The sequence below is a fragment of the Pantoea sp. X-Soil-MYKO-1785 genome (assembly GCF_059730675.1).
Map to the genome: position 1 here is coordinate 57,312 of NZ_AP036000.1, position 230,686 is coordinate 287,997.

Consider the following 230,686-nt stretch of genomic DNA (forward strand, 5'->3'; position numbering starts at 1 on the left):
ACCCGCACGTCGTTCATCGCGGCGATAAGCTTCGGATCGTGATTATGCTTTAACGACCATTGCAGAACGTCGCTGTCGAGGAAGTTCCAGTGCTGATGTGGGGTGATGAAGGCGCCCCGATAACGCTTAATTTCAATCAGGCGTTTCGCGGTCAGCGAGCGATAAACTTCGCGGATGATATTACGCGAGGTGGCGAACCGTTCGCACAGGTCCACCTCGGCGGGTAACGGCTGGCCCGCCGCAAACTGGCCAGAGACAATCTCTTCGCCCAGCGTCAAAAGAATCCGATCGGTTTTGCTGACGTCCTGCTTTTCCACTGTCTGTGTTCCTGTGTCCGGCCAATGCCTGAGCAAAAATTGTAGTACCACCTGGTAAAGTGGCACTACAATGCCGATCACAAAACAGACAATCTGTTACGCTGCAGCCTGCCAGCAGGAAAACAGACGGTTACAGCACCAGCTCTTCAATCGCGTGCGCCACGCCATCTTCCATATTGGTTTTGGTCACGAACTGGGCGATTTTCTTAACAGAATCAATGGCATTACCCATCGCTACCCCGGTGCCGGCATACTCAATCATCGCCAGATCGTTTTCCTGATCGCCAATCGCCATCACTTCTTCCTGCTTCAGGCCGAGCTTCTCAGCCAGCATTTTGACGCCCTGGCCCTTATTGACCCGACGATCGAGAATTTCGAGATAGTAAGGCGCACTCTTCAGAATGGTGTAACGCTGGTGCGCCTGTTCGGGCAGACGGGCAATCGCCGCGTCCAGCAGGGCAGGCCGGTCGATCATCATCAGTTTCGGAAAGCGGGTGGCACGATCCATCTCGTCAACGGCGCGGTAGCGTACCGGAATCCCGGTCAGGCTGGCTTCATGAATGGTGTATTCACTGATGTCTTTATTCGGTGTATAGAGATGGGACTTGTCGAACGCCTGGAAATGCACGCCCAGCTCACGCGCCAGCTGCTCAATGTAGAGGTAGTCGTCAAAGGTCAGCGTCACTTCCGCTACGCATTCGCCATCTTCAGCCTGATGGACCAGCGCACCGTTGTTGCTGATCGCGTACTGACCGGGCGTCTGCATATCCAGCTCCATCAGGTAGCGCTGGATACCGACAAACGGCCGGCCGGTGGTCAGCACAATCGAGACCCCTTGCTGGCGGGCGCGATCCAGGGCGGATTTCACGCCCGGCGTGATTTCATGTTGCGGATTAAGCAGGGTGCCATCCATATCGATAGCGATCAATTTAATAGCCATAGGGTCCTCGTTGCGTCTGGGTTTTGTTCAATGCTAGCGCGATTCAGCTCACATTGACCAGTTTAGCGGCAAGCGATGACAAATAGCTGATGCCCGGACCTCAGCCGGTAAACAGATCGCGGTGGATTTTAATCACGGCTTTTCGAATCAGCGCCGGTTCGGCGGGCGCACAGCAGGGACGATGAACGTCATGCGGGAAGAACAGCGCAAACATGCCGGGCGTCAGGGTGATCATCGACTCGTTTATCGTCTGCTGATAAAAAACCACGTCGCGTTGCTGGATAAAATCTTCGGTCACCACATGCTCCGGGTGCGAGCGGGCCACGCCAATATTCTCTACGCCAGCCAGCAGGTACTGGATGTCGATGTAGCTGACGTGGGATTCGGCCCGACGGACGCTGGCCGGTTCGGTCATCATCTCCTGCACCAGACAGAACATTTTGTCGTCCGCGAGGATCGGGTATTTCCCGCTTTCAAGCTGGCTGAAATCTGTCTCAGCAATCCAGCTTATCGCCTGGTCGATTATCGGATGAAAGGCGTGACGTTCTGTGGCCCAGTCGAGACGATCGCAAATAATCATGGTGTAACTCCCTGTCTGAACAGCATAGTGCGCCGCAAAGGCGCGAAGAGAGGCAAGAGTAAGGGAGGGCCAGCCGCTAAAAAGTGATCGCGATCGCAGCCTGCAGGCAACGTGGTGCAGTCGATGGACGATTTCAGGTTGCCCAGGGCAAAAAAAAGGCCATCACTTGCGTGATGGCCTGTGACGTCAGCAGCCGATTAGATATCGATATTGGCCGCTTTCAGCGCATTCTCTTCGATGAAGGCACGGCGCGGTTCAACCGCATCGCCCATCAGGGTAGTAAATAGCTGGTCAGCGCCAATCGCATCTTTAATGGTAACGCGCAGCATACGACGGCTATCCGGATCCATGGTGGTTTCCCACAGCTGTTCCGGGTTCATCTCGCCCAGACCTTTGTAGCGCTGTACCGAGAGGCCGCGACGCGACTCTTTCACCAGCCACTCAATCGCCTGCTCGAAGCTGGCCACCGGTTGACGACGCTCGCCACGTTCAATGTAAGCATCCTCTTCCAGCAGGCCACGCAGCTTGTCGCCGAGGCCGCAGATTTTGCGGTACTCAGGACCCTGAATGAAATCGGCTTCCAGCGGATAATCAGTATCGACACCGTGGGTACGGACGCGCAGCACCGGTTCGAACAGGTTCAGCTCGCGGTTTTCACGCACCTGCGCCAGGTAGGTGCTACCGTGCGCTTCGCGCTCGGTGAGATAGCTCACCAGGCTGTTCAGCCAGCGGGTCACTTCTGCTTCATTGCTCAGATCGCTCAGCGTGTCGTGATAAATCAGCGCGCGCAGCAGGGCAACCGGATAACGGCGCTCCATACGCTTGATCATCTTCTGAGTGCTGTTGAAGTCAGAGACCAGCGTCTCCAGCGGCTCACCGGCCAGGGCCGGGGCGCTGGCATTGGTGTGCAGGGTGGCACCATCAAGTGCGATAGCGATCTGGTATTGATCCATCGCGTCGTCATCCTTGATGTACTGCTCCTGCTTGCCTTTCTTCACTTTATACAGCGGCGGCTGCGCGATATAGACGTGGCCGCGCTCAATAATTTCCGGCATCTGACGATAGAAGAAGGTCAGCAGCAGCGTACGGATGTGCGAACCATCAACGTCGGCATCGGTCATGATGATGATGCTGTGATAGCGCAGCTTGTCCGGGTTGTACTCGTCGCGACCAATGCCGCAGCCGAGCGCGGTGATCAGCGTGGCCACTTCCTGCGAAGCGAGCATTTTGTCGAAGCGCGCTTTCTCAACGTTAAGGATCTTACCTTTCAGCGGCAGAATCGCCTGATTCTTACGGTTACGGCCCTGTTTGGCCGAACCGCCAGCGGAGTCACCCTCCACCAGGTAGATTTCAGACAGCGCCGGGTCGCGCTCCTGGCAATCCGCCAGTTTGCCTGGCAGACCCGCCAGGTCCAGCGCGCCTTTACGACGGGTCATTTCACGGGCACGACGTGCGGCTTCACGGGCGCGCGCTGCGTCGATGATTTTGCCGACCACGATTTTTGCGTCGCCCGGATTTTCCAGCAGGTATTCCGCCAGCAGTTCGTTCATCTGCTGCTCAACCGCCGACTTCACTTCAGACGAAACCAGTTTGTCTTTGGTCTGTGAAGAGAATTTTGGATCCGGCACTTTCACCGAAACCACTGCGATCAGACCTTCACGCGCATCGTCACCGGTGGCGCTGACTTTGGCTTTCTTGCTGTAACCCTCTTTATCCATGTAGGCATTCAGGGTACGGGTCATCGCCGCACGGAAACCTGCAAGGTGGGTACCGCCGTCACGCTGTGGGATGTTGTTGGTGAAGCAGTAGATGTTTTCCTGGAAGCCATCGTTCCACTGCAGCGCCACTTCCACACCGATGCCATCTTTCTCGGTAGAGAAATAGAACACGGTTGGGTGAATCGGGGTTTTGTTTTTGTTGAGATACTCAACGAATGCCCGGATGCCGCCTTCGTAGTGGAAGTGATCAGACTTGCCGTCACGCTTATCTTCCAGACGAATCGATACGCCTGAGTTGAGGAACGACAGTTCACGCAGGCGTTTCGCCAGAATGTCATACTCAAAATCGCGCACGTTGGTAAAGGTTTCGTGGCTTGGCCAGAAGCGCACGCGAGTACCGGTCAAATCGGTCTCGCCGGTCACCGACAGCGGTGCCTGTGGCACGCCATGGACGTAGACCTGCTGGTGCACTTTGCCTTCGCGACGAATGGTCAGCTCCAGCTTCTGTGACAGGGCGTTAACCACCGAGACACCAACGCCATGCAGACCGCCGGAGACTTTATACGAGTTATCGTCGAACTTACCGCCGGCATGCAGCACGGTCATGATCACTTCAGCAGCGGAAACGCCCTCTTCTTCGTGAATGCCGGTTGGAATGCCGCGCCCATCATCCTGCACCGAAACGGAGTTATCCGCATGAATGGTGACCACGATGTCACTACAGTGACCAGCGAGCGCTTCGTCGATTGCGTTATCCACGACCTCGAATACCATGTGATGCAGACCGGTACCGTCATCGGTATCGCCGATATACATGCCCGGGCGTTTGCGTACCGCATCAAGTCCCTTCAGGACTTTGATACTTGAGGAGTCATAAGAATTCGACATCAACGTTTCTCGCTCATTTTAATCTTCAGGTTGAACCGCTATTTTACCCTGTTCCACGCGGAACATCTTGCCCTTTTCGTCGGTCATGTCGATTACATGCTCGGCAGAAATCGCGCTGACAAACACCTGTGCCTGGGTGGCTTTTAACCGCTCCGCCAGCAGGCGTCGACGGCTGTCATCCAGTTCAGAAGCGAAGTCATCAATCAGGTAAACACAGCGGCGTCCGCTCTGGCTTGTCAGGAACTCGCCCTGCGCCAGACGCAATGCACACATCAGCAGTTTTAACTGCCCGCGTGAGAGTAAATCTTCCACCGGCGTCCCTTCAGCCCGAATTCGAAAATCGGCTTTATGCGGACCGCTGGCGGTGTAGGTCAGGGCGCGATCGCGTTCGAAATTGCGTTCCAGCAGTTCGCCGTAATCGCTTTCTTTGTCCCAGCCGCGCTGAAATGAAAAGCGCAGATCAAACTCGGGCAGGAACTGGCTGCAGGTCGCGGTAATCTCCGCTGAAATCGCCGCGCTGTATTCGGCGCGCCACTGGCTAATCTGTTCAGCCAGCGGCACCAGTTCCTGATCCCAGGGACGAATCTGGCTGTAGCGTGACACCTGGCGCAGGGCGGCGTTGCGCTGTTTTAACAGGCGACGCAGGTTGCTCCAGGCGTTGAAAAAACCGGGTGTATTATGAAAGCAGCCCCAGTCGACATAGGCTCTACGGTATTTGGGGCCACCATTGAGCAAAGTAAACCCTTCCGGCGTGATTAACTGCATCGGTAACAGCTGCGCCAGCTCAGCCACTTTGTGGCCGTCACTGCCGTCAATGCGTACTTTGCTGTCACCGGCGCGGTTTTTGGTCAGCCCGACAGAAATCTCCCGCTCTTTGCCTTCCAGCCGGCCATGCAGCACAAAGGCTGCCTCGTCGTGACGGATCACGCGGCCCGCCTGCAGGCTGCGAAATGCCCGACCGTGGCCCAGGGTGTAAATTGCCTCTAATACGCTGGTTTTACCGCTGCCATTAGCGCCGACCAGGAAATTAAAGCCGGGTGCCAGCTGCAGGTCAGCCTGCTCAATATTACGAAAATCTTTGATAAGGAGGCGGGTTAAAGCCATGAATCAATCCAGCGTGAAGGGCAATAAAATTTTGGGCCTGGCGATCCAGGGCGTCAACGGCAAAGCAGGTTTGCCCGATACCTCAGTCACCAGGCCGTCGGCGTCGCAGCTACGTTGCGCCCCGCCAGCGCACAGCCACCGGAGCGTACTGAAGTACGTGAGGATGGCGAGCACTGCCGGGGCACAACGTAGCAAGTAAACCAGGCCGATATATTCTACAAGAAGCGCGCAGGCCCTGGCAGCATACTGAAGTATGTGACCAGGGGCGAGCACTGCCCGGAATCAGAATGGCAAGTAAGCCAGGCCGATATATTCTACAAGCGCATAGGCATCACGACGTAGGCTGCTGCCGGACTCGCCACATCTTCAATCTGTACGCTCGACACCGAGTCGGTCAGCAGCAGACGGACATTTTCACACTTCAGCGCGTTCAGCACATCCAGCACGTAACTGACGTTAAAGCCGATCTCCAGTTCGGTGCCGTTGTAGCTGACATCCAGCATCTCTTCCGCTTCTTCCTGTTCAGGGTTATTGGCGGTGATTTTCAGCTGATTTTCGGTGATATAGAGGCGAACGCCGCGAAACTTTTCATTCGAGAGGATCGCTGCGCGGGCAAAGGCCTGCTTTAACAGATCGCAGCCGGCTTCCAGCGCTTTATCAGGGTTCTTCGGCAATACGCGACGATAGTCAGGGAAACGACCATCAACCAGCTTCGACGTAAAGATAAAGTCGCCGACGTGCGCGCGGATATTACTGCCGCCGATTTGCACCTGCAGCGGGTTATCGCCGCCATCCAGCAGCCGCAGCAGCTCAATTACCCCTTTACGCGGCACAATCACCGAATGGCTCGGCAGCGCCTGACCGATCGGCATTGAACAGACCGCCAGACGGTGACCGTCGGTCGCCACGGTGCGTAACTCTTCCCCTTCGGTTTCAAACATCATCCCGTTGAGGTAGTAGCGAACATCCTGATGCGCCATTGAGAACTGGGTCGCTTCGATCAGCCGTTTCAGCGTCGCCTGCGGCAGGGTGAATTCAACCTCACTCTGCCAGTCATCGAGATTCGGGAAGTCGCTGGCGGGCAGGGTCGACAGCGAGAAGCGGCTGCGGCCTGAACGCACTAACATGCGATCGCTTTCCAGTGACAGCGTGATCTCCGCGCCTTCCGGCAATCCGCGACAGATATCGAGGAATTTCCGCGCCGGCACGGTGGTTGCGCCAGGCTCATGAGCCTGGGTCAGGGCAACGCGCGCCACCATTTCCATTTCTAAATCGGTACCGGTCAGCAACAGCGTACCTTCTGTCACCTGCAACAGCAGGTTTCCAAGAATCGGCAGCGTCGGGCGACCCCCTAGCGGGCCGCTCACCTGTTGCAGCGGCTTCAGTAACTGCTCACGTTCAACAATAAATTTCATAGCGTCAGGAAGATAATGTTCTGATGAGATTAGAGAAATCTTCTTTGATATCGTGGCTCTCTTCACGCAGCTGCTCAATCTTGCGGCAGGCGTGAAGCACCGTCGTGTGGTCGCGTCCGCCAAAGGCATCGCCGATTTCTGGCAAGCTATGGTTAGTCAGCTCTTTTGCCATCGCCATCGCCATCTGGCGCGGACGGGCTACCGAACGCGAACGGCGTTTGGACAGCAGATCCGCGACCTTAATTTTGTAGTACTCAGCCACGGTCTTCTGAATATTATCAATGGTGACCAGCTTTTCCTGCAGCGCCAGCAGATCGCGCAGCGCTTCGCGCACGAAGTCGATGGTGATCGCCCGGCCGGTAAAATTGGCGTTGGCGATCACGCGATTCAGCGCGCCTTCCAGCTCACGGACGTTAGAGCGTAAACGCTTGGCAATAAAGAAGGCGACTTCACCCGGCAGACGAATATCATTCTCGTCGGCCTTTTTCATCAGGATCGCCACGCGCGTTTCCAGTTCAGGCGGCTCGATCGCTACCGTTAATCCCCAGCCAAAACGCGACTTCAGACGATCTTCCACCCCGTTGATCTCTTTTGGATAACGATCCGAGGTCAGGATGATCTGCTGATTGCCTTCTAATAAGGCGTTAAAGGTGTGGAAGAACTCTTCCTGCGAACGCTCTTTATTGGCGAAGAACTGAATATCATCGATCAACAGCGCATCGACCGAACGGTAGTAGCGCTTAAATTCTTCGATCGCATTGTTCTGCAACGCCTTAACCATGTCCTGGACGAAGCGCTCGGAGTGCATGTAAACCACTTTAGCATTGGGTTTACGCGCAATAATGCCGTTGCCTACCGCGTGCAGCAGGTGGGTTTTCCCCAGGCCGGTGCCACCATACAGAAACAGCGGGTTGTAGGCGCCGCCCGGATTATCTGCCACCTGGCGTGCCGCCGCGCGCGCCAGCTGGTTAGATTTACCTTCGACGAAGTTATCGAAGTTATGGCGGTTATTCACATTCGAACGGTAGGTCACGTCAGCCGGTGCCGGCACGTTATCCCAGCTTGGACGCATGATCTGCGTCGGGGCCGGACGGATGTGGCTCTGTACCGGGATAGCAGGCGCGCTGACGCTGGCCATCACCGGCTGGCTGACGGCGGCTGCTTGCTGAACCGGGCGTGTACCCACTTCAAAACGCAATAACGGTACGTTCGGACCGCAGAATTCATTCAGTAATGCGTTAATGCTATTGAGGTATTTGTCCCGAACCCAGTCGAGTACGAAGCGATTTGGAGCATACAAGGCAAGCGTATTGTCGTTTAACTCAGCCTGTAGTGGACGAATCCACATGCTGAATTCGGTGGCAGGAAGCTCATCCTGCAAACGGGCAAGACACTGTTGCCAAAGCGTAAGTGACACGGCGGACTCCACTCGTACAAATTCGATAAGAATAGTAGGCGTTACTCTAAGAAACGTTCATTTTTGACACAGACGTAAGAAAGCGCCTGCGACCGCTATCAGCGGTTTTCCGTCCTGCAATCACCGGAGGATCGTCAGCGGAAGGGCGGATCATAGCGCAAAGCGAGACAGAGATCTTCCCTTTCTACACAGTTTTGATCCTTTTTATCCACAGGCGAAAGGCGCGCAGAGAAGTTTACGCCAGTTGCGGGAAAAACCAGCAGGAATCTGGCTGAATGCGTCAGATTTTCGGGTGACTTCTCGTTTTATCCCCACGATCCGCTAATTTGATCGCAATAAGATCCGGCGCGATCCTTGCGCTTTAACCGGGAGCCCGTATAATTCGTCACCCGGCGTTGTCGCGTTAAGCCCAATGCCCGGACTCAGCGGGCTGTATCCGTGTTTCCAGGTACTGCGACACGCGAAGTAAATTGACTCGGGACTGTACAATTATTACAATCCCGCCTCTTTATTAAAGACACATTGAGGCGTCGGTCGATTTATTGGCCCGAAACGCGTCACCCAGTGAAAATTTTCAAGTTTAGGTAGAAACCGCCATGAAACGCACTTTTCAACCGTCCGTACTGAAGCGCAACCGTTCACACGGTTTCCGTGCTCGTATGGCTACAAAAAATGGTCGTCAGGTTCTGGCACGTCGTCGTGCTAAAGGCCGTTCTCGTCTGACCGTTTCTAAGTAATAAAGCTAGCCCTGATGGGTAAGCTCGCATTTCCCAGGGAGTTACGCTTGTTAACTCCCACTCATTTCACTTTCGTCTTCCAGCAGCCACAACGGGCTGGCACGCCGCAAATTACTATTCTCGGCCGCCTTAACGCGCTGGGGCATCCCCGCATCGGTCTCACCGTCGCTAAAAAACATGTGAAACGCGCCCACGAACGTAACCGGATCAAGCGATTGACCCGCGAAAGCTTTCGTCTGCGTCAACATGAACTGCCGCCGATGGACTTCGTGGTGGTGGCGAAGAAAGGGGTTGCCGATCTGGATAACCGTATGCTGGCGGAAGCGTTGGAGAAATTATGGCGTCGTCACTGTCGCCTGGCGCGCGGCTCCTGATCGTCCTGATACGCGTCTATCAACGCGGCATCAGTCCATTACTGGGCCCACACTGTCGGTTTCATCCGACCTGCTCTCAATACGGAATTGAGGCGTTACGCAGGTTTGGGGTGATAAAAGGCAGTTGGTTGACGTTAAAACGCGTATTAAAATGCCACCCTTTGAACCCGGGTGGTGACGATCCTGTGCCGCCAAAAACCTTTGATACCAGAGAACATTAACGATGGATTCGCAACGCAATCTCTTTCTCATCGCTTTTCTGTTCGTGTCTTTTATGATCTGGCAAGCCTGGCAGACGGACCACGCTCCGCAGCCACAGCAGACGCAGACCACACAAAACACTAACAGCGTAGCGGGTGATGCCGCCAGTCAGGGTGTACCGGCCAGCGGTCAGGGCCAGACGATCACCGTTAAGACTGATGTCCTGTCATTAAATATCAACACCCGCGGCGGTGATGTTGAACAAGCACAGCTGCTGACTTTCCCGGACAAACTGGGTTCCGACCAGCCGTTCCAGCTGCTTGAAACGACGCCATCGTTCCTTTATCAGGCACAGAGTGGTTTGACCGGTCGTAATGGCCCGGACAACCCGAACAACGGCGCGCGTCCTTTGTTCACCACCACGCAGGATCACTTCGAAATGGCGGAAGGCCAGTCCGAGCTGCGTGTGCCGATGACCTATACCGCTGAAAACGGCGTGGTTTACACCAAAACCTTCGTCTTCAAGCGTGGCGAATATGCGGTTAACGTCGATTATCATGTCAACAACACCACTCAGCAGCCGCTGGAAGTGTCGCTGTTTGGCCAGCTGAAGCAGACCATTGATCTGCCGAAGCACCGTGATACCGGCAGCAACAACTTTGCACTGCATACCTTCCGTGGCGCGGCGTACTCCACCAGCGATTCGAAATATGAGAAGTACAAATTCGACACTATCGCGGATAACGAAAACCTGAGCACCACCACCAGCAACGGCTGGGTGGCGATGCTGCAGCAGTACTTCGCCACCGCATGGGTTCCGCGTACCGATGGCACCAACACCCTTTACACCAGCAACCTGGGTAATGGCGTGGCGGCGATTGGCTACAAATCTGCCCCGGTAACTATTGCCGCAGGCGCACAGCAGAACCTTGGTGCAACCCTGTGGGTCGGTCCGGAAATTCAGGACAAGATGGCAGCCATTGCGCCGCACCTTGATCTGACCGTCGATTACGGCTGGTTGTGGTTTATCTCTCAGCCGCTGTTCAAGCTGCTGAAATTTATCCACAGCTTCATCGGTAACTGGGGCTTCTCCATTATCGTGATCACCTTCATCGTGCGTGGCATCATGTACCCGCTGACTAAAGCGCAGTACACCTCGATGGCGAAGATGCGCATGCTGCAGCCGAAGATTCAGGCGATGCGTGAACGTCTGGGTGATGACAAGCAGAAGCAGAGCCAGGAAATGATGGCGCTGTATAAAGCAGAGAAGGTCAATCCGCTGGGTGGCTGTCTGCCGCTGGTGATCCAGATGCCTATCTTCCTGGCGCTGTATTACATGCTGTCAGGTTCTGTTGAACTGCGTCACGCGCCGTTTGTGCTGTGGATCCATGACCTGTCCGCGCAGGACCCGTACTACATCCTGCCGATTCTGATGGGCATCACCATGTTCTTCATTCAGAAGATGTCACCGACCACCGTGACCGATCCGATGCAGCAGAAGATCATGACCTACATGCCGGTGATTTTCACCGTGTTCTTCCTGTGGTTCCCGTCAGGTCTGGTGCTGTACTACATCGTCAGCAACCTGGTGACCATTCTCCAGCAGCAGCTGATTTATCGCGGCCTGGAAAAACGTGGTCTGCATAGCCGCGACAAGAAGAAAGCCTAAGCGATGTAAAGCGGGAGCGATCCCGCCCTAAACGGTCTATCCTCAGGCGGTCAAAGCGACCGCCTTTGTTTTTTGTAGCGAGAGAGAATTTATGAGCCACAGCGATACCATTGTTGCCCAGGCTACGCCGCCCGGACGCGGCGGCGTAGGTATTTTGCGCATCTCCGGTGCCCGTGCAGCCGAGGTGGCGCAGCAGCTGCTGGGCAAACTGCCTAAGCCGCGTTATGCCGACTATCTGCCGTTTACCGATGCTGACGGCAGCGTACTGGATCAGGGCATTGCGCTGTGGTTTCCGGGGCCTAACTCGTTTACCGGTGAAGATGTGCTGGAGCTGCAGGGCCACGGCGGTCCGGTGATCCTTGATCTGCTGCTGAAACGCATCGTGGCGCTGCCCGGCGTACGCATCGCCCAGCCGGGTGAGTTTTCAGAGCGCGCGTTTCTCAACGATAAGCTCGACCTGGCGCAGGCCGAGGCGATAGCCGATCTGATCGATGCCAGTTCAGAACAGGCGGCCCGTTCTGCGGTCAATTCGCTGCAGGGGGTATTCTCCACCCGCGTCAATCAACTGGTGGAAGCCCTGACTCATCTGCGCATCTACGTTGAAGCAGCCATCGACTTCCCGGATGAGGAGATCGACTTCCTCTCTGACGGCAAAATCGAAGCGCAGCTGAATGCGGTGATCGCCGATCTCGATGGCGTACGGGCGGAGGCGCGCCAGGGCAGCCTGCTGCGTGAAGGGATGAAGGTGGTGATTGCGGGTCGGCCTAACGCGGGCAAATCGAGCCTGCTGAATGCGCTGGCGGGTCGTGACGCGGCGATTGTCACCGACATTGCCGGCACCACGCGCGACGTATTGCGTGAACATATTCATATTGATGGCATGCCGCTGCATATCATCGATACCGCCGGTTTGCGTGAGGCCAGCGATGAAGTCGAGCGCATCGGTATTGAGCGCGCCTGGCAGGAGATCGAGCAGGCTGATCGGGTGCTGTTTATGGTCGATGGCACCACCACTGATGCGACCGAAGCCGCGGCCATCTGGCCCGACTTTGTCTCGCGGCTGCCGCCTGAACTGCCGATTACCGTGGTGCGCAATAAAGCCGACGTCACCGGTGAACAGCCCGGCCTGACCGAGGTCAATGGCCACGCAGTGATTCGGCTGTCGGCTCGCACCAGCACCGGGGTTGATGCACTGCGCGATCACCTGAAGCAGAGCATGGGGTTTGCCGGCAATATGGAAGGCGGATTCCTGGCGCGCCGTCGTCATCTGCAGGCGCTGGAGTTAGCGGCGACGCACCTGCTGCAGGGCAAAGCGCAGCTGCTGGGTGCCTGGGCCGGTGAATTACTGGCAGAAGAACTTCGCCTGGCTCAGCAGGCGCTGAGCGAGATTACCGGCGAGTTCACCTCGGACGATCTGCTGGGCCGCATCTTCTCCAGCTTCTGTATCGGTAAATAACCTCGCTTTTGCCGGTCCGATAGTTCGTCCTTGTCAGACCGGCTCCTCTTCCCGCTTTCATGCTTCCACTTTACGGCGCTCCTGCGCTGATTCTTGCTGATATGTTATTTTGCGGCGGGCCGGCATTGCAGTATAACGGTCAAAGCACCGACCTGATGATCGACGACGGATGGCGGCGATTTATTCGCTCTGATATACGCCATTATCTGCGCCGTCGCTGCATCGCGCCGGCAGCGAACCCCTATTCGTGGTCACCCTTAGGCGAAATTTTTCGCCTGAAACAGGAGAGTTGCATGAGTACACCGCTCGACACTGCCGCACTGAACACGCTGTTTACCGACGCCCGCACCCACAGTTACTGGCAGGCGAAGCCGGTCGACAGCGCTCTGCTGGAACAGCTGTATAGCTTAACCGCACTGGGTCCGACCTCGGCTAACTGCTCGCCGGCCCGCTTTGTTTTCGTCACCTCAGCGGAAGGTAAAGAGAAGCTGAAACCGGCGCTCTCTTCCGGCAATCTCGAAAAAACCATGAGTGCGCCCGTCACGGTGATCGTCGCCTGGGACCGCGAATTTTATGAGCAGCTGCCTGCGCTGTTCCCGCATGCCGATGCCCGCAGCTGGTTTACCGGCAGCCCGGAAGCGGCGAAAGAGACCGCTTTTCGTAACAGTAGCCTGCAGGCCGGGTACCTGATCCTGGCGGCCCGCTCGCTGGGACTGGATGCCGGCCCGATGTCCGGCTTCGATCCGGTGAAGGTGAATGAGGCGTTCTTTGCTGATGGTCAGTATCAGGTTAACCTGCTGATTAACCTCGGCTATGGCGAGGCGTCAAAACTGCATCCGCGTCTGCCGCGCCTCAGTTTTGAACAGGCGTGCCGGTTCGCCTGATGCCGCTCGCGTCGCGATATCCGTCGCGACGCATATTCTGACCCGGCTGAATGCTGACCGCCGCAAATCTATCCAGAACGCTCGTCCTATTCCTAATTTGGTTCATTCTGTGTTGTGCCGGGTGCATTAAGTTAAGAAAATTCTTACAATGCAGCTGATGATTATCTGACCATTTTCACGGAGCGACAGATGGCTGGTCATTTTGTACGCTGGACCGGTAACCCCGACTTCTCTGCACAAGATATGCGCATTCCCCAGCATATTATTGATACGGCACAGCTGTTTGCTGATAAGCGTCGTGGGCGTTTTCTTGCCGCGCGCACGCTGCTGGCCCAGCTGATGCTGCGGGTTTATGGCATTAATACGCTGCCGCGCCTGACCACCGATTGCCACGGACGTCCCGCTTTTGCTGACCACGATTTGCCTGATTTCAGCATCGCTTATGCTGGCAATACGGTCGGCGTACTGCTGGCCGAAGAGGGCGGCCGCGCCGGACTGGACATGGAGATCGTGCGGGCACGCAGTCGCCAGACTCAGGAGCAGTTGATGCAGGGATTAACCTCCGGGGAGATCGCCTGGATCAATGCTCAGCAGGATTTTATGGAAGCGGTGACGCAAATCTGGACGCTGCGCCAGAGCCTGCTCAAACTGACCGGTGAGCGCGAAGCGGGGCTCGATTCGCTGCGGCTGCTGCCGGGCGCAGGCCGTCTGCGCTCCTCGCTCTATCCCGATATCCAGGTGGTGTGCGACGCTGAACCGATGCTGGTCTGGTCCTGCGCGCTCTCGCCCGCAACCCAGCGGCTGCATCTGTGGGAGATGGATAACGCCCATCAGTGGTTCGCCTTACGTGAAGTAGAAATGAGTAAACCGAATATCGGTCCCCGCACCCTGCGGCTGACCAGCCTGCCCAATGAACGCAGCGTGCACCCCGAAATCTGACGGATAGCTGCCGTTGGCGATCGCCTGACTCTTCGTTCATAAGCGCATTGTTAAATCATTTGTTCAATCACGTCCGCTGCGTTGGCTCTGACTGGAAGCCCGATCGGAATCCTGTTGCGCCATCTCCCTTTTTGCACGCTGTGAGCCTGGCCGCAACTCTGACTGTCGATCCGGGTTATGCCTCTTTTTGTGACCGTCATCACTTCACTCTGGCGTGCTTTTCTCTATATCTTTGAACATAAGTTTAAGGAATGAACTTTTGTCAGATTCGGGATGAAAAGCGCTGAAGCTGGCGTTATAGCTAACGTCTTAAGGAGACGATGATGGAAAAAATGAAACTGGGTGTGAATAGCGCCATGTTCGATGGACATCCGCCGGAAGTCGCCTTCCAGACCGTGCGTGCGGCGGGGTTCGCTTACATTGAGCTGGCCTATAACCAGGGTTATGTTGGCCAGCTCGACCCGGCCCTGTTTGGTCAGGAGAATGCTGCCCGCATCAACGATCTTAAACAGCGGACCGGCCTGAAAATGCACGCGCTTGGCTGCACCATTAACCTGGCCGCGCCGGATGCGGTGGAACAATTCCGGCAGCGGGTGGGGTTCGCCCGGCTGATTGGTGCCCGTTATCTCAATGCCTGCACTGCCCGACGCGATAATCGCGCGGCGTTAATTGCAAACCTGCGGCAGATGGCGCCGATTGCCGAAGATGCTGGCTGCATTCTGTGTATCGAAAATGGAGGCGATCCGGATTATGACGCCTTTGCGGTGGCTGAGGATGGCTTCGCGCTGCTGGAAGCGGTCAGCCATCCGGCGGTGGCATTTAACCTTGATCCCGGCAACATGGTGTCGCTCTGTCCACAGCAGGATCCTATCGCTGAGGCACTGACAATGCTGCCTGGCGCCCGGCATTGCCACATTAAAGACGTGATGCGACAGAACGGGGAATATCATTTCCCGCCGATTGGAGAGGGTGAACTGAATTATGCGCCGCTGCTTCAGGCGCTGGCGGAAAATGAGATTCCGGCCAGCCTGGAGATCCCCCTGCGGATGCATCGCCAGCCCGATAGCTGGCCGCAGCGGGCTGACCAGCCGGTTGATCCGGCCATCAGCCTTGAGGTGTTAATTCGTTCGCGGCTGGCGCTGGAAAAAATGCTGGGCTACCGGCTGGCTGCAGACCACTAACGGATGGGCCCTCAGCCGGTACGCACGCGACGTACCGGCAGTGTCATGCCATCTCTCCGGTCCCGGCGAGTGCCTGCTGCAGAAATTCCCGGCACGCCTGCTCGATTTGCCAGCGATCGTCATCGGGCGTGGTGCGCATCTCCACCGCAATACTGCGTTCATCTAATCGCGGATCGTTCGGCAGCTGCCGGGCTGCTGCCACGATAGCCGTCGCCACAGCGGGCGTCAGGAAACCGGGCGCGCCAAAACGCATATGGTGATCGCCATAGCCCGGATCGTGCGGATCAAGGATGGCGTTAGCCAGATGCAGCTGTGACACCAGCGCTCCCCACAGACGCAGAGCCTCGACAGGATCTTCCTGATTGAGCGCCACATGCGCGCTGTCCCAGGCGAGATAGAGCCGTGGGCAGGTCCGACGCAGCTGCTGCATCCAGCGCAGGGTTTCGTCGGTGGGGCCGATGAGCTGGCATTTATGGGCGAAGCGGTCCAGCGGCTCCAGCTGCATGATCATCTGCGGGTATTGACTCATCACCTCGCCGATCTGTTCCAGCGTCTCGCCGAGCGCGCTTTTTGCCGCTTCACGCTGTGCCGCGCCGGGATCGCTGCCGCTGACAAAGGCAATCCGCGTTGCGCCACATTCGGCGGCGCGATGCACTAGTTCACAGGCCCGTTTCATGCTGCGTTTACGCTGAATCCGGTCAGGACTGCTGAGGTTCAGCCCCTGCTGATTCAGCACAAAGGTCATCCACTGTGTCAGCTTCACCTGTTTCGTTTCGCTGATATCCCGCAGTCGCCGGGCCTGCGCCGGTTGCAGCACCATGCCGGTTTCAATGAAACGATAAAATGGCTGCTGACTGAGGTGATCAGCAATGTCGACGACTCTGCTTTCATCCTGCATATCCGGAAAGAACAGCTCAGCAATATGAGCTGAAGGCACCAGCATGGTCTGTTTCATCCTGCCTCCTGATTCATTCATAAGTTACTAAGTAAAACATATGTTCATAGGGGGAAGTGCAGTGATGCTGTTAAAAATGCGCTTAACTTCACACTTCAGACATCGAGCCAACTTTCCAGGCACCGTTAATTAGTCACTGTTATTAATCATTGGCAGCCATTATTCAATTTATTGCGTTGCTATAGCCCATTTTCGCTGCATTTACTGAAGTGTGAGCTGCCGCAAATCTTTTCTCACAGGATCCGCTTTAATGTCTAAACATAAGATATGTTAATGAACATATGTTCAGTGTCCGGGATTTACCCGGCATCGCCACTGACAAGCGGGAGAAAGTTATGCAAGCGTTACACCCTGATTCCGATGCCGCGTCCCAGCCTACCCGGGTTCGCTGGCGCATTTTCGCCGTGCTGTTTTTCCTGCTGGCGGTCAACCTGATGGACCGTATCACGCTCTCAATCGGTATTCCGTTCATCAAGGATGAGTTCCATCTGTCGCCTGCCATGCAGGGGCTGATTCTCAGCAGTTTTTTCTGGTCCTATGCGCTGTTACAGGTGCCAGGCGGCTGGGCGCTGGATCGCTTTGGCCCGCGTAAGGTGCTGACCTTCTCCAGCATACTGTGGGGCCTCAGCCAGATTGGACTGGCGCTGGCAACCGGTGGACTGTCGCTAATCTTTGCCCGCATCGCGCTGGGCGTGGCGGAAACGCCGATTTCGCCCTCTGGCGGCAAAATGAATGCCAGCTGGATGCCCAAATCGGAACGTGGACGCGGCGCGGCCATCATGGATTGCGGCAGCCCGCTGGGTGTGGCGTTTGGCGGACTGATCATCGCCTACCTGATCGACATGCTCGACTCGTGGCGGCTGGCGTTTATCCTCGCCGGTCTGTTCAGCATGTCGCTGGCGCTACTGGCGTGGTACAAGCTGCGCGATCGCCCGGAAGAGGACCCTCGGGTTAACGCCGCCGAAATGGCGCTGATACGGCAGGGCCGTGACGACGGTGTGGCGCCGGATGCGCCGCCGCCCGCCGGTCCGGGCGTTGACTGGCGGTCGCTGTGTGGCCTGATGTTTGGCCGGGCCACCTGGGCGATGATCTACTTTGGCCTGATGACATGGGGACCCAGCTATCTGGCGCAGGCACGCGGCTTCGATTTGCGCTCCATCGGTAATGCCACCTTTGTGATTTTTATGCTGGGTGCTGCCGGATCACTGGGGGCCGGATTCGCCGTCGATGCGCTGGTGAAGCGCGGCTATCAGCACGGCACGGTGGTGAAAAGCCTGATTGCGCTGTCGGGCGGCGTTACGCTGCTGATCTTCTTTGCGTTGCCGGACGTGGCGAATCCGATTACCGCCGTGGCGATGCTGTCAGTTGCCTCCTTCTTCCTGACCGGCGGCGGCAGTATCTACTGGAGTATCCCGGCGCTGATCGCCCATCCGGCGCGCGCTGGGCTGGTCGGCGGCTTTATGAATATGGCCGGCAGCGTGGGCGGCATTCTGGTGCCGATTCTCGCCGGTCTGATCCTGCAACTCACCGGCGGATACGGCGGCGTACTGACCTTCTTTACCCTGTGCGCCGCGCTTTATGTAATTGGCACGCTGTTTATCCGTTTTGCGCCGCCGACCGCGCCGCTGCCGGCCGGCAGCACTCAAGTCAGCTAACCGCACTCGCCTGGCGGCGAGGCTGCCGGGCGACATCTTAACAGGAGAGAATATGCTTCGTTTCGCCGCTAATCTGACCATGCTCTATACCGAATATCCGTTTTATGAACGCTTCGACCGCGCCGCTGAGGCCGGATTTGAGGCGGTTGAATTTTTCTTCCCCTATGGGCTGGAGAGCGCCGATATCCAGCAGGCGCTGGATCGCAACCAGCAGCAGCTGGTGCTGTTTAACATGCCGCTGGGTGACTGGGATGCAGGTGACCGCGGATTCGCGGCGCAACCGGCGCGGCGTGACGAGTTCCGCCGGGCTATCGATCAGGCGGTGAGCTATGGTCAGCAGCTGAAACCGCCGCGCATTAACTGTCCGTCAGGACCGGCCGCCGGTCAGGGCGATCCGCTGCCAACCCTGCGCGAAAACTTTGCTCTGGCCGCCAGCGCGCTCAAGGCGCACGACATTCAGCTGGTGCTGGAGCCGATCAATCACGGCGACGTACCCGGCGCGGTGATCTCCGGGGTGGAGCAGGCAGTGCGGCTGTTTGACCAGATCGACAGCGACAACCTGGCGGTGCAGTACGATCTCTGGCATTCACTGCGTGCCGGTGAAGATCCCTATCAGGTGCTGCCCGCCTTTATTGACCGTATTGCACATATCCAGATTGCGGACGTGCCTGGCCGTCATCAGCCCGGCAGCGGCGAGGTCGATTTCGAGCGGCTGTTTACCCTGCTGGATAATCTCAACTATCCCGGCTGGGTCAGCCTTGAGTTTCATCCACAGGGCGCAACGGATGCCAGCTTTGCCCACCTGCGTCAGCTCGGGGTGTTGAAATAAAAAAGGCCGCTACCCTGACGGGAGCGGCCTGATGCGGTTATCGCAGCGTTTAGTGAGCGTCGATAAACACAATCTTCAGCACGAACATCAGCGCGACAATCACCACGCAAGGGCTGATTTCACGCCAGCGGCCGGTGCCGAACTTCATCACGCAGTAAGCGATAAAGCCCAGCGCAATGCCTTCAGTGATTGAGAAGCTGAACGGCATCATCGCGGCGGTGACAAAGGCGGGAACCGATTCGGTCAAATCATCCCAGCGCACGCGCGACAGGCTGGCGGTCATCAGTACGCCGACATAAATCAGCGCCCCGGCGGCGGCGTAGCCTGGCACCATCGCCGCCAGCGGTGACAGGAACATCACCAGCAAAAACAGCAGGCCGGTTACCACCGCCATCAGTCCGGTGCGGCCACCAATCGCCACGCCCGAGCTACTTTCAATGTAGGCGGTGACCGAGGAGGTGCCTGCCAGCGCGCCACTGACCGAACTGATGCTGTCAACGTACAGCGCCTGCTGCATGCGTGGGAAGGTGCCGGTTTCATCGGTCAGCCCGGCTTTATCGGTGACGCCGATCAGCGTGCCCGACGAGTCGAACAGATTGACCAGCATAAAGGAGAAGATCACACCCGCCATGCCGATGTTGAAGGCGCCTTTGATATCGACCTGGCCGACCACTGAACTGATGGCGGGCGGGGCGGAAAACAGGCCAACGAACTTCACGTCGCCCAGCATCCAGCCAATCGCCGTGGTCACCACCATCGAAATCAATACGGCGGCATGGATATTACGTGACGCCAGAATAGCGATGATAAAGAAGCCGAGCGCGCCCAGCAGTACGCTGTGCGAGGTCAGGTTGCCCACCGCCACCAGCGTATCGGGATTTGGCACGATGATGCCGGCATTTTTCAGCCCCATCATGGCGATAAACAGGCCAATTCCGGCGGTAATGCCGACGCGCAGGCTAAGCGGGATATTGGCAATCATCCAGTAACGCACCCGCAGCAGTGTCAGGATCAGCAGACCGACAGCGCCCCAGAAGATCGCCCCCATACCGACCTGCCACGAATAGCCCATTGCGCCGACCACCACAAAGGCGAAAAAGGCATTCAGCCCCATTGCCGGGGCCAGTGCGACCGGCAGATTGGCAAACAGTCCCATCAGAATACTGCCGAAGGCGGCAATCAGGCAGGTGGTGACAAACACCGCCTGGGTATCCATACCGGCCACGCCGAGGATCTGCGGGTTCACAAAGACGATGTAGACCATGGTGAGAAAGGTGGTCATACCCGCGATCACTTCGGTGCGCACCGTGGTGCCATGTTCCTGCAGCTTGAAGATGCGCTGCAAAAGGCCTTGCTTGCTCATGCCATCCATCCAGAAGAAAAAATCATCGGCGCGTATCCTGGCGATTTTACCAGGCCAATACAATGATTTTTCGCAACCGATTGCCACTCTCGCAATCTGCGCTCAGTACGGTAGAGTGAGGGACTCCCACAAAATCAAAGGATAGAGTCTGATGTCAGTAGAATGCGTCTTTTTCGATTGTGATGGCACGCTGGTGGACAGCGAACTGCTCTGCACCCAGGCCTACGTCAATACTTTCGCCCGCTATGGCATCGACCTGTCGTTGCAGCAGATGTTTGAGCAGTATAAAGGCGTCAAACTGTACGACATCATTCGCGACGTCGGTGAGGCGCATCAGCAATCGTTGCCGATGGAAGAGGTGGAAACCGCCTATCGTGCCGAGGTGGCGCAGTTATTTGATCAGCACCTGCAGCCGATCGACGGTGCCAAAGCGCTGGTTGAGCAGATAAAAGTGCCGATGTGCGTAGTATCGAACGGAACGGTGAAGAAGATGCAGCACTCGCTGGGCTTAACCGGCATGCTGCCGCTGTTTGCGGATCACCTCTACAGCGGTTATGACATTCTGCACTGGAAGCCCGATCCGGAGCTGATGTACCACGCTGCCGAGCAGATGCAGGTTGCGATTGAGCGCTGCATTCTGGTGGATGATTCTGAAGCGGGCGCGCGGGCCGGCATTGCCGCCGGTATTCCGGTGTTCTACTACTGCGCCGATGCGCATAATCCGGAACTGGATCATCCGCTGGTCACGCGGTTCGACAACATGGCGGACCTGCCCGCGCTGTGGCGCGCCCGCGGCTGGGATCTGGTGTAACCCAGGCCAGCCGATGAAACAGACCGTCTGGTTTTTAACCCTGCCCGGGGTGATGGCGCTCGATCTGACGGGCCCGGCGGAGGCGCTTAAGCTGGTGGGCGATCGCTTTGTGCTGCGCTACATCGGACCGCAACCGCAGGTGATCTGCTCCACCGGGATGACCATCGGCGGGATTGAGCCGTTACCGGCAGCGTTGCCGGCCGACAGCCTGCTGGTGGTGCCTGGTGTTTATGACTCGCAGATCTGTTATGCCATGCCCGAAGCGCAACAGGCGCGCCAGTGGCTGAAGCAGCAGCAGGCAGCGCTGCGTTCACAGGCCCTGATGCTGGTCTGCGTCTGTTCCGGTGCGCTGCTGGCCGCGCAGGCGGGGTTGCTGGATGGCGTTCGCTGCACCACCCATCACGAAGTCATCGATCGGCTGAAAGCGGCTGCGCCGCAGGCTCGGGTACAGGAAAATCGGGTGTTTGTCGGGCATGACAATATCTGGACCAGCGCCGGCATTACGGCGGGCATCGATCTGGCACTGCATCTGATTAATCAGCTGTGTGATACGCCGACCGCGCTGGCGGTAGCGCGTGAAATGGTGGTGTGGTTCCGCCGCGCCGGTGACGATCCGCAGCTTTCACCCTGGCTGCGTTACCGTAACCATCTGCATCCGGCGGTTCATCGGGCGCAGGATGCGATGATTGCCCATCCCGAACACAGCTGGTCGCTGACCGAGCTGGCGGCGCGGGCGCACGTCAGCAGTCGCCATCTGGCGCGGCTGTTCCGCCAGCATCTGGGCATCAGCGTGCGCGAATACCATGAACAGCTGCGGGTCAGCATTGCGCGCCAGCATCAGCAGCAGGGTAAATCAGCCGAGAAAGCGGCGCTGGCGGCCGGGTTCTCTTCGGCACGCCAGCTGCGTCGTGCCTGTCAGCGTGACGCCGATCAGCTGACGAAGTGACGTTTATCAACGCGTTTAAGCACTATCGCCAGCAGCAGGCTGCCGCCCAGCGTCACCCCGAATACCCACGGCAGATCGAACCACGGACGCGACATATCGTCGTAGTGATGGGTACGCAGATAGTGGATAAACAGCGCGTGAAAACCGTAGATCGGCAGAGAGTAGCGCGCAATCAGCGATAAACCCGGTAGCGCGCGCTGGTTAAGGGCATTTTTAAACACCAGCAGTAAGCTGATCGCCGCGATAAACACCAGCGGTCCGCAGTAGAGGTACCAGGTGTCGTTAAACGCGCCGTTGTCCCGTAACGCCTGTTTTGTCCCGAGCGCAATGCCAATCACACAGGCGATAAACACCCCGCTGGCAACGGGCGTCAGCCCGCGTTTTTCCGTCTCCATGGTGCCGATAGCCCGCCCTAACAGCGCATACAGCAGGTAATAAATGCTGTCGCCGCTGACATAGAGATTGACCGGCAGGAAGTGAAACGGCCCCAGCGACTGACTGACGGTGTTCGGATTGGCCAGCACCGCCAGCACCAGCACCAGCAGCGCCACATAGCGCGCCTGGACCGATTTCACCTGAATCAGCGGCGACATCAGATAGATACCGATCAGCGCGAAGAAAAACCATAGGTGATAAAACACCGGTTTTTGCAGCATTTTCAGGATCGATCGGCCTTCACTGATCGGCGTCAGCCAGGTGATATACGCCAGTGACACCGCGCTGTAGAACAGCAGACACAGCACCAGCCGGATCATATGACGCGGCTGGGCGCTGCGTTCGCCAAAAAACAGGTAGCCGGAGATCATGAAAAACAGCGGTACGCAAACCCGCGAGGCGGAGTTCAGCAGATTGGCGACATCCCATGAAGTGCCGGTGACCGCCATCGGCCCGGTGATATACCAGGTCGTGGTGTGGATCACGATCACCATCAGGCAGGCAACCGCGCGTAAATTATCGATCCAGTAAATCTTCTGCGGCATGGCGTCCTCTTGCGCATAACGTCCGTGCGGAGAAGGGTAGCCAGGCGCGGCGGTGGCAACAACCTTTGCCGGCAGGATTCGGAGCCCTCTGTATGGCGGCAAAAGGACGCGACAACCAAACCGCGCCGCAACCGTACAGGATTTCCGGCTGCACATCGCGCGGTCAAAGGGTATACTGTCGCACTCTTTTTTCATCTAGCCAATCGCGTGCAAATTCAACATGCAAAAGTTTGATACCAAGACCTTTCAGGGCCTGATCCTGACCTTGCAGGATTACTGGGCACGTCAGGGCTGCACCATTGTTCAACCGCTGGACATGGAAGTAGGCGCTGGCACTTCGCACCCAATGACCTGCCTGCGCGCACTCGGCCCGGAGCCGATCGCCGCAGCTTACGTGCAGCCGTCACGCCGTCCGACCGATGGTCGCTACGGTGAAAACCCGAACCGCTTACAGCACTATTACCAGTTTCAGGTGATCATCAAACCGTCACCGGACAACATTCAGGAGCTGTATCTCGGGTCGCTGAAAGAGCTGGGTATGGACCCGACGGTGCATGATATTCGCTTCGTGGAAGATAACTGGGAAAACCCAACGCTGGGTGCCTGGGGACTGGGCTGGGAAGTGTGGCTCAACGGCATGGAAGTGACGCAGTTCACTTACTTCCAGCAGGTGGGCGGCCTGGAGTGTAAACCGGTGACCGGTGAAATCACTTACGGTCTCGAACGTCTGGCGATGTATATCCAGGGCGTCGACAGCGTCTACGATCTGGTGTGGAGCGACGGTCCGCTGGGTAAAACCACCTACGGCGACGTGTTCCATCAGAACGAAGTGGAGCAATCCACCTATAACTTCGAATACGCCGACGTGGATTTCCTCTTTACCTGCTTCGAGCAGTACGAGAAAGAGGCGCAGCACCTGCTGGCGCTGGAAAAACCGCTGCCGTTGCCCGCCTATGAACGCATTCTGAAAGCCGCACACAGCTTCAACCTGCTGGATGCGCGTAAGGCGATCTCGGTCACCGAGCGTCAGCGCTATATTCTGCGTATCCGCACCCTGACGAAAGCCGTGGCTGAAGCTTACTACGCCTCTCGCGAGGCACTGGGCTTCCCGATGTGCAATAACAAAAAGTAAGAGGCAGCCATGACTGAGAAAACCTTCCTGGTGGAGATCGGCACCGAAGAGCTGCCACCAAAAGCCCTGCGCAGCCTGGCGGAAGCCTTTGCCGCGCAGGTCACTGCGGAACTTGATGCCGCCAATCTGAACCACGGCGACGTCAGCTGGTTTGCCGCACCGCGCCGTCTGGCGCTGAAAGTGGCGAACCTGAGCGCCTCACAACCCGATCGGGAAGTGGAAAAGCGCGGCCCGGCGGTCAGCGCAGCGTTTGACGCCGACGGTAACGCCACCAAAGCCGCAGAGGGCTGGGCACGGGGTAACGGCATCACCGTTGATCAGGCTGAACGTCTGAGCACCGACAAAGGCGAGTGGCTGGTCTATCGCGCTCAGGTTAAGGGCGAAGCGGCCCAGGCTTTGCTGCCGGCGATGATCGCCACCGCGCTGAGCAAACTGCCGGTGCCAAAACTGATGCGCTGGGGCGACAGCGACGTACAGTTCGTTCGTCCGGTTCACACCGTGACGCTGCTGCTGGGCGATGAGCTGATTCCCGCTACCATTCTGGGCGTGGACTCTGCGCGCACCATTCGTGGCCACCGCTTCATGGGCGAGCATGACATTACTCTCGACAACGCCGATCAGTACCCGGACGTGCTGGAAAAACGCGGCAAGGTGATCGCCGACTACCAGACCCGTAAAGCGATGATCAAGGCCGATGCTGAAGCCGCCGCCCGTCGTCTGGGCGGTAATGCCGATCTCAGCGACAGCCTGCTGGAAGAAGTGACCTCGCTGGTGGAGTGGCCGGTGGTACTGACCGCCACCTTTGAAGAGAAATTCCTTAAGGTGCCGGCTGAAGCGCTGGTCTACACCATGAAAGGCGATCAGAAATATTTCCCGGTATATGACGATAATGGCAACCTGCTGCCGAACTTCATTTTCGTCACCAATATCGAATCCAGCGATCCGCGCCAGATTATCTCGGGTAACGAGAAAGTGGTGCGTCCGCGTCTGGCCGATGCGGAATTCTTCTTCAATACCGACCGTAAAAAGCGTCTGGAAGATCATCTGCCGCGGCTGGAAACGGTGCTGTTCCAGAAAGAGCTGGGCACGCTGCGTGACAAAACCGATCGCATCCAGGCGCTGGCCGGCTGGATTGCCGGTCAGATTGGCGCTGATGTTAATCATGCGACCCGCGCGGGCCTGCTGTCGAAGTGTGACCTGATGACCAACATGGTGTTCGAGTTCACCGACACCCAGGGCGTGATGGGGATGCACTATGCCCGTCACGATGGCGAAGCCGAAGATGTGGCCGTTGCGCTGAATGAGCAGTATCAGCCGCGCTTTGCCGGTGACGATTTGCCTTCCAGCCCGGTTGCCTGTGCGCTGGCGATCGCCGACAAAATGGATACGCTGGCCGGCATTTTTGGCATTGGTCAGCATCCAAAAGGCGACAAAGATCCGTTTGCCCTGCGTCGTGCCGCACTCGGTGTATTGCGCATCATCGTCGAGAAAAATCTGCCGCTTGATCTGCAAACCCTGACCGAAGAAGCGGTGCGTCTGTATGGCAGCAAGCTGAGCAACGCCAGCGTAGTGGATGATGTGATCGACTTTATGCTGGGTCGCTTCCGCGCCTGGTATCAGGAAGAAGGTCACAGCATTGATACGCTGCAGGCGGTGCTGGCGCGTCGTCCGACCCGTCCGGCTGACTTCGATGCCCGCATGAAAGCGGTATCGCACTTCCGTACGCTGAATGAAGCCGCTGCGCTGGCCGCCGCCAACAAGCGCGTCTCTAACATTCTGGCAAAATCGACCGAAACGCTGAATGACAGCGTGCAGGCGTCACTGCTGAAAGAGAATGAAGAGATCCAGCTGGCGACGTTTGTTACCGCGCTGAGCAGCAAGCTGCAGCCGTACTTTGCGGAAGGACGCTACCAGGATGCGCTGATCGAACTGGCGCAACTGCGTGAAGCCGTGGATAACTTCTTCGATAAAGTAATGGTTAACGCTGACGATCCGGCGGTGCGGGTTAACCGCCTGACGCTGCTGGCGAAACTGCGTGAGCTGTTCCTGCAGGTGGCGGATATCTCGCTGCTGCAATAATGCTATTTGTTGTGCGGAAAAGGGACGAGCTATCGTCCCTTTTTTTATGGCCGTGGCGGCGCACCGCGCCGGCCTGTTACGCCGCAGGCGGCGTTGTCCGGGCAAAACTCTCACGCTGAAACAGCGTTTCCGCCAGTTTCACCAGTGCTGGCCGCTCCACGCACCAGTTCGGGACCACCCGCCGGAAATTGAGGTAGCCGATCATGCAGCCGGTGGCGATATCGGCCAGGTTGAGCTGGCCGTTATTGAGCCATTTCCCCTCGGTGGCGATGCTTTCCAGCATATCAAGACTGCGCTGGATTTTTTCCCGGTTACGCAGCAACACCTCTTCCGACTGCTGAGCGCCTGGCCGCATCTGCTCACGCACGATCACCAGCGCAGCGTCGCTGACGCCATCCGCCAGTTTCTCCAGCTGGCGAATCTGCAGAGACTGATGGGGATCGGCAGGCAGCAGGGCGGGCGCATCGCCGCGCAGCTCCAGAAACTCAGCAATGATGCTGGAATCGAACCAGATTTGCTGATCGTCAGCCACCAGCGCCGGGACTTTTCCCAGCGGATTGTAGTGCGGAACGTGACTGTCATCGCTGTAGGGCGATGCGTTAACGAACTCAAAGATAATGCCTTTTTCCAGCATGATGACCGAAATCTTACGCACAAACGGGCTGGTATAGCTGCCAATCAGTTTCATCGGGTTTCTCCAGGTTAGCTACGATTCGCCAGGAAACATAAACGGGTTAAGGCTGCTGCGGGCAAAGCCTTCCTGCTCCATCCGGGCATCCAGCACCAGCGACGCCAGATCGTCGGCGACCGGTTCGATAGCCGGGTCTTTTTCCTGATACAGCATCTTCAGATAGGTGCCGCAGTCGCCGCAGCTCTCCGCTTTCACCGCCGCGTGCTCACTGTCGAGCGACCAGTAGTGCAGATCGCGGGTCTGTTCGCACTGGGTGCATTTACTGCGCACCACGTACCACTCGCTCTCGCACAGGTTGCAATGCAGATAACGTGCGCCATCATGGCTACCCATATGCACCACACTGGCGACCGGCATACTGGCGCAGACCGGACAAAACTGACGCTGGTCGCCCATTTCGGCGCGCGCTTTGCCCGGGATCATCGCGGCCATCTGCGCCCAGTAAAGCGCCAGCGCCGCCCAGATAAACGGCGCCTTGTCGCTGCTGACCTGCGCATATTCGCCGGCAAACAGCGCGCTGGCCAGCGTTTCCAGCTCAGTCGCCGAGGCTTTCTCCAGGTTTTCCAGCACCGCCAGCGCCTGGCCGCTCATTTCGGGCTTCAGTTCGGCGATCAGCGAGTGCAGCAATCGGTGCCAGTGGGTATCGCGCGGCAGCGTATGGATATTCAGCGGCGGCTTGCCCTCACTGGCGCTCTGAACCAGCCGCGCCTGCAGATCCATATGCAGCGGATGATCATACAGCACGATTTCCTGCGCTTCGGCGATCACCGCGGCAAAACGCAGATAGTCGCCCAGTGGATTTTTAGCCGCCAGGTCGCGCAGTCGCGCAGCCCGACGGCTGTACAGGTTTTTCAGCCGTGGAAAAAGTAACGGCGGAATCATCTCCGCCGTCGTTTTTTCGCTCTTCTCCAGCTGATCTTGCGGGATAATGCGAATACTCATCAGGGGCGTTTTTCCTGTTTAAGAGGCTGATTACGCTGCTCACGGTACCAGCGCGGATGATGCTGTCTGGCCCAGTCGGAACTGACCCAGCCCTCTACCATCGCCGTCAGGGTGCCTTTGATCCACAGCGCGGCATAAACATGCACCATGATCATCAAAATCAGCGCCGTGGCGGAAACCGAATGCACCACCAGTGCCAGTCTAATCAGCGGAATAGTGAATGCACCGGCGAAGTAAGGACGCCAGATCACAATGCCACTGCCCAGCAGCACGACTAAGCAGATGATAGCAGCCCAGAACACACACTTCTGACCAAAGTTATATTTTCCGGTATCACCGACCTCTTCATTCAGCGCGATACGGTGAATATTTCTTGCCCAGTAGAGGTCGTCGCGATTGACCAGATTATGCCGCCAGTAGCGTAAAAACATCAGCATAAAGGCGGCAAACATCACCACACCCACAAACGGATGCAGAATGCGCGCCAGCTGTGGCGTGCCGAATATCAGCATCAGCCAGTTGAAGGAGGGGAAGAAAAAGCCTAACCCGCTCAGCGACACCAGCACAAAGCATACGGCGACAATCCAGTGATTAATGCGTTCTGCCGGGCGATAACGCACCAGGCGATCGGAAGTTTTCATGATTTGCGCTCCTGCGACTGATCGTCGTCGTCATCGTTGTGGTGTTCGGCGACCCGGTTCGGGCCAACGCCGACATAGTGGAACAGCGAGGCGGCGAAAGTGGCGGCAAAACCGACGGCGGCCACCGGTTTCCAGATGCCTTTCCAGAAGGTGACGGTCGGGCTGATGTGCGGATCGGCCGGTAAACCGTGGTAGCGCTGTGGCTGACTGGCGTCATGCAGGACATACATCACGTGGGTGCCGCCAACGCCAGCCGGGTTATACACCCCGGCCTGGGCGTAACCGCGTGTTTTAAGTTCAGCCACGCGTTCAGCGGCCAGCGTCAGCATGTCGCTTTTGCTGCCAAAATGAATGGCACCGGTCGGGCAGGTTTTAACGCACGCCGGCTCCTGGCCGACGCTGACGCGATCGACACACAGGGTGCATTTGTAGACGCGGTTATCCTCTTTATTCAGCCGGGGCACGTTGAACGGGCAGCCGGCGATACAGTAGCCGCAGCCGATACACTGCTCTGACTGGAAATCGACGATGCCGTTGGCGTACTGAATAATGGCACCCGCCGACGGACAGGCTTTCAGGCAGCCGGGATCGGCGCAGTGCATACAGCCATCTTTGCGAATCAGCCACGCCAGCTTGCCGTCCTCCTCCACTTCGGAGAAGCGCATCACCGTCCAGGCTTTAGCACTTAAATCGGTGGGGTTGTCATAAATCCCCACGTTATGCCCAACCTCAGCGCGGATGTCGTTCCACTCTGAGCAGGCCACCTGGCAGCCTTTACAGCCAATGCAGACGGTGACGTCGATTAATTTAGCGACCTGGCGCTGATGATCGCGCGCCTGCGGCGGCGGGGTGAATCCATTGGTCGCTGAGCGACGAATAATATCTTGTGATTGGTAAGCCATCGTCATCCACCGTTACGCTTTTTCCACGTTCACTAAAAATCCCTTGTATTCCGGGGTCTGTGAGTTGGCATCGCCAACTGAAGGGGTCAGCGTATTGGCGAGAAAGCCTTTGCGCGTGGTGCCTTCGAAGCCCCAGTGACAGGGAATGCCCACGGTATCGACCGGCTTGCCGTCGATCATCAGACGTGGCAGGCGGCGCGTTACCACCGCTTTGGCTTTGATATAGCCACGACGTGAGGTCACCCTGACGCTGTCGCCAGCGCGTATTCCTTTCTCTGCGGCCAGTTCGGTGCCGATCTCGACAAACTGCTCCGGCTGCGCAATGGCGTTCAGCAGGGCGTGTTTGGTCCAGTGGCGGAACAGTTCGGTAATCGAGTAGGTGGTCGCCACGCACGGGAAGTCAGCCGCTTCGCCCAGTCGGGCCGCATCGTTGCGGAACAATCGCACCACCGGACTGTGCCGCTGCTGCGGATGCAGTGGATTGTCCGCCAGCGGGCTTTCCATCGGTTCGTAGTGTTCCGGGAACGGGCCATCAGCCAGTTTGTCGAGCGCAAACAGATGGCCGAGACCATCGGGCTGCATGATAAACGGTCCGGCCTGCTGCTGTGGCGACAGGGTCAGCGGATAATCCGGTACATCAATGCCGTGCCAGCGTGCGCCATCCCATTCAATCAGGCGGCGATGCGGGTCCCAGGCTTTGCCGTCGGCATCGGCAGAGGCGCGGTTGTAGAGAATGCGCCGGTTAGCGGGCCAGGACCAGGCCCAGCCGGAGATGGCCCCCAGGCCGGAAGGATCGGCGTTATCGCGCCGCGCCATCTGGTTGCCCTGTGGGGTCCAGCTGCCCGCGTAGATCCAGCAGGCACTGGCGGTGGTACCGTCATTACGCAGTTCCGAGAAGCCGTTAAGCTGCTGGCCTTTCTTCAGCAGCAGCGTGCCGCTGTTATCATAAATGTCAGCCAGCGCCCGGCCATTGCTCTCCTGCGCCACCTCTTCCGGCGACGGGTTGGCAGGGTCGTGGTAATCCCAGCGCATGGCCATCAGCGGCTCGGGGGCGGTGCCGCCCTCCTGACGATAAAGATCGCGCAGACGCAAAAACAGATTGCCGAGAATTTTGCCGTCGTGCAGCGCTTCAGCCGGCGGCTCGGCGGCGGCCCAGTGCCACTGCAGCCAGCGCGAGGAGTTCGCGACTGAACCCGCTTCCTCAGCGAAACAGGAGGAGGGCAGGCGGAACACCTCGGTCTGAATATCAGCTGGATCGACGTCATTGAACTCATCATGATGCTGCCAGAAGCTGGCGGTTTCAGTGCTGAGCGGGTCGATCACCACCATATATTTCAGGCGCGACAGGGCGCGACAGGCTTTATTTTTATCCGGGAAGGCCGCCAGCAGGTTAAAGCCCTGAATCAGGCAGCCGTTCAGCTCGCCCTGCTCCATCATCTCCGCCTGCGCCATGCAGTCGTAGCTTTTGTCCCACTTCGGCAGCCAGTGGTAACCCCATTGATTCTCCGCGGTGGCGTTATCGCCATAAAAGCTCTTCATCAGGCTGACGAAAAATTTGTCACTGTTCTGCCAGTAATTAACCTGGCCCGGCAGCGGGGCCGCAGGCGTCGCCTGCTGCAGATAGCTCGCCAGGGTGGGCATTTTCTCTGACGGCAGCGGCAGATAGCCCGGCAGGCTTTGTGCCAGCAGGCCAAGATCGGTAAAGCCCTGCACGTTGGAGTGGCCGCGCAGCGCATTGATGCCGCCACCGGGCATACCAATATTGCCGAGCAGCAGCTGGATCATGGCGGCGGTGCGGATAATCTGCGAACCGTTGGTGTGATGGGTCCAGCCGAGCGCATACAGGATAGTGGCAGTGCGATTGGGCACGCTGGTGGCGGCCAGCTGCTGGCATATGCTGAGGAAGCTCTCCTGCGGCGTACCGCACAGGCGCGCCACCATTTCCGGCGTATAGCGGCTGGCGTGAGCCCTGAGCAGGTTGAGCACGCAGCGCGGATGGCTAAAGCTCTCATCGCGTTGCGCATGGCCGTTTTCGTCGAGCGCATAGCGCCAGCTCTGACGATCGTAATGGCGTGATGCGGTATCGTAGCCGCTGAACAGACCGTCGCTGAAGCTGTAGCCCTCATCAACAATCAGCGCGGCGTTGGTGAAGGCACGCACATACTGGTGCTGAATGTGGTCATGCTGCAGCAGATAGTTGATCACCCCCATCAGGAACACCACGTCGCTGCCGGCGCGTAGCGGGGCGTAGAGATCGGCGACCGCGGCAGAGCGGTTAAAGCGTGGGTCGACCACAATCACCTGGGCCTGGTTGTGAATTTTGGCTTCAATCACCCATTTAAACCCGACCGGATGCGCCTCGGCCGGATTGCCGCCCATGATCAGCACCACATTGGCGTTTTTGATGTCGTTCCAGTGATTGGTCATTGCGCCGCGCCCAAAGCTCGGTGCCAGTGCGGCCACGGTGGGGCCGTGACAGAGCCGCGCCTGATTCTCCAGCGCCACGATGCCGAGCGCGCGCGCAAATTTTTGGTCGAGCAGGCCGGTCTCGTTGCTGGCGGCGGATGAACAGAGCATCGCGGTGGTTGGCCAGCGGTTAACCGTCAGTCCGTCGGCGTTGCTGGTCTGGAAATGGGCGTCGCGATCCTGCTTCATCAGCCGGGCGATGCGCTCAAACGCCTCCTGCCAGCTGATGCGCTGCCATTTATCGCTGCCTGGCGCGCGGTATTCCGGGTATTTCAGCCGCTGCTCACTGTGGATAAAGTCGAGCACGCCGGCCCCTTTTGGACAGAGTGAGCCGCGACTGACCGGATGATCGGGATCGCCTTCGATATGGTAAATCGAGGCGCTGGCATTTTTCGCACCGTCACCCAGGCTGTAGATCAGCATGCCGCAGCCAACCGAACAGTAGGTGCAGTTATTGCGCGTTTCTCTGGCGCGAATCAGCTTATATTCTCTGACGCCTGCCAGGGCATTTACCGGGGCAAAGCCTAATAATGCTGCGCTGGTGCCAGCCAGACCGCCGGCACAAATTTTGAAAAAACTCCGTCTGCTTACTTGCATTGATTATTCTTCTTAATTAACTCCATTGCGAATCAATGCAAAATAGCAGCCCTCCCTGTATGTAAATTGACCCGGGTCAACAGGTTAGTCATTAGTAATCCATTTTTTACATAGTGTTAAAATTTCTCTGACAAAAAAGTCCTGTTACTCCCCCGTTATGGGTAGCAGACAACGACGATCGCAGCCGGAGGCTGACCGCGGTTAACGCGCGAGAAATAATCATTCTCATTCGACCGCCAGCGGGCGCAATCTGTGCAATCGGAACCGCATCAATTGCCCCGTGGTTTATTTGCGCTGCTCTCTGCCAGAGGGCAAAATTAGCCGCAGTGGTGCTGTTTTTGTGCAGCAGCGCGGTCAGTTCTCTTTCATATTTTTGTTAACAACAGGTCGTACTCTTTGAACGTTATTCCGCACACCTCCGACGAAGATTTAACAATTCAGCCCGGCCTCAGCGAGGCCCAGGTGTGGCAACGCGCTGACCTTGCGGTGGCGCAGCCTGACTGGCTGGCGGAAGAAGTCCCGGTGGCGCTGGTCTACAACGGTATTTCCCACGTGGTGATGATGACGACGCCAAAAGATCTGGAGGCGTTTGCGCTGGGTTTCTCGCTGTCGGAGGGGATTATCGACGCGCCGGAAGACATTTTCGGGATGGATGTGGTGCCGGGATGTAACGGCATTGAGGTGCAGATTGAACTCTCCAGCCGCCGTTTTATGGCGCTGAAAGCGCAGCGTCGGGCGATGGCCGGTCGCACTGGCTGCGGCGTCTGTGGCGTGGAACAGTTGGATCAGATTGGCAAACCGCTGTCGCCCTTACCGTTTACCCAGACCTTTGCTCTGGCACAGCTGGATCGGGCGCTGGGCCAGCTGAAAGATTACCAGCCGGTCGGGCAGAAAACCGGTTGTACCCACGCCGCTGCGTGGATCCAGCCGGATGGCCAGCTGGCGGGCGGCTGTGAAGATGTCGGCCGTCATGTGGCGCTGGATAAGCTGCTGGGCTACCGCAGGCAGTCAGGCTGGGGCGATGGCGCGGTACTGGTATCCAGCCGCGCCAGCTATGAAATGGTGCAGAAATCGGCGATGTGCGGCGTCGAAATCCTGTTTGCGGTTTCGGCGGCGACGCGGCTGGCGGTTGAGGTCGCTGAGCGATGCAACCTGACGCTGGTCGGCTTCAGCAAGCCGGGACGCGCGACCGTTTACAGCCATCCGCAGCGCCTGATTTAAACCACCATCACCTGCGGCAGCGCCTGCTGTAAGGCGGCCAGCGCCGAGGAAACCTCACCGCCGCCATCGGTAATCAGCGTGCTAATCGCCTGCGGTGGCGCGTACACCGTGCGGCTGACCACGCCCAGTTTGCTGTGATCAGCCAGTAAAACGGTGGTGGCGGACTGCTGCACCATCGCCCGGGCAATCGCCGCTTCGTGCGGATGAAAACTGGTGGCACCGCGACTGGCATCAATGCCGACCGGCGACAACAGCGCAACATCAGCGCGATAACGCACGATCTCTCCGACGGTAATTTCGCCGCGCGTCTGCTGCGCGCCGGCTGACAGAGTTCCGCCCAATAAAATAATCTCGTTACCCAGCACGTCATGCTCCTCGCCGGCGCTGAGTGCCAGCGCAGCCTGCAGACTGTTGGTGAGGATGGTCAGGCCGGAGAGCGCGCGCAGCTCCCCGGCTAACAGGGTGGTGGTGCTGCCTGCATCAATAAACAGCGTCTGTCCCGGCTGCAATAACTGGGCGGCTGCCCGGGCAATGGCGCGTTTTTCTCTGGCCTGCGCGGCACGGCGTACCGTCAGCGGCGGCTCCGGCGGCGACTCAATCGCTACCAGGCCTCCGTGGACGCGGCGTGCCTGCCCCAGCGCTTCCAGCTCAATAATGTCGCGGCGTGCGGTTTCACGTGACACCCCCAGCTCCCTGATGATGCGATCGGTGCTGACCTGATTTAAGGTGGTCAGCAGAGCACGAATGCGCTGAAGACGCGTTTCCTGCAGCATGGTCGGTTCCTTATAAGCGCAGTGCGAAAGACGGCTGAATCAGTGACTAAGCTTACCTTAGCGCCCGGATGCCGTCATGTGTATTTGGTTGTATTTGTGTATTTGGTTGCATTTTTAGCGCAGGCAGGCATGATGGGTTATCAGTCTCAACCACTTCACCTCGCAACGGGAGTTACCATGGCCACGCGTTCCACTATTATGGATACCAACAGTTTTCGGGCCGAACATGCGGATGCGCTGGATAGCGACACCCGTAAAATGACCGAAAAACGCAGCAAAGTGCTCGGCGAATCCTATCGCCTGTTCTATCGTAAGCCGGTGCATCTGGTGCGCGGTGAAGGGCAATATCTGTGGGACGCAGCCGGCGACAAGTATCTTGACGTCTATAACAACGTGGCGAGTATCGGTCATTGCCATCCGGCGGTGATTGAGGCGGTGACGCAGCAGATGAAAATGCTGAACACCCACACCCGTTATCTGCATGAAAATATCCTCGATTACAGCGAAGCGTTGCTGGCCACCACGCCCGCGGCAATCGATCGCGCTATGTACATGTGTACCGGCTCCGAGGCAAACGATCTGGCGATTCGCGTGGCGCGCGCCTTTAGCGGCGGCAGCGGCATTATCGTCAGTAAAGAGGCGTATCACGGCACCAGTGAGCTGACCTCCGGCGCTTCACCGGCGCTCGGTAGCGGGCAGCCGCTGGCCCCGACCACCCGGCTGGTGATGCCGCCCGATGCATATCGGGTTGATGCGCCCGATCTGGGCGAATGGTTCGCCGCTCAGATTCAGCAGCAGATTGATGATATGGCTGCGCACGGCATTAAATTTGCCGGTTTTCTGGCGGATTCGATTTTCTCATCCGACGGCGTACTGCCCGATCCGCGTGGTTTCCTGAAACGCGCCGTGGAGGTGGTGCATGCTAACGGCGGCATTTTCATCGCCGATGAAGTGCAGCCGGGCTTTGGCCGTACCGGCGACGCCTTCTGGGGTTTTGGTCGTCACGATGTGGTGCCGGATATCATCACCACCGGAAAACCGATGGGCAATGGCATTCCGGTTTCGGGCCTGCTGGCCAAAAGTGAGGTGCTGGCAGCCTTCAGCGACTCAATTCCTTACTTCAATACCTTTGGCGGTAACCCGGTAGCGATGGCGGCAGCGCAGGCGGTGCTGAACGTGATCACTGAAGAGGGTTTGCAGGAGCATAGCCGCGTGGTCGGGGCGAAGCTGCTGGCCGAACTGCGCAGCCTGATGGATCGCTACGACTGTGTGGGCGATGTGCGCGGAGCCGGGCTGTTTATTGGCTTTGAGCTGGTCACCGATCGTGACAGCAAAACGCCTGACAAAGCGCTGGCGCTGGACCTGATTGAGAAACTGCGTGAGCATCGGGTGCTGACATCGGTCGCCGGCCCGTATGGGAATGTGCTGAAACTGCGTCCGCCGTTGGCGTTTCAGCAGGGCGACATCGACTGGCTGGTTGGCGCGCTCGACAGCGCGCTGCGCGAGCTGGGTCGCTGATCCCCGCCAGCCAGAGAGGCGCTGAGGCTGCCGCCACCTCGCGCAGAAGCAAGTGCAAAGCCGCCTGAAAAGCGTCATGCTGGGCGGCAGTCTGTAAAAACAACGGGTTGCTTTTGCCGGATTGCTCAAATCCTTATGGTTAATAGGGCATTGATTACCCTTTTACGCTACATGAATTTAACTATAATGATTCGACTGCTTACGCGGCACGTCCCGAATTCGTCGTGCTGCTCAAATACTAAATGGAGAGGAAGAACATGAGTTATTCACTGCCATCCCTGCCTTACGCATACGACGCACTGGAACCGCATTTCGACAAGCAGACGATGGAAATCCATCACACTAAACATCACCAGACCTATGTCAACAACGCGAACGCGGCGCTGGAAGGCACTGAATTTGCCAATCTGCCGGTCGACGAGCTGATTACCAAACTGGATCAGCTGCCAGCAGACAAAAAAGGCCCACTGCGCAACAACGCTGGCGGTCACGCTAACCACAGCCTGTTCTGGAAAGGCCTGAAAACCGGCACCACCCTGCAGGGCGACCTGAAAGCCGCCATCGAAAAAGATTTCGGCAGCGTGGAAAAATTCCAGGAAGAGTTCGAGAAAGCCGCAGCAACCCGTTTCGGTTCTGGCTGGGCGTGGCTGGTTAAAAAAGGCGACAAACTGGCGGTCGTTTCTACCGCTAACCAGGATAACCCGCTGATGGGCGAAGCGATCGCCGGCGTTTCTGGCTACCCAATCCTCGGTCTGGATGTGTGGGAACACGCTTACTACCTGAAGTATCAGAACAAGCGTCCTGACTACATCAAAGCGTTCTGGAACGTGGTTAACTGGGACGAAGCTGCAGCGCGCTTTGCTGCTGCTCAGTAAGCCATCTTTGCGTTAACGTGATGATAATAAACCGGTGGACGCGTTCCGCCGGTTTTTTTTCGCCTTAATTCCCGCCAGGCTTAATTAAACCAAAAATAAACAAATTGCCGGTTTAAAGCGGGATGCTTTTTAAGCTTATGGCACATTAACCTGCCGTTGATAATGGTTGTTTTATCCTCAGTGACATTCCTGCTAACTGTGTGTCGCTAACTATGTCAATTATAACTACTCATCCGACCCGCACTGATTCATCTGCTTCGCTATTTTTTCAGTTAATCAGTGGTAAATATATCCCCAATAAGCTCTGGCTGAGTAAGCGTTTTCGGCTGAAATTTGTGTTAAGGAGCTTAATATCGCCGCTGACAACGCTGCGTTATTTACATCAGCTGTCGCATTTACCGCAAATCGGGCTGCTGATGAGCACCCAGGGGCTGCTACCCGCCAAGCTGCACCGGCCTTATCTGCGGGCTGGCATCAGCATTGCGGCGCGTGCACAGGCGATTCTGGATCACTATACCCTGATGAATAATCTGCCGAATCCGGCGTTACGCCAGCTGTTGCAAAGCAGCGGTGATAATTTACTGGCGTCGCTGAACGGTAAAAATGACGAGACGTTTTTACTTTCCTGCAGTTCGGGTTATTTCGATCGTGAGGGCGAAGTGACGCTGGTGCTGCGTTATAACGGCGAAATTATTGCCTCGCTCTCGTTCTCGATTATTAACGAGCATAAAAAACGCACTTTATTAATTGGCGGACTGCAGGGGCCGCGTAAACATATCAGCAATGAGATTATACGTGAGGCGACTAAAGCGGCACACGGTCTATTTCCGAAACGCCTGTTAATGGAGGTGGTGTTTATTGTGGCACGGCAGTGTGGAGTAGAAAATATTCTGGCGGTCGGCGATGAAACCCATGTTTTCCGTAGCTTGCGCTATCGTCACAGTAAAGGAGATAAGTTCTTTGCCAGCTATAGCGAATTCTGGCTGTCGCTGAACGGAGAGGCGCGCCGGGATGGGATGTTTACGCTGCCGTTAAGTCTGCCACGTAAAACCCTGGAAGAGATTGCCAGCAAAAAGCGTGCAGAGTATCGCCGCCGTTACCAACTGCTGGATGCGCTGGCGGAGCAGGTTGATGCTGCCGCCGGCGAGCACAGGATCGATCAGGCTGCCGCCTGATCGCCCACTCAGAACGCGGTTTTAGCGAAGCCGGTCATCGCCTGCAGACCCATTTCACGTCCCAGCGCGGTCATTGGATGCACCACCACCAGGCCGCGCACGCTTTTTTTCAGCGCGCCCAGGTTCGCCTGCTCTTTCTTAGTGATTTCGCGGCTGAAGCCCATCTTTTGCAGCTTCTGCGCTTCGGCACTCAGCTTCTCGACGCGCTGATTACGCAGGCGCTCAATCTCCGTGACCAGCGTCTCTTTTTCTTTCAGCAATGCGCCCAGTTTCTCGACATCACCCGATTCAAGTAACTGTGGCTCTTTGCGGTTAAGGGCGTCCAGCTGATCGCTGAGGCGTTTGATTTCGTTCTTTTCTTGCTCTTTCATGACAACAACTCGTTGAGGAAAACAGGCAAAGGATACACCAAATCGGGCGCATATTCCCGGTGAGGTTACAGCGATATCAGGTGCCGGTCGGGCACCTGATAGATTTAATTGGCGGACTTTTTGAAAGCCTGCTTCAGGCTGATGCGGGAGATCAGCTCGGTGAGCGACAGCACCATGGTGGAACGCACCATTTGCAGATAGCGCTGCTGTTGCATGCTACGCAGCTCTGCATCCTCGGTGTGAAACACCGGCGCTGGCGGCCAGGCGGTCACGCAGTGTAACTCGCCAAACGGCCCGAGGATCTCATCGTCGGTAAAGCGGTAATCACCGGTGTCATGATTCAGTTCCTCGCGCAGCGCCAGCAGCAGTTCACAATCTTCATATTCGTGCCGGCTGATGACGCCGAGTCCGTAAATCAGCTTGAGGCGCACCGACAGTTCGCCCAGCGGACCATTGCCCAGCAGCAGCGGTTCTACCGCGTATTTGACGGCGTAATCGTCTTTGCGGAACACCTGCAGCACCAGCAAATTGACCGCTTCAGCCAATAGCTCAACGGCGGCGATCAGAAAGCTTCTCACCGAGCGACCGGCGTTCAGGCGCTCAAGCACCCGGTTCTCAAAAGCTTGCTTCTGTTCCATTATTGCCTGCATAGGTTCAATACCGCCGTTGGGCGCAGGCAAACTGCGCCCGGCTTGCGTCACTAACACGCGCGCATTATGCCATAGCGTGCCAGGCGCTCACCACAGAAGCCACCACTTCGCTGTTGGCGTCCAGCCCGGAAATTTCAGCCAGCGTGGCCTGTGGGCCTTTCTCTGCCAGCAGCGCAGCCAGCTCCTGAGCCTGCGGGTCCTGATCGCTGTGATAGTGCATCGCGGCCGCAATGCCCTGTACCAGACAGGTGTGCGGCAGGCCATACTCCAGCGTACCCAGCGTCGGCTTGATCAGGCGATCGCCCGCGCTCAGCTTACGTAACGGCTGGCGGCCGACCCGCTCAACATCATCTTTCAGATAAGGATTTTCAAACCGGCCGAGGATTTTCTGGATATAAGCCGCGTGCTTTTCGGCGTCAAAATCGTAACGCTTAATCAGCACGGCTCCGCTCTCTTCCATCGCGCCTTTAACAATCGCCCGCACTTTTTCATCAAGGATCGCATCGCGGATAGTCTGGTGACCCGCCAGCTGACCAAGATAAGCGGTGATGGCATGACCGGTATTCAGGGTGAAAAGTTTACGCTCGACGAAGGCCATCAGGTTATCGGTCAGCTCCATGCCCGGAATGGCCGGCAGATCGCCTTTGAACTGGGTTTTATCGACAATCCATTCACTGAAGGTTTCTACCGTTACTTCCAGCGGATCGGTGCTGCCGGCTTCGGAAGGCGGCACGATGCGATCGACCGCGGAATCCACAAAACCGACATGCTGCTCCAGCCAGGCGTGATATTGCTGCGGCAGTGCCTTCAGCACATGTTGTTTCAGCTGGCTGGTACCGCGCACCATATTTTCACAGGCGATAATGTTTAACGGACGGAGATTACCGTTGTCGCTGCGCTTAGCCAGACCTTTGGCGACGCTGGCGGCGATGCGCTCCAGAATCTGCGGGCCAACCGCCGTGGTAACGAGATCAACCTCTGACACCAGCGTGATAATCTCATCGCTGGTGCTGTTCACTGCGCTGACGCCTTTTACCGTTTCCACTTTAGCCTGTTCGCCAACCACATGAACGGGATACTCATGACGCGCGTTGAGTGCATCCAGCACCACCTGATTCACATCAGCAAAAACCAGTTCGATACCTGCATCCGCCAGTAATTTACCGATGAAGCCGCGACCAATGTTTCCTGCTCCGAAATGTAACGCTTTCATAATTTTTGACCCATATCAAATGACGAAGGGGCGGGCACGCCCGCCCCAGGAATCGGGACGGGCCTGACCGCCCCAGGGAAGATAATCCGTTTAAATTATGCGGTAGCCGGTTTGCCTGACAGCAGATCCAGCACGTCCTGCACGCTGGTGGTGTTGGCCAGCTTTTCAATCACGCTGTCGTCGTCCAGCGCGTTGGTCAGGCTGGTGATCACCTGGATGTGCTCGTTATTGCGGGCAGCAATACCGATAACCAGCCGCGCCACATCTTCCGCATCATCACCGAACTGCACGCCTGCCGGATACTGGCAGAATACCACGCCGGTTTTCAGCACCCGGTCTTTCGCCTCAACCGTTCCGTGCGGTACGGCAATCGACTCACCGAGGTAGGTTGACGTCAGTTTTTCACGTGCCAGCATCGCGTCAATATACTCCGGCTCAACGTAACCGCCCTTCACCAGCTGTTCGCCGGCAAAACGAATCGCCTGCTCTTTATTGCTGGCGCTCAGGCCGAGGAACACGTTGTCCGCACCCAGTTTAAACAGGTGCGCGTTGCCTTCGTCGTAGCTGTCTGACAGTGCAGTCTTCACCGTTTCACGGTGGACTTCGCTGCGGTTAGCCGCCACCAGACGCTCGGTCAGGGTGCTGTAGAGCGCGCTGTCGAGGAAGTTATTCAGCGAGATATGTTGCGCATGAGGCGCCTGACGAATTGCACGCTCGGTCAGGTCACGGTGGGTAATCACCAGGTCGACATCACCCGGCAGGGCGTTAATCGCGGTGTTGGTTACCGACACGTTGCTTAACCCGGCATCCTGCACCTTCTTACGCAGTACGCCTGCGCCCATGGCGCTGGAACCCATGCCGGCATCACAGGCCACAATGATTTTACGCACGTGGTGCAGCTCAACGCTCATTGCATCGCTGGCAACCGCTGCGCCTGCGGTAGTCTGGCCTTTAGACTGCGCTTTCATGTCCTGCATGCGTTTTGTTGCGGCTTCGATATCGTCATCTTCTTTCACTTTGCTGGTTTTCAGCAGGATGGCAGAGACTACGAAGGAAACCGCGAATGCCGCGATGATCGCCGCGATATTGGCGAAGTAAGCGCCTTTTGGCGTCATCGCCAGCACGGCGAGGATAGAACCTGGTGAAGCAGGGGAGACCAGACCGCCATTCAGCAGCGTCAGGGTAAAGACGCCCGTCATCCCGCCGAGGATCACCGCCAGCAGCAGACGCGGCGCCATCAGTACATACGGGAAGTAGATCTCATGGATGCCGCCGAGGAAGTGGATAATCGCCGCGCCGCCCGCAGACTGTTTCGCACTGCCACGACCAAAGAACATGTACGCCATCAGCACGCCCATGCCGGGACCTGGGTTGGCTTCAATCAGGAAGAAAATTGATTTGCCCGCTTCGCTCGCCTGCTGGATGCCGAGTGGCGAGAAGATGCCGTGATTAATGGCGTTGTTCAGGAACAGGATTTTCGCCGGTTCGACGAAGATGGAGGTTAATGGCAGCAGGTTATTCTGCACCATCAGGTTTACGCCCGCCGCGAGGATGTGCGACAACCCTTCAACCAGCGGACCGATAGCCAGGAACGCCAGCAGCGCCAGCAGCATACCGATAATGCCGGCAGAGAAGTTGTTGACCAGCATCTCGAAGCCGCTTTTGATTTTGCCGTCGACGACCCGGTCAAACGATTTGATCGCCCAGCCGCCCAGTGGACCGGCAATCATTGAGCCGAGGAACATCGGCATATCGGCACCAACAATCACCCCCATGGTGGTGATAGCACCGACCACGCCGCCGCGATCGCCGCCAACCAGACGTCCACCGGTAAAGCCGATCAACAGCGGCAGCAGATAGGTGATCATCGGGCCAACCAGTTTGGCTAACGTTTCGTTAGGAATCCAGCCCGTTGGAATAAACAGTGCAGTGATGATACCCCAGGCGATAAACGCCCCGATATTTGGCATCACCATATTACTCAGAAAGCGACCAAAGCTCTGTACTTTGACCTTCACTGATGAGGACATAAACCCACCCCTTATTGAGACGCGCTGCAATAGGAGAGCGCGCTTGTTTTTGTTTAGCCACCCCGGCAGTCAGCCGATGGTATTACTGTATGCAGCCGGACTCTATCACGCGAATATGACGCTGCGTAGCGGCCGAAATAAGTGTGATTCAGATCACGTAATGCTGGTGGTAGCGGGGGTATTTTTAGTGATTAAGATCACAAAACAAACTAAGAACAGTCTTAAGGTGGCGGAATTTTAACCGCAAAACTGGCTTATCTGTGACGATTGTCACAATTGGAAAGCGGCAGTTTGTTATAACTATGTGACTTAGATCACAAACTATTTTTGGTCAAAAATGCGCCCGATCACACTTTAGACCGGCCAGCAGAAAGCAGGGGGAGAGTAAGGATCAAACGGAGAGAGAGAAGGGCAGGCGATCGACGCCTGCCGCTAAACGAGGTTACTGCAAACCACCCTGAACGGCACGTTGTGCCTGGGTCAGCGCCTGGGCATTGGCGGATAAGGTGCTCATCAGCGCGTTATATTGCGAAGCCTGCTCCTGGGTCGGGAACTGTACGCCGCCATCGTTAAAGCTGACGCGGGTGCCCTGGGTTTGCAGGAAATCACCGGTCTGCACCGCCGCCTGGCTCAGCGCCTGCAGCTGTGGCAACAGCGGAATAAGCTGATTCGCCGGCACGGTAACCACTTTGTTGTAGGCGGTATCGTAGACTTTTTTCAGATCATCAGACTGCTTCAGGGCCGCTTTGCTGCTGTCCGCCTGCATTTTGGCGCTTTCAATCTGTTGAGTGACAATCACCAGCGCACTGTTTGCCTGGCGCAGCGAATCGCGACGATTAAGGTAGTCCTGCGGCACGCGAATGGCAGAAAGCTCATCCACCACCGGACGCATACCCTGATCGACCGCTTTATTTGCCTGCTGCGAGAAGCCATACAGGATGGCGTAATCACCGGCAAAATTGCCAAAACTCTGTTTTTGGTTTTCGCTCAGGCTCGGCAGGTGCTCGCCACTGCGCATCACGGTATTCTGCAGAAAATCGATAAATGCTTTGCGCTGCTCGCCTTCTTTATCACCGCACGCGGTGAGTTGCAGCACGATCAGCGCGCCAGCGACTAAAAACGCGCCGCGCGCCCAGAGGCGTGTGAGTCCTAAAGCCATACGTTCAACTCCTGTCAGTGAAACTGGCTGATGTCCAGGTAAGAATGGCCTAAAGAATAGAACAAACCCGCGTCGCGGCACAATGTGAAACCATCACTGATATGCAGCCGATCGCGGTTGTCTGCTGCCGGGCAGGATGCGCGACACATTCGATGAGGTTGTGGTGGTCATCACGGCCGTTGTCCGCCCGCCTCCGCAACCGCAGACCAGCGGCAGCATAACGCGTTGCAGCCGCGCTAAGACGGCCTCAGAACACCACGGCCTGCCCATCTTTACGGCTTTCGGTGGCGGCGATATAGAAGCCCTGCGGATCGCGGACAATCGCCTGGGCACCGCCAAAGTTATAGTTGCTCAGCGGATCTTCCAGCAGCACCTGGTGGCCCATGCGGCGCAGAGTGCTGAGGGTATTGCGGTCAAGAGTCGATTCAAATACCACTTCACGGCCCTGTTCCACCCGCCAGCGCGGTGCATCAATCGCGGCCTGCGGGTTTTGCCGATGCAGCATAATCCGCAGCGCCAGCTGCAGGTGCCCCTGCGCCTGCATCGGTCCGCCCATCACACCAAACGACATCAGTGGCTGGCCCTGACCATCCAGCGCGAAAGCGGGAATAATGGTATGGAACGGTCGCTTGCCGCCCGCCACCACGTTGGGATGATGCGGATCGAGTGAAAATCCCGCGCCACGGTTTTGCAGGCTGATACCGGTATCCGGCACCACCACGCCCGATCCAAAACCCATATAGTTAGACTGAATAAACGACACCATCATGCCGCTGGCATCGGCGGTGGAGAGATAAACCGTGCCGCTTTGCTGCGGGGAACCAAACGCGTAGTCGCCCGCCTGCGACGGATCGATTAACGCGGCCCGCTGGCGAATATAGTCCGCGCTCAGCAGCCGATCCGCCGGGAATTCAAGGTGATCTTCATCGCTGACGTAGCGCGCCAGATCGACCAGCGCCAGCTTCATCGCCTCAATTGACAGATGCAGCCACTGCGGTGAATCGGGCGCATAACGGCCAATGTCCCACTCTTCGAGGATGCCGAGCGCGATTAAGGTGGCGATGCCCTGACCGTTAGGCGGCAGCTCCTGCACCGATCCGCCGGCAAACGGACGAGAAAGTAACTTCACCCAGTCAGCGCGATGCTGGCTGAGATCGTCCAGCGTCAGGGCGGCACCGTGCTCGCGGGCAAAAGCCACCATCTTCTGCGCCAGTTCACCGCGATAAAAGCTTTCCCCGTGGCTGTCAGCAATCTGCTGCAGGGTGCTGGCCTGGGCCGGGTTACGAAACAGTTCACCGATGCGTGGCGGACGGCCCTGCGGGGCAAAACAGTCGCTGAAGCCAGGCTGCTGCCGCAGCTTGTCATAACCGCGCTGCCACAGCTGACCAATCAGCGGTGAAACCGGGAAACCGTGACGCGCATAGTCAATCGCCGGCTGGGCTAAGGTGGTGAGCGGCAGCGTGCCGAAGCGTTGTGCCAGCGCCACCCACGCTGACACGGCGCCCGGCACCGTGACCGACTCCCAGCCGATCTCCGGCATCACCTGATGTCCGGCAAAGCGTTGCGGGCTCCAGGCGGCTGGCGCCCGCCCGGAGGCGTTCAGGCCGTGCAGTTGCTGGCCATCCCAGACAATGGCGAAGGCGTCACTGCCGATGCCGTTGCCGGTCGGCTCGACCACGGTCAGCGCGATAGCGGTGGCGATGGCGGCGTCCACCGCATTACCGCCCTGTTGCAGCATTCGAATGCCGGCCTGGGCCGCCAGCGGCTGTGAGGTGGCGACGGCATTACGCCCCATCATCGGCACCCGATGGGAGGCATAACTCACATTGAAATCGACTTCACTCATCGCTGTTCCTTTTGATTGATTGATCCCATCCGCAGAGCACTCCCTTTAATGCTGCCGTCCGTCAGCGCACCACGACAGCGCAACTGGCTCACGCAGAACGCTCGTACGCACCTGCATAAGGCACCCGCGCGCGAAAGCTGCATCTGCCGCTAAAAAGGTTACGGCAGGGTAAAAGAATTGTTAGCTCACGGATGTGAGCCACGCCGCGGCTGCGCGGTATATCAGCCCAGGACTATTCTTAATTTGATTAACATAGTGAATATAAATGTTTAAGAAGTGAGCCATTGGCGTATATTTTGCACTCGTTCAGCAGGGAGTGTATTTCCTCACAGAATCGAGAATATGCTGGCAGAAAGCATGACGGCATCCACATTACTACCAAACATAATTTGATTTTTTTGCCGCTTGCTGAGGCACAAAAGATATTAGCCTCAAACACTTAGTGGCGCTGGAACTTTTCCAGCTAAGAAAAGATAAAAAAATAATTATAAATTGCGCGGCAAATCGTCAGGTCTCTATCCATACTTAGCTTCCCGGCATTTGTTGCATTGACCTGACATGTTTACAAGCAGTGCACAGCAGGCTGTTTCCCGTAGTGGTTTTCTCATAACAAAAACAAACCCTTGCGGGATACAGCCTGACCAGGCCCGGTTTCAGAGTCTGACTTCAGACTCGTACCTCTCTACTTTCACGTGCTTCATAGTGAGTTTTTAAGGAGTTCTCTATGGAATTAAAAGACCCAATGTTTGAATTGCTCAGCAGCCTTGAGCAGATTGTATTGACACGTGACAACCGTCCCGCTGAGATCTCTATTCAACGCCAACCTGCCGTGCCAGAGCCACAGCGTCTGCGCGAAATGACCGGCATGCAGGTTGATGAATTTGCAAAAGTGATGGGCGTAAGCGTTTCTTCAGTAAAAAGTTGGGAAGCCCGACGTACCCGTCCTTCCGCGACAGCTCAGAAATTAATGAAGCTGTTGCATGCCAACCCCTATCTGGGTCGGCAGCTACTGGAATAATGAAGAAAAAATCCAAAGGAACCCGCCATGGCGGGTTTTTTTTTAGCCTGGCTCACGGTATCTGGCCGCCTGTTTCTCAAACCAGCTGTCCGGCACGTTATAAGGCGGCTGCCCCAACTGGGCAATGCCCGATTCGATAATGGTTAAGGCCTGCTGCCAGAGCTGCGCATTACCCTGCTTCAGCAGGTCAATCTGCACCTGTTTTTCCACCAGGTAGATGCGGGCGAAGTGGGGATCGAAGCGCACGATCGCTCGGGTGTTGTCGATGATGTCCGCCAGCTTGATGGTTTGCGCCTCCGGACTGGCGCTGGCGGTATGCCGGAAGTGCGCCAGCTTGCGCGCTGCCCGGTTCTTTGCGGACGCCGGTGCGCTGTCGGTCAGCATCTCGACCAGGCTGGCAACGCGGGCACCAAACAGCGTGTCGATATCTGCCAGCGTGGTCGGCGTATCTTCAACCGTATCATGAAGCCATGCCGCCGCCAGCAGAGCGTCGTCATCGCTGACGCTGCGGACCAGCTCCGCCACTGCCGCCGGGTGAACAATATACGGTTCATCGGTATATTTGCGGCGCTGGCCGGCATCGGCATGGGCCTGCGTAGCGTAGCGTCGCGCGCGTTCTTCCAGTGAATCCTGCATGCGTTTTCCCCTGTTCAAAAAGTTTGCTTGCAATTATCTAGCGCGCTATCTATATTTACCACCATGAACAGTGATCAAGATGACAAAAAAGTGAAAACGATGCCACTGTTGGTCGATCAGCAACTCTGCTTTGCACTTTATTCCGCTAATCTGGCGATGAATAAGGTCTATCGTCAGCTGCTGACCCAACTCGACATTACCTATCCGCAATATCTGGTGATGCTGGTGCTGTGGCAGAAGGACGATCTTACGGTTTCAGAGATTGGCGAGCAGCTTTTCCTGGATTCAGCCACGCTGACGCCGCTGTTGAAGCGACTGGAGAGTGCCGGACTGATTATGCGTCAGCGCACCCGCCAGGATGAGCGCCAGGTGGCGGTAACGCTGACCGAGGCTGGCCGGGCGTTGCGCAGCAAGGCGGAATCTATTCCGGAAGCGGTCAAATGCGCGACCGCCTGCGACGATGATGCGCTGCTGGCGCTGAAAGTGCAGCTGGATGGCTTACGCGACAATCTCAACCGATCACGATAAATCTTACTGACGGGCGTATCGTGCCCGTTGAACCTCACCGCCTCATTACCGCGTTACAAGTAGTGAGCGATTAAATAGCGTAACGGAGAAATGTCATGTCTTTAGAACAAGTGGTTTACCGCGCAAAAGCCAAAGCAACCGGTGGTCGTGATGGCCGTGCAACCTCTTCTGACGGTGTGCTGGACGTGAAGCTGGGCGTACCAAAAGAGATGGGCGGCGCAGGTGGTGAAGTGACTAACCCTGAGCAGCTGTTCGCTGCGGGCTATTCAGCCTGCTTCCTGGGCGCAATGAAATTTGTCGCTGGCCGTGACAAAATCGCGATGCCGAAAGAGGCGTGGATTGAAGGTGAAGTGGGTATCGGCCCAATCCCGAATGGCTTTGGTATCGAAGCGACCCTGAACATTCACCTGCCAGAGATGGATGAAGCCGAAGCGCAGAAGCTGGTTGATGCTGCACATATCGTTTGCCCTTACTCAAACGCAACCCGCAATAACATTGACGTGACGCTGAATATCATTCGCTAAGCGTACCGCGGGCCAGCTATGCTGGCCCGCTCTCTCTTCCGTCCGCCCGCCACGCCTTATCCCGCACTTCTGCCTTGTTTGCCTCAGTCGGGATCCGACCGGCAATACCGTTTGCACAAAAAATGTGCTAATCGGCTCGACAAAGATTATTTTCTGGTCTATCGGGTGTTGCCATGTTTTACTGGGCCACCTCGCGTTATAGCCTGAAATCCGTTCAGAATTCTCCTTCATCGGGTCCGGTCCGCTTATTCAGCGAACTCTGCCGCGTTTCGGTAGTCACATTAAAGATTTGGTAAAGCGCATCATTCCGGGGAAACTCCATTTTTCATGAATTATATTAAAACCTTAACGCAGCAAAAGTTGTCGCTACTGCTCGCGCTCTATCTCGGTATATTATTGAATTTACCGATTTTTTATCGCCGTTTTGACGGTTTCCTGACGAAATCGACGGTGACCAACTGGCTAACTGCCGTGACCGAAGTGGTGGCAATTGTGCTGCTGACTTTCTTCCTGATGCGGCTGTTGTCGCTGGGTGGAAAGTGGTTTTATCGGGTGCTCGCCACGCTTATCGTGCTGATTTCTGTTGCCGCTGCCTATTACATGGCATTTTTTAACGTCGTGATTGGCTACGGCATTGTGGCATCGGTGATGACCACCGATACCGACCTGTCGAAAGAGGTGATTGGCTATCACTTCGTGCTGTGGATGGTGCTGGTTAGCGCGCTGCCGCTGTTAATGATCTGGCGAAACAAACTGAGTATGACGCTGAATGAACAGCTGCGTACGCCGGGGCAACGCCTGAAGCCGACCCTGATTATGCTGGTCTGCGTGGCGCTGGTCTGGCTGCCAATTCGGTTTTTCGACAAGCTGCAGAAGAATAATGAAGAGATCACCAACATCGATCTGCCGAGCTACGGCGGTGTGGTGGCGCACTCTTATCTGCCATCTAACTGGCTGGCGGCGGTGGGGCTGTTTGCCTGGACCCGCATAGATGAGTCGCTGAATAGCGAGGAACTGCTCGATCCGGCGAAGAAATTTACCTACGTCGCGCCTGCCGGGCTGGATGATACCTATGTGGTGTTTGTGATTGGTGAAACCACCCGCTGGGATCACATGGGCATGCTCGGCTACGAACGTGATACCACGCCGAAGCTCTCTAAAGAGAAAAACCTGGTCGCGTTCCGCGGTGAATCCTGTGATACCGCCACCAAACTGTCGCTGCGCTGCATGTTCGTGCGCGAAGGCGGCACCATGGATAACCCCGGCCGTACGCTGAAAGAGCAAAACGTGTTTGCGGTGATGAAAGAGCTGGGCTTTACCTCTGAGCTGTTTGCGATGCAGAGTGAGGTGTGGTTTTACGACAACATCAACGCCAATAACTTTGCTTTCCGTGAGCAGATTGGTTCAGAGAAGCGTAACCAGGGTAAAGCGGTCGATGACATGCTGCTGGTGCCTGAGATGAAGGCGTCGCTGGATCGCTTCCCGAAAGGCAAGCATCTGGTCGTGCTGCACACTAAGGGGTCGCACTATCTCTATTCTCAGCGTTACCCGCGCAGTTTTGCGAAGTACCAGCCGGAATGTATGGGGGTTGATGAGACCTGCAGCAAAGCGCAGTTGATTAATGCCTATGACAACTCGGTGCTGTATGTCGATAGCATGCTCGACAGCGTGCTGGATCAGCTGCGTGATAAGAAGGCGATTGTCTTCTATGCTGCTGACCACGGTGAGTCGATTAGCGAAAATATGCACCTGCACGGTACTCCACGTGAGATGGCTCCGCCGGAGCAGTTCCGCGTTCCGATGATGGTGTGGGCGTCTGATAAGTATCTTGCCGACAGCCAGAACCGCAGCAACTTTGAGCGTTTGCAGGCGCAGCAGCGCGTCGGCAAAACCCATCGCCACGTAGAGTTGTTTGATACCATTCTTGGTTGTCTGGGTTACACCTCGCCAGATGGCGGGATTAATCCGGCCAATAACTGGTGTCAGGCTCCGGCGACCAGCCCGGCGAAACCGCTGTAATAACAACGCCGAATTGGTGGAAAGGGCGCGGGATTGTCAGTAACCGCGCGCTTTCCAGGCGATCGGCGGCAAAAGCGCAAAAAGCGGTTGACGCTGATCGGGGGTCGCAGTAACATGCGCCCCCATCGGCGAGTAGCGCAGCTTGGTAGCGCAACTGGTTTGGGACCAGTGGGTCGGAGGTTCGAATCCTCTCTCGCCGACCATATTTAAGAAACCTGTCTGAAAAGACAGGTTTTTTTTCGTCTGTAGCTAAAGAGGATGAGGACCTCCGAAGGAGGTTTGAGCCGAGCGCAGCGAGACAACGTTGCTTCAGCAACGGCCCGGAGGGCAGGCTCGCAGAGCCAGGTAATCCTCTCTCGCCGACCATATTTAAGAAACCTGTCTGAAAAGACAGGTTTTTTTTCGTCTGTAGCTAAAGAGGATGAGGACCTCCGAAGGAGGTTTGAGCCGAGCGCAGCGAGACAACGTTGCTTCAGCAACGGCCCGGAGGGCAGGCTCGCAGAGCCAGGTAATCCTCTCTCGCCGACCATATTTAAGAAACCTGTCTGAAAAGACAGGTTTTTTTTCGTCTGTAGCTAAAGAGGATGAGGACCTCCGAAGGAGGTTTGAGCCGAGCGCAGCGAGACAACGTTGCTTCAGCAACGGCCCGGAGGGCAGGCTCGCAGAGCCAGGTAATCCTCTCTCGCCGACCATATTTAAGAAACCTGTCTAAAAAGACAGGTTTTTTTTCGTCTGTAGCTAAAGAGGATGAGGACCTCCGAAGGAGGTTTGAGCCTGCTGATTGGCCCAGTCAGGGTGAATCTGGCCGCAACGAATAAGCTCAAGGCGCCGGGAACACGGGCAGAAGAGGAAAGCGGCCCGCGGCATGGACGGCGTGGGCCGAGCGGCCAGGGATTGGCTTTAGCGTCTTTCCGATCCGGCAGTGTTCCCTGAGCAGTCCCGGTTTCAACGCCAGTCAGGCTTCAGGGAGCATACGTCTTGCGCAAAGACGCCTTCCCTGACCGGCTCAGCGCGGGCCATCCCTGACCCGCTATGCTTAGCTACCGGCGTAGGCTCCCTTTGCTTTATGTCCGGAGCAGTACCAGGCGGCCAGGGATTGGCTTTAGCGTCTTTCCGATCCGGCAGTGTTCCCTGAGCAGTCCCGGTTTCAACGCCAGTCAGGCTTCAGGGAGCAGACGCCTTGCGCAAAGACGCAAAAGACGCCTTCCCTGGCAGGCTCAGCGCGGGCCATCCCTGACCCGCTATGCTTTGCTACCGGCGTAGGCTCCCTTCGCTTTACGTCCGGCAGGGCGATAGACGGCTGACGAACCCTAATCAGGGTAAGTCTGACCGTGTTTACTCTGCAGGCAGCAGCCTGTAACGAATCGGGCCACTCTCTTCTTCTTTACGCTTTCCCCGCTTTCCTTCGCTGGCTGTTCTTTTTTGCAATCTTCCAGAAAGTTCCAATAACAGGCTTCCGTAACGCTATCTGCTTTTCAGCCGGGATTAATCCGCTTTTCCGGTCGGCAGGCCTTGCTACATCTGCGACGCAGGGATAATTCGTGACACGTTCTTCTTATGACCGAAAGCGGCAAGTTGCTGATTTCTTATGCCTCAATGCCAGCATATTCCGCTGGCTGAACGTCATAACGCACGGTGAATCGTTCAGTTATTCAACATTTGCCGGTAAAAGTTTTAAGTTTTTTAGCGGTGAGAATCACTAGCGACAAACTGCCTATCCAGCAGAAAGTCCGGACGTTACGCCAGTGACACTGTGCTTTGTATGGCTTTTAGCCGAAAAGGGTTTTTTTTACCGTTGCTTGCTATCCCTCACACTCTGTGTAAATAACTAACCGTTGTATTGACGTTCATTGCAACTGTTGACAAATTGATGCGTCAATAAAGTGCAGTTACGGAATTTTCCGACCGCTTCTACGGCACCCGGAAAAACATAAAAAAACCTGACGCGCTTTAGCCACCCGTTCGGTGGTACGCCTGAACCGCATAAAAAAACCAGAGGTCGGGCAATGCACACAACATCACATCACAATGGAGCAAAAGCATGATCAACTCCCTGGCTAAATCCGGGATGCTGAAGGTCGGTCTGAGCCTGATTGCTATGACTGTCGCCGCCGGTGTTCAGGCAAAAACCCTGGTTTACTGTTCAGAAGGTTCTCCGGAAGGCTTTAACCCGCAGTTGTTCACCTCGGGTACCACTTACGACGCCAGCTCACGCCAGATTTATAACCGTCTGGTTGAGTTCACCATCGGCACCACTGAACTGCACCCGGCACTGGCCGAGAAGTGGGATGTCAGCGAAGACGGCAAAACCTACACCTTCCACCTGCGCAAAGGCGTGAAGTGGCAGACCACCAAAGATTTCAAACCGACGCGCGAATTTAACGCGGATGATGTGGTGTTCACCTTTGAACGCCAGCTGGATAAAAACAACGCCTACCATGGCGTCTCCGGCGGCAGCTACGAATATTTCGAAGGCATGGATATGCCGAAGCTGATCAGCAAAATTGAAAAAGTGGACGATCATACCGTGCGCTTTGTGCTGACCCGTCCTGAAGCACCGTTCCTTGCGGATCTCGGCATGGACTTCGCCTCTATTTTGTCGAAAGAGTACGCGGACAACATGCTGAAAGCTGGCTCACCGCAAAAAGTCGACCTGAATCCGGTCGGTACCGGCCCGTTCCAGCTGCTGCAGTACCAGAAAGATTCGCGCATTCTGTATAAAGCCAACCCGGACTACTGGGGCACCAAACCGAAAATCGATCGGTTAGTCTTCTCCATTACGCCGGATGCTTCTGTGCGTTACGCCAAACTGCAAAAGGGCGAATGTCAGGTCATGCCGTATCCAAACCCGGCTGACATTGCGCGCATGAAGCAGGATAAAAACATCAACCTGTATGAGCAGGCTGGCCTGAACGTCGGCTATCTGTCATATAACGTTGAGAAAAAACCGCTGGATAACCTGAAAGTACGTCAGGCCCTGACCATGGCGGTGAACAAGCAGGCAATCATTGATGCCGTTTATCAGGGTGCAGGCCAGACGGCTAAAAACCTGATCCCGCCAACGATGTGGGGTTACAACGACGCCGTTAAGGACTACACCTATGATCCTGAAAAAGCCAAAGCGCTGCTGAAAGAAGCAGGCATGGCTGACGGCTTCTCCATCGACCTGTGGGCGATGCCGGTACAGCGTCCTTACAACCCGAACGCGCGCCGTATGGCGGAGATGATTCAGTCCGACTGGGCGAAGATTGGTGTGAAAGCCAAGATTGTGACCTATGAGTGGGGCGAATATCTGAAGCGTGCCAAAGCCGGCGAACACCAGACCGTAATGATGGGCTGGACCGGTGATAATGGGGATCCGGATAACTTCCTCGCCACCCTGTTCAGCTGTTCAGCGGCCAAAGATGGCTCTAACTACTCGCGCTGGTGCGATAAATCCTTTGAGGATCAGATTCAGCCAGCACGCGCCACCGCCGACCAGGCCAGGCGCATCGAGTACTACAAGCAGGCACAGGTTGTAATGCATGACCAGGCACCGGCGCTGATGATCGCGCACTCAACGGTCTACGAACCGGTCAGCAAGAAAGTCTCCGGCTACAAAGTCGATCCGCTTGGCGGACACTACTTTGCCCAGGTAGACATTCAGGAATAATTGTTGCCTTTTCCGGAGCGGCTACGCGTCGCTCCGGCTTTATCTCCCTGTTTTACTGGAAACGGTAGAGGCGCAGCCTGGCTGCGTCGCGGTCGGGCCTACCCGATCGTCAGATGTAAGCAATAACTACCCTCGCGGCGACGGTCGCGCGGACAAGAGAGAACCCGGATTATGCTGCAGTTCATACTCCGACGTTTGGGCCTTGTCATCCCAACGTTTATCGGTATTACATTACTCACTTTCGCATTTGTTCACATGATCCCCGGCGATCCGGTGCTGATCATGGCGGGCGAACGCGGTATTTCCCCTGAACGTCACGCGCAGTTAATGGCGCTGTTAGGCCTGGATCAACCGCTGTGGAAACAGTACCTGAACTACATTAACGGCGTATTACATGGCGATCTCGGCATTTCACTCAAGAGCCGCATCCCGGTATGGGATGAATTTGTGCCGCGCTTTAAAGCCACGCTGGAACTGGGTGTCTGCGCGATGCTGTTTGCGGTCGCGGTCGGTATCCCGGTTGGGGTGATGGCGGCGGTTAAACGTGGCTCGATCTTCGATCACACCGCGGTCGGCATCTCACTGACCGGCTACTCGATGCCGATCTTCTGGTGGGGCATCATGCTGATCATGCTGGTCTCGGTGCAGTTCAACCTGACGCCGGTTTCCGGCCGCGTCGGCGACACCGTATTCCTTGATGACACCATGCCACTGACCGGCTTCATGCTGATCGACACCTTTTTCTGGGGCGAGGCGGGTGATTTCCACGATGCGGTGATGCACATGATTTTGCCCGCTATCGTGCTTGGCACCATCCCGCTGGCGGTGATTGTGCGTATGACGCGCTCGGCGATGCTGGAAGTGCTGGGTGAAGATTACATCCGTACGGCACGCGCCAAAGGCCTGACGCGGATGCGGGTTATCGTGGTGCATGCGTTGCGTAACGCCATGCTGCCGGTGGTGACCGTCATCGGTCTGCAGGTCGGAACCTTACTGGCCGGCGCGATCCTGACCGAAACCATCTTCTCGTGGCCGGGTCTGGGTCGCTGGCTGATCGAAGCGCTGCAACGCCGTGATTATCCGGTGGTGCAGGGCGGGGTGCTGCTGACGGCGGTACTGATTATCCTGGTCAACCTGCTGGTTGATCTGCTGTATGGCGTGGTTAACCCGCGCATACGTCATAAGAAATAAGGGGGCATCATGTCTGTTGTTGATCCCGCCAGCGTAACCGCTGCACCCAAGCCGATGACCCCGTTTCAGGAATTCTGGCACTATTTTAAACGCAATAAAGGCGCCGTGGTGGGCCTGGCGTACATCATTATTATGCTGCTGGTGGCGGTGTTCGCCGATCTGCTGGCGCCCCATGCGCCGGCGGAACAGTTCCGCGATGCGCTGCTGCATCCGCCGGTCTGGCAGGAAGGTGGAAGCTGGAGCTACATTCTCGGCACCGATGATGTTGGCCGTGATGTGCTGTCGCGTCTGATGTACGGCGCGCGACTGTCGCTGCTGGTCGGCTGTCTGGTGGTAGTGCTGTCGCTGATTTTCGGGGTGATCTTCGGTCTGCTGGCCGGTTACCTCGGCGGCGTGGTGGATGCCACCATTATGCGCCTGGTCGATATCATGCTGGCGCTGCCGAGCCTGCTGCTGGCGCTGGTGCTGGTGGCCATTTTCGGTCCCTCGATCGTTAACGCCTCTATCGCCCTGACGTTTGTCGCGCTGCCGCACTACATTCGACTGACCCGTGCCGCGGTACTGGTGGAGGTAAACCGCGACTACGTGACCGCCTCCAGCGTCGCCGGGGCCGGTATGCTGCGTCAGATGTTCGTTAATATTCTGCCTAACTGTCTTGCGCCGTTGATCGTGCAGGCGTCGTTAGGTTTCTCCAACGCCATTCTGGATATGGCGGCGTTGGGCTTTCTCGGTATGGGTGCGCAACCGCCAACCCCGGAGTGGGGCACCATGCTCTCCGACGTGTTGCAGTATGCGCAAAGTGCCTGGTGGGTGGTGACGTTCCCTGGATTAGTCATTCTGCTTACCGTGCTGGCATTTAACCTGATGGGCGATGGTTTGCGTGATGCACTCGACCCGAAACTCAAGCAGTAAAGAGGCACCGAGATGGCGTTATTAAATGTAGACAAACTGTCGGTGCATTTCGGCGACGAAAAGGCACCGTTCCGGGCGGTTGACCGCATCAGTTATCAGGTGGAGCAGGGCCAGGTGGTCGGCATTGTCGGCGAGTCCGGCTCCGGTAAATCGGTCAGCTCGCTGGCGATTATGGGACTGATCGATTTCCCGGGCAAAGTGATGGCGGAAAAGCTGGAGTTCAACCAGCGCGACCTGAAACGCATCTCCGAAAAAGAGCGCCGCCAGCTGGTGGGCGCGGAAGTGGCGATGATTTTTCAGGACCCAATGACCAGCCTCAACCCCTGTTACACCGTGGGCTTCCAGATCATGGAAGCGATCAAAGTGCATCAGGGCGGCAACAAGCGTACCCGGCGTCAGCGGGCAATCGACCTGCTGAATCAGGTGGGCATCCCCGATCCGGCGTCGCGACTGGATGTTTATCCGCACCAGCTGTCGGGCGGGATGAGCCAGCGTGTCATGATCGCCATGGCGATTGCCTGCCGTCCGAAGCTGCTGATTGCCGATGAGCCCACCACCGCGCTCGACGTGACTATTCAGGCGCAGATCATTGAACTGCTGCTGGAGTTACAGCAGCAGGAGAACATGGCGCTGATCCTGATCACCCACGATCTGGCGTTAGTGGCCGAAGCAGCGCACCACATTATTGTGATGTATGCCGGACAGGTGGTGGAGAGCGGCAAAGCGACTGATATCTTTAAGGCACCGCGCCATCCTTACACCCAGGCGCTGCTGCGTGCTCTGCCGGAGTTTGCTGCCGATAAAGCCCGTCTGGCCTCGCTGCCGGGCGTGGTACCGGGCAAATACGATCGCCCGGTTGGCTGCCTGCTCAACCCACGCTGTCCTTATGCCACTGATCATTGTCGTAAGGTAGAACCGGAACTGCGCACCATTCCAGGCCGCCAGTCCAAGTGTCACTATCCGCTGGACGATGCCGGGAGACCGACTTATGAGTCATGAAACAACTAAGCATGAGTATTTATTACAGGCGATCGATCTGAAAAAGCACTACCCGGTGAAGAAAGGGTTGTTTGGTCAGGAACGTCTGGTAAAAGCGCTGGATGGCGTCTCGTTTAATCTGGAGCGCGGCAAAACGCTGGCGGTAGTCGGTGAGTCAGGATGTGGAAAGTCCACCCTTGGCCGCCTGCTGACGATGATCGAAACCCCGACCGAAGGGCAGCTTTACTGGCATGGTCAGGATCTGCTGAAGCACGATCCGCAGGCACAGAAACTGCGTCGTCAGAAAATTCAGATCGTCTTTCAGAATCCCTATGGCTCACTGAATCCGCGCAAGAAAGTGAGTCAGATTCTGGAAGAGCCGCTGATCATCAATACCACGCTGACCAAAGCCGAGCGCCGCGAGAAGACGCTGGAGATGATGGCGAAAGTGGGCCTGAAGACCGAGCACTACGATCGCTATCCCCACATGTTCTCCGGGGGACAGCGCCAGCGTATTGCGATTGCCCGCGGGCTGATGCTTGATCCGGACGTGCTGATTGCCGATGAGCCGGTTTCAGCGCTCGACGTCTCGGTGCGTGCCCAGGTGCTGAACCTGATGATGGATCTGCAGCAGGATATGGGACTTTCCTACGTCTTTATCTCGCACGATTTGTCGGTGGTGGAGCACATTGCGGATGAAGTGATGGTGATGTACCTCGGGCGCTGCGTTGAAAAGGGCAGCAAAGAGGCAATTTTTGCTAATCCACGCCATCCGTACACCCAGGCTCTGCTGTCGGCCACGCCGCGTCTGAATCCGGATGACCGCCGTGAGCGGATTAAGCTGACCGGCGAACTGCCGAGTCCGCTCAGTCCGCCACCGGGCTGCGCCTTCAACGCGCGCTGCCGCCGGCGCTTTGGCACCTGCGTTCAGCTGCAACCGAAGCTGAAAAGCTACGGTGGCCAGCAGATCGCCTGCTTCGCCGTCGACCAGGATGAAAATCAGCCGGTCGGCGCGGCAGAAAAAGTCGGTTAAAGATAAGAAGGCTCCTGCAGGAGCCTTTTTTACTGACGCGTCCCGCTCAGCGCACATCCGGGTGTCGCTTACCTTCCTCCGCTGTCCTTTTTCATTATCCTGATTAATCAGTGACCCGGTCGCTGATCATTGCAGCAAAAACCGGTAAATATTCTCAACGTCTGACGGCCATTTCACGCTGACAGCTGCGGGTTAAGTCGCCGGGCAACCTTAGTCATTGACAGGGATTATTCTCATCTTGTCTCTGCTGGCTGTGCCAGCCGTTACACTCGCCTCCTTCGGTAGCTGAATGTTAAAATATTGCTAATCAATTTAACTTAAATCACACTTATTAATTTCAGGGCAAAAGCAGTCAACATCGCCCTTTTTCGGCTCTTATCGAATCTTTCTGATTAAACTATTTTATTGAATTCGCTGTTTTTGTAATCAGGTTTTTCTCACTGAGTTTAAGCGAATGTGCTATATTCCAGGAAAATTCCCCCCTTGTTGCAGGCCATGATCAATGAAGAATTACGACGATTTGCAGCGTTTTAAAGAGAAGACGCAAACGCTCGACATCGCCTTTAAAGATATGTCTGGCCAGACGCAGGAAGCGGCGGAACACAGTAAATGGTCATTGATTCGTCAGCTGGCGAGTGATGCCCAGCAGAATGCCCTTGGCGGCGGTCAGCGTATCGATTTGCCTCAGCCTCAGCCGCTACGCGGTGATGAATTCAGCGCCCCGGCTCCTGCCGCTCTGCCGCGTCAGTCGACCCTCAGTGCGCAACCGGCAACGGCAGCCCGCGGCTCGATTCTGGACAGTCTGGCGGGCAGTGCAGCCGCAACAAACGTGACCGCTGAAGCAGGTTCTTCATCGCTGTTCCCGCCGCCCTTGCTAAAACCGACAGAGCCGGTGGCAACGCTGCGTCCTGCTGCTGTTCAGCCCGCGGCGGTGGCAAACCCACCGACTGCGTTCACCTCGTCTGGGGCGGCAAACCCACCGACGGCGTTCGCCTCGTCTGAGGCGGCGAACCGCGCCGAACCGGGACGTTTTGGTGCCTTGTTCCGCTCACGCGGCGGCGAACCGGTTAATCTGCCAAAAGAGACCTTACTGAAACCGTTACTGGAGAAGATTGCGCTATGCCGTTAGTTTGTGTGTGCTCGCCGAAAGGGGGAGTAGGGAAAACCACGTTGGCGGCGAACCTGGCCTGGAGTCTGGCGCGTTCCGGTAGCAAAGTTCTGGCAATTGATTTTGATGTGCAGAATGCTCTGCGTCTGCATTTTGGCGTTCCGCTCCATGATGGGCGAGGATTTGTGGCCCGTTCGGAAGAGCAGGCGGACTGGAGCCAGTCGATTCTGACCACCGGTGGCAATATCTTCGTGCTGCCCTATGGCGACGTGACCGAGCCGCAGCGTGAGCGCTTTGAAGAACAGCTGATGAAAGATCCGCACTTTATTCAGCGCGGACTCGACACGGTGCTCAATTATCCTGGCCTGGTGATCGTGGCTGATTTTCCACCCGGTCCGGGTCCGGCCCTTAAAGCAATGACGGCGCTGGCCGATATGCATTTAGTGGTGATGTTAGCGGATACCGCCTCGGTCTCTTTATTACCGCAGATTGAGGAGAACCGGATGACCGGCAAACCTCTCAATAATAAACAGGGTCACTATTTCGTCCTGAACCAGTGCGATAACCGTCGCAATATTAATCGTGATGTGACGGCATTTATGCAACAGCGACTGGGCGATAATTTACTCGGCGTGGTTCACCGCGACGAAAGCGTGGGTGAGGCGAATGCTTCCCAGCAGTCTGTGTATGATTTTAGTCCCGCGTCTGCGGCGGCCTTTGATATTGAACTGATTGCCAAACGTGTCAGCAGCATTCTGAATATCACCGTCGGCAACGGCGAAGTTCAGGCTCCCATCCGTACTAACCCATATTAATCACCTGACGTGAACAGGTGATTGAATTAAAACAGCTCTTCTCAGGGTGAATCATGAGTAAAATCGGGTTTTACCTGCTGCTGCTGGTGCTTGCACCCGTTGCCGCGGTGATCATCATTACGCCAATGGACAGCCAGAAGCAGTATATTTTTGGCCTGATCAGCATCGGTTTGATGTTTTTATTGGGTTTCAGCAAAAGCCGCAAAATAACCGTGATGATGGTGATCCTGTCGGCGTTGATGTCTACCCGCTATATCTGGTGGCGCACCACAGAAACCCTGCATTTTAATTCCGAAGTCGAAGCGATATTAGGCATTGGCTTATATCTGGCTGAGCTTTATGTCTGGCTGATTTTAATTCTCGGCTTTCTGCAAACCACCTGGCCATTAAAGCGCACCATCGAACCGTTACCGGATGATACCGATCTGTGGCCGACGGTGGATATTTACGTGCCGTCTTATAATGAGAGCCTTGATGTAGTGCGCGACACCGTGCTGGCCGCGCAGTGTATCGACTATCCACGCGACAAACTGAAAGTCTATCTGCTGGATGACGGCAAGCGCAGTGAGTTCGCCCGCTTCGCCGCCGATGTGGGCGTAGGCTACATCACCCGTGACGACAACAATCACGCTAAAGCCGGCAACCTCAACCATGCAATGAAAATCACTAAAGGTGAGCTGATTTGCATTTTTGACTGCGACCACGTCGCGACGCGTACTTTCCTGCAGGCGACGGTAGGCCCGTTCCTGAAAGATCCGAAACTGGCGCTGTTGCAAACGCCACACTATTTCTACTCGCCCGATCCGTTTGAGCGTAATCTGCGCGCCGCGCGCAGCATCCCGAATGAAGGTTCACTGTTTTACGGCCCGGTTCAGCAGGGCAATGACAACTGGAATGCCACTTTCTTCTGCGGCTCCTGTGCGGTGATCCGCCGCGCAGCGCTGGAGCAGATTGGTGGTTTTGCGGTAGAAACCGTGACCGAAGATGCGCATACCGCGCTGAAAATGCAGCGCCTTGGCTGGGGATCGGCGTTTCTGTCCATTCCGCTGGCGGCCGGTCTGGCGACCGAGCGTCTCGGCCTGCACATTATTCAGCGTACCCGCTGGGCGCGCGGTATGACGCAGATTTTCCGGGTGGATAATCCGCTGTTTGGCCGCGGCCTGAAGTGGCAGCAGCGCCTCTGTTACCTCAACGCCATGCTGCACTTCCAGTTTGGTCTGCCGCGCGTAGCCTTTCTCACCGCGCCGCTGGCTTACCTGCTGTTTAATCTGAATATTATTCACTCCTCCGCGTCGCTGATCTTTGCGTACGTGCTGCCGCATTTGGTGATGTCGCTGTACGTCAACTCGCGGATGAATGGCCGTTTCCGCTACACCTTCTGGGGTGAAATTTACGAAACGGTGATGTGTTTCCATCTGGTGATCCCGACCATCCTGACGCTGCTGTCGCCGAAGCACGGCAAATTCAACGTGACCGATAAAGGCGGGGTGCTGGATCAGGGCTTCTTCGATTTCCACATCGTGCGTCCGCACGTCATTGTGGCGCTGCTGCTGGGCATCGGCATTGTGGCGGGCGTGGTACGGGCAGTGATGCATGACTATTTTGGCGTCGATCCTTACGTTATTGCGCTCAACGTCGGATGGGCCATCTTCAGCCTGATCATTCTGATGGCGGCGATCGCCGTGGCGCGCGAAACCAAACAGGTGCGTAAAACCATCCGTATTGAGGTGCAGATCCCAGCGATCATTCACTACGCCAGCGGTATTTCGTCACGCACCCTGACCAGCGATCTTTCCATGGGGGGCGCGCAGCTGGATGCGCCAGATAACCGCCATGAATACGATGAGATTGAAGAGATCGACCTGCTGCTTAAATCCGGCGCGATCACCATTCCGGTCAGCAAGATTTCTGGCGATGCGGAAACCATCCGTCTGCGCTTTGAGGCGATGCCTCTGGCGCGCCGCCGTGAGCTGGTACGGGTGGTGCTGGCGCGCGCCGATGCCTGGATTCAGCCGGAGTATAAGCAGGATAACCCGCTGATCTCGCTGGGAACTATTATCCGTACCGTGTTTGAGCTGTTCTGGCTGACCTGGAAAGGACGCCACGATAAACGTAAAAATGTCGACCCGGTTGCCGCGGCGGCCAAAGAGGATGGCGCAGTATGAAAACCCTGACCCAAACGCTGCTGGTCAGTTCACTGACCGCGGCGCTGTGGCTGACGCCAGCCTGGGCCGAAACGCCATCTGCTGATGACACCAGCAACCCCGCGCCGGTTAACAGCGCGGCACCGACCGTGCAGCCTACTGCGCAAGCGACGCCATCAGCCCAGCCTGCGTCTGGCGAGGCGTCATCTGGCGTTCAGTCTGAGTCTGCAGCGACACAGAATGCGCCGGCGGTGACTTCTGCCGCGCCCGCACCGGCTGGGGCTGCGGTGACGCAGGACAGCGGTGCGCTCTCTACCGTGCCGTTGCCGCAAGGGCTGAGCAATGGCGACCCGGCGCTGGAAGCGGCCGCCAGTGCGCTGCCCTACGCGCCGGGTCAGGCTGTAACGCCGGTGGCCGAAGCGCCAGTAGTGGAACCGCAGCCGGTGATCAGTACTGCCATTAACCAGCCGATCAGCAGTAGCATTTCTGTGGCGCAGATGGGCCAGCCGCGCGGCATCACCCTGACCGGCGGCCAGTTGCAGTCAGGTATTACCTTTACGCTGCCCTCGGATGAGGTGGTGACCAATGCGCGTCTCAACCTGACGCTGCGCGTCTCACCGGCGCTGGCGGCGCGCAATACTTCACTGCAGCTAATGCTGAACGGCCAGCCGCTTGGCACGCTGCCGCTCGGTGCCAGCGACAGTGATACCAGCGACTATCAGCTGGATATTCCGGCGGCGATGGTGGTCTCCAGCAATAACCTCAGCTTCAAAATTAATGATGCCGACCAGTTACTGTGCGAGCGCGAGAGCGCCGAGCAGTATCAGGTCACCATCATGCCGAAAACCACCCTGAGCCTTGAGGGCCAGCAGCTGAATATCGGCACCAGCCTGCGCAACTTCCCGCGGCCGTTCCTCGATCCGCAACGCATGACCGCCGCCACCGTTACCATTGGATTCGCCAGCAATGTCGCGCCGGATGCCGTGAGTGCGGCGGCGCTGGTGGCGTCCTGGCTCGGCATTCAGAGCGATTATCGCGGTATTCGCTTCCCGGTGATGCGGGATGAATTGCCGGAGCACAACGGCATTCTGTTTGGTCATCCCGGCGATCGCATCGGTACGCTGACCTTTCCGGCCAGCAAAGGGCCGATGCTGCAGGTGGTCGATAACCCGAACAACCCGGTGTATAAATTGCTGCTGGTGAGCGGTAACAACGACGCCGAACTGCGTCAGGCGGCCAACCGTCTGACCACGCAGCCGCTGACCACTGACGACAGCCAGCTGCCGGTAAAACCGCAAACGCTCGGCAATCGCAAACCCTATGACGCGCCGCGCTGGATCAATACCGATCGCCCGGTGCGTCTCAGTGAACTGCTGCGAAAAGATCAGACCCTGACCAGTAGCGGCATCTGGCACGATGCGCTGCGCGTCAATTTCCGTGCCGCGCCCGATCTGTTTCTGTGGGATGGCGATACCGTGCCGGTCAAGCTGCACTATCGTTTCCCGTCCGAAAGCTGGATCGATGAAGATAAGTCGTTTCTTAACGTGATGCTGAACGGGACCTTCCTGCGCAACCTGACCGTGAATAAGGTCGGGCTGCTGGAGAATGTCTGGCACCGTTTAGGGGGCGATGCGCGGCAGGAACAATATCAGCTCAATCTCGAACCCTACCTGATTTATGGCGATAACCAGCTGGCGCTCTACTTCAACATCAAGCCGCGGGCGGATGCGCCCTGTGGCGTGCTGCTGAACAACAACATCAAGAGCCGGATTGAAGAGGATTCGTGGATCGATCTGAGCCACACCCGCCACTTCAGCATGCTGCCGAACCTCTCTTATTTTGTCGGCGCCTCGTTCCCGTTCTCACGGCTGGCGGATTTCGGCCAGACCACGCTGCTGCTGCCGGAAAAACCCAGCAATGCCGAACTGTCGACGCTGCTGGATCTGGCGGCGCGTGCCGGTAACGCGACCGGCGTAGCCCTGACGCAGAATCAGGTGCTGTTTGGTCTGCCGCAGGGCGGCACCTATCTGGCACGGCTGCAGCAGAACGACCTGCTGGCGGTAAGTACCACCGGCAACAGTGATTTCAACCGGGCGTTACTGGCCTCTTCACCTTATGACGCCAGCAGCAGCACCTTTGGTGTGAAGGAGTCCGGTACGCTGGAGAAACTGCGCGGCTGGCTAAGCGGTGACTGGAGTCGTCAACAGCTGGATGCCGATCGGTACTTCTCCTCTAACGAAGCGTGGCGTGGCTTCCTGAGCTATCGCTCGCCGTGGAATCGCGATCGGCTGGTGGTGGTTACGGTGGCGACCAGTGACGATCAACTGCTGCGGCTCCACAACGATCTCAGTTCGGCACGTATCAATGCCGCGATTCGTGGCGATACCGCCATCATCACCGATGAGAATGGCATTCGCAGCTTCCGCGTTGGCGCGCAGTTCCCGGTCGGGGAAATGCCCTGGTACATGATGGTGGTGTGGTACGCCAACCAGCATTCGGTGTTCCTGGCGCTGGCGGCGCTGCTGCTTTCTGCGCTGGTGGGCAGTGCGGTCTGGGTGATGCTGAAACGTCATGCGTGGCGGCGACTGAATCCGAAGCAGAATAGTGATTCCGGCAAGAAGTAAGGATAACAACAATGAAAAAAAATCTGATAAGTGCCGGTGTTCATCATGCGTTACTGCTGGGCGGCTTGCTGGCGTTGTCACCGTCGCTGCTGGCGGCTGAAAGCACTAATCCGGCGTTGCAGGCGCTGTTCGATCAGGCGGCTTACTGGCACCAGAAAGCACATGACGATCTGGCGATATCCTCGCTGCAGAAGGTGTTGATGGTGGAACCCAACAACCCGCAGGCGCTCTATTTACTGGCGCTGTACGCCCAGCAGGGCGGTGACAATGCCGCCGCTGCGCAGTATCGCGAGCGTCTGAGCAAAGCGTCACCCAACGATCCGCACCTGAGCGAGCTGGATAATGCCCGTCAGCTACAGACGATTCCGCAGGCGCAGCTGTCGCTGGCGCGTCAGCAGGCGCGCAGCGGCAACATTGCTGCCGCCCTGCAGACCTGGCGTAATACCTTCAGCGGCAATGAGCCGCCAGCCAGCGTGGCCGCAGAATATTATCTGACGATGGCCGGTGACCGTAGCCTGCTGCCACAGGCGGTAGAGGCGTTGCGGCAGTTTGCCGCGCAGCATCCGCAGGACACCGGGGCGCAGCTGGCGCTGGGTAAAGCGCTGACCTATCAGGAGTCGACCCGTCGCGAAGGGATTGAGGTGCTGTCTGCGCTGGCGAGTGGGAACCAGGAGGCCGACCGTTCGCTGCGGCAGGCGCTGCTGTGGCTTGGTCCGCAGCCTACCGATGCCGCGTTGTATCAGACCTGGCAACAGCGTCATCCGCAGGATAGCGCGGTGATCGACTATTACCGTAAAAACGTCGGGGGTGCTGAGAAAGGCGCCGGTTTCAGTGCGCTCAACAGTGGTGACGTGGGCGGTGCGCAGAGCAGCTTCGAAAAAGTGCTGAGCGCCAATCCGCAGGATGCCGATGCGCTGGCGGGCATGGGCTATGTCGCCCAGCGTGCCGGCCGTTATCAGGAAGCGGCGGACTATCTGCAGCGCGCCGCGCAGCTGGGCGGCGTTCAGGGTTCAGCCCGTCAGCAGCAGGCCGATGATGCCCGTTTTTATGCGCAGCTGGCCAATGCGCAGCAGGCGCTGAAAAGCGGCAACAGCGCACAGGCGCTGGCATTAAGCGAACCGCTGGCGCAGGCCGAAGGCGAAAAAGGCATTGCCGCTCGCCTGTTCCTTGCTGACGTGCAGCGGCGCAGTAACCAGCTTGAGCAGGCCGAGCAGACCTACCGTTCTGTGCTGCAGAGCGATGCCAGTAACCGCAGCGCCAAAGAGGGGCTGTTCTACGTGCTGCGTCAGCAGAATCGCAGTGCCGAAGCCAATACCCTGCTGGGCTCGCTGCCAGCCAGCGTCCGTCAGAGCGTGACGCCGCAGGCAAACGGCGCCGATACGCTACGTCAGCAGGCGAAGCGTCAGCTGGCCGCCGGCAACAACGCCGCGGCCATCGCGACGCTGCAGCAGGGAGTCCAGCGTTATCCAACCGATGGCTGGCTGCGGCTTGATCTGGCCCGTCTCTACCGACAGCAGGGTGAACCTTTACAGGCCGCTAATGTAATGCAGCCGGTGATGCGCAGCGGTGCCAGCAGCAGTGAACTTTATGCTGGCGCACTCAACGCCAGCGAAAGCGGCGGCTGGCAGCAGGCCAGCGTGCTGCTGTCGCGCATTCCGGCTGCTGCCCAAACGCGTGAGATGCGCGCACTGGCGCAGCGGGTCAATTTTAACCTGCAAATGAGCACCGCAGATCAGTATCTGTCTCAGGGTGCCAATGCTGCCGCTGCCAACACCCTGAAAGCGTTAGCGGTGAATCCGCCCAGCAACCCGGCTGATGCCGGTAATCTGGCGCAGAAGCTGGCGCAGGCTGGCGATCTCACCACCGCGGTTTCGGTGGTACGCACCAATATGCAGCGCGGTGTACAGGGTAATGCCGGTGATTACGCCGCGCAGGTGACGGTGCTGAACCAGGCCGGGCTGAGCGCAGAAGCGCAGCGCTTCCTCAGCAGCCCGGAACTGCAGGCGCGCAGCACCCCGACGCAGCTGGCAGCGATGCGTAACGGTTATCTGATTAATGAAGTCGATCGCCTGCGGCAGCAGCGGCAGTATGCGGCGGCCTACGATAAGCTGATCGGTGCGTTACAGCAGGATCCGCAGAACCGCGATCTGATGTTCGCCATGGCGCGACTCTATCAGGACGGCAAGATGAACCGGGACGCGGGCGTGGTATATGACTACCTGATGACCCAGGATACGCCGACTCAGGATGCGCGCGTCGGGGCGATCAACGTCGCGCTGGCGCAGAATAATGTTCAGCGCGCCAACACGCTGACGCGCGGCCTGAACAGCGCTACCCAGACGCCGGATCGCCTGTTGCTATTGGCGCGGGTGGCCGAAGCGAATGGCGAGCATAGCGAGGCGATGCGCTATCTGCGCTCGGCACGCGGACAGCTGATTGGCCTGCAGGGTGCGCAGCCGGGCAGTATGCCGACCGTGGGCGGGCTGGTGCTGGCAGATAATCCGTTTATCGACCGCAATACCTCGCCGGTCGGGCGTTCCGCTTCCCGCTACGGCACCGTGCTGCCCTGGCAGGTCGCGCCCGTCACCACGTCGGCCAGCCCTGAGCAGGCAGAAGGCGATACGACGGTATCTAACGCGTCGCAGACCCTGCGTCAGATTGACACCATGATGGATTCGCTGCAGGAGAAAACGGCCAGCTGGAGTCAGGGAATGGTGCAGGTGCGCGGTCGTGATGGCGAATCGGGACTGAGCAAGCTGACCGAAGCCAAAGCGCCACTGACCTTCTCCACCGTGCCGTTTGGTGAGTCGCGCTTTGACTTCACCATGACGCCGGTGTCGCTGACGGCTGGTAGCGCCGCGGGCGATGCATGGCGACGTTTTGGCACCAACGCCTTAACCCAGGGCCGGGTAGTCGCCGCCGGTGGCGCAACCCTGAATGATGTGCCGAACGCCACGACCGATTCACAAACCGCCTCGGGCGTCGAGCTGAACCTGGCGCTGAAAGGCGACAGCTACAAGGTCGATCTCGGCAGTACGCCGCTGGGCCAGGATCTCAGTACGCTGGTGGGTGGGGTGCAGTGGTCGCCGAAGCTTACCGACTTCCTGACGCTGATTCTGACCGGCGAACGTCGCGCGATTACCGACAGTCTGCTGTCGTATGTCGGCGCAGAGGACAAGACCAGCGGCAAGCGGTGGGGCCGCGTCACCAAAAACGGCGGCAATGCCTTACTGAGTTATGACAATGGCGATGCCGGCTTCTACGCTGGCGCGGGGGCGTACAGCTACCTTGGCGAGAATGTCGCCAGTAACAACAATCTGCAGGCGACCGCCGGTGCTTATGTGCGTCCTTATCACGCCGACGACCGTGAGCTGAAGGTGGGCATGAGCCTGTCATGGATGGACTTCTCGAAAAACCTGAGCTATTTCAGTTATGGCCAGGGCGGCTACTTCAGTCCGCAAAACTACGCTTCCGTCTCATTCCCGGTCGACTTCTCTCGTCAGTATGACGATCTGAAAGTGAGGCTGGGCGGTTCGGTCGGCTATCAGTCCTACAGTCAGGATAAAAGCGCTTACTTCCCGGACGATGCCAGCCTGCAGTCACAGCTGGAAGGGCTGGCTGCCGACGGCAGCGTGAAAAGTGCGTACTACTCCGGCAGCAGTAAAAACGGGGTGGGTTATAACCTGCACGCCGGTGCCGATTACAAACTTAATAAAGAGGTGACGATAGGCGGCCAGCTGGGCTACGACACCTTTGGTGATTACAACGAAAGCAGTGCGCAGCTTTATGTCCGTTATCTGTTTGGAGATAAATAATGAATGAGCATTCTGGCGTGTCGCATCCGCATCCACCCGGCTGGTTTGATCTGGTCAGCGTACTGATTGAAGGCATGGTCGCCAACGGCGGCCAGCAACAGGCTGAAGCGTTCCTCTACAACATGGGTGAATCGCTGGCAGCCCGCTATCCGTTGCCTGAAGCACGCACGGTGCAGGATCTGGAACGGGAAATGAATCTGCAACTGGCGCGTTTTAACTGGGGTTTTGTGCAGCTCCAGCCGGAAGAGAAGGCGCTGTTGATCGGTCATCACGCCTTACCGGCGGGTGATAATATCCATACGCCTGCTGACTGGCAGGCGGCATTTGGCGCAGTCGCGGCGGGGCTGTTCTCAGGCTGGCTGCAGGCTCAGGGCGGCAGCAGTGCGGTGCCGGTAACGCCTGAACTGAATGATGGCAACGCGCTGTATTACCGTTATCAATAGGATAGATAAATGAACGTTAAGCCACAGTGGCTGGGTTGGATCTGCTGTATCTGGCTGTTACTCGGCAGTGCGCAAGCCGCTGCCAGCGGTTGGGACAGTTTTAAAAGCCGCTTTGTCACGTCAGAAGGGCGGGTCATCGACACCGCGAATAACAATGTCAGCCATACCGAAGGGCAGGGCTACGGCATGCTGCTGGCGGTGGCGAATGACGATCGCGCCACCTTTGATCGGCTGTGGCAGTGGACGCGCAGCCAGTTAGGGAATCCACAAACCGATCTGTTTTACTGGCGCTATACGCCGGGCACCGCCAACCCGGTTGCGGATAAAAATAACGCCTCTGATGGCGATGTTCTTCTGGCCTGGGCGTTGCAACGGGCCGCGCAGAAGTGGCAGGTAGAAAGTTATCAGCAGGCATCTGACCGTATTCAGCGGGCGATTATTAAGCTGGATGTGGTGACGTTTGGCGGCCATACCGTGCTGTTGCCCGGCGCGCAGGGCTTCAATAAAAGCAGCTATGTGGTGCTCAACCCCTCTTACTTCCTGTTTCAGGCGTGGCGGGAGTTTGGTGAACACAGTCATCTGCAGGTGTGGAATCAGCTGATTGAGAGCGGTCTTGATTTGCTCGCTAAGCTGCATTTCGGTAACAGTGGCCTGCCGCTGGATTGGGTGGCGCTGAATGCCGACGGCTCGGTCGCCCCGGCTATCGGCTATTCCAGCCGCTTTAGCTACGATGCGATTCGCGTGCCGCTGAATATCTGGTGGTACGATCCGCACAGCCTGGCGCTGGTGCCGTTTCAGCAGGTCTGGCAGGGCTATAGCCGGATGATGACGCCTGCCTGGTTTGATGTTCTGGCCAATACTCCCGCGCCTTACCATCTTGAAGGCGGACTGCTGGCGGTGCGCGATCTGACGCTGAATGAGACCGGCTATCTGAGCGATCGGCTGGCAGCGGATCAGAACTATTTTTCGGCCAGCCTGCAACTGCTGACCTGGACGGCGTTTCAGGAAAAGCGTTAATCCTGCTGGTATTGCCTGCCCGATAAGTGCGGAAAAAACCGCCTTTATCGGGTAGAGAATCCGAATCTCCCCGCTGCGGCGCTATTGCCAACAAAAAAAACCAACGTTGGGATATACTTGCCGGACATTTTCCTGTCTGATATCTGAGCTTTTTTATAGTCGGGAGAGAATTTTTGCGGGTAAGCCGGTCACTTACGATAAAGCAGATGGCGACGGTTTCGCTGGTTGCGGTTATCACCATCAGTATCTTTATCGTCATCCAACTGTTTCATTTTGTGCAGCAGCGCAGGATTGACTACGCCCAGCAGATGGAGAATATCGCCCATACCGTCCGGCAGCCGCTGTCAGAAGCGGTGCTGAGAGCGGACATTCCGCAGGCTGAACGCATTCTCCACTCGCTGAAACCCGCCGGGATTTTATCGCGCGCCGACGTGGTGCTGCCCAACGCGTTCCAGGCGCTGCATGCCGACTTCGAAAACGAGAAGCCGGTGCCGCGGCTGGTGGCACGCCTGTTTGAGCTACCGGTGCAGATTACCCTGCCGCTCTACTCGGTTGAAAACACCGGGCTGCCGAAACCGCTGGCCTATCTGGTGCTGCAGGCCAACTCGACGCGCGTCTACCAGTTTATCCTCAGTACGCTGTCGACCATGATCACCACCTATCTGCTGCTGGCGCTGATTCTGTCGGTGGCGATCAGCTGGTGCATTAACCGGCTGGTGGTCCATCCGCTGCGTAACATCTCACGTGAACTGCAGGAGCTGCCGCCGCAGTCGATTCTGACCCATAAACTGACGCTGCCGCCGAGCCACCGTGACGATGAAATTGGCATGCTGATCCGCAGTTACAATCGTAATCAGCAGGTTCTTGAGTCAGTGCATGATGAGATGAGCCGGCTGACCACCCATTTTGACGTCACCGATCTGCCCAACCGGGCGCTGTTCCTGGCGCTGGTCGAGCAGTACATGGGCAATCCTGATCAGCCACTCGGCCTGATGGTGATCCGCATTGAAACCCTGCAGGAAGCCAATGGTGTATTGAGTGATGAGCAGCGCGACACCCTGATGCTGACGCTGGTCGATAAAATCCGCAGCACGCTGGATGACCACACCCTGCTGGCGCAAACCGGTCCCAGCGACTTCGTCCTGCTGATGAAGCGCGCCAGTACTCCGTTCCGCGCGCTGCGGCTGGCGCGTAACCTGATGATTCGCCTTAACCAGCCGGTTAATCTGTATCAGCTGCAGCTGCGACCGAATGCCAGCATCGGCCTGGCGCTGCGCGACGATCGGCCGCTGAGCGCCAATGAACTGCTGGATCGCGCCACTTCCGCCATGATGTCAGCGCGCCATCAGGGTAAGAATCAGATCCTGTTCTTTGATGCCGCCTTAACCGAGCGGGCGCAAAAACGCCTGACTCAGGAACACGACATTTTGCAGGGGCTGCATGACGATCAGTTTGCGCTTTACCTGCAACCGCAGATTGATATGCGCACCGGCGAACTGGCCGGTGCAGAAGCGCTGTTGCGGATGCGTCAGCCGGACGGCAGTTTCGGTCTGACCGAGGAGTTTATCGCCAGTGCGGAAGAGATAGGCGTGATTACCGCGATTGGCCGCTGGGTGTTTGAAGAGGCGTGTCGCATTCTGGCCGGCTGGCAGCGGCAGGGCATTATGCTGCCGCTAAGCGTGAATATTTCAGCGGTTCAGCTGCGCGATACCGCAATGGTCGCCCATCTGCAGGCGCTGCTGAAGCGCCATCAGATTGCGCCGGGCACCTTCGTGCTGGAAGTGACGGAAACCGCTCATATCGGCGATACCGGCCAGGCGATCTCGCTGCTGCGGACCCTGCAGCAGACCGGGGTGGCGGTGGCGCTGGATGACTTCGGTATGGGCTACTCCAACCTTAACTCGCTGCATCAGCTCAAAGCGTTGCCGGTCAATAAGCTGAAGATGGATCGCAGCTTTGTCGCGGCGCTGCCGGATGATGACACCATGGTGCGCATCGTGGCGGCAATAGCCGAGATCATTCATCTGGATGTGATTGCGGAAGGCGTCGAAACCGCCGAGCAGCGCGACTGGCTGCTGGCGCGCGGCATTCATATCGGGCAGGGCTATCTATATGCTGAAGCCCTGCCGCTGGCGCGCTTCAATCAGGCGTGGGTCGAAAAACGCTCACGGCCGGAATAATTACCTGATTCATTGATTTTGCGAGAATTTTAGTTACAAAACCCGCTGCTGAAGCGTTTCAGTTCAGAATTACGTCTGTATCATTTCCCCGTGGTTTGTAAGCCTGTATTAATCACGTAAACAGAGTGTTATTTTCGGGTTACTGTCAGGCGCCGCCTGTGTTGCCCGTCAGTCACAATAACGAATCCGACAACATCACCTCACGGCGTTAGTGGACACCTGTTTATGAAAACCTCACTTTTTAAAAGCCTTTACTTCCAGGTGCTGATGGCGATTGGCATCGGCGTTTTGATAGGCCATTTTTATCCGGAATTAGGGACCCAGATGAAGCCGTTGGGAGATGGCTTCGTTAAGTTGATCAAGATGATTATTGCCCCGGTTATTTTCTGTACCGTGGTGACCGGCATAGCCGGTATGGAGAGTATGAAGGCGGTCGGCCGCACCGGTGCGGTGGCGCTGCTCTATTTTGAAATTGTCAGTACCATTGCGCTGATCATCGGTCTGGTGGTGGTCAATGTGGTGCAGCCGGGCGCGGGAATGAACGTCGATCCGGCCACGCTGGATGCCAAAGCGGTGGCGGTTTACGCCCAGCAGGCAGAGCAGCAGGGCGTGGTCGCGTTTCTGCTGGATGTGATCCCTAACAGCGTCATTGGCGCCTTTGCCAGCGGCAACATTCTGCAGGTACTGCTGTTTGCCATTCTGTTTGGTTTCGCGCTGCATCGCCTCGGTAATACCGGCACGCTGATTTTCAACGTGATTGAGAGCTTCTCGAACGTAATTTTCGGGATTATCAATATGATCATGCGTCTGGCTCCGATCGGCGCATTCGGCGCGATGGCGTTCACCATCGGTAAGTATGGCGTTGGCTCGCTGGTGCAGCTCGGCCAGCTGATTATCTGCTTCTATATCACCTGTATCCTGTTCGTGGTGGTGGTACTGGGGCTGATTGCGCGGCTGTTTGCCGGGTTCAGCATCTTCAAATTTATCGCTTACATTAAAGAAGAGCTGTTAATCGTGCTGGGGACCTCCTCTTCGGAGTCGGCGCTGCCGCGGATGCTGGATAAGATGGAGCGACTGGGCTGTAAGAAATCGGTGGTCGGCCTGGTGATACCGACCGGCTACTCCTTCAACCTTGATGGCACGTCGATCTACCTGACCATGGCGGCGGTGTTTATCGCCCAGGCCACCAACGCGCATATGGACATCTTCCATCAGATTACCCTGCTGGTGGTGCTGTTGCTCTCCTCGAAAGGCGCCGCCGGGGTCACCGGTAGCGGATTCATCGTGCTGGCGGCGACGCTTTCAGCGGTCGGCCATCTGCCGGTGGCCGGTCTGGCGCTGATTCTGGGTATCGACCGCTTTATGTCCGAAGCCCGTGCACTCACCAACCTGGTGGGTAACGGCGTGGCGACGGTGGTAGTGGCGAAGTGGGTCGACCAGCTGGATCAAAAACAGCTGAAAGAGACGCTGGCCGGTGGGAATAAGGCGAAAAAAGCAGCTGATTCTACACTTTAACCATTGATTTTCACTTAAATCCCGACAAATGCCCGCTGTCACTTGCCCTGACAGCGGGCATTTGGATAATAAACCCTGCTTGTTTTTTTTGACGTTTTTCACTTCGTTGCGCGACATCCTAAGCTTCCTGTGGTCAAACACTCTGTTATTGGATAACAGCGCAATTCGGCGTCAGTCGAATCGCTAATAACAGCGGCAAAACGTGCCAGCGATAACGATATTTGAATTATTTGAGTAGGGGTTCACATGCAGGGCACCAGAATTCGGCTTTTGGTTGGTGGATTAGTGCTGGCAGCGACCAGCTATGGTCTCCAGGCAGAAACGCTGCAACCGGATCCGGCCTGGCAGGAAGGCAAGCTGGATAACGGATTTAACTGGCAGTTACTGGCCACACCGCAACGTCCCAGTGACCGCATCGAGCTGCGCATGGTGGTGAATACCGGCTCGCTGGTTGAGAGTGCGCAACAGGCGGGTTTCAGCCATTTGCTGCCACGTCTGGCGATGGTGCATAACACCGCGCTCGACACCAACCAGCAGCGCGCGTTATGGCAACAGGCCATGGATCCCCAACACCCGCTGCCCCCCGTCATCGCCTCCTATGATTTCACCCAATACAATCTCAGCCTGCCGAACAATCGTCCTGAACTGCTGAAAGAAGCGCTGAGCTGGCTGGCGGCCACCGCCGGCAATATGGCGATTACCGAACAGGTAGTGAATACCGCGCTGAGCGCCTCCGATCCGGTCGCGACCTGGCCAAAAGATACCCAGGATGTCTGGTGGCGTTATCGCCTGAAAGGCTCGGCCCTGCTGGCGCACGATCCTGCAGCACAACCGCGTGCGCCGGTCGATTTAACCCAGCTGAATGATTTTTACCGCCAGTGGTATACGCCTGATGCGATGACGCTGTATGTGGTGGGGAATGTTGATAGCCGGAGCCTCTCTGAGCAGATCAACAAAGCGTTTTCGCCGTTAACCGGTAAACGTGAAACGCCTGCGCCGCTGCCGACCTTATCGCCGCTGCCGCATGAGCCGGTGAATCTGGTCAACGGCAAAATCACCCAGGATCGTCTGTCGCTGGTGTGGGATACGCCCTGGCAACCGATCCGTGACTCCCAGAACCTGCAGCGTTACTGGCAAGGCGATCTGGCGCGTGAAGCGCTGTTCTGGCATGTCCAGCGTGTGCTGAGTGACAGCAAAGCGCAGGGCGTGCAGGTTGGTTTTGACTGCCGCGTGCTTTATCAGCGTGCGCAGTGTTCCATCAACCTGGACGCGCGCAACGAATCGCTGGCGCAGAACATGACGCTGGTGGCGCGTGAACTGGCAACGGTGCGTGATAAAGGCTTACCGCAGGAGGAGTTTGATGCGCTGATGGCGCAAAAACTGCTGGAGCTCAACAAGCTGTTCACCACCTACGCCCGCACCGATACCGATGTGCTGATGAGCCAGCGTCTGCGTTCACAGCAGAACTCGGTGGTGGATATCGCCCCGGAACAGTATCAGAAACTGCGGCAGGCGTTTCTCGCCGGTCTGACCCGCGAGCAGCTGAATCAGGAACTGCGTCAGCTGCTTAGCCAGGAACTGATGATGGTGCTGATTCAGCCGGAAGGGGAAGCCGAAACCAACGTGAAAAGCCTGCAAAGCAGCTGGGAGAAGGTGATGGCGCCGCCTGCGGCACCGGCGGCTGGCAACGATGCCAGCCAGCCGGATAACAGCGTCAGCGACATTCAGCCGCCCGCCGCGTAATCCCTCAGGTTTTTGCCCTGAGCCACTCGGTCACCAGCATCGGCCAGCTGGCAAGGGGCAAATCTGCCACGCCGCGGATACCAAATCCGTGGCCGCCCTTCTGATAGAAATGCACCTCTGCCGGCACGTTGTGCTCCCGTAATGCACCGAAAAACGCCATGCTGTGGTTCACCGACACCGATTCGTCGTCGGCGGCGTGAATCAACAGGGTCGGCGGCACCAGCGGGTGAACCCGGGTTTCCAGTGAATAAGCCTCAATGGTTTTTTGGTCGGGCCACGCGCCGAGTAATCGGGTGCGCGAACCTTCATGAGCAATGCCGTCACGCATGCTGATCACCGGATAGACCAGCACCATCGCGTCGGGACGCGGCGAGAAGTTTTCTGCGCCATCCTGTACCGGATAGAGCTTTTCGGCGAAACGGGTACCCAGGCTGGCAGCAACGTGTCCGCCAGCTGAAAAGCCCATCATCACGATGTATTTGCCGTTAAGGCCGCGCTGCGCACGTTCACGTAACACCCGTACCGCCCGCTGCGCATCGGCCAGCGGCGCATCCGGTCCCTCATGATGCCCATCATAAGGTAGCCGATAGGTCATCACCGCCAGGGTGTAGCCCATTGAGGTAAAGAAGGTGGCGAGCGCGCTCCCTTCACGATCGATCATCACGCGATGATAGCCACCGCCCGGCGCGACCAGCAGGGTAATACCGTTCGACTCCACCGGATGCCAGATCGCCATTTCCGGGCAACGTACGCCGGTGGCGGCGCGATCGTAAGGCTCATACTGTTTGGCCATATCGATAATTTGCGGCTGCGCGCGCGAATCGCTGGCGCCTGGCGCATCACCGTGCGGCCAGATATTAATAATTTCTGTGTGCATAACATGTCCTGATGCGAGGGATGTTTTAATTGTTTTGTTCGCGGCCGGAGAGCACAGCGTCCTGCTGTTGTTGATTAAAAGATGGTCTTTTTTCAGCCGGACGTCCATCCGAAAACGGTAAAAATGACCAGATTCGGACTATGCCTGGTGGCGTTTTTTTGCCAGTAACCAACTAATTTTAAACAATAATTTATAAGTCGTTCTGGAGGCGTTAAGGCGGCAGGATAGGCGATTAATGACGATTTGTCCGCTTAAGAGAAATGTCCGGTATAGCCCGCTTTGTTAGCCGGAATTTACCGGATATTTCGCTGCGGGCTGTTAAGAGGCAATAATGGGTCGGGCAGGCTACGGGCGGTACTGATACGCCCTCGCCGGAGCCGTTTAGTCGGGCATCGCCTCAGCGGGAATAATTGCGCCACGATGCTGAATCACGGTGCTGGCGGTGAGATGGCCCCGCTGCGCAGCGGCTTCGGCGGAAGCGCCGGTCAGGCGGCGGGCCAGATAACCGGCACTGAACGAGTCGCCGGCGGCCGTGGTATCAATCACCTTCTCCTTCGCCAGACGCACCGCCGGGACATCCGTCAGGGGGGCATCACCCACGGCGACCAGGCACGATTCTGCGCCGCGTTTAATCACAATTTCACTGGCACCCGCCTGGCGAGTGCGGGCAATCACTGCCTCCAGCGGCTGTTCGCCCCACAGTAAATGCTCATCATCCAGCGTCAGAAAAGCGGTATCGGTGCGGTTAAGCATGGCGCGGTAAGCTGTCTGCGCGCTGGCCTGATCCGCCCATAAGCGCGGACGATAGTTGTTATCAAAAATGACCTTACCGCCATTAGCCCGACAGCGGTCCAGTAGCTGCATCAGCTTATCACGGCTGGCCGGGGCTAAAATCGCCAGGCTAATGCCGCTCAGGTAGAGATAGTCGTAGTGCGCCAGCTGCTGACAGATCGCCTCTGACTGAGGACTGTCGAGCCAGTAACGGGCTGCGGCATCGCTGCGCCAGTACCAGAAGGTGCGCTCGCCTTCAGCATCGGTTTCAATCACATACAGGCCGGGCATCTTGTTGTCGAGGCGCTGAATCAGGTCGGTATTGACCTTCTCCTGCTGCCAGGCGGCGATCATCTGATCGCTGAAGGAGTCGACGCCGAGTGCAGTAACGTAATCGACCCGAAGCTGGTCTTCATCTACCTGGCGGGCGAGGTAGACCGCGGTATTCAGCGTATCGCCGCCAAAGCCGCGTTTGATGTTCTCACCCTTTTCGGACAGCTCAATCATGCATTCACCAATAATGGCAATTTTTTTCTGCGTCATGGTTTTAGACCTGTAGTGAAATATCGCCTTAGTCTCGCGTCTGGTATGGCAGACGTCAATGGTTTTAAAACGGTGTTTTAATTTAACTTAAGGTGATGAATAGTGGCGATCGCGCTGATAAAGAGGGCTATTTTTGGCTTGTTTTGGCGATAGTGCCTGATTAAAGGTTGATAAACTCCCCGCTTTAATGTGGCCGGACATTTCATCAAGCGATCACAGGCATGGTCGATAATCGCCGCTGAGTCGCCAATTTTGAGCGCTCATTACCAACCAGGAAAATATCATGGTGATGGAGAGTATTAGTCAATGGCTACCTTCTTCAACTGACCTCATCTCCCAACCGGAAACACCGCATTTCTGGCACCAATGCCAACGATTTTATCGCTTTCAGCCGATTTATCAGGTGACGGGGCGGTTGCTGGCAATCGAGTTGCTGACGGCCATTACCCATCCGTCTGCACCGGAACACATCCTGTCGCCGGAAGCCTATTTTGCCGGGCTTGAGATTCCGCAGCGGCTGCATGTGGTACAGGAACAACTCGAACTGTTAACGCAGTGGGCTCCTTTCTTTGAGCAGAATGCGGTGGTTGCCTCGGTCAACATTGATGGGCCGTCACTGTTGTCTATTCAGCATCATCCGGCGATCCGCAGCCTGATTATTCGCCTGCCCTGGGTTCGCTTTGAGCTGACAGAACACCATGTCCTGCCGCAGGAAGAGATGATCGCCCGGATGCCGGAACTCGGGCCGCTGTGGCTGGATGATTTTGGCTCCGGTATGGCCAATTTCTCGGCGCTGACCGAACTGAGATATGACTACATCAAGCTGTCGCGTGAGCTGTTTATCCTGCTGCGCAACTCCGATGAAGGACGCAGCCTGTTTTCAATGCTGCTGGCGCTGATCAACCGCTACTGTAACGGGGTGATCGTTGAAGGAGTGGAAACTGAGGATGAGTGGCAGCAGGTCAGACGTTCACCCGCTATCGCCGCGCAGGGCTATTTCTTTTCGCGTCCGCTCCCATTTTCTGAGTTGAATCATCTCACTATCCAGCTTCCCTAACCCCGTTGCCCACGGTCTCGACTATCTTTAACGGAGACCGTGAAAGTGCAAGGAGAAAGCGCAATGTCGCGTACCGGGAAAATAGTCAGTTGGGTTGCAGGAATTCTGTTGTTGTTAATCGTGATCGTCATTGTGGTGATTGCCACCTTTGACTGGAACCGCCTGAAACCCACCATCAATAAGAAAGTCACCACCGAACTCAATCGTCCGTTTGCGATACGCGGCGATCTCGGCGTCGACTGGGCGCGCAATCCGCAGGAGCAGGGCTGGCGGCGCTGGGTGCCATGGCCGCAGGTGCATGCGGAAGATATCATGCTAGGCAATCCGCCCGATATTCCTGACCTGACTATGGTGCATCTGCAGCGGGTCGATGCCACGCTGGCTCCGCTGGCGTTACTGCATAAAGAGCTGTTCATCCCGTGGATTAAATTGCAGCGGCCCGATGCGCGGCTGGTTCAGACCGCGGATAAGAAAAATAACTGGACTTTTACTCTCGCCAACAGCGACAGCAACGATCAGCAGGCGGCACCTTCGGCCTGGTCATTCCGCCTCGATAACATCCTGTTCGATCAGGGCCAGATTCGCTATCGCGATGCGATTAACCATGCCGATGTGACGGTACAGGTTAATCCGTTGGGTAAACCGGTGCCGTATGGTCAGATCGCGGGCGGTGACGATAAGCAGCAGGGCGCAGGTGACTTTGTCTTCGGCTGGCAGGCGCGCGGAACCTATAACGACGAGCAGCTGAACGGCGAAGGCAAGATTGGCGGAATGCTGTCGCTGCGCAGCCAGACGACGCCGTTCCCGGTGCAGGCTGATATCCGCAACGGCACCACGCGCGTGCAGGTGACCGGCGGGGTGAAAGACCCGATGAACCTCGGCGGACTGGATGTGCGACTGCGCTTCTCCGGTGACACGCTGGCGAATCTGTATGGGCTGACCGGCGTGCTGTTGCCTGATACGCCGCCGTACGAAACCGATGGCCATCTGATCGCGAAATTCAACGACGATAAGGGCGCGGTCTATCACTATCAGAAATTTAACGGCCACATTGGCGACAGCGATATTCATGGTTCGCTGACCTACAGCCAGGGCAAACCGCGCCCCCGACTCAGCGGTGAGCTGACCTCTGACCAACTGCGGATGGCCGATCTGGGGCCGCTGATTGGGGTCGACTCCGGTAAAGGCAGCGACAAAACCGCGCAGGCAAAATCGCGGCGCGGTGAGAAATCGAACCAGCCGGCCGATCGGGTGTTGCCACACGATCGGTTCGACACTAAAAACTGGGACGTGATGGATGCCGACGTTAAGTTCAGTGGGAAACGCATTGAACACAGCAATTCACTGCCGCTGAGCGACCTTTACACCCATCTGCAGCTAAAAAATGGCGATCTGTTGCTCGATCCTCTGCGGTTTGGCATGGCGGGCGGCACGCTCAACAGTACGATCCGGCTGGAAGGCGATCGCTCGCCGATGCGCGGCCGGGCTGATATTCATGCGCGTAAGCTGCGCCTGCGTCAGCTATTCCCGGATGTTCAGGCGATGCAAAACAGTCTCGGCCAGCTAAACGGTGATGCCAGCTTCACCGGTACCGGTAACTCGGTGGCCGATCTGCTGGCGACCAGTAACGGCCAGCTGAAGCTGCTGATGAACGACGGCGTGATCAGCCGTAGCCTGATGGAGATTGCCGGACTGAACGTCGGTAACTACGTGGTAGGCAAGCTGTTTGGCGACGATCAGGTACGGATTAACTGCGCCGCTACCGATATCAAACTGCAAAACGGTCTGGCGACGCCAAACCTGTTTGTGTTTGATACCGAAAATGCGGTGATTAACGTCACCGGCAACGCCAACTTTGCCACCGAGCGGATGGATCTTTCGGTCAATCCGGAGAGTAAAGGGGTGCGCATCATCACCCTGCGTTCACCGCTCTATGTACGCGGCACCTTTAAAAATCCGGATGCTGGCGTGAAAGCCGGTCCGCTGCTGGCCCGTGGTGCAGCGGCAGTGGCGCTGGGCACCGTGGTCGGTCCGGCTGCGGCGTTGCTGGCACTGATCTCGCCGAGTGATAACGACGACAACCAGTGCAGCACCGTATTGCAGCAGATGAAGCAGCAGAAATAATCAGCTGCGGTAGAGCACTTTGATAATGTGATAACCAAAACCGGTCTTTACCGGCCCGTAAGGCGTTAACAGCGGGCAGGTAAAGACCGCTTTATCAAAGGCCGGCACCATCTGTCCCTGACGAAATTCCCCCAAATCACCGCCATTGCGGCCGGAAGGACAGGTTGAGTGCTTCTTTGCCAGCTGCTGAAAGTTGCCGCCCTTAGCCAGTTTCGCCAGAATCTCTTTTGCCAGCGCTTCCTCTTTTACCAGGATGTGTAAAGCCGCCGCGGTTTTCGCCATGTTGCTATCTCGGTTGTGTATAATTGCCGCCCAGTATAAACCCCTTTCTTTTGATTCAACTGAGCGATTTTTCCTATGCGTTTAAACCCCAGCCAACAACGCGCCGTCGAATTTGTTACCGGTCCCTGTCTGGTGCTGGCGGGCGCGGGATCGGGCAAAACCCGCGTAATCACCAATAAAATCGCCCATCTGATTCGCGAGTGTGGCTACCAGGCGCGCCATATCGCCGCGGTCACCTTCACCAATAAAGCGTCACGAGAGATGAAAGAGCGCGTGGCGCAGACGCTGGGCCGCAAAGAGGCGCGCGGCCTGATGATCTCGACCTTCCATACGCTGGGGCTGGAAATCATCAAGCGTGAAACCGCGGCGCTGGGCATGAAGTCCAACTTTTCGCTGTTTGACGATCAGGATCAGCTTGGCCTGCTGAAAGAGCTGACCAAAGAGTGGCTGGAAGAGGATAAGACCCTGCTGCAACAGCTGATCTCTACCGTTTCAAACTGGAAAAACGATCTGGTCGATCCGCCCCGGGCGGCCGCACTGGCGCAATCGGAGCGCGATAAAATCTTCGCCCACTGCTATGCGCTTTACGACCAGCATCTTAAAGCCTGTAACGTGCTGGATTTTGACGATTTGATCCTGCTGCCGACGCTGCTGCTGCAGCGTAATCAGGAGGTGCGTGAACGCTGGCAACAGCGCATCCGCTATCTGCTGGTGGATGAGTATCAGGACACCAACACCAGCCAGTATGAGCTGGTTAAGCTGCTGGTTGGCGCGCGGGCGCGCTTTACCGTGGTGGGCGATGACGATCAGTCGATCTACTCGTGGCGCGGGGCGCGACCCCAAAACCTGGTGCTGCTGAAAGAGGATTTCCCCGCGCTGGAAGTGGTGAAACTGGAGCAGAATTACCGCTCCTCCCAGCGCATCCTGAAAGCCGCGAATATCCTGATCGCCAATAATCCACACGTGTTTGAGAAGCGCTTATTCTCAGAACTGGGCCAGGGCAGCGAGTTGAAGGTGGTGACCGCCAACAGTGAAGAGCACGAAGCGGAGCGGGTGACCGGTGAACTGATCGCTCATCACTTTATCAACAAGACGCAGTACAAAGACTACGCGATTCTCTACCGCGGCAACCATCAGTCGCGGGTGTTTGAAAAGTTTCTGATGCAGAACCGTATTCCTTATCGCATCTCTGGCGGCACTTCGTTCTTTTCTCGCCCGGAGATCAAGGACCTGCTGGCTTATCTGCGCGTGCTGACCAATCCCGACGATGACAGCGCCTTTTTGCGCATCGTGAATACGCCGCGCCGCGAGATTGGCCCGGCGACGCTGCAAAAACTGGGCGAATGGGCCAACCTGCGCAATAAGAGTCTGTTTAACGCCAGCTTTGATGTCGGGCTGGGGCAGACGCTGAGCGGGCGCGGGCTGGAACATCTGCAACGCTTCACCCACTGGCTGCATGAGATTATCCAGCTGACCGAACGCGAGCCGGTCAATGCGGTACGCGACCTGATTCGCGGCATCGATTATGAAAGCTGGCTGTTTGAAACGTCGGGCAGTCCGAAAGCGGCAGAAATGCGGATGAAGAACGTCAATACGCTGTTTCAGTGGATGACGGAGATGCTGGAAGGCAGCGATCTGGATGAGCCGATGACCCTGGCGCAGGTGGTGACGCGCTTTACCCTGCGCGACATGATGGAACGCGGGGAAAGCGACGAAGAGCTTGATCAGGTGCAGCTGATGACGCTGCATGCCTCTAAAGGTCTGGAGTTTCCCTATGTGTTTCTGGTGGGGATGGAAGAGGGACTGTTGCCGCATCAGAGCAGTATTGATGAGAACAACATCGAAGAGGAGCGGCGTCTCGCTTACGTCGGCATCACCCGGGCGCAGAAGGAGCTGACCTTTACCTTATGTCGCGAACGTCGGCAATATGGCGAGTTAGTGCGGCCCGAACCGAGTCGTTTTCTGCTGGAGCTGCCGCAGGACGATCTGCAGTGGGAAACGGAGCGCAAAGTGGTCAGTGCTGAAGAGCGGATGAAAACCGGGCAGAGCCGCGTGGCGGGCCTGCGAGCGATGCTGGATAAGGCGAAGAAAGGCTAAGCCGGCGGGTAAAGCGCTGAGGCGACGGCGGTTCGCCTCATGCTGACTTCACGCCCGATCACGACAGGGTCAATAACCAGTGTACATAGGACTGATAATGGCTCTCCTGCTCCAGCAGCTCGGTGCGCAGCGGATGCGCCTCCAGCCAGCCAGCCGGCAAGGTCAGATGCAGCGCATCATCGTCGGCCTGCAGCCGGACCGCAGGCAGGGTATCGTCGCGACGGCGACTGGAGAAGATGATCGCCAGACGCAGCAGACGACACATCCGTTCCGCCAGCCGCGGCGGTAAGGCGTTTTGCTGCGTCAGCAGCGCCAGGTCGATACTGCCGCTCTGGTTTTGCAGCAGACAGGCCAGCAACTTCTTCTGCGCCGGGGTAAAGCCAGGCAGATCGAGGTGACGAACCAGGTAAGCCGCGTGCTGCGGCGCATGACGGAAGTCGACGCTCAGGCCAATTTCATGAATAGCGCAGGCGCTGAGCAGCAGGTCACGACAGCGCTGATCCAGCTTCCATAGCGTACAGACCTGACGGAAAAAGCTTTCTGCCAGCTGACGGACCCGATCGGCTTGCTCAACATCAATGCTAAAACGACGCTGCACGTTCTGGAGCGTGCGGGTGCGGATATCGCGATCGATCGGCAGGTGCAGCATGCCATAGACCAGCCCTTCACGCAGCGCGCCGCCCGCCAGCGTCATGCTATCAATACTCAGTTCCTGGAAGATGGCGATCAGAATCGACAGGCCGCTGGGAAACACCAGCGCCCGTTCCAGCGTCAGCCCTTCAATTTCCAGCTCTTCCAGCTTGCCGCACTGAATAGCACGTTGCTTTAGCTGCTGCAGTTTATTCAGGGTGATACGCTCATCCATGCCCTGCGCCACCATGATCTCCTGCAGCGCCTGTACTGTGCCCGAGGCGCCGACGCAGGCTTGCCAGCCCTGTTGCCGTAGTTGCGCGGCAATCGGATGGATCATTTCACGTGCCGCCTGTTCAGCCTGGTCAAAGTTTTCCTTTGCCAGATGCCGATCGCTGAAAAAGCGTTCCAGCCAGGTGACGCAGCCCATCGACAGGCTGAACAACACCGTGGCGTGCGAGCCATCACCGGTCGCCAGCTCAGTGCTGCCGCCGCCGATATCCACCACCAGACGCTGATCGGAACCGCCGGTGGTGTGCGCCACGCCCTGATAAATCAGGCGCGCCTCTTCTTCACCGCTGATCACGTTGATGGTACAGCCGAGAATCTGCTGCGCCGTGTCGAGAAATTCCTGCGCATTCGCTGCCAGACGCAGCGTGGCGGTCGCCACCACGCGGATCTGATCGAGAGGGATGTCCTGCAGTTGTTCAGAGAACAGTTTGAGGCATTGCCAGCCGCGCGTCATCGCCTCAGCTGACAAATGGTTGCTTTTATCCAGACCGGCCGCAAGGCGTACCTTGCGCTTAATTTTCGCGATGGTCTGAATACTGCCAGACACCTCGCGCACCACCAACATATGAAAGCTGTTAGAACCTAAATCAATCGCAGCATAAAGTGACGATGCGCTTAGCATGGTGAGCTTAACCCGAACGTTTACGGTTGTTGTTGCGTGGCGCACCGCGACGATTGGCGTTATTTCCTCCGCGACGCGGACCGTTACCGGTGCGGCTACGCGCCAGGCGTTTAGGCGGCGGCAGATCGGTCAGTAATGCATCACTGTTGTATTTGCTGACCGGAATGCTGTGACCAATGTACTCTTCAATCGCCGGCAGGTTCAGTGCGTACTCTTCACAGGCCAGGCTGATAGAATGTCCGCTGGCACCTGCGCGACCCGTACGACCGATACGGTGAACGTAATCTTCGCAATCGTCCGGCAGATCGTAGTTAAACACGTGGGTGACGGCAGGAATATGCAGACCACGGGCGGCAACGTCAGTCGCAACCAGAATATCCACATCCCCTTTGGTGAAGTCGTCAAGAATGCGCAGGCGCTTCTTCTGAGCGACATCGCCGGTCAGCAGGCCGACACGGTGACCATCCGCAGCCAGATGGCCCCAGATATCTTCGCAACGGTGCTTGGTGTTCGCGAACACAATGGCACGATCCGGCCACTCTTCTTCCAGCAGGGTTTGCAGCAGGCGCATTTTCTCTTCGTTAGACGGATAGAAAAGCTCTTCCTGAATGCGGTGGCCGGTTTTCTGTTCCGGTTCCACTTCAACATATTCAGCACTGTTCATGTGCTCAAACGCCAGTTCACGAACCCGATAAGAGAGGGTAGCGGAGAACAGCATGCTGAGGCGCTGAGTCGCCGCAGGCATCCGGCGGAACAGCCAGCGGATATCTTTAATAAAGCCGAGATCGAACATGCGGTCGGCTTCGTCCAGCACCATCACCTGAATGGCACCGAGGTTAACGTGGTTTTGCTTCGCGTAATCGATCAGACGACCGGTGGTTCCGACCAGAATGTCGACGCCTTGCTCCAGCACTTTCAGCTGTTTATCGTAGCCATCACCGCCGTAAGCGAGACCCAGCTTCAGGCCCGTTGAGGCGGTAAGCGGTTCTGCATCGGCATGAATTTGCACTGCAAGTTCACGCGTTGGCGCGAGAATTAACGCCCGCGGCTGGTTAACCTGACGACCTTCGGCCGCAGGATGAGAGAGAAGATGATGAAACGTTGACGTCAGAAACGCCATCGTTTTGCCGGTACCGGTTTGCGCCTGGCCTGCAACATCACGCCCGGAAAGCGTAAAGGGCAGGGCTAACGCCTGAATCGGCGTGCAGTATTGAAAGCCTTTACTATCAAGGGCTTCAACCACTTTTGGGTGCAGGGCGAAGTCGGAAAACTTCTGTTCAGTTAAGTGTGTTTTGCTCATAGTGTGGTAGAATATCAGCTTACTATCGCTTTACGAAAGCGTATCCGATGAAATAAAGTCAACCTACATTGGTTTATATTACGCCAATTCGCCAGGCATAATCTTGTGGAGTAAAACATGAGCAGCGATAAAATCGTTCATCTGACTGATGACAGTTTCGACACCGACGTGCTGAAAGCCGACGGCGTTACACTGGTAGATTTCTGGGCTGAATGGTGTGGTCCTTGCAAAATGATCGCCCCAATCCTTGATGAAGTTGCAGAAGAGTATGATGGCAAACTGACCATCGCTAAGCTGAATATTGATGATAACCCAGGCACGGCACCGAAATACGGCATTCGTGGTATCCCGACGCTGCTGCTGTTTAAAAATGGTGAAGTCGCCGCGACCAAAGTGGGCGCGCTGTCTAAAGGCCAGCTGAAAGAGTTCCTGAACGCCAACCTGGCGTAATTCAGGGCTGAACGTTCGGCAGTGGTGAATTTATCTCCTGCTGCTGGACGTTCGCTTTCAGGCGTGCTAAGTTACCAATACTGCATTACGAACTTACCTTGTAGTTAGCATCTAAAGTTTTCCCTTGTTAAACCCTGTCGCACTGTACCTTATAGAGATAGAACGGTTTAGCAATCTGACGGTTAGCTCCAACTCTGGCATCGCAATCGACCGTCTCCTCGCTTCCAGGTCGCCATCCCAGACGATGATCGTCGAGAAGAGTCGAAAAGAGCCATTAACGGCATGGATTAATTGCCATACCATTCACGACAAACATTTCGAGTATTACCCCGAGTTTAAGAACCCATCACTATGAATCTTACCGAATTAAAGAATACGCCGGTTGCTGAGCTGATTACTCTCGGCGAAAATATGGGGCTGGAAAATCAGGCTCGCATGCGCAAGCAGGACATTATCTTCTCCATCCTGAAGCAGCACGCGAAAAGCGGCGAAGACATCTTCGGTGATGGCGTGCTGGAGATACTGCAGGATGGATTTGGATTCCTCCGTTCCGGAGACAGCTCCTACCTCGCCGGTCCTGATGATATCTACGTTTCCCCCAGCCAAATCCGCCGCTTCAACCTCCGCACAGGTGACACCATCTCTGGCAAAATTCGTCCCCCAAAAGAGGGTGAACGTTATTTTGCGCTGCTGAAAGTTAATGAAGTTAACTACGACAAGCCGGAAAACGCGCGTAATAAGATTCTGTTCGAAAACCTCACGCCGCTGCACGCGAATAAACGTCTGCGTATGGAGCGGGGTAATGGCTCAACGGAAGATTTAACCGCACGTGTACTGGACCTGGCTTCACCGATTGGTCGTGGTCAGCGTGGCCTGATCGTGGCACCGCCGAAAGCCGGTAAAACCATGCTGCTGCAGAACATCGCGCAGAGCCTGGCGTACAACTACCCGGATTGCACCCTGATGGTGCTGCTGATCGACGAACGTCCGGAAGAAGTCACCGAGATGCAGCGTCTGGTCAAAGGTGAAGTTATCGCCTCTACCTTTGATGAGCCCGCTTCGCGCCACGTTCAGGTTGCTGAAATGGTGATTGAAAAGGCCAAGCGTCTGGTTGAACACAAGAAAGACGTGATCATCCTGCTTGACTCCATCACCCGTCTGGCACGTGCATACAACACCGTGGTTCCGGCATCAGGTAAAGTCCTGACCGGTGGTGTCGATGCCAACGCCCTGCACCGTCCGAAGCGTTTCTTCGGTGCGGCACGTAACGTGGAAGAGGGCGGTAGCCTGACCATCATCGCGACCGCGCTGGTAGACACCGGTTCGAAGATGGATGAGGTGATTTACGAAGAGTTTAAAGGTACCGGTAACATGGAACTGCATCTCTCACGTAAAATCGCAGAAAAACGCGTCTTCCCGGCGATTGATTACAATCGTTCTGGTACCCGTAAAGAAGAGCTGCTCACCTCTCAGGAAGAGCTGCAGAAGATGTGGATCCTGCGTAAGATTATTCACCCAATGGGCGAGATCGACGCGATGGAGTTCCTCATCAACAAGTTGGCGATGACCAAAACCAACGATGAATTCTTCGATATGATGAAGCGTTCCTAATCCGATACTGTAAAGCCGAACCACAGATTCGGCTTTTTTAGCTTAAATGCGCAGAAAATCGACCTTACGCCACGTCTCAACGTGGCGTTTTTCATTTGTGAGCTATAGGATTGAACACTGACAGGAGCATTTATAATGACTGTGGTAGTGGTGACGAATTAATGACCGTTCGTGCATCTCTTTATGCAGAATTCGGAATCCGACGCAGCGATGAACGCACTTTTTCGCGTATTGTTGCCCGGGATGTTAGCTGAGAGCGTTTAACGTGAATTTACTCACTATGAGTACTGAGCTTGGTTTAATTTTTCTCTTTTCCCTGGCTTTCCTCTTTTTTGCTCGAAAAGCAGCTAAAAAAATTGGTTTAGTTGATAAGCCTAACTCACGTAAACGTCATCATGGCGCGATTCCGTTGGTTGGCGGCATTTCTGTGTTCGCAGGTATCTGCTTCACCTTCGCGATAACCAATTATTATCTGCCGCATGCGCTGCTCTATCTGGGGTGCGCCGGGGTACTGGTGCTGGTTGGCGCGCTGGACGATCGTTTCGATATCAGCGTGAAAATCCGTGCCGTGGTGCAGGCGATGGTCGCGGTTGTGATGATGGTCGGTGCCAAACTTTATCTGCTTAGCCTCGGGTTTATCGTCGGCCCGTTTGAACTGATCGTTGGGCCGTTTGGCTACGTGCTGACGCTGTTTGCCGTCTGGGCGGCGATCAACGCCTTTAATATGGTCGACGGGATTGACGGCTTGCTGGGCGGACTTTCCTCGGTGACCTTCGCGGCTATGGGCATCATCCTCTACTTTGATGGCCAGACCAGCCTCGCCATGTGGTGTTTTGCGATGATCGCCGCCACGCTGCCCTACATCCTGCTTAACCTCGGCTTCCTCGGCCGTCGCTTCAAAGTCTTTATGGGCGATGCGGGCAGTACGATGATTGGCTTCACCATCATCTGGATCCTGCTGGAAACCACTCAGGGCCTGAGCCATCCGATTACGCCGGTGACCGCACTGTGGCTGATTGCCATTCCATTAATGGACATGGTGGCGATTATGTATCGCCGTCTGCGTAAAGGCATGAGCCCGTTCTCTGCTGACCGCCAGCATATTCACCATCTGATCATGCGCGCCGGTTTTAGCTCGCGTCAGGCCTTTGTCCTGATTACCGTTGCCGCCGCGATCCTCGCCGGTATCGGCGTTTTAGGCGAATACCTGGCGTTCATTCCCGAATGGGTGATGCTGCTGCTGTTCCTGGTGGCCTTTATGGTTTACGGCTACTGCCTGAAGCATGCGTGGCGCGTGGCGCGACGTGTCCGGCGGATCAAACGCCGTCTGAGCCATTACCGCGACGCCAAAAAAAACTTACCCCGCTAAGCGCTGACAAAGGATAACGCTGCCATGCCTGCTGAAATTGTGGACAACGAACTGGATATTCGCGGCTTATGTTGCCGTTTATGGCGTGGCAAGCGCTGGATTGTCGGACTGGCGCTGCTGTTTGCGCTGGTCGCCTGGCTGGCGACGCTGCTGATGAAACAAGTCTGGAGCACCACGGCGGTCACCGATCGTCCGACGGTGAACATGCTTGGATCTTACTATGCGCAGCAGCAGTTCCTCGCCAATCTGGATGTGCGTAACAACGCCCTGACGCTGACCGCTCCGTCGCCCACGGTGATGGATGAGGTCTATCAGGAATTCACCATGCAGCTAGCCTCGTGGGATACACGCCGCGAGTTCTGGCAGCAAACCGATTATTATAAAAGCCGAAAAACCGGTAATGCGCACAACGATGCTGCGCTGCTTGACGATATGATCAGCAATATTCTGTTCACGCCCGCCGATGCGGCGCACAACCTGCCGGATAACGTGCGGCTAAAAGCAGAAACCGCCGGCGATGCGAATAACCTGCTGCGCCAGTACATTGCCTACGCCAGTGAGCGTGCAGCCCGTCATCTGAACGAAGAGTTCAAAGGGGCCTGGCAGGCGCGGACGGCTCAGCTTCAGGCGCAGGTTAAGCGGCAGGAAGATGTGGCCAATGCGGTGTTTCAGCGTCAGCAGCATCGTCTGGAACAGGCACTGAAGATTGCCAGCCAGCAAGGCATTAATGAAAAACAGGCGCGCGAAGCGGGCGAAAACCTGGCGGACAGCGACCTGTTTCTGCTGGGCAAGCCGGTTTTACAAGGGCAGCTCGAGACCCTGCGCGCCACCGGCCCGAACTTCGATATAAGCTATGATCAGAACAGAGCCATGCTGACCACGCTGGTCGCCGGCCCGACGCTGAACAGTAAATTCCAGACTTACCGTTACCTGCGTACCCCCGAAGAGCCGGTGTCGCGTGATAGTCCACGCCGCCTGTTCATGATGATTATGTGGGGTGCCGTAGGGGCATTGGTTGGGGCTGGTGTGGCGCTGGCACGTCGTCCGCGTCTGATGTCAGACCAGCGTCATTGAGAGAAACAGTGTGAAAGTTCTGACAGTATTTGGTACCCGTCCCGAAGCCATTAAAATGGCGCCCCTGGTTCAGGCCCTGGCGCAGGATCCGGCGTTTGACTCGCGTCTGTGCGTCACGGCACAGCATCGTGAAATGCTCGATCAGGTACTGCGCCTGTTTCAGCTGCAGCCGGACTATGACCTGAATATTATGCGTCCTGAGCAGGGGCTGACCGAGATCACCTGCCGCATTTTAGAGGGCATGAAAACCGTGTTGCTCGACTTCAGACCAGACATCGTGCTGGTCCATGGCGACACCACCACCACCTTAGCGGCCAGCCTGGCGGCGTTTTATCAGCAAATCCCGGTCGGCCATGTTGAGGCCGGACTGCGCACCGGCGATCTGGCGTCACCGTGGCCGGAAGAGGGGAACCGCAAACTCACCGGCCATCTTGCCCGTCTCCATTTCACGCCAACCTCGCGTTCGCGCCAGAACCTGTTGCAGGAAAACCTGCCGGATGCGCGCATCGTGGTGACCGGCAACACGGTGATTGATGCACTGCTGTGGGTGCGCGATCGGGTGCTGGATGACTGCAATCTGAATGCCCAGCTGGCGGCGCGCTATCCGTTTCTCGACGCCAGCAAGAAGCTGGTGCTGGTGACCGGTCATCGGCGTGAAAGCTTCGGTGACGGTTTTGAGCGGATTTGTAGCGCACTGGCACAGATTGCGCGGCAGCATCCGGAGGCGCAAATCGTCTACCCGGTGCACCTCAATCCCAACGTCAGCGAGCCGGTTAACCGCATACTCAGCGGCATTGAAAATATCATTCTGATCGAGCCCCAGGAGTACCTGCCTTTTGTCTGGCTGATGAACCGCGCCTGGCTGATTCTCACCGATTCGGGCGGCATTCAGGAGGAAGCGCCCTCGCTGGGCAAACCAGTACTGGTCATGCGCGATACCACTGAACGGCCCGAAGCGATCGATGCGGGTACGGTAAAACTGGTGGGGACGGATATCGACAGAATCGTAGCCGAGGTCAGCACCTTGCTGACGGACGATAATGCCTGGCAGGCGATGAGCCATGCCCATAATCCGTATGGCGATGGCAAAGCCTGTGGCCGTATTTTGCAAGCCTTAAAAGATAACCGAGCCGACTTATGAGTTTTCAAACCATTTCCGTGATTGGACTGGGATACATTGGGCTGCCAACGGCAGCCGTTTTTGCCTCAAAGGGAAAAAAAGTAGTGGGGGTGGATATCAACGCCCGGGCGGTTGAAACCATCAATCGCGGTGCGATTCATATCGTAGAACCTGATTTAGACCAGGTGGTGCACGCCGCCGTCACGCGCGGCGATCTGCGGGCGACAACCCAGCCGGAAGCCGCCGATGCGTTTCTTATCGCCGTGCCGACGCCTTTTCAGGCAGACCATCAGCCCGATCTGCGCTTCGTGCAGGCTGCAGCGGAGTCGATCGCGCCGGTGCTGAAGCCGGGCGATTTAGTGATTCTTGAATCAACCTCGCCAGTTGGCACCACCGAGCAGATGGCTGACTGGCTGGCCGCTGCGCGTCCCGATCTGCGTTTCCCGCAGCACGGTGAAACGCCCGATATTTATATCGCCTACTGTCCGGAGCGGGTGCTGCCGGGTAAGGTGATGGTGGAACTGATTAATAACGATCGGGTGATTGGCGGCATGACGCCAGCCTGTTCGGCCCGCGCCAGTGAACTCTATCGGTTGTTTTTAAAAGGCGAATGTGTGGAAACCAACGCCCGCACCGCTGAGATGTGTAAGCTGACCGAAAACAGCTTCCGTGACGTTAATATCGCCTTTGCGAATGAGCTGTCGCTGATTTGCGCCGCTCAGGGGATTAACGTCTGGGAACTGATTGCGCTGGCGAATCGCCATCCGCGCGTCAACATTCTGCAGCCCGGACCGGGCGTCGGCGGTCACTGCATCGCCGTCGATCCGTGGTTTATTGTGGCGCAAAATCCTGAGCTGGCGCGCCTGATCCGCACGGCGCGTGAGGTCAATGACGCTAAGCCGCAATGGGTACTGGATCAGGTTAAAACGGCGCTGGCGGATAGCCTGACGCAAACCGGTAAGCGTGCCACTGAGTTGACCATTGCCTGCTTCGGTCTGGCCTTTAAGCCGGACATTGACGATCTGCGCGAAAGCCCGGCGATGGGTGTCGCCCGACTGATTGCTGACTGGCACAGCGGCAGCACCTGGGTGGTTGAACCGCACATCGACCAGATTCCGGCGTCCCTCAGGGATAAAGCCACGCTGGTCTCCAGTGAGCAGGCGCTGGCACAGGCCGATATCCTGGTAATGCTGGTGGATCATCGTGCTTTCCGCGCAGTGGATGCCGCCGGGGTGCGCCAGCAGTGGGTGGTCGATACCAAAGGCGTCTGGCGATGAAACGTTTTCTGATTACTGGCGGTGCCGGCTTTATCGGCTCGGCGCTGGTTCGTTTTCTGATTGCCGAAACGGACCACCAGGTGGTGGTGGTCGACAAACTCAGCTATGCCGGCAATCTTGCTTCGCTGAGCAGCGTCGCCGATTCGCCACGATTTATCTTTGAGCAGGCTGATATTTGCGACCGGCCGGCGCTCGATCAGATCTTCGCCCATCATCAACCCGACTGCGTGATGCATCTTGCCGCGGAAAGTCATGTGGATCGCTCTATTGACGGACCGATCGCCTTTATCGAAACCAACATTGTCGGGACTTACCAGCTGCTGGAAGCGGCGCGTTTTTACTGGCAGACGCTGGATGCCGCGCGCAAAGCCGCCTTTATCTTTCACCACATCTCTACCGATGAGGTGTTCGGCGACCTGCATGATAGTCAGGGATACTTTACCGAAACTACCCCTTACGCGCCGAGCAGCCCTTACTCTGCCAGTAAAGCCAGCAGCGACCATTTAGTCCGGGCCTGGCTGCGAACCTACGGTTTACCTACGCTGGTCACCAACTGTTCAAACAATTACGGTCCGTGCCACTTTCCGGAAAAACTGATCCCGCTGACCATCATCAACGCCATGGCGGGCAAAGCACTGCCGGTATACGGCAACGGACAACAGATCCGTGACTGGCTCTATGTCGAAGATCATGCCCGCGCGCTGTATCAGGTGGTCAGTCATGGCAAGCCTGGCGAGACCTACAATATTGGCGGCCATAATGAGCGACGCAATATTGAGGTGGTGGAAACCGTATGCAGCCTGCTGGAAGAGCTGGCTGCAGATCAAAAACCGCAGGGGCTGGCCCATTATCGCGACCTGATCACCTACGTAACCGACCGCCCCGGCCATGACCAGCGCTACGCCATTGATGCCAGCAAAATCGCGCGTGAACTGGGCTGGCTGCCGCAGGAAACCTTTGAAAGCGGCATGCGTAAAACGGTCGCCTGGTATCTGGCGAATCCCGACTGGTGGCAGGCCATTCTCGACGGGCGCTACCGTGGTGAGCGCCTCGGCTTATCGCAATAATCAGCGAAAGGAGCAGCGATGAAAGGCATCATTTTAGCCGGAGGATCGGGAACGCGGTTACATCCCATCACCCGTGCAGTTTCTAAGCAACTGCTGCCGGTCTATGACAAACCAATGATCTACTACCCGCTGTCAGTACTGATGCTGGCGGGTATCCGCGATATTCTGCTGATTACCACGCCGGAAGATCGGGCGCAATTTGAGCGCCTGCTGGGCGACGGAGCGGAATTTGGTCTGCGGCTCAGTTACGCGGTTCAGCCCCATCCGGACGGTCTGGCGCAGGCGTTTATCATCGGTGAATCGTTTATTGGCGATGATAACTGCTGCCTGGTACTGGGCGACAATCTTTACTTCGGCCAGGGATTCAGTCCGAAGCTAAGAAAAGTGGTAGAGCAGAACCGCGGCGCGACCGTGTTCGGTTATCAGGTGATGGATCCCGAACGCTTCGGCGTGGTGGAGTTTGATGATGATTTTAAAGCGATCTCTATTGAAGAGAAGCCAAAACAGCCGAAGTCTCGCTGGGCGGTCACCGGCCTCTATTTCTATGATAATCAGGTAGTCGACTTCGCCAGACAGGTTAAGCCTTCGCCACGCGGTGAACTGGAAATCACCGCCATTAATCAGATGTATCTTGAGCGCGGTGAGCTGACCGTCGAACTGCTGGGACGCGGGTTCGCGTGGCTGGATACCGGCACCCATGACAGCCTGGTGGAAGCGAGCATGTTTGTGCAGACGGTTGAAAAACGTCAGGGCTTCAAGATCGCCTGTCTGGAAGAGATCGCCTGGCGTAACAGCTGGCTGAGTGATGACCAGCTACGTGCGGCAGGCGAAGCGCTGACTAAAACCGGCTACGGCCAATACCTGCTGGATCTGTTACATGCCCGTCCACGTCAATATTAATCCCCTTCGCTGGGAGAGTCAGTTCTTCGGTGTTGAGACCGTACGGCTGGATCTTAACGGTGACACCGCTCTGGATGCAGCGCTGCAACATCCCTGCGCGCTGCTGCAGGTCAAAGTGCCCGCCAGCCAGACCGCGCTGATTGATACGCTGCAGCAGCACCGGTTCCAGCTGGTGGAAGGTGAAGCGGATCTGACGCTGCCGATTAACCAGACCGAACGACAGGTCGGCATTCGCATTGCACGCGAGGCGCAAATTCCGGCCCTGCGCGAGGCGGCCTCACAGCTGTTCAGTCAGAGTCGCTTTCGTGCGCCGTGGTATGCGCCCGACGCCAGCGGTCGTTTCTACGCCCAGTGGATTGAAAACGCGGTGCGTGGCACCTTTGATCATCAATGCCTGGTGGCTGCGGATGCGGCAGGCCAGCTACAGGGCTTCGTCTCGTTGCGTGAAGTGGACGGCGACGCTCGTATCGGTTTGCTGGCGGTGCTGCCTGACGCGCAGGGCCAGGGACTGGGCCAACGGCTGATGCTGGCGGCAGCGGACTGGGCGCGGGTGCGGCGACTGGCGCAGCTTCGGGTCGCCACTCAGCTCAGTAATCTCACGGCGATGCGCCTCTATTTACGCAGCGGTGCCCGTATCGACAGCACCGCCTACTGGTTCTACAGGAAAGGTCATGATTCCATTTAATGCACCCCCGGTTGTGGGCACGGAAATTGAGTACATGCAGTCGGCGATGAACAGCGGCAAGCTGTGCGGAGACGGCGGTTTTACCCGCCGCTGCCAGCAGTGGATGGAGCAGCGCTTTGGCAGTAAAAAAGTGCTGCTGACCCCCTCCTGTACCGCGTCACTGGAGATGGCCGCGCTGTTGATCGATCTGCAGCCGGGCGATGAAGTGATCATGCCGAGCTATACCTTCGTCTCTACCGCCAACGCTTTTGTGCTGCGCGGCGCCCGCATCGTGTTTGTCGATGTGCGTCCCGACACCATGAATATTGACGAGACGCTGATCGAAGCCGCCATCACCGAAAGAACCCGCGCGATTGTGCCGGTGCACTACGCCGGCGTCGCCTGTGAAATGGACACCATAATGGCGCTGGCGGCGAATCATAAGCTGTTTGTCATTGAAGATGCGGCGCAGGGCGTGATGTCACGCTACAAAGGCCGTGCGCTGGGCACCATAGGTCACATTGGTTGTTTCAGCTTCCATGAAACCAAGAACTATACCGCCGGTGGTGAAGGCGGGGCGACCTTAATTAATGACGCCAGCCTGGTCGAGCGTGCCGAAATCATTCGTGAAAAAGGCACTAACCGCAGCCAGTTTTTCCGCGGTCAGGTGGATAAATATACCTGGCGCGATATGGGATCGAGCTACCTGATGGCCGATTTGCAGGCGGCCTATCTGTGGGCGCAGCTGGAAGCGGCTGAACGTATCAACCAGCAGCGGTTGCGCATCTGGCAACGTTATCATGATGCGTTACAGCCGCTGGCAGAGCAGGGGCGAATCGCGCTGCCGGTAATCCCCGCCAGCTGCGAGCACAACGCGCATATGTTCTATATCAAACTGCGCGATCAGGACGATCGTCAGGCGCTGATTAACTGGATGAAAGAGGCCGAGATACTGACGGTATTCCACTACATTCCGCTACACAGTTCGCCGGCTGGCCAGCGTTTCTCGCAGTTTGTTGGCGACGACCGCTTCACCACCGTTGAGAGCGAACGCCTGCTGCGCCTGCCGCTGTTCTATAACCTGTCGGATAACAACCAGAGCACGGTTATCAGCTCGCTGCTGAGCTTCTTTTCCTGATGTCACTGGCCAAAGCTTCAGTGTGGACCGCGTCGTCCACGCTGGTAAAAATCGTTGCCGGACTGCTGGTGGTCAAACTGCTGGCGGTCAGCTTCGGGCCGGAGGGCGTCGGTCAGGCGGGTAACTTTCGTCAGCTGATCACCGTGCTGGGTGTGCTGGCGGGGGCCGGAATTTTCAACGGCGTCACCAGCTATGTGGCGCAATATCAGCAGCAGCCCGAGCGGTTACGAGCGCTGGTTGGCACCGCCTCAACCCTGGTGCTGGGCTTTTCCGGCGTGCTGGCGCTGCTGTTCCTGCTGGCGGCAGGCCCGATCAGCAATGCGCTTTTTGGTCACGATCGCTATCAGAACGTGATCCGCGTGGTGGCGTTTCTTCAGCTCGGTATCGCGTGGGCGAACTTTAGTCTGGCGCTGCTGAAAGGGTATCGTGATGCGCGCGGCAATGCGCTGGCGCTGATTCTCGGCAGCCTGATTGGCGTCGTGGGTTATCTGCTGTGCTGGTGGTTGGGTGGTTATCAGGGCGCACTGATCGGTCTGGCGCTGGTGCCGGCCCTGTTGCTGGTGCCGGCTGTGATCTTGCTGAAGCGCCGCGTACCCTTGCCGCTCAGCTGGCTGCGTCCGCAATGGCAGCCCGAGCTGGCGCGTAATCTGGCTAAATATACCCTGATGGCGTTGATTACCACCGTGACGCTACCGGTGGCCTGGGTAATGATGCGTAACCTGCTGGCGGCGCAGCAAGGCTGGGCGCAGGTCGGACTGTGGCAGGGCGTGACCAGTATCTCCGATGCCTATCTGCAATTTATTACCGCCACTTTCAGCGTCTGGCTGCTGCCGACGCTGGCGCGACTGGATAACAAACGCGATATTGCACAGGAAATTGGCCGGGCGCTGCGCTTTGTGCTGCCGGCGGTGGCGGTGGCCAGTTTCGCGGTCTGGATCCTGCGGGATGTTGCCATCAGCCTGCTGTTTTCCGACGCGTTCCGTGGCATGCGCGATCTGTTTGTCTGGCAACTGTGTGGCGATGTTTTTAAAGTGGGAGCCTATGTTTTCGGATATCTGGTGATCGCCAAAGCCTCGCTGCGCTTTTATGTTCTGACTGAGATCAGCCAGTTTGTATTGCTGACGCTGTTCTCGCGCTGGCTAATTCCGTTACAGGGCGCAACGGGGGCGGCGCAGGCTTACATGTTTACCTATATGGCTTACTTTGCCCTGTGTTGTGGCGCTTTTATGATTTATTGCCGGAAAAAATGACTTTAATTCACGTTTTGGGATCGGATATTCCCCACCACAACCTCACGGTGCTGCGCTTCTTCAACGATGTACTGAGCGTTGAACAGCCCACGGCTACGCCACGCCATTTTATGGTGGTAACGCCACAGCCTGAGATTTTTTCGCCGTTCAGCGCCTTACAGATTGAGTGCTTTGCCAGTAAAAAAGCGCTGGCGCAGGCGGTATTGCAGCGTGCCAGGCGGCGTCAGCAACGCTTCTTCTGCCACGGCCAGTTCAATCCCTGGCTCTGGCTGGCGTTACTCAGCGGCAAGCTGCATCGTTCCCAGCTGTTCTGGCACGTGTGGGGCGCAGATCTGTATGAAGATTCTCGCAGCCTGAAGTTTCGCCTGTTCTATTTTCTGCGCCGGATGGCGCAGGGGCGAGTGGCGCACGTTTTTGCCACGCGCGGCGATCTGCATCATTACCAGCAACGCCATCGCCGGGTACCCGGTTCGTTACTCTATTTCCCGACCCGCATGCCGGATGTGGCGGTCCATGCTGCGCCCGATCCGACGTTTACTCTGTTGCTGGGGAATTCAGGCGATCCGAGCAACCGCCATATCGACGGACTCAAGGCGATTCACGCGCAGTTTGGCGACCAGCTGCGTATTGAGGTACCGCTGGGTTATCCGCCGAACAATCAGGCCTATATCAGTCAGGTGAGGGCGGCGGCTGAGGCGCTGTTTCCGCAGGGACAGGTGAAGCTGATTGATGAGAAAATGGCGTTTGATGACTATTTAGCGCTGCTGGCGCGCTGCCACGTCGGCTATTTTATGTTTGAACGTCAGCAGGGGATCGGGACCTTGTGTCTGTTAATCCAGGCCAACGTGCCCTTTGTGCTGAGTCGTAAAAACCCATTCTGGCGTGATGTGGCGGAGCAGCAGTTGCCGGTGCTGTTCAGCGAAGATGCACTCACGCCTGCGGTGATTAGCGAGGCGCGTCGTCAGTTAGCGAGCTGCGACAAACAGGCGATAGCCTTTTTTGCGCCCGGCTATCTGGCCGGATGGCGCTCAGCATTACGCCTCAGCGAAGGGGAGTTGTCATGAGCCTGATGCAGTTTAGCGGTCTGCTGGCGGTCTACCTGCTGTCGCTGGGTTTTATTCTCACCCTGACCTGGCGGGAGTTTAAGCGCGTGCGTTTTAACTTCCATCTGTTCTTCACACTGCTGTTCTTACTGACTTTTTACTTCGGGTTTCCGCTGACCAGCGTGCTGGTGCTCCGCTTTAATGTTGAGGTGGTGCCGGTGGCGTCTCTGCTGCAGGCGCTGCTGTCGGCCACCGGATTTTATGCCCTCTATTACGTCAGCTATAAGGTCCGACTGCGGCCCGCTAACGCCCCGCCGGCTAAACCCTGGCTGCAGATGAATCGGGTCGAAACTCATCTGACCTGCGTGATCCTGGCGCTGGTGGCGCTGGGCACCGTGACGGTTTTTTTCATCCACAACGGCTTTCTGCTGTTCCGCCTGACCGCCTATAACCAGATCTTCTCCAGCGAAGTCTCTGGCGTGGCGCTCAAGCGCTTCTTCTACTTCTTTATTCCGGCGATGTTGATCCCCTATTTTTTGCGTCCGTCACGACGCAACTGGCTGCTGTTTCTGCTGGTGACCGTCGCTTTTGGTCTGCTGACCTACGCGCTGGTCGGCGGAACCCGTGCCAATATCATTATCGCGTTTGCCCTGTTTCTGTTTATCGGCATCACCCGCGGCTGGATTACCCTGTGGATGCTAGCAACCGCAGGTGTGATGGCGATTGCCGGCATGTTCTGGCTGGCGCTGCGCCGTTATAACCTCGACGTGATGGGCGATGAAGCCTTTTATACCTTTCTCTACCTGACGCGTGATACCTTCTCGCCTTGGGAGAACCTGGCATTACTGCTGGATAACTATGCCAAAATTGAGTTCCAGGGGCTGGCGCCGCTCTGGCGTGATTTTTATGTGTTTATTCCCAGCTGGCTGTGGCCGGATCGTCCGCTGGCGGTGCTGAACAGCGCTAACTACTTCACCTGGGAAGTGCTGAATAACCATTCGGGACTGGCGATTTCGCCGACGCTGATCGGTTCACTGGTGGTAATGGGCGGCGTCTGGGCGATTCCGATCGGCGCGGTGGCGGTGGGGATGATTATCAAAGTCTTCGATGCGCTCTATGCGCGTGGCTGCCAGGAAACCAATCGCTACAGCGGAGCTATTCTGCAAAGTTTCTGTTTTGGCGCGGTGTTCAACATGATCGTGCTGGCGCGTGAAGGGCTGGATGCGTTTGGCTCACGCGTGGTGTTTTTCGCTATTATTTTTGCCGCCTGTCTGGGCGTGGCTAAATTACTATTTTGGTTATTGGATCGCGCCGGTTTAATTCGCGATCGCAGCGAGCGGGTGCTGCATAGCCCCTCCTGATTAACCTCTGGGATTGACGGAAGATATGACAAAGTTACCTGACTCGCCGCAGTACCGGATTCGCGGCGTCGCACTGTATGGCTTCGACAGCATGCCGTCGGCGGTGGATTTTTTAATGCCGTCGCAGGGCGTGCGGAGCGGCATCTTAGTCGCCATCAATGCAGAAAAGATTCTGACTGCCGAACGGGATGAGGGATTACGTAACCTGTTAACCCAGGCCGAGTTCGCTTATCCGGACGGCATCAGTATCGTTCGTTCAATCCGTAAAAAATACCCCCACGCTTCGGTACAGCGCATTGCTGGCGCAGACTTATGGGAAGCGCTAATGGAGCGCGCCGGACGTGAGGGTACCCCGGTATTTCTGATTGGTGGGCGTCAGGCGGTGCTGGATGAAACCTGCGACAAGCTGCGGCGGCAGTGGAATGTGAACATTGTCGGGGCGCAGGATGGTTATTTTGCGCCAGCCGAGCAGGATGCGCTGTTTGCCCGCGTGGCCGCCAGCGGTGCGAAGCTGGTGACGGTTGCGCTGGGTTCACCCCGCCAGGAGCTGTTAATGCTGGCGTGCCGCGCCCACTGGCCTGGTGCGCTCTATATGGGCGTTGGCGGCACCTATGATGTTTTCACCGGCCATGTGAAGCGGGCACCTAAAATCTGGCAGCGGCTGGGACTGGAATGGCTCTATCGGCTGATCAGGCAGCCGAGCCGCTGGCGCAGGCAATTAAAACTGCTGAGATATTTGCGCTATCACTGGCGCGGCGATCTCTGATATTGCTGATTAATGCCGCATTTTTACCCGGCGAGTCGGGAGAAATGCACTATTTGTCGACGAAATGCACAAAGCGTAATCAAACGCGTTTTTTTATTCAAAAAGCACTAGACACGATGGGCGCTTATCTCTAGTATGCACATCCGCAACGGCGCTACGCGCCCGTAGCTCAGCTGGATAGAGCGCTGCCCTCCGGAGGCAGAGGTCTCAGGTTCGAATCCTGTCGGGCGCGCCATATCGTTTGTGCGCATGAGCTTCGGTGGTTTGATTTACCGCGTTAGTTGGCAGTAAAGATTTAAATGCTGCAGGTTTTAAACTTGTAACATTCGGTACAGTGGTGGCTATAGCTCAGTTGGTAGAGCCCTGGATTGTGATTCCAGTTGTCGTGGGTTCGAGTCCCATTAGCCACCCCAGATTTTGCTGGGATACGCGAAGGTGGCGGAATTGGTAGACGCGCTAGCTTCAGGTGTTAGTGTCTTAACGGACGTGAGGGTTCAAGTCCCTCTCTTCGCACCAGGCAAAACAGTTAAAAAAATCGGCGAGTAGCGCAGCTTGGTAGCGCAACTGGTTTGGGACCAGTGGGTCGGAGGTTCGAATCCTCTCTCGCCGACCATTTTAGAAACCTGTCTGAAAAGACAGGTTTTTTTTCGTTTGTAGCAAAAGAGGATGAGGACCTCCGAAGGAGGTTTGAGCCGAGCGCAGCGAGACAACGTTGCTTCAGCAACGGCCCGCAGGGCAGGCTCGCAGAGCCAGGTAATCCTCTCTCGCCGACCATTTTAGAAACCTGTCTGAAAAGACAGGTTTTTTTTCGTTTGTAGCAAAAGAGGATGAGGACCTCCGAAGGAGGTTTGAGCCGAGCGCAGCGAGACAACGTTGCTTCAGCAACGGCCCGCAGGGCAGGCTCGCAGAGCCAGGTAATCCTCTCTCGCCGACCATTTTTAGCAACCTGTCTGAAAAGACAGGTTTTTTCGCCTGTCGTTTAGCGAATGACCGGTTGCGTCGCTATTCTGCGACAGATAACCCGTTGATTTTATAACAATGCGAGGCGATTACGCACGGCTGTCTCCAGAGAGAGACAGCGAAGCGGGCCGGTGTCGCTGAATACCGACACTCGCGGCAGGCTGCCCACGCCACTTTATCCTGCATCATTATTAAATAGCTGATTTAAAAGCTTTTAAAAAATAAAATCTAAGCTGGCATGAATTATGCAATAATAAACCTGTAGATGCTCATTCCACCTCTTATGTTTGCTGATGCTACATAAACCTGGGAATGATGCAGAGCCAATTTTTAGGTACCTGTTGTCTGCCTGCCTGTATCGCGAAAGTCTTACAGGGTTAACAGACACCACGTTGAGTCAGGTACCTGCCGGTTGTCTTACCGACCTGATCTTACACCTGCCAATGGCAGGTGTTTTTTTATCTGCGGTTTACTGCCGGCGGGCGGTCAATGTCGGGCACAAAAAAGCCGGGCAAGCCCGGCTTTTTCGTTTTCTCCGGCCGATCAGGCGCCGGGATTGTTCTTCAGCGTCAGCAATAAGCCTTCACGACGCATCTTCGCCGCTTCTTCCGGGCGACGCAGACGATCGTATACATCCGCCAGCCAGGCATAGTCAAACGCATCAGGACGCTGTGCCAGCGCCTGCTGCAGCGCTTCGGCCGCCTGTTGCCATTCACCATGACGCATCAACAGTTGACCCAGCGTGCTGTGCAGCAGCGGCGTAGCACCATGCTGTTTAATCTGCTGACGTAGCGCTTTCTCCAGCGCCTCCGGGTTGCCGCTCTTAATGCGCGGCATCAGCAGCACCAGCCGATCGTCATAGTGGCGTTTCAGCCCCTCCAGCACGATTGACTGGGCGGTATCGTGATCGTCACACTCAATCAGGTGGTCAGCCATCGCGACCTGCAACGTGGTTTCCTGACGGGTTTTGCGGCTCAGATTGCCCCACCAGCGCTTCAGTCCGTCGCTACCCTGATCGGCCATCGCCTGACTCATCAGGCCCAGCCACGCCTGTTGCTGCAGGGCAGTGCGGTGATCCTCATCGCCAACCTGTGCTTTCTGCATCGCCGGCAGAATATCCAGCAGTGCGCTCCAGCCGCCGGTACGGATATAAGCCTGTTCGGCCAGGCGCAGCACTTCAGGATGGCGCGGTGCCACTTCCAGTAAACGATCGATGCTGTGACGCGCGGCGTGATCTTCGTTACGCGCCAGCTGAATACGCGCGCGGGCAATTTCCACCGGGATGGTGTTGCTGTCTGACAGTTCAGCCGCCCGCTCCAGATGCTGATTGGCGCGCACTTCATCACCGCGCTGTTGTGCTGCTTCCGCCGCCAGCAGGTAGTTGGCAACCGGCACATCAGCATGATCGGCATCTTTAGACAGCAGCTTTTCAACCTGACGATGGTCACCTTCCGCCAGCTTCATCAGCGCGGACTGAGTATGACGCTGGGCGCGACGACGTTTACGGCCGGTAAACCAGCCGCGGGTGCGGACACCGGTACGCAGCACGCGGCGCAGCAGCCATTCCACGGCCAGAATCACCAGCAGGCTGATGATCAAAATAATCACCAGGCCGGTAACGCTGGTTTCGATATTCCAGTTATCGGTCTGAATCAGCACGTAGCCCTGATGGCCGGCGATCATCGGTCCCAGCACCACGCCAGCAATCAGCAGGATAAAGAGGATAAATACCTTAAGCATGCTTAGCCTCCCTGCTGATTAGCAGCGGCAGAGGGTTGCGCTAACAGGTTCCGCACGCGGGTTTGCATCAGCTGCTCAAGTAACGGCTGGCTTTCGAGATTGTCCGGCAGATCCATATTGATGCTCTGCTGGCTCAGCTCATCCAGCTGCGCGAGAAAAGCTTTGGTGGCGGCATCGTTGGTATCGTACCAGGCGCGAACCCAGGCGGAGACGGTGTCGATCGACTGTTTGTAGATCTCATCCTGATGACGCGGAACCGCCTGAGCGGCAATCAGCAGACGGGAACGAATGTTCTCACGCAGATAAACATCCTGATTAGGTGCCAGCAGCGGTTGTGCGGTGTTATCACGGCGACGGATGGTAATGAAGTCATCCATAAAGTTGTGCCAGCTTTTCACCAGATTCTGCCGCCATTCGCGCACTGAACCTGACAGCTCACCGCCGTCGCTGTCCATCGGCGCATCATCGCTGTCGTTGTCGGCCAGACGCAGATTGTCGACATTGTTCGATAGCTGATTCAGCTTCAGGATCACGCCATCATAGTCGACCTGGCTGACCGACGAGAGGGTGCTGATATCCTGGGTTAACGCGCGACGGACATTCATCACGCTCGGGTCGTTCATGTCAGCCAGGCTGGCATCGGCGCTTTTCAGCAACGCGGCGGCGGTGGTGACATCCTGATCGCTCCACAGTTTGCGACCCGCCAGTTTCACCAGATAATCCGCCTGCGCCAGCAACCAGCTGCGCACGTCGTTGCCTGAAATCACCGCCACTTTCTCACGCAGCGTTTCCAGCTCTTTGGCGGAGGCGCCCTGTTGGGCTTCCGCCTTCTGCAGTGCGGTTTCGGTGCTGCTCAGCTGCTGCGTTAGCTGCTGTTTGTCGTTACTGGCCTGCTGCTGAAGCGCGCTAAGCTGTTCGCTCAGGCGCTGGTTGGTTTGTGCCTGTAAATCAGCCTGATGTTTCCCATTAAGGTATAAACCTGCACCAATCGCCAGCGCAATGACGATCGCAACCGCACCCAGCACCATGCCACCGTTTTTTGCTTTACGGGGTGGTGTGGCGTTGCTGGCAGCAGAGCGGTCGACCGCTGGGGTGGTTTCTTCAACCATGGCGGAGGAGTCTTTTTGTTCCGTCATATGTGGCACATCCCATTGTTAAAGTTCAGCGTAACGCGCGCAACAGCGCATCGTTATCGGCACCATCGGCTACCTGAATATCCTGCCAACCCAATCCTGCGGCCAGGGTAGCCAAACGTTCACTGACGACGATCAGTCGGCAGTTGAGCAGCCATTCCTCGCGATCGATCGCGGGGAACAGCGAAAAAAGCTGTTGTAACATTTCTCCACTGGTCACCACCAGCACCGAGACGCCGCGATCGCGCCATCGCCGGCCTTCTGTCGCACCGTTATAGTGTTTCTGACAGCGCTGGTAGCAGGCGGCAAACGACACCTCTGCGCCGCGTTGCGTTAAGGTCTCCGCCAGCAGCTCCCGGCCAGGGTTACCGCGCAAAATCAGCGCACGCTTATGGGCGACCTGCTGCAGCGTGTTTAACTGGATTAACTCTTCACTGGTTTCATGCGCATGTGGCCAGGTCACCTGCTGACCACTGACGGTATGGAACGCCAGCGCAGTAGATCGACCAATTGCATAATAGTCCAGCCCGGCGGGCCACGCTGTGACAGCGTGTTGAGCGTAGTGGATAACCTGCTGCGACAGGATAAAAACCAAATCGCCAGGTTGCAGTTCGGCTAACTTTTGCGGCAGATGAGGCAGATCGACGCCCGGCGCGAATTCAATCAGCGGCAGGCTCCAGGCCTGCTTACCCAGCGCATGCAGGCGTGATACCAGCTCTGCCGCGGCGGGTTCCGGACGCGTCACCAGAATGGTCATGCCGGCGGTTGCCCCTGGTAAACTTCACGCAGGATTTCACGCGCGCCGCCGTTCAGCAGCTCATCGGCAAGTGAAATGCCCATCTGTTCTGCCTGATCGCGCGGCCCACGGCGCTCGCCGCTGACCATCACGCTGCCATCCGGCGCACCGACCATGCCACGCAGCCAGAGCTCATCGCCTTCCAGCACCGCAAAGCTGCCGATCGGCACCTGACAACCGCCTTCTAAGCGGGTATTCATGGCGCGCTCTGCTTTGACGCAGACGGCGGTGTCATCGTGGTTTAACGCCTGCAACAGGCTGATTAAGTGGCTGTCGTTCAGACGGCATTCAATGCCGACCGCGCCCTGGCCGACCGCAGGCAGGGAGACATCCGCCGGCAGGGCCTGACGGATTCGGTCTTCGAGTCCGAGGCGTTTCAGCCCGGCGACGGCCAGAATAATGGCGTCATAATCGCCGGCATCGAGTTTGCCGAGTCGGGTACCGACATTACCGCGCAACGAACGGATCACCAGGTCCGGACGACGGGCGCTAATCTGACACTGACGGCGCAGGCTGGAGGTGCCGACGACCGCACCGTGCGGCAGGGCATCAATAGAGTCATAGTGATGAGAAACGAACGCATCGCGCGGATCATCGCGCTCACAAATGGTGACCAGACCCAGACCGGCAGGGAAATCGACCGGCACATCTTTCATTGAGTGCACCGCCATATCGGCCCGGCCATCCAGCATTGCCTGTTCGAGTTCTTTGACAAACAGCCCTTTGCCGCCCACTTTTGCCAGCGGCGTATCAAGGATAATGTCACCTTTAGTGACCATCGGCACCAGTTCAACCTGCAGGCCCGGATGAGCGCTCATCAGGCGTTGCTGTACATAATGTGCCTGCCATAATGCCAGCGGGCTTTGTCTTGTAGCAATTCTGAAAATTTTGTCTAACATGCTGTTAACCATTTTGATCGTTCACTGAATATCCTATCATCTATGGGGGAATGCTGTCAGTTTCAACGGATTGAAAACGGCCTGCTCGCGGATTAGGCCCGATTTATCAAGTCTCATTTGATACCGGTGCTGAAAAGGCGGGAAGCCAGTAAGAACGTGCTAAACTGTTAAGTAGCGCAACTTTCTTTACGGTCAATCTGCCGAGTGTTAGATTGATCACGTTTCCAGCAATAATCTGCCCACTTTTTCACTTTATAAGCGGCAGATGGTGGAAACAGGGTGCTTAAACACTGGGACAATCAGGCGAAACGTCTTGTACCTCTACATTGAGACACTGAAACAGAGACTGGATGCAATCAACCAGCTGCGCGTCGATCGTGCACTGGCTGCCATGGGACCCGCTTTTCAGCGCGTCTACAGTCTGCTGCCAACCTTATTACATTATCAACATCCGCAGATGCCGGGTTACCTTGAAGGTAGCGTTCCACATGGCATCAGCTTCTTCACGCCTGATGAAAATCAGCGTCAGCTACTGGCCGATTTGACCGGCGACAGCGACCTGCGCCTTGCCGATGCGCCAAAAGGCGAAATGCCGATCACCGCGATTTATTCGATGGGCAGCACTTCGTCGGTCGGTCAGAACAGCGTGTCGGATCTCGACATCTGGGTCTGTCATCAATCCTGGCTGGACAATGAAGAGCGCCTTAATCTGCAGCGTAAATGTACCATGCTGCAGAAATGGTGCGTCTCCATGGGCGTGGAAGTGAGCTTCTTCCTGATCGATGAGAACCGTTTCCGCCATAACGAAAGCGGTAATCTGGGCGGAGAAGATTGCGGCTCGACCCAACACATTCTGCTGCTTGATGAGTTTTACCGTACTGCGGTGCGCATGGCGGGTAAACGCATTCTGTGGAACATGGTGCCCGGCGAAGAAGAGCACCATTATGACGACTACGTGATGTCGCTCTACGCCAAAGGTGTGTTGACGCCGAATGAATGGCTCGATCTGGGCGGCCTTGGCACGCTGTCGGCGGAGGAGTACTTCGGTGCCAGCCTGTGGCAGCTGTATAAAAGTATCGACTCGCCGTATAAAGCGGTGCTGAAAACCCTGCTGCTGGAAGCTTACAGCTGGGAATATCCGAATACGCAACTGCTGGCGATGGACATCAAACAGCGCCTGCACGACGGCGAAATCATCTGCTTCGGGCTTGATCCCTACTGCATGATGCTGGAACGCGTCACGCATTATCTGACCAGCGTGGACGATCAGCCACGTCTCGATCTGGTGCGCCGCTGTTTCTATCTCAAAGTGTGCGAGAAACTCAGCACCGAAGAGCATCAGCATCGCACCGGCTGGCGGCGTGAAATTCTGTCGCAGCTGGTGAAAGAGTGGGGCTGGGATGACGAGAAAATTGCCATCCTGGATAACCGCGCAGAGTGGAAAATCGAGCGGGTGCGTGAAGCGCACAACGAACTGCTGGATGCGATGATGCAGAGTTATCGCAACCTGATCCGGTTTGCCCGCCGCAACAATTTAAGCGTCAGCGCGAGTCCGCAGGACATCGGCGTGTTGACCCGTAAACTGTACGCCGCGTTTGAAGCACTGCCGGGCAAGGTTACCCTGGTCAACCCACAGATTTCGCCCGATCTTTCTGAGCCGAACCTGACCTTTATTCATGTGCCGCCAGGCCGGGCCAACCGCGCGGGCTGGTACCTGTATAATCAGGCACCGGACATGGACTCGATCATCAGCCATCAGCCGCTGGAATATAACCGCTACCTGAATAAGCTGGTGGCGTGGGCGTGGTTCAACGGTCTGCTGACCCGCAAAACCCGGCTGCACATTAAAGGCAATGAGATCTGCGATCTGGCGCGTCTGCAGGAGCTGGTCAATGACGTCTCCAGTCATTTCCCGCTTCGCCTGCCGGCCCCGACGCCAAAAGCGCTCTACAGCCCGTGTGAAATTCGTCACCTCGCGATTATCGTCAACCTCGAGCACGATCCGACCTCGGCGTTCCGTAATCAGGTGGTGCACTTCGACTTCCGTAAGCTCGACGTGTTCAGCTTCGGCCAGCAGCAACAGTGCCTGATCGGCAGTATCGACCTGCTCTACCGTAACTCGTGGAATGAAGTGCGTACGCTGCACTTCAGCGGCGAACAGGCGATGATCGAAGGGCTGAAAACCATTCTTGGCAAGATGCATCAGGATGCCGCGCCGCCCGATACGGTTGAAGTGTTCTGCTACAGCCAGCATCTGCGCGGGCTGATCCGGACCCGCGTGCAGCAACTGGTGTCGGAATGCATTGAGCTGCGGCTCTCCAGTACGCGACAGGAGCCGGGCCGCTTCAAAGCGCTGCGCATGGCCGGCCAGACCTGGGGTCTGTTCTTTGAACGCATGAGCGTTTCGGTACAGAAGCTGGAAAACGCCGTCGAATTTTACGGCGCGATTTCCAATAACAAGCTGCACGGCCTGTCGATCAAGGTGGAAACCAACCAGACGCCGCTGCCGCCGGTGGTTAACGGCTATGCCAGCGAAGGCATCATCCAGTTTTTCTTTGAAAACACCACCGATGAGCGCGGTTTCAACATCTATATTCTTGATGAGACCAACCGGGTCGAGGTTTATCATCACTGCGAAGGCAGCAAAGAGGAGCTGGTGCGTGACGTTAGTCGTTTCTACTCGTCGTCGCACGATCGCTTTACCTACGGTTCCAGTTTTATCAACTTCAACCTGCCGCAGTTCTATCAGATCGTGAATACCGGTGAACGTTTCCAGGTGATTCCGTTCCGCAGCCAGACGCTGACGCAGCTGTGCGCCTCGCCACCTGACAACGACAACGGCGACTATCAACCGCGCTATCAGGTGCATTGAACCCGATCGGCCGCCTGCCTGTTCAGGCGGCCGTCATCTGCCCGGCCTGACACTCTGCTCACGCTATTTGCGGGGATTTCCTGTTGCTTTTCCAACTTCAACTGCGATGATAAGCATCCAGGTAAAGGACATGAAGAGCATAAAGAATGAAGAAAGTGATAAGCCTGTTGGCGATGGCGCTGGCCGTGACCAGCCTTGCCGGTTGTGGTCTGAAAGGGCCGCTTTATTTCCCGCCGAAGGACCAGCCGAAAAAGCAACAAGCCCCGACTGAACGCCAGAAAGCAGACGCCTCTAAAGCGGATGTGAACGGTCTGGTGACCGGCGATTCGAGCGCGCAAGCGAACTAATATCATGGCTTATCCGGCGGAGCTAAAAATGCAGTTCTCCAAAATGCACGGTCTCGGCAACGACTTTATGGTGGTCGATGCGGTGACGCAAAACGTCTTTTTCTCGCCGGAGTTGATCCGCCGGCTGGCCGATCGTCATTTGGGGATCGGTTTTGATCAATTGCTGATCGTTGAGCCGCCATACGATCCCGATCTCGATTTCCACTATCGCATTTTCAATGCCGATGGCAGTGAAGTCGCGCAGTGCGGCAACGGCGCGCGCTGCTTTGCCCGCTTCGTTCAGCTGAAAGGCCTGACCAACAAAAGCGACATTCGCGTCAGCACCCAAAATGGCCGGATGGTGCTAAGCGTCACGCCGGACGATCAGGTGCGCGTCAACATGGGCGAACCCAACTTTGAGCCGCAGCAGGTGCCGTTTCGCGCCAATAAAGCCGAGAATCTCTATCTGCTACGCGTGGCCGAGCAGACGGTAATGCTCGGGGCGGTTTCGATGGGCAATCCCCACTGCGTTATTCAGGTCGACAGCGTGAAAACCGCGCAGGTTGAACTGCTGGGGCCGATTCTGGAAAGCCATGAGCGCTTCCCGGATCGCGTTAACGTCGGTTTTATGGAAATCATCAATCCGGAACACATTCGTCTGCGCGTGTATGAACGCGGCGCAGGGGAAACGCAGGCGTGCGGCAGCGGAGCCTGTGCTGCCGTTGCGTGCGGCATTCAGCAGGGTATTCTGGCGCCGAAAGTGCGCGTTGATCTGCCCGGCGGAACGCTGCATATCGCCTGGAAGGGGGCGGGTCAGCCACTCTATATGACCGGTCCCGCCACACATGTCTACGATGGGTTTATTCATCTATGAAAAATATCGAAGAGCAGGCGGACAGTACGGTCCTGCTGGACGATCAGGCCGTCAGTGATTATCTGCGGCAAAATCCCGATTTCTTCATCCGCAATGCCCGCCAGATTGAACAGATGGCGGTGCCGCATCCGGTGCGCGGCAGCGTGTCACTGGTTGAGTGGCACATGGCGCGGCAGCGTAACCATATCCAGCAGCTGGAAGAAGAGATTACCCTGCTGATGGAACAGGCTACCGCCAATCACGAGCTGTTTGACCGCTTGCTGGCGCTGCAAAGCCATCTGGCGGCGGCCGATTCGCTGCAGGAGATGCTGAACCGTCTGCACCGCTGGGCGCGTGAACTCGGCCTGGCCGGAGCCAACGTGCGGCTGTTCAGCGATAAATGGCAGCTCGGTGCGCCTTCGGATTTCTTCCAGCTTAGCCTGTCGCGTCAGGCCTTTGAGCCGCTGCGCATCCAGCGCTTCGGTAATCAGCATCACTATCTGGGCAATATCAATGGCCCGGAATTATTGCTGCTGCTGCCGCAGGCGAAAGCGATCGGTTCGGTTGCGATGTCGCTGATGGGCGAAGCCGGCGATCTCGGCGTGCTGATCTTCAGCAGCCGCGACAGCCAGCATTATCAATCCGGCATGGGTACTTTGCTGCTGCAGCACCTGTCGCAGATGATGCCTGATTTGCTGACCCGCTGGATTGAACGCGCATGAGCAGCGCGCTGCAGGAGGCCGTCGACGGATTTCTGCGCTACCTCAAGGTGGAGCGCCAGCTTAGCCCGCTGACCCAGAGCAGCTATGCCCGCCAGCTGGCGGCGCTGGTTGCGATTGCCGATGAGATGAAGATCAGTGCCTGGACGCAGCTTGAACCGGCGCAGGTACGCAGCATGGCGGCACGCAGTCGTCGCGCCGGTCTGGCCGCCAGCAGTCTTGCATTACGCCTCTCCGCGCTGCGCAGCTTTCTCGACTGGCAGGTCAGCCAGGGTTTGCTCAGCGCGAACCCGGCGAAAGGGGTGATGACGCCGCGTAAGGCGCGCCATCTGCCGAAAAATATTGATGTTGATGATGTAAACCAGCTACTGGAGATCGATCCCAGCGATCCGCTGGCGGTGCGTGACCGCACCATGCTGGAAGTGATGTACGGCGGTGGTCTGCGTCTTTCTGAACTGGTGAATCTGGATTGTCGGCATGTCGATCTCGATTCCGGCGAAGTGTGGGTGGTGGGTAAGGGCAGCAAAGAGCGGCGTGTGCCGATTGGCCGCACCGCGGTCAGCTGGATCCAGCACTGGCTGCCGCTGCGCGCCAGCTTTGGCGGCCAGGATGACGCGCTGTTTCTCTCTACGCGCGGCAACCGGATTTCGGCGCGTAACGTGCAAAAGCGTTTCGCCGAATGGGGCATTAAGCAGGGCGTGACCAGCCATATTCATCCGCATAAACTGCGGCACTCGTTTGCGACCCATCTGCTGGAATCGAGCGGTGATTTGCGCGCGGTGCAGGAGCTGCTGGGCCATGCCAACCTCTCGACCACCCAGATTTATACCCATCTCGACTTTCAGCATCTGGCTTCGGTCTATGATGCTGCGCATCCCCGGGCCAAACGAGGAAAGAACGAATGAAGTTTTATCGTCCGCTGGCTGCCATCAAAGCCATCACCTTTGACCTTGATGACACGCTGTATGATAACCATCCGGTGATCCGCCGGACCACCGCTGAGTCGCATGCGGCGTTACAGGCCTTTCATCCGGCGCTGCGTGATTTTACGCCGCAGGCTTACCAGGCACTGCGCGATGAGTTGCTGCTGCGCGAACCGGAAATCTACCATGATGTGTCGGAGTGGCGTCGGCGTTCTGTTGAGCTGGCGATGCTGAACATCGGCTTGTCTGCTGCTGAGGCGACGGCCGGCGCGGAGCAGGTCATGGCGGTGTTTCATCAATGGCGTAGCCAGGTTGAGATGCCGGATGAGACCCATCAGACGCTGAAAATGCTGGCGGAGAAAGTTCCGCTGGTGGCGGTTACCAACGGCAATGCCTGCCCGGAAAAAATGGGCATTGCAGAATACTTTCGGTTCACGCTGCGGGCGGGGCCGGATGGGCGTGCGAAGCCGTGGCAGGATATGTATCAGCGGGCGGCACAGCGGCTTAACATTGCTCCTCAGCACATTCTGCACGTCGGCGACGATCTCACCACCGATGTGGCAGGCTCGTTGCGTTGCGGTATGCAGGCCTGCTGGATTAACCTGCGTCAGGGTAACCTGATGCATATCGCCGATGCGCGTCTGTTGCCGCATGTCGAAATTTCGCAGTTGGCATCACTCACCTCACTGCTATAATGGCTGTAAATTTATCCAGTCGTCTCCCTTACTTTCGCGCTGCGGCCGTGGCGGCAGCCGGGTGTTTTCCCGCCGCAGGCCGGACACTCACAGCCGTCGCCTGGCGTCAGGCGTAATAGATCGGGCGACGACCTTTTTTCTTTGGTAAACGGGGCTTATGGACGTTTCTGAACTGCTCGACGGTTTGAATGACAAACAGCGCGAGGCCGTTGCGGCACCGCGCAGTAACCTGCTGGTGCTGGCAGGCGCGGGCAGTGGAAAAACGCGGGTGCTGGTCCATCGCATCGCCTGGCTGCTGTCGGTCGAAAACTGTTCACCTTATTCAATTATGGCGGTGACCTTTACCAACAAAGCGGCGGCCGAGATGCGTCACCGTATCGAGCAGCTGATCGGCACCAGCCAGGGCGGCATGTGGATCGGTACCTTCCACGGCCTGGCGCACCGCTTGCTGCGAGCCCACCATCTGGATGCCAATCTGCCGCAGGACTTTCAGATCCTCGACAGTGAAGACCAGCTGCGCCTGCTTAAACGCCTGATCAAATCGATGAATCTTGATGAGAAGCAGTGGCCGGCGCGTCAGGGTATGTGGTACATCAACGGCAAAAAAGATGAAGGTCTGCGGCCAAAGCACATTGAAAGTTATGGCAATCCGGTCGAGCAGACCTGGCTGCGCATCTATCAGGCCTACCAGGAAGCCTGTGACCGGGCCGGTTTAGTCGACTTTGCTGAACTGCTGCTGCGCGCCCATGAGCTGTGGCTCAATAAGCCGCACATTCTGAATCACTACCGCGAACGCTTCACCAACGTGCTGGTGGACGAATTCCAGGATACCAACAACATTCAGTATGCGTGGATCCGCATGCTGGCGGGCGACAGCAGCCGGGTGATCATCGTCGGCGATGACGATCAGTCAATCTATGGCTGGCGCGGGGCGCAGGTCGAGAACATCCAGCGCTTCCTGCAGGATTTCCCCGGCGCGGAAACCATCCGTCTGGAGCAAAACTATCGCTCAACCAACAACATTCTGAAGTCCGCCAACGCCCTGATCGCTAACAATAACGGCCGTCTGGGTAAAGAGCTGTGGACCGACGGCAGCGACGGCGAGCCCATCTCGATCTACTGCGCCTTCAATGAGCTGGACGAAGCACGCTTTGTGGTAAACCGCATCAAGACGTGGATGGAAAACGGCAACGCCCTGAATGATTGCGCCATTCTCTATCGCAGCAACGCCCAGTCGCGTGTGCTGGAAGAGGCGCTGCTGCAAAGCAGTATGCCGTACCGTATTTATGGCGGTATGCGCTTCTTCGAACGTCAGGAGATCAAAGATGCGCTCTCTTATCTGCGTCTGATGGCCAACCGCAATGATGACGCGGCGTTTGAGCGCGTGGTCAACACCCCAACGCGTGGCGTGGGCGATCGTACGCTCGACGTGGTGCGCCAGACCGCGCGTGAACGGCAGATGACCCTGTGGCAGGCAACGCGCGAACTGCTGCAAACCCGCGCGCTGGCCGGCCGGGCCGCGTCGGCGCTGCAACGTTTCTGTGAACTGGTCGATTCGCTGGCGACGGAAACCGCAGAGCTGCCGCTGCACGTCCAGACCGACCGGGTGATCAAAGACTCCGGTTTGTGGCTGATGTACGAGCAGGAGAAAGGCGAAAAGGGTCAGGCGCGAATCGAAAACCTTGAGGAGCTGGTGACTGCCACGCGCCAGTTCAGCTATCAGGATGAAGATGAAGACTTAATGCCGTTGCAGGCCTTTTTATCGCACGCGGCGCTGGAGGCGGGCGAAGGCCAGGCTGATAAATGGCAGGATGCGGTGCAGCTGATGACGCTGCACTCGGCGAAAGGGCTGGAGTTCAGCCAGGTATTTATCGTCGGCATGGAAGAGGGCATGTTCCCAAGCCAGATGTCGCTGGATGAAGGCGGCCGGCTGGAAGAGGAGCGTCGACTGGCTTACGTTGGCGTGACCCGCGCGATGATCAAGCTGACGCTGACCTATGCCGAAACCCGCCGACTGTATGGTAAGGAAGTGTATCATCGCCCTTCGCGTTTTATCGGCGAGCTGCCGGAAGAGTGCATTGAAGAAGTGCGCTTACGCGCCAGCGTCAGCCGTCCGGTGAATCACCAGCGGATGGGCGCGCCGGTGAGCAAAAATGACAGCGGTTTCGCGCTCGGCCAGCGGGTTCATCACGCCAAATTTGGTGAAGGCACCATCATTAATCTGGAAGGTAGCGGCGAGCACAGCCGTCTGCAGGTGGCTTTCCAGGGGCAGGGAATCAAGTGGTTAGTGGCGGCTTACGCCAAACTGGAAACCCTGTAGCCTGCGGTTGACGACATTTTCGTCTCAGCGTAACATGCGCCCACTATTATCATGAGAGGACAATGCCTTGGACACGCCCAGTCGATGCTGGCTCACTAACCTGGATAACAGGAATAACATCTAAGGCTACCTCTCTACGCGGGTAGCCTTAGCGGTTATCAGCGACCTCCCTTTTCTAATCCCGTCGCACGAGTCAGCACTGATTTACCCTTGAAACTGTGTTTCCGTGTTCAGGTTGCCCGTTCCGCTTGGTGAACGGCGGACTGCCTTGTCCCATTTAGTCTGCAATGGGGAGTATTGCTATGCTGAGCGCATTTAAACTGGATCACAGCCGCCTGACGCGTCTGGAGCTGGAAGACGAAAACGACAAACTGACCACCTCCGTCTGGGTCGATCTGATCGAACCGGAAGAGGGCGAGCGTGACCGGGTGCAATCTGAACTCGGCCAGAGCCTGGCCACCCGGCCAGAGCTGGAAGATATCGAGGCCTCGGCGCGCTTCTTCGAAGATGAAGATGGCCTGCATATTCACTCCTTCTTCTTCTATGAAGATGCTGAAGATCACGCCGGTAACTCCACCGTGGCGTTCACCATCCGTGAAGGCCGTCTCTATACGCTGCGTGAACGCGAACTGCCGGCCTTCCGGCTCTATCGCATGCGAGCCCGTAATCAGACGCTGATCGACGGCAATGCGTTTGAGCTGCTGCTCGACCTGTTTGAAACCAAAATCGAACAGCTGGCGGATGAGATTGAGAACATCTATAGCGCGCTGGAAAAACTGAGCCGGGTGATCATGGAAGGTCAGCAGGGCGAAGAGTACGATCTGGCGCTGTCGCGTTTAGCCGAACTGGAAGATATCGGCTGGAAGGTGCGTTTGTGCCTGATGGATACCCAGCGCGCGCTCAACTTCCTGGTGCGTAAAGCGCGTTTGCCGGGCAATCAGCTGGAGCAGGCGCGTGAAATCCTGCGCGATATCGAGTCGCTGCTGCCGCATAACGAATCGCTGTTCCAGAAGGTGAACTTCCTGATGCAGGCGGCGATGGGCTTCATCAACATCGAGCAGAACCGCATTATCAAGATCTTCTCGGTGGTTTCGGTGGTGTTCCTGCCGCCGACGCTGGTCGCCTCAAGCTACGGAATGAACTTTGAGTTTATGCCAGAGCTGAAGTGGAGCTTTGGTTATCCCGCCGCGATTGGCCTGATGATTCTGGCCGGACTGGCGCCTTATCTCTACTTTAAACGTAAGAACTGGTTATAAAGCAGGCAGCGGGTCGTCTGAGACGGCCCGTTTTGCTGGTCCCCGTCTGCATTTCTGCGTAATCTTACCCCCTCTTTTTACAAATAATTAACTTCTTATGGATGCACTCTCGTTGCGCGCGCAGTGGACACTGCTGTTATTCAGCTCGGTGCTGTTGGGCGGCGTGCTGCAATTTTTTCATCTGCCCGCAGCGCTGTTGCTGGGACCGATGATTGTCGGTGTGGTGATGGGGCTGTCAGGCGCGACAATGCGCATTGATAAACGGCTGTTTCTGCTGGCGCAGGCGGTACTGGGCTGCATGATTGCACAGAGCCTGTCGCCCTCTATTCTGACTCCGCTGATTCAGGACTGGCCGGTGGTGCTGGCGGTGCTGCTGCTGACGCTGGCGGCCAGCGGCCTGTCAGGCTTTCTGCTGGTCCGCTTCAGTCATCTGCCCGGCCCGACCGGCGCATGGGGATCGTCACCGGGCGGCGCATCGGCAATGGTCGCGATGGCTGGCGATTTCGGTGCCGACGTGCGGCTGGTGGCATTCATGCAATATCTGCGGGTGCTGTTTGTCGCCACTGCGGCGGCGCTGGTGGCCCGGATCGGACTGGGCGATGCGGCCCATAGCGTTTCGCTGCTGTGGTTCCCGCCGCTGAATCGCGGTTTTGCGGTAACGCTGGCGGTGATGCTGACTGGAGCATGGCTCGGGACCCGGTTGCGCATTCCTTCCGGTGCCTTATTACTGCCTGCCCTGGCGGGTGCGGCGTTGAACACCAGCGGGATGGCAATTTTGCAGGTGCCGGAATGGCTGCTGGCACTGGCTTACGCGCTGATTGGCTGGAGCGTCGGCCTGCGCTTCACCCGGCCGGTATTTTTGCTGGCTCTGCGCACGCTGCCGCAGATGCTGGCGTCGATCTTTGGATTGATGCTGCTGTGTGGCGGACTGGCGTGGATGCTGACGCGCGTACTGCACATCGATCTGATGACGGCTTATCTCGCCACCAGCCCAGGCGGACTGGACACGGTGGCGATTATTGCTGCCGGAACCCAGGTCAATATGGCCTTTGTGATGGCATTACAGACGCTGCGGCTGTTTACTATCCTGCTGACCGGTCCGGCAATGGCGCGCTTTATCTCACGCTATGCGCGGCCGGCCACGGAATGAAAATGCCACCGCATCACAGACAAACACCAGCAGTGCCAGCCAGATAAAGCCAAAGGTCACCATTTTGTCTGGCGTGATGGTTTCGCCGTAGAACACCACCGCCAGCACGAACATCAGCGTCGGGCCAAGATACTGAAAGAAGCCGACGGTAGAGAGACGCAGGCGGCTACAGGCGGCAGCGAACAGCATCAGCGGAATGGTGGTGACAATACCTGCCGCCACCAGCTTCAGGTTCAGGCTCAGCGGGTTGGCCGATAGATGGCTGGTGGCGCTGTCGGCAAAAGCAAACAGGTAGATGGCCGCCAGCGGAAACAGCCACAGGGTTTCAATCAGCATTCCGCTCTGCGCATCCACCTGAATCTTTTTGCGTAACAGCCCATAAAAAGCAAAGCTCAGCGCCAGACCCAGCGCGATAATCGGCAGCGAACCGAACTGCCAGAGCTGCACCAGCACGCCGACGGTAGCCAGCAGCACCGCCAGCCACTGTAGACGGCGAAAACGCTCGCGCAAAAACAGCATGCCGAACACCACGTTAATCAGTGGGTTAATAAAGTAGCCGAGGCTGGCCTCCAGCATATGCTGGTTATTCACCGCCCAGATAAACAGCAGCCAGTTGCCGCCGATAGTGAGCGCGGTAAGCGCCAGCAGCAGCACTTTTTTCGGCTGGCGCAGGACGCTGTGAACGCCTGGCCAGCTGCGGGTCAGGGAGATCAGGATCAGCATAAACAGGGCTGACCAGATTACCCGGTGCGTCATGATTTCGGTTGCCGGAACATTTTTTACCAACTTGAAATAAGCCGGGGCGATGCCCCAGATAAAGTAAGCGCCCAGTGCAAAGCCAACGCCCTGGCGAGTTTGTTGCGTATCCATGTCTGTCCTGTTGTCAGGCGAAATTAGCCGATCAGATAAGTGGCGGTTGCGGTAGCGATATAATCACCCTGCTGGTTATGCAATTCGACGCGGGCCACCGCGACTTTGTTACCGGCGCGCAGCAGGCTGCTGGTGGCGGTGAAGCGTTCACCGCGTCCCGGACGCAAATAGTCAACGCGCATGTCGATGGTGCCCATGCGGGAGAGGCGCTGACGCAGCTCCTCTTCGCTGATGCTCTCCTGGCGCGTCAGGGCATTGCTGACGCACACCATGCCCGCCGCGACGTCCAGCACCGACGCGATCACCCCGCCATGCAGAATCTGCTGGGCAGTGTTGCCGACCAGCATGGTTTTATTGGCGAAACTGATTTCGGCATAGTCGGCATCCAGCCGCGTCAGCTCCAGACCTAACGCCTGATTAAATGGCATGTGATAAACGAAAATTTCGCCAACCAGACGGCGAGCGTCCTGCTGCGTCAGCACAAGTGATGACATGATGAAGTGTCCTGAAAAATTCGGGCCAGAGGGGCGCGTAATGTTAATGAGTTGTGTATTCTATGCCGCTCGCGAGGGGGTTTCCAGTTTAAGAAATCAGCTCTCATCTTCACTGCCATTTGCGTGTAGAATGGCCTGCTTTTTACGACACCCTTTCAGTAATTTTTACTACGCAGCGCTCACCGGAGAATTTTATGCGTAAGCATCGCGCCTTGCTGGCGGCTATGTTATTACTTCCTGCACTGGCGCAGGCGGACGAAGCTCAGGTTAAAGAAGTGCATGACGCGCCGCAGGTTCGTGGCAGCATCATCGCTAACCTGCTGGAGAAGCATGATAATCCGTTCGTCCTCTATCCTTATGAGAACAACTATCTTCTCTACACTTACACCAGCGATCTCAATAAAGAGGCGATCTCCTCCTACAACTGGGCAGAAAACGCCCGTAAGGATGAGGTAAAATTCCAGCTCAGTCTGGCATTCCCGCTGTGGCGCGGTATCCTGGGCGATAACTCGGTGCTGGCTGCCTCATATACGCAGCGCTCCTGGTGGCAGTTGTCGAATCGCGGTGAGTCATCACCGTTCCGCGAAACCAACTATGAGCCTCAGATTTTCCTCGGCTGGGCAACCGATTATTCTTTTGCTGGCTGGACGCTGCGTGACGTGGAAGTAGGCCTGAACCATGAATCCAATGGCCGAAGCGACCCGACCTCACGTAGCTGGAACCGCGTCTATACCCGCCTGATGGCGGAGAACGGGAATTTCCTGGCGGAAATCAAACCCTGGTACCGGATTCCGGAAGGTGAAAGCAGCGATGATAATCCCGATATCACCAAATATATGGGTTACTACCGCGCCAAAGTTGGCTATAAGCTCGGCGACAGCATCTTTAGCGTTGAAGGCAACTATAACTGGAACAGCGGTTATGGCGGCGCGACCATGGCCTGGAGCTATCCGATCTCGGAGCATGTTCGCTTCTATACCCAGGTGTTTAGCGGCTATGGCGAATCGCTGATCGATTACGACCATCGTCAGACCCGTCTGGGTGTAGGCGTAACGCTTAACGACTTGTTCTAATCAATTACGTAAGACAGGAATAGAGTGGCAACCTCGGCAGTCCTAAATCAGGAAGCGCTGGCGCAGCAGGTATTGCAGGATACCTTCGGCTACCAGCAGTTTCGTCCCGGTCAACAGACAATCATCAACCAGGCGCTGAGCGGGCGTGATTGTCTGGTGGTGATGCCGACCGGCGGCGGTAAATCACTGTGCTATCAGATCCCGGCGCTGGTGCGCGAGGGGCTGACGCTGGTGGTTTCGCCGCTGATCTCGCTGATGAAAGATCAGGTCGATCAACTGCTGGCCAACGGTGTTGCGGCGGCGTATCTCAATTCGACCATGACGCGTGAGCAACAGCAGACGGTAATGGCAGATTGCCGTACCGGCCGGGTTAAGCTGCTCTATATCGCGCCAGAACGCCTGATGATGGATAACTTCCTGGAGAATCTGGCGTACTGGCAGCCGGCCATGCTGGCGGTCGACGAAGCGCACTGTATTTCTCAATGGGGTCACGATTTCCGACCGGAATATGGCGCGCTGGGACAGATGCGTCAGCGTTTTCCGGATTTGCCGGTGATGGCGCTGACCGCCACCGCCGATGAAACCACCCGCAACGATATCGTCAACCTGCTGCACATGCAGGATCCGCTGATCCAGATCAGCAGCTTTGACCGTCCCAATATTCGCTATACGCTGGTCGAAAAATTTAAACCTACCGAGCAGCTGCTGCGTTACGTGCAGGATCAGCGCGGTAAGTGCGGCATCATCTACTGCAACAGCCGGGCGAAGGTCGAAGATACCGCCGCGCGGCTGCAAAGTCGGGGACTGAGCGTCGGGGCCTACCATGCCGGCATTGACAGCGAGCAGCGCGCCCGGGTGCAGGAAGCGTTCCAGCGTGACGATCTGCAAATCGTGGTCGCCACGGTGGCGTTCGGCATGGGCATTAATAAACCCAACGTCCGCTTCGTGGTGCACTTTGATATCCCGCGCAACATCGAATCCTACTATCAGGAAACCGGGCGAGCGGGGCGTGATGGCCTGCCTGCCGAGGCGATGATGCTCTACGATCCGGCGGATATGGCGTGGCTGCGCAAATGTCTCGAAGAGAAAGCGCCAGGCCCGCTGCAGGACATTGAGCGTCATAAGCTCAATGCGATGGGCGCCTTTGCGGAAGCGCAGACCTGTCGCCGCCTGGTGCTGCTTAACTATTTTGGTGAAGGCCGACAGCAGCCGTGCGGCAACTGCGATATCTGTCTCGATCCGCCCAAGCGTTATGACGGCCTGGTCGAGGCGCAGAAAGCGCTGTCGGGTATCTATCGCGTCGGCCAGCGTTTCGGCATGGGCTATATTGTCGAAGTGCTGCGCGGCGCCAATAACCAGCGGATCCGCGAGCACGGTCACGACAAACTGCCGATTTATGGGCTGGGCAAAGACCAGAGCCATGAGCACTGGGTCAGCGTGTTACGTCAGCTGATCCACCTCGGACTGGTGACGCAAAACATCGCGATGCATTCAGCGCTGCAGCTGACCGAAGCGGCACGGCCGGTGCTGCGTGGCGAAGTGCCGCTGATGCTGGCGGTGCCGCGCCTGATTACCGCGAAGCCGAAGAGCAACAGTTCGGCGAAGTTTTATGGCGGCAACTACGATCGCAAACTGTTTGCCAAGTTGCGCAAGCTGCGTAAAGCGATTGCGGATGAAGAGAATATTCCGCCTTACGTGGTGTTCAATGACGCCACGCTGATTGAGATGGCAGAACAGATGCCGGTCAGCGCGTCAGAGATGCTCAGCGTCAATGGCGTCGGTCACCGCAAACTGGAGCGCTTTGGCAAACCTTTCCTGGTGATGATCAAAGAGCATCTTGATGATGAAGAGTAAAGGATACTGATAATGCTGATGTTATTCGCCACCGTGGCACTGGTCCATCTGGTTGCCCTGATGAGCCCCGGTCCCGATTTCTTTTTCGTGTCGCAAACCGCCGCCAGCCGTTCACGCAAAGAGGCGATGATGGGCGTGCTGGGTATTACGCTCGGGATCGTGGTCTGGGCCGGGGTCGCGCTGATGGGTCTGCATCTGATTCTGGAGAAAATGGCCTGGCTGCATCAGATCATTATGGTGGGCGGCGGCCTTTATCTGCTGTGGATGGGCTGGCAACTGATGTGTTCAGCGCGTCAGCGTCATAAACAGCCGCAGCAGGACGAGCCGGTGGTTGAACTGCCGAAGCGTGGCATGAGTTTTCTCAAGGGGCTGCTGACCAACCTGTCGAACCCTAAAGCGATCATCTACTTCGGCAGCGTATTTTCTCTGTTTGTCGGCGATGACGTCGGTGCAGCCGAGCGCTGGGGACTGTTCTTACTGATTATTGGCGAGACGTTTGCCTGGTTTGCGCTGGTTGCCGCTATCTTCGCGATGCCGTGGATGCGCAGCAAGTATCAGCGCCTGGCGAAGTGGGTCGATGGGATGGCGGGCGTACTGTTTGCCGGCTTTGGTATTCATCTGATCATCTCCCGCTAGGGCGGAAAACGCGCGGCCGGTTCATCACCAGGCCGCGCCGCCATCGCCAGCAGGCAGGGCGATGGCGTCTTCCCCGCAGGCTGGCCGGTCACTCAGGCAATGCGCCGCGCGCTGGCCAGCAGCGCCCCCACCGCCATAAACAGCCCGCCAAAAATTCGGTTCATCAGCTTCATCTGCTTCGGCCCTTTAATCCAGCCCGCAATGCGCGTCGCTAACGTGGCGTAGCCAATCATTACGATAATATCGACCACCACGGTGGTCACGCCCAGCACCAGGTACTGCATCAATAGCGGCTGATGCGGCTGGATGAACTGCGGAAACAGCGCGGCAAGAAAAACGATGCTTTTCGGGTTGGTCAGGTTAACCAGCACGGCGCGTTTGAACAGACGACGACGCGGCATCGCTTTGGCAACCGCATCAAGATCGATGCCGCCAGCCGATCGCCACTGCTGAATGCCAAGCCATACCAGATAGGCAGCGCCGGCCCATTTGAGAATTTCAAACGCCAGCAGCGACTGGGAGAACAGCGCACCCAGACCGATCCCGACCAGCACAATGTGCACGGCCAGCCCGACCTGCAAACCGGAGATCGAGGCAACCGCGCCGCGATAACCATGGCTGATGCCGGTACTCATAGTATTGATGGCGCCGGAACCGGGCGACAGGCTAAGAATTGTGGTGGTAAGCAGGTAGGTCAGCCACCATTCAATGGTCATGGGTTGCGCTCTCTTTAGCGGCGGAAATGTGACACAATACGCCAGAAATAAGCGCGGCGCTATGGCCGACATACAGCGTTAAAGACTCTTTTTTCCGGTCATCAGGGGGGCGAATGAATCAACACAAAGCCAGTTGGCTGCGACGAGAAAAAGCCTTTGCTGCCTTTGCGACCGGGCCACTGCTCGATTTCTGGCACCGGCGGGAAGAGCGTGAGTTTACCGGCGTCGGTAATCTCACTCTGCGTTACGTGCGCTTCACCTCACCGCAGCATAAGCGGGTGGTGCTGATTGTGCCCGGCCGCATTGAGAGCTATATAAAATATCCTGAGCTGGCGTACGATCTGTTCCACTGCGGTTTTGACGTGGTGATCCTCGATCATCGTGGTCAGGGCCGCTCCGATCGTCTGCTGGAAGATTCACACCGCGGCCACGTGGCAGAATTCGCGCATTACGTCGACGATCTGGAAACGCTCTACCTGAAAGAAATTGTCAGCGGCCACTATCAGCAGCGCTATGCGCTGGCCCACTCAATGGGCGGGGCTATTTTAACGCTGTTTCTGGCGCGACAGCCGCAGGCGTTTCATGCTGTTGCGCTGGTGGCACCGATGTTTGGTATCGCGCTACCGTTGCCTTCATTTCTGGCGCACCGCATCCTCGACTGGGCTGAGAAACGTCCGTCGCTGCGCGACGGTTACGCGCTGGGTACCGGACGCTGGCGGGCGCATCCGTTTGGCATTAACCGGCTGACGCACAGCGCCGAGCGTTATCGGCGCAGCCTGCGTTTTTATGCGGACGATCCGGCGATTCGCGTCGGTGGCCCGACTTATCATTGGGTGCGCGAAGGCATTCATGCCGGGCGCAACATTATCAGTCAGGCCGATAAAATCACCACGCCGCTGCTGCTGCTGCAGGCCAGCGACGATCAGGTGGTGGATAATCGTTCGCAGGATCTTTTTTGTGCCGCCATGGCGGCGGCGGGTCATCCGTGCGAAGGCAACAAACCGCGGGTGATCAACGGTGCGCGTCATGAGATCCTGTTCGAAAAAGACGACATGCGCGCCGAAGCGCTTAATGCAGTGATCGACTTTTTTTCATCGCATCGCTGACGTTCATTATCCGACTGGCCACGGCCAGCAGAATCAGATACCCGAGGTTTTCATGTACCACATCGTTGCATCCGATCTGGATGGCACGCTGCTTTCTCCCGAACATCGCCTGACGCCTTTTGCGCGTGAAACGCTGCAACAGCTGGTGGCAAAAGATATTCACTTCGTTTTCGCCACCGGTCGCCATCATATTGATGTCGGACAGATGCGTGACAGCCTGGCTATCCCGGCGTATATGATCACCTCAAACGGCGCGCGGGTACATAACGCCCAGGGGGAGCTGGTGTTCAGCCATAATCTGGATGAAGACATCGCTAACGACCTGTTTGGTCTGCAGTATCATCACAGCGATATTCTGACCCACGTCTACCGTGATGATGAGTGGTTTGTCAGCCGTTCACGTCCCGCTGAGCAGGACTATTTCCGTGAATCGGTATTCAACTATCAGGTATATGAACCGGGTTTGTTGCCGACGGATAACATCAGTAAGGTCTTTTTTACCTGCGAAGATCCTGAGCATCTGATCCCGATGGAGCAGGCGATTGAAGCGCGCTGGGGCGATCGGGTCAACGTCAGTTTTTCACTGCCTACCTGCCTTGAAGTGATGGCGGGCGGCGTATCGAAGGGACATGCACTGGAAGCCGTGGCGAAGCAACTGGGCCATACGCTGCATAATTGCATCGCCTTTGGCGACGGCATGAATGATGTTGAGATGCTGAGCATGGCGGGTAAAGGGTTCATCATGGACAACGCCCACCAGCGGCTGAAAGACCGGTTGCCAGCGCTGGAAGTGATCGGTTCAAATGCCGACGATGCGGTGCCGCAGACGCTGCGTAATCTCTACCTTTCCTGATAATGCAGCGCGAAAAAAGGGCCGGTTAACCGGCCCTTTTTCATTGCCGTCAGAGCAGTTTTTGTTTGTGTTTGTGCTCGCTGACCATGGTGAGTAACAGCAGGATCACCGCCAGTACACAGCCAGCAATCATCACCAGGAAGCCGCCGTCCCAGCCAAAGTAGTCGACGGTATAGCCGACAATGGCGCTGGCCGCGACGGAACCGCCCAGATAACCAAACAGACCGGTAAAGCCCGCAGCGGTGCCGGCGGCCTTCTTCGGTGCCAGTTCCAGCGCGTGCAGACCAATCAGCATCACCGGGCCGTAAATCAGGAAGCCAATCACGATCATACAGGCCATATCAACGCCGGGATTGCCCGCCGGGTTCAGCCAGTAAATCACGGTGGCGATGGTGACCAGCGTCATAAAGAACACCCCGGTCGCGCCACGGTTACCCCGGAACACTTTGTCCGACATCCAGCCACACAACAGCGTTCCCGGAATGCCGGCATACTCATACAGGAAGTAGGCCCAGGAGGACTTATCCAGTGTGAAGTGCTTCACCTCTTTCAGGTAGGTCGGTGACCAGTCCAGAATGCCGTAGCGCAGCAGGTAGACAAACACGTTTGCCAGGGCGATGTACCACAGCAGTTTATTGGGCAGTACATATTTCATGAAGATCTGCTTAGCCGTCAGCTCTTCTTCATGGCTGGCATCGTAATCCGGCGGATAGTCGTTTTTGTATTCTTCAATCGGCGGCAGACCACAGGACTGCGGTGTGTCGCGCATCAGGGCAAAGGCGATGAACGCCACCAGGATGGCACCAAAGGCCGGCATGTAGAGCGCCGCTTTCCAGTCGTTGAACCACGCCATACCGAGCAGAAACAGCAGTGGCGGCAGGCCGCCGCCGACGTTATGGGCGCAGTTCCACACCGAGACAATGCTGCCGCGCTCCTTCTGTGACCACCAGTGCACCATGGTCCGTCCGCACGGTGGCCAGCCCATTCCCTGGAACCAGCCACAGATAAACAGCAGCACGAACATCACCATGATGCTGGAGGTGGCCCACGGCACAAATCCCATAAATAGCATCACCGCAGCGGCCAGGATCAGCCCGGCCGGTAAAAAGACGCGCGGATTCGAGCGATCGGAAACTGAGCCCATGATGAATTTTGAGAAGCCGTAGGCGATGGAAATGCCTGACAGGGCGAAGCCGAGGTCGCCACGTGAAAAGCCTTGCTCCACCAGATACGGCATGGCAAGCGCAAAGTTTTTTCTGACCAGATAGTAGGCGGCGTAGCCGAAAAAGATCCCGATGAAAATTTGCCAGCGCAGGCGACGGTAGAGCGGATCAACGCGATCCGCGGCCACCTGCGGCTGACGGGGTGCAGGTTTAAAAATACTCAGCATCAGTGAGGCCCTCCAGGGCACTTTATGGTTTTTACATTCCCAGTGGTTGGGTCAAAAAAAGACAAGAAGAAAATGGCGGCGTGATGTTCCATTTCGCGCAAAGAATAAAAGTAGTGACGCGACGTTACTGTGATGTGTGACACATTTGTTACACTTTTATTACAGTTAAGAGCGATAGTGATCATCATATGGTTTATTTCGCGCATTTTGCACGGCAGGCGGGCGTAAAAAGAGAAGGTGATGCTAACGGGCAATAATGAAGCTATCGCCGGATGAATTTGTTTGGCTGGTAAGTGACCAGATGTAAACCAGATAGTGCAGCCGCCCGGCAGCACATTGTTTACACTGTCGCTCTGTTAATTTCGGGGTCGTTACCGTGTTCTTATTGATCATTACCACTATTCTGTGGGCTTTTTCGTTTAGCCTGATTGGCGAATATCTTGCCGGTCAGGTGGACAGCTGGTTCTCCGTGCTGATGCGACTGGCGCTGGCCGCGCTGGTCTTTTTGCCGTTCCTGCGCTGGCGCGGCTATCGCCCCTCAACGCTGCTGCTCTATATGCTGGTAGGGATGTTGCAATTAGGGGTGATGTACCTGCTGAGTTTTGAAGCCTACCTCTACCTCAGCGTGTCTGAGTTCCTGCTGTTTACGGTGATGACGCCGCTTTATGTCACTCTGATTTATGATCTGATCAGTCGCCGTCCGCTGCGGGTCGGCTATATCTTCAGCGCCCTGCTGGCGGTGGCGGGTGCGGCCATCATTCGCTATGACAAAGTCAGCGATAACTTCTGGACTGGCCTGTTGCTGGTGCAGCTGGCAAACATCTGCTTTGCTGCCGGTATGGTGGGCTATAAGCGCCTGCAGGAGACCCGTCCGATGCCGCAGCACACCGCCTTCTCCTGGTTCTATCTGGGCGCGGTGGCGATCGCGGTAATCGCCTGGTTTGCCTGGGGCAATCCGCAGAAATTACCCACCACCTCGCTGCAGTGGGGCATTCTGGTGTGGCTGGGCGTGGCCGCTTCGGGCCTGGGCTACTTTATGTGGAACTATGGTGCGACCCAGGTCGATGCCGGCACGCTTGGCATCATGAACAACATGCACGTGCCTGCTGGCCTGCTGGTTAACCTGGCCATCTGGCAGGAGAAACCGCACTGGCCGAGCTTTATTGCGGGCGCGCTGGTGATCCTCGCCTCGCTGTGGGTGCATAAGCGCTGGGTGGTGGGGCGCGGTGACCGATCATAAACAGGGCTGTTGCATGGGGGCGGCCTCCCGGGCTGGCGCGTCCGATCGCGAAGGAATCTCACATCCCTGTGGATCGTCCGGGCCAGGGATGGCGAGGCCGTGCTGCATGGATGCAGGCTTTCTTTGCGATCAGGTGCGCCACTGCTGACCACGCAGGTACCCGAAGCGATCGGCAACAGAAGTTAAGCTGGCTTTCCACTCTTCGGACGCTGGATCATCGCCAGCCCTTTCAGGAAGTTGCGCAGAATCTGATCACCGCATTCGCGATAGTTCTTATGGTCAGGCTTGCGGAAAATTGCACCGATTTCCGCCTGCGAAACGGTAAAGTTCACGCGCTTCAGTACCTCAGGAATATCGGTGGTTTTCAGATCAAAGGCGATGCGCAACTTCTTCATAAAGATATTGTTATTCATCTTGCGCTCAATCGACGGGGCGGGCATCTCTTCGCTTTTACCGCGACGGTAGAAGATCAGGCCATTCAGGAAATAACCCATCAGCACATCGGGGCAGGGACGGAACGCCGCATCTTCATCTTTTTTCAGCCACGCCTGAATATCCGTCTGTGGGACTTCACACTGCGCCAGCGCAAAAATTTCCACCATTTTGGCATCGCTCAGATCGAGCATGTAGCGCACGCTGCGCAGAATATCGTTGTTAGTCATGGTGAGATCTTCTCATGGTCAGTCGACAGGCTGCGCATTATAGGGGATTTTGCCCACCGCCGCGCAGGTTTGTAGCCGCCGACTTAACGCTGCAATATCGCACCGGGCTGTAGCGCATCGCGGACAAAAGGCAGATGTTCACAGGCATGCTGACGGGCAAAGCGGATAAAGGCTTCCAGCACCGGCTGACGCTGCTCGCCATCGCGCACCGCGGCATAAAGACGGCTCCACAGCCCGTCACCCAGCGTTTTGGTCACCACCAGTCCCTGCTTCTCAAAACTCTCTACCACCCAGTGTGGCAGCGCGGCAATGCCCATACGAGCAGAGACCATCTGAATCATCAGCAGGGTGTTATCCACGTTTTTCAGCGCCGGGCTGACGCCGGCCGGTTGCAGAAAGTGACGCCAGATATCAAGGCGCTGACGCTGCACCGGATAGATCATCAGCACCTCATCGGCCAGATCCTCAGGGGCAATATGTTCAACCTGCGCCAGCGGGTGATCCGGTGCCAGCACCAGCCGAACTTCAAAATCAAACATCGGCGAATAGAACAGCCCGGAGCGTGCCAGGATGTCGGAGGTCAGCACCACATCCAGCTCGCCCTGCTGCAGCGCAGGCTGAGGATCAAAGGTGACGCCTGATTTGAAATCCATCACCACCTGCGGCCAGCTCTGACGGAAATTATCCAGCGCCGGCGTCAGCCACTGGATGCAGCTATGGCACTCAATCGCCACCCGCAGAGTGGTCTGCTGCGGCTCATGACAGGCCTGCAATGCTTGCTGAATCTGCGGCAGCACCTGTTCGGCCAGCTGCAGCAGGATGTCGCCCTGTGGCGTGAAGCGCAGCGGCTGACTTTTACGCACGAACAGGCGGAATCCCAGCCGCTGTTCCAGATCGCTGAACTGGTGGGACAACGCCGATTGCGTCTGATGAAGCTGGGATGCCGCCGCCGCCAGCGAACCCGTATTACGCAGAGCCTGAAGCGTCCGCAGGTGCTTGAGTTCGATCATGAGAGTCCTTCATATCGAAAATGAACATATTGCGCTTGAGGAACATACAGTACCCGCAGATTATAGCGGTGTAAACATCTGGACGGCTAAACATCTTTGGCTGTCAGCCAAAGTGAAAGATTATCTGGAGAACAGCGAATGACAATTCTCAACCATACCCTTGGTTTTCCGCGTATTGGCCTGCGCCGCGAACTGAAAAAAGCTCAGGAAAGCTACTGGGCTGGTCACTGCAGCCAGCAGGAATTACTGGCGGTGGGCCGTGAGCTGCGTGCGCGTCACTGGCAACAACAGAAAGAAGCGGGAGTCGATCTGCTGCCGGTGGGTGACTTTGCCTGGTACGATCACGTGCTGACCACCAGCCTGATGCTGGGCAACGTGCCGGCACGTCATCAGAACAAAGAGGGTTCGGTTGATCTGGATACGCTGTTCCGTCTGGGTCGAGGCCGCGCGCCAACCGGCGAACCCGCGGCGGCGGCGGAAATGACCAAGTGGTTTAACACCAACTATCACTACATAGTGCCTGAGTTTACGCTGGGCCAGACTTTCCGGCTGGCCTGGACCCAGTTGCTGGATGAAGTCGACGAGGCGCTGGCGCTGGGCCACAACATCAAGCCGGTGCTGCTGGGGCCGGTGACTTATCTGTGGCTGGGTAAGGTCAAAGGGGAATCATTTGACCGTCTGTCGCTGCTGAAAGCGATCCTGCCGGTTTACCAGCAGGTGCTGGCCGAGCTGGCAAAACGCGATATCGAATGGGTGCAGATTGATGAACCCGCGCTGGCGCTGGAGCTGCCGCAGGCGTGGCGTGAGGCGTTTAAGCCCGCCTACGATGCACTGCAGGGACAGAGCAAACTGCTGCTCACCAGCTATTTCGACAGTATCAGTCAGAACATAGAGGTAATTCGCCAGCTGCCGGTGCAGGGGCTGCATGTCGATCTGGTGCATGGCCGGGATGATATTCAGCAACTGAATGAGCAATTGCCGGCCAGCTGGCTGCTGTCGCTGGGGGTAATCAACGGGCGTAACGTCTGGCGCGCCGATCTGAGCCGCTGGTTTGAGCGCCTGCAGCCGCTGATCGCGCAGCGTGCGCAGCTGTGGATCGGCTCCTCCTGCTCGCTGCTGCACAGCCCTATCGATCTGAGCGTTGAGAGCCGGCTGGATGAGGAAGTGAAAAGCTGGTTCGCCTTCGCGCTGCAGAAATGTACCGAACTTTCGCTGCTGACCCAGGCGCTCAACCACAACGATGCCGCGTCACTGGAGGTCTGGAGCGCGCCGGTTCGCGCCCGCGCTCACTCCAGTCGCGTTCATAACGCCGCGGTCGCTCAGCGCCTGCAGGCCATCACGCCACAGGACAGCGAACGTCGCAGCCGCTACAGCGAGCGGGCTAAAGCACAGCGCCAGCGCTTTAATCTGCCCGCCTGGCCGACCACCACCATTGGCTCTTTCCCACAAACCCCGGAGATTCGTGGCCTGCGCCTCGATTTCAAACAGGGTCGTCTCGACAGCAATCACTACCGCACCGGCATCGCTGAACATATCAAACAGGCGATTACAGAGCAGGAGCGGCTGGGGCTGGATGTGCTGGTGCACGGCGAAGCGGAACGTAACGATATGGTTGAATACTTTGGCGAGCATCTGGATGGTTTTGTTTTCACTCAGAACGGCTGGGTACAGAGCTATGGCTCACGCTGCGTAAAACCGCCGGTGATTATTGGCGACGTCAGCCGGCCGGAAGCGATCACCGTTGAGTGGGCGAAGTATGCTCAGTCGCTGACGGACAAACCGGTGAAAGGGATGCTGACCGGTCCGGTGACCATTCTCTGCTGGTCATTCCCGCGTGAAGATGTGTCACGTGAAACCATCGCAAAACAGATTGCACTGGCGCTGCGTGATGAAGTGGCCGATCTGGAAAAAGCCGGCATTGGCATTATTCAGATTGATGAACCGGCGCTGCGCGAAGGGCTGCCGCTGCATCAGTCCGACTGGGCTGCCTATCTGAACTGGGCAGTCGAGGCATTCCGCCTGAATGCCGCTGTGGCGCAGGATGACACCCAGATCCACACCCATATGTGTTACTGCGAGTTTAACGACATCATGGATTCCATTGCTGCGCTGGATGCCGATGTGATTACCATTGAAACCTCGCGCTCTGACATGGAGCTGCTGGCGTCGTTTGAACACTTTGACTATCCGAATGAAATTGGCCCGGGCGTCTACGACATTCACTCGCCTAACGTACCGGAGGTCGAGTGGATTGAAGCGCTGTTACTGAAAGCGGCGAAGCGTATTGCGCCGCACCGGCTGTGGGTGAATCCGGACTGCGGGCTGAAAACGCGTGGCTGGACCGAAACGCGGCTGGCGCTGGCAAATATGGTCACTGCGGCAAAAAATCTGCGGGCTAAAACGGTGTAAACGGGCGACAGGCGGGGAAGGGGAAATAATCGGGGCGCGCAGGCGCCCCTTTTTCGCTTACTGTGAGGCTACGCCATACTGCCTGAACCAGGCCAGCATCCGCGCCCAGCCATCGCTGGCTGATTCAGCATGATAGCTCGGACGATAGTCAGCATTAAACGCATGCCCGGCGTCGGGATAGACGATGATTTCGGCGGTGGCATTGGCAGCGTGCAGTGCCTGACGCATCTGCTCAACGCTCTCCAGCGGAATGCCCTCATCCTGACCGCCGTATAAGCCTAATACCGGGGCGCTCAGATCGACGGCGACATCTATCGGGTGTTTCTGCTGCTTCATGGTCCGATCGCCGGTCAGTCGTCCATACCAGGCGACTGCGGCACGCAGCTGTGGATTGTGCGCTGCATAGAGCCAGCTGATGCGGCCGCCCCAGCAGAACCCGGTAATGCCCATCCGCCGGATATCCCCGCCGTTACGCGCCGCCCAGTTGGCGGCATGATCAAGATCGGACAGCACCTGGCTGTCGGGCACCTTACTCACCAGCTCGCTGAATAACGTTGGAATATCGTGGTAATCGTTGGGATCGCCTTCACGGAAGTAGAGTTCCGGAGCGATGGCCAGATAGCCTTCCAGCGCCAGCCGACGGCAGATATCACGAATGTGCTCATGCACCCCGAAAATTTCCTGAACCACCAGCACCACCGGCAGCGGACCCTCTGCCGATTTTGGTCGGGCAAAAAACGCGGGCATATTTTCGCCCTGGCTTGGCACTGAGGTCTCACCCGACTGAATCGCCGGACTGTCGGTAATAATGGTGGTGGAGGCGGTCGGCTGAACGGCAGGCGCAAAGGTTCCTGCCGCGGCTTTTTGTGTCATATTATCACTGGTTTTCATTATTCTCTCCGTGCAAGCAATTGCGCAATCACGTAACTATAGCCTGGCCGGAAACGGTGCGAGCCAGACGTCGGGTAACAGAGTCAGCAGCGGACAATATCACCCACCTCTTTAACACTGCGATGAACCCGACACAGCCCCGCCGACCGCAATGACGGCAAATCCGATGTGATAATGTGATGATCATCACATTGTTTTTAGTGAAAAATGTAACTTTCATTTTCTTAAGTGAATGTTGTCACATATTTATCGGGCGTGCTGACGTAGAGTGACGCGCTACCTTCCCTTAACAGGAGTCTGAAATGACACAGTCTGACGTTTTCCATCTTGGCCTGACTAAAGCCGATCTGCAGGGCGCCACCCTGGCGATTGTGCCCGGCGATCCGGAGCGCGTGAAGAAAATTGCCGGACTGATGGAGGATGCCACGCATCTGGCCTCACACCGTGAATTCACCAGCTGGCTGGCAAAACTCGACGGTAAGCCGGTGGTGGTCTGTTCAACCGGCATCGGCGGTCCTTCTACCTCGATTGCGGTTGAGGAACTGGCACAGCTTGGCGTGCGCACTTTCCTGCGCGTTGGCACCACCGGCGCTATCCAGCCACACATCAACGTTGGCGATGTGCTGGTAACTACCGGTTCCGTGCGTCTCGACGGTGCCAGCCTGCATTTCGCACCGATGGAGTTTCCGGCAGTGGCCGACTTTGCCTGTACCACGGCGTTGGTGGCGGCGGCAGAAGCCTGTGGCGCAAAAACCCATATCGGCATTACCGCCTCTTCTGACACCTTCTATCCGGGACAGGAACGCTACGACACCTTCTCTGGTCGGGTGGTGAATCGCTTCCAGGGATCGATGAAAGAGTGGCAGGCGATGGGCGTACTCAACTATGAGATGGAATCCGCTACACTGTTAACTATGTGCGCCAGCCAGGGCCTGCGCGCCGGCATGGTGGCTGGTGTGATCGTTAACCGCACCCAGAAAGAGATCCCGGATGCGGTGACGATGAAACAGACCGAGAGCGATGCGGTAAAAATTGTGGTTGAAGCGGCACGCCGCTTGTTATAACCCTCACAGCCAGGCAGCAGGTTAACGGGCCGCTATGAGGCCTGCCTGCTGCCGGATAACCCCGGCGCAGCCTTTCAACGGACTCTGAGAGTGCCCGATGCGCAAAACTATTCCCGTTCGTCGTCCCGCCGTTAACCCGAATTCCGCCGCGCTCAATGCCCGTATGGAGAGCAGTGCTGCTCAGTTCCGCGCCGCCATGCAGCAGGGCGATTATGCGCAGGCCGTCCGCTCTTGCGAAGAGGTGTTGCGTTATCAGCCTCACCAGATGCAGGTACTGAGCGACTACGCGCTCTGCCTGATGCGTCTTGGCCAGCATCACAAAGCGTACAAAACCTACCAGAAAATTTACCAGTCGCCGCCGGCCGTGCGCGCCACCGCGTCAGAAACCTGGCTGGATGGCCTGACCGAAGTGTGTGGCTGGCTGGATAAGCAGGATGAGGTGGCGCGTTACGGCCTGGAATCGCTGATGCAGTCAGACGCCCGCTTTCGTCAGGGGCCGCGGGTCGCCTTTCCTGCTGCGCAGCCTGAGCCAATCGATCTCAGCCAGCCGCGGCAGAACGTGATCGCGTTCAGTCTGTATGGCGACCAGCCGCGCTACTGTGAAACCCTGATTAAAAACGTTGAGGTGGCACCGCAGCTCTTTCCCGGCTGGATCTGCCGCATCTATCTGGATGACAGCGTGCCGCAGCATGTCTGGCAACGGCTCGATCAGCCCCACGTTGAGCGGGTTGATATGTCGCAGGAAAAAACGCTGTTCCCGACGCTGTGGCGCTTTCTGGTGATGGACGATCCCAGCGTTAAACGCTTTATTGTGCGTGATGCCGACTCGCTGCTCTCCGAGCGTGAAGCGGCGGCGGTCAACGCCTGGCTGGCATCGCCGTACTGGTTCCACCACATGCGCGACTATTTTTCTCACACCGAGTTACTGCTGGCCGGCATGTGGGGCGGCTGCCATGGCGTTTTCCAGCAGGTTGAACAAACGATGCGCGCGTTTATTGCACAGTATCGTGGCAGCGAACGCTTTACCGATCAGTACTTCCTCAAGACGGCGCTGTGGCCAACGGTGCGTGAAAGCATTCTCAATCATGATGAGCTGTTTTATTTCCATCAGGCTCAGCCGTGGCCGGCGCATCCGCCGGTACGCTGGCAGATGCCCCGCTTTCACGTTGGCAGCAACGTGGGCTTTGCCAGCCTGACCGGACAGTCCGCCGCCGCCGACGGCAGCCAGCAGATGGTGGACATTCGCGCGGGCGGCAAAAGCTGGCAATATCCGGTCCGGGTGAAACATGGCCAATGGCTGCTGCCGATGCCGTTCTTCCTGATTGAAGACTGGCAAGCCGGAAAGCTGACGGTGACCGTGAGGTAAGTGGTTGAGTGGCGGTAAATATATCTGGACATTCATACAGTGCGACTCTACCTTTTCCCTCAGCAGCTTGAGTCGCGGGGAAATCATGGATCAGCACATCATTATCAGCGTCTGCCTGGCGCTCGCCGGTGCAGGGATTGGCTGGATGCTGGCACAGTTACGTGTCGGTCATCAGGCCGCCAGTTTTTTAACCGAGCGCCGTCTGCTGGAAGAGGCACAACAGCGCCAGCAGCAGCAGATTGAACAGCTTCAGCAGCAGGCGCAGCAGCGTGAGCAGGAACTGCGTCAGCTTCATGGTGCGCTGAGTGGTGCCAATGAACGTCTGCAACAGCTCGATTACTGGCGCAACGAGAGCGAACAGCTTAACCGGGAACTGCGCAACCAGCTGGAAGTCAACAGCGCCCAGGAAGCGGAGCTGCGTGAGGTAACCATCCGTCTTGAAGAGACCCGCTTCGCCGCTGAAGAGAAGCAGCGTCTGCTGACCAACAGCGAGCAACGCCTCAGCGCCCAGTTTGAAAACCTCGCCAACCGTATTTTCGAAAATAGCGGCCGCCGCGTCGATGAACAGAATCGCCAGAGCCTCGACAGCCTGATCGGCCCGCTGCGTGAACAGCTGGATGGTTTCCGTCGTCAGGTGCATGAGAGCTTTGGCGCGGAAGCGCGTGAGCGGCACACCCTGACCCACGAAATCCGTCAGTTACAGCAGCTTAATGCGCAAATGGCGCAGGAAGCGCTCAACCTTACCAAAGCGCTGAAAGGCGACAATAAAATTCAGGGTAACTGGGGCGAAGTGGTGCTCAGCCGGGTGCTGGAAGCGTCCGGGCTGCGTGAAGGCTATGAGTATGAAACCCAGGTCAGCATTCAGTCGGAGCAGCAGGGCAGGATGCAGCCGGATGTGATTGTGCGTCTGCCGCAGGGCAAAGATGTGGTGGTGGACGCCAAAATGACGCTGGTCGCCTATGAGCGTTACTTCAATGCGGAAGATGAGGTTGAGCGTGAACAGGCGATTCAGGAACATGTCAGCGCGATGCGCAGCCACATTCGTCTGCTGGGGCGTAAAGATTATCAACAATTGCCCGGTTTACGCTCGCTTGATTATGTGTTGATGTTTATTCCGGTCGAACCGGCGTTTTTGCTGGCGATCGATCGCCAGCCAGAGCTGATTGGCGAGGCGCTGCAGCAGAATATCATGCTGGTCAGTCCCACCACGCTGCTGGTGGCGCTGCGTACCATCAATAACCTGTGGCGTTACGAGCACCAAAGCCGCAATGCGCAGCGTATCGCTGACCGCGCCACCCGGCTGTATGACAAAATGCGGCTGTTCGTCGATGACATGAGCGGGATTGGTCACAGCCTGGATAAGGCGCAAATCAGCTACCGCGAGGCGATGAAAAAACTGGCCGAAGGACGCGGCAACCTGATTGCGCAGACGGAAGGTTTCCGTGCGCTGGGGGTTGAAGTGAAACGGTCGATTAATCCTCAGCTGGTGGAGCGAGCGATGCCGGAAAATCCGGCGGATGAAGAGCCGGACGATGACGAGGATGCGGATGACAGAGCCATGCGTGTGAGACGCCTCCACGAATAGTATGGGCGCAGCGTGCCTGGCTTCCGTGACTCTGATACACTTCGGGAAGTATTGTTTGTGGAGCAGGTAAAACCGATGGCAGATGAATCACAGCAGGAAACCACCCATTTTGGCTTTCAGACGGTCGCCAAAAGCGAAAAAGCCGACAAAGTCGCGGATGTGTTTCACTCCGTAGCGGCAAAATATGACCTGATGAACGATTTGATGTCCTTTGGCGTCCATCGAGTCTGGAAGCGTTTTACAATTGACAGCAGCGGCGTACGTCGCGGTCAACGCGTGTTGGATCTGGCCGGCGGAACCGGCGATCTGACGGCTAAATTTTCTCGCCTGGTGGGCGAAACCGGTCAGGTAGTACTGGCCGATATCAACAGTTCGATGCTGAAGATGGGCCGTGAAAAGCTGCGCAATCTCGGCGTAGTCGGCAACGTGAGCTACGTGCAGGCCAACGCAGAAGCCCTGCCGTTCCCGGATAACTACTTCGACTGCATCACCATCTCCTTCGGCTTACGCAACGTAACGGAAAAAGAGAAGGCGCTGGCCTCCATGTTCCGTGTGCTGAAGCCGGGCGGGCGGTTACTGGTACTGGAATTCTCCAAACCGGTGATTGATCCGCTGAGCAAAGCTTATGACGCTTACTCGTTCCACATTCTGCCGCGTATCGGGCAGCTGGTAGCGCAGGACGCCGAGAGCTATCGCTATCTGGCCGAATCGATCCGCATGCATCCCGATCAGGAAACGTTGAAAGCGATGATGAACGACGTCGGTTTTGAAAATACCACTTACTCCAATATGACCGGCGGCATTGTGGCCTTACACCGTGGATTTAAGTTCTGAGTGAGATGGTGATGAACCTAACGCCCTTGATTACCGCGGGCCTGGAAACAGCGCTGAACCGCATGTTGTATCGCGATCGCGGCCTGAAGGCGGCACGGCAACGTCTGACCGGTAAGGTCCTGATGCTGCGTCTGAGCGAGTTTTCTCATCCGCTGGTACTGGTATTCAGTGAGCAGCAGCTGGATGTGGTGGCTGACTGGCAGGATACCAGCGACTGCACGGTGATTACTTCACTGAAAACTTTGCCGAAGCTGCGCGATCGCCAGCAACTGACGCCGCTGATTCGCAGTGGTGAGTTGCAGGTAGAAGGTGATTTGCAGGTAGTGCAGCAGTTTTCCGCGCTGATGGATCTGGCCGAGCTGGATCCGGCGGAATACCTGGCACCGTGGGTCGGCGATATTGCGGCACAGGGCATCAGTCAGGGCGCACAACGGGTCTTTCGCCAGCTAAAAGGCGAAGTCGGGCGTCGGCAGGATTACCTCGGTCAGGCACTGACCGAAGAGTGGCGTGTCGCGCCAGGCTCGCTCGAATTAGCCTGGTTTTCCGAGGAGGTCGACGCGATGGAACGTTCGCTTGAGGCGCTTAATGCGCGTCTGGCGCAGCTGGAGGCAAAATGAGTTTTGGAGAGATCCGCCGCTTATATTTGATCATGAAGGTGTTTTTGACCTACGGCCTTGATGAACTGATTCCCAACACGCGCCTTACTCTTCCGCTTCGCCTATGGCGTCGCTGTATTTTCTGGTTACCCAATCTGCATCAGAATGAACCGACCGGCGCTCGCATGCGGATGGCGATGGAGCAGCTGGGCCCGGTATGGATTAAGTTCGGTCAGATGCTGTCGACCCGCCGGGACCTGTTCCCGCCGCTGATCGCCGATCAGCTGGCCATTCTGCAGGACCGGGTTGCACCGTTTGATGGCGTTAAAGCCAAAGCGCAGATTGAAGCGTCAATGGGTGCACCGATTGAAACCTGGTTTGATGATTTTGATATCAAGCCGCTGGCATCCGCGTCGATTGCTCAGGTTCACACCGCAACGCTGAAGTCGACCGGCAAGAAAGTGGTGATCAAAGTCATTCGCCCGGATATTTTGCCGGTGATCAAAGCTGACATGAAGCTGATCTATCGCCTGGCGCGCTGGGTGCCGCGTTTACTGCCTGATGGTCGTCGTCTGCGGCCGGTTGAAGTGGTGCGCGACTACGAAAAGACCCTGCTTGATGAGCTGAATCTGTTACGCGAAGCCGCGAACGCTATTCAGCTACGCCGCAATTTTGAAGACAGCCGGATGCTGTATGTGCCGGAAGTCTATTCCGACTACTGCAGCGAAACCATGATGGTGATGGAACGTATTTACGGCATTCCGATTTCGGACGTCGCCACGCTGGAGCGGCACGGGGTTAACATGAAGCTGCTGGCAGAGCGGGGGGTGCAGGTGTTCTTCACCCAGGTGTTCCGCGACAGTTTCTTCCATGCTGACATGCATCCCGGCAATATTTTTGTCAGCTATGAGCATCCGGAAGATCCGCAATATATCGGCATCGACTGCGGGATTGTCGGGTCGCTCAACAAAGAAGATAAGCGCTATCTGGCTGAAAACTTTATTGCCTTCTTTAACCGCGACTATCGCAAGGTGGCGGAGCTGCACGTTGACTCTGGCTGGGTGCCACCCGATACCAACGTCGAAGATTTTGAATTTGCGATTCGCACCGTCTGTGAGCCGATTTTTGAAAAGCCGCTGGCTGAGATTTCCTTCGGTCACGTGCTGCTGAATCTGTTCAATACCGCGCGTCGGTTTAATATGGAAGTCCAGCCGCAGCTGGTGCTGCTGCAAAAGACTCTGCTGTATGTGGAAGGTATCGGCCGTCAGCTCTATCCACAGCTCGACCTGTGGAAGACCGCCAAGCCGTTCCTTGAAGAGTGGATTAAAGATCAGGTCGGTCTGCCCGCCATCATTCGCGCGGTTAAAGAGAAAGCGCCGTTCTGGGCCGAAAAGTTACCGGAGTTGCCGGAGCTGTTTTATGACAGCCTGCGCCAGCATAAACTTTTGCGGCACAGCGTTGACAAATTAGCGGGCGATCTTAATGCGCAGCGTACCCGGCACCACCAGGCACGCTACCTGTTTGGCGTAGGCGCAACCCTGCTGCTCAGCGGCACGGCAGTGCTGCTTTCGCGACCGGACTGGGACCTGTTTCCGGCGGTATTAATGGCAGCGGGCATCGTCTCATGGTTAATCGGCTGGCGTAAGACAAACTGATTGTCACTTCAGCCAAAAACACGGTAATGTCGCTGGCTCAGGCCCGGGTTGATAAGGGCGCTCTGTGGTGCATTACCCCATCGTTTTTCACAGAATATTAGAGGCTATCTCATGGGCGGTATCAGTATTTGGCAATTGGTAATTATTGCCGTGATTGTTGTACTTCTGTTCGGTACCAATAAATTACGCAATCTGGGTTCGGATTTGGGTTCCTCGATTCGTGGCTTCAAAAAAGCCATGGGCGATGAGGACGAAAAAAAGGAACAACCGAAAGAGCAGGACGCTGACTTCAGCGCCAAAACGCTGGCGGACAAACAGCAAACTTCGGCTACTAAAGAAGAAGTTAAGAACGACAAGCAGGTGTAAACCGTGTTCGACATTGGTTTTAGTGAACTGGTATTGGTGTTCGTTATCGGGCTGATTGTACTCGGCCCACAACGTTTACCGGTTGCGGTGAAAACCGTGGTCGGCTGGATCAGGGCGATTCGTTCGCTGGCAGCCAATGTGCAAAACGAACTGGCGCAGGAGTTGAAACTGCAGGAGCTGCAGGACAGCCTGAAAAAAGTGGAAGAAGCGGGCCGCGGGACACTGTCGCCGGAGCTGAAAGAGTCAATGGAAGAGCTGCGTAAGACTGCGGATTCAATGAAACGCTCGGTCAGCCAGAGCATCGACATTGAAAAAGAGGAAGACGAAGCCAACACCATTCACTCGCCACAGCACCGACCGGCGCCGCCTCTGGTGGACCAGCCGGAAGGACATCCGGCAGCGGCCGGCACTGCGTCGCCGTCAGGCACGCCTGCGGCGGCTGATCATCAGGCCAGCGCGCCAGCTCAGGCACCGTCGGTGAAAACGGCATCAGCCGGGCAGCCTGCCGCGGCTGTAGTTAGCGCGCCAGCTCAGGCACCGTCGGTGGAAACAGCATCAGCCGGGCAGCCGGCCGCGACTGTAGTTAGCGCACCAGCTCAGGCACCGGCCCGTGCTGACACGGCGTCAGCCAGCAAACCTGACGCCGCCACTACGCGCCCTTCCGCTTCCCCCTCTTCTGCAAGTGATGAACGATAATGGCCGTTGAAGATACCCAACCGCTCATCAGTCATCTGATTGAGCTGCGTAAGCGACTGCTGAACTGCATCATCGCCGTTTTAGTGATATTCCTGGCGCTGGTTTATTTTGCCAACGATATCTATCAACTGGTGGCGGCACCGCTCATCAGTCAGATGCCGATCGGCTCCAGCATGATCGCCACCGATGTGGCTTCGCCGTTTTTCACCCCGATTAAACTGACGATTATTGTGTCGGTATTTTTGGCGGTGCCGGTGATCCTCTATCAGGTCTGGGCGTTCATTGCGCCTGCGCTCTATCGCCATGAACGTAAACTGGTAATGCCGCTGCTGTTTTCCAGCACCTTTCTGTTCTATATCGGTGTGGCATTTGCCTACTTTGTCGTCTTCCCGCTGGCGTTTGGTTTCTTTACCAAAACCGCGCCGATTGGCGTCACCATGGCGACCGACATTACCAAATACCTCGATTTTGTCATGACGCTGTTTATGGCGTTTGGCGTGGCGTTTGAAGTGCCGGTAGCGATTGTACTGTTGTGCTGGACTGGTATCACCAGCCCGGACGATCTGAAAAAGAAACGTCCCTATATTCTGGTTGGGGCCTTCGTGGTCGGCATGTTACTGACGCCGCCGGACGTTTTTTCCCAAACTTTGCTCGCTATTCCGATGTACTGCCTGTTTGAAGTCGGCGTATTCTTTTCCCGATACTATGTGGGGAAAGGCCGCCGGGCACAGGATGAGGAACATAACACCGAATCCTGACGCGATCTTCAGCTCCCGCTCTGGCGGGCAGAGATCAATCCGAACCGCCCTCCGGGGCGGTTTTTGTTTAGTAAACTGTGGGAAAAATTATGTTTGATATCGGTGTAAACCTGACCAGCACGCAATTCGCCTCCGACCGGCCAAAGGTGGTAAAACGCGCGCGTGAAGCGGGCGTCACCGGCATGCTGATTACCGGCACCAATGCGCTGGAGAGCCAGCAGGCTCAGAAACTGGCTGAAGATCAGCCGGGCTTCTGCTGGTCTACTGCGGGCGTACATCCGCACCACGCCAGCGAATGGTCAACGGAGATCGCCAGCACGCTGCGTCGGCTGGCGGAGAAGCCGGAAGTGGTGGCTATCGGCGAGTGCGGGCTCGATTTTAACCGCAACCTGTCAGCCCATGAGCAGCAGGAGTATGCGTTTGAGGCGCAGCTGGCGCTGGCAGCCGAACTGAATATGCCGGTGTTTCTGCACTGCCGCGAAGCCCATGCGCGCTTTGCGGCGATCGTGGCGCCGTGGCTGCCAAAACTGCCGGGTGCAGTGATTCACTGCTTTACCGGCACGCGCGATGAACTGGAAGCGTGCCTGGCGCTGGGATTATCGATAGGAATTACCGGTTGGGTGTGTGATGAACGTCGTGGGCTTGCACTGCGTGAAATGCTGCCGCTGATCCCGGCCGATAAGTTACTGCTTGAAACCGACTCGCCCTATTTATTGCCGCGCGATATGCGACCGCGTCCGACTTCACGTCGTAACGAGCCGTGCTTCTTACCGCATATTGTGCAACAGGTGGCGACATGGCGTGGCGAAAGCAGCGAGGCGCTGGCGGCCTGCGTTGATCACAATGCGCGGACGCTGTTCCGACTGGTTTAGATCTTACGGAACTGTTTGTTATCCACGCTGCGCATCACCTGTTTATTCAGCAGGTTGAGCAACAGAATCGAACGGGTTTCGCCATCCGGCTCGGCAAAGATAGCGCGCAGCCCTTCAAACGTCCCTTCGGTGATGACAACTTCATCGCCGATTTGTGGCGTTTCAGGATCGAGCAGTATTTGCGGGACATCGGTTTCCAGCGCTTCAATCACCGCTGGCGGCACCGTGGCGGGCGTAGTACCAAAACGCACAAAGTGGCTGACGCCGCGCGTACTGCTGATGGTGGTGGTATGAATCGCTTCCGGATCGAATTCGATGAACAGATAGTTAGGAAACAGCGGCTCACTCACCGTGGTGCGTTTACCGCGCACGATCTTTTCCAGAGCGATCATTGGGCTGAGGCAATTCACTTCTTGCCGCTCCAGATGCTCCTTCGCGCGCAATAGCTGACCACGTTTGCAATAGAGTAAATACCAGGATTCCATAACCGCTCCCATCGAATGGACGCTAAGAATAGCAAACCTGCTGCCAGAGTTATAGCGCATCGGGCAGGGGAAAAGCGCAGCGCGCAGAAAATAAAGTGAGACTTTTCTTAAGATGCCGGATAGCGACAGAAAAGGCGATTGGAAATTGACGTTTTACCCTGCTCTGTATCAGACTCGATGGCCATCATACCGGCGAAAAGGATCATCTGATGGAACTCTTTTTGTTAAGCAACGGCAAGCTGGCGGATGATGCGCCGCTTCTGGGTTACGCTCAGCCGCAGTTACACGCCATGATTGCCCGACGTGCTATCCGTTCGGCGGTGCTGATTCCTTACGCCATTATCCGGTGCGACCATGCGCAGCGCGCTGCCGATCTCAGTGCGTCGTTGGGCATTCCGGTGCGCACCGTTGACGCTTTTACCTCACCGGCTGAGGCAATCGCCCAGGCTGAGTTGATTTTAGTCAGCGGCGGCAATAGCTGGTTGCTGAATCAGATGCTGCATGAGCAGGGCTTAATCGTGGCGATACAGCGCGCGGTGCGTGAACGGCAGGTGCCGTATGTCGGCTGGAGCGCCGGCTGTAATGTAGCCACGCCGTCGATTCGCACCACCAATGATATGCCGGTGCGTAGCAGCGTGGTGCTGCCTGCGCTGGGGCTGTTCCCGGTGCAGATCAATCCTCACTATATCGATGCCAGCGTCAGCGGTCATATGGGCGAAACACGTGACGAGCGGCTGGCTGAATTCTGTGCCGTCAACCCGTCCGAGTCGGTAATTGCGCTGCGTGAAGGCAGCTTTCTGCATCTGCATGACGATCGGCTACGCTATCACAGTGTGCGCAACGAAGATTTTAAGGTGTTCCGCCACGGCGAGCCGATTCAGGCTTATCACGATACCGGCGCGCTCCAGCCGCTGGTGCCTTTTCGCTGTGATTAAGGTTGCCGCATAAACCTCAACACAACCGCATAATCAGCCCTATAATGGCCGATTCACTCTGGCCGGAAAGCTAAAGCCGCATGAAATATCACGATTTAAGAGACTTTCTCGCGCTGCTCGAACAGCGCGGTGAGTTAAAAAGAATTAAGCAATCGATTGATCCCGTCCTGGAAATGACCGAAATCGCCGACCGCACGCTGCGTGCTGGCGGCCCCGCGCTGCTGTTTGAAAACCCAAAAGGGTATGATATGCCGGTGCTGTGTAACCTGTTTGGCACGCCAAAGCGCGTCGCCATGGGGATGGGCCAGGAAGAGGTGAGTGCCCTGCGGGAAGTGGGCAAACTGCTGGCGTTTCTGAAAGAGCCGGAGCCACCAAAAGGCTTTCGCGATCTGTTCGATAAGATGCCGCAGTTTAAACAGGTGCTCAACATGCCGACTAAACGCCTGCGCAATGCGCCCTGCCAGGAAGTGGTGTTCAGCGGTGATGAGGTCGATCTGTCGCGCATTCCGGTGATGAAATGCTGGCCGGGCGATGCCGCGCCGCTGATTACCTGGGGTCTGACCGTCACCCGCGGTCCGCATAAAGAGCGGCAGAATCTCGGCATTTACCGTCAACAGGTGATCGGCAAAAACCGGCTGATTATGCGCTGGCTGTCGCACCGTGGCGGCGCGCTCGATTTTCAGGAGTGGAGCAAAGCGCATCCGGGCGAACGTTTTCCGGTCTCGGTGGCGCTCGGTGCTGACCCCGCGACTATTCTCGGTGCGGTAACGCCGGTGCCGGATACGCTGTCAGAATATGCGTTTGCTGGTCTGCTGCGCGGCAATAAAACCGAAGTGGTGAAATGCCTGTCGAACGATCTGGAAGTGCCCGCCAGCGCGGAGATCGTGCTGGAGGGTTACATCGAGGCGGGTGACATGGCACCCGAAGGGCCTTACGGCGACCACACGGGCTACTACAATGAAGTAGATAGCTTCCCGGTCTTTACCGTGACGCACATTACCCAGCGACATCAGGCAATCTATCACTCGACCTATACCGGCCGTCCGCCGGATGAGCCTGCCGTACTGGGGGTGGCGTTGAATGAAGTGCTGGTGCCGATTCTGATCAAGCAGTTCCCGGAAATTGTCGATTTCTATCTGCCGCCGGAAGGATGTTCCTACCGGCTGGCGGTGGTAACCATCAAAAAGCAGTACGCCGGGCATGCCAAACGGGTAATGTTTGGCGTCTGGTCATTTCTGCGGCAGTTCATGTACACCAAATTTGTTATTGTGTGTGACGATGATGTTAATGCGCGTGACTGGAATGATGTGATCTGGGCGATTACTACCCGCATGGATCCGGCGCGTGACACGGTATTAGTGGAAAATACGCCGATCGACTACCTCGATTTCGCCTCACCGGTTTCCGGGCTGGGGTCGAAGATGGGGATGGATGCGACCAATAAATGGCCGGGCGAAACGCAGCGCGAATGGGGCACGCCAATCGTGAAAGATCCTGCGATTACCGCGCGCATTGATGCTATCTGGGATGAGTTAGGTATTTTTGATCAGCCGCCACAGCGTTGATGGCGAGCACAACCATAAAGACGACCCGACAGAGGGAACGCATGACAACGTTAAGCTGTAAAGTAACTTCAGTTGAAGCGATTACCGACACGGTGTATCGCGTTCGCCTGATTCCGGAAGCGGATTTCAGTTTTCGCGCGGGACAGTATCTGATGGTGGTGATGGATGAGCGTGATAAGCGCCCGTTCTCACTGGCCTCAACGCCAATGGAAAAGGATATCATTGAGCTGCACATCGGTGCGTCCGATCTCAACCTGTACGCCATGGCGGTGATGGATCGCATTCGTGACGATCGCCAGATCACCGTCGACATGCCGCACGGTGACGCCTGGCTGCGCGAAGAGAGCAGCAAACCGTTGATCCTGATCGCCGGCGGTACCGGCTTCTCCTATGCCCGTTCCATTCTGCTGACCGCGTTAGCGCAGCAGCCGGATCGTGATATCGCCATTTACTGGGGCGGACGTGAGCTGAAGCATCTGTACGATCTTGATGAGCTGGATGCGCTGGCGGTGAAACACCCCAACCTGAAGGTGATTCCGGTGGTCGAGCAGCCGGAAGCGGGCTGGCAGGGACGTTCGGGTACGGTATTAACCGCGGTAATGCAGGATTTCAGCACGCTGAGCGAGCATGAGATCTACATTGCTGGCCGTTTCGAGATGGCCAAGATCGCACGCGATCGCTTCTGCGCCGAACGCGGTGCGCTGGAATCGCAGATGTATGGTGATGCTTTCGCCTTCATCTGATCGACGACAAGCCAAAAGAAAAAACCCGCCCATCACGGGCGGGTAAATCGGACAAAGAAGTGACCCAACGTATTACAGACGCTCGAATACGGTGGCGATGCCCTGACCTAAACCGATGCACATGGTCGCCAGACCAAACTGCGCATCGCGTCGCGCCATAATGTTAAGCAGCGTGGTACTGATACGTGCTCCGGAACAGCCCAGCGGGTGACCCAGCGCAATCGCACCGCCATTCAGATTGACCTTCTCATCCAGCCGATCCAGCAAACCCAGATCCTTTATGCAGGGCAGGGTTTGTGCGGCAAACGCCTCATTGAGTTCAAACACGTCAATATCATTGACGCTCAGACCGGCACGTTTCAGCGCCAGCCTGCTGGCCGGCACCGGGCCGTAGCCCATGATCGACGGATCGCAGCCGACCACCGCCATACTTCTGATGCGGGCTCGTGGGGTCAGCCCCAGTTCGCGGGCGCGGGATTCGCTCATCACCAGCATCGCGGCCGCGCCGTCGGACAGGGCTGACGAGGTGCCTGCGGTCACCGTGCCATTGACCGGATCAAACGCCGGCCGCAGAGCCGCCAGCCCCTCGGCGCTGGTCTCTTCACGGATGACCTCATCATAATCGTAACGTTTGAGGATGCCATCGCTGTCGTGGCCGGCGGTGGTGACGATCTCCGCTTTGAAATCACCGCGCTGGGTTGCCTGCCAGGCGCGCTGGTGCGAGCGCAGGGCAAACGCATCCTGCTGCTCGCGGCTGATGTGGTGCATACGCGCCAGCATTTCAGCGGTCAGGCCCATCATCCCCGCCGCTTTGGCGACGGTGCGGCCGAGGCCCGGATGAAAGTCAACGCCGTGATTCATCGGCACGTGTCCCATATGTTCTACCCCGCCAATCAGGCAGCTGTGCGCATCGCCGACCATAATGGCGCGGGCCGCATCGTGCAGTGCCTGCATCGATGAGCCGCACAGGCGGTTGACGGTGGTAGCCGGTACCGAGTGCGGTATTTCCGCCAGCAGGGCGGCGTTACGTGCGATGTTAAACCCCTGTTCCAGCGTCTGCTGCACGCAGCCCCAGACAATGTCATCCAGCGTGGCAGGATTGACCGCCGGGTTGCGGCTCAGCAGCTCACGCATCAGATGGGCGGAAAGATCCTCGGCACGTACATGACGAAAAGCACCGCCTTTTGAACGACCCATCGGCGTACGGACCGCATCGATAATCACCACATTTTCCATATTCTTGCCCTCAGGCGCTTTTCAGCGCGGCTTCGTCAATTGGTTTGGCGGCGGGATACCAGCTTTGATGCTGATGCGCTTTTTGCACCAGCAGTTCAGGCAATTCATACAGGCCACCGAGTGCACTGTAGCGCCGGGCCTGATCGACCACATTGCTGTTGCCTAGCGTGTCGAGGTAGCGGAAGGCGCCGCCGCGAAAAGGCGGGAAGCCGAGACCGTACACCAGCGCCATATCCGCTTCTGCCGGCGAGGCGATGATTTTCTCCTCCAGGCAGCGCACCACTTCATTTAGCATCGGCAGCATCATGCGATTGAGGATCTCTTCGTCGCTGAAGACCCGCTTAGGCTGGCAAACCTGTTGCAGCAGCGTGTCGACCTCGCTGTCCGCCACTTTTTTCTGTTTGCCCTTTTTGTCGGTTTCCCAGCGCCAGAAGCCTTTGCCATTTTTCTGACCGAAACGACCGGCCTCAAACAGCAGATCGATCGCATCGCGATAATCGTGCTTCATGCGTTGTGGAAAACCTTCCGCCATTACGCTTTGCGCATGATGCGCGGTGTCAATGCCGACCACATCCAGCAACCACGACGGTCCCATTGGCCAGCCAAACTGTTTTTCCATAACTTTATCAATCTGACGGAAGTCGGCACCGTCGCGCAGCAGCAGGCTGAAGGCGGCGAAGTACGGGAACAGCACCCGGTTGACGAAGAAGCCGGGGCAATCATTGACCACAATCGGGGTTTTACCCATTTTGCTGGCCCAGGCCACCACTTTGCTCACAGTCGCTTCACTGGTTTTCTCGCCACGCACCACTTCGACCAGCGGCATACGCGGCACCGGATTAAAGAAGTGCATGCCACAGAAATTTTCCGGACGTTGCAGCGCCTGTGCCAGCTGACTGATGGGAATGGTGGAGGTATTGGAGGCCAGGATGGCATCGTTACGCAGGTGTTGTTCGGTTTCGGCCAGCACTTTAGCTTTAATCAGGGGATTCTCGATCACCGCTTCGACCACCACGTCAGCGTGCTCAAAACCGGCGTAATCCAGCGTTGGCTGTATGGTCGCAATCACGCTGGCCAGCTTATTGCCGTCAATTTTGCCGCGCTCCAGCAGCTTATTAAGCAGCTTGCTGGCTTCGTTCATCCCGAGCGTCAGGGCCTGGGGATTGATGTCCTTCATTTTGACCGGCACACCTTTCCAGGCTGACTGGTAGCTGATGCCGCCACCCATAATACCGGCACCCAGTACGGCCGCCTGCGTTGGCGCGCCGCTTTCGCTGCTGCGTTTTTTAGCCAGCCCTTTAACGTATTGATCGTTGAGGAAGATGCCAACCAGCGCCCGCGCTTCGTCAGACTGCGCCAGCGGAACAAAAGCGGCATTTTCCAGTTTTAGTGCATCTTCACGGCCAAGACCGGCAGCCGCTTCAATGGTTTTCACCGCCATTAGCGGCGCTGGATAATGTTTGCCCGCGGTCTGCATCACCATACTTTTGGCAAGGGTGAAGCTCATCGCCGCTTCAATCGGGCTCAGTTTCAGCGGTGCCAGTTTCGGTGCCCGGCGCGCACGCCAGCTACCATCCAGCGCCGCGGCTTTAAGCATGGTGATGCCGGCCTCACGCAGTTTATCGCGTTCGACCACCGCATCGACCAGACCAAGTTTAAGCGCCGCGTTTCCGTCGACGTCTTTACCGGCGGCAATGATCTCCATTGCGCTATCGGCTCCCAGCAGACGCGGCAGACGAACGCTGCCGCCGAAGCCTGGCATGATCCCGAGTTTCGTTTCCGGCAGGCCAATGCGGGCATCGGCAGTGGCAACGCGCAGGTCGGTTGCCAGTACGCATTCACATCCACCACCCAGCGCATAGCCATCGATGGCGGCCAGCGTCGGCACCGGTAAATCTTCCAGCCGGTTGAAAATGCTGTTGGCGTAGCTCAGCCACTGACTCAGTTTTTCGGTCGGTGCATCAAACAGTGAGAGGAATTCGGTGATGTCAGCACCGACAATGAAGGCCGGTTTAGCCGAGCTGAGCAGCACACCGCGCAGGTCAGGCTGCTGCTCCAGCACTGCAATGGCTTCGCCCAGGCTGGCGACGGTTTGCGTATCAAGCTTATTGACCGAGCCAGGGGCATCAAAAACCAGCTCGGCGATGCCATCGTCCAGCCAGTGAAGAGAAAGGTTAGCGCCTTGGTAGAGCATGTGCGTCTCCTGAAACCGCGGAAAAGTGATCTGGTCATACCAGATGATCGAGAGTGTGGGAGTGATGTTGATTTTTTGCAAACGGCTCTTTGCTTATTTGCTAACAAGATCACAGCCGCTCTCAACACGGCATCCGCTTAAGGGTTATGCTAAACTGCGGCCATTTCGCGACACTGGAGAGACGTCAATGGATTCCCTGAAGACCTTGTATCACGCGCATATCGCCACGTTGCAGCAACGGGCGCAGCAGGTGCTGGCACACAATAAACTGGATGCGATGCTGATCCATTCCGGTGAGTTGTTGACGGTGTTTCTGGATGACCACACCTATCCCTTCAAGGTGAATCCACAGTTTAAAGCCTGGGTGCCGGTAACGCAGGTGCCGAACTGCTGGCTGTGGGTTGATGGGGTCAATAAACCAAAGTTGTGGTTTTACTCTCCGGTGGACTACTGGCACAACGTTGAACCGCTGCCGGATAGCTTCTGGACCGCTGATATTGAGGTCATTGGCCTGAAAAATGCGGATGAGATTGCGCAGCTGTTGCCAGCTCAGCGTGAGAATGTCGCCTATATTGGCCCGGTAAATGCGCGTGCAGCGCAGCTCGGTATCAGCTCCGGCAATATCAATCCCAAAGCGGTGATCGATTTCCTGCATTACCATCGCAGCATCAAGACCGAATATGAGCTGGCCTGTATGCGTCAGGCGCAGAAACTGGCCGTGGCTGGACATCGCGCCGCCAAAGAGGCTTTTTCTGCCGGGCTAAGCGAGTTTGACATCAATCAGGCTTACCTGACAGCCACCGGTCATCGCGACACCGATGTGCCTTACGGCAACATCATTGCGCTGAATGAACACGCGGCGGTGCTGCATTACACCCGTCTGGATCATCAGCCGCCGGCAAAGCGCCACAGTTTTTTAATTGACGCGGGCGCCGAATATCTTGGCTATGCCGCTGATTTAACCCGCAGCTACGCGGCGCAGAGTAGTTCGCTGTATGCGCGGATGGTCGAGGCGATGAATGCGGAAGAGCTGGCGCTGATCGCGACTCTGAAGCCAGGCGTGCGTTACACCGATTATCATCTGCAGATGCATCAGCGTATTGCCAGACTGCTGCTGAAGTTCGAGCTGGTGCAGGGCATCAGTGAAGAGGCACTGGTAGCGGAAGACCTGACCGGTCCGTTCATGCCGCATGGATTAGGGCATCCGCTCGGCCTGCAGGTGCATGACGTCGCCGGGTTTATGCAGGATGAGCAGGGTACCCATCTTGCGGCACCGGCGCAGTATCCTTATCTGCGCTGCACGCGTGTGCTTCAACCCGGCATGGTATTAACCATCGAGCCAGGCTTCTATATTATTGACTCGTTGCTGACGCCGCTGCGTGAAGGCCGGTTCAGCCAGCATTTTAACTGGCAGGCGATCGAGGCACTCAGACCTTACGGTGGAATCCGTATTGAAGATAACGTGGTGATCCATGCGCATCGCGTTGAAAACATGACCCGCGATCTGCATCTGGCCTGATGGACGCCTATGATATTCCCGCAGTGGCGTTAAGCGTCAGCGAGGAGACCATAAAAAAGAGTCGCTTTATTACGCTGCTGGCTCACACCGACGGCGCGGAGGCGGCACGGGCGTTTGTTCAGCAGGTCAGGCATCAACATCCTGCTGCGCGTCACCACTGCTGGGCGTGGGTGGCTGGCGCGCCAGATGATTCACAACAGCTGGGTTTCTCTGACGATGGTGAGCCTTCCGGCACCGCCGGAAAACCGATGCTGGCGCAGCTGATGGGTGCCGGTATCGGTGAAATCACCGCGGTGGTGGTGCGCTATTACGGTGGCATCATGCTGGGCACGGGCGGCTTAGTGAAAGCGTATGGCGGCGGGGTGCAGCAGGGGCTTAAACAACTGGCGCGCCAGCGTAAAGTGCCGATGAAACTATTCACTTTGCAATGCGACTACGCGCAGCTCAGCGATATCGAACGGCTGGTGCAGCGCTTTGAAGGCAAGGTCACAGACAGCCAGTATCAGGACCGCATAGTCCTGACGCTGGCCGTGCCTTATGGACAAATCGACGGATTCCAGCAAAATCTGTCAGACTTTAGTCGGGGCGCGTTAGCGCTTATCCCGCTCACACCTTGATGTTCTTCTCTTTTATTTAAAGGAACGGCTGAATGCACTTTCGCGCCATTACCCGCATAGTCGGTCTGCTGGTGATCCTCTTTTCAGTGACGATGATTTTGCCCGGCCTGGTCGCATTAATTTATCGCGATGGTGCCGGTCGGGCCTTTAGCCAGACGTTTATGATGGCGCTGGTGATCGGCTCGCTGCTGTGGTGGCCGAACCGCAAACAGAAGACAGAGCTCAAGCCACGCGAAGGGTTTTTGATTGTGGTGCTGTTCTGGACGGTGCTGGGCAGCGTGGGAGCCATGCCGTTTATCTTTGCCGAACAGCCGCACCTGTCGGTTACCGACGCGTTCTTCGAATCGTTCTCTGGCCTGACGACTACCGGTGCCACTACCCTGGTCGGACTGGATTCACTGCCAAAGGCGATTCTGTTCTATCGGCAAATGCTGCAATGGCTCGGCGGTATGGGGATCATCGTCTTAGCGGTGGCGATATTACCGATACTGGGCGTGGGGGGGATGCAGCTCTATCGCGCTGAGATGCCGGGACCGCTGAAAGATAACAAAATGCGGCCGCGCATTGCTGAAACAGCCAAGACCCTGTGGTTGATCTACGTGCTGCTGACGGTGGCCTGTGCGCTGGCCTTGTGGCTGGCGGGGATGCCGGCCTTTGATGCGATTGGCCATAGCTTCTCGACCATCGCCATCGGCGGATTTTCCACCCATGATGCCAGCATCGGCTATTTTAATAGCGGTACCATTAATACCATCGTAGCGGTGTTTCTGTTGATATCCGGCTGTAACTACGGTCTGCATTTTGCCATGCTGAGTGGCCGTAATCTGCGGGTCTACTGGCGTGACCCGGAGTTACGGATGTTTATCGGCGTTCAGCTGACGCTGGTGTTGATCTGCACACTGGTGCTCTGGTTCCACAATGTCTACGCCAGTGGCTGGCAGACGCTGAATCAGGCGTTCTTCCAGGTGGTTTCTATGGCGACTACCGCCGGTTTTACCACCGACAGCATCGCGCGCTGGCCGCTGTTCCTGCCGGTTCTGCTGCTGTGCTCCGCCTTTATTGGTGGCTGTGCCGGTTCAACCGGTGGTGGCCTGAAGGTGATTCGTATCCTGCTGTTGTGCAAGCAGGGTAACCGGGAGCTTAAACGTCTGGTCCACCCGAATGCGGTTTACACCATCAAGCTGGGCAACCGGGCGCTGCCGGAGCGTATCCTCGAAGCAGTCTGGGGATTCTTCTCAGCCTATGCGCTGGTGTTCCTGATCAGTATGCTGGCAATCATCGCCACCGGCGTAGATGACTTCTCGGCCTTTGCTGCCGTCGCCGCCACGCTGAACAACCTCGGCCCCGGTCTCGGGGTGGTCGCGGATAACTTCACCTCAATGAATGATGTGGCGAAGTGGATATTGATCTCCACCATGCTATTCGGGCGTCTCGAGGTCTTTACCTTGCTGGTGCTGTTCACGCCGACGTTCTGGCGTGAGTAATTAATAAGGATGCTGAAATGAAAGCGCTGATTCTCTACTCGACCCGTGACGGACAAACGCAAAAAATCGCCTCTTATATCGCTGAGCAGATCGGTCAGCAGCAAAACTGTGATGTGCTGAATATCCAGGATGCCACTTCGCCTGACTGGGCACAGTATGATCGGGTGCTGATTGGGGCCTCGATTCGCTACGGTCATTTCCAGCCGGTGGTTGATGCATTTGTTAAGCAGCATTTGCGCGAATTGCAGCAGCGTGCCAGTGGTTTCTTCTCGGTGAACCTGACGGCGCGTAAACCCGAGAAGCGTTCCCCGGAAACCAATGCCTATACCCAGAAGTTCTTATCACAGTCTCCGTGGCGGCCAGATTGCTGTGCGGTGTTTGCCGGTGCGCTCTATTACCCGCGTTATCGCTGGTTTGATCGCATCATGATTCAGCTGATTATGCGAATGACCGGTGGCGAGACTGATTCTACTAAAGAAGTGGAGTACACCGATTGGCAACAGGTCAGCCGTTTTGCCAATGATTTTGCACAGTTATCAGGCAAATCGTAGCGAAATAACGCGATTTGATGAAAATTACTTCGAACGGTAATCTTTTTGCAATAAACGCTTGTCAGCCCGCGCGAACTCCCTATAATGCGCCTCCATCGACACGGAACAACGGCTTAACGCCGCCGGGTTGAAAGGCACAGGAGACTGCGCCGCCGGAGAAAACTTCTGAAAAAGAAGTTGACTCTGAGGGAGGAAAGCGTAATATACGCCTCCTCGCGACAGACGGTTAACCCGCTGTTCGCACTGCTCTTTAACAATTTATCAGACAATCTGTGTGGGCACTCGCAGGATTGATATCAGCGTCTCCGGACGTAAAAAATATCAAGTCTCACGAGTGAACACATAATGAAATTCATTATGACGTTTTACAGATGAGCACCGCTTAACTTGTTTAAGCAAATCAAACTTAAATTGAAGAGTTTGATCATGGCTCAGATTGAACGCTGGCGGCAGGCCTAACACATGCAAGTCGGACGGTAGCACAGAGGAGCTTGCTCCTTGGGTGACGAGTGGCGGACGGGTGAGTAATGTCTGGGGATCTGCCCGATAGAGGGGGATAACCACTGGAAACGGTGGCTAATACCGCATAACGTCGCAAGACCAAAGAGGGGGACCTTCGGGCCTCTCACTATCGGATGAACCCAGATGGGATTAGCTAGTAGGCGGGGTAATGGCCCACCTAGGCGACGATCCCTAGCTGGTCTGAGAGGATGACCAGCCACACTGGAACTGAGACACGGTCCAGACTCCTACGGGAGGCAGCAGTGGGGAATATTGCACAATGGGCGCAAGCCTGATGCAGCCATGCCGCGTGTATGAAGAAGGCCTTCGGGTTGTAAAGTACTTTCAGCGGGGAGGAAGGCGATGCGGTTAATAACCGCGTCGATTGACGTTACCCGCAGAAGAAGCACCGGCTAACTCCGTGCCAGCAGCCGCGGTAATACGGAGGGTGCAAGCGTTAATCGGAATTACTGGGCGTAAAGCGCACGCAGGCGGTCTGTTAAGTCAGATGTGAAATCCCCGGGCTTAACCTGGGAACTGCATTTGAAACTGGCAGGCTTGAGTCTCGTAGAGGGGGGTAGAATTCCAGGTGTAGCGGTGAAATGCGTAGAGATCTGGAGGAATACCGGTGGCGAAGGCGGCCCCCTGGACGAAGACTGACGCTCAGGTGCGAAAGCGTGGGGAGCAAACAGGATTAGATACCCTGGTAGTCCACGCCGTAAACGATGTCGACTTGGAGGTTGTTCCCTTGAGGAGTGGCTTCCGGAGCTAACGCGTTAAGTCGACCGCCTGGGGAGTACGGCCGCAAGGTTAAAACTCAAATGAATTGACGGGGGCCCGCACAAGCGGTGGAGCATGTGGTTTAATTCGATGCAACGCGAAGAACCTTACCTACTCTTGACATCCAGCGAACTTGGCAGAGATGCCTTGGTGCCTTCGGGAACGCTGAGACAGGTGCTGCATGGCTGTCGTCAGCTCGTGTTGTGAAATGTTGGGTTAAGTCCCGCAACGAGCGCAACCCTTATCCTTTGTTGCCAGCGATTCGGTCGGGAACTCAAAGGAGACTGCCGGTGATAAACCGGAGGAAGGTGGGGATGACGTCAAGTCATCATGGCCCTTACGAGTAGGGCTACACACGTGCTACAATGGCGCATACAAAGAGAAGCGACCTCGCGAGAGCAAGCGGACCTCACAAAGTGCGTCGTAGTCCGGATCGGAGTCTGCAACTCGACTCCGTGAAGTCGGAATCGCTAGTAATCGTGGATCAGAATGCCACGGTGAATACGTTCCCGGGCCTTGTACACACCGCCCGTCACACCATGGGAGTGGGTTGCAAAAGAAGTAGGTAGCTTAACCTTCGGGAGGGCGCTTACCACTTTGTGATTCATGACTGGGGTGAAGTCGTAACAAGGTAACCGTAGGGGAACCTGCGGTTGGATCACCTCCTTACCTGAAGATACCTTCCCGCGAAGTGCTCACACAGATTGTCTGATAGAAAAGTAATGAGCAAAGCGTCTTGCGAAGCAGGCTTAAATGTCCCCTTCGTCTAGAGGCCCAGGACACCGCCCTTTCACGGCGGTAACAGGGGTTCGAATCCCCTAGGGGACGCCACTTGCTTGGTGACAGGTGAAAGGTGTTGCCCACATATCTTAAAGATGACTTACGAGTCATGTTTAAGATATTGCTCTTTAACAATCCGGAACAAGCTGAAAATTGAAACGACGCAGCGCGTTATTCCTCCGTAATAGGGAATAACAAGGCGATGCGTTCGAGTCTCTCAAATGCTTGCAGCACGCAGCGTTGAAAAACGCCTGTGGGTTGTGAGGTTAAGCGACTAAGCGTACACGGTGGATGCCCTGGCAGTCAGAGGCGATGAAGGACGTGCTAATCTGCGTAAAGCGACGGTAAGGTGATATGAACCGCTACAGCCGTCGATGTCCGAATGGGGAAACCCGGTGCACTCAGTGCATCATTGCAGCATGAATACATAGTGCTGCAAGGCGAACCGGGGGAACTGAAACATCTAAGTACCCCGAGGAAAAGAAATCAACCGAGATTCCCCCAGTAGCGGCGAGCGAACGGGGAGCAGCCCAGAGCCTGAATCAGCTTGTGTGTTAGTGGAAGCGTCTGGAAAGTCGCAGGGTACAGGGTGATACTCCCGTACACAAAAACACACAGGCTGTGAGCTCGATGAGTAAGGCGGGACACGTGGTATCCTGTCTGAATATGGGGGGACCATCCTCCAAGGCTAAATACTCCTGACTGACCGATAGTGAACCAGTACCGTGAGGGAAAGGCGAAAAGAACCCCGGCGAGGGGAGTGAAACAGAACCTGAAACCGTGTACGTACAAGCAGTGGGAGCCTTCTTTATGGGGGTGACTGCGTACCTTTTGTATAATGGGTCAGCGACTTATATTCTGTAGCAAGGTTAACCGTATAGGGGAGCCGCAGGGAAACCGAGTCTTAACTGGGCGTTAAGTTGCAGGGTATAGACCCGAAACCCGGTGATCTAGCCATGGGCAGGTTGAAGGTTGGGTAACACTAACTGGAGGACCGAACCGACTAATGTTGAAAAATTAGCGGATGACCTGTGGCTGGGGGTGAAAGGCCAATCAAACCGGGAGATAGCTGGTTCTCCCCGAAAGCTATTTAGGTAGCGCCTCGTGAACTCATCTTCGGGGGTAGAGCACTGTTTCGGCTAGGGGGCCATCCCGGCTTACCAACCCGATGCAAACTGCGAATACCGAAGAATGTTATCACGGGAGACACACGGCGGGTGCTAACGTCCGTCGTGAAGAGGGAAACAACCCAGACCGCCAGCTAAGGTCCCAAAGTCATGGTTAAGTGGGAAACGATGTGGGAAGGCACAGACAGCCAGGATGTTGGCTTAGAAGCAGCCATCATTTAAAGAAAGCGTAATAGCTCACTGGTCGAGTCGGCCTGCGCGGAAGATGTAACGGGGCTAAACCATGCACCGAAGCTGCGGCAGCGACACTTATGTGTTGTTGGGTAGGGGAGCGTTCTGTAAGCCGTCGAAGGTGGCCTGTGAGGGCTGCTGGAGGTATCAGAAGTGCGAATGCTGACATAAGTAACGATAAAGCGGGTGAAAAGCCCGCTCGCCGGAAGACCAAGGGTTCCTGTTCAACGTTAATCGGAGCAGGGTGAGTCGACCCCTAAGGCGAGGCCGAAAGGCGTAGTCGATGGGAAACAGGTTAATATTCCTGTACTTGGTGTTACTGCGAAGGGGGGACGGAGAAGGCTATATCAGCCGGGCGACGGTTGTCCCGGTTTAAGCGTGTAGGTGTGTGTTCCAGGCAAATCCGGTTCACTTTACACTGAGGCGTGACGACGAGGCACTACGGTGCTGAAGTGATAAATGCCCTGCTTCCAGGAAAAGCCTCTAAGCATCAGGTAACACAAAATCGTACCCCAAACCGACACAGGTGGTCAGGTAGAGAATACCAAGGCGCTTGAGAGAACTCGGGTGAAGGAACTAGGCAAAATGGTGCCGTAACTTCGGGAGAAGGCACGCTGGCGCGTAGGTGGAGGGACCTGCTCCCCGAGCCGAAGCCAGTCGAAGATACCAGCTGGCTGCAACTGTTTATTAAAAACACAGCACTGTGCAAACACGAAAGTGGACGTATACGGTGTGACGCCTGCCCGGTGCCGGAAGGTTAATTGATGGGGTTATCCGTAAGGAGAAGCTCTTGATCGAAGCCCCGGTAAACGGCGGCCGTAACTATAACGGTCCTAAGGTAGCGAAATTCCTTGTCGGGTAAGTTCCGACCTGCACGAATGGCGTAATGATGGCCAGGCTGTCTCCACCCGAGACTCAGTGAAATTGAACTCGCTGTGAAGATGCAGTGTACCCGCGGCAAGACGGAAAGACCCCGTGAACCTTTACTACAGCTTGACACTGAACATTGAGCCTTGATGTGTAGGATAGGTGGGAGGCTTTGAAGCGCGGACGCCAGTCCGCGTGGAGCCAACCTTGAAATACCACCCTTTAATGTTTGATGTTCTAACGTGGCCCCGTGATCCGGGGTGCGGACAGTGTCTGGTGGGTAGTTTGACTGGGGCGGTCTCCTCCTAAAGCGTAACGGAGGAGCACGAAGGTCAGCTAATCACGGTCGGACATCGTGAGGTTAGTGCAATGGCATAAGCTGGCTTGACTGCGAGAGTGACGGCTCGAGCAGGTGCGAAAGCAGGTCATAGTGATCCGGTGGTTCTGAATGGAAGGGCCATCGCTCAACGGATAAAAGGTACTCCGGGGATAACAGGCTGATACCGCCCAAGAGTTCATATCGACGGCGGTGTTTGGCACCTCGATGTCGGCTCATCACATCCTGGGGCTGAAGTAGGTCCCAAGGGTACGGCTGTTCGCCGTTTAAAGTGGTACGCGAGCTGGGTTTAGAACGTCGTGAGACAGTTCGGTCCCTATCTGCCGTGGGCGCTGGAGAATTGAGGGGGGTTGCTCCTAGTACGAGAGGACCGGAGTGAACGCACCACTGGTGTTCGGGTTGTCATGCCAATGGCATTGCCCGGTAGCTAAGTGCGGAAAAGATAAGTGCTGAAAGCATCTAAGCACGAAACTTGCCCCGAGATGAGTTCTCCCTGACCCTTTAAGGGTCCTGAAGGGACGTTGAAGACGACGACGTTGATAGGCCGGATGTGTAAGCGCAGCGATGCGTTGAGCTAACCGGTACTAATGACCCGTGAGGCTTAACCTTACAACGCCAGAGGCGTTTTTGAGAGACAGATTTTCAGCTTGTGACGGATAAAGTTGTGTCCCGCGGATTCAGGTCCGCAGGATTCTGCGCTGAGGCAAGGCGGCAACCGAGCGATACGAAGGAGCATACTGACGTATGTGACGGAGTAGCGCGAGGGCGGCCAACGCAGCATCAGCACAGAAGACACAGGACAGAGCACAAAGAATTTGCCTGGCGGCTGTAGCGCGGTGGTCCCACCTGACCCCATGCCGAACTCAGAAGTGAAACGCCGTAGCGCCGATGGTAGTGTGGGGTCTCCCCATGCGAGAGTAGGGAACTGCCAGGCATCAAACAAGTGAAGAAGCCCCGCACGGAAGTGCGGGGTTTTTTTACGTCTGCAGATCGCTGAAATTTTTGCTGAGATCCTGAAATTCCCCCTGCAACACCCGTCTGATACGGTAAACTACGGCCAGATTAATCAGTTAAGGCCGTCAAATGTCCAGCCAACACCCCTCATTAAAAGCCGACAATACGCTTGGGCTTGCCATTCATACCCAACAACGCATTGTGGCGGAAACGCCAGCTGCTATCCTGGCTGCCTGGCAAGCAAGCCAGCATCAACAAACGCCGTTTATGGTGTTAGGTGAGGGCAGCAACGTACTGTTCCTGGAAGATTTCGCCGGCACGGTGGTACTTAATCGTATTAAAGGCATCGGGATCCGGGATGAGTACGATTACTGGAAACTGCACGTTGGAGCGGGTGAGAACTGGCATCAACTGGTGAAAAGCACGCTGGAAAAGGGCATTACCGGCCTGGAAAACCTGGCATTAATTCCCGGTATGGTCGGTTCAGCGCCGATCCAGAATATCGGTGCCTATGGCGTTGAATTAAAAGACGTATGTGATTATGTCGATGTACTCAATTTGCACACCGGTCAGACGGAAAGACTCGATCGTGAAGCCTGTGAATTCGGCTATCGCGACAGTATATTTAAACATCGTTACCAGTCTGGCTATGTGATTGTAGCGGTGGGGATGATTCTGCCCAAAAAGTGGCGACCGATTTTGACCTACGGCGATCTAAAAACGCTTAATCCCGTCACTGCAAATGCCTGGGATGTTTATCATGCGGTTTGTGAGATGCGTCAGAGCAAGTTACCCGACCCCAAAATCACCGGTAATGTGGGCAGCTTTTTCAAAAACCCGATCATCAGCCAGGCGCAGGCCAGCCTGCTGCTGGCTCGCTTTCCGTCAATGCCAAATTATCCACTGGCAAGCGGCGAAACCAAACTGGCGGCAGGGTGGCTTATTGACCAATGCGCGCTAAAGGGCTTTCGTATGGGCGGTGCAGCTGTGCATCAGCAGCAGGCCCTGGTGTTGATCAATGCTGATGATGCGACCCCTGACGACATTGTGGCGCTGGCCCGAACCGTACGCGCCCGGGTGGGTGAAAAATTTGATGTCTGGCTTGAGCCTGAAGTCCGGTTTATTCAGGCTCAGGGTGAATGCAATGCTGTCGAGGTGATCGCATGAAGGACCATAATGTCCCCCTGAAGCTGGTCGATATTTTATCTGATGGCGAGTTTCATTCTGGCGAGCAGTTAGGCGAAACATTGGGTATGAGCCGGGCAGCCATCAATAAGCACATTCAGACGCTAAAAAGCTGGGGCCTCGACGTTTATACCGTGACCGGAAAAGGCTACAGCCTGTCCGCGCCCATTCAGTTGCTGGATGAACAGGCGATTCTGTCACGGGTTAAGCAGGGCAATGTTTCAGTCATTCCGGTTATTGATTCGACTAATCAGTACTTGCTGGAGCGGATGCATGAATTGCAATCTGGCGCTGCCTGTATTGCTGAGTACCAGCAGGCCGGCCGGGGACGTCGTGGTCGTCAATGGTTCTCACCGTTTGGCGCCAATCTCTATATGTCGATGTACTGGCGTCTGGATCAGGGTCCTGCAGCGGCTATGGGACTTAGCCTGGTAATCGGTATCATCATGGCTGAAACACTTCACGCGCTAGGCGCTAACGATGTGCGGGTAAAATGGCCCAACGATATTTACCTGAACGATCGCAAACTGGCGGGTATCCTGGTTGAACTTACCGGTAAAACCGGTGATGCTGCGCATATTGTGATGGGAGCCGGAATTAACCTGGCGATGCGTTCAGCGGATGCGTTACAGATCAATCAGGGCTGGATCAACCTGCAGGAAGCAGGCGTAACGGTTAACCGTAATGAACTGGCCGCCAGCCTGATTAACAGCCTGCGTGACGCACTGCCGGTGTTTGAGCAGGAAGGTTTAGCGCCGTTTGTTACACGCTGGGCTGCACTTGATAATTTTATTAATCGACCGGTTAAGCTGCTTATTGGCGAACGTGAGGTGTATGGCATTGCCCGGGGAGTGGATAGCCAGGGCGGGCTATTATTAGAGCAGGATGGCGAAATAAAGTCGTGGGTTGGCGGAGAAATATCACTTCGGCCAGTCTGAATATAAAAAGGCCTGTATTCATGCAGGCCTTTTTAATTGATGCCGTTTATTTACGCAGCCGGACCTTATCGACCGCATGATTACCACTCTTGGTCATAATCAGGCTGGCTCTTTCGCGAGTTGGCAGAATGTTTTCCTGTAAATTCAGCCAGTTAATCTCTTTCCACAGGTTGCCTGCTATTTCAATCGCTTCCGCTTCAGAGAGCTGAGCGTAATGATGGAAATAAGAGTCAGGATTGGTAAACGCGCCCTGGCGGAATTTCAGGAAGCGGTTGATATACCAACGCTGCAACAAATCTTCTGCCGCATCGACATAAATAGAGAAATCGACAAAGTCGGAAACGAATACATGGTGAGGATCGTGCGGATAATCCATCCCACTCTGTAATACGTTAAGCCCTTCCAGAATCAGGATATCAGGTTGCTGAATGACCTTGTCGCCGTCCGGGATGACATCGTAAATCAGGTGCGAATAAACCGGTGCGGTCACCTGACTGGCACCCGACTTGAGATCGGAAACAAACTTCACCAGCCGGTGCATATCATAAGACTGCGGGAAGCCTTTTTTCTTCATCAGGCCCCGTTCTTTCAGCACGGCATTGGGATGAAGAAAACCATCCGTAGTGATCAGTTCAACTTTACGATGCTCAGGCCAGCGGCTCAGCAGCGCCTGTAATACGCGCGCAGTGGTGCTTTTTCCCACCGCAACGCTGCCGGCGATGCTGATAATGTAGGGGATCTTTTGCCCGTTAGTGCCGAGGAACTGCTCCAGCACCGCCTGACGACGTACGTTCGAGCTGATGTAAAAATTAAGCAGACGCGAAAGCGGCAGATAAATCTCTGCGACTTCTTCCAGCGAGAGGTCTTCATTGATCCCCTCCAGCTGGGCGATCTCCTCTTCTGACAGCGTCATGGGGACGGAATCGCGTAATGCAGCCCATTGTTCACGAGTGAACTGCAAATAAGGCGTCGTCAAGGGTGTCGTTTTATCCATAAGCATGCATCTGACCGCAAATTCGTTACTTTCAGGAGATTGTCACCCGAAGCGGGTAAGACAACATGGTAAATATGAATCGCGGAACACGAGTTTATCATTGAGAACAATGGGCTGGAGGGTATCACCAGTAAGGCTTTTAACAGAAGTAAAAAGATAAATGTGCGCTCGCTTTCGTCGGCAGGCCCACAAACTCGCGTCGGCTAGCCCACATAATAGTGTAATCCCGTTAAAGGCTGACCCGCATTACGTCATGACCTTGCACTGTGCTATCGCTTCTCACGCTGAGTATAGCGCGACAAGGCTGATTCGCCCGACGATGCCGGTAAACCCATCAGTGGCCACATTGATGTGCCCGTCTGGCCAGACGGGGTATAGAGAGACGGTGGCGGGCTTTAACGCGACAGAAAAGGGCAATGTGTTGCCGGTGAGCGCATAGAGGACGCAATCAGATTGGCAGGGAGTGACTGACGAGAAGAGAGCTGGGTGCGCCCGAATTATCTGTCGAATGAGTCAATGGGGCCAGGGGGGAATAAAAAAGCAGCACTTAAGCCGGCTGCAGCAAAATAAATTTATCGCTGCAGCGGGCTAATCGGCAAGAAAGGTGAGTCTGTTAGCCCGGCTGAGACGTTCGCAGATTGGTTGATATACGGTAAAGCGCCAGCGAATTGCACAATAAATCTGCATAAAAACGCTAAATTGCGAGTATTTGCACAAATAGTAAGCGATAGAGAAAATTAAGCGATTTTTTTGTTGCATCCTGAAGCCGACCTTCCTAGAATGCGCGTCACTTGATGCCGGCTTAGCTCAGTTGGTAGAGCAACTGACTTGTAATCAGTAGGTCACCAGTTCGATTCCGGTAGCCGGCACCATCAAGTAGGTGGGATTCCCGAGCGGCCAAAGGGAGCAGACTGTAAATCTGCCGTCACAGACTTCGAAGGTTCGAATCCTTCTCCCACCACCATCTCAACCTCGCGGTTGAGACCAGATAAACAACCTGTTTATCTGTCAGGTGAGTCACTTCTTCTCACCCTGAATTCAGGCTGGGCATTAGCGCAGTCAAAGTCGGTCAGCTTCGCTGACAGGCTGTGAATAATAGGGGAACATCCTCTGTTACTCACAAGCTACAGAAAGAACAGGTAGCCGAGTTCCAGGATGCGGGCATCGTATAATGGCTATTACCTCAGCCTTCCAAGCTGATGATGCGGGTTCGATTCCCGCTGCCCGCTCCAGATGTGCTGATATGGCTCAGTTGGTAGAGCGCACCCTTGGTAAGGGTGAGGTCCCCAGTTCGACTCTGGGTATCAGCACCACTTCCTTTATCTCCCTCCTGATTTTCTCTCTGTAACTTCCTTGCAGTCAGGCATTGCCTGGTTAATGTGATGATATCTTTGATATATCCGTGTCTTAGAGGGACAAGCGATGGCTAAAGAGCAATTTCAACGTAATAAACTGCACGTAAACGTGGGCACCATCGGTCACGTTGACCACGGTAAAACCACCCTGACTGCAGCTATCACCACCGTTCTGGCAAAAACTAACGGCGGCCAGGCGCGTGCATTCGATCAGATCGACAGCACCCCTGAAGAAAAAGCGCGTGGTATCACCATCAACACCGCACACGTTGAGTATGAGACGGCTTCTCGTCACTACGCTCACGTTGATTGCCCAGGCCACGCCGACTATGTGAAAAACATGATCACCGGTGCTGCGCAGATGGACGGCGCGATCCTGGTTGTTGCTGCGACTGATGGCCCAATGCCACAGACCCGTGAGCACATCCTGCTGGGTCGTCAGGTTGGCGTTCCTTACATCATCGTGTTCCTGAACAAGTGTGACATGGTTGATGATGAAGAGCTGCTGGAGCTGGTTGAGATGGAAGTCCGTGACCTGCTGTCACAGTACGATTTCCCAGGCGACGACACTCCAATCGTTCGTGGTTCTGCGCTGAAAGCGCTGGAAGGCGAGCCAGAGTGGGAAGCGAAGATTGTTGAACTGGCTGAACACCTGGATAACTACATCCCGGATCCAGTCCGTGCGATCGACATGCCGTTCCTGCTGCCAATCGAAGACGTATTCTCAATCTCTGGCCGTGGTACTGTTGTTACCGGTCGTGTTGAGCGCGGCATCGTTAAAGTCGGCGACGAAGTTGAAATCGTGGGTATCAAAGATACTGCGAAATCAACCTGTACCGGTGTTGAGATGTTCCGTAAGCTGCTGGACCAGGGTCAGGCAGGCGAAAACTGTGGTGTTCTGCTGCGCGGTATCAAGCGTGAAGACATCCAGCGTGGTCAGGTTCTGGCTAAGCCAGGCACCATCAAGCCACACACCCAGTTCGAGTCAGAAGTTTACGTTCTGTCTAAAGACGAAGGCGGCCGTCATACTCCGTTCTTCAAAGGCTACCGTCCTCAGTTCTACTTCCGTACTACTGACGTAACGGGCTCAGTTGAGCTGCCAGAAGGCGTTGAGATGGTAATGCCAGGCGACAACATCAAAATGGTTGTTACCCTGATCCACCCAATCGCAATGGACGAAGGTCTGCGCTTCGCAATCCGCGAAGGCGGCCGTACCGTTGGTGCGGGTGTTGTTGCTAAAGTTATCGCTTAATTATCGATAACGTTTGACGCAATGCACACGAAAAGGGCATCATTTGATGCCCTTTTTGCACGCTGCTTCATAGAACCTGGCTCATCAGTGATTTTCGATCATAATCATTGCTGAGACAGGCTCTGTTATGCGGCGTAGGATACCGAGTTACGCCCCAAAAGCTCATTCGGTTTGGATGCCTCGCACTGCGGGGCAGAATAGTTTCTGAATTATTGTGGCAGGTTGGTTTATGAGTGCGAATACCGAAGCTCAAGGGAGCGGGCGCGGCCTGGAAGCGGTAAAGTGGGTAGTAGTCGTGTTACTGCTGCTCGCCGCGATCGTAGGTAACTACCTCTATCGTGATGTGACACTGCCTCTGCGTGCGTTAGCTGTAGTAGTGCTGATTGCAGCGGCTGGCGGCATTGCGCTTTTAACGACCAAAGGCAAAGCGACCGTGGCTTTTGCTCGTGAAGCAAGAACCGAAATGCGTAAGGTTATCTGGCCAACCCGCCAGGAAACGCTGCACACCACGTTAATCGTTGCCGCGGTTACCGCCGTGATGTCACTGATTTTGTGGGGGCTGGATGGTATTCTGGTCCGTCTGGTATCGTTTATCACTGGCCTGAGGTTCTGAGATGTCTGAAGCTCCAAAGAAACGCTGGTACGTCGTACAGGCGTTTTCCGGTTTTGAAGGCCGCGTAGCACAGTCGCTGCGCGAGCACATCAAATTGCACAACATGGAAGAGCTGTTTGGCGACGTCATGGTTCCGACTGAAGAAGTCGTTGAGATTCGTGGCGGCCAGCGTCGTAAGAGCGAGCGCAAGTTTTTCCCGGGTTATGTCCTGGTCCAGATGGTCATGAATGACGCAAGCTGGCACCTGGTCCGCAGCGTTCCGCGCGTGATGGGTTTCATCGGCGGCACCTCTGACCGTCCAGCGCCTATCAGCGACAAAGAAGTCGACGCGATCATGAACCGTCTGCAGCAGGTTGGCGATAAGCCACGGCCGAAAACGCTGTTCGAGCCAGGTGAAATGGTTCGCGTTAATGACGGTCCGTTTGCTGACTTTAATGGCGTGGTTGAAGATGTGGATTACGAGAAGAGTCGTCTGACTGTCTCCGTTTCCATCTTTGGACGTGCAACACCGGTTGAACTCGACTTCGGTCAGGTGGAGAAAGGTTAACCTCTTTCCGCTCACAATTTAGCTGTTGCAGCAGGCGCGAAATTTAACTACAATTTCGCGCCTTTTGTTTTTATGCGCTGGCAACAGCGTGTGAATCGTTATCACGGGGAGCCTTTTCAGGCGCTATAACCCAATTGAGGAAATATCATGGCTAAGAAAGTCCAAGCCTACGTCAAGCTGCAGGTTGCAGCTGGTATGGCGAACCCAAGTCCACCGGTTGGTCCAGCACTGGGTCAGCAGGGTGTTAACATCATGGAATTCTGTAAAGCGTTCAACGCGAAGACCGAATCTCTGGAAAAAGGTCTGCCGACACCTGTTGTTATCACTGTATACAGCGACCGTTCTTTTACCTTCATTACCAAAACGCCTCCGGCTGCCGTACTGCTGAAAAAAGCAGCGGGCATCAAGTCTGGTTCTGGTAAGCCGAACAAAGATAAAGTCGGTAAAGTGACTCGTGCTCAGGTACGTGAAATCGCAGAAACTAAAGCTGCGGACATGACTGGTTCTGACGTTGAAGCGATGACTCGCTCCATCGAAGGTACTGCTCGTTCCATGGGCCTGGTAGTAGAGGACTAAGAAATGGCTAAGCTGACCAAGCGCATGACCGTAATTCGCGACAAAGTTGACGCGACCAAGCAGTACGACATTGCTGAAGCGATCGCTCTGCTGAAAGAACTGGCTACCGCTAAGTTCGTAGAAAGCGTTGACGTTGCTGTAAACCTCGGCATCGATGCTCGTAAATCTGATCAGAACGTGCGCGGCGCGACCGTTCTGCCACACGGTACTGGTCGTTCAGTACGTGTTGCTGTCTTCGCCCAGGGCGCCAACGCTGAAGCTGCTAAAGCAGCAGGCGCTGAGCTGGTAGGTATGGAAGACCTGGCCGATCAGATCAAGAAAGGCGAAATGAACTTTGACGTTGTTATTGCTTCTCCGGATGCAATGCGCGTTGTTGGCCAACTGGGCCAGGTTCTGGGTCCACGTGGCCTGATGCCAAACCCGAAAGTCGGTACTGTAACCCCTAACGTTGCTGAAGCAGTTAAGAATGCTAAAGCGGGTCAGGTTCGTTATCGTAACGACAAAAACGGCATCATCCACACTACCATCGGTAAAGTGGACTTCGACGCTGACAAACTGAAAGAAAACCTGGAGTCTCTGCTGGTTGCGCTGAAAAAAGCCAAACCATCTCAGGCGAAAGGCGTGTACATCAAGAAAGTTAGCCTTTCAACCACCATGGGCGCCGGCGTTGCCGTTGACCAGGCTGGTCTGAACGCAACAGCAAACTAATTGCTGCTTGAAACGGGCGAAAAATTCACCTAGAATCTTACGCCCGTTGTTCTGTTAATAACAGAACCGATACCAGAGAGTCAGAACCGGTCGCTGCGTTTATCGCCTTCCCGCTTTGAACCCTGCTGCATCAAACAGAATTTAGGTTGGAGCCAGGCCTTATCCTGGCCTCCGTCCAAGACCGCAGGAGCAGCTTATCTTCGGATATTCCGCTTAATTCCCTGCGTAGACGGTGACAGAACCAAAAGAATTTTTTCTTAGCTGGATTCTGCTCACCGTGTTCGAGCGCTTATTTCCCTTCGGGTGAGTAAGTGAAGTGAGTTCCGGGGAAATCCTTCCCCGGTCAAATCCAGGAGCAAAAGCTAATGGCATTAAATCTTCAAGACAAACAAGCGATTGTTGCTGAAGTCAGCGAAGTAGCCAAAGGCGCGCTTTCAGCGGTTGTTGCGGATTCCCGTGGCGTTACCGTTGATAAAATGACTGAACTGCGTAAAGCAGGTCGTGAAGCTGGCGTTTACATGCGTGTTGTTCGTAACACCCTGCTGCGCCGCGTCGTTGAAGGTACTCAGTTCGAGTGCCTGAAAGACACGTTTGTTGGTCCGACCCTGATTGCATATTCTATGGAACACCCGGGCGCTGCTGCTCGTCTGTTCAAAGATTTCGCGAAAGCGAATGCAAAATTTGAGGTCAAAGCTGCAGCCTTTGAAGGTGAGCTGATCACGGCGGCTAATATTGACCGTCTGGCAACTCTGCCGACCTACGAAGAAGCACTGGCACGTCTGATGTCGACCATGAAAGAAGCCGCTGCTGGCAAACTGGTCCGCACTCTGGCTGCTGTACGCGATGCAAAAGAAGCGGCTTAAGGCCAGATTCTTTTTCTTCGTACTTGCTAACGTATAAACTTTTTCTGATTCTTAGGAACAATTGTCATGTCTATCACTAAAGACCAAATTCTGGAAGCTGTTGCAGCTATGTCCGTAATGGAAGTAGTTGAGCTGGTTTCTGCTATGGAAGAAAAATTCGGCGTTTCTGCTGCTGCCGCTGTAGCTGTTGCTGCTGGCCCAGCTGAAGCTGTTGAAGAAAAAACTGAATTCGACGTTATCCTGAAAGCTGTTGGCGCGAACAAAGTAGCAGTAATCAAAGCCGTACGTACTGCAACTGGTCTGGGCCTGAAAGAAGCCAAAGATCTGGTTGAAGCAACTGGCGTAATCAAAGAAGGCATCAGCAAAGATGACGCAGCTGCACTTGAAGCTGCTCTGAAAGAAGCTGGCGCTGAAGTTGAAGTTAAGTAAGACAACCTTCGGGTTGCAGTCTGAGTAGTTTCAGGCTGATGGCTGGTGACTTTTTGGTCACCAGCCTTTTTGCGCTCCAGGGCCTCAATGGGGTTTCACACTGTTTGTCCATTGTTGCTCTTCAATATCTTTCTCTATCGACGACTTAATATACCGCTTTCCTGTGCGGGTTCCCTGCCCTCGCAACAGCGATGAAATGATTTAAGCGTGATAGAAAGAGGTATTGCACTGCTGCCGCGCAGCCAGTGAATCAAACAAAATCGTGTTGCATGAACTGTCCTGTCAGGACGGACAGCGTGGGTCGACTTGTCAGCTAGCTGAGGAACCCTATGGTTTACTCCTATACCGAGAAAAAACGTATTCGTAAGGATTTTGGTAAACGTCCACAAGTTCTGGACATACCTTATCTCCTTTCCATCCAGCTTGACTCGTTCCAGAAGTTTATCGAGCAAGATCCAGAAGGTCAGTACGGACTGGAAGCTGCATTCCGTTCCGTCTTCCCTATCGCGAGCTACAGCGGCAACTCTGAGTTGCAGTATGTGAGCTATCGCTTAGGTGAACCTGTCTTTGACGTGAAAGAGTGTCAGATCCGTGGCGTGACCTATTCGGCACCGCTGCGCGTGAAACTGCGTCTGGTGATCTATGAGCGCGAAGCGCCAGAAGGCACCGTAAAAGACATTAAAGAGCAAGAAGTCTACATGGGCGAAATTCCGCTCATGACCGACAACGGTACTTTTGTTATCAATGGTACCGAGCGCGTTATCGTTTCTCAGCTGCACCGTAGTCCTGGCGTGTTCTTTGACAGCGATAAGGGTAAAACCCACTCTTCGGGTAAAGTGCTGTATAACGCACGTATCATCCCTTACCGTGGTTCATGGCTCGACTTTGAGTTTGACCCGAAAGATAACCTGTTCGTCCGTATTGACCGTCGTCGTAAGCTGCCGGCCAGTATCATCCTGCGCGCACTGCATTACACCACCGCTGAAATCCTCGATATCTTCTTCGAGAAAGTGGTGTTTGAAATCCGTGACAACAAGCTGCAGATGGAACTGGTGCCTGAGCGCCTGCGCGGTGAAACCGCGACCTTCGATATCGAAGCTAACGGCACCGTCTACGTCGAAAAAGCACGCCGTATTACTGCGCGCCATATCCGTCAGCTGGAAAAAGATGGCATTCAGCACATCGAAGTCCCGGTTGAATATATCGCGGGCAAAGTGGTCTCTAAAGATTATATCGATGAGAGCACCGGTGAGCTGATCATTGCTGCCAACATGGAGCTGTCGCTGGATCTGCTGGCTAAGCTGAGCCAGGCGGGTCACAAGCGCATCGAAACGCTGTTCACCAACGATCTGGACCACGGTCCTTATATCTCCGAGACCCTGCGTGTCGACCCAACCAGCGATCGCCTGAGCGCCCTGGTTGAGATCTACCGCATGATGCGTCCTGGTGAGCCGCCAACGCGTGAAGCTGCAGAGAACCTGTTTGAGAACCTGTTCTTCTCTGAAGATCGTTACGATCTCTCTGCGGTTGGCCGCATGAAGTTCAACCGTTCATTGCTGCGTGATGAAATCGAAGGTTCAGGCATCCTGAGCAAAGAAGACATCATTGAAGTGATGAAGAAGCTGATCGACATCCGTAACGGTAAAGGCGAAGTGGACGATATCGACCACCTCGGTAACCGTCGTATTCGTTCAGTGGGTGAGATGGCTGAGAACCAGTTCCGTGTCGGTCTGGTACGTGTTGAGCGTGCGGTTAAAGAGCGTCTGTCACTGGGCGACCTCGATACCCTGATGCCACAGGACATGATCAACGCCAAGCCAATTTCGGCGGCGGTGAAAGAGTTCTTTGGTTCAAGCCAGCTGTCTCAGTTTATGGATCAGAACAACCCGCTGTCAGAGATTACGCACAAACGTCGTATCTCTGCTCTCGGCCCAGGTGGTCTGACCCGTGAGCGCGCCGGCTTCGAAGTGCGTGACGTACACCCAACGCACTACGGTCGTGTCTGCCCAATCGAAACCCCTGAAGGTCCGAACATCGGCCTGATCAACTCCTTGTCTGTCTATGCGCAGACCAACGAGTACGGTTTCCTTGAAACACCTTATCGTCGCGTTATCGACGGTTTAGTGTCTGATGAGATTCACTACCTCTCCGCTATCGAAGAGGGTAACTACGTTATCGCTCAGGCGAACGCCTCTCTGGATGATAACGGTGCGTTTGTTGATGATCTGGTCACCTGCCGTAGCAAAGGCGAGTCGAGCCTGTTCAGTCGCGATCAGGTTGACTACATGGACGTTTCCACCCAACAGGTGGTTTCTGTCGGTGCATCACTGATCCCGTTCCTGGAACACGATGACGCCAACCGCGCCCTGATGGGTGCGAACATGCAACGTCAGGCCGTTCCGACTCTGCGTGCTGATAAGCCGCTGGTGGGTACCGGTATGGAGCGCGCGGTTGCGGTTGACTCCGGTGTAACCGCCGTCGCGAAACGTGGTGGTACCGTGCAGTACGTTGATGCATCCCGTATCGTTATCAAAGTTAACGAAGACGAAATGCACGCTGGCGAAGCCGGTATCGACATTTACAACCTGACCAAATATACCCGTTCTAACCAGAACACCTGCATCAACCAGATGCCATGTGTTTCTCTGGGTGAGCCGGTTGAGCGCGGCGACGTGCTGGCAGATGGCCCGTCCACCGACCTCGGTGAACTGGCGCTGGGCCAGAACATGCGCGTAGCGTTCATGCCGTGGAACGGCTACAACTTCGAAGACTCCATCCTGGTCTCCGAGCGTGTGGTTCAGGAAGATCGCTTCACCACTATTCACATCCAGGAACTCGCCTGTGTGTCGCGTGACACCAAGCTGGGGCCAGAAGAGATCACTGCGGATATCCCGAACGTGGGTGAAGCAGCGCTGTCTAAACTGGATGAATCCGGCATCGTCTATATCGGTGCTGAAGTGACCGGTGGCGACATTCTGGTGGGCAAGGTTACGCCGAAAGGTGAAACCCAGCTGACGCCGGAGGAAAAACTGCTGCGCGCTATCTTCGGTGAAAAAGCCTCTGACGTGAAAGATTCGTCACTGCGCGTACCGAATGGCGTGTCAGGCACCGTGATCGACGTTCAGGTCTTTACCCGCGATGGCGTGGAAAAAGACAAACGTGCACTTGAAATCGAAGAGATGCAGCTGAAGCAGGCCAAGAAAGACCTGTCTGAAGAACTGCAGATTCTGGAAGCGGGTCTGTTCAGCCGTATCCAGAGCGTGCTGATTTCGGGTGGCGTTGAAGCAGACAAACTGGACAAGCTGCCGCGTGAGCGCTGGCTGGAACTGGGTCTGACTGACGAAGCCAAGCAAAACCAGCTGGAGCAGCTGGCAGAGCAGTACGACGAACTGAAACACGAGTTTGAGAAGAAGCTCGAAGGTAAGCGTCGTAAGATCACCCAGGGCGATGATCTGGCACCAGGCGTGCTGAAAATCGTTAAGGTTTATCTGGCGGTTAAGCGTCAGATTCAACCGGGTGACAAAATGGCGGGTCGTCACGGTAACAAAGGTGTTATCTCCAAGATCAACCCGATCGAAGATATGCCTTACGATGAACACGGCACGCCGGTTGACATCGTACTGAACCCGCTGGGCGTACCGTCACGTATGAACATCGGTCAGATCCTCGAAACCCACCTGGGTATGGCAGCGAAAGGCATCGGCGAGAAAATCAACGCCATGCTGAAGAAGCAGGAAGAAGTCGCGAAACTGCGCGAATTCATCCAGCGCGCTTACGACCTGGGTACCGACGTACGTCAGAAAGTTGATCTGAATACGTTCACCGACGACGAAGTTCTGCGTCTGGCTGAGAACCTGAAAAAAGGTATGCCAATCGCCACTCCGGTGTTTGACGGCGCGAAAGAGAGCGAAATCAAAGAGCTGTTACAGCTCGGCGGCCTGCCTTCTTCTGGTCAGATTACCCTGTTTGACGGCCGTACCGGTGAGCAGTTCGAACGTCAGGTAACCGTTGGCTACATGTACATGCTGAAACTCAACCACCTGGTTGATGACAAGATGCATGCGCGTTCAACCGGTTCCTACAGCCTGGTTACTCAGCAGCCGCTGGGTGGTAAGGCGCAGTTCGGTGGTCAGCGCTTCGGTGAGATGGAAGTGTGGGCGCTGGAAGCATACGGCGCCGCGTATACCCTGCAGGAAATGCTTACCGTTAAGTCTGATGACGTCAACGGCCGTACCAAGATGTATAAAAACATCGTTGACGGCAACCATCAGATGGAACCGGGCATGCCAGAATCCTTCAACGTACTGTTGAAAGAGATTCGCTCGCTGGGTATCAACATCGAGCTGGAAGACGAGTAACCCCCACTTCAGGCTGGCGGGTAACCCCGCCGCCTGAAAGCGCAGGGTTTAAGCGCTCGCAATTGTACTGGTTATGGGGCGTTCAATTTCGGTTGGACGCCCCTGAGTCTCACTCCGACGGGAGCTAATCCGTGAAAGACTTACTTAAGTTTCTGAAAGCGCAAACTAAAACCGAAGAGTTTGATGCGATCAAAATTGCGCTGGCTTCGCCAGACATGATCCGTTCCTGGTCTTTCGGTGAAGTGAAAAAGCCGGAAACCATTAACTACCGTACTTTCAAGCCAGAGCGCGATGGTCTGTTCTGTGCCCGTATCTTCGGGCCGGTAAAAGACTACGAGTGCCTGTGCGGAAAGTATAAGCGCCTGAAACACCGTGGTGTGATTTGTGAGAAGTGCGGCGTTGAAGTGACCCAGACCAAAGTGCGCCGTGAGCGCATGGGCCACATCGAACTGGCGTCGCCAACTGCGCACATCTGGTTCCTGAAGTCACTGCCATCGCGTATCGGCTTACTGCTGGATATGCCACTGCGTGACATCGAGCGCGTGCTCTACTTTGAATCTTACGTCGTTATCGAAGGTGGCATGACCAACCTCGAAAAGCGCCAGATTCTGACTGAAGAGCAGTACCTTGACGCGCTGGAAGAGTTCGGTGATGAGTTCGACGCCAAAATGGGCGCCGAAGCGATCCAGGCCCTGTTGAAAAACATGGATCTGGAGCAGGAGTGCGAGCAGCTGCGTGAAGAGCTGAACGAAACCAACTCTGAAACCAAGCGTAAAAAACTGACCAAGCGTATCAAGCTGCTGGAAGCGTTCGTTCAGTCTGGCAACAAGCCAGAGTGGATGATCCTGACCGTGCTGCCTGTACTGCCGCCGGATCTGCGTCCGCTGGTACCGCTGGACGGTGGCCGTTTTGCTACGTCGGATCTGAACGATCTTTATCGTCGTGTGATCAACCGTAACAACCGTCTGAAGCGCCTGCTGGATCTGGCTGCGCCAGATATCATCGTACGTAACGAAAAACGTATGCTGCAGGAAGCGGTAGATGCCCTGCTGGACAACGGTCGTCGCGGTCGTGCGATCACCGGTTCCAACAAGCGTCCGCTGAAATCGCTGGCTGACATGATCAAAGGTAAGCAGGGTCGTTTCCGTCAGAACCTGCTGGGTAAACGTGTCGACTATTCAGGTCGTTCGGTTATCACCGTAGGTCCATACCTGCGCCTGCATCAGTGCGGTCTGCCGAAGAAAATGGCACTCGAACTGTTCAAACCGTTCATTTACGGCAAGCTGGAACTGCGTGGCCTCGCCACCACCATCAAAGCCGCGAAGAAAATGGTTGAGCGCGAAGAAGCGGTTGTCTGGGATATCCTCGACGAAGTAATCCGTGAGCACCCGGTTCTGCTGAACCGTGCGCCTACGCTGCACCGTCTGGGTATTCAGGCGTTTGAACCGGTTCTGATCGAAGGTAAAGCGATCCAGCTGCACCCGCTGGTTTGTGCGGCTTATAACGCCGACTTCGATGGTGACCAGATGGCTGTTCACGTACCGCTGACGCTGGAAGCCCAGCTGGAAGCGCGTGCGCTGATGATGTCGACCAACAACATTCTGTCTCCAGCGAACGGCGAGCCAATCATCGTTCCTTCACAGGACGTTGTTCTGGGTCTGTACTATATGACCCGCGACAAAGTGAACGCCAAAGGCGAAGGCATGGTGCTGACTGGCCCGAAAGAAGCTGAGCGTGTTTACCGCGCTGGCCTGGCTGAGCTGCATGCCCGCGTTAAAGTTCGTATCACTGAATACAGCAAAAACGAGCAGGACGAATTCGTTCCGAAAACCAGCATTATCGACACCACCATTGGTCGTGCGATTCTGTGGATGATCGTACCGCAAGGTCTGCCGTACTCCATCGTTAACCAGGCGCTGGGTAAAAAAGCTATCTCCAAAATGCTGAACACCTGTTACCGCATTTTGGGCCTGAAGCCGACCGTTATCTTTGCTGACCAGACCATGTACACCGGTTTTGCTTACGCAGCCCGTTCAGGTGCGTCAGTCGGTATCGACGACATGGTTATCCCGGCCAAGAAAGTGGAAATCATCTCTGAAGCTGAAGCCGAAGTGGCTGAGATTCAGGAACAGTTCCAGTCTGGTCTGGTTACCGCCGGCGAACGTTATAACAAAGTCATCGATATCTGGGCAGCAGCGAACGAACGTGTTGCCAAGGCGATGATGGAAAACCTCTCAACCGAAACCGTGATCAACCGTCATGGCGAAGAAGAGAAACAGGTTTCCTTTAACAGCATCTTTATGATGGCCGACTCCGGTGCGCGTGGTTCTGCTGCACAGATTCGTCAGCTGGCCGGTATGCGTGGTCTGATGGCGAAGCCAGATGGCTCCATCATCGAAACACCAATCACGGCGAACTTCCGTGAAGGGTTGAACGTACTTCAGTACTTCATCTCAACCCACGGTGCGCGTAAAGGTCTGGCGGATACCGCACTGAAAACGGCGAACTCCGGTTATCTGACGCGTCGTCTGGTTGACGTTGCACAGGATCTGGTGGTTACCGAAGACGATTGTGGTACGCACGAAGGCATCATGATGACGCCGGTCATCGAAGGTGGCGACGTTAAAGAACCACTGCGTGAACGTGTACTGGGTCGTGTGACGGCAGAAGACGTGCTGAAACCAGGCACCGCTGACATTCTGGTTCCACGTAACACCCTGCTCGATGAGCACTGGTGTGACGTGCTGGAACTGAACTCAGTAGACAGCCTGAAAGTCCGTTCGGTAGTAGGTTGTGAAACCGACTTTGGTGTGTGTGCACACTGCTATGGTCGCGACCTGGCACGTGGTCACATCATCAACAAAGGTGAAGCGATCGGTGTTATCGCGGCACAGTCCATCGGTGAGCCAGGTACACAGCTGACGATGCGTACGTTCCACATCGGTGGTGCGGCATCACGTGCGGCTGCTGAATCCAGCATTCAGGTGAAGAACAAAGGTACCATCAAGCTGACCAATGCCAAGTCGGTAACTAACTCGGCTGGCAAGCTGGTGATCACCTCGCGTAACGTTGAACTGAAAATGATCGACGAATTTGGTCGTACCAAAGAGAGCTATAAAGTTCCTTACGGTGCCACCATGGCGAAAGGTGATGGTGAGCAGGTTGCAGCGGGCGAAACCGTCGCAAACTGGGATCCGCACACCATGCCGGTTATCACCGAAGTGGGCGGTTTCATTCGTTTCACCGACATGATTGATGGCCAGACCATTACCCGTCAGACAGATGACTTAACCGGTCTCTCCTCGCTGGTGGTTCTGGACAGCGCCGAGCGTACTGCGGGCGGTAAAGATCTGCGTCCAGCACTGAAAATTGTTGATGCCAACGGCAATGATGTTCTGATCCCGGGCACCGATATGCCGGCTCAGTACTTCCTGCCAGGTAAAGCGATTGTTCAGCTGGAAGATGGCGTTAAGATCAGCGCCGGTGACACGCTGTCGCGTGTACCGCAGGAATCTGGCGGTACCAAAGATATTACCGGTGGTCTGCCACGCGTTGCTGACCTGTTCGAAGCGCGTCGTCCGAAAGAGCCAGCTATTCTGGCCGAGATCAGCGGTATTATCTCGTTCGGTAAAGAGACCAAAGGTAAGCGTCGTCTGGTGATTACTCCGCTGGATGGTAGCGAGCCGTACGAAGAGATGATTCCGAAATGGCGTCAGCTGAACGTGTTCGAAGGTGAACGTGTTGAGCGTGGTGACGTGGTTTCCGATGGCCCAGAGTCTCCACATGACATTCTGCGCTTGCGTGGCGTGCATGCGGTGACCCGTTACATCACTAACGAAGTGCAGGAAGTTTACCGTCTGCAAGGCGTTAAGATTAACGATAAGCACATCGAAGTCATCGTTCGTCAGATGCTGCGTAAAGCAACCATCATGAGCGCAGGAAGTGCAGACTTCCTCGAAGGTGAACAGGCTGAATTCTCTCGCATCAAGATTGCTAACCGCGATCTGGAAGCGAACGGAAAAGTTGGCGCCACCTTCATGCGTGACCTGCTGGGTATCACCAAAGCGTCACTGGCAACCGAATCGTTCATCTCTGCTGCATCGTTCCAGGAGACCACTCGTGTCCTGACCGAAGCTGCAGTAGCAGGCAAGCGCGACGAACTGCGCGGTCTGAAAGAGAACGTCATCGTGGGTCGTTTGATCCCGGCCGGTACCGGTTACGCTTACCATCAGGATCGTATGCGCCGCAAAGCGGCAGGCGAAGTGCCGGTAGCACCGCAGGTGACTGCGGATGAAGCCTCAGCCAGCCTGGCCGAGTTGTTGAACGCCGGTCTCGGCGGTAACAACGACGAGTAATCGTCATTGGCGTAATAAAAAACCCTGCTTCGGCAGGGTTTTTTTTTGTATTCAGTTCAGCTTGTTCCATTCATTGCGGCTAAGGCCGATATCTTTTAGCTGGCTGTCGCTGAGTTTCGACAGAATAAGGCGGGTTTCACGCCGGCACTGCCAGCGTCTGAAGCTGCGCCACAGATAACGCACCAGTGTGTAAGGTGTGCCGGTAAACGGTTTGCCTGCGCGATTTTCATCGTATCCCATCATGCTGTCCTCATCGGTTTGCCTGAGGACTATTCTGGTAAACCAGCGCTGTATGATACAGACGCAAAAATCACTTTTATTTAACATACAGATTGCCGTCATTGCGATCTGAATGGTAATAATAACGACTAACTGTACTGGTTCAGGCTTTGAAAAATGCAACGAGGGGATACGATGACCCGATATGAACATCTGGCTACGCTACTGGCGCAGCGCATTGAACAGGGCTTATACCGTAGCGGAGAGCGTCTTCCTTCAGTACGCAGCCTGAGCGCCGAACATGGCGTGAGCATCAGTACGGTACAACAGGCTTATCACCTGCTGGAAGAGAAGCAGATGATCACGCCGCAGTCGCGTTCAGGCTATTTTGTGGCGTCACGGAAAGCGACTCCGCCGATACCGGCACTGACGCGACCTGCGCAGCGGCCGGTTGAAGTCACCCAGTGGGACGCGGTGCTGGAGTTGATCAACAGCCGTCTGGAAGATGACGTGCTGCAACTTGGCAGCGGCATGCCCGATCTGACCCAGCCGACGTTAAAGCCGCTGTGGAAAGCATTTAGCCGCCAGGCCCAGAAGCAGGAAACGGCGCTGCTTAATTATGACAACCTGTATGGCGTGCTCGCGCTGCGGCAACAGGTTGCGCGTCTGGCGATCGATAGCGGTTGTCAGCTCACCGCTGATGACATTGTGATCACCACCGGCTGTCATGAAGCGTTATCCGTCGCAGTACGCGCGGTCTGCGAGCCCGGCGATATCATCGCGGTTGAGTCACCTTCCTTTCACGGCATCATGCAGACGCTGCGCGGCTTTGGCATTCGCGCCATTGAGATCCCTACCGATGCGGTGACCGGCATCAGTCTGGAAGCGCTGGAACTGGCATTTGATCAGTGGTCAATCAAAGCGGTGGTGGTGGTTCCGAACTGCAATAACCCGCTGGGTTTCATTATGCCGGAATCGCGTAAACGCGCCTTGCTGGCGCTGGCGCAACGCTTTGACGCCGCGGTGATTGAAGACGACGTCTATGGTGAACTTGCCTGGGAATATCCACGTCCGCCGACCATCAAAGCACTGGATCTGGATGGCCGGGTCCTGCTCTGCAGTTCGTTTTCCAAAACGCTGGCGCCAGGCTTACGGGTTGGCTGGGTGGCACCAGGCCGCTACCGGGACCGCGTCCTGCATATGAAGTACATCGTGACCGGCTCTACCGCTACGCAACCGCAACATGCCGTGTCGGAGTTTATTCGTCAGGGCCATTATCAACCCCATCTGCGGCGGATGCGGCAGATCTATCATCGCAACTATGAAACCTTCAGCTGCTGGGTGCGCCATTACTTCCCCTGCGGGATTTGCGTCTCCCGTCCGCAGGGCGGTTTCCTGATGTGGATTGAGTTGCCGGAACCTTTTGATGCCGTTCGGCTCAATCGTGAACTGCGTGAATCCAAAATTCAGATCGCCGTCGGCTCACTGTTTTCCGCCGCGGGTAAATACCGTAACTGCCTGCGCTTAAACTACGGCTTGCCGATCACTGAACAAACCGAACAGGCGGTGGCGCGGGTAGGGGCAGCCGTCGAACGGGCGATGCAGGCCTGCCAGCATGATGATCTTCCTGCCGCCTTAGCGCCCGATTTGCTGGTGGCTAAGTAAGGAAGAAGCAGGGCCAGAAAGAGGAGGGAACTGGCCCTGGTCAGGTAACCGTACCTGACGAAGGCCACCCTAAACGGCTATCTGACACCGCGCCAGTGGCTGACTGGATAATCGCGCGCGGTATTCCTGATTTATCGCTTCCGTTGCAGCGGTTTAATCATTTTTGCGCGCTGTTACCCAATCACACGCACGCTGGCCGCGCCGGTTCAGCCAGCGCAAGCAGGGTACGCGTCGCTTCACGCCAGTCCTCTGCCTCGGTGATGGCGCTTACCACCGCAATGCCGCCCACGCCGGTCGCCAGCACCGCGGGTGCTCGCGCAACGGAGATACCGCCAATCGCCACGGTCGGAATATGCGTCAGGCGGATCAGATGTCGCTGCAGTTCTGCCAGCCCCTGCGGCGCAGACGGCATCTGTTTGGTGCGGGTCGGAAAAATATGCCCGAGCGCGATGTAAGAGGGCTGAATGGCCAGCGCACGATCCAGTTCGGTATCATCATGGGTGGAAATACCGAGTCGTAACCCCGCCAGGCGGATTTGTGCCAGGTCCGCCACCTCCAGATCCTCCTGACCCAGATGGACACCGTAGGCCTGATGCTTTATCGCCAGCCGCCAGTAGTCATTGATGAACAGGCGCGCATCGTAACGTTTACCCAGCGCAATGGCCTGGGCGACGGCCGCTTCTGCCGCCTCGTCCGACTGATCTTTGATGCGCAGTTGCAGGGTGCGGACGCCGGCGTCTAACAGGCGTTCGATCCATTCAACGCTATCGACTACCGGATAAAGGCCGAGACGCGGCACGGTAGCAGGAAATGCGGACATAGTTACTCCTCCTTCATGGCATCTGCCGGATGATAAAGCTCACCACCCCGGCTGCGAAATTGTTCAGACATCTGTGCCATGCCAACCTCAATCGGCTGCGCGCTGGCTTGCTGGCTTGCGGCAAAATCCCGCACCTCCTGAGAGATTTTCATTGAGCAGAATTTAGGGCCGCACATTGAACAGAAGTGGGCCACCTTGCCGGATTCCTGAGGCAGGGTTTCGTCATGCATTGCGCGCGCGGTATGCGGATCGAGCGCCAGATTGAACTGATCTTCCCAACGGAATTCAAAGCGCGCTTTTGACATCGCATTATCCCGGATCTGCGCACCCGGATGGCCTTTAGCGAGATCGGCGGCGTGCGCAGCAATTTTGTAGGTGATCAGACCCTGTTTTACATCCTCTTTATCGGGCAGACCAAGATGTTCTTTGGGGGTGACGTAACACAGCATTGCGCAGCCGAACCAGCCAATCATTGCGGCGCCGATACCAGACGTAATGTGGTCATAGCCGGGCGCAATGTCGGTGGTGAGAGGACCGAGCGTATAGAAGGGGGCCTGGTGACAAACATCGAGCTGCTCTGTCATATTACGGCGGATCATATGCATCGGGACGTGGCCGGGGCCTTCAATCATCACCTGCACATCATATTCCCAGGCGATCTGCGTCAGCTCGCCCAGCGTTCGCAGTTCGGCAAACTGCGCTTCATCGTTAGCATCCTGAATCGAGCCAGGGCGTAAACCATCGCCCAGCGACAGTGAGACATCGTAGGCCGCGCAGATTTCACAGATTTCGCGGAAATGCTGATAGAGGAAGCTCTCCTGATGATGCGACAGACACCATTTCGCCATGATCGAGCCGCCGCGCGAGACAATGCCGGTCAGCCGTTTTGCCGTCATCGGCACGTAGCGCAGCAACACGCCAGCATGAATGGTGAAGTAGTCAACGCCTTGCTCAGCCTGTTCCAGCAGCGTATCGCGGAATACTGCCCAGTTGAGCGCTTCGGCCACGCCGTTCACTTTCTCCAGTGCCTGATAAATCGGCACTGTGCCGATTGGCACCGGGCTGTTACGCAAAATCCATTCGCGCGTTTCATGAATATTACGGCCAGTAGAGAGATCCATCACTGTATCGGCGCCCCAGCGGGTCGACCAGACCAGTTTCTCTACCTCCTCCTCAATCGACGAGCTGACCGCTGAATTGCCGATGTTGGCATTCACTTTGACCAGAAAGTTACGTCCGATAATCATCGGTTCCGATTCAGGATGGTTAATGTTGGCGGGAATAATCGCCCGGCCTGCCGCCACTTCCTGACGCACAAACTCCGGGGTGATGTTATCTGGCAAATACGCGCCAAAACTGTGGCCCGGATGTTGTTGCAGTAACACCTCACTGCGAATTCGCTCACGGCCCATATTCTCCCGCAGGGCGATAAACTCCATCTCCGGCGTAACGATGCCCTGACGGGCGTAATGCAGCTGCGTGACGCAACGGCCGGCGAGGGCGCGACGCGGCGTGGGCAGCGCGTCAAAGCGCAGGTGATCGAGGCTATCATCCGCCAGACGCTGCTGGGTATAGTCTGAACTGCGCTGTGGCAGCGGCTGGCTGTCGTTGCGTTCTTCGATCCAGCCCGCCCGCAACTTTGTCAGTCCACGATGCAGATCAATCTGCGCAGCGGGATCGCCATAGGCACCGGCGGTGTCATAGACCGGCACCGCCTCATTCTGCTCATACAGCGGCTGTTCTTTACTGCCGCCGACCGGGGTCGGACTGAGCCTGATTTCGCGCATTGGCACGCGAATATCCTGCCGGCTGCCGGTAATCCAGATGCGTTCAGAACGGGGAAATGCGCTGCCGCCTTGCAGTGAATCGATAAATTCCTGCGCCAGGGCACGCTGTTCACGACGGGTCATTTTTGAGTCAGACATAGCAATCTTCCAGTAAGTGGGAATGATGCTTGTCCGGAGTTCGGAAGGAGTAACAGCACGGGCAGTGCAAAAGACTGGCGTACCGATAATATTTACTCTTGTTCCCTTCGCAGGTTCTAACCTGATCAGGTTCCGCGGATCCCGAATTAACGGTCTCAGCCCAACTGGGCACTCCGACAAGAATGCGGTTTTACGCTGCGGCTGGCAGAGCGCCCGCTGAAGACGAAAAACCTTAACGTTCAAACAGAAAAAAATGGGTTCTTCTGGCGTCGGCCATCAGAACCCCTTCAGCATAAAAGGGCTGCAACTGAATCACAACCCCTTTACCTGCGTTTAACCTTATGCCGGACGAGCAATCTGGCTGTCATTGGCCACCGGTGGTGGTGCCAGGTGGTTATCCCACGCCAGCTGGATCAGCTTGTCTTCCAGCGTAAAGCGCGCCTCCAGCACTTCACCGACTTCAGACAGCGCCTGCTGGAACGTCATGCAGTTATCGTCATCGATCGCCTGCTGCAGATGGCCATCATACAACTGCATCAGGCGTTCAGTATTGGCTTCCAGCGGGGGATAGATTTGGGCTGCCGCGATCATCGGGCTGTCACCGCTCATCTCACTGATGATGCGTTCGTAAATACTAAAGTGACCGGCGGAAAGATAATCGACCAGGCCATGACAAAAGTTATCCAGCGCCTGCTCATCGAGGCGGGTCAGGGCTTCTTTATTGGGTTTAAGTCCGACCAGATGATAATAGGTTACTAACAGCTGGCGACGGGCTTCCAGCCACGAATCGACCAGTTCGTTACTGCCACCTACGCGTTCGGCCAGGACGTCTAACTGGTTAAGCATATCTAACTCCATGTGAGTTATAGTTGTTTATCTACACACTTAACATCAGGACTTCAGCGTGCGAGTTGACGCTAAGGATGACGAAATAAATGCAATGCGAAATCTCAAGCGTAGACGCTGGATGGTGGATTGTCAGCCACGAGCAGAAACTTTGGTTGCCGCAAGGTGATTTACCCCACGGAAGCGCCGAAAATTTTGGTCTGACTGGCACCAAAGCCCGGGTAATTGGCGAGTGGCAGGGGGAAAAAGTCTGGCTGATTTGCGAGCCACGTGCAGAGAGCATGTTCTCGGTGCGGCAGCTGATCGATCTGGATGTCGGACTGTTTCAGCTGGCGGGCCGCGGCGTACAGCTTGCGGAGTTCTACCGTTCCCATCGCTGGTGCGGCTACTGTGGTCACGAAATGCACCACAGCAAACATGAGTTTGCCTGTCTGTGCAGTCATTGCCGCGAGCGATATTATCCGCAGATTGCGCCCTGCATTATCGTGGCGATCCGGCGTGGCGATGAGATCCTGCTGGCGAATCACGCCCGTCATCGTAATAACGTTTATACCGTACTGGCTGGATTTGTCGAAGTCGGCGAGACGCTGGAACAGGCGGTGGCACGTGAAGTGATGGAGGAGAGCAATATCCGCGTCAAAAATGTCCGTTACGTCACCTCCCAGCCGTGGCCATTCCCGCAGTCGCTGATGACGGCGTTTATGGCGGAATATGATAATGGCGATCTGCAACATGACGGCAAAGAGCTGTTGGATGCGGCCTGGTTCCGTTTTGATGCCTTGCCTTTACTGCCGCCACCGGGCACCGTGGCGCGCCGCCTGATTGAAGATACCGTCGCCCTGTGCCGCGCCGAAGCGTGAAAGTGCTACACTACACGCCTGAAATTGAGAGAGTAATGAAATGAGTGAACTGAAGAACGATCGTTATTTGCGTGCCCTGTTACGTCAGCCAGTCGATGTAACGCCAGTGTGGATGATGCGCCAGGCCGGACGTTATTTACCAGAATACAAAGCGACGCGCGCCGAAGCGGGTGACTTTATGTCGCTGTGTAAAAATGCTGAGCTGGCCTGTGAGGTGACGCTGCAGCCGCTGCGCCGCTATCCGCTGGATGCTGCAATCCTCTTCAGTGACATCCTGACTATCCCTGATGCGATGGGCCTGGGCCTCTATTTCGAAACCGGCGAAGGTCCGCGCTTTTCGCATCCGATAACCTGCCGGGCAGATGTAGAGCGTTTGCCGGTGCCCGATCCGGAAATGGAACTGGGTTACGTAATGAACGCGGTGCGCACCATCCGTAAGAGCCTGAACGGCGACCTGCCGCTGATCGGATTTACCGGCAGCCCGTGGACGCTGGCAACCTACATGGTGGAAGGCGGCAGCAGCAAAGCGTTTACCAAAATCAAAAAGATGATGTACGCCGATCCCGCCACGCTGCATGCGATGCTGGATAAACTGGCGGACAGCGTCATTCTTTATCTCAATGCCCAGATTCGCGCCGGCGCGCAGTCAGTAATGGTATTTGATACCTGGGGCGGCGTCCTGACCGGCCGTGATTACCGCGAGTTCTCGCTGCACTACATGCACAAAATCGTCGACAGCGTGCTGCGTGAGAACGACGGTCGTCGGGTGCCGATTACCCTGTTTACCAAAGGGGGCGGGCAGTGGCTGGAAGCGATGGCTGAAACCGGCTGTGATGCGCTGGGCCTCGACTGGACCACGGATATCGACGATGCACGCCGCCGTGTCGGTGACAAAGTTGCACTACAGGGCAACATGGATCCTTCTATGCTTTATGCGCCGCCGGCCCGTATTGAACAGGAAGTGGCCGGGATTCTGCAGCGCTTTGGCAACGGCACCGGTCATGTTTTCAACCTTGGTCACGGTATTCATCAGGATGTGCCGCCGGAAAATGCGGGTGTGTTTGTTGAGGCGGTGCACCGTTTATCGCGTCCTTTCCATCAGGAGTAACCATGGATATTGCCGCACTTCGCGCTGAGCAGTTGCAACGCGCCGCTGATGTGGTGCGTGAAGATGACTTTGACGTATTGCCGCCACGCTTTATTGGCGGGGCGGACGTCGGATTTGAACAGGAAGGCGCCGTCACCCGGGCGGCGCTGGTGATACTTGAGTGGCCCTCGCTAACGCTGGTGGAGCATCGCATTGCGCGTATCGAGACCACCATGCCTTATATTCCCGGCTTTCTCTCCTTCCGTGAGTACCCGGCGCTGATGGCGGCATGGCAGATGCTGGAGCAAAAACCGGACCTGCTGTTTGTCGACGGTCACGGTATCTCCCATCCCCGGCGGCTCGGCGTTGCGTCGCATTTTGGCCTGCTGGTGGATGTTCCGACCATTGGTGTAGCGAAACGCCGTCTGTGCGGTCGTTTCGCCGAACTGGATCCGCAGCCGGGCAGTCGTCAGCCGCTGATGGATAAAGGCGAACAGATCGGCTGGGTGTGGCGCAGCAAGCAGCGTTGCAATCCGCTGTTCGTGGCCACCGGGCATCGTGTCAGCCTTGATACTGCGCTGCACTGGGTTGAAAACTGCACGCGCGGCTACCGTTTGCCGGAGCCAACCCGCTGGGCGGATGCGGTTGCCTCGAATCGTCCGACTTTCCAGCGCTGGCAAAACGCGCTTTAACACTGTTTGTGCTGCGCTTTTGCAGTTACACTGCCGCCAGCGAAACGAATAAGAGCCACCTTTATGTTACAAAATCCCGTTCATCTGCGTCTGGCGAAGCTGGAAAGCTGGCAGCATCTTACTTTTATGGCCTGCCTGTGCGAGCGTATGTACCCGAATTATCGGGCATTCTGCGAGCAGACCGAATTTGCCGATCCGGCACTCTATCGCCGTATTCTTGATCTTATCTGGGAAAACCTGACGGTCAAAGATGCGAAGATAAACTTCGACAGCCAGCTGGAAAAACTTGAAGCTGCCATTCCTGATGGCGATGCGTTTGAGGTTTACGGCGTATATCCGGCGATTGATGCCTGTGTGGCATTAAGCGAAGTGGTTCATGCGCAGCTGAGCGGCGACACACTTGAGCACGCGATTGAAGTCAGCGAGACCTCAATTACTACCGTTGCCATGCTGGAAATGACCCAGGCTGGACGCGAAATGACCGACGAAGAGCTCCGTGAAAACCCGGCCATCATTGATGAATGGGACCTTCAGTGGGAGATTTTCCGCCTGCTCGCCGAGTGCGAAGAGCGTGACCTTGAATTAATCAAAGGCCTGCGATCGGACCTGCGTGAAGCGGGAATTAGTAACATCGGTATAAATTTCCAGCAGTAAGGCGATAAAACGTGACTTCAGGCCCGAATTAGCGCGCCTGGAGGCTTCACATTGGCCCCCTCTCTGGTCTACATTTGGGGGGCTGAAAATTGTGGCTATCGGTGCGTGCAGGCTGAAGAGTGCCAGAATATGGCTTTTCCCTCGCACTCGTTGCTTAGCAAGCGATAAATACACTTTAAGGATAACTTATGAACAAGACTCAACTGATTGATGTGATCGCAGAAAAAGCTGACCTGTCTAAAACCCAGGCAAAGGCAGCGCTGGAATCTACTCTGGCTGCGATCACTGAGTCTCTGAAAGATGGTGATGCTGTACAACTGGTTGGTTTTGGTACTTTTAAAGTGAACCACCGCGCTGAGCGTACCGGTCGTAACCCGCAGACTGGCAAAGAGATCAAAATCGCTGCAGCAAACGTACCGGCATTCGTGTCTGGTAAAGCGCTGAAAGACGCCGTTAAGTAAGACGTCGCACTGCGGTTAAGCTTTAAAACAGGGGGCGATTCGCCCCTTTTGTTTAAGGGGCCTGCCATCATGACCACGCTGCTTCAGCGTTTTTCCGCCCTGTCTCTCTCCTTATTGCTTTTCGGTTGCAGCTCCACACCTGATATTCCTCCTTTCTCTGCCAGTGGTTATCTTGCTGACCGTGGCGTCGTGCGCATCTGGCGCAAGAATAACGATCATCAGTCGGTCCATATCCGCACCATTTTTACCCCGTTCGCCAGCGGTGAAGGGGAAGTTACCGATTACATCTGGCTGGAAGAGGCGTTAATCAGCGTTCATCGTCAGGTCAAAGGCGAGCATCCCGATGACGTCACTTTACGGTTTGACCAGCAAGGCGGCCTTAACTTTATGCAGCGCCAGCTGGCTGGCCGGCGCGAGGCGGTCAGTGCGGATGCAGTGGAGTTGTATAAGTTCGATGCCCAGCGGATGCGCAACGTCAGTGACGCGCTACTCAGCGGCCGGATATTCCTGCGGCAGGGTCACTGGCAGGGCGGCAATCTGATCGAAAGCTGTGAAGGCCAGCAGGTCAGGCCCGCCTTCGATAGCGATGCCTTACGGACGCTGGCACAGCAGCAGCGTGGATCGGCCACGCCATTGATGGTTTCATGGCTGGAAGCGCCGGAAGGGGTGCAGCTGTTGCGGGTAAGTCAGCAGGATGATTGCGCGCAGCAGCCGAAAGAAGAGGATATGTAAGCGCAGGAGTAAGGGGCACACTGTGCCCCTTTTGACTTATTTGCGGTTAATAGCGCGGTAGCCAATATCGCGACGGCAGAAACTGCCTTGCCAGGAAATCGGCTGTGCCAGCTGATAAGCCCGCTGTTGGGCCGCCGCCACATCGTCGCCCAGCGCGGTAACGCACAGTACCCGGCCACCGTGAGTAAGCACCAGATCGTCTTCCAGACGGGTTCCGGCGTGGAATACCTTGCCATCCTCAACCTCTTCCAGTGGCAGACCGTGAATCTGATCGCCCTGGTGGTAATCGCCGGGGTAGCCGCCCGCCGCCAGCACTACGCCCAGTGACGGCCGTGGATCCCACTCAGAGGTCTTCTGATCCAGCGTGCCGGCACAGGCTGCCAGGCAAAGATCGACCAGATCCGACTGCATACGCAGCATGATCGGCTGGGTTTCCGGATCGCCAAAGCGGCAGTTAAATTCGATCACTTTCGGCTGACCGGATTGATCGATCATCAAGCCGGCATAGAGAAAGCCGGTATAGACGTTACCTTCAGCGGCCATGCCACGCACCGTAGGCCAGATAACCTGATCCATCACCCGCTGGTGGATCTCATCGGTAACCACCGGTGCCGGAGAATAGGCGCCCATACCGCCGGTGTTCGGGCCGGTGTCGCCGTCACCGACGCGTTTGTGATCCTGGCTGGTGGCCATTGGCAGGACATGCTCGCCATCGACCATTACGATGAAACTGGCTTCTTCACCGTCGAGAAACTCTTCGATCACAATGCGGTGGCCGGCATCGCCAAATGCATTGCCGGCCAGCATATCCTGAACCGCCGCTTCTGCTTCCTGCAACGTCATCGCCACAATCACGCCTTTGCCCGCCGCCAGACCGTCAGCCTTAATGACGATCGGTGCGCCTTTCTCACGCAGATAGGCCAGCGCAGGTTCAACCTCGGTGAAGTTCTGGTATTCCGCACTCGGGATCTGATGGCGGGCAAGGAAATCTTTGGTGAAGGCTTTAGAGCCTTCCAGCTGAGCGGCAGCCTGCGTCGGGCCAAAAATGTTCAGGCCGGCAGCGCGAAATGCATCGACCACGCCCGCCACCAGTGGCGCCTCAGGGCCGACGATGGTCAGATCGATGGCTTCGCGTTGTGCAAAGGCCAGCAGGGCAGGGATATCAGTGGCGGCGATCGCCACATTCTGCAGCGCTGGCTCTAATGCGGTGCCGGCGTTGCCCGGTGCCACAAACACAGTTTCCGCCAGCGGAGACTGTGCGGCTTTCCAGGCTAATGCGTGCTCACGTCCGCCATTGCCAATCACTAAAATTTTCATCTGTAACTCTCCAAACGATTAATGGCGGAAGTGGCGCATATCAGTAAAGATCATCGCAATGCCGTGTTCATCAGCTGCGGCGATCACTTCGTCATCTCGGATTGAGCCGCCAGGCTGAATTACGCAGCTGATACCTACCGCCGCTGCCGCATCAATACCGTCGCGGAACGGGAAGAAGGCGTCAGACGCCATCGCCGAGCCTTTTACTTCCAGCCCTTCATCGCCCGCTTTGATGCCGGCAATCTTGGCGGAATAGACGCGGCTCATCTGGCCAGCGCCGATACCGATAGTCATATTGTCGCGCGCATAAACAATGGCGTTAGACTTAACGAACTTCGCCACTTTCCAGCAGAACAGTGCATCACGCAGTTCCTGCTCGGTTGGCTGGCGTTTGCTGACCACGCGCAGCTGGCTGGCATCGACCATACCGAGATCGCGATCCTGCACCAGTAAGCCGCCATTAACCCGTTTGAAGTCCAGCGCGGCCACCCGGTTTTGCCACTGGCCGCAGATCAGCACCCGTACATTCTGTTTGGTCGCGGTAATTTTCAGCGCCGCTTCGGAAACTGCAGGCGCAATGATCACTTCAACAAACTGACGGCTGATAATGGCCTGCGCGGTTGCTTCATCCAGCTCGCGGTTAAAGGCGATGATGCCGCCGAATGCGGAAGTCGGATCGGTCTGCCAGGCACGCTCATAGGCCGTCAGCAGAGAATCACCGACCGCGACGCCGCACGGGTTAGCATGTTTAACGATGACACAGGCCGGCTCGCTGAACTCTTTTACGCATTCCAGCGCCGCATCGGTATCGGCAATATTGTTATAAGAAAGGGCTTTGCCCTGAACCTGCTGTGCGGTAGCGACGGACGCTTCCGCCACATTCTCTTCTATATAGAAGGCCGCATCCTGATGGCTGTTTTCGCCATAGCGCATATCCTGCTTCTTAATGAAGTTCAGGTTAAGGGTGCGCGGGAAGCGACCGGCTGGCTGGCCGCGTTCGCCATGATAGGCCGGCACCCGCGATCCAAAATAGTTAGCGATCATGCTGTCGTAAGCGGCGGTGTGCTCGAAGGCTTTAATGGCGAGGTCGAAGCGGGTTTCAAGGGTCAGGGCGTTCTGATTCGCGTCCATCTCAGCCACGATAGCCGGATAGTCGCTGCTCTTCACTACGATCGCCACATCTTTATGGTTCTTCGCAGCGGAGCGCACCATAGTCGGGCCGCCGATATCAATGTTCTCAACGGCATCTTCCAGCGAACATCCCTCACGTGCCACCGTCTGGGCAAAGGGATACAGGTTTACCACCACCATATCGATTGGGCTGATGTCGTGCTGCGCCATGATGGCATCATCCTGGCCGCGACGGCCCAGAATGCCGCCGTGCACTTTCGGGTGCAGGGTTTTGACGCGTCCATCCATCATTTCCGGGAAGCCGGTGTAGTCAGAGACTTCAGTGACAGGCAGGCCCGCATCCGCCAGCAGGCGAGCCGTGCCACCTGTGGAGAGCAGCTCGACACCGCGGTCAGCGAGCGCCTGAGCAAATTCGAGGATACCGGCTTTGTCAGACACACTGAGCAGAGCGCGGCGTACAGGACGACGTTGTTGCATGGTGGTTTTATCCCTTGGCTTTGTTTCGCGTATATAAGAGCGTTACATCAAGCTTAACGATCCTTCCTTTGCTTATATAAGAAGAAAAGATCGAAAACTTCAGGTAACGCCCCGAAAAGGGGCATCCGTTACGTCGCCGGGCATTGTAGCGAAAACGTTTGCGTGATGCTCGCCTAAATTCGCTGTGCCCGATGAATGTGGATAAGTTTGTGCGTAACTGCGTATAACAGGGGCTTTTGCTGTGGAATGCAGCGAACGGTTGTTTTTATGCAATTTACAGGTTGCGCCTGCCGAACAACTCCCTATAATGCGCCTCCATCGACACGGAACAACGGCTTAACGCCGCCGGGTTGAAAGGCACAGGAGACTGCGCCGCCGGAGAAAAGCTTCTGAAAAAGAAGTTGACTCTGAAGGAGGAAAGCGTAATATACGCCACCTCGCGACAGACGGTTAACCCGCTGCTCGCACTGCTCTTTAACAATTTATCAGACAATCTGTGTGGGCACTCGCAGGATTGATATCAGCGTCTCCGGACGTAAAAAATATCAAGTCTCACGAGTGAACACATAATGAAATTCATTATGACGTTTTACAGATGAGCACCGCTTAACTTGTTTAAGCAAATCAAACTTAAATTGAAGAGTTTGATCATGGCTCAGATTGAACGCTGGCGGCAGGCCTAACACATGCAAGTCGGACGGTAGCACAGAGGAGCTTGCTCCTTGGGTGACGAGTGGCGGACGGGTGAGTAATGTCTGGGGATCTGCCCGATAGAGGGGGATAACCACTGGAAACGGTGGCTAATACCGCATAACGTCGCAAGACCAAAGAGGGGGACCTTCGGGCCTCTCACTATCGGATGAACCCAGATGGGATTAGCTAGTAGGCGGGGTAATGGCCCACCTAGGCGACGATCCCTAGCTGGTCTGAGAGGATGACCAGCCACACTGGAACTGAGACACGGTCCAGACTCCTACGGGAGGCAGCAGTGGGGAATATTGCACAATGGGCGCAAGCCTGATGCAGCCATGCCGCGTGTATGAAGAAGGCCTTCGGGTTGTAAAGTACTTTCAGCGGGGAGGAAGGCGATGCGGTTAATAACCGCGTCGATTGACGTTACCCGCAGAAGAAGCACCGGCTAACTCCGTGCCAGCAGCCGCGGTAATACGGAGGGTGCAAGCGTTAATCGGAATTACTGGGCGTAAAGCGCACGCAGGCGGTCTGTTAAGTCAGATGTGAAATCCCCGGGCTTAACCTGGGAACTGCATTTGAAACTGGCAGGCTTGAGTCTCGTAGAGGGGGGTAGAATTCCAGGTGTAGCGGTGAAATGCGTAGAGATCTGGAGGAATACCGGTGGCGAAGGCGGCCCCCTGGACGAAGACTGACGCTCAGGTGCGAAAGCGTGGGGAGCAAACAGGATTAGATACCCTGGTAGTCCACGCCGTAAACGATGTCGACTTGGAGGTTGTTCCCTTGAGGAGTGGCTTCCGGAGCTAACGCGTTAAGTCGACCGCCTGGGGAGTACGGCCGCAAGGTTAAAACTCAAATGAATTGACGGGGGCCCGCACAAGCGGTGGAGCATGTGGTTTAATTCGATGCAACGCGAAGAACCTTACCTACTCTTGACATCCAGCGAACTTGGCAGAGATGCCTTGGTGCCTTCGGGAACGCTGAGACAGGTGCTGCATGGCTGTCGTCAGCTCGTGTTGTGAAATGTTGGGTTAAGTCCCGCAACGAGCGCAACCCTTATCCTTTGTTGCCAGCGATTCGGTCGGGAACTCAAAGGAGACTGCCGGTGATAAACCGGAGGAAGGTGGGGATGACGTCAAGTCATCATGGCCCTTACGAGTAGGGCTACACACGTGCTACAATGGCGCATACAAAGAGAAGCGACCTCGCGAGAGCAAGCGGACCTCACAAAGTGCGTCGTAGTCCGGATCGGAGTCTGCAACTCGACTCCGTGAAGTCGGAATCGCTAGTAATCGTGGATCAGAATGCCACGGTGAATACGTTCCCGGGCCTTGTACACACCGCCCGTCACACCATGGGAGTGGGTTGCAAAAGAAGTAGGTAGCTTAACCTTCGGGAGGGCGCTTACCACTTTGTGATTCATGACTGGGGTGAAGTCGTAACAAGGTAACCGTAGGGGAACCTGCGGTTGGATCACCTCCTTACCTGAAGATACCTTCCCGCGAAGTGCTCACACAGATTGTCTGATAGAAAAGTAATGAGCAAGACGGCTGCGAAGTCGTGACACCTTTGTGTCCCCTTCGTCTAGCGGTTAGGACTCCGCCCTTTCACGGCGGCAACAGGGGTTCGAATCCCCTAGGGGACGCCACTTGCTTGGTGACAGGTGAAAGGTGTTGCCCACATATCTTAAAGATGACTTACGAGTCATGTTTAAGATATTGCTCTTTAACAATCCGGAACAAGCTGAAAATTGAAACGACGCAGCGCGTTATTCCTCCGTAATAAGGAATAACAAGGCGATGCGTTCGAGTCTCTCAAATGCTTGCAACACGCAGCGTTGAAAAACGCCTGTGGGTTGTGAGGTTAAGCGACTAAGCGTACACGGTGGATGCCCTGGCAGTCAGAGGCGATGAAGGACGTGCTAATCTGCGTAAAGCGACGGTAAGGTGATATGAACCGCTACAGCCGTCGATGTCCGAATGGGGAAACCCGGTGCACTCAGTGCATCATTGCAGCATGAATACATAGTGCTGCAAGGCGAACCGGGGGAACTGAAACATCTAAGTACCCCGAGGAAAAGAAATCAACCGAGATTCCCCCAGTAGCGGCGAGCGAACGGGGAGCAGCCCAGAGCCTGAATCAGCTTGTGTGTTAGTGGAAGCGTCTGGAAAGTCGCAGGGTACAGGGTGATACTCCCGTACACAAAAACACACAGGCTGTGAGCTCGATGAGTAAGGCGGGACACGTGGTATCCTGTCTGAATATGGGGGGACCATCCTCCAAGGCTAAATACTCCTGACTGACCGATAGTGAACCAGTACCGTGAGGGAAAGGCGAAAAGAACCCCGGCGAGGGGAGTGAAACAGAACCTGAAACCGTGTACGTACAAGCAGTGGGAGCCTTCTTTATGGGGGTGACTGCGTACCTTTTGTATAATGGGTCAGCGACTTATATTCTGTAGCAAGGTTAACCGTATAGGGGAGCCGCAGGGAAACCGAGTCTTAACTGGGCGTTAAGTTGCAGGGTATAGACCCGAAACCCGGTGATCTAGCCATGGGCAGGTTGAAGGTTGGGTAACACTAACTGGAGGACCGAACCGACTAATGTTGAAAAATTAGCGGATGACCTGTGGCTGGGGGTGAAAGGCCAATCAAACCGGGAGATAGCTGGTTCTCCCCGAAAGCTATTTAGGTAGCGCCTCGTGAACTCATCTTCGGGGGTAGAGCACTGTTTCGGCTAGGGGGCCATCCCGGCTTACCAACCCGATGCAAACTGCGAATACCGAAGAATGTTATCACGGGAGACACACGGCGGGTGCTAACGTCCGTCGTGAAGAGGGAAACAACCCAGACCGCCAGCTAAGGTCCCAAAGTCATGGTTAAGTGGGAAACGATGTGGGAAGGCACAGACAGCCAGGATGTTGGCTTAGAAGCAGCCATCATTTAAAGAAAGCGTAATAGCTCACTGGTCGAGTCGGCCTGCGCGGAAGATGTAACGGGGCTAAACCATGCACCGAAGCTGCGGCAGCGACACTTATGTGTTGTTGGGTAGGGGAGCGTTCTGTAAGCCGTCGAAGGTGTGCTGTGAGGCATGCTGGAGGTATCAGAAGTGCGAATGCTGACATAAGTAACGATAAAGCGGGTGAAAAGCCCGCTCGCCGGAAGACCAAGGGTTCCTGTTCAACGTTAATCGGAGCAGGGTGAGTCGACCCCTAAGGCGAGGCCGAAAGGCGTAGTCGATGGGAAACAGGTTAATATTCCTGTACTTGGTGTTACTGCGAAGGGGGGACGGAGAAGGCTATATCAGCCGGGCGACGGTTGTCCCGGTTTAAGCGTGTAGGTGTGTGTTCCAGGCAAATCCGGTTCACTTTACACTGAGGCGTGACGACGAGGCACTACGGTGCTGAAGTGATAAATGCCCTGCTTCCAGGAAAAGCCTCTAAGCATCAGGTAACACAAAATCGTACCCCAAACCGACACAGGTGGTCAGGTAGAGAATACCAAGGCGCTTGAGAGAACTCGGGTGAAGGAACTAGGCAAAATGGTGCCGTAACTTCGGGAGAAGGCACGCTGGCGCGTAGGTGGAGGGACCTGCTCCCCGAGCCGAAGCCAGTCGAAGATACCAGCTGGCTGCAACTGTTTATTAAAAACACAGCACTGTGCAAACACGAAAGTGGACGTATACGGTGTGACGCCTGCCCGGTGCCGGAAGGTTAATTGATGGGGTTATCCGCAAGGAGAAGCTCTTGATCGAAGCCCCGGTAAACGGCGGCCGTAACTATAACGGTCCTAAGGTAGCGAAATTCCTTGTCGGGTAAGTTCCGACCTGCACGAATGGCGTAATGATGGCCAGGCTGTCTCCACCCGAGACTCAGTGAAATTGAACTCGCTGTGAAGATGCAGTGTACCCGCGGCAAGACGGAAAGACCCCGTGAACCTTTACTACAGCTTGACACTGAACATTGAGCCTTGATGTGTAGGATAGGTGGGAGGCTTTGAAGCGCGGACGCCAGTCCGCGTGGAGCCAACCTTGAAATACCACCCTTTAATGTTTGATGTTCTAACGTGGCCCCGTGATCCGGGGTGCGGACAGTGTCTGGTGGGTAGTTTGACTGGGGCGGTCTCCTCCTAAAGCGTAACGGAGGAGCACGAAGGTCAGCTAATCACGGTCGGACATCGTGAGGTTAGTGCAATGGCATAAGCTGGCTTGACTGCGAGAGTGACGGCTCGAGCAGGTGCGAAAGCAGGTCATAGTGATCCGGTGGTTCTGAATGGAAGGGCCATCGCTCAACGGATAAAAGGTACTCCGGGGATAACAGGCTGATACCGCCCAAGAGTTCATATCGACGGCGGTGTTTGGCACCTCGATGTCGGCTCATCACATCCTGGGGCTGAAGTAGGTCCCAAGGGTACGGCTGTTCGCCGTTTAAAGTGGTACGCGAGCTGGGTTTAGAACGTCGTGAGACAGTTCGGTCCCTATCTGCCGTGGGCGCTGGAGAATTGAGGGGGGTTGCTCCTAGTACGAGAGGACCGGAGTGAACGCACCACTGGTGTTCGGGTTGTCATGCCAATGGCATTGCCCGGTAGCTAAGTGCGGAAAAGATAAGTGCTGAAAGCATCTAAGCACGAAACTTGCCCCGAGATGAGTTCTCCCTGACCCTTTAAGGGTCCTGAAGGGACGTTGAAGACGACGACGTTGATAGGCCGGATGTGTAAGCGCAGCGATGCGTTGAGCTAACCGGTACTAATGACCCGTGAGGCTTAACCTTACAACGCCAGAGGCGTTTTTGAGGGACAGATTTTCAGCTTGTGACGGATAAAAATTAGCGGGAACGAAGGATTCTGCGGCATGGCGCACGGCCATGACGTAAAAGATTCGTTCCGTGCACCAAGATTTGCCTGGCGGCTGTAGCGCGGTGGTCCCACCTGACCCCATGCCGAACTCAGAAGTGAAACGCCGTAGCGCCGATGGTAGTGTGGGGTCTCCCCATGCGAGAGTAGGGAACTGCCAGGCATCAAACGAGTGAAGAAGCCCCGCACGGAAGTGCGGGGCTTTTTTACGTCCGCAGATCGCTGAAATTTTCGCTGAGATCCTGAAATTCCCCCTGCAACACCCGTCTGCTATTTGCCCTTTTAAACTGAAACATTTTCATTTTCTGCATGAAACCTCGACATTACATGGCCACCAGGCTAATGTTGGGCATCCAGATGTCTAAACGTTTATATGGTTGTAAGAGGTGAGCAGGCTATGCCAATCAGGGTTCCCGACGAATTACCGGCAGTGAGTTTTTTGCGTAACGAGAATGTCTTTGTGATGACCTCGTCACGCGCCAGTGTTCAGGAGATCCGTCCGCTTAAAGTGTTGGTACTAAATCTGATGCCGAAAAAGATCGAAACGGAAAATCAGTTCCTGCGCCTGCTCTCAAACTCGCCGTTACAGATCGATATCCAGCTGTTACGCATCGACAGCCGGGAGTCACGTAACACGCCGACTGAGCACCTCAATAACTTCTACTGCAATTTTGAAGATATCCAGCACGACAACTTTGATGGCTTAATCGTGACAGGTGCCCCGCTGGGACTGGTCGATTTTAATGATGTGGCGTACTGGCCACAGATCCAGCGCGTGCTGCACTGGGCCAAAGAGCATGTTACCTCAACGCTGTTTGTCTGTTGGGCAGTGCAGGCGGCGCTTAATATTTTGTATGGCATTCCTAAGCAGACCCGACATAACAAGCTATCTGGTGTCTTTGAGCATCAGATATTGCATCCGCATGCCTTACTGACCCGCGGATTTGATGATAATTTCCTGGCGCCGCATTCACGTTACGCTGATTTCCCGACGCAATTAATTACCGATTATACCGATCTGGAATTATTTGCTGAATCGGAACAAACCGGTGCCTACCTGATGGCGAGTAAAGACAAACGACTGGTGTTCGTTACCGGTCACCCTGAATACGATGCGTTGACCTTATCGGGTGAATATCACCGTGATTATGAAGCCGGCCTGAATCCTGAGGTGCCGTATAACTACTTCCCACAGGATAATCCGGCACTGCCGCCGCGTGCCGCCTGGCGTAGTCATGGCAATCTGCTGTTCTCCAACTGGCTTAACTATTACGTCTATCAGATCACACCGTTTGATTTACGCCACATGAATCCGACCCTCGAATAGTGCCAGAATCTACCTCAAATGAACCGTGTCAGCCGATGGCGACACGGTTTTTTTTCGCCTGAAATTTTTGATGAAAGCTGTTCCCTTTAATAACAAAACTTTAAATTCATTAAAAACAAAAAGATAGATAGATAATTATAATAAAATGGAAATAGTTTTTGATTTAGAAAATTAAATGCATATGCTCTGATCCTGTAGTTCATAAAACAGTCGATCCGGGGATCCGCGTTATTCGATCCTCTGAATACAGGAGAGCGCCAGCATGACAGATTCTGTGATCAGCCATACTCTGACCTTCAGCCAGCCCTTTAACCACGCCGAACAGCAGCTGCTGACTGCCGAGGCGATTCTGTTTTTAGATGCGCTGGTTACGCGCTTTGCCTCACAGCGCGACGCGTTACTGACGGCCCGCCAGCTGCGACAGCAACAGTACGATCAGGGTTATCTGCCCGACTTCGATATGGAAACAGCTTCCATTCGAGCAAGTAATTGGGCGATCCGTTCGATTCCAAAAGATTTGCAGGATCGACGGGTCGAGATCACCGGTCCGCCGGATCGCAAAATGGTTATTAACGCCCTGAATGCGAACGTAAAAGTGTTTATGGCGGATTTTGAGGACTCACTGTCACCGGAGTGGAATAAGCTGATTGAGGGGCAGCTGACCCTGCGTGAAGCGGTACAGGGCACTTTGAGCTATACCAGCGACGCCGGCAAAATTTACCAGCAGCGTGCCGATCCCGCCGTGCTGATGTGTCGGGTGCGTGGCCTGCACCTGTCGGAAAAACACGTCAGCTGGCAGGGCAATCCGATTCCCGCCGGGCTATTTGATTTCGCGCTCTATTTCTTTCACAACGTTCGCCCGTTGCTGGCGAAGGGCAGCGGCCCCTATTTCTATCTGCCCAAAACCGAAAGCTGGCAGGAGGTCGCCTGGTGGCGTGAGATCTTCAGCTTCAGCGAGGATCGATTCGATCTGCCGCGCGGCACCATCAAAGCCACGGTACTGATAGAAACCCTGCCGGCGGTCTTCCAGATGGATGAGATCTTGTGGAATCTGCGCGATCACATCGTTGGCCTTAACTGTGGGCGCTGGGACTACATCTTCAGCTATATCAAAACGCTGAAACAGCATGCGGATCGGGTACTGCCGGATCGCCAGTCCGTCACTATGTCTCAGCCTTTTCTGGACGCCTATTCACGCCTGCTGATCAAAACCTGTCATCGGCGCGGCGCGTTTGCGATGGGTGGCATGTCAGCGCTGATCCCGAGTAAAGATCCGGCGCGTAATGCCTGGGTACTGCAACGCGTTACAGAAGATAAACAGCGCGAAGCGAACAACGGTCATGATGGCACCTGGATCGCCCATCCCGGGCTGGCGGACACCGCGATGGCAGTATTTGATGCGGTGCTGGGCAACCGGCCTAACCAGCTATCAGTCACACGGGAAGAGGATGCGCCGATCGACGCGACCACGCTGCTGGCGCCCTGCAGCGGTGAACGCACTGAAGCGGGTATGCGCGCCAATATTCGCGTAGCACTGCAATACCTTGAAGCCTGGATCAGCGGCAACGGCTGCGTGCCGATTGATGGCCTGATGGAAGATGCCGCCACGGCCGAGATTGCCCGCACCTCAATCTGGCAATGGATACGTCATCAGCAAACCCTGAGCAGTGGTCAGCAGGTCACCGCTGAACTGTTCCTGCGCTGGCTGAACGAAGAACTCCATCTGTTGCAGCAGAGCCTGGGCGAAGCCCGGTTCAGTGCCGGTCGCTATGGCGAAGCGGCACAGCTAATGGCGCAAATCACCACCGAACGCGAGCTGGTCTCATTCCTTACTCTGCCGGGCTACCGCCTGATCCCCTGACTCCTGGAGACATTGCCATGACACGAACTCAACAAATTCAGCAACTCGAGCAGCACTGGCAGCACCCGCGCTGGGAAGGCATCACCCGTCCTTACAGTGCGGCAGAGGTGGTAAATTTGCGCGGCTCGGTACAGCCCGCCTGCACTCTGGCCCAGCGCGGTGCGGAAAAACTGTGGGCGCTGCTCAACGGAGACGCGAAGAAGGGTTACATCAATAGTCTGGGCGCGTTAAGCGGCGGGCAGGCATTACAGCAGGCAAAGGCCGGTATCGAGGCGATCTATCTCTCTGGCTGGCAGGTGGCTGCCGACGCCAACGTGGCGGGACAGATGTACCCCGATCAGTCGCTCTATCCGGTTAACTCGGTACCTGAAGTGGTGACGCGCATCAATCAGACCTTTCAGCGCGCCGACCAGATTCAGTGGTCCAGCGGGATTGAAGCGGGTGACAGTCGCTATACCGACTTCTTTCTGCCGATCGTTGCCGATGCCGAGGCGGGCTTCGGCGGCGTGCTGAATGCGTTTGAGCTGATGAAGGCGATGATTCAGGCGGGAGCGGCGGCTGTCCATTTTGAAGATCAGCTGGCGGCGGTGAAAAAATGCGGTCATATGGGCGGTAAAGTACTGGTACCGACGCAGGAAGCGATACAAAAACTGGTGGCTGCCCGACTGGCGGCCGATGTCATGGGTGTACCCACGCTGCTGCTGGCGCGCACCGATGCCGATGCGGCCGATTTAATTACCTCCGACTGCGATGAATACGATCGTCCTTTCATCAGTGGCGACCGCACCGCAGAGGGGTTCTTCCGCACCAATGCCGGTATCGAGCAGGCGATCAGCCGCGGTCTGGCCTATGCCCCTTACGCTGACATTCTGTGGTGTGAGACCTCGACGCCCGATCTGGCCATGGCGCAGCGTTTTGCCGATGCCATCCACGCCCGCTATCCCGGTAAATTGCTGGCCTATAACTGTTCGCCATCGTTCAACTGGAAAAAAAATCTCGACGATCGCACCATCGCACAGTTTCAGCAGGCGCTCAGCGAGATGGGCTATCGCTTCCAGTTCATCACGCTGGCCGGGATTCACAGCATGTGGTTCAACATGTTTGACCTGGCTCACGCCTATGCGCAGGGCGAGGGCATGCGCCACTACGTTGAGAAAGTGCAGCAGCCTGAATTTGCCGCGCGCGATCGCGGTTACAGCTTCTCATCGCATCAGCAGGAAGTGGGCACCGGCTATTTTGATCGGGTCACCACCACCATCCAGGGCGGTAAATCGTCGGTAACGGCGCTGACCGGTTCGACCGAAGAGCACCAGTTCTGAGGAAATCCCTGACAGCCTCCCGCCCGGCTGGTTGCCGGCGGGCTTTTATCGGAGCTGATTATGCCGCCACGCGAATCGCTGATTGCGCACACCATCCTGCAGGGCTTCGACGCACAATATGGCCGCTTTCTCGACATCACGGCCGGGGCCCAGCAGCGCTTTGAACAGGCTGAATGGCAGGCGGTGCAGCAGGCCATGAAAGCAAGAATCCATCTCTACGATCATCATGTCGGTCTGGTCGCCGATCAGCTGCGGGTGCTGAACGGCGCAGCCTGCTGGGATGAGGCGTTCTGGCTACGGGTAAAGGGCCAGTATGAAAGCTTATTGCCTGGCTATCCGCGTTATGAAATTGCCGAGAGCTTTTTCAATTCGGTTTACTGTCGGCTGCACGGTCATGCCGATCTGCAGCCGGAACGGCTGTTTATCTTCAGTTCGCAGTCACCGTCAGCGCAGATAAGTCCGTCGCGGCCGCTGGCGCGCGGCTATCAGCCACAGCAGGGCTGGCAGGCGTTGATCGGACAGGTGCTGCGTGATTTACCGTTAACCTTGCCATGGCAGCATCGCGAACGTGATATCGGCTGGATTGTGCGCCACCTGCAGACGCAGTTTCCGCAGCTGGAGCAGGGCTGGCTTGAGGTCAGTTGCGAACTGTTTTATCGCAATAAAACTGCATGGCTGGTGGCGCGTCTGCACCTGCCGGATGCCATCCATCCCTGTCTGTTGCCGATTCAGCGCAGCGCGACGGGCGAACTGTGGATCGATACCTGTCTGACCGATGTGGATGACGCCAGTATTGTGTTTGGTTTCGCCCGCGCGTATTTCATGGTTTATGCGCCGATGCCCGCAGCGCTGGTGGCGTGGCTGCAGCCGATTCTGCCAGGCAAAACGCTGGCAGAACGTTATATGGCGATTGGCTGCCAGAAGCATGGCAAGACCGAAAGTTACCGCGAATATCTGCAGGCGCTGGAACAGAGTGAAGCTGAATTTGAGATCGCACCTGGTATTCGCGGCATGGTGATGCTGGTTTTCACGCTGCCTGGCTTTGATCGGGTGTTTAAGGTGATTAAAGATCGCTTCGCGCCGCAAAAAGAGGTAACGGAGGCCCAGGTGCGCGCCTGCTATCAACAGGTTAAAGAGCACGATCGCGTCGGACGAATGGCGGATACTCAGGAGTTTGAGCAGTTCGCGCTGCCGCTGGCGCGTATCTCGCCTGAACTGCTGGCCGAGCTTAATGCCGGCGCGGCGGAGAAGCTGAAGATTGAAGGTGACCGGCTGATCATTCGCCATCTGTGGCTCGAGCGCCGCATGCAGCCGCTTAACCTCTATCTGGCGCAGGCCAGCGCCGGACAACGGCGTCAGGCGATTGAGGAGTATGGCAATGCCATCCGGCAGCTGGCGGCAGCGAATATCTTCCCGGGCGACATGCTGTTTAAAAACTTCGGCATAACCCGCCATGGCCGGGTGGTGTTTTACGACTACGATGAGATCCGGCCGATGCAGGAGCTGCACTTTCGTGAGGTGCCGGCCGCGCGCTACGAAGAGGATGAACTCAGCGCCGAACCCTGGTACAGCGTCGGGCCGGACGATGTATTTCCGGAAACCTTCCGCTACGCCCTATGCAGCGACGCTGCCATCGGTGCTTTGCTGCTGGAACTGCATCCGGAGATCTTTGAGGCCCGCTGGTGGCGAGCCCAGCAACAACGCATTGCCGGGGGGCACGTAGAAGAGGTGATTGCCTGGCGGCAGGCGCAGCGCTTCTGCGTGCGCTACGCGACGGAGGCAGTCAGCGACCACTGTACGCCAGCGTGACCTGACGCGCTTCACGGATCACCAGCGCACCCAGTTCGGTAATGCGATCGTCGGTCATCCTGGCGATCGGGCCGGAGATGGAGAGGGCCGCAAACGGCTCGCCGTGTTCGTCATAGATCGGTGCTGCAACACAGCGCAGTCCAAGCGCATGCTCTTCATCATCAAACGAGAAGCCCGCTTTACGCACCTGCGCCAGATTCTCTTTCAGGCTCTGCGGCGACATCAGGGTCTTCGGCGTGTAGTAATGCAACCCTTTCTGATGCAGCAGCGTCGTGACCTGCTCATCACTGAGATGGGCCAGAAACGCTTTACCGGCTCCCGACGCGTGCATGGGCAGCTTGCCGCCAATCGGTGCGGACATGCGCATCAGCTGGGTACACTGCACCTGATCGATGATCACCGCCTGATGATCGCTGAGATCCAGCACCGCCAGATTAACCGTCTCGCCCGAGGCGTCCATCAGGCTGCGCAGTACCGGATGCACCAGCGCCAGCAGATTGCGACTCTGCAGGAAGCTGCTGCCCACCACGAAGGCATGTGCTCCGATGGTCCACAACCCCAGATCGCCCACCTGGCGGACAAACCCCTGCTGCTGCATGGTGCTGAGCAGGCGATGAGTGGTGGAGTTAGGCAAACCTGCCTGCTGTGCCAGTTCGGTCAGCGCCACGCTGCCGTGGGAATCGGCAATCAGCTCCAGCAGTGTCAGGCCGCGGGTCAGGGATTGCACCTGGCCGCCCGCGGGTGCGGCAGTGGCGGCAGTGCCGCGAGGTTTTTTGCCGCGCTTAACGGGAACAGGCGTCGCCATGATCAAATCTCCTTAGGAATGTGGAAATCATTTTCGTTTTAATCACGCGCTTTGCAAACGCTGGTTTTCTGGTCAGACCTGTTGGCGGTCGACCTGAAAATGTCTCAGCTAAGGTTGCTTTGTCGGTTAACCCGCTTATGACAGAATGATTCAAAGCTATTTCAGCCAGCAGATTGACGTGGATGAGCCAACAGTGATCAATAAAATCGAAGCGCTACACCAGCAGCTCGCCCAACGCATTATGGTGTTGGACGGCGGTATGGGCACCATGATCCAGAGCTATAAGCTGGATGAGCAGGATTTTCGCGGCAGCCGTTTTGCCGACTGGCCCTGCGATCTTCAGGGCAACAACGATCTGCTGGTATTGAGTAAACCAGCGGTGATCCGCGAGATCCACAACGCCTATCTGGCCGCCGGTGCCGATATTCTCGAAACCAATACCTTTAACGCCACCACCATTGCGATGGCGGATTATCAGATGGAAGCGTTATCGGCCGAGATCAACTACGAGGCGGCCCGGCTGGCACGTGCCTGCGCCGATGAATGGACGGCAAAAACGCCGGATCGCCCACGTTACGTCGCGGGCGTGCTGGGGCCGACAAACCGTACCTGCTCGATCTCGCCCGATGTAAACGATCCCGCCTTCCGTAACGTCACTTTTAATCAGCTGGTGGACGCCTACCGCGAATCGACCCGGGCGCTGGTGGAAGGCGGCTGTGACATCATCATGATCGAAACGGTGTTCGATACCCTGAATGCCAAAGCGGCGATCTATGCGGTCCAGACCGAGATGGAAGCGCTCGGCGTGACGCTGCCGCTGATGATTTCAGGCACCATCACCGATGCCTCCGGTCGGACGCTCTCCGGCCAGACCACCGAGGCCTTTTACAACTCCCTGCGTCACGCTGAGCCGCTCTCCTTTGGCCTGAACTGCGCCCTCGGCCCGGACGAGCTGCGCCAGTATGTGGCGGAGCTGTCGCGCATCGCCGAGGGTTACGTCACTGCGCACCCGAATGCTGGTTTACCCAATGCCTTTGGCGAATACGATCTGGATGCGGAGCTGATGGCGCAGCAGATTGGCGAATGGGCGACTTCGGGTTTTCTGAATATTATCGGTGGCTGTTGCGGGACCACACCGCAGCATATCGCCGCCATGGTGGCGGCCGTTGAGGGCGTGGCGCCGCGTAAGCTGCCGACGATCCCGGTTGCCTGTCGTCTGGCCGGTCTTGAGCCGCTCAACATTACCGCAGAATCGCTGTTTGTTAACGTCGGCGAACGGACCAACGTCACCGGTTCAGCAAAATTCAAGCGGCTGATTAAAGAAGAGAAATATAACGAAGCGCTGGAAGTGGCGTTGCAGCAGGTTGAAAGCGGTGCTCAGATCATCGACATCAATATGGATGAAGGAATGCTCGACGCCGAAGCGGCGATGGTGCGCTTCCTCAATCTGATCGCCGGTGAGCCGGATATTGCCCGCGTCCCAATCATGATCGACTCCTCAAAGTGGGAGGTGATCGAAAAAGGGTTACAGTGCATTCAGGGTAAAGGCATCGTTAACTCCATCTCGATGAAAGAGGGGGAAGCGGCCTTTATTCATCATGCGCGCCAGGTCCGCCGCTACGGTGCGGCGATGGTAGTGATGGCATTTGATGAGGTGGGCCAGGCGGATACCCGCGCCCGTAAGATTGAGATTTGTCGCCGCGCCTATCGCATCCTGACGGAGCAGGTCGGTTTCCCGCCGGAAGATATCATCTTCGACCCCAACATTTTTGCGGTGGCGACCGGCATTGATGAACACAACAACTACGCGATGGATTTCATCGGTGCCTGTGAAGATATCAAGCGCGAGCTGCCACATGCGATGATCTCCGGTGGCGTCTCCAACGTGTCGTTTTCATTCCGCGGCAACGATCCGGTGCGCGAAGCGATACACGCGGTATTCCTCTACTACGCCATCCGCAACGGCATGGATATGGGCATTGTCAACGCCGGCCAGCTGGCGATTTATGACGATCTGCCGGCGGAACTGCGCGACGCGGTAGAAGATGTGATCCTCAATCGCCGTGATGACGGGACCGAGCGGTTGCTGGATCTGGCGGAAAAATACCGTGGCGGCAAAAGCGACGGTGCTCAGGAAAAACAGCTGGCGGAGTGGCGCAGCTGGGACGTGGTGAAGCGGCTGGAATATTCACTGGTCAAAGGCATCACCGAATTCATTGAACAGGATACCGAAGAGGCGCGCCAGCAGGTGCCGCGTCCGATAGAGGTGATTGAAGGCCCGCTGATGTCCGGCATGAACGTGGTTGGCGATCTGTTTGGCGAAGGCAAAATGTTCCTGCCGCAGGTGGTGAAATCGGCACGGGTGATGAAGCAGGCGGTGGCTTATCTGGAACCCTTTATCGAAGCCAGCAAAGAGGCGGGGCGCAGCAACGGCAAAATCGTGCTGGCCACGGTCAAAGGCGACGTTCACGACATTGGTAAAAACATCGTTGGCGTAGTGCTGCAGTGCAACAACTACGAAATTATTGACCTCGGCGTAATGGTGCCAGGCGAGAAGATCCTGAAAACGGCCCGCGAAGTGAATGCCGACATCATTGGCCTGTCGGGCCTGATTACACCGTCGCTGGATGAGATGGTCAATATGGCGAAAGAGATGGAGCGTCAGGGCTTCACTTTACCGCTGCTGATCGGCGGCGCGACCACCTCTAAAGCGCATACGGCGGTCAAAATTGAGCAGAACTACAGCGGTCCGACGGTCTACGTGCAGAACGCCTCACGTACCGTTGGCGTGGTCTCGTCACTGCTTTCCGCCACGCTGAAAGCGGATTTTGTGGCGCGGACCCGCAAAGAGTACGAAACCGTGCGTATCCAGCACGCGCGTAAAAAACCGCGCACCCCGCCGGTATCGTTGCAGGCGGCCCGCGACAACGCCACCTCGATTGACTGGCAGAGCTATACGCCGCCGGTGCCGCATCGTCTCGGGGTCAGTCAGGTCGAGGCCAGTATTGAAACGCTGCGCAACTACATTGACTGGACGCCGTTCTTCATGACCTGGTCGCTGGCCGGTAAGTATCCGCGCATCCTGGAAGATGAGGTGGTCGGCGAAGAGGCGCAGCGTCTGTTCGCCGATGCGAATGCGATGCTGGACCAGCTAAGCCAGCAGGCGCTGCTGAAACCGCGCGGCGTGGTCGGTATTTTCCCGGCTAACCGGGTCGGCGATGACATCGAGATCTATCGCGATGAGCGCCGCAGTGAGCTACTGGTAGTGAGTCATCACTTACGCCAGCAGACCGAAAAAACCGACTTCGCCAACTACTGTCTGGCGGACTTTGTCGCACCTAAATCCAGCGGCAAAGCGGACTATCTCGGTGCCTTCGCGGTGACCGGCGGACTGGAAGAGGATGCGCTGGCGGAGGCGTACGATCGTCAGCATGACGACTACAACAAGATCATGGTGAAAGCGCTGGCTGACCGTCTGGCTGAAGCCTTTGCGGAATATCTGCATGAACGCGTGCGTAAAGTGATCTGGGGCTTCGCGCCCAACGAAAACCTCAGTAATGAAGAGCTGATTCGCGAAAACTATCAGGGCATACGGCCGGCGCCAGGCTACCCGGCCTGTCCCGAGCACACTGAGAAAGCGGCAATCTGGACCCTGCTGGAGGTGGAAAGGCAGACCGGCATGCAGCTGACTGAATCCTTTGCGATGTGGCCAGGCGCGGCAGTATCAGGCTGGTACTTCAGCCATCCTGACAGTCGCTACTTCGCTGTGGCGCAGATTCAGCGCGATCAGGTGGAGGATTATGCGGCACGTAAAGGGATGTCAGTGACCGAGGTCGAGCGCTGGCTGGCACCAAATCTCGGCTACGACGCGGACTAAACAAAAAAGCGGCCTGATGGCCGCCTGAGGTTGTTACACCGTCTGGCGCCGTCAGCTGTGAAATCGAGCCTGCGCAGGATACGCGGGTCAGATCGGAAAGACGCTAACGCCAGTCGCTGGCCGCTCGCCCCGCACGATTACGCACCTCATCCCTGAGGTGCGACCGTAGCCGGACCAACGCTTTGCGTTGTTCAAAACGCGCCCGTGATTTTGTTCATGGCGCGGGGCGCTTTCCTGCTTTGCCGCTGTTGTCTGGGCAGCTTAGTTATTGCGGCCAGATTCACCTTGACTTGGGTTTGCCCGCTGTCTGAGGCGTTCAGCCGATCGCGGCCAGCGTTAGCGGGATCGTGAGTGTAATCCTCAGCATGTCAGACAGACCGCACTTCCTTTGCCAGATTATCTGGCCTTGGCGTAATGCGCCCTTATCGGGTATATAACGTTCGTTTCAAACGCTATCGGATAGCATCTTTTTCACCAGCCTGGTGAGAGATCGATCGCCTGCAGGCACTTGAGAAAATGGTTAATGCTGATATTTTTCAATAAGCGATAATTTATATTGCTTATAGGGCCCTTCTGCGTTTTTAACCGTCGTAACCGCCCAGCAGAAAACATCACTGTTGTGATTAAGATCGATTAGAGAGGCGTTTGCCGGACGGGAAACCATCATCTGCTCCCTCTCCGTCAGCCTATCTAAACTCGCAGACAGCGCTACCTGATCCAGGAACCAGACGTAATTGCCGGCTTTAAGGTTCACATCGATAAAATGTGCTACCACGTCAAAATACTTCTGGGCTACATCATTGGGTTCTGCATACAAAAGACCACCCAGGACCTCCTCCCAGAATGGCGAGGAATTGCCTTTCATTAACAGCAGTGTAGAGGCTGGTGATTCCGGCAGGCTCCAGCGCTTGCGTATCAACACATCTGCATCCAGAACAAGGATTGGCGTATTAAAGTTTTTTAGCGCATAGCTGAGGAAAACGAACCGACGACAGGCGTAAAAAACGTTCATCGCGCCATTAGCAGGGATATTTTCCAGACTTGCAGAGATATGTAACTCAGGCAACTGTTGACGAAGTGACATTACACTATCATTAACTTCATTATCGCTGTTATAGAGATGCAGATGCACATCCAGTTCATCGCGGTTTGTTGCGTAAATCGAATATATCGACGGCAAGGCATGCTCAAAATAATAATGCTTATCGCAAGCTATAAGCACTGTGGTTTTGTTTGTTGATTCTTTTTTGAGTAACCACGTGTAGCTTGAGTAATCAAGGTAATAGCCGCTATCGTTGAGCGGCCGGAAATCTATAAACTTTTCAGGCATACCGCCAGCCTGGTAAAGACCACAGGTTATCATCAGTCTCGTGGTCATATCTCCCACAAGATGTGCGCCTTTCGAAACCAGCAGCTTAATCATATCCAGTGCCAGGATATAGTCTCGCTCCATCAAACTAATGAGCAGAAGTATTTTCAGTACCGGTTCGAATTTATCGATTGCTGAAAAATTTTGCTCAATCAAAGATATTGCAGAACTGATTTCATTAATACGGAATAATATCTGAATTGCGGCAATCAGATAGTTAATATTATTATTGGCTTCAAGAGCGGAACTGAGGTAGTTAATGACCTGGGCGCTCAACCCGGCAGGGAGTTGACGTTGGTATCCTTCATTGTGCTCATCAAGTGCTCCATTTGCAATAGCGATAGCGCAAAGCATTTTTTTTAGTGCGCCATCTTTTTTCACGTCGAGTCCGGTATCAAATGCATGAATGATGGTTTCAGGTTGCTCGTCAGAAATAGTAAATTTGCCACTGAGGATCTTTGCCACAACATGTTCTGGCATAATATCCGCTTCGGGTAGATAAATATCTCGGGTAAAAACATCCCGATAGAATTGGTGCATTCCCTTGATACGTAAAAATTCAGTCATCGACTATGTCCCATAAGGTAGAAACAACAACCTAAAACGTTACTTCTGGAAGAGAAATATATGCATTTTTTCTGTTTCAATAATACGGAGGGTTATTAAATGGCGGTTCATCCATCAGCCAGGCAGAAAACAGTTCTTCGAATTATTCTCATTTTTAAAGAAGAGTTTCAGAGCAATTAGCTGAGAACACACTCGATGCAATATGGCTGCCAGAGGGCCAGAACAACAACCCCATAGGTAAGATAACAATCTGATAATAAAGCTGAAGGGTTCTTATCCGATTCGATGTATTTTCTGTAAACATTTTTTTTGGTCGCGCACAAACTCGACTTTAGCCTCATTTGCAGGATGGTGAGCCACATAATCATCCATCTGGATGTGTTCAATCTGGTAACCCAATTGCAAAATAAATGTTAGCAACTCACGCCTTTTTTCGCTAAACCATGGGAGACTCCAGGCTTCAAAAGAAAAAGGTGGGAAATTATTCTGTTCCAGAAAGTTTAATGCGCCTCTCAGCACATCAATTTCTAACCCTTCCACATCAATTTTAAGGAAGCGGACTTTGTTATCGGGGATAATATCGTCTAACTTCACCAGTTGTATGCTATCTTTTTCATTACTCATGGATGCTTGAGTGCCTAACTCAGTACGGAACTGTTCATCCATAGAAAACGCGCCAATATTATGCGTTTTATGGTAATCAGGTACTGCAATGTCTATAAAACAGGAATGATGACCAACGGCGTAATTAAGCGCGGTAACATTATCCAGTCGGTTAAGGAAAATATTACCACACAATTGATAATAAATGGTTTTTTGTGGCTCAAACGCGTAAACCTGGCCTTTTTGTTTTTCAACCTGTAGTGCTATAGGGACAGTATAAGCTCCAAGGTTTGCACCCAGATCAAAAACGACAGGAGCAATGAAACCCTGAATGAATTCATTAGTGATTGGAACCAACCAGCTTTCCCAATTGCCATGAGTGAAAAGATGTTGAGAAATAGCATCATTCCCGAAAGTTAAAAAACTTCCCTGAGATGAGTTGACGACATGAACTTTCGGTAACATATAATTAACATCCCGGTGGGAAAAATCAATGAGAGCTTCATAGATATTTCCACCTGTTAGCCAGAAATGCAAAATATACAGGAGTAGTCACAAATTTCTCGCTAACGCGAATAATTCGCTAGTATTTAAATGTACCTGTTAATTTCCCAGCTTGTCAGCGTATCCGATGAGTATAAGAGATCATAACACCAGACAATAAGGATAAAAGCGCATGTTTACGAACCTAGTTAGCAGATTAGAACAGTCCGCTGGGTAATGAAATATGTCTGATGATAGCGAAGCAGGGAATGTTCGATAGTTGCCACCACCAAAAATAAAAGCGGGTGTGAATGTTTTGAATTTAAGCTTGATCCAGTCAGCATGCCATTTCAGGGCGTTTTACTTTTCGGTCTGAGCAATAACTTCATTTTTACCATGACAGTGAGCGCTGGCTGGCACCAAATCTCGGCTACGACGCGGACTAAACAAAAAAGCGGCCTGATGGCCGCTTAAGACTACTGACAAACCGAAATTCGGGTGAATCGGGTCGCAAGGAATAAACTCAACGCGCAGGGAACCCGGGCAGAGGAGGAAAGCGTCCCGAGCCATGGATGGCGCGGGCCGAGCGGCCAGGGATTGGCATTAGCCTCTTTCCGATCTGACCGGGTTCCCTAAGCAGGCTCAGGGAGCATATGTTTTTCGCAAAGACGCCACAACGCCCTCCCTGGCAGGCTCAGCGCGGCCATCCCTGGCCCGCTATGCTTTACTTCAGGCGTATGCTCCCATCGCTTTACGTCTGGCAGCCACATGAAGCGGCCCGGAGGCCGCCTCTGTTTAGTTAAAGCGAGCGTCGCGATCCGACGTCAGATCATACAGCTGGTACTTACGGCCCAGCATCTGACCGCCGTCACGCGTCAGCGGCACCCAGTTGACCTGCGCACGACCGCGGGTTGGGGTAACGGTGAACAGATCCATCGGAATCGAGATGTAGAACCCTTTGGTGAAGTCACCTTCGCCATACTCTTCAGACGACACGTTGGTTTTGGTGGCATAAACACCCACCATCACGCCGCTGTCAAAGCGCTTCGACACGTCTACCGTCACGCCCTTATCTTTCGCCAGATACTGACCGACGCTGGTTTTGACCAGCACGTCCTGCATAAACCACGGACGCCAGTAGGCGGTCAGATTGCCGGTGGAAGCGTTGTAACGGGTAAACTGCATCATGTTTTCCCAGTCACGCTGCCGGACATAGTTGGCATCAACGCCCACCGCCCAGTTAGCATCGACCGGACGATAGAGCAGCTCGCCGCCCACGCCGCCATACATGGTTTCGAGATAACCGCCATACAGCTGACCGTAGAAGCCATTGCCGAGGTGGCCCATATAGTTAGCCTGCAGATCGTTAACGTAGACGTTGTTCTCAACGTAGTCGCGGATATGGGTCCGCACGCGGGGCAGGCTGGAGTCCGCCGGCGCGCCGTTGTAGTTGAACTTGTCATAGTTATTAGCGAGGTTGCCGAACAGGCTACCGCCCACCAGCAGGTGATCGGTCAGCCAGTAATCGACGTTACCCATCACGCCAACCTGATACATGTAGAAGCTTTCCGGGCCGCCCACCGACTGATTAAGCACCGGTGACAGACTGTAGTTCAGGCGATCTTTACGAATAAACATTCCCTGCTCAGTCTGACCCGGATCAATCGGATTTTCACGCGTCTGCTGCAGCGGCTGCTCGTGACCCAGCGGATAGCCCGCCAGGGTATTGTGCAGGCTGGCGACCGGCGTCACGGTGGTGACCTGCGGCATATTGAAGCGGGACTCGGTAACGCTGATGGTATCAATGTCCGCCGGCAGATGATTCATGACGATGCGGTTAGCGCGATCGACCCCTTCCTGGGTGTCGCGATATTTGGTCTGCTCGCCCGACACATACAGCGTGTGGCCTTTAGTCTGAATACGTGGACCGTCGAGTCCGGCATTGTACTTCAGGTCAGTCAGCTGATTACCGACCACCGTCGGCTCCAGCAGCTTCGGCTGAGGCTGCGGGTTATATGCCGGTTTCTCGCTGTCGATGTGCGCCTGACGCAGATCGTTAAAGTTGGTGCGGATGGTGACACCAAACATAAAGGTATTGCCGCGCTCGTAGCTGGCATTGATGTCTGCCCAGTCGGTTACGCGGTAGATGGCTCCGACGTTAACCTTGCTGCTCTGCGTCAGCCGACCGGCGAAATCATCCTGATAATCGTTGCCTTCATATTCCATCTTAAGCCGCAGCGGCTGCCACGGCGTCTGATACTCGACGCCGCCAAACAGGGCCGTTGGGCCATGGAACATCTGTGAGCCATTGATCGAGCCCGCTTCGCCAACCCGCGGACGCTGACAGTAGCTGTCGCTGTAGGAACAGAACGGGTTTTTAACCGTGCCGCTGTTGCCGAGATAGCCCCAGCCGAGGCCGAGCGTGAAGTCAAACGGGCCCCAGGCTTTGCTGGCGACCAGATATTCGCTGTCGAACAGCCCGGTACCGCCAAGATCGCGGGTGCCCAGCGCCACTTCCGGCAGCCAGAAACCTTCCTGCCACAGACGCAGTTTCAGATCGAAGGCTTTATCTTTGTAGCTCTGATTGCCACTGAAGTCTGACACGGCGCTGTACCGGCGGGTACGCACATCGGTATAGCGCACGGTGGTTTCCAGCCACGGGAACAGCTGCAGCGACGCGGAGTAATAGCGGTACTGATCGTTGTCGCGCGCGTTAAGGCTGAACTCGCCTTCTCTGGCCATGCGCGCTGTCGGCACCTGCATCAGGCCAACACCACCGAAATCGGATTGGGAAGGACCCACCGGCGCGGGCCAGGTTTCAGCCTCGACCTGACAGGCTGTCGCCACAGAAACAGCCAACAGGCTGAAGAGATAACGTTTTTTCATCAGTCTGGTATCCGGTGAGTCAGAACGGAAAGGATGCGATTATTCAGGTCGTCATAGGCGCCTGGCAGGCTCCATGATGAGAAGCCCAGCCAGATAATGCTGCCCGGCTCCACCTCAGCATGACGGTGGTTCCAGTACGCAATCGGCACCTGTTGCGTGGCACCTGAGGGGGCGATAACCGTTGCAAAATTTCGTTCCGCGCCGGAAAGGCGTGGGTGATCGGCCAGATACTCGCGCACCGACCGGCCCGGTTGCCAGCTGACCTTGCCCGCGCCGCTCAGGGCGCCGAGCAGTAACACCGAATCAGACCGGGTTTGCAGATAGAGATCGTAGCTGCCTTCAAGGCGGCGATTATCGGCCGGATGCAGACGCACCCAGTCCGGGTCGAGCGAGGTGAACTGCCGGCCGGTAACCTTAATCGCGCTCAGCTGGCGGAGCACCTCATCAATTGCGGCGGCACGGTCGCCACTGCTGTCGGCGCGCCAGGCGCGTAACTGGCCCAGCGTCTGCTGATACTGCTGCTGTGCCACGGCGCTGGCACCGCGTTCGGCAATCACGCTGCTGCGCCAGTCGATTGATTGCTGGAGGGCGGGCTGGCTGACCAGTTGCGCCAGATCGGGCACCTGGCTCAGTTCTGCCTGTGCGCCATTGTGTGGCGCATGTACCGTCACCTGCGCAGCAGCCTGTGCGCCTGGGATGCTGAGCAGGCTCAATCCGGCCAGCAGGAAAGTGATTTTTTTCATGATTTCGCCGGCTTCAGAATGGTGATGTCTACGGGGAAGGCGTCAGCCGCCAGCATCTGATGGGCCTGCACCACATCGCCGCTGCTGTTATCGATCCAGAACGTGTTTTCCCACTCGCGGTTGCTGCTGTCGAGGCTCACCTGCTCATGCCAGACGCGACAGGCGATACGATTACCTGCCACGGTCAGCACTTCATCGATGCCGCGCTGGAAGGTGGACCGAACCGTCCCTCCGCGGATATTGCCCTGCTCGGTCCACTGCACGATGCGGGTCCAGCTGGCCCCGTTGCTGAGGTGCAGGCTGTCTGCCAGCGGATCCTGCTGCAGATTACTCACGCTAAGCAGGTCGTCGGGGAGTCCCAGCGTTTTAACCAGCCGGCCATGCTGTGTCACCAGCATCGCCTGGTCCTGCGTCACCCATTTCTGCTGGCCGGCTTCGTTGTAGCCAAGCACCACGAAGATGCGCGGGCCTTCATTGAGGCGGGCATAGAGGCTGGCGTAGGGTAATGCATTGACCTGCTGGTCGGTGACGGTGACGTCATCCGGACCGTTAACAGCCAGCATGAGGGTCTGTTCAAGGCCTTTTTGCGTTTGTGTGCAGGCCTGCAGCAGCAGGCAAGCGAGCAGCAGAGGAAGTTGGCGCACTGTGTGTCCCTGATAAGTCATGCCAAAGTAAAAATAACCACACAGGCGTGTGGTTATGTTTAAAGGTCCTATACCCGCAGGGTTCGCGTGGCGGTACAGCAGACTGCGTTGCCCGGCAGATCACTCACCGTGGTCAGCGATTCCGCCGTTGCCCGTTCGCCGCTGTCTGACACCCGAACACCTGCTGGGTATCCATCAACGAGTGGTGCTCGTCGTGGTCGTGGTTGTAGTACCGGTATTTGCGCCGTCACCACCGCCAGAAGCAGCAATGCCGAGTCCGACTAACGCGCCAAGTGCGCCGATACCTACAGCGGTCGACGTGCCAGCGGAGATTGCTCCCGCCTGCGCGCCTGCTGCGGCACCTGCGTCTTCCGGGGCTGCAAAAGCACTGGAAGAGACAGCAACGAAAATCAGGGCTGCACCGGCAACCATGGTTTTTTTCATAACAACATTTCCTGCATTGAGTGAATGAAGGATGTCTGATCCGCCACATTCACCGCGCAGTTCACTACGCAGCAAAAGCGACGGACAGTCCCATTGCGGGCGCGTTCAGTATAGGGCAACAAAATACCAGAGTTCAGCAGCGGAAAAAGCAGGTGATCGGACGGGGTAAAACGGCGGGATATTAACTCAGTTTGGATTTAACACCTTTTTATATCGGAATATTTCCGGTTTATGCCGCATATTTCACTGGTCTTAAATCAGATGCAAAGCGGATTGTTCTTTTTTATTTATATTTGGTACGGAATAAGAATAATCAGAATTTACTCAGGATTGCCTTATTTTAATCCCATTATGAATCAAAGAGTAACTGATACGCGGCATGATTTTCAGGTCCACTTTAAACTGGATTGGATGGGTGTTAATAATGGCATGTTCAGAATTATCTTAGGTAATTTTAAGAATTATCCAACCGGAGCGGCAGGGTAGAAGTGTATAAATTGCCGTATTCAGGCTAAAAATGGGCGAAAAAAGGGCGGCAATACTGCCGCCCGGATATTTTATCGCCAATTAACGCCAGGATTTATAGCGGTTAATTAAGGCATTGGTGGAACTGTCATGACTGGTAATTTGTTCGTCATTTTCCAGTTCTGGCAGAATACGGTTTGCCAGTTGCTTACCTAATTCCACGCCCCACTGATCGAAGGTAAAGATATTCAGAATCGCGCCCTGGGTGAAGATCTTGTGCTCATACAGGGCAATCAGCGCGCCGAGGCTGTACGGCGTAATTTCACGCAGCAGGATGGAGTTGGTCGGACGGTTACCTTCAAACACCTTGAACGGAACAATGTGGGCGACTGATTCGGCCGATTTACCGGCATCGGTAAACTCTTTCTCAACCACTTCGCGTGACTTGCCAAACGCCAGCGCTTCGGTCTGTGCAAAGAAGTTAGACAGCAGTTTTGGATGGTGATCCGCCAGCGCATTGTGGGTGATTGCCGGTGCGATAAAGTCACACGGCACCAGCTTGGTTCCCTGATGGATCAGCTGATAAAACGCGTGCTGGCCGTTGGTGCCCGGTTCGCCCCAGATGATCGGGCCGGTCTGGTAATCCACCGGATTGCCGTCACGATCGACATACTTGCCGTTCGATTCCATATTTCCCTGCTGGAAATAGGCGGCAAAGCGGTGCATGTACTGGTCATATGGCAGAATCGCTTCGGTTTCCGCGCCGAAGAAATTGTTATACCAGATGCCAATCAGCGCCAGCAGCACCGGCAGGTTCTGTTCGGCAGGGGTAGAGGCGAAGTGCTGGTCCATCGCATGCGCGCCGCTCAGCAGCTGCTCGAAGTTATCGAAACCGATAGAGAGAATGATCGACAGGCCAATCGCGGACCACAGTGAGTAGCGACCGCCAACCCAGTCCCAGAATTCGAACATGTTGTTGGTGTCGATACCAAATTCGCCGACCGCTTTAGCGTTGGTCGAGAGCGCCGCAAAGTGCTTCGCGACGTGCTGCTGGTCACCGGCCGTTTTCAGGAACCAGTCGCGTGCGCTGTGCGCATTGGTCATGGTTTCCTGGGTGGTGAAGGTTTTTGACGCTACCAGGAACAGGGTGGTTTCCGGGCTGAGATCTTTCAGCGTTTCGGCGATATGGGTGCCGTCAACGTTGGAGACAAAGTGCATGTTCAGGTGGTTTTTGTAAGGACGCAGCGCTTCCGTCACCATGAAAGGACCGAGGTCAGACCCGCCGATACCGATGTTCACCACGTCGGTGATCGCTTTACCGGTATAGCCTTTCCATTCGCCGCTGATGATGCGCTCTGAAAAGCCCTTCATCTTGTCCAGTACCGCATTGACCTCTGGCATCACATCTTTGCCATCGACCAGAATCGGCGTGTTGCTGCGGTTACGCAGCGCGACGTGCAGCACCGCACGGTCTTCGGTGCGGTTAATTTTCTCACCAGAGAACATAGACTTAATCGCGCCGCTTAAATCGGTCTCTTTCGCCAGCGCCTGTAACTTGTCGAGGGTTTCCTGGGTGATGCGGTTTTTGGAGAAATCCACCAGCATCTGATCATCAAAGGTGGCAGAGAATTTGGCAAAACGATCGGCATCCTGGGCAAACAGATCGGCAATTTCTACCGATTTCATCTGCTCAAAATGCTGTTGCAGCGCTTTCCAGGCTGCGGTTTGTGTCGGATTGATATTTTTCATGGCAACACTCTTGTTGATATTAAGAACCGTCATTCCATCGGGGGCACATCGTACCCGGTTAGCGTTTCAGTATGACCACAGTTGCTACTGAAAGGAAAAATTTTGTCACCCGGTGCCGGCTAAGCCGGGCGCCGTCACCGGCCAGCCTGCGCCGGAGCGCCAGCATTGGCTGGTGCGGATAGCCTGCAGGCGGCGAACAGATCGCGCGGCGCAAGTGTGGCGTGAACGCGGCGAAAAATCCTTGTGCCGCATCAGGGATTGCTGCACTGGCTGAAGCCATTTAGCACTCTAGTCGCTGTGAAGCGGGTAAATTTGTTTTACGGTGCGCCGCAAAGCAAAATCTGCCAGCCTCTGAGATTGACAGCAGCGCCAGAAACCGATAAATGTATGCGGCTACTTGCGCACCCGTGCGCAAGCCAGAAGAGGCGCGTCGCCCAGGCAGTGTGTTGGAGGAACCGTATCCGGTGAAGACACATGATGGGGAGCGACGCCGAGGTGGGTCAACACGCGGTGTGTTGCCTGTCGGCTACAGGGGCTGAATCCTCTGGGTTGTCACCAGAAACGTCCACAGTCGGACGTTTCGCAAGGTGGGGCGCTTCTGGGTGACTCGTCTACCCGATCTGGTCTGCCCGTTTCTGCTCTTTCCTTGTGCCTGGCTGAAAAAATGTTTCCCGACCGCATTATCGCCGGCGAGAACAAGATAACCTGACACGAGGTCATACATGTCTCAAACTCTGATTGTGGCAAAATTCGGCGGCACCAGCGTAGCCGATTTTGATGCGATGAACCGCAGCGCCGACGTGGTGCTGAATGATGCCAGTACGCGTCTGGTGGTGCTATCCGCCTCGGCGGGCATTACCAATCTGCTGGTGGCACTGGCTGAAGGCCAGCCGCTTACCGAGCGCGCCATCCTGCTGGATGATATCCGCCGTATCCAATATGCCATCATCGATCGCTTACAGCGTCCGGAGGTTATCCGTGACGAAATCGATCGGATGATCGACAACATTGCCATGCTGTCTGAAGCCGCTTCGCTGGCGACGTCGCATGCGCTAACCGATGAGCTGGTCAGCCATGGCGAACTGATGTCATCGCTGCTGTTTGTCGAAATTCTGCGTGAACGCCAGGTTAATGCCGAGTGGTTTGACGTGCGTAAAGTGATGCGCACCGACGATCGTTTTGGCCGGGCCGAGCCGGACGTGAAGCTGCTGGCGGAGCAGGCAATTGCCCAGCTGCAGCCGCGCGTTGAGCAGGCGCTGGTGATTACCCAGGGTTTTATCGGCAGCGAAAGCAAAGGCCGCACCACCACCTTAGGCCGTGGCGGCAGTGACTACACGGCGGCGCTGCTGGGTGAAGCGCTGAAAGCGGCGCGGGTCGATATCTGGACTGACGTGCCGGGCATCTATACCACCGATCCGCGCGTGGTACCGACCGCTAAGCGCATCGACGAAATTACCTTTGAAGAAGCCGCTGAAATGGCGACCTTTGGTGCCAAAGTGCTGCACCCGGCCACGCTGCTGCCGGCGGTACGCTGCGATATTCCGGTGTTTGTCGGCTCGAGTAAAGATCCGGCGGCGGGCGGAACGCGCGTCTGTAATGAGACCCGTAATCCCCCGTTGTTCCGCGCGCTGGCATTGCGCCGCAAGCAGACGCTGCTAACGCTGCACAGCCTTAACATGCTGCACACGCCTGGCTTCCTGGCCGAACTGTTTAATATTCTGGCCCGCCACAATATTTCCGTGGACCTGATTACCACCTCTGAAGTAAGCGTGGCGCTGACGCTCGACACCACTGGCTCCACCTCCACCGGCGACAGCCTGCTGACGCAGGCGCTGCTGACCGAGCTATCGTCGCTGTGCCGGGTTGAAGTAGAAGAAGATCTGGCGTTGGTGGCGATTATTGGCAACCAGTTGTCAAAAGCCTGTGGCGTCGGCAAAGAGGTGTTTGGCGTGCTTGAACCGTTTAACCTGCGGATGATTTGCTACGGTGCCAGCAGCTATAATCTCTGCTTCCTGGTCCCCGGCACAGACGCGGAAAGCGTGGTCCGTACGCTGCATCACAACCTGTTTGAATAGACGCCAGCGCGTCGATCGGGCCGCGGGCGCGCGGCCTGAAAATCATCCCCCTCCCGTTATGCCCACCGCTCAGATTTAAGTCTTATTCTACAAGACGTTAGATTCCCTCATTGCCAAATGAAACCCATTTTATTCAGCAATTTCAGTCACTTTCGTTGCGCTGTCGCTGTGCAGTTTTATAATCCTGCCGCTAAATCAATACACCCATTTTAGGAAATAATATGAAAAGGATAGTGGCAGAGGCACTGGGCACCTTCGTGCTGGTACTGGGCGGTTGCGGTAGTGCGGTGCTGTCGGCGGCGTTCCCCGGCCTGGGCATTGGCTTCATGGGCGTGGCACTGGCATTCGGGCTGAGTGTGCTGATTATGGCCTATGCGGTCGGGCATATCTCCGGCGGTCATTTTAATCCGGCGGTGACGCTGGGCCTGCTGGCGGGTGGACGTTTTCCTGCCTCACAGGTAATCCCTTACATCATCGCGCAGCTGGCAGGCGGTATTGCGGCAGGTGCAGTACTGTATCTGATCGCCAGCGGCAAAGGCGACTTTAACGCCGCCGCCAGCGGATTTGCGGCGAACGGTTACGGTGAGCACTCACCGGGCGGCTTTAACCTGCTGTCAGGCATGATTACTGAAGGCGTGCTGACAGCGATCTTCCTGATCGTCATTATGGGCGTTACCCGCGAACGCGCCGCCAAAGGTGCCGCGCCGATCGCTATCGGTCTGGCACTGACCCTGATCCATTTGATCAGCATTCCGGTCACCAACACCTCGGTCAATCCGGCGCGCAGCACCGCCGTTGCGCTGTTCCAGGGCGACTGGGCGCTGTCCCAGCTGTGGATGTTCTGGCTGATGCCGATCCTCGGTGCGGTAATTGGTGGTGTGATCTACCGCGGTTTAGCGGCAAAAGCAGCGTAATTTCGTCAATGATCGGCGGATCGGCAGCAGTCGATCCGCATTTTCCCCTCTGGCCCTATCTGCGACTTACGCCGTGATAACGAAATGTTATGATCCCGCCTTCGCTTGCGCAGTCGTTCCTGCCGGGCGTATCTCTATGGCAAACCTGCATAAATCATCACATTCTTATAAGGAAGTCTGGCCATGCTCGCCACCGTCACTCGCCTGTTCCCGCTGTGGGCCGTGCTGTTATCTGTCGCCGCCTATTATTCTCCCGCTACTTTCCTCGGCATCGGACCGTGGGTGAGTTACCTGCTGATGCTGATCATGTTTGGTATGGGCGTAACCTTAAATATCGGCGATTTTAAACGGGTACTGACCCGGCCTGCGCCGGTGATTGCCGGTACCTTTCTGCACTATCTGGTGATGCCGTTAGCGGCGTGGGGATTAGCCAGACTGTTTCAGATGCCACCCGATTTAGCCGCCGGGATGATCCTGGTCGGCAGCGTCGCCAGTGGCACGGCCAGTAACGTGATGATCTATCTGGCGAAGGGCGACGTCGCCCTGTCGGTAACCATTTCGTCGGTTTCGGCGCTGGTAGGGGTGTTTGCCACGCCGCTGTTAACGCGTTTCTATGTTGATACCCATATTCAGGTGGATGTGGTTGGCATGCTGCTGAGCATCGTGAAGATCGTGGTGATCCCGATCGGTCTCGGTCTGATCATTCATCACAGCATGAACAGCGTGGTACGTCGGGTTGAACCCTGGCTGCCGGCGTTTTCCATGGTCTGCATTCTGTTGATCATCAGCGCGGTGGTAGCAGGCAGCCAGGGCTTTATCGGATCGGTAGGATTAATGGTGATCGCGGCGGTGATCCTGCATAACGCGATTGGCCTGCTGGGCGGTTACTGGGGCGGTAAGCTGTTTGGCTTCGATGAGTCAACCTGCCGAACGCTGGCGCTGGAAGTCGGGATGCAGAACTCCGGTCTGGCGGCAACGCTGGGCAAGCTCTACTTCTCACCGCTGGCGGCATTGCCTGGCGCGCTGTTCTCGGTCTGGCACAACCTTTCCGGTTCGTTGCTGGCCGGTTACTGGTCCGGTAAACCGATCAATAAGACGTCAACGCGGCACGGCGAGTAACCACCACACCGCAATCTGCTTGCGCCGGGCAATGCCTCGCCCGGCGCTATCGGCCCGCCGTTACTCGTAATCGCGCTCATCATCCGGCTGCTCCAGCACGGTATAGGCGACGCTGCAAAACAGCGAGTTCAGACGCTTCATATCGCCCAGCAAACCCAGATGCAGTGAACTGGTCTCTATGCTCTGTACGTTCTGCTGATGCAGTCGATCGACGTGCGCGTGAGAATAGCGACGAATCATCAGGCGAAAGCGATGCTTGGCGCGGCGCAGGCGTTTGGCGCTGGTGACGTCGTGCGACAGAAACACCGACAGGCTCATGCGCAGATTAGCAATCAACAGTTCCTGCAGCGCCTCCAGCTCCTTCAATCCTTCGGCGGAGAACGCGCGGCCCGCGGCCAGCGACTTATCCGCCACGTCGCCGCTCATTCGCTCAATGATGTCACCGGCCTGCTCCAGGTTAAGCGACATCTCAATAATTTCGCCCCAGCGGCGCGAATCTTCCGCTGGCAGATCTTCTTTTGGCATCCGCGCCAGATAGAGCTTGATGGCGGTGTAAAGCACGTCAACATCATCATCGAGCCGCCGCACCGTACGTTCCTCACGCGGTTCGCCATGCACTACTTTGTTGAACGCTTCCAGCATCTGTTCCAGCACATCGCCCATTCGTAGTGCTTCACGGGCGGCATTGACCAGCGCCAGCGCCGGGGTGTCCAGCGCGCTGCGGTCCAGATGTTTAGGCTTCAGGTGCAGATCGTTTTCCACGTCATCAGATATCAGCCGACGGCACAGACGCGCCATCAGGTCGGCAAACGGCACCATCGCCACGCAGCGGATCAGGTTGTAAAACACATGGAAAAAGATCACCAGCTCTTCATCGTTAACCGGCAGATTATCCAGCCAGTCTGCCACCAGATTAACAAACGGCAGGATCACCACGCAGCCAATCAGCTTAAACAGCAGGCTGCCGAGGGCGACGCGCTTGCCCGCTGCATTAGCCGTGCTGGCATTGATCATCGCCAGTAAACCGCTACCGAGGTTGGCACCAATCACCAGGCAGAGCGCCACCTTAAATGAGATGACGCCGGTGGCGGTCAGCGTCGCGGTAATCAGCACCGCCGCCAGGCTGGAGTAACTGATGATGGCGAAGACGGCACCAATCAGTGCATCCAGCATAATATCGCCGGTCAGGCTGGAGAACAGAACCTGTACCCCGGCGGCCTGGGTAATCGGGCGGGCGGCTTCGACAATCAGCTGCAGCGCCAGCAGAATCAGGCCAAGCCCGATGCTGGCCCGGCCGAGCTGACCGGCCCGGGTCTGCTTACGGCTGAGAAAAAACACCACGCCAAAGAAGATGAACAGCGGCGACAGCCAGGAGAGGTCAAAGGTCAGGATTCGCGCCATGATGGCGGTCCCGACGTCAGCACCCAGAATCACCACCAGCGCCGGCGTCAGGCTGACGAGGTTCTGCGCCACGAAAGAGGTCACCAGCAGCGTAGTAGCATTACTGCTCTGCACCAGCGTCGTCACGCCAATGCCGGCCAGAAACGCCATCGGCTTTTTCTCCACGCTGCGGCTCAGTACCCGGCGCAGATCGGCACCATACACCCGCATTATGCCGGTTCGTACAATATGGGTTCCCCACACCAGCAGGGCGACAGCAGAGAGTAAATTAAGCAGGGTTAACACGTCGCGATGCTCCTCGACCATCAGGCTTTAAGCAGCACAGACTGCCAGCCTGACGGAGAGAGCAATCTGTGAAGGGGATTGCCGGGCTTTGCGTGAATTTTTCCTGTGTTTTAAGCCACCTGGCGCAAAGTCGACATCTCTAACTGTAGACCAATCTGCTGTCCGGCGGGGTGTAATTCCGCAGCGGATCGGTTCAGGACATCGACAGAAAGTTCCACTCCCTGCGCCCGGATGCGGTAGCGAATCACGTTGCCCAGCAAGCTGTGGCTGAGAATTTCGGCCGGAATGCCGAGGTCTGGCGCGGTGAACCGCATCGACTCGGGGCGGATGGCCACCTGGCTGTGGAAAGACTGGCCGGTTAACTGCGTTGCCTGTTCGGCGCTCAGCAGGTTGTAGTTGCCAATAAAACCGGCGGCAAACAGGTCGACCGGCTGGGTATAGAGCGCTTCGGCGTCGCCATTCTGCACAATTTTGCCGCGGTTCATCAGCACGATGCGATCTGACAGCGTCAGCGCCTCCTCCTGATCGTGGGTAACGAACAGAGTAGTGAGATTCAGCTCGCGCTGGATGCGACGGATCTGATCGCGCAGATGACGACGGATGCGTGCATCCAGCGCTGACAGCGGCTCATCCAGCAGCAACAGGCGCGGGCGGGTGACCAGCGATCGGGCCAGCGCCACCCGCTGACATTGTCCTCCCGACAACTGATGCGGGTAGCGGCGCGCATAGTCGGTAAGTTCAACCAGCTCCAGAACCTCCTGCACCCGCTGACGAATTTGCGCCTCCGGCAGCTTCTGCATCTTCAGGCCAAAGGCGACATTTTTCTCCACTGTCATATTGGGAAACAGCGCGTAGCTCTGAAATACCATGCCGATGGCGCGCTTCTGCGGGGCCAGCGGCACGATATCCTTGCCCTCTATCACGATCTCACCGCTGTCGACCCCGGTTAAACCAGCCAGACAGCGCAGCAGCGTCGATTTGCCGCAGCCGCTCGGCCCGAGCAGCGTCACAAACTCTCCTTCGGCGGCGCTGAAATTGATCTGCTCGAATATCGTCGTCGGTCCATAGCGCTTATTCAGTTGTCTGACCTCAAGGTAGCTCATACTCAGCCTCGTTCTGGATTCAGGGCATTGGCCAGCCAGGTGACCAGCAGCACCACAAAAAAGTAGGAGATCACCAGCGCGCTGGTGAAGTGACCACTGCCGTTACGCATGTTGTAGAGGTAAACCTGCAGCGTTTCATAGCGGTTGCCGACCAGCAGGTTAGCGAATACAAACTCACCGATCAGAAAAGAGAAAGAGAGCAGGACGGCAATCAGCATCCCTTTACGCAGGTTAGGCAGCACCACCCACAGCGCCGCCTGCCAGGTACTGGCACCGAGTAACAGGGCAGCATCGATCAGCTCTTTCAGGTTGATCGCCTGCATATTGTTGGCCAGCGCGCGGTAAATAAACGGCAGCGCAATAGTGAAGTAGCAGCCAATCAGGATCCACGGCGTACCGGTCAGCATCAGCGGTGACGAAGAGTAGAGCTGCAGCAATCCGACCGATGACACCACCGGCGGCACGGCGAAAGGCATCAGGATCAGGATGTTCATCACCGCATCGAGTCGCGGATAGTAGTAAGCGATTACAAACATCGCAGGCAGCACCAGTACTAGCGAAAAAAGCAGGGCGCCGAAGCAAATCAGTAAAGAATGGCCCAGCGCGGTCAGAAAACGGCCATCGCTCCAGAGCTGGATAAACCATTTCAGGCTGTAGCCTTGCGGCAGAATGGTATTACTCCAGTCAGACGACAGCGCGTACAGCAGCGTCGCCACCAGCGGCAACGCCAGCAGAATAAACAGTAACCAGACCATCACCCGATGATAGAGATGTTCGGCGCGCGACATGACAGCTCCTTTCATGGCTGTTTAGCGTTGAGGTAGCTACGGCGCACCAGATACTGCTGTATCAGGGTGATCAGCGCCATAATCGCCACCAGTAGCATCGCCAGGGCGCTGCCGGTGTTGGGATCGAGCGAGATATCCCCTGACACCAGTGCGGCAACCCGCACCGGCACCACGTTAAAATTGCCGGTGGTCAGGGCATAAATGGTGGCATAGGCCCCGAGCGCATTGGCCAGCAGAATGACGAAAGTCCCCAGCAGCGCCGGAAACAGAATCGGCAGGCCGATGTGCCACCAGTAGCGCCAGCGGCTGGCTCCCAGCAGGGCGGCGGACTCCTGCCACTCGCGTTTCAACCCATCAAAGGCGGGATAGAGCAGCAGCACGCCCAGCGGGATCTGAAACCAGGTGTAGACCAGCACCATACCATTGCGCGAAAACAGCCTGAACGCGTCAATGACCCCATAATGACGCAGCAGCAGGGTCAGAAAACCGTTCAGCCCCAGCAGGATCACAAAGGCGAACGCCAGTGGCACACCGGCAAAGTTGCTGGTCATGTTGGTGAATGAAATCAGGAAGCGCTGCAGGCGACCGCCGCCAAGCTGATGCAGCGAATAGCCGGTCAGCAGCGCAATCAGTAAGCCATATACGCTTGACCAGAAAGAGATATCCAGCGAAAAACGAAACGCCTGCTGATAAAACGGCGAACTCAGAATGTCGACATAGTTGTCCCAGCCCCAGCGCGTGTTCATCTCACTCCAGAAGCTATTGATAGTGATCCACAGCAGTGGGGCGAGCTGAAAGGCCATCCAGAACAGGGCAAACGGCAGCAGCAGAAACAGCGCTAGCACTTTTCCCTTCATGCGCGTCGCTCCGCCAGCAGCCCGCGACAGAGTGGCTTATCGTGCGGCACCCCGAGCAGCTCGCACAGGGTGCCGCACAGGTCGGTTTGCTGCGGCAGAAGGTCGGGTTGCAGCGAGAAAGCCGCACCGAAAACGAACAGTGGCACCTGAGTCTCTTCCGGCAGGATGCCACCGTGTGAGCGATCGTCGTTCATGCCGTGATCGGCGGTCACTATCACCTGATAGCCTTCGGCCAGCCAGCACGGCATCCAGAGCGACAGCAGGCCGTCCGCTATCCGCGCCCGATTGCGGTATTGCAGTGACGAGAGGCCGGATTTATGGCCGGCATCGTCAATGTTCATCGGATGAATCAGCAGGAAGTGCGGATCATGGCGCAGCCGCAGGCTTTCGGCATCTTCAAACAGGTGCGAATCGGGATAGCTATCATCAGAGTAGAAATGTCCGTACTGAATCGGCAGCTCCGGCGTGTCAGTATGACGATCGCGTGCCGCCACGAACGGCGTGCGGTTATACAGCTCACTGACCCAGTGGTAGGCGGCGGCGGCCGTGGTCAGCCCGGCAGCGCGCGCATAGTGAAATACGCTGCGCTCGCGGCTTAAACGGTTGACGCCGTTATGAATAATACCGCTTCTGACCGGTGTTACGCCGGTCAGAATGCACTCATAGAGCGGGCGCGACAGCGAGGGCAGTTCACAGGTCAGACGGTAATAGTGACCGTTGCCCTGCGCACATTCGGCGTGCAGATAACCCATTGCATGTTGCGCGACCTGATTGCTCAACCCGTCCAGCACCACCAGGATAGTCTTCATTCCGTTCTCCTTGCCGCGATTTACTGCTGCATATTGATGACGACATTTTCCTGCCACAGGCGCGGCAGCATTTTCGAGGACTTATCCCAGGCGGCCTGATCGTGGATTGGACGGGCATTTTTGTATTCAGACTGCGGCAGCAGGCGAGCCTGAACATCGGCAGGCAGGGTCAGATGCTCGGCACGGATCGGGCGGGCGTAACCTTTCGCCAGATTGATCTGACCCTGGTCTGAGAAGATATATTCGCGCGCCAGTTTGGCGGCATTCGGATGCTTCGCGTATTTGTTAATAATGGTGGTATAGCCAGAGGTCACGGAGCCGTCAGACGGGATCACCACTTCGTAACGATTTTTATCGATCTGGTCGCGATAGTTCAGGCCGTTAAAGTCCCACACCACCGCCATTTGTACTTCGCCTTTTTCAATGTTGGCAATCACCGGATCGGTGACGCCCAGCCGGCCTTGTTTAGCCAGGTCGGCAAAGAAGGCCAGCGCCGGTTTCAGGTTCTTCTCATCGCCGCCTAAAGCGTAGTTTGCAGCCAGTACGCCATTAGCAGCCTGAGCAGCCACACCGACGTCGCCGATAGTAACCACATACTTACCTTTTTTGAGATCGGCCCAGCTGTGCGGAATATCTTTAACCTGCTGCTTGTCGATCAGAAAGGCGATGGTGCCGGTATAGGCCAGCGCCCAGTTCCCCTCTTTGTCTTTGGCCCAGTCGGGGATTTGATCCCAGTGGCTCGGTTTATAAGGCTGAGCAACGCCTTTCGCCACCGCCACCGGGCCGAATGCCGCGCCCACATCACCGATATCGGCGCTGGCGTTCTCTTTTTCCGCGTCAAACTTCGCCAGCTCCTGGGCAGACGACATGTCAGTGTCGCTGTGTTTCAGGCCGTATTTGCTGCTGATGTCGTTCCAGGTATCTTTCCAGTTGGCCCAGCTGTCCGGCATGCCGACGCTGTTAACCTGACCTTCACTGCGCGCGGCTTTTTCCAGCGCGGCAAGGTCGTTATCGGCAGCCTGCGCAACGGGCAGGGCGAGCACTACAGCACTGGCTACTACAGAGGCGATAAACGCTTTCATCTCAGTTGCTCCGGGTGTAAGTTGATGGGCCTGGCTGGTCTAGTCCAGCAAGAACCGAGCCAATGTAGCCCCTGTATATGAACGATTTATGACAAAGCGAGGGCGCGTGGCGGATAGCGGATGGCAAGCCCGCAGCGACTCAACGCGGCAGGCAGGGTCTGGGACGCTTATCTGAACGGTTACAGTGCGAAATCGCACCAAAATGAGGCTACTGTTGTGGAGTCGATAGCACTCAAAACGGCGGACGTAATCGCCAGCGTCTTGCTGAGCCGCATACAGGCCGGTGAGTTCAGCGGCGGGCGACTGCCTGCGGAACGGGCCCTGAGCGAGGCATTTGGCACCACCCGCATTACCCTGCGTGAAGCGTTAGGCAAGCTGGAGGCGCAGGGAATGATTTACCGTGAACTGCGCCGTGGCTGGTTTATCGCACCGCCACGACTGATCTATAACCCGCTGCATCACAGCCATTTTCATGCCATGGCGACGGAGCAGGGGCGTCAGGCGACCACCGAAGTGATCGCGGCTGAACAGGTCGCGGTGCAGGGCGCGATAGCGACAGCGCTGCTGCTGGCACCGGGATCAACGGTTTACCGCATTCGCCGCCTGCGGCGCATTGACGGACGGGCGGTGCTGTACGTTGAACATTACCTTAATCCGCGTTTTTTCCCCGGCCTGCTGGATGAAGATCTTACCCGTTCACTGACCGATCTCTATGACCAGCGCTACGGTATTCGCTATGGCGGGGCGCGCTTTACCATTCTGCCCGGCCCTTTGCCGGAGATCGCCGCGCCGGCGCTGAACGTCGCGCCTGGCAGTCCGGGCTTGCTGATTACCCGGATTAATCGCGATCGGCAAAAACGGGTAATTGACTGCGACTGTGAATACTGGCGCTACGATGCGCTGTGTGTTGATGTCGAAGCCTGAGGGCCATATTGTGATTCAGGTCACACTCACGCATGATAGCGTCCGCTACTAACTCTCTTCTGAGGCGCTACATGAGTGACAAGAATCCCCTGGCCCGCCACCTTGCGACCGTATTGCAATGGGTGCTGAATCTGGGTCTGCTTAGCCTGGCGATTATCCTTATCGTTTTTCTCGGCAAAGAAACCATTCACCTGGCTAACGTGCTGTTCAGCACCGGTGAACAGGCATCGTCCTATCTGCTGATAGAGGGAATTGTGATTTATTTCCTCTATTTTGAGTTTATCGCTTTGATTGTGAAATATTTCCAGTCTGGCTATCACTTCCCGCTACGCTATTTTGTCTATATCGGCATCACCGCGATCATTCGCCTGATTATTGTCGATCATAAAAATCCTTTCGACACCCTCTGCTACTCTGCCGCGATCCTGATTCTGGTGGTGACGCTGTGGCTGGCGAACAGCAACCGCCTCAAACGTGAATAAACCCTCTGCCGTCTGTAACGACGGCAGGTGTTCATGCCGCGACTCTGCGCTAAACTGACGCCCTGAAAATTTTTGGGAGTGGTGCTATGTCGCAAGACGCGCTCAGCTTATTACGTGCGCTTAACTGGCTTTCACCGACGCAGGCTCCGCTTGCGCCGTCGCTGCTCGACTGGCTGATGGAAGAAGACTCCATGACGCGCCGTTTTGAGCAGCATTGCCAGCAGGTGACGGTAGAGCCGGTACGTGAAGGCTTTATTGATGCCAGCGAGTTGGGAGAAGAAAAAGCCTTTTTACCGGACGACAAACGCTTCTGGCTGCGGGAAGTGCTGCTGTTCGGCGACGGTGAACCCTGGCTGGCTGGCCGCACGCTGGTACCGGAAAGCACCCTGAATGGCCCGGAGGCGATGTTGCAACAGCTGGGTACGCGTCCGCTGGGGCGTTATCTGTTCTCCTCTTCAACCCTGACCCGTGATTTTATCGAGCCGGGCAAGGTTGATGCGCTGTGGGGACGCCGCTCGCGTCTGCGGCTGTCCGGCAAACCGCTGCTGCTGACGGAACTGTTTTTACCGGCTTCACCGCTTTATCGCGATCTGGCCTGAGGAAATCTGTGGTGGAAAAGAGCTTACACATCAATAAATGGCAGGCCTATAGCCGCCTGATGCGCATTGATAAGCCGATCGGCACCCTGTTGCTGATGTGGCCCACCCTGTGGGCCTTATGGCTGGCTGATATGGCGATCCCGCCGCTTCCGGTGCTGCTGGTGTTTGTTGCCGGCGTTTTCGTGATGCGCGCCGCCGGCTGCGTCATTAACGACTTTGCTGACCGTAAGGTGGATGGGCATGTTGAGCGGACCAGGCATCGGCCTTTAGCCAGCGGCGCGGTCAGTGCCAGAGAAGCCAAACTGCTGTTCGCCGGGCTGGCGCTGGTGGCGTTTGCGCTGGTGCTGACCATGAATCTGATGACGATACTGCTTTCGGTGGTCGGTCTGGCGCTCGCCTGGGTTTATCCGTTTATGAAACGCTATACCCATCTGCCGCAGGTGGTGCTGGGGGCCGCGTTTGGCTGGGCGATTCCGATGGCCTGGGCGGCAGTTAGTGAGTCCTTACCTTTGGTCTGCTGGCTGGTATTCTTCGCCAACATTTGCTGGACGGTGGCCTATGACACCCAGTACGCGATGGTGGATCGCGACGATGACCTGAAGATTGGCGTTAAGTCGACCGCGATTCTGTTTGGCCGTTTCGACAAGCTGATAATCGGCCTGCTGCAACTGGCAACGCTGCTGCTGATGGCGTGGGTTGGCATGTTGCTGCAGCTCAACGTGGCGTTTTACGGGACGCTACTGCTGGCGGCTGGCCTGTTTATTTACCAGCAAACGCTGATCGCCCGGCGTGAACGCCCGGCCTGCTTTAAAGCCTTCCTCAACAACAACTATGTCGGGCTGGTGCTGTTCCTCGGTGTGTTGATGAATACCCCGCCGTTTAGCCAACTGTGGTAATCGACAGGCCAGACGGGTTTGCGGGGCGCTGAAATGCTA

182 protein-coding genes, 11 tRNA genes, 6 rRNA genes, 5 other RNA genes and 2 riboswitches (1 of these 206 running past the window's edge) are annotated in these 230,686 nt (G+C 56.2%); of the genes, 140 read left to right on the forward strand and 64 right to left on the reverse strand.

Translation table 11 applies throughout. The features are described from left to right. The 7 genes from AC6I8D_RS00265 to dnaA form a co-directional block, all read right to left on the reverse strand. Positions 1 to 317: the beginning of a FadR/GntR family transcriptional regulator gene (locus tag AC6I8D_RS00265; protein WP_312759181.1), read on the reverse strand. The gene continues 382 nt to the left of window position 1, outside the view; only the first 317 of its 699 coding nucleotides appear in the window; its start codon is at positions 315 to 317; its stop codon lies off the left edge, out of view. Positions 318 to 447: 130 nt separating this feature from the next. Continuing rightward, positions 448 to 1,257, reverse strand: coding sequence for a sugar-phosphatase (gene yidA, locus AC6I8D_RS00270; RefSeq protein ID WP_312054885.1), 810 nt, complete (start codon positions 1,255 to 1,257; stop codon positions 448 to 450). Between the two features lie 100 nt (positions 1,258 to 1,357). After that, positions 1,358 to 1,837 carry a NanQ anomerase/TabA/YiaL family protein gene (locus AC6I8D_RS00275; RefSeq protein WP_312054883.1) on the reverse strand — a complete coding sequence of 160 codons (480 nt, stop codon included), beginning with the start codon at positions 1,835 to 1,837 and terminating at the stop codon, positions 1,358 to 1,360. A gap of 197 nt (positions 1,838 to 2,034) precedes the next feature. Further along, on the reverse strand, positions 2,035 to 4,443 hold the full coding sequence (gyrB, locus tag AC6I8D_RS00280; protein WP_312054881.1) for a DNA topoisomerase (ATP-hydrolyzing) subunit B: 2,409 nt from the start codon (positions 4,441 to 4,443) through the stop codon (positions 2,035 to 2,037). Positions 4,444 to 4,461: 18 nt separating this feature from the next. Further along, complete coding sequence (gene recF, locus AC6I8D_RS00285; RefSeq protein ID WP_497819499.1) at positions 4,462 to 5,547, reverse strand: DNA replication/repair protein RecF; 1,086 nt, start codon at positions 5,545 to 5,547, stop codon at positions 4,462 to 4,464. Positions 5,548 to 5,861: 314 nt separating this feature from the next. Further along, on the reverse strand, positions 5,862 to 6,962 hold the full coding sequence (gene dnaN / locus AC6I8D_RS00290) for a DNA polymerase III subunit beta (RefSeq protein WP_497819500.1): 1,101 nt from the start codon (positions 6,960 to 6,962) through the stop codon (positions 5,862 to 5,864). Positions 6,963 to 6,966: 4 nt separating this feature from the next. Continuing rightward, complete coding sequence (gene dnaA / locus AC6I8D_RS00295; RefSeq protein WP_312054875.1) at positions 6,967 to 8,379, reverse strand: chromosomal replication initiator protein DnaA; 1,413 nt, start codon at positions 8,377 to 8,379, stop codon at positions 6,967 to 6,969. Positions 8,380 to 8,975: 596 nt separating this feature from the next. On the opposite strand from dnaA, the gene rpmH reads away from it, so the two are divergent. The 8 genes from rpmH (at position 8,976) to AC6I8D_RS00335 (ending at position 15,820) form a co-directional block, all read left to right on the forward strand. After that, the gene (rpmH, locus tag AC6I8D_RS00300) at positions 8,976 to 9,116 is read left to right on the forward strand and encodes a 50S ribosomal protein L34 (RefSeq protein ID WP_003849659.1); all 141 of its coding nucleotides are present in this window, start codon (positions 8,976 to 8,978) and stop codon (positions 9,114 to 9,116) included. A 14-nt stretch (positions 9,117 to 9,130) separates the two neighbouring features. Continuing rightward, positions 9,131 to 9,490: a ribonuclease P protein component gene (gene rnpA, locus AC6I8D_RS00305; RefSeq protein WP_312054873.1), complete on the forward strand. Its 360-nt coding sequence runs from the start codon at positions 9,131 to 9,133 to the stop codon at positions 9,488 to 9,490. Further along, complete coding sequence (gene yidD, locus AC6I8D_RS00310) at positions 9,454 to 9,711, forward strand: membrane protein insertion efficiency factor YidD (RefSeq protein ID WP_072051038.1); 258 nt, start codon at positions 9,454 to 9,456, stop codon at positions 9,709 to 9,711. Before rnpA ends, yidD begins: the two co-directional genes overlap by 37 nt. A gap of 2 nt (positions 9,712 to 9,713) precedes the next feature. Then, entirely contained in the window at positions 9,714 to 11,360 is a 1,647-nt protein-coding gene (gene yidC, locus AC6I8D_RS00315) for a membrane protein insertase YidC (RefSeq protein ID WP_312054871.1), read from the forward strand. A 91-nt stretch (positions 11,361 to 11,451) separates the two neighbouring features. Next, a complete protein-coding gene (mnmE, locus tag AC6I8D_RS00320) occupies positions 11,452 to 12,816 on the forward strand; it encodes a tRNA uridine-5-carboxymethylaminomethyl(34) synthesis GTPase MnmE (RefSeq protein ID WP_312054869.1) in 1,365 nt (454 codons plus the stop codon). A gap of 293 nt (positions 12,817 to 13,109) precedes the next feature. After that, positions 13,110 to 13,700 (forward strand): malonic semialdehyde reductase, encoded by a 591-nt coding sequence (locus AC6I8D_RS00325; protein WP_312054867.1) that lies wholly within the window; start codon positions 13,110 to 13,112, stop codon positions 13,698 to 13,700. Positions 13,701 to 13,889: 189 nt separating this feature from the next. Next, positions 13,890 to 14,639 (forward strand): 4'-phosphopantetheinyl transferase family protein, encoded by a 750-nt coding sequence (locus tag AC6I8D_RS00330; RefSeq protein ID WP_312054865.1) that lies wholly within the window; start codon positions 13,890 to 13,892, stop codon positions 14,637 to 14,639. A gap of 320 nt (positions 14,640 to 14,959) precedes the next feature. Further along, positions 14,960 to 15,820 (forward strand): sugar phosphate isomerase/epimerase family protein, encoded by an 861-nt coding sequence (locus tag AC6I8D_RS00335; RefSeq protein ID WP_312054863.1) that lies wholly within the window; start codon positions 14,960 to 14,962, stop codon positions 15,818 to 15,820. A 43-nt stretch (positions 15,821 to 15,863) separates the two neighbouring features. Here the strand turns inward: AC6I8D_RS00335 and AC6I8D_RS00340 are convergent, their stop codons facing one another. Further along, positions 15,864 to 16,775, reverse strand: a complete 912-nt coding sequence (locus AC6I8D_RS00340; RefSeq protein WP_031375186.1) for a sugar phosphate isomerase/epimerase family protein — start codon at positions 16,773 to 16,775, stop codon at positions 15,864 to 15,866. Positions 16,776 to 17,110: 335 nt separating this feature from the next. Between AC6I8D_RS00340 and AC6I8D_RS00345 the strand changes: the two genes are divergently transcribed. Next, a complete protein-coding gene (locus AC6I8D_RS00345) occupies positions 17,111 to 18,430 on the forward strand; it encodes an MFS transporter (protein WP_046289492.1) in 1,320 nt (439 codons plus the stop codon). Between the two features lie 52 nt (positions 18,431 to 18,482). Continuing rightward, the gene (locus tag AC6I8D_RS00350; protein WP_031375586.1) at positions 18,483 to 19,259 is read left to right on the forward strand and encodes a hydroxypyruvate isomerase family protein; all 777 of its coding nucleotides are present in this window, start codon (positions 18,483 to 18,485) and stop codon (positions 19,257 to 19,259) included. 49 nt (positions 19,260 to 19,308) lie between these two features. On the opposite strand, the gene AC6I8D_RS00355 is transcribed toward AC6I8D_RS00350, so the two are convergent. Beyond that, positions 19,309 to 20,622 carry an NCS2 family permease gene (locus AC6I8D_RS00355; protein WP_497819501.1) on the reverse strand — a complete coding sequence of 438 codons (1,314 nt, stop codon included), beginning with the start codon at positions 20,620 to 20,622 and terminating at the stop codon, positions 19,309 to 19,311. A 151-nt stretch (positions 20,623 to 20,773) separates the two neighbouring features. Here AC6I8D_RS00355 and yieH point away from each other — a divergent pair, with 151 nt between their 5' ends. Next, positions 20,774 to 21,433 carry a 6-phosphogluconate phosphatase gene (gene yieH, locus AC6I8D_RS00360; protein WP_069728629.1) on the forward strand — a complete coding sequence of 220 codons (660 nt, stop codon included), beginning with the start codon at positions 20,774 to 20,776 and terminating at the stop codon, positions 21,431 to 21,433. A 13-nt stretch (positions 21,434 to 21,446) separates the two neighbouring features. Beyond that, entirely contained in the window at positions 21,447 to 22,379 is a 933-nt protein-coding gene (locus AC6I8D_RS00365; RefSeq protein WP_312054853.1) for a GlxA family transcriptional regulator, read from the forward strand. Here the strand turns inward: AC6I8D_RS00365 and AC6I8D_RS00370 are convergent. Beyond that, entirely contained in the window at positions 22,364 to 23,359 is a 996-nt protein-coding gene (locus tag AC6I8D_RS00370; protein ID WP_312054851.1) for an acyltransferase, read from the reverse strand. The genes AC6I8D_RS00365 and AC6I8D_RS00370 overlap by 16 nt on opposite strands. 220 nt (positions 23,360 to 23,579) lie before the next feature. Between AC6I8D_RS00370 and glyQ the strand changes: the two genes are divergently transcribed. Together glyQ and glyS are read left to right on the forward strand one after the other, a co-directional pair. After that, positions 23,580 to 24,491, forward strand: a complete 912-nt coding sequence (gene glyQ, locus AC6I8D_RS00375) for a glycine--tRNA ligase subunit alpha (protein ID WP_031375581.1) — start codon at positions 23,580 to 23,582, stop codon at positions 24,489 to 24,491. A gap of 9 nt (positions 24,492 to 24,500) precedes the next feature. Next, positions 24,501 to 26,570, forward strand: coding sequence for a glycine--tRNA ligase subunit beta (glyS, locus tag AC6I8D_RS00380; RefSeq protein ID WP_312054849.1), 2,070 nt, complete (start codon positions 24,501 to 24,503; stop codon positions 26,568 to 26,570). 76 nt (positions 26,571 to 26,646) lie between these two features. Here glyS and AC6I8D_RS00385 read toward each other — a convergent pair whose 3' ends face one another. The 5 genes from AC6I8D_RS00385 to fdnG are packed head-to-tail and all read right to left on the reverse strand — an operon-like array spanning position 26,647 to position 32,809. Beyond that, positions 26,647 to 27,258: a glutathione S-transferase gene (locus AC6I8D_RS00385; protein WP_312054847.1), complete on the reverse strand. Its 612-nt coding sequence runs from the start codon at positions 27,256 to 27,258 to the stop codon at positions 26,647 to 26,649. Between the two features lie 18 nt (positions 27,259 to 27,276). Then, positions 27,277 to 28,203: a formate dehydrogenase accessory protein FdhE gene (gene fdhE / locus AC6I8D_RS00390; protein ID WP_312054845.1), complete on the reverse strand. Its 927-nt coding sequence runs from the start codon at positions 28,201 to 28,203 to the stop codon at positions 27,277 to 27,279. After that, positions 28,203 to 28,844 (reverse strand): formate dehydrogenase cytochrome b556 subunit, encoded by a 642-nt coding sequence (fdoI, locus tag AC6I8D_RS00395; RefSeq protein ID WP_497819502.1) that lies wholly within the window; start codon positions 28,842 to 28,844, stop codon positions 28,203 to 28,205. Before fdoI ends, fdhE begins: the two co-directional genes overlap by 1 nt. Then, positions 28,841 to 29,746 carry a formate dehydrogenase subunit beta gene (fdxH, locus tag AC6I8D_RS00400; protein WP_312054842.1) on the reverse strand — a complete coding sequence of 302 codons (906 nt, stop codon included), beginning with the start codon at positions 29,744 to 29,746 and terminating at the stop codon, positions 28,841 to 28,843. Before fdxH ends, fdoI begins: the two co-directional genes overlap by 4 nt. Positions 29,747 to 29,758: 12 nt before the next feature. After that, entirely contained in the window at positions 29,759 to 32,809 is a 3,051-nt protein-coding gene (gene fdnG, locus AC6I8D_RS00405) for a formate dehydrogenase-N subunit alpha (protein WP_312054841.1), read from the reverse strand. A 396-nt stretch (positions 32,810 to 33,205) separates the two neighbouring features. Between fdnG and fdhD the strand changes: the two genes are divergently transcribed. Continuing rightward, positions 33,206 to 34,030 (forward strand): formate dehydrogenase accessory sulfurtransferase FdhD, encoded by an 825-nt coding sequence (gene fdhD / locus AC6I8D_RS00410; RefSeq protein ID WP_497819503.1) that lies wholly within the window; start codon positions 33,206 to 33,208, stop codon positions 34,028 to 34,030. Here fdhD and AC6I8D_RS00415 read toward each other — a convergent pair. Then, positions 34,027 to 34,803 (reverse strand): DeoR/GlpR family DNA-binding transcription regulator, encoded by a 777-nt coding sequence (locus tag AC6I8D_RS00415; protein WP_497819504.1) that lies wholly within the window; start codon positions 34,801 to 34,803, stop codon positions 34,027 to 34,029. The genes fdhD and AC6I8D_RS00415 overlap by 4 nt on opposite strands. Before the next feature lie 177 nt (positions 34,804 to 34,980). Here AC6I8D_RS00415 and AC6I8D_RS00420 point away from each other — a divergent pair, with 177 nt between their 5' ends. From AC6I8D_RS00420 to AC6I8D_RS00430, 3 genes are all read left to right on the forward strand, one after another. Then, positions 34,981 to 36,321, forward strand: coding sequence for an aspartate aminotransferase family protein (locus AC6I8D_RS00420; RefSeq protein WP_312759201.1), 1,341 nt, complete (start codon positions 34,981 to 34,983; stop codon positions 36,319 to 36,321). Between the two features lie 257 nt (positions 36,322 to 36,578). Continuing rightward, complete coding sequence (gene sodA / locus AC6I8D_RS00425; protein WP_312054836.1) at positions 36,579 to 37,196, forward strand: superoxide dismutase [Mn]; 618 nt, start codon at positions 36,579 to 36,581, stop codon at positions 37,194 to 37,196. Between the two features lie 212 nt (positions 37,197 to 37,408). After that, positions 37,409 to 38,371 carry a VirK/YbjX family protein gene (locus tag AC6I8D_RS00430; protein WP_312054834.1) on the forward strand — a complete coding sequence of 321 codons (963 nt, stop codon included), beginning with the start codon at positions 37,409 to 37,411 and terminating at the stop codon, positions 38,369 to 38,371. An 8-nt stretch (positions 38,372 to 38,379) separates the two neighbouring features. On the opposite strand, the gene AC6I8D_RS00435 is transcribed toward AC6I8D_RS00430, so the two are convergent. From AC6I8D_RS00435 to AC6I8D_RS00460, 6 genes are all read right to left on the reverse strand, one after another. Beyond that, positions 38,380 to 38,742, reverse strand: coding sequence for a YibL family ribosome-associated protein (locus AC6I8D_RS00435; RefSeq protein ID WP_031375572.1), 363 nt, complete (start codon positions 38,740 to 38,742; stop codon positions 38,380 to 38,382). 104 nt (positions 38,743 to 38,846) lie between these two features. Then, positions 38,847 to 39,392, reverse strand: a complete 546-nt coding sequence (gene mtlR, locus AC6I8D_RS00440) for a mannitol operon repressor MtlR (RefSeq protein ID WP_312054831.1) — start codon at positions 39,390 to 39,392, stop codon at positions 38,847 to 38,849. Between the two features lie 64 nt (positions 39,393 to 39,456). Beyond that, positions 39,457 to 40,605 carry a mannitol-1-phosphate 5-dehydrogenase gene (mtlD, locus tag AC6I8D_RS00445; RefSeq protein WP_497819505.1) on the reverse strand — a complete coding sequence of 383 codons (1,149 nt, stop codon included), beginning with the start codon at positions 40,603 to 40,605 and terminating at the stop codon, positions 39,457 to 39,459. A gap of 95 nt (positions 40,606 to 40,700) precedes the next feature. Next, entirely contained in the window at positions 40,701 to 42,635 is a 1,935-nt protein-coding gene (locus tag AC6I8D_RS00450) for a PTS mannitol transporter subunit IICBA (RefSeq protein WP_312054827.1), read from the reverse strand. 442 nt (positions 42,636 to 43,077) lie between these two features. After that, a complete protein-coding gene (locus AC6I8D_RS00455; protein WP_312054825.1) occupies positions 43,078 to 43,794 on the reverse strand; it encodes a DUF3053 domain-containing protein in 717 nt (238 codons plus the stop codon). 247 nt (positions 43,795 to 44,041) lie between these two features. Continuing rightward, positions 44,042 to 45,640: a gamma-glutamyltransferase family protein gene (locus tag AC6I8D_RS00460; protein WP_312759206.1), complete on the reverse strand. Its 1,599-nt coding sequence runs from the start codon at positions 45,638 to 45,640 to the stop codon at positions 44,042 to 44,044. A 724-nt stretch (positions 45,641 to 46,364) separates the two neighbouring features. Here AC6I8D_RS00460 and AC6I8D_RS00465 point away from each other — a divergent pair. Next, a complete protein-coding gene (locus AC6I8D_RS00465; RefSeq protein WP_031375566.1) occupies positions 46,365 to 46,658 on the forward strand; it encodes an HTH-type transcriptional regulator in 294 nt (97 codons plus the stop codon). Between the two features lie 42 nt (positions 46,659 to 46,700). Here the strand turns inward: AC6I8D_RS00465 and AC6I8D_RS00470 are convergent, their stop codons facing one another. Next, positions 46,701 to 47,294: an HD domain-containing protein gene (locus AC6I8D_RS00470; RefSeq protein WP_497819506.1), complete on the reverse strand. Its 594-nt coding sequence runs from the start codon at positions 47,292 to 47,294 to the stop codon at positions 46,701 to 46,703. A gap of 63 nt (positions 47,295 to 47,357) precedes the next feature. On the opposite strand from AC6I8D_RS00470, the gene AC6I8D_RS00475 reads away from it, so the two are divergent. The 22 genes from AC6I8D_RS00475 (at position 47,358) to AC6I8D_RS00580 (ending at position 75,535) form a co-directional block, all read left to right on the forward strand. Beyond that, a complete protein-coding gene (locus AC6I8D_RS00475) occupies positions 47,358 to 47,822 on the forward strand; it encodes a MarR family winged helix-turn-helix transcriptional regulator (protein WP_312054819.1) in 465 nt (154 codons plus the stop codon). A gap of 95 nt (positions 47,823 to 47,917) precedes the next feature. Beyond that, positions 47,918 to 48,346, forward strand: coding sequence for an organic hydroperoxide resistance protein (locus AC6I8D_RS00480; protein WP_031375563.1), 429 nt, complete (start codon positions 47,918 to 47,920; stop codon positions 48,344 to 48,346). A gap of 327 nt (positions 48,347 to 48,673) precedes the next feature. Further along, positions 48,674 to 50,365 (forward strand): kdo(2)-lipid A phosphoethanolamine 7''-transferase, encoded by a 1,692-nt coding sequence (gene eptB / locus AC6I8D_RS00485; protein WP_312054816.1) that lies wholly within the window; start codon positions 48,674 to 48,676, stop codon positions 50,363 to 50,365. Between the two features lie 126 nt (positions 50,366 to 50,491). Continuing rightward, positions 50,492 to 50,568 (forward strand) — tRNA-Pro (locus tag AC6I8D_RS00490). Between the two features lie 34 nt (positions 50,569 to 50,602). Further along, positions 50,603 to 50,731: non-coding RNA, RtT sRNA (locus AC6I8D_RS00495), on the forward strand. Between the two features lie 34 nt (positions 50,732 to 50,765). Beyond that, positions 50,766 to 50,894: non-coding RNA, RtT sRNA (locus AC6I8D_RS00500), on the forward strand. 34 nt (positions 50,895 to 50,928) lie between these two features. Beyond that, positions 50,929 to 51,057: non-coding RNA, RtT sRNA (locus AC6I8D_RS00505), on the forward strand. Positions 51,058 to 52,406: 1,349 nt separating this feature from the next. Then, positions 52,407 to 54,017 carry a dipeptide ABC transporter periplasmic-binding protein DppA gene (gene dppA / locus AC6I8D_RS00510; protein WP_312054814.1) on the forward strand — a complete coding sequence of 537 codons (1,611 nt, stop codon included), beginning with the start codon at positions 52,407 to 52,409 and terminating at the stop codon, positions 54,015 to 54,017. Between the two features lie 171 nt (positions 54,018 to 54,188). Further along, positions 54,189 to 55,208 (forward strand): dipeptide ABC transporter permease DppB, encoded by a 1,020-nt coding sequence (gene dppB / locus AC6I8D_RS00515; protein ID WP_312054812.1) that lies wholly within the window; start codon positions 54,189 to 54,191, stop codon positions 55,206 to 55,208. A 9-nt stretch (positions 55,209 to 55,217) separates the two neighbouring features. After that, positions 55,218 to 56,120, forward strand: a complete 903-nt coding sequence (dppC, locus tag AC6I8D_RS00520; protein WP_094120946.1) for a dipeptide ABC transporter permease DppC — start codon at positions 55,218 to 55,220, stop codon at positions 56,118 to 56,120. A 12-nt stretch (positions 56,121 to 56,132) separates the two neighbouring features. Beyond that, entirely contained in the window at positions 56,133 to 57,119 is a 987-nt protein-coding gene (gene dppD, locus AC6I8D_RS00525) for a dipeptide ABC transporter ATP-binding protein (RefSeq protein WP_312759212.1), read from the forward strand. Next, positions 57,109 to 58,131, forward strand: coding sequence for a dipeptide ABC transporter ATP-binding subunit DppF (gene dppF / locus AC6I8D_RS00530; protein ID WP_312054808.1), 1,023 nt, complete (start codon positions 57,109 to 57,111; stop codon positions 58,129 to 58,131). Before dppD ends, dppF begins: the two co-directional genes overlap by 11 nt. A gap of 502 nt (positions 58,132 to 58,633) precedes the next feature. Next, the gene (gene bcsO / locus AC6I8D_RS00535) at positions 58,634 to 59,260 is read left to right on the forward strand and encodes a cellulose biosynthesis protein BcsO (RefSeq protein ID WP_497819507.1); all 627 of its coding nucleotides are present in this window, start codon (positions 58,634 to 58,636) and stop codon (positions 59,258 to 59,260) included. Further along, a complete protein-coding gene (gene bcsQ / locus AC6I8D_RS00540; protein WP_312054804.1) occupies positions 59,251 to 60,054 on the forward strand; it encodes a cellulose biosynthesis protein BcsQ in 804 nt (267 codons plus the stop codon). Before bcsO ends, bcsQ begins: the two co-directional genes overlap by 10 nt. A 53-nt stretch (positions 60,055 to 60,107) precedes the next feature. Next, positions 60,108 to 62,219, forward strand: coding sequence for a UDP-forming cellulose synthase catalytic subunit (gene bcsA / locus AC6I8D_RS00545; RefSeq protein ID WP_497819508.1), 2,112 nt, complete (start codon positions 60,108 to 60,110; stop codon positions 62,217 to 62,219). Beyond that, entirely contained in the window at positions 62,216 to 64,822 is a 2,607-nt protein-coding gene (bcsB, locus tag AC6I8D_RS00550; protein WP_497819509.1) for a cellulose biosynthesis cyclic di-GMP-binding regulatory protein BcsB, read from the forward strand. Before bcsA ends, bcsB begins: the two co-directional genes overlap by 4 nt. Before the next feature lie 11 nt (positions 64,823 to 64,833). Next, a complete protein-coding gene (locus tag AC6I8D_RS00555; RefSeq protein ID WP_497819510.1) occupies positions 64,834 to 68,637 on the forward strand; it encodes a cellulose biosynthesis protein BcsC in 3,804 nt (1,267 codons plus the stop codon). Then, positions 68,637 to 69,080: a cellulose biosynthesis protein BcsD gene (gene bcsD, locus AC6I8D_RS00560; protein WP_312054799.1), complete on the forward strand. Its 444-nt coding sequence runs from the start codon at positions 68,637 to 68,639 to the stop codon at positions 69,078 to 69,080. The genes AC6I8D_RS00555 and bcsD overlap by 1 nt, the downstream gene beginning before the upstream one ends. Positions 69,081 to 69,089: 9 nt before the next feature. Continuing rightward, positions 69,090 to 70,097 carry a family 8 glycosyl hydrolase gene (locus AC6I8D_RS00565; RefSeq protein WP_312054798.1) on the forward strand — a complete coding sequence of 336 codons (1,008 nt, stop codon included), beginning with the start codon at positions 69,090 to 69,092 and terminating at the stop codon, positions 70,095 to 70,097. Between the two features lie 173 nt (positions 70,098 to 70,270). Then, on the forward strand, positions 70,271 to 72,277 hold the full coding sequence (hmsP, locus tag AC6I8D_RS00570) for a biofilm formation regulator HmsP (RefSeq protein ID WP_497819511.1): 2,007 nt from the start codon (positions 70,271 to 70,273) through the stop codon (positions 72,275 to 72,277). A 225-nt stretch (positions 72,278 to 72,502) separates the two neighbouring features. Further along, positions 72,503 to 73,792, forward strand: a complete 1,290-nt coding sequence (locus AC6I8D_RS00575; protein ID WP_312054795.1) for a dicarboxylate/amino acid:cation symporter — start codon at positions 72,503 to 72,505, stop codon at positions 73,790 to 73,792. A 246-nt stretch (positions 73,793 to 74,038) separates the two neighbouring features. Next, positions 74,039 to 75,535: a M16 family metallopeptidase gene (locus AC6I8D_RS00580; RefSeq protein ID WP_312759221.1), complete on the forward strand. Its 1,497-nt coding sequence runs from the start codon at positions 74,039 to 74,041 to the stop codon at positions 75,533 to 75,535. 4 nt (positions 75,536 to 75,539) lie between these two features. Here the strand turns inward: AC6I8D_RS00580 and AC6I8D_RS00585 are convergent, their stop codons facing one another. Further along, the gene (locus AC6I8D_RS00585; RefSeq protein ID WP_031375068.1) at positions 75,540 to 76,412 is read right to left on the reverse strand and encodes an alpha/beta hydrolase; all 873 of its coding nucleotides are present in this window, start codon (positions 76,410 to 76,412) and stop codon (positions 75,540 to 75,542) included. A gap of 381 nt (positions 76,413 to 76,793) precedes the next feature. Next, a complete protein-coding gene (gene kdgK / locus AC6I8D_RS00590; RefSeq protein WP_497819512.1) occupies positions 76,794 to 77,726 on the reverse strand; it encodes a 2-dehydro-3-deoxygluconokinase in 933 nt (310 codons plus the stop codon). Between the two features lie 283 nt (positions 77,727 to 78,009). Between kdgK and pdeH the strand changes: the two genes are divergently transcribed. Continuing rightward, the gene (gene pdeH / locus AC6I8D_RS00595; protein ID WP_312054790.1) at positions 78,010 to 78,783 is read left to right on the forward strand and encodes a cyclic-guanylate-specific phosphodiesterase; all 774 of its coding nucleotides are present in this window, start codon (positions 78,010 to 78,012) and stop codon (positions 78,781 to 78,783) included. A 63-nt stretch (positions 78,784 to 78,846) separates the two neighbouring features. After that, on the forward strand, positions 78,847 to 80,907 hold the full coding sequence (locus AC6I8D_RS00600; protein ID WP_312054789.1) for an AsmA family protein: 2,061 nt from the start codon (positions 78,847 to 78,849) through the stop codon (positions 80,905 to 80,907). On the opposite strand, the gene ppiC is transcribed toward AC6I8D_RS00600, so the two are convergent. After that, positions 80,908 to 81,189: a peptidylprolyl isomerase PpiC gene (ppiC, locus tag AC6I8D_RS00605; protein ID WP_031375064.1), complete on the reverse strand. Its 282-nt coding sequence runs from the start codon at positions 81,187 to 81,189 to the stop codon at positions 80,908 to 80,910. It lies immediately after the preceding gene. 75 nt (positions 81,190 to 81,264) lie between these two features. Between ppiC and rep the strand changes: the two genes are divergently transcribed. Next, positions 81,265 to 83,286 (forward strand): DNA helicase Rep, encoded by a 2,022-nt coding sequence (gene rep, locus AC6I8D_RS00610; protein WP_312054787.1) that lies wholly within the window; start codon positions 81,265 to 81,267, stop codon positions 83,284 to 83,286. A gap of 58 nt (positions 83,287 to 83,344) precedes the next feature. On the opposite strand, the gene gppA is transcribed toward rep, so the two are convergent. Together gppA and rhlB are read right to left on the reverse strand one after the other, a co-directional pair. Beyond that, positions 83,345 to 84,829: a guanosine-5'-triphosphate,3'-diphosphate diphosphatase gene (gppA, locus tag AC6I8D_RS00615; RefSeq protein ID WP_312054785.1), complete on the reverse strand. Its 1,485-nt coding sequence runs from the start codon at positions 84,827 to 84,829 to the stop codon at positions 83,345 to 83,347. Positions 84,830 to 84,836: 7 nt separating this feature from the next. Continuing rightward, positions 84,837 to 86,129: an ATP-dependent RNA helicase RhlB gene (gene rhlB, locus AC6I8D_RS00620; RefSeq protein WP_031375061.1), complete on the reverse strand. Its 1,293-nt coding sequence runs from the start codon at positions 86,127 to 86,129 to the stop codon at positions 84,837 to 84,839. Positions 86,130 to 86,246: 117 nt separating this feature from the next. On the opposite strand from rhlB, the gene trxA reads away from it, so the two are divergent. From trxA to AC6I8D_RS00720, 20 genes are all read left to right on the forward strand, one after another. Beyond that, the gene (gene trxA, locus AC6I8D_RS00625) at positions 86,247 to 86,579 is read left to right on the forward strand and encodes a thioredoxin TrxA (RefSeq protein ID WP_003851963.1); all 333 of its coding nucleotides are present in this window, start codon (positions 86,247 to 86,249) and stop codon (positions 86,577 to 86,579) included. A 351-nt stretch (positions 86,580 to 86,930) separates the two neighbouring features. After that, positions 86,931 to 88,190 carry a transcription termination factor Rho gene (gene rho / locus AC6I8D_RS00630; protein ID WP_031375060.1) on the forward strand — a complete coding sequence of 420 codons (1,260 nt, stop codon included), beginning with the start codon at positions 86,931 to 86,933 and terminating at the stop codon, positions 88,188 to 88,190. Between the two features lie 280 nt (positions 88,191 to 88,470). Next, on the forward strand, positions 88,471 to 89,559 hold the full coding sequence (gene wecA / locus AC6I8D_RS00635; protein ID WP_312054782.1) for a UDP-N-acetylglucosamine--undecaprenyl-phosphate N-acetylglucosaminephosphotransferase: 1,089 nt from the start codon (positions 88,471 to 88,473) through the stop codon (positions 89,557 to 89,559). 3 nt (positions 89,560 to 89,562) lie between these two features. Then, on the forward strand, positions 89,563 to 90,633 hold the full coding sequence (gene wzzE, locus AC6I8D_RS00640) for an ECA polysaccharide chain length modulation protein (protein WP_312054981.1): 1,071 nt from the start codon (positions 89,563 to 89,565) through the stop codon (positions 90,631 to 90,633). Between the two features lie 10 nt (positions 90,634 to 90,643). Then, positions 90,644 to 91,774, forward strand: a complete 1,131-nt coding sequence (wecB, locus tag AC6I8D_RS00645) for a non-hydrolyzing UDP-N-acetylglucosamine 2-epimerase (protein ID WP_312054781.1) — start codon at positions 90,644 to 90,646, stop codon at positions 91,772 to 91,774. Beyond that, positions 91,771 to 93,030, forward strand: coding sequence for a UDP-N-acetyl-D-mannosamine dehydrogenase (gene wecC, locus AC6I8D_RS00650; protein WP_312054780.1), 1,260 nt, complete (start codon positions 91,771 to 91,773; stop codon positions 93,028 to 93,030). Before wecB ends, wecC begins: the two co-directional genes overlap by 4 nt. Then, positions 93,027 to 94,097 carry a dTDP-glucose 4,6-dehydratase gene (gene rffG / locus AC6I8D_RS00655; protein WP_497819513.1) on the forward strand — a complete coding sequence of 357 codons (1,071 nt, stop codon included), beginning with the start codon at positions 93,027 to 93,029 and terminating at the stop codon, positions 94,095 to 94,097. The genes wecC and rffG overlap by 4 nt, the downstream gene beginning before the upstream one ends. Before the next feature lie 18 nt (positions 94,098 to 94,115). After that, positions 94,116 to 94,997, forward strand: coding sequence for a glucose-1-phosphate thymidylyltransferase RfbA (gene rfbA, locus AC6I8D_RS00660; RefSeq protein WP_312759229.1), 882 nt, complete (start codon positions 94,116 to 94,118; stop codon positions 94,995 to 94,997). Continuing rightward, complete coding sequence (gene rffC, locus AC6I8D_RS00665) at positions 94,975 to 95,682, forward strand: dTDP-4-amino-4,6-dideoxy-D-galactose acyltransferase (protein WP_069728609.1); 708 nt, start codon at positions 94,975 to 94,977, stop codon at positions 95,680 to 95,682. The genes rfbA and rffC overlap by 23 nt, the downstream gene beginning before the upstream one ends. Further along, positions 95,669 to 96,799 (forward strand): dTDP-4-amino-4,6-dideoxygalactose transaminase, encoded by a 1,131-nt coding sequence (gene rffA, locus AC6I8D_RS00670; RefSeq protein WP_312054772.1) that lies wholly within the window; start codon positions 95,669 to 95,671, stop codon positions 96,797 to 96,799. Before rffC ends, rffA begins: the two co-directional genes overlap by 14 nt. Beyond that, complete coding sequence (gene wzxE / locus AC6I8D_RS00675) at positions 96,799 to 98,049, forward strand: lipid III flippase WzxE (protein ID WP_312054770.1); 1,251 nt, start codon at positions 96,799 to 96,801, stop codon at positions 98,047 to 98,049. Before rffA ends, wzxE begins: the two co-directional genes overlap by 1 nt. Continuing rightward, positions 98,046 to 99,113 (forward strand): TDP-N-acetylfucosamine:lipid II N-acetylfucosaminyltransferase, encoded by a 1,068-nt coding sequence (gene wecF, locus AC6I8D_RS00680; protein WP_312054768.1) that lies wholly within the window; start codon positions 98,046 to 98,048, stop codon positions 99,111 to 99,113. Before wzxE ends, wecF begins: the two co-directional genes overlap by 4 nt. Beyond that, the gene (gene wzyE / locus AC6I8D_RS00685) at positions 99,110 to 100,453 is read left to right on the forward strand and encodes an ECA oligosaccharide polymerase (protein ID WP_497819514.1); all 1,344 of its coding nucleotides are present in this window, start codon (positions 99,110 to 99,112) and stop codon (positions 100,451 to 100,453) included. Before wecF ends, wzyE begins: the two co-directional genes overlap by 4 nt. Positions 100,454 to 100,478: 25 nt before the next feature. Next, positions 100,479 to 101,219, forward strand: a complete 741-nt coding sequence (gene wecG / locus AC6I8D_RS00690; RefSeq protein WP_497819515.1) for a lipopolysaccharide N-acetylmannosaminouronosyltransferase — start codon at positions 100,479 to 100,481, stop codon at positions 101,217 to 101,219. Positions 101,220 to 101,377: 158 nt separating this feature from the next. Then, positions 101,378 to 101,454, forward strand: a tRNA-Arg gene (locus AC6I8D_RS00695). 102 nt (positions 101,455 to 101,556) lie between these two features. Beyond that, positions 101,557 to 101,632 (forward strand) — tRNA-His (locus AC6I8D_RS00700). A gap of 16 nt (positions 101,633 to 101,648) precedes the next feature. Further along, a tRNA-Leu gene (locus AC6I8D_RS00705) sits at positions 101,649 to 101,735 on the forward strand. A 20-nt stretch (positions 101,736 to 101,755) separates the two neighbouring features. Continuing rightward, positions 101,756 to 101,832 (forward strand) — tRNA-Pro (locus tag AC6I8D_RS00710). Positions 101,833 to 101,864: 32 nt separating this feature from the next. Continuing rightward, positions 101,865 to 101,993, forward strand: a non-coding RNA gene (locus AC6I8D_RS00715) — RtT sRNA. Between the two features lie 32 nt (positions 101,994 to 102,025). Further along, a non-coding RNA gene (locus AC6I8D_RS00720) (RtT sRNA) lies at positions 102,026 to 102,154 on the forward strand. A gap of 568 nt (positions 102,155 to 102,722) precedes the next feature. Here AC6I8D_RS00720 and hemY read toward each other — a convergent pair. The 4 genes from hemY to hemC are packed head-to-tail and all read right to left on the reverse strand — an operon-like array spanning position 102,723 to position 106,747. Beyond that, positions 102,723 to 103,919 carry a protoheme IX biogenesis protein HemY gene (gene hemY / locus AC6I8D_RS00725; RefSeq protein WP_312054762.1) on the reverse strand — a complete coding sequence of 399 codons (1,197 nt, stop codon included), beginning with the start codon at positions 103,917 to 103,919 and terminating at the stop codon, positions 102,723 to 102,725. A gap of 2 nt (positions 103,920 to 103,921) precedes the next feature. After that, complete coding sequence (gene hemX / locus AC6I8D_RS00730) at positions 103,922 to 105,055, reverse strand: uroporphyrinogen-III C-methyltransferase (RefSeq protein ID WP_031375046.1); 1,134 nt, start codon at positions 105,053 to 105,055, stop codon at positions 103,922 to 103,924. A gap of 25 nt (positions 105,056 to 105,080) precedes the next feature. Then, positions 105,081 to 105,809, reverse strand: a complete 729-nt coding sequence (hemD, locus tag AC6I8D_RS00735; RefSeq protein WP_312054759.1) for a uroporphyrinogen-III synthase — start codon at positions 105,807 to 105,809, stop codon at positions 105,081 to 105,083. Continuing rightward, positions 105,806 to 106,747: a hydroxymethylbilane synthase gene (gene hemC, locus AC6I8D_RS00740; RefSeq protein ID WP_312054757.1), complete on the reverse strand. Its 942-nt coding sequence runs from the start codon at positions 106,745 to 106,747 to the stop codon at positions 105,806 to 105,808. Before hemC ends, hemD begins: the two co-directional genes overlap by 4 nt. Before the next feature lie 313 nt (positions 106,748 to 107,060). Here hemC and AC6I8D_RS00745 point away from each other — a divergent pair, with 313 nt between their 5' ends. The 10 genes from AC6I8D_RS00745 (at position 107,061) to AC6I8D_RS00790 (ending at position 117,861) form a co-directional block, all read left to right on the forward strand. Then, positions 107,061 to 109,619 carry a class I adenylate cyclase gene (locus tag AC6I8D_RS00745; RefSeq protein ID WP_312054755.1) on the forward strand — a complete coding sequence of 853 codons (2,559 nt, stop codon included), beginning with the start codon at positions 107,061 to 107,063 and terminating at the stop codon, positions 109,617 to 109,619. A 146-nt stretch (positions 109,620 to 109,765) separates the two neighbouring features. Beyond that, on the forward strand, positions 109,766 to 109,966 hold the full coding sequence (lptM, locus tag AC6I8D_RS00750) for an LPS translocon maturation chaperone LptM (RefSeq protein WP_031375042.1): 201 nt from the start codon (positions 109,766 to 109,768) through the stop codon (positions 109,964 to 109,966). A gap of 28 nt (positions 109,967 to 109,994) precedes the next feature. Then, on the forward strand, positions 109,995 to 110,819 hold the full coding sequence (dapF, locus tag AC6I8D_RS00755) for a diaminopimelate epimerase (RefSeq protein WP_312054752.1): 825 nt from the start codon (positions 109,995 to 109,997) through the stop codon (positions 110,817 to 110,819). Further along, positions 110,816 to 111,520 (forward strand): DUF484 domain-containing protein, encoded by a 705-nt coding sequence (locus AC6I8D_RS00760; RefSeq protein WP_031375040.1) that lies wholly within the window; start codon positions 110,816 to 110,818, stop codon positions 111,518 to 111,520. Before dapF ends, AC6I8D_RS00760 begins: the two co-directional genes overlap by 4 nt. Further along, a complete protein-coding gene (xerC, locus tag AC6I8D_RS00765) occupies positions 111,517 to 112,422 on the forward strand; it encodes a tyrosine recombinase XerC (RefSeq protein WP_497819516.1) in 906 nt (301 codons plus the stop codon). The genes AC6I8D_RS00760 and xerC overlap by 4 nt, the downstream gene beginning before the upstream one ends. Then, positions 112,419 to 113,135, forward strand: coding sequence for a 5-amino-6-(5-phospho-D-ribitylamino)uracil phosphatase YigB (gene yigB / locus AC6I8D_RS00770; protein WP_312054747.1), 717 nt, complete (start codon positions 112,419 to 112,421; stop codon positions 113,133 to 113,135). Before xerC ends, yigB begins: the two co-directional genes overlap by 4 nt. Positions 113,136 to 113,292: 157 nt before the next feature. Beyond that, entirely contained in the window at positions 113,293 to 115,455 is a 2,163-nt protein-coding gene (gene uvrD / locus AC6I8D_RS00775; protein ID WP_233985650.1) for a DNA helicase II, read from the forward strand. 67 nt (positions 115,456 to 115,522) lie between these two features. Then, a complete protein-coding gene (gene ysgD / locus AC6I8D_RS00780) occupies positions 115,523 to 115,579 on the forward strand; it encodes a YsgD/CorL family protein (RefSeq protein ID WP_353846917.1) in 57 nt (18 codons plus the stop codon). A gap of 178 nt (positions 115,580 to 115,757) precedes the next feature. Then, the gene (corA, locus tag AC6I8D_RS00785; RefSeq protein WP_031375037.1) at positions 115,758 to 116,711 is read left to right on the forward strand and encodes a magnesium/cobalt transporter CorA; all 954 of its coding nucleotides are present in this window, start codon (positions 115,758 to 115,760) and stop codon (positions 116,709 to 116,711) included. Positions 116,712 to 116,808: 97 nt separating this feature from the next. After that, a complete protein-coding gene (locus tag AC6I8D_RS00790) occupies positions 116,809 to 117,861 on the forward strand; it encodes an AbrB family transcriptional regulator (protein WP_046289561.1) in 1,053 nt (350 codons plus the stop codon). Here the strand turns inward: AC6I8D_RS00790 and rarD are convergent. Continuing rightward, positions 117,832 to 118,731, reverse strand: a complete 900-nt coding sequence (gene rarD, locus AC6I8D_RS00795; RefSeq protein ID WP_497819517.1) for an EamA family transporter RarD — start codon at positions 118,729 to 118,731, stop codon at positions 117,832 to 117,834. The two genes, AC6I8D_RS00790 and rarD, sit on opposite strands and share 30 nt — an antisense overlap. 23 nt (positions 118,732 to 118,754) lie before the next feature. Beyond that, complete coding sequence (locus AC6I8D_RS00800; protein ID WP_312054737.1) at positions 118,755 to 119,225, reverse strand: thioesterase family protein; 471 nt, start codon at positions 119,223 to 119,225, stop codon at positions 118,755 to 118,757. A 194-nt stretch (positions 119,226 to 119,419) separates the two neighbouring features. Between AC6I8D_RS00800 and pldA the strand changes: the two genes are divergently transcribed. Genes pldA through rhtC form a run of 3 tightly spaced genes read left to right on the forward strand, consistent with a single transcriptional unit; the run spans position 119,420 to position 122,788 of the window. After that, positions 119,420 to 120,298 carry a phospholipase A gene (gene pldA, locus AC6I8D_RS00805; RefSeq protein WP_031375034.1) on the forward strand — a complete coding sequence of 293 codons (879 nt, stop codon included), beginning with the start codon at positions 119,420 to 119,422 and terminating at the stop codon, positions 120,296 to 120,298. Positions 120,299 to 120,322: 24 nt separating this feature from the next. Next, on the forward strand, positions 120,323 to 122,152 hold the full coding sequence (gene recQ / locus AC6I8D_RS00810; RefSeq protein WP_312054735.1) for an ATP-dependent DNA helicase RecQ: 1,830 nt from the start codon (positions 120,323 to 120,325) through the stop codon (positions 122,150 to 122,152). Between the two features lie 12 nt (positions 122,153 to 122,164). Next, positions 122,165 to 122,788, forward strand: a complete 624-nt coding sequence (gene rhtC / locus AC6I8D_RS00815) for a threonine export protein RhtC (protein ID WP_312054734.1) — start codon at positions 122,165 to 122,167, stop codon at positions 122,786 to 122,788. A gap of 92 nt (positions 122,789 to 122,880) precedes the next feature. Here rhtC and rhtB read toward each other — a convergent pair whose 3' ends face one another. After that, the gene (rhtB, locus tag AC6I8D_RS00820; protein ID WP_312054733.1) at positions 122,881 to 123,504 is read right to left on the reverse strand and encodes a homoserine/homoserine lactone efflux protein; all 624 of its coding nucleotides are present in this window, start codon (positions 123,502 to 123,504) and stop codon (positions 122,881 to 122,883) included. Between the two features lie 113 nt (positions 123,505 to 123,617). Here rhtB and pldB point away from each other — a divergent pair, with 113 nt between their 5' ends. Beyond that, positions 123,618 to 124,610: a lysophospholipase L2 gene (gene pldB, locus AC6I8D_RS00825; protein WP_312759246.1), complete on the forward strand. Its 993-nt coding sequence runs from the start codon at positions 123,618 to 123,620 to the stop codon at positions 124,608 to 124,610. Between the two features lie 52 nt (positions 124,611 to 124,662). After that, on the forward strand, positions 124,663 to 125,463 hold the full coding sequence (gene yigL, locus AC6I8D_RS00830; protein ID WP_312054731.1) for a sugar/pyridoxal phosphate phosphatase YigL: 801 nt from the start codon (positions 124,663 to 124,665) through the stop codon (positions 125,461 to 125,463). A gap of 49 nt (positions 125,464 to 125,512) precedes the next feature. Here yigL and glpT read toward each other — a convergent pair whose 3' ends face one another. Continuing rightward, complete coding sequence (glpT, locus tag AC6I8D_RS00835) at positions 125,513 to 126,853, reverse strand: glycerol-3-phosphate transporter (protein ID WP_312054730.1); 1,341 nt, start codon at positions 126,851 to 126,853, stop codon at positions 125,513 to 125,515. Between the two features lie 376 nt (positions 126,854 to 127,229). Here glpT and AC6I8D_RS00840 point away from each other — a divergent pair, with 376 nt between their 5' ends. Beyond that, the gene (locus AC6I8D_RS00840) at positions 127,230 to 128,093 is read left to right on the forward strand and encodes a carboxylate/amino acid/amine transporter (RefSeq protein WP_312054728.1); all 864 of its coding nucleotides are present in this window, start codon (positions 127,230 to 127,232) and stop codon (positions 128,091 to 128,093) included. A 182-nt stretch (positions 128,094 to 128,275) separates the two neighbouring features. Here the strand turns inward: AC6I8D_RS00840 and AC6I8D_RS00845 are convergent, their stop codons facing one another. Both AC6I8D_RS00845 and metR read right to left on the reverse strand, forming a co-directional pair. Next, positions 128,276 to 128,755, reverse strand: coding sequence for a YehS family protein (locus AC6I8D_RS00845; RefSeq protein ID WP_312054726.1), 480 nt, complete (start codon positions 128,753 to 128,755; stop codon positions 128,276 to 128,278). Positions 128,756 to 128,838: 83 nt separating this feature from the next. Continuing rightward, complete coding sequence (gene metR / locus AC6I8D_RS00850) at positions 128,839 to 129,765, reverse strand: HTH-type transcriptional regulator MetR (RefSeq protein WP_031375025.1); 927 nt, start codon at positions 129,763 to 129,765, stop codon at positions 128,839 to 128,841. A 138-nt stretch (positions 129,766 to 129,903) separates the two neighbouring features. Here metR and metE point away from each other — a divergent pair, with 138 nt between their 5' ends. After that, the gene (metE, locus tag AC6I8D_RS00855; protein ID WP_312054723.1) at positions 129,904 to 132,174 is read left to right on the forward strand and encodes a 5-methyltetrahydropteroyltriglutamate--homocysteine S-methyltransferase; all 2,271 of its coding nucleotides are present in this window, start codon (positions 129,904 to 129,906) and stop codon (positions 132,172 to 132,174) included. A 57-nt stretch (positions 132,175 to 132,231) separates the two neighbouring features. Here metE and AC6I8D_RS00860 read toward each other — a convergent pair whose 3' ends face one another. After that, a complete protein-coding gene (locus AC6I8D_RS00860; RefSeq protein ID WP_497819518.1) occupies positions 132,232 to 133,065 on the reverse strand; it encodes a dienelactone hydrolase family protein in 834 nt (277 codons plus the stop codon). Between the two features lie 302 nt (positions 133,066 to 133,367). Here AC6I8D_RS00860 and udp point away from each other — a divergent pair, with 302 nt between their 5' ends. From udp to tatD, 10 genes are all read left to right on the forward strand, one after another. Continuing rightward, positions 133,368 to 134,129 carry a uridine phosphorylase gene (gene udp, locus AC6I8D_RS00865; RefSeq protein WP_497819519.1) on the forward strand — a complete coding sequence of 254 codons (762 nt, stop codon included), beginning with the start codon at positions 133,368 to 133,370 and terminating at the stop codon, positions 134,127 to 134,129. A 97-nt stretch (positions 134,130 to 134,226) separates the two neighbouring features. Further along, a complete protein-coding gene (locus AC6I8D_RS00870) occupies positions 134,227 to 135,495 on the forward strand; it encodes a tetratricopeptide repeat protein (RefSeq protein WP_497819520.1) in 1,269 nt (422 codons plus the stop codon). Between the two features lie 85 nt (positions 135,496 to 135,580). Then, on the forward strand, positions 135,581 to 137,080 hold the full coding sequence (rmuC, locus tag AC6I8D_RS00875) for a DNA recombination protein RmuC (protein WP_312759259.1): 1,500 nt from the start codon (positions 135,581 to 135,583) through the stop codon (positions 137,078 to 137,080). 75 nt (positions 137,081 to 137,155) lie between these two features. Then, positions 137,156 to 137,914, forward strand: a complete 759-nt coding sequence (gene ubiE, locus AC6I8D_RS00880; protein ID WP_031375019.1) for a bifunctional demethylmenaquinone methyltransferase/2-methoxy-6-polyprenyl-1,4-benzoquinol methylase UbiE — start codon at positions 137,156 to 137,158, stop codon at positions 137,912 to 137,914. A gap of 11 nt (positions 137,915 to 137,925) precedes the next feature. Further along, positions 137,926 to 138,531 carry a ubiquinone biosynthesis protein UbiJ gene (ubiJ, locus tag AC6I8D_RS00885; RefSeq protein WP_312057634.1) on the forward strand — a complete coding sequence of 202 codons (606 nt, stop codon included), beginning with the start codon at positions 137,926 to 137,928 and terminating at the stop codon, positions 138,529 to 138,531. Next, entirely contained in the window at positions 138,528 to 140,165 is a 1,638-nt protein-coding gene (gene ubiB / locus AC6I8D_RS00890; protein WP_312759262.1) for a ubiquinone biosynthesis regulatory protein kinase UbiB, read from the forward strand. Before ubiJ ends, ubiB begins: the two co-directional genes overlap by 4 nt. Before the next feature lie 111 nt (positions 140,166 to 140,276). Continuing rightward, on the forward strand, positions 140,277 to 140,531 hold the full coding sequence (gene tatA, locus AC6I8D_RS00895; RefSeq protein ID WP_312759264.1) for a twin-arginine translocase TatA/TatE family subunit: 255 nt from the start codon (positions 140,277 to 140,279) through the stop codon (positions 140,529 to 140,531). 3 nt (positions 140,532 to 140,534) lie between these two features. Further along, positions 140,535 to 141,227: a Sec-independent protein translocase protein TatB gene (gene tatB, locus AC6I8D_RS00900; RefSeq protein WP_497819521.1), complete on the forward strand. Its 693-nt coding sequence runs from the start codon at positions 140,535 to 140,537 to the stop codon at positions 141,225 to 141,227. Continuing rightward, positions 141,227 to 141,985: a Sec-independent protein translocase subunit TatC gene (gene tatC, locus AC6I8D_RS00905; RefSeq protein WP_312057631.1), complete on the forward strand. Its 759-nt coding sequence runs from the start codon at positions 141,227 to 141,229 to the stop codon at positions 141,983 to 141,985. The genes tatB and tatC overlap by 1 nt, the downstream gene beginning before the upstream one ends. 89 nt (positions 141,986 to 142,074) lie before the next feature. Further along, positions 142,075 to 142,857: a 3'-5' ssDNA/RNA exonuclease TatD gene (tatD, locus tag AC6I8D_RS00910; RefSeq protein WP_312057630.1), complete on the forward strand. Its 783-nt coding sequence runs from the start codon at positions 142,075 to 142,077 to the stop codon at positions 142,855 to 142,857. Here tatD and rfaH read toward each other — a convergent pair. Continuing rightward, the gene (gene rfaH / locus AC6I8D_RS00915; protein ID WP_031375013.1) at positions 142,854 to 143,342 is read right to left on the reverse strand and encodes a transcription/translation regulatory transformer protein RfaH; all 489 of its coding nucleotides are present in this window, start codon (positions 143,340 to 143,342) and stop codon (positions 142,854 to 142,856) included. The two genes, tatD and rfaH, sit on opposite strands and share 4 nt — an antisense overlap. Before the next feature lie 209 nt (positions 143,343 to 143,551). On the opposite strand from rfaH, the gene pepE reads away from it, so the two are divergent. The 3 genes from pepE to fre all read left to right on the forward strand — a co-directional run bounded on the left by pepE (position 143,552) and on the right by fre (position 146,585). Next, positions 143,552 to 144,277 (forward strand): dipeptidase PepE, encoded by a 726-nt coding sequence (gene pepE / locus AC6I8D_RS00920; RefSeq protein WP_497819522.1) that lies wholly within the window; start codon positions 143,552 to 143,554, stop codon positions 144,275 to 144,277. Between the two features lie 80 nt (positions 144,278 to 144,357). After that, entirely contained in the window at positions 144,358 to 145,842 is a 1,485-nt protein-coding gene (gene ubiD / locus AC6I8D_RS00925; protein WP_046289563.1) for a 4-hydroxy-3-polyprenylbenzoate decarboxylase, read from the forward strand. Between the two features lie 41 nt (positions 145,843 to 145,883). Then, complete coding sequence (gene fre / locus AC6I8D_RS00930) at positions 145,884 to 146,585, forward strand: NAD(P)H-flavin reductase (protein ID WP_031375011.1); 702 nt, start codon at positions 145,884 to 145,886, stop codon at positions 146,583 to 146,585. Between the two features lie 72 nt (positions 146,586 to 146,657). Here fre and fadA read toward each other — a convergent pair whose 3' ends face one another. Then, complete coding sequence (fadA, locus tag AC6I8D_RS00935; protein ID WP_497819523.1) at positions 146,658 to 147,821, reverse strand: acetyl-CoA C-acyltransferase FadA; 1,164 nt, start codon at positions 147,819 to 147,821, stop codon at positions 146,658 to 146,660. A 10-nt stretch (positions 147,822 to 147,831) separates the two neighbouring features. After that, positions 147,832 to 150,015, reverse strand: coding sequence for a fatty acid oxidation complex subunit alpha FadB (gene fadB / locus AC6I8D_RS00940; RefSeq protein ID WP_497819524.1), 2,184 nt, complete (start codon positions 150,013 to 150,015; stop codon positions 147,832 to 147,834). Between the two features lie 187 nt (positions 150,016 to 150,202). Between fadB and pepQ the strand changes: the two genes are divergently transcribed. The 10 genes from pepQ to birA all read left to right on the forward strand — a co-directional run bounded on the left by pepQ (position 150,203) and on the right by birA (position 161,886). Further along, complete coding sequence (gene pepQ, locus AC6I8D_RS00945) at positions 150,203 to 151,534, forward strand: Xaa-Pro dipeptidase (RefSeq protein ID WP_312057570.1); 1,332 nt, start codon at positions 150,203 to 150,205, stop codon at positions 151,532 to 151,534. Further along, the gene (locus AC6I8D_RS00950; RefSeq protein WP_312057569.1) at positions 151,534 to 152,151 is read left to right on the forward strand and encodes an IMPACT family protein; all 618 of its coding nucleotides are present in this window, start codon (positions 151,534 to 151,536) and stop codon (positions 152,149 to 152,151) included. Before pepQ ends, AC6I8D_RS00950 begins: the two co-directional genes overlap by 1 nt. A gap of 32 nt (positions 152,152 to 152,183) precedes the next feature. Next, complete coding sequence (gene trkH / locus AC6I8D_RS00955) at positions 152,184 to 153,635, forward strand: Trk system potassium transporter TrkH (protein WP_094120821.1); 1,452 nt, start codon at positions 152,184 to 152,186, stop codon at positions 153,633 to 153,635. Positions 153,636 to 153,652: 17 nt separating this feature from the next. Continuing rightward, the gene (gene hemG / locus AC6I8D_RS00960; RefSeq protein WP_497819525.1) at positions 153,653 to 154,186 is read left to right on the forward strand and encodes a menaquinone-dependent protoporphyrinogen IX dehydrogenase; all 534 of its coding nucleotides are present in this window, start codon (positions 153,653 to 153,655) and stop codon (positions 154,184 to 154,186) included. A gap of 408 nt (positions 154,187 to 154,594) precedes the next feature. Next, positions 154,595 to 156,136, forward strand: a 16S ribosomal RNA gene (locus AC6I8D_RS00965). Positions 156,137 to 156,222: 86 nt separating this feature from the next. After that, positions 156,223 to 156,298, forward strand: a tRNA-Glu gene (locus AC6I8D_RS00970). A 213-nt stretch (positions 156,299 to 156,511) separates the two neighbouring features. Beyond that, a 23S ribosomal RNA gene (locus AC6I8D_RS00975) occupies positions 156,512 to 159,418 on the forward strand. 209 nt (positions 159,419 to 159,627) lie between these two features. Next, a 5S ribosomal RNA gene (gene rrf, locus AC6I8D_RS00980) occupies positions 159,628 to 159,743 on the forward strand. Together the 16S, 23S and 5S rRNA genes with 1 tRNA gene alongside form the textbook arrangement of a ribosomal RNA operon. Positions 159,744 to 159,892: 149 nt before the next feature. Further along, entirely contained in the window at positions 159,893 to 160,930 is a 1,038-nt protein-coding gene (gene murB, locus AC6I8D_RS00985) for a UDP-N-acetylmuramate dehydrogenase (RefSeq protein WP_497819526.1), read from the forward strand. Next, complete coding sequence (birA, locus tag AC6I8D_RS00990; RefSeq protein ID WP_497819527.1) at positions 160,927 to 161,886, forward strand: bifunctional biotin--[acetyl-CoA-carboxylase] ligase/biotin operon repressor BirA; 960 nt, start codon at positions 160,927 to 160,929, stop codon at positions 161,884 to 161,886. Before murB ends, birA begins: the two co-directional genes overlap by 4 nt. A 46-nt stretch (positions 161,887 to 161,932) precedes the next feature. On the opposite strand, the gene coaA is transcribed toward birA, so the two are convergent. Continuing rightward, complete coding sequence (gene coaA, locus AC6I8D_RS00995) at positions 161,933 to 162,880, reverse strand: type I pantothenate kinase (RefSeq protein ID WP_312057673.1); 948 nt, start codon at positions 162,878 to 162,880, stop codon at positions 161,933 to 161,935. Positions 162,881 to 163,676: 796 nt separating this feature from the next. Between coaA and AC6I8D_RS01000 the strand changes: the two genes are divergently transcribed. From AC6I8D_RS01000 to rpoC, 13 genes are all read left to right on the forward strand, one after another. After that, a tRNA-Thr gene (locus tag AC6I8D_RS01000) sits at positions 163,677 to 163,752 on the forward strand. Positions 163,753 to 163,759: 7 nt separating this feature from the next. Continuing rightward, positions 163,760 to 163,844, forward strand: a tRNA-Tyr gene (locus AC6I8D_RS01005). Between the two features lie 193 nt (positions 163,845 to 164,037). After that, positions 164,038 to 164,112, forward strand: a tRNA-Gly gene (locus AC6I8D_RS01010). Positions 164,113 to 164,117: 5 nt separating this feature from the next. Next, positions 164,118 to 164,193: transfer RNA gene (locus AC6I8D_RS01015), tRNA-Thr, on the forward strand. 109 nt (positions 164,194 to 164,302) lie between these two features. Further along, positions 164,303 to 165,487, forward strand: a complete 1,185-nt coding sequence (gene tuf / locus AC6I8D_RS01020) for an elongation factor Tu (protein WP_176035909.1) — start codon at positions 164,303 to 164,305, stop codon at positions 165,485 to 165,487. A gap of 229 nt (positions 165,488 to 165,716) precedes the next feature. Beyond that, entirely contained in the window at positions 165,717 to 166,100 is a 384-nt protein-coding gene (gene secE / locus AC6I8D_RS01025; RefSeq protein ID WP_031376913.1) for a preprotein translocase subunit SecE, read from the forward strand. A 1-nt stretch (position 166,101) separates the two neighbouring features. Beyond that, positions 166,102 to 166,647, forward strand: a complete 546-nt coding sequence (gene nusG / locus AC6I8D_RS01030; protein ID WP_003848088.1) for a transcription termination/antitermination protein NusG — start codon at positions 166,102 to 166,104, stop codon at positions 166,645 to 166,647. Between the two features lie 147 nt (positions 166,648 to 166,794). Further along, positions 166,795 to 167,223, forward strand: coding sequence for a 50S ribosomal protein L11 (rplK, locus tag AC6I8D_RS01035; protein WP_006121495.1), 429 nt, complete (start codon positions 166,795 to 166,797; stop codon positions 167,221 to 167,223). Positions 167,224 to 167,226: 3 nt separating this feature from the next. Continuing rightward, positions 167,227 to 167,931 carry a 50S ribosomal protein L1 gene (rplA, locus tag AC6I8D_RS01040; RefSeq protein WP_031376914.1) on the forward strand — a complete coding sequence of 235 codons (705 nt, stop codon included), beginning with the start codon at positions 167,227 to 167,229 and terminating at the stop codon, positions 167,929 to 167,931. A 365-nt stretch (positions 167,932 to 168,296) separates the two neighbouring features. Continuing rightward, positions 168,297 to 168,794 carry a 50S ribosomal protein L10 gene (gene rplJ / locus AC6I8D_RS01045; RefSeq protein ID WP_003848098.1) on the forward strand — a complete coding sequence of 166 codons (498 nt, stop codon included), beginning with the start codon at positions 168,297 to 168,299 and terminating at the stop codon, positions 168,792 to 168,794. Between the two features lie 66 nt (positions 168,795 to 168,860). After that, complete coding sequence (gene rplL / locus AC6I8D_RS01050; protein ID WP_006121499.1) at positions 168,861 to 169,223, forward strand: 50S ribosomal protein L7/L12; 363 nt, start codon at positions 168,861 to 168,863, stop codon at positions 169,221 to 169,223. A gap of 329 nt (positions 169,224 to 169,552) precedes the next feature. Then, positions 169,553 to 173,581, forward strand: coding sequence for a DNA-directed RNA polymerase subunit beta (rpoB, locus tag AC6I8D_RS01055; RefSeq protein ID WP_031376915.1), 4,029 nt, complete (start codon positions 169,553 to 169,555; stop codon positions 173,579 to 173,581). A gap of 131 nt (positions 173,582 to 173,712) precedes the next feature. After that, entirely contained in the window at positions 173,713 to 177,936 is a 4,224-nt protein-coding gene (rpoC, locus tag AC6I8D_RS01060) for a DNA-directed RNA polymerase subunit beta' (RefSeq protein ID WP_031376916.1), read from the forward strand. A gap of 51 nt (positions 177,937 to 177,987) precedes the next feature. On the opposite strand, the gene AC6I8D_RS01065 is transcribed toward rpoC, so the two are convergent. Continuing rightward, positions 177,988 to 178,176: a DUF1127 domain-containing protein gene (locus AC6I8D_RS01065; protein ID WP_031376917.1), complete on the reverse strand. Its 189-nt coding sequence runs from the start codon at positions 178,174 to 178,176 to the stop codon at positions 177,988 to 177,990. Positions 178,177 to 178,350: 174 nt separating this feature from the next. Here AC6I8D_RS01065 and AC6I8D_RS01070 point away from each other — a divergent pair, with 174 nt between their 5' ends. Then, complete coding sequence (locus AC6I8D_RS01070; RefSeq protein ID WP_497819528.1) at positions 178,351 to 179,820, forward strand: aminotransferase-like domain-containing protein; 1,470 nt, start codon at positions 178,351 to 178,353, stop codon at positions 179,818 to 179,820. A 181-nt stretch (positions 179,821 to 180,001) separates the two neighbouring features. Here AC6I8D_RS01070 and thiE read toward each other — a convergent pair whose 3' ends face one another. From thiE to AC6I8D_RS01085, 3 genes are all read right to left on the reverse strand, one after another. Next, positions 180,002 to 180,640: a thiamine phosphate synthase gene (thiE, locus tag AC6I8D_RS01075; protein ID WP_497819529.1), complete on the reverse strand. Its 639-nt coding sequence runs from the start codon at positions 180,638 to 180,640 to the stop codon at positions 180,002 to 180,004. Between the two features lie 2 nt (positions 180,641 to 180,642). Then, positions 180,643 to 182,565, reverse strand: coding sequence for a phosphomethylpyrimidine synthase ThiC (gene thiC / locus AC6I8D_RS01080; protein WP_497819530.1), 1,923 nt, complete (start codon positions 182,563 to 182,565; stop codon positions 180,643 to 180,645). Between the two features lie 85 nt (positions 182,566 to 182,650). Further along, a riboswitch (TPP riboswitch) is annotated at positions 182,651 to 182,751 on the reverse strand. Between the two features lie 153 nt (positions 182,752 to 182,904). Continuing rightward, entirely contained in the window at positions 182,905 to 183,411 is a 507-nt protein-coding gene (locus tag AC6I8D_RS01085; RefSeq protein WP_031376920.1) for an Rsd/AlgQ family anti-sigma factor, read from the reverse strand. 89 nt (positions 183,412 to 183,500) lie between these two features. Here AC6I8D_RS01085 and nudC point away from each other — a divergent pair, with 89 nt between their 5' ends. The 6 genes from nudC to AC6I8D_RS01115 all read left to right on the forward strand — a co-directional run bounded on the left by nudC (position 183,501) and on the right by AC6I8D_RS01115 (position 187,897). Then, positions 183,501 to 184,271, forward strand: coding sequence for an NAD(+) diphosphatase (nudC, locus tag AC6I8D_RS01090; protein ID WP_497819531.1), 771 nt, complete (start codon positions 183,501 to 183,503; stop codon positions 184,269 to 184,271). Between the two features lie 40 nt (positions 184,272 to 184,311). Continuing rightward, positions 184,312 to 185,379, forward strand: coding sequence for a uroporphyrinogen decarboxylase (hemE, locus tag AC6I8D_RS01095; protein ID WP_089562566.1), 1,068 nt, complete (start codon positions 184,312 to 184,314; stop codon positions 185,377 to 185,379). 2 nt (positions 185,380 to 185,381) lie between these two features. Beyond that, positions 185,382 to 186,050, forward strand: a complete 669-nt coding sequence (gene nfi, locus AC6I8D_RS01100; protein WP_312057505.1) for a deoxyribonuclease V — start codon at positions 185,382 to 185,384, stop codon at positions 186,048 to 186,050. 63 nt (positions 186,051 to 186,113) lie between these two features. Then, complete coding sequence (locus AC6I8D_RS01105; RefSeq protein WP_031376924.1) at positions 186,114 to 186,704, forward strand: YjaG family protein; 591 nt, start codon at positions 186,114 to 186,116, stop codon at positions 186,702 to 186,704. A gap of 188 nt (positions 186,705 to 186,892) precedes the next feature. Beyond that, entirely contained in the window at positions 186,893 to 187,165 is a 273-nt protein-coding gene (gene hupA, locus AC6I8D_RS01110; protein ID WP_003850136.1) for a nucleoid-associated protein HU-alpha, read from the forward strand. Between the two features lie 69 nt (positions 187,166 to 187,234). Next, a complete protein-coding gene (locus AC6I8D_RS01115; protein ID WP_312057671.1) occupies positions 187,235 to 187,897 on the forward strand; it encodes a DUF1481 domain-containing protein in 663 nt (220 codons plus the stop codon). A 36-nt stretch (positions 187,898 to 187,933) separates the two neighbouring features. Here the strand turns inward: AC6I8D_RS01115 and purD are convergent, their stop codons facing one another. Both purD and purH read right to left on the reverse strand, forming a co-directional pair. Then, the gene (gene purD, locus AC6I8D_RS01120) at positions 187,934 to 189,214 is read right to left on the reverse strand and encodes a phosphoribosylamine--glycine ligase (protein ID WP_312057669.1); all 1,281 of its coding nucleotides are present in this window, start codon (positions 189,212 to 189,214) and stop codon (positions 187,934 to 187,936) included. A gap of 18 nt (positions 189,215 to 189,232) precedes the next feature. After that, positions 189,233 to 190,822 carry a bifunctional phosphoribosylaminoimidazolecarboxamide formyltransferase/IMP cyclohydrolase gene (purH, locus tag AC6I8D_RS01125; RefSeq protein WP_312057667.1) on the reverse strand — a complete coding sequence of 530 codons (1,590 nt, stop codon included), beginning with the start codon at positions 190,820 to 190,822 and terminating at the stop codon, positions 189,233 to 189,235. A gap of 632 nt (positions 190,823 to 191,454) precedes the next feature. Here purH and AC6I8D_RS01130 point away from each other — a divergent pair. The 8 genes from AC6I8D_RS01130 to aceK all read left to right on the forward strand — a co-directional run bounded on the left by AC6I8D_RS01130 (position 191,455) and on the right by aceK (position 202,678). Beyond that, positions 191,455 to 192,996 (forward strand): 16S ribosomal RNA (locus AC6I8D_RS01130). An 89-nt stretch (positions 192,997 to 193,085) separates the two neighbouring features. Continuing rightward, positions 193,086 to 193,160, forward strand: a tRNA-Glu gene (locus AC6I8D_RS01135). 213 nt (positions 193,161 to 193,373) lie between these two features. Then, positions 193,374 to 196,280, forward strand: a 23S ribosomal RNA gene (locus AC6I8D_RS01140). Between the two features lie 129 nt (positions 196,281 to 196,409). After that, positions 196,410 to 196,525, forward strand: a 5S ribosomal RNA gene (gene rrf, locus AC6I8D_RS01145). A gap of 234 nt (positions 196,526 to 196,759) precedes the next feature. Continuing rightward, positions 196,760 to 197,689, forward strand: a complete 930-nt coding sequence (gene metA / locus AC6I8D_RS01150) for a homoserine O-succinyltransferase MetA (protein WP_497819532.1) — start codon at positions 196,760 to 196,762, stop codon at positions 197,687 to 197,689. 262 nt (positions 197,690 to 197,951) lie between these two features. Continuing rightward, positions 197,952 to 199,550: a malate synthase A gene (aceB, locus tag AC6I8D_RS01155; RefSeq protein WP_312057306.1), complete on the forward strand. Its 1,599-nt coding sequence runs from the start codon at positions 197,952 to 197,954 to the stop codon at positions 199,548 to 199,550. 17 nt (positions 199,551 to 199,567) lie between these two features. After that, positions 199,568 to 200,869 (forward strand): isocitrate lyase, encoded by a 1,302-nt coding sequence (aceA, locus tag AC6I8D_RS01160; RefSeq protein WP_031375545.1) that lies wholly within the window; start codon positions 199,568 to 199,570, stop codon positions 200,867 to 200,869. Between the two features lie 60 nt (positions 200,870 to 200,929). Next, positions 200,930 to 202,678 carry a bifunctional isocitrate dehydrogenase kinase/phosphatase gene (gene aceK / locus AC6I8D_RS01165; protein WP_497819533.1) on the forward strand — a complete coding sequence of 583 codons (1,749 nt, stop codon included), beginning with the start codon at positions 200,930 to 200,932 and terminating at the stop codon, positions 202,676 to 202,678. On the opposite strand, the gene iclR is transcribed toward aceK, so the two are convergent. Further along, complete coding sequence (gene iclR, locus AC6I8D_RS01170; protein WP_069729427.1) at positions 202,653 to 203,483, reverse strand: glyoxylate bypass operon transcriptional repressor IclR; 831 nt, start codon at positions 203,481 to 203,483, stop codon at positions 202,653 to 202,655. The genes aceK and iclR overlap by 26 nt on opposite strands. A 145-nt stretch (positions 203,484 to 203,628) precedes the next feature. Between iclR and metH the strand changes: the two genes are divergently transcribed. Beyond that, on the forward strand, positions 203,629 to 207,360 hold the full coding sequence (gene metH / locus AC6I8D_RS01175; protein WP_497819534.1) for a methionine synthase: 3,732 nt from the start codon (positions 203,629 to 203,631) through the stop codon (positions 207,358 to 207,360). A 520-nt stretch (positions 207,361 to 207,880) separates the two neighbouring features. Here the strand turns inward: metH and AC6I8D_RS01180 are convergent. From AC6I8D_RS01180 to AC6I8D_RS01215, 8 genes are all read right to left on the reverse strand, one after another. Beyond that, a complete protein-coding gene (locus AC6I8D_RS01180) occupies positions 207,881 to 209,296 on the reverse strand; it encodes a hypothetical protein (RefSeq protein ID WP_312057302.1) in 1,416 nt (471 codons plus the stop codon). Between the two features lie 273 nt (positions 209,297 to 209,569). Next, on the reverse strand, positions 209,570 to 210,364 hold the full coding sequence (locus tag AC6I8D_RS01185; protein ID WP_312760419.1) for an FkbM family methyltransferase: 795 nt from the start codon (positions 210,362 to 210,364) through the stop codon (positions 209,570 to 209,572). Between the two features lie 813 nt (positions 210,365 to 211,177). Further along, positions 211,178 to 213,268: a YjbH domain-containing protein gene (locus tag AC6I8D_RS01190; protein WP_497819535.1), complete on the reverse strand. Its 2,091-nt coding sequence runs from the start codon at positions 213,266 to 213,268 to the stop codon at positions 211,178 to 211,180. Further along, positions 213,268 to 214,011, reverse strand: a complete 744-nt coding sequence (locus AC6I8D_RS01195) for a capsule biosynthesis GfcC family protein (protein WP_497819536.1) — start codon at positions 214,009 to 214,011, stop codon at positions 213,268 to 213,270. Before AC6I8D_RS01195 ends, AC6I8D_RS01190 begins: the two co-directional genes overlap by 1 nt. Next, positions 214,008 to 214,655 (reverse strand): YjbF family lipoprotein, encoded by a 648-nt coding sequence (locus tag AC6I8D_RS01200; RefSeq protein ID WP_497819537.1) that lies wholly within the window; start codon positions 214,653 to 214,655, stop codon positions 214,008 to 214,010. The genes AC6I8D_RS01195 and AC6I8D_RS01200 overlap by 4 nt, the downstream gene beginning before the upstream one ends. A 195-nt stretch (positions 214,656 to 214,850) precedes the next feature. Beyond that, entirely contained in the window at positions 214,851 to 215,099 is a 249-nt protein-coding gene (gene yjbE / locus AC6I8D_RS01205; RefSeq protein WP_031375538.1) for an exopolysaccharide production protein YjbE, read from the reverse strand. Positions 215,100 to 215,666: 567 nt separating this feature from the next. Beyond that, on the reverse strand, positions 215,667 to 217,313 hold the full coding sequence (gene pgi / locus AC6I8D_RS01210) for a glucose-6-phosphate isomerase (RefSeq protein WP_312057309.1): 1,647 nt from the start codon (positions 217,311 to 217,313) through the stop codon (positions 215,667 to 215,669). Positions 217,314 to 217,371: 58 nt separating this feature from the next. Beyond that, on the reverse strand, positions 217,372 to 217,593 hold the full coding sequence (locus AC6I8D_RS01215; RefSeq protein ID WP_497819538.1) for a hypothetical protein: 222 nt from the start codon (positions 217,591 to 217,593) through the stop codon (positions 217,372 to 217,374). A gap of 132 nt (positions 217,594 to 217,725) precedes the next feature. Beyond that, a riboswitch (Lysine riboswitch) is annotated at positions 217,726 to 217,919 on the forward strand. Between the two features lie 116 nt (positions 217,920 to 218,035). Here AC6I8D_RS01215 and lysC point away from each other — a divergent pair. From lysC to panS, 3 genes are all read left to right on the forward strand, one after another. After that, positions 218,036 to 219,388, forward strand: coding sequence for a lysine-sensitive aspartokinase 3 (gene lysC, locus AC6I8D_RS01220; protein WP_312057401.1), 1,353 nt, complete (start codon positions 218,036 to 218,038; stop codon positions 219,386 to 219,388). Between the two features lie 221 nt (positions 219,389 to 219,609). Continuing rightward, the gene (gene aqpZ, locus AC6I8D_RS01225; RefSeq protein ID WP_312057400.1) at positions 219,610 to 220,302 is read left to right on the forward strand and encodes an aquaporin Z; all 693 of its coding nucleotides are present in this window, start codon (positions 219,610 to 219,612) and stop codon (positions 220,300 to 220,302) included. 183 nt (positions 220,303 to 220,485) lie between these two features. Further along, on the forward strand, positions 220,486 to 221,421 hold the full coding sequence (gene panS, locus AC6I8D_RS01230; protein WP_312057398.1) for a ketopantoate/pantoate/pantothenate transporter PanS: 936 nt from the start codon (positions 220,486 to 220,488) through the stop codon (positions 221,419 to 221,421). 60 nt (positions 221,422 to 221,481) lie between these two features. On the opposite strand, the gene AC6I8D_RS01235 is transcribed toward panS, so the two are convergent. The 6 genes from AC6I8D_RS01235 to AC6I8D_RS01260 all read right to left on the reverse strand — a co-directional run bounded on the left by AC6I8D_RS01235 (position 221,482) and on the right by AC6I8D_RS01260 (position 227,746). Further along, on the reverse strand, positions 221,482 to 223,107 hold the full coding sequence (locus AC6I8D_RS01235; RefSeq protein WP_312057396.1) for a Na/Pi cotransporter family protein: 1,626 nt from the start codon (positions 223,105 to 223,107) through the stop codon (positions 221,482 to 221,484). Positions 223,108 to 223,217: 110 nt separating this feature from the next. Beyond that, the gene (locus AC6I8D_RS01240; protein WP_312760409.1) at positions 223,218 to 224,210 is read right to left on the reverse strand and encodes an ABC transporter ATP-binding protein; all 993 of its coding nucleotides are present in this window, start codon (positions 224,208 to 224,210) and stop codon (positions 223,218 to 223,220) included. 2 nt (positions 224,211 to 224,212) lie between these two features. Then, complete coding sequence (locus AC6I8D_RS01245; RefSeq protein ID WP_497819539.1) at positions 224,213 to 224,998, reverse strand: ABC transporter permease; 786 nt, start codon at positions 224,996 to 224,998, stop codon at positions 224,213 to 224,215. Positions 224,999 to 225,009: 11 nt separating this feature from the next. After that, positions 225,010 to 225,855 (reverse strand): ABC transporter permease, encoded by an 846-nt coding sequence (locus AC6I8D_RS01250; RefSeq protein WP_497819540.1) that lies wholly within the window; start codon positions 225,853 to 225,855, stop codon positions 225,010 to 225,012. Further along, on the reverse strand, positions 225,852 to 226,664 hold the full coding sequence (locus AC6I8D_RS01255) for an alkaline phosphatase family protein (RefSeq protein WP_312057388.1): 813 nt from the start codon (positions 226,662 to 226,664) through the stop codon (positions 225,852 to 225,854). Before AC6I8D_RS01255 ends, AC6I8D_RS01250 begins: the two co-directional genes overlap by 4 nt. 20 nt (positions 226,665 to 226,684) lie before the next feature. Then, positions 226,685 to 227,746 carry an ABC transporter substrate-binding protein gene (locus AC6I8D_RS01260; RefSeq protein WP_312057386.1) on the reverse strand — a complete coding sequence of 354 codons (1,062 nt, stop codon included), beginning with the start codon at positions 227,744 to 227,746 and terminating at the stop codon, positions 226,685 to 226,687. A 216-nt stretch (positions 227,747 to 227,962) separates the two neighbouring features. Here AC6I8D_RS01260 and AC6I8D_RS01265 point away from each other — a divergent pair, with 216 nt between their 5' ends. From AC6I8D_RS01265 to ubiA, 4 genes are all read left to right on the forward strand, one after another. Further along, positions 227,963 to 228,670: a UTRA domain-containing protein gene (locus AC6I8D_RS01265; RefSeq protein WP_312057384.1), complete on the forward strand. Its 708-nt coding sequence runs from the start codon at positions 227,963 to 227,965 to the stop codon at positions 228,668 to 228,670. A gap of 71 nt (positions 228,671 to 228,741) precedes the next feature. Continuing rightward, complete coding sequence (gene psiE, locus AC6I8D_RS01270; RefSeq protein ID WP_031375527.1) at positions 228,742 to 229,152, forward strand: phosphate-starvation-inducible protein PsiE; 411 nt, start codon at positions 228,742 to 228,744, stop codon at positions 229,150 to 229,152. 86 nt (positions 229,153 to 229,238) lie between these two features. Then, positions 229,239 to 229,751, forward strand: a complete 513-nt coding sequence (gene ubiC / locus AC6I8D_RS01275; RefSeq protein ID WP_312057382.1) for a chorismate lyase — start codon at positions 229,239 to 229,241, stop codon at positions 229,749 to 229,751. A gap of 11 nt (positions 229,752 to 229,762) precedes the next feature. Next, on the forward strand, positions 229,763 to 230,647 hold the full coding sequence (gene ubiA / locus AC6I8D_RS01280) for a 4-hydroxybenzoate octaprenyltransferase (RefSeq protein ID WP_312057380.1): 885 nt from the start codon (positions 229,763 to 229,765) through the stop codon (positions 230,645 to 230,647). The last annotated feature ends 39 nt before the right edge of the window (positions 230,648 to 230,686 follow it).

What these genes read in the sequence shown, in the direction of transcription:
- metH (WP_497819534.1), top strand. Translation starts at nt 203,629, where the DNA reads ATGATTCAAAGCTATTTCAGCCAGCAGATTGACGTGGATGAGCCAACA.
- hemD (WP_312054759.1), bottom strand. Translation starts at nt 105,809, where the DNA reads ATGACCATTCTGGTGACGCGTCCGGAACCCGCCGCGGCAGAGCTGGTA.
- ppiC (WP_031375064.1), bottom strand. Translation starts at nt 81,189, where the DNA reads ATGGCGAAAACCGCGGCGGCTTTACACATCCTGGTAAAAGAGGAAGCG.
- metA (WP_497819532.1), top strand. Translation starts at nt 196,760, where the DNA reads ATGCCAATCAGGGTTCCCGACGAATTACCGGCAGTGAGTTTTTTGCGT.
- AC6I8D_RS00480 (WP_031375563.1), top strand. Translation starts at nt 47,918, where the DNA reads ATGTCTTTAGAACAAGTGGTTTACCGCGCAAAAGCCAAAGCAACCGGT.
- AC6I8D_RS00475 (WP_312054819.1), top strand. Translation starts at nt 47,358, where the DNA reads ATGAACAGTGATCAAGATGACAAAAAAGTGAAAACGATGCCACTGTTG.
- yieH (WP_069728629.1), top strand. Translation starts at nt 20,774, where the DNA reads ATGTCAGTAGAATGCGTCTTTTTCGATTGTGATGGCACGCTGGTGGAC.
- AC6I8D_RS00860 (WP_497819518.1), bottom strand. Translation starts at nt 133,065, where the DNA reads ATGAAAACCAGTGATAATATGACACAAAAAGCCGCGGCAGGAACCTTT.
- AC6I8D_RS01255 (WP_312057388.1), bottom strand. Translation starts at nt 226,664, where the DNA reads ATGAAGACTATCCTGGTGGTGCTGGACGGGTTGAGCAATCAGGTCGCG.
- fdnG (WP_312054841.1), bottom strand. Translation starts at nt 32,809, where the DNA reads ATGCAAGTAAGCAGACGGAGTTTTTTCAAAATTTGTGCCGGCGGTCTG.
- wecF (WP_312054768.1), top strand. Translation starts at nt 98,046, where the DNA reads ATGACTTTAATTCACGTTTTGGGATCGGATATTCCCCACCACAACCTC.
- yjbE (WP_031375538.1), bottom strand. Translation starts at nt 215,099, where the DNA reads ATGAAAAAAACCATGGTTGCCGGTGCAGCCCTGATTTTCGTTGCTGTC.
- udp (WP_497819519.1), top strand. Translation starts at nt 133,368, where the DNA reads ATGACACAGTCTGACGTTTTCCATCTTGGCCTGACTAAAGCCGATCTG.
- AC6I8D_RS00845 (WP_312054726.1), bottom strand. Translation starts at nt 128,755, where the DNA reads ATGACTAACAACGATATTCTGCGCAGCGTGCGCTACATGCTCGATCTG.
- fre (WP_031375011.1), top strand. Translation starts at nt 145,884, where the DNA reads ATGACAACGTTAAGCTGTAAAGTAACTTCAGTTGAAGCGATTACCGAC.
- bcsD (WP_312054799.1), top strand. Translation starts at nt 68,637, where the DNA reads ATGAATGAGCATTCTGGCGTGTCGCATCCGCATCCACCCGGCTGGTTT.
- AC6I8D_RS00950 (WP_312057569.1), top strand. Translation starts at nt 151,534, where the DNA reads ATGGACGCCTATGATATTCCCGCAGTGGCGTTAAGCGTCAGCGAGGAG.
- rho (WP_031375060.1), top strand. Translation starts at nt 86,931, where the DNA reads ATGAATCTTACCGAATTAAAGAATACGCCGGTTGCTGAGCTGATTACT.
- ubiB (WP_312759262.1), top strand. Translation starts at nt 138,528, where the DNA reads ATGAGTTTTGGAGAGATCCGCCGCTTATATTTGATCATGAAGGTGTTT.
- hemY (WP_312054762.1), bottom strand. Translation starts at nt 103,919, where the DNA reads ATGCTTAAGGTATTTATCCTCTTTATCCTGCTGATTGCTGGCGTGGTG.
- fadB (WP_497819524.1), bottom strand. Translation starts at nt 150,015, where the DNA reads ATGCTCTACCAAGGCGCTAACCTTTCTCTTCACTGGCTGGACGATGGC.
- ubiJ (WP_312057634.1), top strand. Translation starts at nt 137,926, where the DNA reads ATGAACCTAACGCCCTTGATTACCGCGGGCCTGGAAACAGCGCTGAAC.
- AC6I8D_RS00870 (WP_497819520.1), top strand. Translation starts at nt 134,227, where the DNA reads ATGCGCAAAACTATTCCCGTTCGTCGTCCCGCCGTTAACCCGAATTCC.
- ubiE (WP_031375019.1), top strand. Translation starts at nt 137,156, where the DNA reads ATGGCAGATGAATCACAGCAGGAAACCACCCATTTTGGCTTTCAGACG.
- rffA (WP_312054772.1), top strand. Translation starts at nt 95,669, where the DNA reads ATGATTCCATTTAATGCACCCCCGGTTGTGGGCACGGAAATTGAGTAC.
- hemG (WP_497819525.1), top strand. Translation starts at nt 153,653, where the DNA reads ATGAAAGCGCTGATTCTCTACTCGACCCGTGACGGACAAACGCAAAAA.
- dppF (WP_312054808.1), top strand. Translation starts at nt 57,109, where the DNA reads ATGAGTCATGAAACAACTAAGCATGAGTATTTATTACAGGCGATCGAT.
- rnpA (WP_312054873.1), top strand. Translation starts at nt 9,131, where the DNA reads ATGGGTAAGCTCGCATTTCCCAGGGAGTTACGCTTGTTAACTCCCACT.
- rplJ (WP_003848098.1), top strand. Translation starts at nt 168,297, where the DNA reads ATGGCATTAAATCTTCAAGACAAACAAGCGATTGTTGCTGAAGTCAGC.
- AC6I8D_RS00325 (WP_312054867.1), top strand. Translation starts at nt 13,110, where the DNA reads ATGAGTACACCGCTCGACACTGCCGCACTGAACACGCTGTTTACCGAC.
- fdhE (WP_312054845.1), bottom strand. Translation starts at nt 28,203, where the DNA reads ATGAGTATTCGCATTATCCCGCAAGATCAGCTGGAGAAGAGCGAAAAA.
- AC6I8D_RS00580 (WP_312759221.1), top strand. Translation starts at nt 74,039, where the DNA reads ATGCAGGGCACCAGAATTCGGCTTTTGGTTGGTGGATTAGTGCTGGCA.
- eptB (WP_312054816.1), top strand. Translation starts at nt 48,674, where the DNA reads ATGAATTATATTAAAACCTTAACGCAGCAAAAGTTGTCGCTACTGCTC.
- kdgK (WP_497819512.1), bottom strand. Translation starts at nt 77,726, where the DNA reads ATGACGCAGAAAAAAATTGCCATTATTGGTGAATGCATGATTGAGCTG.
- AC6I8D_RS01195 (WP_497819536.1), bottom strand. Translation starts at nt 214,011, where the DNA reads ATGAAAAAAATCACTTTCCTGCTGGCCGGATTGAGCCTGCTCAGCATC.
- ubiC (WP_312057382.1), top strand. Translation starts at nt 229,239, where the DNA reads ATGTCGCAAGACGCGCTCAGCTTATTACGTGCGCTTAACTGGCTTTCA.
- dppC (WP_094120946.1), top strand. Translation starts at nt 55,218, where the DNA reads ATGTCTGTTGTTGATCCCGCCAGCGTAACCGCTGCACCCAAGCCGATG.
- pepE (WP_497819522.1), top strand. Translation starts at nt 143,552, where the DNA reads ATGGAACTCTTTTTGTTAAGCAACGGCAAGCTGGCGGATGATGCGCCG.
- rarD (WP_497819517.1), bottom strand. Translation starts at nt 118,731, where the DNA reads ATGGATACGCAACAAACTCGCCAGGGCGTTGGCTTTGCACTGGGCGCT.
- AC6I8D_RS00355 (WP_497819501.1), bottom strand. Translation starts at nt 20,622, where the DNA reads ATGAGCAAGCAAGGCCTTTTGCAGCGCATCTTCAAGCTGCAGGAACAT.
- AC6I8D_RS01260 (WP_312057386.1), bottom strand. Translation starts at nt 227,746, where the DNA reads ATGAAAGCGTTTATCGCCTCTGTAGTAGCCAGTGCTGTAGTGCTCGCC.
- murB (WP_497819526.1), top strand. Translation starts at nt 159,893, where the DNA reads ATGTCCAGCCAACACCCCTCATTAAAAGCCGACAATACGCTTGGGCTT.
- xerC (WP_497819516.1), top strand. Translation starts at nt 111,517, where the DNA reads ATGAGCAGCGCGCTGCAGGAGGCCGTCGACGGATTTCTGCGCTACCTC.
- AC6I8D_RS00790 (WP_046289561.1), top strand. Translation starts at nt 116,809, where the DNA reads ATGGATGCACTCTCGTTGCGCGCGCAGTGGACACTGCTGTTATTCAGC.
- tatC (WP_312057631.1), top strand. Translation starts at nt 141,227, where the DNA reads ATGGCCGTTGAAGATACCCAACCGCTCATCAGTCATCTGATTGAGCTG.
- aceA (WP_031375545.1), top strand. Translation starts at nt 199,568, where the DNA reads ATGACACGAACTCAACAAATTCAGCAACTCGAGCAGCACTGGCAGCAC.
- hemC (WP_312054757.1), bottom strand. Translation starts at nt 106,747, where the DNA reads ATGTTAGACAAAATTTTCAGAATTGCTACAAGACAAAGCCCGCTGGCA.
- fdxH (WP_312054842.1), bottom strand. Translation starts at nt 29,746, where the DNA reads ATGGCTTACCAATCACAAGATATTATTCGTCGCTCAGCGACCAATGGA.
- trxA (WP_003851963.1), top strand. Translation starts at nt 86,247, where the DNA reads ATGAGCAGCGATAAAATCGTTCATCTGACTGATGACAGTTTCGACACC.
- nudC (WP_497819531.1), top strand. Translation starts at nt 183,501, where the DNA reads ATGCAATGCGAAATCTCAAGCGTAGACGCTGGATGGTGGATTGTCAGC.
- rhlB (WP_031375061.1), bottom strand. Translation starts at nt 86,129, where the DNA reads ATGAGCAAAACACACTTAACTGAACAGAAGTTTTCCGACTTCGCCCTG.
- rfbA (WP_312759229.1), top strand. Translation starts at nt 94,116, where the DNA reads ATGAAAGGCATCATTTTAGCCGGAGGATCGGGAACGCGGTTACATCCC.
- aqpZ (WP_312057400.1), top strand. Translation starts at nt 219,610, where the DNA reads ATGAAAAGGATAGTGGCAGAGGCACTGGGCACCTTCGTGCTGGTACTG.
- AC6I8D_RS01245 (WP_497819539.1), bottom strand. Translation starts at nt 224,998, where the DNA reads ATGTCGCGCGCCGAACATCTCTATCATCGGGTGATGGTCTGGTTACTG.
- mnmE (WP_312054869.1), top strand. Translation starts at nt 11,452, where the DNA reads ATGAGCCACAGCGATACCATTGTTGCCCAGGCTACGCCGCCCGGACGC.
- trkH (WP_094120821.1), top strand. Translation starts at nt 152,184, where the DNA reads ATGCACTTTCGCGCCATTACCCGCATAGTCGGTCTGCTGGTGATCCTC.
- AC6I8D_RS01185 (WP_312760419.1), bottom strand. Translation starts at nt 210,364, where the DNA reads ATGTTACCGAAAGTTCATGTCGTCAACTCATCTCAGGGAAGTTTTTTA.
- AC6I8D_RS00585 (WP_031375068.1), bottom strand. Translation starts at nt 76,412, where the DNA reads ATGCACACAGAAATTATTAATATCTGGCCGCACGGTGATGCGCCAGGC.
- yidD (WP_072051038.1), top strand. Translation starts at nt 9,454, where the DNA reads ATGGCGTCGTCACTGTCGCCTGGCGCGCGGCTCCTGATCGTCCTGATA.
- yidA (WP_312054885.1), bottom strand. Translation starts at nt 1,257, where the DNA reads ATGGCTATTAAATTGATCGCTATCGATATGGATGGCACCCTGCTTAAT.
- AC6I8D_RS01180 (WP_312057302.1), bottom strand. Translation starts at nt 209,296, where the DNA reads ATGACTGAATTTTTACGTATCAAGGGAATGCACCAATTCTATCGGGAT.
- coaA (WP_312057673.1), bottom strand. Translation starts at nt 162,880, where the DNA reads ATGGATAAAACGACACCCTTGACGACGCCTTATTTGCAGTTCACTCGT.
- tatA (WP_312759264.1), top strand. Translation starts at nt 140,277, where the DNA reads ATGGGCGGTATCAGTATTTGGCAATTGGTAATTATTGCCGTGATTGTT.
- pepQ (WP_312057570.1), top strand. Translation starts at nt 150,203, where the DNA reads ATGGATTCCCTGAAGACCTTGTATCACGCGCATATCGCCACGTTGCAG.
- AC6I8D_RS00470 (WP_497819506.1), bottom strand. Translation starts at nt 47,294, where the DNA reads ATGCAGGATTCACTGGAAGAACGCGCGCGACGCTACGCTACGCAGGCC.
- nusG (WP_003848088.1), top strand. Translation starts at nt 166,102, where the DNA reads ATGTCTGAAGCTCCAAAGAAACGCTGGTACGTCGTACAGGCGTTTTCC.
- nfi (WP_312057505.1), top strand. Translation starts at nt 185,382, where the DNA reads ATGGATATTGCCGCACTTCGCGCTGAGCAGTTGCAACGCGCCGCTGAT.
- aceB (WP_312057306.1), top strand. Translation starts at nt 197,952, where the DNA reads ATGACAGATTCTGTGATCAGCCATACTCTGACCTTCAGCCAGCCCTTT.
- wzxE (WP_312054770.1), top strand. Translation starts at nt 96,799, where the DNA reads ATGTCACTGGCCAAAGCTTCAGTGTGGACCGCGTCGTCCACGCTGGTA.
- AC6I8D_RS00330 (WP_312054865.1), top strand. Translation starts at nt 13,890, where the DNA reads ATGGCTGGTCATTTTGTACGCTGGACCGGTAACCCCGACTTCTCTGCA.
- dppD (WP_312759212.1), top strand. Translation starts at nt 56,133, where the DNA reads ATGGCGTTATTAAATGTAGACAAACTGTCGGTGCATTTCGGCGACGAA.
- hupA (WP_003850136.1), top strand. Translation starts at nt 186,893, where the DNA reads ATGAACAAGACTCAACTGATTGATGTGATCGCAGAAAAAGCTGACCTG.
- birA (WP_497819527.1), top strand. Translation starts at nt 160,927, where the DNA reads ATGAAGGACCATAATGTCCCCCTGAAGCTGGTCGATATTTTATCTGAT.
- AC6I8D_RS00335 (WP_312054863.1), top strand. Translation starts at nt 14,960, where the DNA reads ATGATGGAAAAAATGAAACTGGGTGTGAATAGCGCCATGTTCGATGGA.
- glyS (WP_312054849.1), top strand. Translation starts at nt 24,501, where the DNA reads ATGACTGAGAAAACCTTCCTGGTGGAGATCGGCACCGAAGAGCTGCCA.
- AC6I8D_RS00275 (WP_312054883.1), bottom strand. Translation starts at nt 1,837, where the DNA reads ATGATTATTTGCGATCGTCTCGACTGGGCCACAGAACGTCACGCCTTT.
- AC6I8D_RS01070 (WP_497819528.1), top strand. Translation starts at nt 178,351, where the DNA reads ATGACCCGATATGAACATCTGGCTACGCTACTGGCGCAGCGCATTGAA.
- AC6I8D_RS00370 (WP_312054851.1), bottom strand. Translation starts at nt 23,359, where the DNA reads ATGCCGCAGAAGATTTACTGGATCGATAATTTACGCGCGGTTGCCTGC.
- wecA (WP_312054782.1), top strand. Translation starts at nt 88,471, where the DNA reads ATGAGTACTGAGCTTGGTTTAATTTTTCTCTTTTCCCTGGCTTTCCTC.
- AC6I8D_RS00760 (WP_031375040.1), top strand. Translation starts at nt 110,816, where the DNA reads ATGAAAAATATCGAAGAGCAGGCGGACAGTACGGTCCTGCTGGACGAT.
- bcsB (WP_497819509.1), top strand. Translation starts at nt 62,216, where the DNA reads ATGAAAACCCTGACCCAAACGCTGCTGGTCAGTTCACTGACCGCGGCG.
- AC6I8D_RS01240 (WP_312760409.1), bottom strand. Translation starts at nt 224,210, where the DNA reads ATGAGCTACCTTGAGGTCAGACAACTGAATAAGCGCTATGGACCGACG.
- recF (WP_497819499.1), bottom strand. Translation starts at nt 5,547, where the DNA reads ATGGCTTTAACCCGCCTCCTTATCAAAGATTTTCGTAATATTGAGCAG.
- purH (WP_312057667.1), bottom strand. Translation starts at nt 190,822, where the DNA reads ATGCAACAACGTCGTCCTGTACGCCGCGCTCTGCTCAGTGTGTCTGAC.
- AC6I8D_RS00385 (WP_312054847.1), bottom strand. Translation starts at nt 27,258, where the DNA reads ATGAAACTGATTGGCAGCTATACCAGCCCGTTTGTGCGTAAGATTTCG.
- rpoB (WP_031376915.1), top strand. Translation starts at nt 169,553, where the DNA reads ATGGTTTACTCCTATACCGAGAAAAAACGTATTCGTAAGGATTTTGGT.
- AC6I8D_RS01115 (WP_312057671.1), top strand. Translation starts at nt 187,235, where the DNA reads ATGACCACGCTGCTTCAGCGTTTTTCCGCCCTGTCTCTCTCCTTATTG.
- pdeH (WP_312054790.1), top strand. Translation starts at nt 78,010, where the DNA reads ATGGTGATGGAGAGTATTAGTCAATGGCTACCTTCTTCAACTGACCTC.
- lptM (WP_031375042.1), top strand. Translation starts at nt 109,766, where the DNA reads ATGAAGAAAGTGATAAGCCTGTTGGCGATGGCGCTGGCCGTGACCAGC.
- AC6I8D_RS00345 (WP_046289492.1), top strand. Translation starts at nt 17,111, where the DNA reads ATGCAAGCGTTACACCCTGATTCCGATGCCGCGTCCCAGCCTACCCGG.
- mtlR (WP_312054831.1), bottom strand. Translation starts at nt 39,392, where the DNA reads ATGCAGGCAATAATGGAACAGAAGCAAGCTTTTGAGAACCGGGTGCTT.
- wecC (WP_312054780.1), top strand. Translation starts at nt 91,771, where the DNA reads ATGAGTTTTCAAACCATTTCCGTGATTGGACTGGGATACATTGGGCTG.
- mtlD (WP_497819505.1), bottom strand. Translation starts at nt 40,605, where the DNA reads ATGAAAGCGTTACATTTCGGAGCAGGAAACATTGGTCGCGGCTTCATC.
- rpmH (WP_003849659.1), top strand. Translation starts at nt 8,976, where the DNA reads ATGAAACGCACTTTTCAACCGTCCGTACTGAAGCGCAACCGTTCACAC.
- wecG (WP_497819515.1), top strand. Translation starts at nt 100,479, where the DNA reads ATGACAAAGTTACCTGACTCGCCGCAGTACCGGATTCGCGGCGTCGCA.
- AC6I8D_RS00565 (WP_312054798.1), top strand. Translation starts at nt 69,090, where the DNA reads ATGAACGTTAAGCCACAGTGGCTGGGTTGGATCTGCTGTATCTGGCTG.
- tuf (WP_176035909.1), top strand. Translation starts at nt 164,303, where the DNA reads ATGGCTAAAGAGCAATTTCAACGTAATAAACTGCACGTAAACGTGGGC.
- gyrB (WP_312054881.1), bottom strand. Translation starts at nt 4,443, where the DNA reads ATGTCGAATTCTTATGACTCCTCAAGTATCAAAGTCCTGAAGGGACTT.
- rffG (WP_497819513.1), top strand. Translation starts at nt 93,027, where the DNA reads ATGAAACGTTTTCTGATTACTGGCGGTGCCGGCTTTATCGGCTCGGCG.
- ubiD (WP_046289563.1), top strand. Translation starts at nt 144,358, where the DNA reads ATGAAATATCACGATTTAAGAGACTTTCTCGCGCTGCTCGAACAGCGC.
- secE (WP_031376913.1), top strand. Translation starts at nt 165,717, where the DNA reads ATGAGTGCGAATACCGAAGCTCAAGGGAGCGGGCGCGGCCTGGAAGCG.
- AC6I8D_RS00575 (WP_312054795.1), top strand. Translation starts at nt 72,503, where the DNA reads ATGAAAACCTCACTTTTTAAAAGCCTTTACTTCCAGGTGCTGATGGCG.
- rhtC (WP_312054734.1), top strand. Translation starts at nt 122,165, where the DNA reads ATGCTGATGTTATTCGCCACCGTGGCACTGGTCCATCTGGTTGCCCTG.
- fdoI (WP_497819502.1), bottom strand. Translation starts at nt 28,844, where the DNA reads ATGAAAACTTCCGATCGCCTGGTGCGTTATCGCCCGGCAGAACGCATT.
- AC6I8D_RS01190 (WP_497819535.1), bottom strand. Translation starts at nt 213,268, where the DNA reads ATGAAAAAACGTTATCTCTTCAGCCTGTTGGCTGTTTCTGTGGCGACA.
- AC6I8D_RS00340 (WP_031375186.1), bottom strand. Translation starts at nt 16,775, where the DNA reads ATGAAACAGACCATGCTGGTGCCTTCAGCTCATATTGCTGAGCTGTTC.
- dppA (WP_312054814.1), top strand. Translation starts at nt 52,407, where the DNA reads ATGATCAACTCCCTGGCTAAATCCGGGATGCTGAAGGTCGGTCTGAGC.
- corA (WP_031375037.1), top strand. Translation starts at nt 115,758, where the DNA reads ATGCTGAGCGCATTTAAACTGGATCACAGCCGCCTGACGCGTCTGGAG.
- dnaN (WP_497819500.1), bottom strand. Translation starts at nt 6,962, where the DNA reads ATGAAATTTATTGTTGAACGTGAGCAGTTACTGAAGCCGCTGCAACAG.
- dppB (WP_312054812.1), top strand. Translation starts at nt 54,189, where the DNA reads ATGCTGCAGTTCATACTCCGACGTTTGGGCCTTGTCATCCCAACGTTT.
- pldB (WP_312759246.1), top strand. Translation starts at nt 123,618, where the DNA reads ATGAATCAACACAAAGCCAGTTGGCTGCGACGAGAAAAAGCCTTTGCT.
- AC6I8D_RS01085 (WP_031376920.1), bottom strand. Translation starts at nt 183,411, where the DNA reads ATGCTTAACCAGTTAGACGTCCTGGCCGAACGCGTAGGTGGCAGTAAC.
- rfaH (WP_031375013.1), bottom strand. Translation starts at nt 143,342, where the DNA reads ATGGAATCCTGGTATTTACTCTATTGCAAACGTGGTCAGCTATTGCGC.
- AC6I8D_RS00415 (WP_497819504.1), bottom strand. Translation starts at nt 34,803, where the DNA reads ATGCTGCAGGAAACGCGTCTTCAGCGCATTCGTGCTCTGCTGACCACC.
- bcsA (WP_497819508.1), top strand. Translation starts at nt 60,108, where the DNA reads ATGAGTAAAATCGGGTTTTACCTGCTGCTGCTGGTGCTTGCACCCGTT.
- rplL (WP_006121499.1), top strand. Translation starts at nt 168,861, where the DNA reads ATGTCTATCACTAAAGACCAAATTCTGGAAGCTGTTGCAGCTATGTCC.
- AC6I8D_RS00420 (WP_312759201.1), top strand. Translation starts at nt 34,981, where the DNA reads ATGGCCACGCGTTCCACTATTATGGATACCAACAGTTTTCGGGCCGAA.
- bcsQ (WP_312054804.1), top strand. Translation starts at nt 59,251, where the DNA reads ATGCCGTTAGTTTGTGTGTGCTCGCCGAAAGGGGGAGTAGGGAAAACC.
- AC6I8D_RS00365 (WP_312054853.1), top strand. Translation starts at nt 21,447, where the DNA reads ATGAAACAGACCGTCTGGTTTTTAACCCTGCCCGGGGTGATGGCGCTC.
- rhtB (WP_312054733.1), bottom strand. Translation starts at nt 123,504, where the DNA reads ATGACCATTGAATGGTGGCTGACCTACCTGCTTACCACCACAATTCTT.
- psiE (WP_031375527.1), top strand. Translation starts at nt 228,742, where the DNA reads ATGAGTGACAAGAATCCCCTGGCCCGCCACCTTGCGACCGTATTGCAA.
- AC6I8D_RS00350 (WP_031375586.1), top strand. Translation starts at nt 18,483, where the DNA reads ATGCTTCGTTTCGCCGCTAATCTGACCATGCTCTATACCGAATATCCG.
- pldA (WP_031375034.1), top strand. Translation starts at nt 119,420, where the DNA reads ATGCGTAAGCATCGCGCCTTGCTGGCGGCTATGTTATTACTTCCTGCA.
- rplK (WP_006121495.1), top strand. Translation starts at nt 166,795, where the DNA reads ATGGCTAAGAAAGTCCAAGCCTACGTCAAGCTGCAGGTTGCAGCTGGT.
- glyQ (WP_031375581.1), top strand. Translation starts at nt 23,580, where the DNA reads ATGCAAAAGTTTGATACCAAGACCTTTCAGGGCCTGATCCTGACCTTG.
- hemX (WP_031375046.1), bottom strand. Translation starts at nt 105,055, where the DNA reads ATGACGGAACAAAAAGACTCCTCCGCCATGGTTGAAGAAACCACCCCA.
- yidC (WP_312054871.1), top strand. Translation starts at nt 9,714, where the DNA reads ATGGATTCGCAACGCAATCTCTTTCTCATCGCTTTTCTGTTCGTGTCT.
- lysC (WP_312057401.1), top strand. Translation starts at nt 218,036, where the DNA reads ATGTCTCAAACTCTGATTGTGGCAAAATTCGGCGGCACCAGCGTAGCC.
- fadA (WP_497819523.1), bottom strand. Translation starts at nt 147,821, where the DNA reads ATGGAAAATGTGGTGATTATCGATGCGGTCCGTACGCCGATGGGTCGT.
- AC6I8D_RS00555 (WP_497819510.1), top strand. Translation starts at nt 64,834, where the DNA reads ATGAAAAAAAATCTGATAAGTGCCGGTGTTCATCATGCGTTACTGCTG.
- AC6I8D_RS01215 (WP_497819538.1), bottom strand. Translation starts at nt 217,593, where the DNA reads ATGGCTTCAGCCAGTGCAGCAATCCCTGATGCGGCACAAGGATTTTTC.
- yigL (WP_312054731.1), top strand. Translation starts at nt 124,663, where the DNA reads ATGTACCACATCGTTGCATCCGATCTGGATGGCACGCTGCTTTCTCCC.
- sodA (WP_312054836.1), top strand. Translation starts at nt 36,579, where the DNA reads ATGAGTTATTCACTGCCATCCCTGCCTTACGCATACGACGCACTGGAA.
- rffC (WP_069728609.1), top strand. Translation starts at nt 94,975, where the DNA reads ATGCCCGTCCACGTCAATATTAATCCCCTTCGCTGGGAGAGTCAGTTC.
- thiC (WP_497819530.1), bottom strand. Translation starts at nt 182,565, where the DNA reads ATGTCTGACTCAAAAATGACCCGTCGTGAACAGCGTGCCCTGGCGCAG.
- AC6I8D_RS00435 (WP_031375572.1), bottom strand. Translation starts at nt 38,742, where the DNA reads ATGAAAGAGCAAGAAAAGAACGAAATCAAACGCCTCAGCGATCAGCTG.
- hemE (WP_089562566.1), top strand. Translation starts at nt 184,312, where the DNA reads ATGAGTGAACTGAAGAACGATCGTTATTTGCGTGCCCTGTTACGTCAG.
- wzyE (WP_497819514.1), top strand. Translation starts at nt 99,110, where the DNA reads ATGAGCCTGATGCAGTTTAGCGGTCTGCTGGCGGTCTACCTGCTGTCG.
- AC6I8D_RS01065 (WP_031376917.1), bottom strand. Translation starts at nt 178,176, where the DNA reads ATGGGATACGATGAAAATCGCGCAGGCAAACCGTTTACCGGCACACCT.
- AC6I8D_RS00465 (WP_031375566.1), top strand. Translation starts at nt 46,365, where the DNA reads ATGGAATTAAAAGACCCAATGTTTGAATTGCTCAGCAGCCTTGAGCAG.
- uvrD (WP_233985650.1), top strand. Translation starts at nt 113,293, where the DNA reads ATGGACGTTTCTGAACTGCTCGACGGTTTGAATGACAAACAGCGCGAG.
- AC6I8D_RS00450 (WP_312054827.1), bottom strand. Translation starts at nt 42,635, where the DNA reads ATGTCCTCATCAGTGAAGGTCAAAGTACAGAGCTTTGGTCGCTTTCTG.
- AC6I8D_RS00455 (WP_312054825.1), bottom strand. Translation starts at nt 43,794, where the DNA reads ATGGCTTTAGGACTCACACGCCTCTGGGCGCGCGGCGCGTTTTTAGTC.
- AC6I8D_RS01250 (WP_497819540.1), bottom strand. Translation starts at nt 225,855, where the DNA reads ATGAAGGGAAAAGTGCTAGCGCTGTTTCTGCTGCTGCCGTTTGCCCTG.
- rep (WP_312054787.1), top strand. Translation starts at nt 81,265, where the DNA reads ATGCGTTTAAACCCCAGCCAACAACGCGCCGTCGAATTTGTTACCGGT.
- thiE (WP_497819529.1), bottom strand. Translation starts at nt 180,640, where the DNA reads ATGTCCGCATTTCCTGCTACCGTGCCGCGTCTCGGCCTTTATCCGGTA.
- metR (WP_031375025.1), bottom strand. Translation starts at nt 129,765, where the DNA reads ATGATCGAACTCAAGCACCTGCGGACGCTTCAGGCTCTGCGTAATACG.
- dapF (WP_312054752.1), top strand. Translation starts at nt 109,995, where the DNA reads ATGCAGTTCTCCAAAATGCACGGTCTCGGCAACGACTTTATGGTGGTC.
- rplA (WP_031376914.1), top strand. Translation starts at nt 167,227, where the DNA reads ATGGCTAAGCTGACCAAGCGCATGACCGTAATTCGCGACAAAGTTGAC.
- gppA (WP_312054785.1), bottom strand. Translation starts at nt 84,829, where the DNA reads ATGCTAAGCGCATCGTCACTTTATGCTGCGATTGATTTAGGTTCTAAC.
- AC6I8D_RS00600 (WP_312054789.1), top strand. Translation starts at nt 78,847, where the DNA reads ATGTCGCGTACCGGGAAAATAGTCAGTTGGGTTGCAGGAATTCTGTTG.
- panS (WP_312057398.1), top strand. Translation starts at nt 220,486, where the DNA reads ATGCTCGCCACCGTCACTCGCCTGTTCCCGCTGTGGGCCGTGCTGTTA.
- metE (WP_312054723.1), top strand. Translation starts at nt 129,904, where the DNA reads ATGACAATTCTCAACCATACCCTTGGTTTTCCGCGTATTGGCCTGCGC.
- iclR (WP_069729427.1), bottom strand. Translation starts at nt 203,483, where the DNA reads ATGGCGACGCCTGTTCCCGTTAAGCGCGGCAAAAAACCTCGCGGCACT.
- purD (WP_312057669.1), bottom strand. Translation starts at nt 189,214, where the DNA reads ATGAAAATTTTAGTGATTGGCAATGGCGGACGTGAGCACGCATTAGCC.
- AC6I8D_RS00430 (WP_312054834.1), top strand. Translation starts at nt 37,409, where the DNA reads ATGTCAATTATAACTACTCATCCGACCCGCACTGATTCATCTGCTTCG.
- AC6I8D_RS01105 (WP_031376924.1), top strand. Translation starts at nt 186,114, where the DNA reads ATGTTACAAAATCCCGTTCATCTGCGTCTGGCGAAGCTGGAAAGCTGG.
- yigB (WP_312054747.1), top strand. Translation starts at nt 112,419, where the DNA reads ATGAAGTTTTATCGTCCGCTGGCTGCCATCAAAGCCATCACCTTTGAC.
- glpT (WP_312054730.1), bottom strand. Translation starts at nt 126,853, where the DNA reads ATGCTGAGTATTTTTAAACCTGCACCCCGTCAGCCGCAGGTGGCCGCG.
- rmuC (WP_312759259.1), top strand. Translation starts at nt 135,581, where the DNA reads ATGGATCAGCACATCATTATCAGCGTCTGCCTGGCGCTCGCCGGTGCA.
- AC6I8D_RS00460 (WP_312759206.1), bottom strand. Translation starts at nt 45,640, where the DNA reads ATGAGTGAAGTCGATTTCAATGTGAGTTATGCCTCCCATCGGGTGCCG.
- pgi (WP_312057309.1), bottom strand. Translation starts at nt 217,313, where the DNA reads ATGAAAAATATCAATCCGACACAAACCGCAGCCTGGAAAGCGCTGCAA.
- tatD (WP_312057630.1), top strand. Translation starts at nt 142,075, where the DNA reads ATGTTTGATATCGGTGTAAACCTGACCAGCACGCAATTCGCCTCCGAC.
- aceK (WP_497819533.1), top strand. Translation starts at nt 200,930, where the DNA reads ATGCCGCCACGCGAATCGCTGATTGCGCACACCATCCTGCAGGGCTTC.
- bcsO (WP_497819507.1), top strand. Translation starts at nt 58,634, where the DNA reads ATGAAGAATTACGACGATTTGCAGCGTTTTAAAGAGAAGACGCAAACG.
- AC6I8D_RS00800 (WP_312054737.1), bottom strand. Translation starts at nt 119,225, where the DNA reads ATGTCATCACTTGTGCTGACGCAGCAGGACGCTCGCCGTCTGGTTGGC.